At 66.3% G+C, this 225979-nt stretch carries 217 protein-coding genes, 4 tRNA genes and 4 pseudogenes (2 of these 225 cut by a window edge); 127 read left to right on the top strand and 98 right to left on the bottom strand.

What is annotated here, in order from left to right:
* The 3 genes from ACQP1G_RS15385 to ACQP1G_RS15375 form a co-directional block, all read left to right on the top strand.
* On the top strand, positions 1-122 hold the 3' end of the coding sequence (locus ACQP1G_RS15385) for a response regulator transcription factor (protein WP_433208533.1). It extends 553 nt beyond the left edge of the window; the window shows 122 of its 675 coding nt (coding positions 554-675); its start codon lies beyond the left edge, outside the window; its stop codon occupies positions 120-122.
* A 122-nt stretch (positions 123-244) separates the two neighbouring features.
* Positions 245-1099: a COG4705 family protein gene (locus ACQP1G_RS15380; RefSeq protein ID WP_433204122.1), complete on the top strand. Its 855-nt coding sequence runs from the start codon at positions 245-247 to the stop codon at positions 1097-1099.
* A gap of 188 nt (positions 1100-1287) precedes the next feature.
* Positions 1288-1467 carry a hypothetical protein gene (locus tag ACQP1G_RS15375; protein WP_433204119.1) on the top strand — a complete coding sequence of 60 codons (180 nt, stop codon included), beginning with the start codon at positions 1288-1290 and terminating at the stop codon, positions 1465-1467.
* 156 nt (positions 1468-1623) lie between these two features.
* Here ACQP1G_RS15375 and ACQP1G_RS15370 read toward each other — a convergent pair whose 3' ends face one another.
* The 4 genes from ACQP1G_RS15370 to ACQP1G_RS15355 form a co-directional block, all read right to left on the bottom strand.
* The gene (locus tag ACQP1G_RS15370; protein WP_433204116.1) at positions 1624-2313 is read right to left on the bottom strand and encodes an alpha/beta fold hydrolase; all 690 of its coding nucleotides are present in this window, start codon (positions 2311-2313) and stop codon (positions 1624-1626) included.
* Positions 2314-2400: 87 nt separating this feature from the next.
* Positions 2401-5127, bottom strand: coding sequence for a LuxR C-terminal-related transcriptional regulator (locus ACQP1G_RS15365; protein ID WP_433204113.1), 2727 nt, complete (start codon positions 5125-5127; stop codon positions 2401-2403).
* 322 nt (positions 5128-5449) lie between these two features.
* On the bottom strand, positions 5450-6298 hold the full coding sequence (locus tag ACQP1G_RS15360) for an acyl-CoA thioesterase domain-containing protein (protein ID WP_433204110.1): 849 nt from the start codon (positions 6296-6298) through the stop codon (positions 5450-5452).
* Positions 6299-6427: 129 nt separating this feature from the next.
* Entirely contained in the window at positions 6428-7432 is a 1005-nt protein-coding gene (locus tag ACQP1G_RS15355; RefSeq protein WP_433204107.1) for an alpha/beta hydrolase, read from the bottom strand.
* 76 nt (positions 7433-7508) lie between these two features.
* Here ACQP1G_RS15355 and ACQP1G_RS15350 point away from each other — a divergent pair, with 76 nt between their 5' ends.
* The gene (locus ACQP1G_RS15350; protein ID WP_433204104.1) at positions 7509-8279 is read left to right on the top strand and encodes a helix-turn-helix domain-containing protein; all 771 of its coding nucleotides are present in this window, start codon (positions 7509-7511) and stop codon (positions 8277-8279) included.
* Positions 8280-8356: 77 nt separating this feature from the next.
* Here ACQP1G_RS15350 and ACQP1G_RS15345 read toward each other — a convergent pair whose 3' ends face one another.
* A complete protein-coding gene (locus tag ACQP1G_RS15345; RefSeq protein ID WP_433204101.1) occupies positions 8357-8989 on the bottom strand; it encodes a glyoxalase in 633 nt (210 codons plus the stop codon).
* 262 nt (positions 8990-9251) lie between these two features.
* Here ACQP1G_RS15345 and ACQP1G_RS15340 point away from each other — a divergent pair, with 262 nt between their 5' ends.
* A complete protein-coding gene (locus tag ACQP1G_RS15340; protein WP_433204098.1) occupies positions 9252-9914 on the top strand; it encodes a hypothetical protein in 663 nt (220 codons plus the stop codon).
* A 129-nt stretch (positions 9915-10043) separates the two neighbouring features.
* Here ACQP1G_RS15340 and ACQP1G_RS15335 read toward each other — a convergent pair.
* From ACQP1G_RS15335 to ACQP1G_RS15315, 5 genes and pseudogenes are all read right to left on the bottom strand, one after another.
* Positions 10044-10235 (bottom strand): annotated as a pseudogene (locus ACQP1G_RS15335) (GNAT family N-acetyltransferase); the annotation flags it as partial.
* A gap of 124 nt (positions 10236-10359) precedes the next feature.
* Complete coding sequence (locus ACQP1G_RS15330; RefSeq protein WP_433204095.1) at positions 10360-11004, bottom strand: hypothetical protein; 645 nt, start codon at positions 11002-11004, stop codon at positions 10360-10362.
* A 54-nt stretch (positions 11005-11058) separates the two neighbouring features.
* Positions 11059-11190 (bottom strand): hypothetical protein, encoded by a 132-nt coding sequence (locus ACQP1G_RS15325; RefSeq protein ID WP_433204092.1) that lies wholly within the window; start codon positions 11188-11190, stop codon positions 11059-11061.
* Positions 11191-11290: 100 nt separating this feature from the next.
* On the bottom strand, positions 11291-12517 hold the full coding sequence (locus tag ACQP1G_RS15320; RefSeq protein WP_433204089.1) for a cytochrome P450: 1227 nt from the start codon (positions 12515-12517) through the stop codon (positions 11291-11293).
* Between the two features lie 43 nt (positions 12518-12560).
* Entirely contained in the window at positions 12561-12761 is a 201-nt protein-coding gene (locus ACQP1G_RS15315) for a ferredoxin (RefSeq protein WP_433204086.1), read from the bottom strand.
* A gap of 267 nt (positions 12762-13028) precedes the next feature.
* On the opposite strand from ACQP1G_RS15315, the gene ACQP1G_RS15310 reads away from it, so the two are divergent.
* Positions 13029-16205 (top strand): BTAD domain-containing putative transcriptional regulator, encoded by a 3177-nt coding sequence (locus tag ACQP1G_RS15310; RefSeq protein WP_433204083.1) that lies wholly within the window; start codon positions 13029-13031, stop codon positions 16203-16205.
* Here the strand turns inward: ACQP1G_RS15310 and ACQP1G_RS15305 are convergent.
* Positions 16189-16950, bottom strand: coding sequence for an ABC transporter permease (locus tag ACQP1G_RS15305; protein WP_433204080.1), 762 nt, complete (start codon positions 16948-16950; stop codon positions 16189-16191). The genes ACQP1G_RS15310 and ACQP1G_RS15305 overlap by 17 nt on opposite strands.
* Positions 16947-17891, bottom strand: coding sequence for an ATP-binding cassette domain-containing protein (locus ACQP1G_RS15300; protein WP_433204077.1), 945 nt, complete (start codon positions 17889-17891; stop codon positions 16947-16949). The genes ACQP1G_RS15305 and ACQP1G_RS15300 overlap by 4 nt, the downstream gene beginning before the upstream one ends.
* A gap of 344 nt (positions 17892-18235) precedes the next feature.
* Here ACQP1G_RS15300 and ACQP1G_RS15295 point away from each other — a divergent pair, with 344 nt between their 5' ends.
* The 4 genes and pseudogenes from ACQP1G_RS15295 to ACQP1G_RS15280 all read left to right on the top strand — a co-directional run.
* Positions 18236-18910 (top strand): response regulator transcription factor, encoded by a 675-nt coding sequence (locus ACQP1G_RS15295; RefSeq protein WP_433204074.1) that lies wholly within the window; start codon positions 18236-18238, stop codon positions 18908-18910.
* Between the two features lie 50 nt (positions 18911-18960).
* Entirely contained in the window at positions 18961-20166 is a 1206-nt protein-coding gene (locus tag ACQP1G_RS15290; RefSeq protein WP_433204071.1) for a sensor histidine kinase, read from the top strand.
* Between the two features lie 77 nt (positions 20167-20243).
* Positions 20244-22127, top strand: coding sequence for a glycoside hydrolase family 9 protein (locus ACQP1G_RS15285; RefSeq protein ID WP_433204068.1), 1884 nt, complete (start codon positions 20244-20246; stop codon positions 22125-22127).
* 161 nt (positions 22128-22288) lie between these two features.
* Positions 22289-22423 (top strand): annotated as a pseudogene (locus tag ACQP1G_RS15280) (alpha/beta hydrolase); the annotation flags it as partial.
* A 122-nt stretch (positions 22424-22545) separates the two neighbouring features.
* Here ACQP1G_RS15280 and ACQP1G_RS15275 read toward each other — a convergent pair.
* On the bottom strand, positions 22546-23064 hold the full coding sequence (locus ACQP1G_RS15275; protein ID WP_433204065.1) for a hypothetical protein: 519 nt from the start codon (positions 23062-23064) through the stop codon (positions 22546-22548).
* Between the two features lie 617 nt (positions 23065-23681).
* Here ACQP1G_RS15275 and ACQP1G_RS15270 point away from each other — a divergent pair.
* Positions 23682-24917, top strand: coding sequence for a glycosyltransferase (locus tag ACQP1G_RS15270; RefSeq protein WP_433204062.1), 1236 nt, complete (start codon positions 23682-23684; stop codon positions 24915-24917).
* 40 nt (positions 24918-24957) lie between these two features.
* Positions 24958-27159 (top strand): RNA polymerase recycling motor ATPase HelR, encoded by a 2202-nt coding sequence (helR, locus tag ACQP1G_RS15265; protein WP_433204059.1) that lies wholly within the window; start codon positions 24958-24960, stop codon positions 27157-27159.
* 326 nt (positions 27160-27485) lie between these two features.
* Here helR and ACQP1G_RS15260 read toward each other — a convergent pair whose 3' ends face one another.
* Positions 27486-27659 (bottom strand): helix-turn-helix domain-containing protein, encoded by a 174-nt coding sequence (locus tag ACQP1G_RS15260; RefSeq protein WP_433208531.1) that lies wholly within the window; start codon positions 27657-27659, stop codon positions 27486-27488.
* A 143-nt stretch (positions 27660-27802) separates the two neighbouring features.
* On the opposite strand from ACQP1G_RS15260, the gene ACQP1G_RS15255 reads away from it, so the two are divergent.
* From ACQP1G_RS15255 to ACQP1G_RS15215, 9 genes and pseudogenes are all read left to right on the top strand, one after another.
* The gene (locus ACQP1G_RS15255; protein WP_433204056.1) at positions 27803-28192 is read left to right on the top strand and encodes a hypothetical protein; all 390 of its coding nucleotides are present in this window, start codon (positions 27803-27805) and stop codon (positions 28190-28192) included.
* The gene (locus ACQP1G_RS15250; RefSeq protein WP_433204053.1) at positions 28189-29652 is read left to right on the top strand and encodes an FAD-dependent oxidoreductase; all 1464 of its coding nucleotides are present in this window, start codon (positions 28189-28191) and stop codon (positions 29650-29652) included. Before ACQP1G_RS15255 ends, ACQP1G_RS15250 begins: the two co-directional genes overlap by 4 nt.
* Before the next feature lie 35 nt (positions 29653-29687).
* Positions 29688-30101 carry a hypothetical protein gene (locus tag ACQP1G_RS15245; protein WP_433204050.1) on the top strand — a complete coding sequence of 138 codons (414 nt, stop codon included), beginning with the start codon at positions 29688-29690 and terminating at the stop codon, positions 30099-30101.
* A gap of 612 nt (positions 30102-30713) precedes the next feature.
* Complete coding sequence (locus ACQP1G_RS15240) at positions 30714-31160, top strand: SRPBCC family protein (RefSeq protein ID WP_433204047.1); 447 nt, start codon at positions 30714-30716, stop codon at positions 31158-31160.
* Positions 31161-31405: 245 nt separating this feature from the next.
* Positions 31406-31606, top strand: a complete 201-nt coding sequence (locus tag ACQP1G_RS15235; RefSeq protein WP_433204044.1) for a hypothetical protein — start codon at positions 31406-31408, stop codon at positions 31604-31606.
* Between the two features lie 75 nt (positions 31607-31681).
* Positions 31682-32716 carry a medium chain dehydrogenase/reductase family protein gene (locus ACQP1G_RS15230; protein WP_433204041.1) on the top strand — a complete coding sequence of 345 codons (1035 nt, stop codon included), beginning with the start codon at positions 31682-31684 and terminating at the stop codon, positions 32714-32716.
* Between the two features lie 198 nt (positions 32717-32914).
* Complete coding sequence (locus tag ACQP1G_RS15225) at positions 32915-34264, top strand: carotenoid oxygenase family protein (protein ID WP_433204038.1); 1350 nt, start codon at positions 32915-32917, stop codon at positions 34262-34264.
* On the top strand, positions 34261-34542 hold the full coding sequence (locus ACQP1G_RS15220) for a hypothetical protein (protein WP_433209584.1): 282 nt from the start codon (positions 34261-34263) through the stop codon (positions 34540-34542). Before ACQP1G_RS15225 ends, ACQP1G_RS15220 begins: the two co-directional genes overlap by 4 nt.
* A pseudogene (locus ACQP1G_RS15215) lies at positions 34479-34709 on the top strand (DUF6879 family protein); the annotation flags it as partial. The gene ACQP1G_RS15220 and the pseudogene ACQP1G_RS15215, both read left to right, overlap by 64 nt.
* Positions 34710-34801: 92 nt before the next feature.
* Here the strand turns inward: ACQP1G_RS15215 and ACQP1G_RS15210 are convergent.
* A complete protein-coding gene (locus ACQP1G_RS15210) occupies positions 34802-35089 on the bottom strand; it encodes a hypothetical protein (RefSeq protein ID WP_433209581.1) in 288 nt (95 codons plus the stop codon).
* A 607-nt stretch (positions 35090-35696) separates the two neighbouring features.
* Here ACQP1G_RS15210 and ACQP1G_RS15205 point away from each other — a divergent pair.
* The 3 genes from ACQP1G_RS15205 to ACQP1G_RS15195 are packed head-to-tail and all read left to right on the top strand — an operon-like array spanning position 35697 to position 37924.
* Entirely contained in the window at positions 35697-36317 is a 621-nt protein-coding gene (locus tag ACQP1G_RS15205) for a dihydrofolate reductase family protein (protein WP_433204035.1), read from the top strand.
* Positions 36318-36368: 51 nt separating this feature from the next.
* Complete coding sequence (locus ACQP1G_RS15200) at positions 36369-36692, top strand: YciI family protein (RefSeq protein WP_433204032.1); 324 nt, start codon at positions 36369-36371, stop codon at positions 36690-36692.
* Positions 36689-37924 carry an RNA polymerase sigma factor gene (locus ACQP1G_RS15195; RefSeq protein WP_433204029.1) on the top strand — a complete coding sequence of 412 codons (1236 nt, stop codon included), beginning with the start codon at positions 36689-36691 and terminating at the stop codon, positions 37922-37924. The genes ACQP1G_RS15200 and ACQP1G_RS15195 overlap by 4 nt, the downstream gene beginning before the upstream one ends.
* A gap of 329 nt (positions 37925-38253) precedes the next feature.
* Here the strand turns inward: ACQP1G_RS15195 and ACQP1G_RS15190 are convergent, their stop codons facing one another.
* Positions 38254-39060: an aminoglycoside N(3)-acetyltransferase gene (locus ACQP1G_RS15190; RefSeq protein WP_433204026.1), complete on the bottom strand. Its 807-nt coding sequence runs from the start codon at positions 39058-39060 to the stop codon at positions 38254-38256.
* Positions 39061-39084: 24 nt separating this feature from the next.
* Positions 39085-40047, bottom strand: coding sequence for an alpha/beta hydrolase (locus ACQP1G_RS15185; protein ID WP_433204023.1), 963 nt, complete (start codon positions 40045-40047; stop codon positions 39085-39087).
* Between the two features lie 115 nt (positions 40048-40162).
* Here ACQP1G_RS15185 and ACQP1G_RS15180 point away from each other — a divergent pair, with 115 nt between their 5' ends.
* Positions 40163-40816 carry a TetR/AcrR family transcriptional regulator gene (locus ACQP1G_RS15180; protein WP_433204020.1) on the top strand — a complete coding sequence of 218 codons (654 nt, stop codon included), beginning with the start codon at positions 40163-40165 and terminating at the stop codon, positions 40814-40816.
* Between the two features lie 189 nt (positions 40817-41005).
* Here the strand turns inward: ACQP1G_RS15180 and ACQP1G_RS15175 are convergent, their stop codons facing one another.
* Positions 41006-41938, bottom strand: a complete 933-nt coding sequence (locus ACQP1G_RS15175; protein ID WP_433204017.1) for an NADP-dependent oxidoreductase — start codon at positions 41936-41938, stop codon at positions 41006-41008.
* Positions 41939-42021: 83 nt separating this feature from the next.
* On the opposite strand from ACQP1G_RS15175, the gene ACQP1G_RS15170 reads away from it, so the two are divergent.
* On the top strand, positions 42022-42621 hold the full coding sequence (locus ACQP1G_RS15170; RefSeq protein ID WP_433204014.1) for a TetR/AcrR family transcriptional regulator: 600 nt from the start codon (positions 42022-42024) through the stop codon (positions 42619-42621).
* Between the two features lie 430 nt (positions 42622-43051).
* Complete coding sequence (locus ACQP1G_RS15165; protein WP_433204011.1) at positions 43052-44185, top strand: hypothetical protein; 1134 nt, start codon at positions 43052-43054, stop codon at positions 44183-44185.
* A gap of 504 nt (positions 44186-44689) precedes the next feature.
* Here the strand turns inward: ACQP1G_RS15165 and ACQP1G_RS15160 are convergent.
* The gene (locus ACQP1G_RS15160; protein ID WP_433204008.1) at positions 44690-45709 is read right to left on the bottom strand and encodes a TIGR03617 family F420-dependent LLM class oxidoreductase; all 1020 of its coding nucleotides are present in this window, start codon (positions 45707-45709) and stop codon (positions 44690-44692) included.
* A 307-nt stretch (positions 45710-46016) separates the two neighbouring features.
* Positions 46017-47129 (bottom strand): FAD-dependent oxidoreductase, encoded by a 1113-nt coding sequence (locus tag ACQP1G_RS15155; protein WP_433204005.1) that lies wholly within the window; start codon positions 47127-47129, stop codon positions 46017-46019.
* 86 nt (positions 47130-47215) lie between these two features.
* On the opposite strand from ACQP1G_RS15155, the gene ACQP1G_RS15150 reads away from it, so the two are divergent.
* The gene (locus tag ACQP1G_RS15150; RefSeq protein WP_433204002.1) at positions 47216-47938 is read left to right on the top strand and encodes a TetR/AcrR family transcriptional regulator; all 723 of its coding nucleotides are present in this window, start codon (positions 47216-47218) and stop codon (positions 47936-47938) included.
* Between the two features lie 243 nt (positions 47939-48181).
* Positions 48182-48430: pseudogene (locus ACQP1G_RS15145) on the top strand (IS110 family transposase); the annotation flags it as partial.
* 2 nt (positions 48431-48432) lie between these two features.
* Here the strand turns inward: ACQP1G_RS15145 and ACQP1G_RS15140 are convergent.
* Positions 48433-48504, bottom strand: a tRNA-Val gene (locus ACQP1G_RS15140).
* 616 nt (positions 48505-49120) lie between these two features.
* On the opposite strand from ACQP1G_RS15140, the gene ACQP1G_RS15135 reads away from it, so the two are divergent.
* The 3 genes from ACQP1G_RS15135 (at position 49121) to ACQP1G_RS15125 (ending at position 49384) form a co-directional block, all read left to right on the top strand.
* A tRNA-Gly gene (locus tag ACQP1G_RS15135) sits at positions 49121-49193 on the top strand.
* Between the two features lie 44 nt (positions 49194-49237).
* A tRNA-Cys gene (locus tag ACQP1G_RS15130) sits at positions 49238-49308 on the top strand.
* A gap of 1 nt (position 49309) precedes the next feature.
* Positions 49310-49384 (top strand) — tRNA-Val (locus ACQP1G_RS15125).
* 155 nt (positions 49385-49539) lie between these two features.
* Here the strand turns inward: ACQP1G_RS15125 and ACQP1G_RS15120 are convergent.
* The gene (locus ACQP1G_RS15120; RefSeq protein WP_433203999.1) at positions 49540-50550 is read right to left on the bottom strand and encodes an MASE1 domain-containing protein; all 1011 of its coding nucleotides are present in this window, start codon (positions 50548-50550) and stop codon (positions 49540-49542) included.
* Positions 50551-50847: 297 nt separating this feature from the next.
* On the opposite strand from ACQP1G_RS15120, the gene ACQP1G_RS15115 reads away from it, so the two are divergent.
* Entirely contained in the window at positions 50848-52065 is a 1218-nt protein-coding gene (locus ACQP1G_RS15115; protein WP_433203996.1) for a sigma factor-like helix-turn-helix DNA-binding protein, read from the top strand.
* A 5-nt stretch (positions 52066-52070) separates the two neighbouring features.
* Here the strand turns inward: ACQP1G_RS15115 and ACQP1G_RS15110 are convergent, their stop codons facing one another.
* A complete protein-coding gene (locus tag ACQP1G_RS15110; protein ID WP_433203993.1) occupies positions 52071-53045 on the bottom strand; it encodes a hypothetical protein in 975 nt (324 codons plus the stop codon).
* 353 nt (positions 53046-53398) lie between these two features.
* Here ACQP1G_RS15110 and ACQP1G_RS15105 point away from each other — a divergent pair, with 353 nt between their 5' ends.
* The 3 genes from ACQP1G_RS15105 to ACQP1G_RS15095 all read left to right on the top strand — a co-directional run bounded on the left by ACQP1G_RS15105 (position 53399) and on the right by ACQP1G_RS15095 (position 59297).
* On the top strand, positions 53399-53776 hold the full coding sequence (locus ACQP1G_RS15105) for an effector-associated constant component EACC1 (RefSeq protein WP_433203990.1): 378 nt from the start codon (positions 53399-53401) through the stop codon (positions 53774-53776).
* Complete coding sequence (locus ACQP1G_RS15100) at positions 53763-57863, top strand: caspase, EACC1-associated type (protein ID WP_433203987.1); 4101 nt, start codon at positions 53763-53765, stop codon at positions 57861-57863. Before ACQP1G_RS15105 ends, ACQP1G_RS15100 begins: the two co-directional genes overlap by 14 nt.
* Before the next feature lie 216 nt (positions 57864-58079).
* Positions 58080-59297, top strand: coding sequence for a hypothetical protein (locus ACQP1G_RS15095; protein ID WP_433203984.1), 1218 nt, complete (start codon positions 58080-58082; stop codon positions 59295-59297).
* Positions 59298-59474: 177 nt separating this feature from the next.
* Here the strand turns inward: ACQP1G_RS15095 and ACQP1G_RS15090 are convergent, their stop codons facing one another.
* The 4 genes from ACQP1G_RS15090 to ACQP1G_RS15075 form a co-directional block, all read right to left on the bottom strand.
* Positions 59475-60422 carry a LysR family transcriptional regulator gene (locus ACQP1G_RS15090; RefSeq protein WP_433203981.1) on the bottom strand — a complete coding sequence of 316 codons (948 nt, stop codon included), beginning with the start codon at positions 60420-60422 and terminating at the stop codon, positions 59475-59477.
* Between the two features lie 651 nt (positions 60423-61073).
* Entirely contained in the window at positions 61074-62606 is a 1533-nt protein-coding gene (locus tag ACQP1G_RS15085) for a flavin-containing monooxygenase (RefSeq protein ID WP_433203978.1), read from the bottom strand.
* Positions 62607-62666: 60 nt separating this feature from the next.
* Positions 62667-63974: a cytochrome P450 gene (locus ACQP1G_RS15080; protein WP_433203975.1), complete on the bottom strand. Its 1308-nt coding sequence runs from the start codon at positions 63972-63974 to the stop codon at positions 62667-62669.
* Positions 63975-64076: 102 nt separating this feature from the next.
* Complete coding sequence (locus ACQP1G_RS15075; RefSeq protein WP_433203972.1) at positions 64077-65306, bottom strand: cytochrome P450 family protein; 1230 nt, start codon at positions 65304-65306, stop codon at positions 64077-64079.
* 211 nt (positions 65307-65517) lie between these two features.
* Here ACQP1G_RS15075 and ACQP1G_RS15070 point away from each other — a divergent pair, with 211 nt between their 5' ends.
* Both ACQP1G_RS15070 and ACQP1G_RS15065 read left to right on the top strand, forming a co-directional pair.
* On the top strand, positions 65518-66744 hold the full coding sequence (locus ACQP1G_RS15070; protein ID WP_433203969.1) for an MFS transporter: 1227 nt from the start codon (positions 65518-65520) through the stop codon (positions 66742-66744).
* Between the two features lie 64 nt (positions 66745-66808).
* Positions 66809-67348: a GNAT family N-acetyltransferase gene (locus ACQP1G_RS15065; RefSeq protein ID WP_433203966.1), complete on the top strand. Its 540-nt coding sequence runs from the start codon at positions 66809-66811 to the stop codon at positions 67346-67348.
* 7 nt (positions 67349-67355) lie between these two features.
* Here ACQP1G_RS15065 and ACQP1G_RS15060 read toward each other — a convergent pair whose 3' ends face one another.
* A complete protein-coding gene (locus ACQP1G_RS15060) occupies positions 67356-68108 on the bottom strand; it encodes an alpha/beta fold hydrolase (RefSeq protein ID WP_433203963.1) in 753 nt (250 codons plus the stop codon).
* Between the two features lie 116 nt (positions 68109-68224).
* Here ACQP1G_RS15060 and ACQP1G_RS15055 point away from each other — a divergent pair, with 116 nt between their 5' ends.
* The 3 genes from ACQP1G_RS15055 to ACQP1G_RS15045 all read left to right on the top strand — a co-directional run bounded on the left by ACQP1G_RS15055 (position 68225) and on the right by ACQP1G_RS15045 (position 70485).
* Complete coding sequence (locus ACQP1G_RS15055) at positions 68225-69112, top strand: ABC transporter ATP-binding protein (protein WP_433203960.1); 888 nt, start codon at positions 68225-68227, stop codon at positions 69110-69112.
* A gap of 42 nt (positions 69113-69154) precedes the next feature.
* Entirely contained in the window at positions 69155-69919 is a 765-nt protein-coding gene (locus ACQP1G_RS15050) for an ABC transporter permease subunit (protein ID WP_433203957.1), read from the top strand.
* A gap of 74 nt (positions 69920-69993) precedes the next feature.
* Entirely contained in the window at positions 69994-70485 is a 492-nt protein-coding gene (locus tag ACQP1G_RS15045; RefSeq protein WP_433203954.1) for a GbsR/MarR family transcriptional regulator, read from the top strand.
* Positions 70486-70503: 18 nt separating this feature from the next.
* Here the strand turns inward: ACQP1G_RS15045 and ACQP1G_RS15040 are convergent, their stop codons facing one another.
* Together ACQP1G_RS15040 and zapE are read right to left on the bottom strand one after the other, a co-directional pair.
* A complete protein-coding gene (locus ACQP1G_RS15040) occupies positions 70504-71298 on the bottom strand; it encodes a tyrosine-protein phosphatase (RefSeq protein ID WP_433203951.1) in 795 nt (264 codons plus the stop codon).
* A gap of 61 nt (positions 71299-71359) precedes the next feature.
* A complete protein-coding gene (gene zapE, locus ACQP1G_RS15035) occupies positions 71360-72376 on the bottom strand; it encodes a cell division protein ZapE (protein ID WP_433203948.1) in 1017 nt (338 codons plus the stop codon).
* Between the two features lie 35 nt (positions 72377-72411).
* Here zapE and ACQP1G_RS15030 point away from each other — a divergent pair, with 35 nt between their 5' ends.
* The 4 genes from ACQP1G_RS15030 to msrB all read left to right on the top strand — a co-directional run bounded on the left by ACQP1G_RS15030 (position 72412) and on the right by msrB (position 76876).
* A complete protein-coding gene (locus ACQP1G_RS15030) occupies positions 72412-73173 on the top strand; it encodes a pyrimidine reductase family protein (protein ID WP_433203945.1) in 762 nt (253 codons plus the stop codon).
* Positions 73174-73298: 125 nt separating this feature from the next.
* Entirely contained in the window at positions 73299-74855 is a 1557-nt protein-coding gene (locus ACQP1G_RS15025; protein ID WP_433203942.1) for an alpha/beta hydrolase, read from the top strand.
* Positions 74856-74978: 123 nt separating this feature from the next.
* On the top strand, positions 74979-76352 hold the full coding sequence (locus ACQP1G_RS15020) for a glycosyltransferase family 87 protein (RefSeq protein ID WP_433203939.1): 1374 nt from the start codon (positions 74979-74981) through the stop codon (positions 76350-76352).
* Positions 76353-76432: 80 nt separating this feature from the next.
* Positions 76433-76876, top strand: coding sequence for a peptide-methionine (R)-S-oxide reductase MsrB (msrB, locus tag ACQP1G_RS15015; RefSeq protein WP_433203936.1), 444 nt, complete (start codon positions 76433-76435; stop codon positions 76874-76876).
* Positions 76877-77293: 417 nt separating this feature from the next.
* Here msrB and hemQ read toward each other — a convergent pair whose 3' ends face one another.
* The 5 genes from hemQ to ACQP1G_RS14990 all read right to left on the bottom strand — a co-directional run bounded on the left by hemQ (position 77294) and on the right by ACQP1G_RS14990 (position 83273).
* Complete coding sequence (hemQ, locus tag ACQP1G_RS15010) at positions 77294-77989, bottom strand: hydrogen peroxide-dependent heme synthase (RefSeq protein ID WP_433208528.1); 696 nt, start codon at positions 77987-77989, stop codon at positions 77294-77296.
* Between the two features lie 239 nt (positions 77990-78228).
* Positions 78229-79590 carry a protoporphyrinogen oxidase gene (locus ACQP1G_RS15005; protein WP_433203933.1) on the bottom strand — a complete coding sequence of 454 codons (1362 nt, stop codon included), beginning with the start codon at positions 79588-79590 and terminating at the stop codon, positions 78229-78231.
* 99 nt (positions 79591-79689) lie between these two features.
* On the bottom strand, positions 79690-81225 hold the full coding sequence (locus ACQP1G_RS15000) for an acyl-CoA synthetase (protein ID WP_433203930.1): 1536 nt from the start codon (positions 81223-81225) through the stop codon (positions 79690-79692).
* An 85-nt stretch (positions 81226-81310) separates the two neighbouring features.
* The gene (locus tag ACQP1G_RS14995; RefSeq protein WP_433203927.1) at positions 81311-82438 is read right to left on the bottom strand and encodes a DUF5938 domain-containing protein; all 1128 of its coding nucleotides are present in this window, start codon (positions 82436-82438) and stop codon (positions 81311-81313) included.
* Positions 82439-82469: 31 nt separating this feature from the next.
* On the bottom strand, positions 82470-83273 hold the full coding sequence (locus tag ACQP1G_RS14990; RefSeq protein WP_433203924.1) for an SDR family NAD(P)-dependent oxidoreductase: 804 nt from the start codon (positions 83271-83273) through the stop codon (positions 82470-82472).
* A 231-nt stretch (positions 83274-83504) separates the two neighbouring features.
* Between ACQP1G_RS14990 and ACQP1G_RS14985 the strand changes: the two genes are divergently transcribed.
* Positions 83505-84146 (top strand): TetR/AcrR family transcriptional regulator, encoded by a 642-nt coding sequence (locus tag ACQP1G_RS14985; protein WP_433203921.1) that lies wholly within the window; start codon positions 83505-83507, stop codon positions 84144-84146.
* Between the two features lie 41 nt (positions 84147-84187).
* On the opposite strand, the gene ACQP1G_RS14980 is transcribed toward ACQP1G_RS14985, so the two are convergent.
* Positions 84188-84724: a uridine kinase family protein gene (locus tag ACQP1G_RS14980; RefSeq protein WP_433203919.1), complete on the bottom strand. Its 537-nt coding sequence runs from the start codon at positions 84722-84724 to the stop codon at positions 84188-84190.
* 15 nt (positions 84725-84739) lie between these two features.
* The gene (gene hemE / locus ACQP1G_RS14975; protein WP_433203916.1) at positions 84740-85795 is read right to left on the bottom strand and encodes a uroporphyrinogen decarboxylase; all 1056 of its coding nucleotides are present in this window, start codon (positions 85793-85795) and stop codon (positions 84740-84742) included.
* Positions 85796-86021: 226 nt separating this feature from the next.
* Between hemE and ACQP1G_RS14970 the strand changes: the two genes are divergently transcribed.
* The gene (locus tag ACQP1G_RS14970; protein WP_433208525.1) at positions 86022-86573 is read left to right on the top strand and encodes a DUF3000 domain-containing protein; all 552 of its coding nucleotides are present in this window, start codon (positions 86022-86024) and stop codon (positions 86571-86573) included.
* A 22-nt stretch (positions 86574-86595) separates the two neighbouring features.
* On the top strand, positions 86596-87873 hold the full coding sequence (locus ACQP1G_RS14965; protein ID WP_433203913.1) for an HRDC domain-containing protein: 1278 nt from the start codon (positions 86596-86598) through the stop codon (positions 87871-87873).
* A gap of 188 nt (positions 87874-88061) precedes the next feature.
* On the opposite strand, the gene ACQP1G_RS14960 is transcribed toward ACQP1G_RS14965, so the two are convergent.
* The gene (locus ACQP1G_RS14960) at positions 88062-88478 is read right to left on the bottom strand and encodes an SRPBCC family protein (protein WP_433203910.1); all 417 of its coding nucleotides are present in this window, start codon (positions 88476-88478) and stop codon (positions 88062-88064) included.
* A 112-nt stretch (positions 88479-88590) separates the two neighbouring features.
* Here ACQP1G_RS14960 and ACQP1G_RS14955 point away from each other — a divergent pair, with 112 nt between their 5' ends.
* On the top strand, positions 88591-89160 hold the full coding sequence (locus tag ACQP1G_RS14955; RefSeq protein WP_433203907.1) for a CGNR zinc finger domain-containing protein: 570 nt from the start codon (positions 88591-88593) through the stop codon (positions 89158-89160).
* A gap of 236 nt (positions 89161-89396) precedes the next feature.
* Here ACQP1G_RS14955 and dxs read toward each other — a convergent pair whose 3' ends face one another.
* Positions 89397-91295: a 1-deoxy-D-xylulose-5-phosphate synthase gene (gene dxs, locus ACQP1G_RS14950; RefSeq protein WP_433203904.1), complete on the bottom strand. Its 1899-nt coding sequence runs from the start codon at positions 91293-91295 to the stop codon at positions 89397-89399.
* 221 nt (positions 91296-91516) lie between these two features.
* On the opposite strand from dxs, the gene glsA reads away from it, so the two are divergent.
* The 3 genes from glsA (at position 91517) to ACQP1G_RS14935 (ending at position 94956) form a co-directional block, all read left to right on the top strand.
* On the top strand, positions 91517-93364 hold the full coding sequence (gene glsA, locus ACQP1G_RS14945; protein WP_433208522.1) for a glutaminase A: 1848 nt from the start codon (positions 91517-91519) through the stop codon (positions 93362-93364).
* Positions 93365-93395: 31 nt separating this feature from the next.
* On the top strand, positions 93396-94088 hold the full coding sequence (locus ACQP1G_RS14940; protein WP_433203901.1) for an SIMPL domain-containing protein: 693 nt from the start codon (positions 93396-93398) through the stop codon (positions 94086-94088).
* Positions 94089-94152: 64 nt separating this feature from the next.
* Positions 94153-94956 (top strand): enoyl-CoA hydratase, encoded by an 804-nt coding sequence (locus ACQP1G_RS14935; RefSeq protein ID WP_433203898.1) that lies wholly within the window; start codon positions 94153-94155, stop codon positions 94954-94956.
* Positions 94957-95215: 259 nt separating this feature from the next.
* On the opposite strand, the gene ACQP1G_RS14930 is transcribed toward ACQP1G_RS14935, so the two are convergent.
* Together ACQP1G_RS14930 and ACQP1G_RS14925 are read right to left on the bottom strand one after the other, a co-directional pair.
* Positions 95216-96817 carry a class I SAM-dependent RNA methyltransferase gene (locus ACQP1G_RS14930; RefSeq protein WP_433203895.1) on the bottom strand — a complete coding sequence of 534 codons (1602 nt, stop codon included), beginning with the start codon at positions 96815-96817 and terminating at the stop codon, positions 95216-95218.
* Positions 96814-98802: an APC family permease gene (locus ACQP1G_RS14925; protein WP_433203892.1), complete on the bottom strand. Its 1989-nt coding sequence runs from the start codon at positions 98800-98802 to the stop codon at positions 96814-96816. The genes ACQP1G_RS14930 and ACQP1G_RS14925 overlap by 4 nt, the downstream gene beginning before the upstream one ends.
* A 237-nt stretch (positions 98803-99039) precedes the next feature.
* Between ACQP1G_RS14925 and ACQP1G_RS14920 the strand changes: the two genes are divergently transcribed.
* Together ACQP1G_RS14920 and ACQP1G_RS14915 are read left to right on the top strand one after the other, a co-directional pair.
* Positions 99040-99705 carry a potassium channel family protein gene (locus ACQP1G_RS14920; RefSeq protein ID WP_433203889.1) on the top strand — a complete coding sequence of 222 codons (666 nt, stop codon included), beginning with the start codon at positions 99040-99042 and terminating at the stop codon, positions 99703-99705.
* A gap of 2 nt (positions 99706-99707) precedes the next feature.
* Positions 99708-100379, top strand: a complete 672-nt coding sequence (locus tag ACQP1G_RS14915) for a potassium channel family protein (RefSeq protein WP_433203886.1) — start codon at positions 99708-99710, stop codon at positions 100377-100379.
* 38 nt (positions 100380-100417) lie between these two features.
* Here the strand turns inward: ACQP1G_RS14915 and ACQP1G_RS14910 are convergent, their stop codons facing one another.
* From ACQP1G_RS14910 to ACQP1G_RS14900, 3 genes are all read right to left on the bottom strand, one after another.
* Positions 100418-101053, bottom strand: a complete 636-nt coding sequence (locus ACQP1G_RS14910) for a sigma-70 family RNA polymerase sigma factor (protein ID WP_433203883.1) — start codon at positions 101051-101053, stop codon at positions 100418-100420.
* A 149-nt stretch (positions 101054-101202) separates the two neighbouring features.
* Positions 101203-101949 (bottom strand): DUF3159 domain-containing protein, encoded by a 747-nt coding sequence (locus tag ACQP1G_RS14905; RefSeq protein ID WP_433203880.1) that lies wholly within the window; start codon positions 101947-101949, stop codon positions 101203-101205.
* A 3-nt stretch (positions 101950-101952) separates the two neighbouring features.
* Positions 101953-102330 carry an OB-fold nucleic acid binding domain-containing protein gene (locus ACQP1G_RS14900; RefSeq protein ID WP_433203877.1) on the bottom strand — a complete coding sequence of 126 codons (378 nt, stop codon included), beginning with the start codon at positions 102328-102330 and terminating at the stop codon, positions 101953-101955.
* A gap of 130 nt (positions 102331-102460) precedes the next feature.
* Here ACQP1G_RS14900 and ACQP1G_RS14895 point away from each other — a divergent pair, with 130 nt between their 5' ends.
* Entirely contained in the window at positions 102461-103189 is a 729-nt protein-coding gene (locus ACQP1G_RS14895) for an alpha/beta fold hydrolase (RefSeq protein ID WP_433203874.1), read from the top strand.
* Positions 103190-103270: 81 nt separating this feature from the next.
* On the opposite strand, the gene ACQP1G_RS14890 is transcribed toward ACQP1G_RS14895, so the two are convergent.
* The gene (locus tag ACQP1G_RS14890; protein ID WP_433203871.1) at positions 103271-104293 is read right to left on the bottom strand and encodes a DUF3710 domain-containing protein; all 1023 of its coding nucleotides are present in this window, start codon (positions 104291-104293) and stop codon (positions 103271-103273) included.
* A gap of 5 nt (positions 104294-104298) precedes the next feature.
* Positions 104299-104796, bottom strand: a complete 498-nt coding sequence (dut, locus tag ACQP1G_RS14885) for a dUTP diphosphatase (protein ID WP_433203868.1) — start codon at positions 104794-104796, stop codon at positions 104299-104301.
* A 159-nt stretch (positions 104797-104955) separates the two neighbouring features.
* Here dut and ACQP1G_RS14880 point away from each other — a divergent pair, with 159 nt between their 5' ends.
* A complete protein-coding gene (locus ACQP1G_RS14880; protein WP_433203865.1) occupies positions 104956-105435 on the top strand; it encodes a DUF3093 domain-containing protein in 480 nt (159 codons plus the stop codon).
* A 66-nt stretch (positions 105436-105501) separates the two neighbouring features.
* Here the strand turns inward: ACQP1G_RS14880 and ACQP1G_RS14875 are convergent, their stop codons facing one another.
* Positions 105502-105804 carry a DUF4193 domain-containing protein gene (locus tag ACQP1G_RS14875; protein ID WP_433203862.1) on the bottom strand — a complete coding sequence of 101 codons (303 nt, stop codon included), beginning with the start codon at positions 105802-105804 and terminating at the stop codon, positions 105502-105504.
* 418 nt (positions 105805-106222) lie between these two features.
* Here ACQP1G_RS14875 and cei point away from each other — a divergent pair, with 418 nt between their 5' ends.
* Positions 106223-106903 carry an envelope integrity protein Cei gene (cei, locus tag ACQP1G_RS14870; RefSeq protein WP_433203859.1) on the top strand — a complete coding sequence of 227 codons (681 nt, stop codon included), beginning with the start codon at positions 106223-106225 and terminating at the stop codon, positions 106901-106903.
* A 75-nt stretch (positions 106904-106978) separates the two neighbouring features.
* On the opposite strand, the gene ACQP1G_RS14865 is transcribed toward cei, so the two are convergent.
* Positions 106979-107884, bottom strand: coding sequence for an inositol monophosphatase family protein (locus ACQP1G_RS14865; RefSeq protein WP_433203856.1), 906 nt, complete (start codon positions 107882-107884; stop codon positions 106979-106981).
* A gap of 179 nt (positions 107885-108063) precedes the next feature.
* Between ACQP1G_RS14865 and ppgK the strand changes: the two genes are divergently transcribed.
* The 3 genes from ppgK to ACQP1G_RS14850 all read left to right on the top strand — a co-directional run bounded on the left by ppgK (position 108064) and on the right by ACQP1G_RS14850 (position 111686).
* The gene (gene ppgK, locus ACQP1G_RS14860) at positions 108064-108822 is read left to right on the top strand and encodes a polyphosphate--glucose phosphotransferase (protein WP_433203853.1); all 759 of its coding nucleotides are present in this window, start codon (positions 108064-108066) and stop codon (positions 108820-108822) included.
* A 218-nt stretch (positions 108823-109040) separates the two neighbouring features.
* Positions 109041-110405, top strand: a complete 1365-nt coding sequence (locus ACQP1G_RS14855) for an RNA polymerase sigma factor (RefSeq protein WP_433203850.1) — start codon at positions 109041-109043, stop codon at positions 110403-110405.
* Between the two features lie 429 nt (positions 110406-110834).
* The gene (locus ACQP1G_RS14850) at positions 110835-111686 is read left to right on the top strand and encodes an MHYT domain-containing protein (RefSeq protein ID WP_433203847.1); all 852 of its coding nucleotides are present in this window, start codon (positions 110835-110837) and stop codon (positions 111684-111686) included.
* A 25-nt stretch (positions 111687-111711) separates the two neighbouring features.
* On the opposite strand, the gene ACQP1G_RS14845 is transcribed toward ACQP1G_RS14850, so the two are convergent.
* The 3 genes from ACQP1G_RS14845 to ACQP1G_RS14835 form a co-directional block, all read right to left on the bottom strand.
* Positions 111712-112488: an MHYT domain-containing protein gene (locus ACQP1G_RS14845; RefSeq protein ID WP_433203844.1), complete on the bottom strand. Its 777-nt coding sequence runs from the start codon at positions 112486-112488 to the stop codon at positions 111712-111714.
* Between the two features lie 444 nt (positions 112489-112932).
* Positions 112933-113832: an ethanolamine ammonia-lyase subunit EutC gene (gene eutC / locus ACQP1G_RS14840; protein WP_433203841.1), complete on the bottom strand. Its 900-nt coding sequence runs from the start codon at positions 113830-113832 to the stop codon at positions 112933-112935.
* A complete protein-coding gene (locus tag ACQP1G_RS14835; RefSeq protein WP_433203838.1) occupies positions 113829-115262 on the bottom strand; it encodes an ethanolamine ammonia-lyase subunit EutB in 1434 nt (477 codons plus the stop codon). Before ACQP1G_RS14835 ends, eutC begins: the two co-directional genes overlap by 4 nt.
* Before the next feature lie 291 nt (positions 115263-115553).
* Here ACQP1G_RS14835 and ACQP1G_RS14830 point away from each other — a divergent pair, with 291 nt between their 5' ends.
* On the top strand, positions 115554-116498 hold the full coding sequence (locus ACQP1G_RS14830; RefSeq protein ID WP_433203835.1) for a rhomboid-like protein: 945 nt from the start codon (positions 115554-115556) through the stop codon (positions 116496-116498).
* Here ACQP1G_RS14830 and ACQP1G_RS14825 read toward each other — a convergent pair.
* The 3 genes from ACQP1G_RS14825 to ACQP1G_RS14815 are packed head-to-tail and all read right to left on the bottom strand — an operon-like array spanning position 116400 to position 118315.
* Positions 116400-117584 carry a cation:proton antiporter gene (locus ACQP1G_RS14825; protein ID WP_433203832.1) on the bottom strand — a complete coding sequence of 395 codons (1185 nt, stop codon included), beginning with the start codon at positions 117582-117584 and terminating at the stop codon, positions 116400-116402. The genes ACQP1G_RS14830 and ACQP1G_RS14825 overlap by 99 nt on opposite strands.
* A 4-nt stretch (positions 117585-117588) precedes the next feature.
* The gene (locus tag ACQP1G_RS14820; protein WP_433203829.1) at positions 117589-118071 is read right to left on the bottom strand and encodes a cation:proton antiporter regulatory subunit; all 483 of its coding nucleotides are present in this window, start codon (positions 118069-118071) and stop codon (positions 117589-117591) included.
* A 10-nt stretch (positions 118072-118081) separates the two neighbouring features.
* A complete protein-coding gene (locus ACQP1G_RS14815) occupies positions 118082-118315 on the bottom strand; it encodes a hypothetical protein (RefSeq protein WP_433203826.1) in 234 nt (77 codons plus the stop codon).
* A gap of 286 nt (positions 118316-118601) precedes the next feature.
* Here ACQP1G_RS14815 and ACQP1G_RS14810 point away from each other — a divergent pair, with 286 nt between their 5' ends.
* Positions 118602-119810 (top strand): sensor histidine kinase, encoded by a 1209-nt coding sequence (locus tag ACQP1G_RS14810; RefSeq protein ID WP_433203823.1) that lies wholly within the window; start codon positions 118602-118604, stop codon positions 119808-119810.
* A gap of 40 nt (positions 119811-119850) precedes the next feature.
* A complete protein-coding gene (locus ACQP1G_RS14805; RefSeq protein WP_433203820.1) occupies positions 119851-120507 on the top strand; it encodes a response regulator in 657 nt (218 codons plus the stop codon).
* A gap of 1 nt (position 120508) precedes the next feature.
* Here the strand turns inward: ACQP1G_RS14805 and ACQP1G_RS14800 are convergent, their stop codons facing one another.
* Positions 120509-120883: a DUF952 domain-containing protein gene (locus tag ACQP1G_RS14800; RefSeq protein ID WP_433203817.1), complete on the bottom strand. Its 375-nt coding sequence runs from the start codon at positions 120881-120883 to the stop codon at positions 120509-120511.
* A gap of 273 nt (positions 120884-121156) precedes the next feature.
* On the opposite strand from ACQP1G_RS14800, the gene ACQP1G_RS14795 reads away from it, so the two are divergent.
* On the top strand, positions 121157-121351 hold the full coding sequence (locus ACQP1G_RS14795) for a DUF7455 domain-containing protein (protein ID WP_029903635.1): 195 nt from the start codon (positions 121157-121159) through the stop codon (positions 121349-121351).
* Between the two features lie 104 nt (positions 121352-121455).
* On the opposite strand, the gene ACQP1G_RS14790 is transcribed toward ACQP1G_RS14795, so the two are convergent.
* Positions 121456-122202 (bottom strand): TetR/AcrR family transcriptional regulator, encoded by a 747-nt coding sequence (locus tag ACQP1G_RS14790; protein ID WP_433203814.1) that lies wholly within the window; start codon positions 122200-122202, stop codon positions 121456-121458.
* 119 nt (positions 122203-122321) lie between these two features.
* On the opposite strand from ACQP1G_RS14790, the gene ACQP1G_RS14785 reads away from it, so the two are divergent.
* Together ACQP1G_RS14785 and ACQP1G_RS14780 are read left to right on the top strand one after the other, a co-directional pair.
* Complete coding sequence (locus ACQP1G_RS14785) at positions 122322-124085, top strand: DEAD/DEAH box helicase (RefSeq protein ID WP_433203811.1); 1764 nt, start codon at positions 122322-122324, stop codon at positions 124083-124085.
* Positions 124085-124654 (top strand): hypothetical protein, encoded by a 570-nt coding sequence (locus ACQP1G_RS14780; protein ID WP_433203808.1) that lies wholly within the window; start codon positions 124085-124087, stop codon positions 124652-124654. The genes ACQP1G_RS14785 and ACQP1G_RS14780 overlap by 1 nt, the downstream gene beginning before the upstream one ends.
* A 77-nt stretch (positions 124655-124731) precedes the next feature.
* On the opposite strand, the gene ACQP1G_RS14775 is transcribed toward ACQP1G_RS14780, so the two are convergent.
* Positions 124732-125301: a class I SAM-dependent methyltransferase gene (locus ACQP1G_RS14775; RefSeq protein ID WP_433203805.1), complete on the bottom strand. Its 570-nt coding sequence runs from the start codon at positions 125299-125301 to the stop codon at positions 124732-124734.
* A 127-nt stretch (positions 125302-125428) separates the two neighbouring features.
* Between ACQP1G_RS14775 and ACQP1G_RS14770 the strand changes: the two genes are divergently transcribed.
* Complete coding sequence (locus ACQP1G_RS14770; RefSeq protein WP_433203802.1) at positions 125429-126172, top strand: AraC family transcriptional regulator; 744 nt, start codon at positions 125429-125431, stop codon at positions 126170-126172.
* Positions 126173-126210: 38 nt separating this feature from the next.
* On the opposite strand, the gene ACQP1G_RS14765 is transcribed toward ACQP1G_RS14770, so the two are convergent.
* Positions 126211-126951 (bottom strand): SDR family NAD(P)-dependent oxidoreductase, encoded by a 741-nt coding sequence (locus ACQP1G_RS14765; RefSeq protein ID WP_433203798.1) that lies wholly within the window; start codon positions 126949-126951, stop codon positions 126211-126213.
* 107 nt (positions 126952-127058) lie between these two features.
* Here ACQP1G_RS14765 and ACQP1G_RS14760 point away from each other — a divergent pair, with 107 nt between their 5' ends.
* On the top strand, positions 127059-127724 hold the full coding sequence (locus ACQP1G_RS14760) for a TetR/AcrR family transcriptional regulator (RefSeq protein ID WP_433203795.1): 666 nt from the start codon (positions 127059-127061) through the stop codon (positions 127722-127724).
* Between the two features lie 18 nt (positions 127725-127742).
* Here the strand turns inward: ACQP1G_RS14760 and ACQP1G_RS14755 are convergent, their stop codons facing one another.
* Positions 127743-129401, bottom strand: a complete 1659-nt coding sequence (locus ACQP1G_RS14755) for a DEAD/DEAH box helicase (protein ID WP_433208519.1) — start codon at positions 129399-129401, stop codon at positions 127743-127745.
* A gap of 286 nt (positions 129402-129687) precedes the next feature.
* Here ACQP1G_RS14755 and ACQP1G_RS14750 point away from each other — a divergent pair, with 286 nt between their 5' ends.
* Complete coding sequence (locus ACQP1G_RS14750) at positions 129688-130815, top strand: YihY/virulence factor BrkB family protein (protein WP_433203792.1); 1128 nt, start codon at positions 129688-129690, stop codon at positions 130813-130815.
* 85 nt (positions 130816-130900) lie between these two features.
* Here the strand turns inward: ACQP1G_RS14750 and ACQP1G_RS14745 are convergent, their stop codons facing one another.
* On the bottom strand, positions 130901-131137 hold the full coding sequence (locus tag ACQP1G_RS14745) for a DUF3039 domain-containing protein (protein WP_433203789.1): 237 nt from the start codon (positions 131135-131137) through the stop codon (positions 130901-130903).
* A 183-nt stretch (positions 131138-131320) separates the two neighbouring features.
* Here ACQP1G_RS14745 and ACQP1G_RS14740 point away from each other — a divergent pair, with 183 nt between their 5' ends.
* Positions 131321-131674, top strand: a complete 354-nt coding sequence (locus ACQP1G_RS14740) for a DUF3099 domain-containing protein (RefSeq protein ID WP_433208516.1) — start codon at positions 131321-131323, stop codon at positions 131672-131674.
* A gap of 6 nt (positions 131675-131680) precedes the next feature.
* On the opposite strand, the gene ACQP1G_RS14735 is transcribed toward ACQP1G_RS14740, so the two are convergent.
* Positions 131681-132964, bottom strand: a complete 1284-nt coding sequence (locus tag ACQP1G_RS14735) for an MFS transporter (RefSeq protein ID WP_433203786.1) — start codon at positions 132962-132964, stop codon at positions 131681-131683.
* A gap of 279 nt (positions 132965-133243) precedes the next feature.
* Here ACQP1G_RS14735 and ACQP1G_RS14730 point away from each other — a divergent pair, with 279 nt between their 5' ends.
* The 4 genes from ACQP1G_RS14730 (at position 133244) to ACQP1G_RS14715 (ending at position 138021) form a co-directional block, all read left to right on the top strand.
* Positions 133244-133984 carry a VOC family protein gene (locus ACQP1G_RS14730; protein WP_433203783.1) on the top strand — a complete coding sequence of 247 codons (741 nt, stop codon included), beginning with the start codon at positions 133244-133246 and terminating at the stop codon, positions 133982-133984.
* A gap of 89 nt (positions 133985-134073) precedes the next feature.
* The gene (locus ACQP1G_RS14725; protein WP_433203780.1) at positions 134074-135588 is read left to right on the top strand and encodes a DUF7059 domain-containing protein; all 1515 of its coding nucleotides are present in this window, start codon (positions 134074-134076) and stop codon (positions 135586-135588) included.
* A gap of 194 nt (positions 135589-135782) precedes the next feature.
* Positions 135783-136751 (top strand): sigma-70 family RNA polymerase sigma factor, encoded by a 969-nt coding sequence (locus ACQP1G_RS14720; protein ID WP_433203777.1) that lies wholly within the window; start codon positions 135783-135785, stop codon positions 136749-136751.
* A 253-nt stretch (positions 136752-137004) separates the two neighbouring features.
* A complete protein-coding gene (locus ACQP1G_RS14715) occupies positions 137005-138021 on the top strand; it encodes a LacI family DNA-binding transcriptional regulator (protein WP_433203774.1) in 1017 nt (338 codons plus the stop codon).
* A gap of 345 nt (positions 138022-138366) precedes the next feature.
* On the opposite strand, the gene ACQP1G_RS14710 is transcribed toward ACQP1G_RS14715, so the two are convergent.
* Positions 138367-141135 (bottom strand): GNAT family N-acetyltransferase, encoded by a 2769-nt coding sequence (locus ACQP1G_RS14710; protein ID WP_433203772.1) that lies wholly within the window; start codon positions 141133-141135, stop codon positions 138367-138369.
* Positions 141128-142282 carry an acetoin utilization protein AcuC gene (locus ACQP1G_RS14705; RefSeq protein ID WP_433208513.1) on the bottom strand — a complete coding sequence of 385 codons (1155 nt, stop codon included), beginning with the start codon at positions 142280-142282 and terminating at the stop codon, positions 141128-141130. The genes ACQP1G_RS14710 and ACQP1G_RS14705 overlap by 8 nt, the downstream gene beginning before the upstream one ends.
* Positions 142283-142603: 321 nt before the next feature.
* On the opposite strand from ACQP1G_RS14705, the gene ACQP1G_RS14700 reads away from it, so the two are divergent.
* Both ACQP1G_RS14700 and galE read left to right on the top strand, forming a co-directional pair.
* Complete coding sequence (locus ACQP1G_RS14700) at positions 142604-143290, top strand: iron dependent repressor, metal binding and dimerization domain protein (protein ID WP_433203769.1); 687 nt, start codon at positions 142604-142606, stop codon at positions 143288-143290.
* Between the two features lie 3 nt (positions 143291-143293).
* Positions 143294-144274: a UDP-glucose 4-epimerase GalE gene (gene galE, locus ACQP1G_RS14695; RefSeq protein WP_433203766.1), complete on the top strand. Its 981-nt coding sequence runs from the start codon at positions 143294-143296 to the stop codon at positions 144272-144274.
* Positions 144275-144340: 66 nt separating this feature from the next.
* Here galE and ACQP1G_RS14690 read toward each other — a convergent pair whose 3' ends face one another.
* Entirely contained in the window at positions 144341-145489 is a 1149-nt protein-coding gene (locus ACQP1G_RS14690) for a DUF4192 domain-containing protein (protein WP_433203763.1), read from the bottom strand.
* 404 nt (positions 145490-145893) lie between these two features.
* Entirely contained in the window at positions 145894-146616 is a 723-nt protein-coding gene (locus ACQP1G_RS14685) for a DUF5642 family protein (RefSeq protein ID WP_433203760.1), read from the bottom strand.
* A gap of 318 nt (positions 146617-146934) precedes the next feature.
* Here ACQP1G_RS14685 and ACQP1G_RS14680 point away from each other — a divergent pair, with 318 nt between their 5' ends.
* From ACQP1G_RS14680 to speD, 4 genes are all read left to right on the top strand, one after another.
* Positions 146935-147879, top strand: coding sequence for a PAC2 family protein (locus ACQP1G_RS14680; protein WP_433203757.1), 945 nt, complete (start codon positions 146935-146937; stop codon positions 147877-147879).
* 49 nt (positions 147880-147928) lie between these two features.
* Complete coding sequence (locus ACQP1G_RS14675) at positions 147929-150427, top strand: DEAD/DEAH box helicase (RefSeq protein WP_433203754.1); 2499 nt, start codon at positions 147929-147931, stop codon at positions 150425-150427.
* Between the two features lie 126 nt (positions 150428-150553).
* Positions 150554-151654 (top strand): type III PLP-dependent enzyme, encoded by a 1101-nt coding sequence (locus tag ACQP1G_RS14670; protein ID WP_433203751.1) that lies wholly within the window; start codon positions 150554-150556, stop codon positions 151652-151654.
* 8 nt (positions 151655-151662) lie between these two features.
* Entirely contained in the window at positions 151663-152865 is a 1203-nt protein-coding gene (gene speD / locus ACQP1G_RS14665; protein WP_433203748.1) for an adenosylmethionine decarboxylase, read from the top strand.
* Between the two features lie 81 nt (positions 152866-152946).
* Here speD and ACQP1G_RS14660 read toward each other — a convergent pair whose 3' ends face one another.
* From ACQP1G_RS14660 to ACQP1G_RS14640, 5 genes are all read right to left on the bottom strand, one after another.
* Positions 152947-154140, bottom strand: coding sequence for a cytochrome P450 (locus tag ACQP1G_RS14660; protein WP_433203745.1), 1194 nt, complete (start codon positions 154138-154140; stop codon positions 152947-152949).
* 404 nt (positions 154141-154544) lie between these two features.
* Complete coding sequence (locus ACQP1G_RS14655; RefSeq protein WP_433203742.1) at positions 154545-154745, bottom strand: tautomerase family protein; 201 nt, start codon at positions 154743-154745, stop codon at positions 154545-154547.
* Positions 154745-155479, bottom strand: coding sequence for an SDR family NAD(P)-dependent oxidoreductase (locus tag ACQP1G_RS14650; RefSeq protein WP_433203739.1), 735 nt, complete (start codon positions 155477-155479; stop codon positions 154745-154747). Before ACQP1G_RS14650 ends, ACQP1G_RS14655 begins: the two co-directional genes overlap by 1 nt.
* 88 nt (positions 155480-155567) lie before the next feature.
* Complete coding sequence (locus ACQP1G_RS14645; protein ID WP_433203736.1) at positions 155568-156158, bottom strand: TetR family transcriptional regulator C-terminal domain-containing protein; 591 nt, start codon at positions 156156-156158, stop codon at positions 155568-155570.
* 60 nt (positions 156159-156218) lie between these two features.
* A complete protein-coding gene (locus tag ACQP1G_RS14640; protein WP_433203733.1) occupies positions 156219-156713 on the bottom strand; it encodes a gamma-glutamylcyclotransferase family protein in 495 nt (164 codons plus the stop codon).
* Positions 156714-156936: 223 nt separating this feature from the next.
* Here ACQP1G_RS14640 and ACQP1G_RS14635 point away from each other — a divergent pair, with 223 nt between their 5' ends.
* Positions 156937-157860 carry a hypothetical protein gene (locus ACQP1G_RS14635; RefSeq protein ID WP_433203726.1) on the top strand — a complete coding sequence of 308 codons (924 nt, stop codon included), beginning with the start codon at positions 156937-156939 and terminating at the stop codon, positions 157858-157860.
* Between the two features lie 92 nt (positions 157861-157952).
* Here ACQP1G_RS14635 and ACQP1G_RS14630 read toward each other — a convergent pair whose 3' ends face one another.
* The gene (locus ACQP1G_RS14630; RefSeq protein ID WP_433203723.1) at positions 157953-158810 is read right to left on the bottom strand and encodes an SDR family oxidoreductase; all 858 of its coding nucleotides are present in this window, start codon (positions 158808-158810) and stop codon (positions 157953-157955) included.
* Between the two features lie 91 nt (positions 158811-158901).
* On the opposite strand from ACQP1G_RS14630, the gene ACQP1G_RS14625 reads away from it, so the two are divergent.
* Positions 158902-159336 (top strand): MarR family winged helix-turn-helix transcriptional regulator, encoded by a 435-nt coding sequence (locus tag ACQP1G_RS14625; RefSeq protein ID WP_433203720.1) that lies wholly within the window; start codon positions 158902-158904, stop codon positions 159334-159336.
* A 39-nt stretch (positions 159337-159375) separates the two neighbouring features.
* Here the strand turns inward: ACQP1G_RS14625 and ACQP1G_RS14620 are convergent, their stop codons facing one another.
* On the bottom strand, positions 159376-160290 hold the full coding sequence (locus tag ACQP1G_RS14620; RefSeq protein WP_433203717.1) for a hydrogen peroxide-inducible genes activator: 915 nt from the start codon (positions 160288-160290) through the stop codon (positions 159376-159378).
* Positions 160291-160404: 114 nt separating this feature from the next.
* Between ACQP1G_RS14620 and ACQP1G_RS14615 the strand changes: the two genes are divergently transcribed.
* The 4 genes from ACQP1G_RS14615 (at position 160405) to ACQP1G_RS14600 (ending at position 165970) form a co-directional block, all read left to right on the top strand.
* Entirely contained in the window at positions 160405-160992 is a 588-nt protein-coding gene (locus ACQP1G_RS14615; protein ID WP_433203714.1) for a peroxiredoxin, read from the top strand.
* 49 nt (positions 160993-161041) lie between these two features.
* On the top strand, positions 161042-161581 hold the full coding sequence (locus ACQP1G_RS14610; RefSeq protein WP_433203711.1) for a carboxymuconolactone decarboxylase family protein: 540 nt from the start codon (positions 161042-161044) through the stop codon (positions 161579-161581).
* A gap of 227 nt (positions 161582-161808) precedes the next feature.
* Positions 161809-165000 (top strand): DUF4132 domain-containing protein, encoded by a 3192-nt coding sequence (locus tag ACQP1G_RS14605; protein WP_433203708.1) that lies wholly within the window; start codon positions 161809-161811, stop codon positions 164998-165000.
* Positions 165001-165268: 268 nt separating this feature from the next.
* On the top strand, positions 165269-165970 hold the full coding sequence (locus tag ACQP1G_RS14600) for a PhzF family phenazine biosynthesis protein (protein WP_433203705.1): 702 nt from the start codon (positions 165269-165271) through the stop codon (positions 165968-165970).
* A 97-nt stretch (positions 165971-166067) separates the two neighbouring features.
* Here the strand turns inward: ACQP1G_RS14600 and ACQP1G_RS14595 are convergent, their stop codons facing one another.
* On the bottom strand, positions 166068-166937 hold the full coding sequence (locus tag ACQP1G_RS14595; RefSeq protein ID WP_433203702.1) for a DUF5134 domain-containing protein: 870 nt from the start codon (positions 166935-166937) through the stop codon (positions 166068-166070).
* 343 nt (positions 166938-167280) lie between these two features.
* On the opposite strand from ACQP1G_RS14595, the gene ACQP1G_RS14590 reads away from it, so the two are divergent.
* Positions 167281-167463, top strand: coding sequence for a hypothetical protein (locus tag ACQP1G_RS14590; protein ID WP_433203699.1), 183 nt, complete (start codon positions 167281-167283; stop codon positions 167461-167463).
* A 5-nt stretch (positions 167464-167468) separates the two neighbouring features.
* On the opposite strand, the gene ACQP1G_RS14585 is transcribed toward ACQP1G_RS14590, so the two are convergent.
* Both ACQP1G_RS14585 and ACQP1G_RS14580 read right to left on the bottom strand, forming a co-directional pair.
* Positions 167469-169112 (bottom strand): acyl-CoA synthetase, encoded by a 1644-nt coding sequence (locus tag ACQP1G_RS14585; RefSeq protein ID WP_433203696.1) that lies wholly within the window; start codon positions 169110-169112, stop codon positions 167469-167471.
* Positions 169109-169594: an SDR family NAD(P)-dependent oxidoreductase gene (locus ACQP1G_RS14580; protein WP_433203693.1), complete on the bottom strand. Its 486-nt coding sequence runs from the start codon at positions 169592-169594 to the stop codon at positions 169109-169111. Before ACQP1G_RS14580 ends, ACQP1G_RS14585 begins: the two co-directional genes overlap by 4 nt.
* A gap of 86 nt (positions 169595-169680) precedes the next feature.
* On the opposite strand from ACQP1G_RS14580, the gene ACQP1G_RS14575 reads away from it, so the two are divergent.
* Entirely contained in the window at positions 169681-170181 is a 501-nt protein-coding gene (locus tag ACQP1G_RS14575; protein ID WP_433203690.1) for a GNAT family N-acetyltransferase, read from the top strand.
* A 305-nt stretch (positions 170182-170486) separates the two neighbouring features.
* On the opposite strand, the gene ACQP1G_RS14570 is transcribed toward ACQP1G_RS14575, so the two are convergent.
* Genes ACQP1G_RS14570 through ACQP1G_RS14560 form a run of 3 tightly spaced genes read right to left on the bottom strand, consistent with a single transcriptional unit; the run spans position 170487 to position 173060 of the window.
* Complete coding sequence (locus ACQP1G_RS14570; RefSeq protein WP_433203687.1) at positions 170487-171470, bottom strand: hypothetical protein; 984 nt, start codon at positions 171468-171470, stop codon at positions 170487-170489.
* On the bottom strand, positions 171457-172740 hold the full coding sequence (locus ACQP1G_RS14565) for a hypothetical protein (protein ID WP_433203684.1): 1284 nt from the start codon (positions 172738-172740) through the stop codon (positions 171457-171459). The genes ACQP1G_RS14570 and ACQP1G_RS14565 overlap by 14 nt, the downstream gene beginning before the upstream one ends.
* Positions 172737-173060: a hypothetical protein gene (locus ACQP1G_RS14560; RefSeq protein ID WP_433203681.1), complete on the bottom strand. Its 324-nt coding sequence runs from the start codon at positions 173058-173060 to the stop codon at positions 172737-172739. The genes ACQP1G_RS14565 and ACQP1G_RS14560 overlap by 4 nt, the downstream gene beginning before the upstream one ends.
* Before the next feature lie 479 nt (positions 173061-173539).
* Here ACQP1G_RS14560 and ACQP1G_RS14555 point away from each other — a divergent pair, with 479 nt between their 5' ends.
* Entirely contained in the window at positions 173540-173854 is a 315-nt protein-coding gene (locus tag ACQP1G_RS14555) for a L,D-transpeptidase (RefSeq protein WP_433203678.1), read from the top strand.
* A 72-nt stretch (positions 173855-173926) separates the two neighbouring features.
* Here ACQP1G_RS14555 and ACQP1G_RS14550 read toward each other — a convergent pair whose 3' ends face one another.
* Positions 173927-175579 carry an MDR family MFS transporter gene (locus tag ACQP1G_RS14550; RefSeq protein ID WP_433203675.1) on the bottom strand — a complete coding sequence of 551 codons (1653 nt, stop codon included), beginning with the start codon at positions 175577-175579 and terminating at the stop codon, positions 173927-173929.
* Complete coding sequence (locus ACQP1G_RS14545) at positions 175576-176217, bottom strand: TetR/AcrR family transcriptional regulator (RefSeq protein WP_433203672.1); 642 nt, start codon at positions 176215-176217, stop codon at positions 175576-175578. Before ACQP1G_RS14545 ends, ACQP1G_RS14550 begins: the two co-directional genes overlap by 4 nt.
* A 365-nt stretch (positions 176218-176582) precedes the next feature.
* Between ACQP1G_RS14545 and ACQP1G_RS14540 the strand changes: the two genes are divergently transcribed.
* Positions 176583-177452, top strand: a complete 870-nt coding sequence (locus ACQP1G_RS14540) for an AfsR/SARP family transcriptional regulator (protein WP_433203669.1) — start codon at positions 176583-176585, stop codon at positions 177450-177452.
* On the opposite strand, the gene accC is transcribed toward ACQP1G_RS14540, so the two are convergent.
* Positions 177449-178798 (bottom strand): acetyl-CoA carboxylase biotin carboxylase subunit, encoded by a 1350-nt coding sequence (gene accC / locus ACQP1G_RS14535; protein ID WP_433203666.1) that lies wholly within the window; start codon positions 178796-178798, stop codon positions 177449-177451. The genes ACQP1G_RS14540 and accC overlap by 4 nt on opposite strands.
* A 16-nt stretch (positions 178799-178814) precedes the next feature.
* A complete protein-coding gene (accA, locus tag ACQP1G_RS14530; RefSeq protein ID WP_433208510.1) occupies positions 178815-180506 on the bottom strand; it encodes an acetyl-CoA carboxylase carboxyl transferase subunit alpha in 1692 nt (563 codons plus the stop codon).
* A 202-nt stretch (positions 180507-180708) separates the two neighbouring features.
* Here accA and ACQP1G_RS14525 point away from each other — a divergent pair, with 202 nt between their 5' ends.
* The 7 genes from ACQP1G_RS14525 to ACQP1G_RS14495 are packed head-to-tail and all read left to right on the top strand — an operon-like array spanning position 180709 to position 187382.
* On the top strand, positions 180709-181977 hold the full coding sequence (locus ACQP1G_RS14525) for a beta-ketoacyl-[acyl-carrier-protein] synthase family protein (protein ID WP_433203663.1): 1269 nt from the start codon (positions 180709-180711) through the stop codon (positions 181975-181977).
* Positions 181974-183188: a ketosynthase chain-length factor gene (locus ACQP1G_RS14520; RefSeq protein ID WP_433203660.1), complete on the top strand. Its 1215-nt coding sequence runs from the start codon at positions 181974-181976 to the stop codon at positions 183186-183188. The genes ACQP1G_RS14525 and ACQP1G_RS14520 overlap by 4 nt, the downstream gene beginning before the upstream one ends.
* A gap of 25 nt (positions 183189-183213) precedes the next feature.
* On the top strand, positions 183214-183468 hold the full coding sequence (locus ACQP1G_RS14515) for an acyl carrier protein (RefSeq protein ID WP_433203657.1): 255 nt from the start codon (positions 183214-183216) through the stop codon (positions 183466-183468).
* 11 nt (positions 183469-183479) lie between these two features.
* Positions 183480-184403, top strand: a complete 924-nt coding sequence (locus ACQP1G_RS14510) for an aromatase/cyclase (RefSeq protein WP_433203654.1) — start codon at positions 183480-183482, stop codon at positions 184401-184403.
* On the top strand, positions 184400-185335 hold the full coding sequence (locus tag ACQP1G_RS14505; protein WP_433203651.1) for an MBL fold metallo-hydrolase: 936 nt from the start codon (positions 184400-184402) through the stop codon (positions 185333-185335). Before ACQP1G_RS14510 ends, ACQP1G_RS14505 begins: the two co-directional genes overlap by 4 nt.
* The gene (locus ACQP1G_RS14500) at positions 185332-186597 is read left to right on the top strand and encodes an FAD-dependent oxidoreductase (protein ID WP_433203648.1); all 1266 of its coding nucleotides are present in this window, start codon (positions 185332-185334) and stop codon (positions 186595-186597) included. Before ACQP1G_RS14505 ends, ACQP1G_RS14500 begins: the two co-directional genes overlap by 4 nt.
* Positions 186598-186599: 2 nt before the next feature.
* Positions 186600-187382 (top strand): alpha/beta fold hydrolase, encoded by a 783-nt coding sequence (locus tag ACQP1G_RS14495; protein ID WP_433203645.1) that lies wholly within the window; start codon positions 186600-186602, stop codon positions 187380-187382.
* On the opposite strand, the gene ACQP1G_RS14490 is transcribed toward ACQP1G_RS14495, so the two are convergent.
* Positions 187364-187837: a hypothetical protein gene (locus ACQP1G_RS14490; RefSeq protein WP_433203642.1), complete on the bottom strand. Its 474-nt coding sequence runs from the start codon at positions 187835-187837 to the stop codon at positions 187364-187366. The two genes, ACQP1G_RS14495 and ACQP1G_RS14490, sit on opposite strands and share 19 nt — an antisense overlap.
* A 305-nt stretch (positions 187838-188142) precedes the next feature.
* Here ACQP1G_RS14490 and ACQP1G_RS14485 point away from each other — a divergent pair, with 305 nt between their 5' ends.
* Both ACQP1G_RS14485 and ACQP1G_RS14480 read left to right on the top strand, forming a co-directional pair.
* Entirely contained in the window at positions 188143-188586 is a 444-nt protein-coding gene (locus tag ACQP1G_RS14485; protein ID WP_433203639.1) for a hypothetical protein, read from the top strand.
* A 215-nt stretch (positions 188587-188801) separates the two neighbouring features.
* Positions 188802-189695 carry a class I SAM-dependent methyltransferase gene (locus ACQP1G_RS14480; RefSeq protein WP_433203636.1) on the top strand — a complete coding sequence of 298 codons (894 nt, stop codon included), beginning with the start codon at positions 188802-188804 and terminating at the stop codon, positions 189693-189695.
* Between the two features lie 58 nt (positions 189696-189753).
* On the opposite strand, the gene ACQP1G_RS14475 is transcribed toward ACQP1G_RS14480, so the two are convergent.
* Positions 189754-189912 carry a hypothetical protein gene (locus ACQP1G_RS14475; RefSeq protein WP_433203633.1) on the bottom strand — a complete coding sequence of 53 codons (159 nt, stop codon included), beginning with the start codon at positions 189910-189912 and terminating at the stop codon, positions 189754-189756.
* 278 nt (positions 189913-190190) lie between these two features.
* On the opposite strand from ACQP1G_RS14475, the gene ACQP1G_RS14470 reads away from it, so the two are divergent.
* Both ACQP1G_RS14470 and ACQP1G_RS14465 read left to right on the top strand, forming a co-directional pair.
* Entirely contained in the window at positions 190191-190550 is a 360-nt protein-coding gene (locus ACQP1G_RS14470) for a VOC family protein (RefSeq protein ID WP_433203630.1), read from the top strand.
* Between the two features lie 177 nt (positions 190551-190727).
* Positions 190728-191258 (top strand): hypothetical protein, encoded by a 531-nt coding sequence (locus ACQP1G_RS14465; RefSeq protein ID WP_433203627.1) that lies wholly within the window; start codon positions 190728-190730, stop codon positions 191256-191258.
* A gap of 36 nt (positions 191259-191294) precedes the next feature.
* Here ACQP1G_RS14465 and ACQP1G_RS14460 read toward each other — a convergent pair whose 3' ends face one another.
* Together ACQP1G_RS14460 and ACQP1G_RS14455 are read right to left on the bottom strand one after the other, a co-directional pair.
* Positions 191295-191735 carry a VOC family protein gene (locus tag ACQP1G_RS14460; protein ID WP_433203624.1) on the bottom strand — a complete coding sequence of 147 codons (441 nt, stop codon included), beginning with the start codon at positions 191733-191735 and terminating at the stop codon, positions 191295-191297.
* Between the two features lie 247 nt (positions 191736-191982).
* Positions 191983-192939, bottom strand: a complete 957-nt coding sequence (locus ACQP1G_RS14455; protein WP_433203621.1) for an MBL fold metallo-hydrolase — start codon at positions 192937-192939, stop codon at positions 191983-191985.
* A gap of 58 nt (positions 192940-192997) precedes the next feature.
* Here ACQP1G_RS14455 and ACQP1G_RS14450 point away from each other — a divergent pair, with 58 nt between their 5' ends.
* Positions 192998-193621 carry a TetR/AcrR family transcriptional regulator gene (locus ACQP1G_RS14450; protein WP_433203618.1) on the top strand — a complete coding sequence of 208 codons (624 nt, stop codon included), beginning with the start codon at positions 192998-193000 and terminating at the stop codon, positions 193619-193621.
* Positions 193622-193726: 105 nt separating this feature from the next.
* Here the strand turns inward: ACQP1G_RS14450 and ACQP1G_RS14445 are convergent, their stop codons facing one another.
* Complete coding sequence (locus ACQP1G_RS14445; RefSeq protein WP_433203615.1) at positions 193727-194608, bottom strand: helix-turn-helix transcriptional regulator; 882 nt, start codon at positions 194606-194608, stop codon at positions 193727-193729.
* Positions 194609-194738: 130 nt separating this feature from the next.
* Here ACQP1G_RS14445 and ACQP1G_RS14440 point away from each other — a divergent pair, with 130 nt between their 5' ends.
* Together ACQP1G_RS14440 and ACQP1G_RS14435 are read left to right on the top strand one after the other, a co-directional pair.
* The gene (locus ACQP1G_RS14440) at positions 194739-195641 is read left to right on the top strand and encodes an MBL fold metallo-hydrolase (RefSeq protein WP_433203612.1); all 903 of its coding nucleotides are present in this window, start codon (positions 194739-194741) and stop codon (positions 195639-195641) included.
* 41 nt (positions 195642-195682) lie between these two features.
* A complete protein-coding gene (locus ACQP1G_RS14435; RefSeq protein ID WP_433203609.1) occupies positions 195683-197107 on the top strand; it encodes a carboxylesterase/lipase family protein in 1425 nt (474 codons plus the stop codon).
* Between the two features lie 237 nt (positions 197108-197344).
* Here ACQP1G_RS14435 and ACQP1G_RS14430 read toward each other — a convergent pair whose 3' ends face one another.
* A complete protein-coding gene (locus tag ACQP1G_RS14430; protein WP_433203606.1) occupies positions 197345-198391 on the bottom strand; it encodes a protein kinase family protein in 1047 nt (348 codons plus the stop codon).
* A gap of 510 nt (positions 198392-198901) precedes the next feature.
* Here ACQP1G_RS14430 and ACQP1G_RS14425 point away from each other — a divergent pair.
* On the top strand, positions 198902-199282 hold the full coding sequence (locus ACQP1G_RS14425; RefSeq protein WP_433203603.1) for a hypothetical protein: 381 nt from the start codon (positions 198902-198904) through the stop codon (positions 199280-199282).
* A gap of 262 nt (positions 199283-199544) precedes the next feature.
* Here the strand turns inward: ACQP1G_RS14425 and ACQP1G_RS14420 are convergent, their stop codons facing one another.
* Positions 199545-200201 carry a GNAT family N-acetyltransferase gene (locus tag ACQP1G_RS14420; protein WP_433203600.1) on the bottom strand — a complete coding sequence of 219 codons (657 nt, stop codon included), beginning with the start codon at positions 200199-200201 and terminating at the stop codon, positions 199545-199547.
* 181 nt (positions 200202-200382) lie between these two features.
* On the opposite strand from ACQP1G_RS14420, the gene ACQP1G_RS14415 reads away from it, so the two are divergent.
* The 3 genes from ACQP1G_RS14415 (at position 200383) to ACQP1G_RS14405 (ending at position 202317) form a co-directional block, all read left to right on the top strand.
* Positions 200383-200556: a hypothetical protein gene (locus ACQP1G_RS14415; protein ID WP_433203597.1), complete on the top strand. Its 174-nt coding sequence runs from the start codon at positions 200383-200385 to the stop codon at positions 200554-200556.
* Between the two features lie 338 nt (positions 200557-200894).
* The gene (locus tag ACQP1G_RS14410; RefSeq protein ID WP_433203595.1) at positions 200895-201329 is read left to right on the top strand and encodes a Pycsar system effector family protein; all 435 of its coding nucleotides are present in this window, start codon (positions 200895-200897) and stop codon (positions 201327-201329) included.
* 550 nt (positions 201330-201879) lie between these two features.
* Positions 201880-202317 (top strand): GtrA family protein, encoded by a 438-nt coding sequence (locus ACQP1G_RS14405; protein ID WP_433208507.1) that lies wholly within the window; start codon positions 201880-201882, stop codon positions 202315-202317.
* Positions 202318-202431: 114 nt separating this feature from the next.
* Here the strand turns inward: ACQP1G_RS14405 and ACQP1G_RS14400 are convergent, their stop codons facing one another.
* The gene (locus ACQP1G_RS14400) at positions 202432-203322 is read right to left on the bottom strand and encodes an ADP-ribosylglycohydrolase family protein (protein ID WP_433203592.1); all 891 of its coding nucleotides are present in this window, start codon (positions 203320-203322) and stop codon (positions 202432-202434) included.
* A gap of 146 nt (positions 203323-203468) precedes the next feature.
* Between ACQP1G_RS14400 and ACQP1G_RS14395 the strand changes: the two genes are divergently transcribed.
* On the top strand, positions 203469-204452 hold the full coding sequence (locus tag ACQP1G_RS14395) for an NAD(P)H-dependent flavin oxidoreductase (RefSeq protein ID WP_433203589.1): 984 nt from the start codon (positions 203469-203471) through the stop codon (positions 204450-204452).
* Positions 204453-204550: 98 nt separating this feature from the next.
* Here ACQP1G_RS14395 and ACQP1G_RS14390 read toward each other — a convergent pair whose 3' ends face one another.
* Positions 204551-204907, bottom strand: coding sequence for a winged helix-turn-helix transcriptional regulator (locus ACQP1G_RS14390; protein WP_433203587.1), 357 nt, complete (start codon positions 204905-204907; stop codon positions 204551-204553).
* Positions 204908-205022: 115 nt separating this feature from the next.
* Between ACQP1G_RS14390 and ACQP1G_RS14385 the strand changes: the two genes are divergently transcribed.
* Both ACQP1G_RS14385 and ACQP1G_RS14380 read left to right on the top strand, forming a co-directional pair.
* Complete coding sequence (locus ACQP1G_RS14385; RefSeq protein WP_433203584.1) at positions 205023-205517, top strand: luciferase family protein; 495 nt, start codon at positions 205023-205025, stop codon at positions 205515-205517.
* A 29-nt stretch (positions 205518-205546) separates the two neighbouring features.
* A complete protein-coding gene (locus ACQP1G_RS14380; protein ID WP_433203581.1) occupies positions 205547-205936 on the top strand; it encodes a lipocalin-like domain-containing protein in 390 nt (129 codons plus the stop codon).
* 9 nt (positions 205937-205945) lie between these two features.
* Here ACQP1G_RS14380 and ACQP1G_RS14375 read toward each other — a convergent pair whose 3' ends face one another.
* Both ACQP1G_RS14375 and ACQP1G_RS14370 read right to left on the bottom strand, forming a co-directional pair.
* Positions 205946-206461 (bottom strand): acetyl-CoA carboxylase biotin carboxyl carrier protein, encoded by a 516-nt coding sequence (locus ACQP1G_RS14375; RefSeq protein WP_433203578.1) that lies wholly within the window; start codon positions 206459-206461, stop codon positions 205946-205948.
* 12 nt (positions 206462-206473) lie between these two features.
* Complete coding sequence (locus tag ACQP1G_RS14370) at positions 206474-207256, bottom strand: SDR family NAD(P)-dependent oxidoreductase (RefSeq protein WP_433203575.1); 783 nt, start codon at positions 207254-207256, stop codon at positions 206474-206476.
* 152 nt (positions 207257-207408) lie between these two features.
* Between ACQP1G_RS14370 and ACQP1G_RS14365 the strand changes: the two genes are divergently transcribed.
* Positions 207409-207828 (top strand): nuclear transport factor 2 family protein, encoded by a 420-nt coding sequence (locus ACQP1G_RS14365; RefSeq protein WP_433203572.1) that lies wholly within the window; start codon positions 207409-207411, stop codon positions 207826-207828.
* A 36-nt stretch (positions 207829-207864) separates the two neighbouring features.
* Complete coding sequence (locus ACQP1G_RS14360) at positions 207865-208476, top strand: malonic semialdehyde reductase (protein WP_433203569.1); 612 nt, start codon at positions 207865-207867, stop codon at positions 208474-208476.
* 42 nt (positions 208477-208518) lie between these two features.
* On the opposite strand, the gene ACQP1G_RS14355 is transcribed toward ACQP1G_RS14360, so the two are convergent.
* Positions 208519-208815 (bottom strand): hypothetical protein, encoded by a 297-nt coding sequence (locus tag ACQP1G_RS14355; RefSeq protein WP_433203566.1) that lies wholly within the window; start codon positions 208813-208815, stop codon positions 208519-208521.
* A 22-nt stretch (positions 208816-208837) separates the two neighbouring features.
* On the opposite strand from ACQP1G_RS14355, the gene ACQP1G_RS14350 reads away from it, so the two are divergent.
* Both ACQP1G_RS14350 and ACQP1G_RS14345 read left to right on the top strand, forming a co-directional pair.
* Positions 208838-209200 carry an NUDIX domain-containing protein gene (locus ACQP1G_RS14350; protein ID WP_433208504.1) on the top strand — a complete coding sequence of 121 codons (363 nt, stop codon included), beginning with the start codon at positions 208838-208840 and terminating at the stop codon, positions 209198-209200.
* A gap of 364 nt (positions 209201-209564) precedes the next feature.
* A complete protein-coding gene (locus ACQP1G_RS14345) occupies positions 209565-210335 on the top strand; it encodes a 2'-5' RNA ligase family protein (protein WP_433203563.1) in 771 nt (256 codons plus the stop codon).
* Here ACQP1G_RS14345 and ACQP1G_RS14340 read toward each other — a convergent pair.
* The gene (locus ACQP1G_RS14340; protein WP_433203560.1) at positions 210269-211507 is read right to left on the bottom strand and encodes a hypothetical protein; all 1239 of its coding nucleotides are present in this window, start codon (positions 211505-211507) and stop codon (positions 210269-210271) included. The two genes, ACQP1G_RS14345 and ACQP1G_RS14340, sit on opposite strands and share 67 nt — an antisense overlap.
* A gap of 262 nt (positions 211508-211769) precedes the next feature.
* Here ACQP1G_RS14340 and ACQP1G_RS14335 point away from each other — a divergent pair, with 262 nt between their 5' ends.
* The 5 genes from ACQP1G_RS14335 to ACQP1G_RS14315 all read left to right on the top strand — a co-directional run bounded on the left by ACQP1G_RS14335 (position 211770) and on the right by ACQP1G_RS14315 (position 215828).
* Positions 211770-211967: a hypothetical protein gene (locus tag ACQP1G_RS14335; protein WP_433203557.1), complete on the top strand. Its 198-nt coding sequence runs from the start codon at positions 211770-211772 to the stop codon at positions 211965-211967.
* Positions 211967-212278, top strand: a complete 312-nt coding sequence (locus ACQP1G_RS14330; protein ID WP_433203555.1) for a hypothetical protein — start codon at positions 211967-211969, stop codon at positions 212276-212278. The genes ACQP1G_RS14335 and ACQP1G_RS14330 overlap by 1 nt, the downstream gene beginning before the upstream one ends.
* Positions 212279-212824: 546 nt before the next feature.
* The gene (locus ACQP1G_RS14325; RefSeq protein WP_433203552.1) at positions 212825-213244 is read left to right on the top strand and encodes a hypothetical protein; all 420 of its coding nucleotides are present in this window, start codon (positions 212825-212827) and stop codon (positions 213242-213244) included.
* Between the two features lie 441 nt (positions 213245-213685).
* Complete coding sequence (locus tag ACQP1G_RS14320) at positions 213686-214876, top strand: NAD(P)/FAD-dependent oxidoreductase (RefSeq protein ID WP_433203549.1); 1191 nt, start codon at positions 213686-213688, stop codon at positions 214874-214876.
* Positions 214877-214886: 10 nt separating this feature from the next.
* The gene (locus tag ACQP1G_RS14315) at positions 214887-215828 is read left to right on the top strand and encodes a sigma-70 family RNA polymerase sigma factor (RefSeq protein ID WP_433203546.1); all 942 of its coding nucleotides are present in this window, start codon (positions 214887-214889) and stop codon (positions 215826-215828) included.
* A gap of 519 nt (positions 215829-216347) precedes the next feature.
* Here the strand turns inward: ACQP1G_RS14315 and ACQP1G_RS14310 are convergent.
* Together ACQP1G_RS14310 and ACQP1G_RS14305 are read right to left on the bottom strand one after the other, a co-directional pair.
* On the bottom strand, positions 216348-217571 hold the full coding sequence (locus ACQP1G_RS14310) for an aspartate aminotransferase family protein (protein WP_433203543.1): 1224 nt from the start codon (positions 217569-217571) through the stop codon (positions 216348-216350).
* A gap of 11 nt (positions 217572-217582) precedes the next feature.
* On the bottom strand, positions 217583-217792 hold the full coding sequence (locus tag ACQP1G_RS14305) for a hypothetical protein (protein WP_433203540.1): 210 nt from the start codon (positions 217790-217792) through the stop codon (positions 217583-217585).
* A gap of 197 nt (positions 217793-217989) precedes the next feature.
* Here ACQP1G_RS14305 and ACQP1G_RS14300 point away from each other — a divergent pair, with 197 nt between their 5' ends.
* Complete coding sequence (locus ACQP1G_RS14300; RefSeq protein WP_433203537.1) at positions 217990-218835, top strand: patatin-like phospholipase family protein; 846 nt, start codon at positions 217990-217992, stop codon at positions 218833-218835.
* A gap of 21 nt (positions 218836-218856) precedes the next feature.
* Positions 218857-219171 carry a hypothetical protein gene (locus tag ACQP1G_RS14295; protein WP_433203534.1) on the top strand — a complete coding sequence of 105 codons (315 nt, stop codon included), beginning with the start codon at positions 218857-218859 and terminating at the stop codon, positions 219169-219171.
* A 209-nt stretch (positions 219172-219380) separates the two neighbouring features.
* Here ACQP1G_RS14295 and ACQP1G_RS14290 read toward each other — a convergent pair whose 3' ends face one another.
* Positions 219381-220454 carry an AraC family transcriptional regulator gene (locus ACQP1G_RS14290; protein WP_433203531.1) on the bottom strand — a complete coding sequence of 358 codons (1074 nt, stop codon included), beginning with the start codon at positions 220452-220454 and terminating at the stop codon, positions 219381-219383.
* 129 nt (positions 220455-220583) lie between these two features.
* Here ACQP1G_RS14290 and ACQP1G_RS14285 point away from each other — a divergent pair, with 129 nt between their 5' ends.
* The 5 genes from ACQP1G_RS14285 to ACQP1G_RS14265 form a co-directional block, all read left to right on the top strand.
* Entirely contained in the window at positions 220584-221015 is a 432-nt protein-coding gene (locus ACQP1G_RS14285; protein ID WP_433203528.1) for a carboxymuconolactone decarboxylase family protein, read from the top strand.
* Positions 221016-221056: 41 nt separating this feature from the next.
* The gene (locus ACQP1G_RS14280) at positions 221057-222106 is read left to right on the top strand and encodes a 3-keto-5-aminohexanoate cleavage protein (RefSeq protein WP_433203525.1); all 1050 of its coding nucleotides are present in this window, start codon (positions 221057-221059) and stop codon (positions 222104-222106) included.
* Between the two features lie 122 nt (positions 222107-222228).
* Positions 222229-223548 carry an MFS transporter gene (locus tag ACQP1G_RS14275; protein WP_433203522.1) on the top strand — a complete coding sequence of 440 codons (1320 nt, stop codon included), beginning with the start codon at positions 222229-222231 and terminating at the stop codon, positions 223546-223548.
* Between the two features lie 182 nt (positions 223549-223730).
* On the top strand, positions 223731-224423 hold the full coding sequence (locus tag ACQP1G_RS14270) for an RBBP9/YdeN family alpha/beta hydrolase (protein WP_433203519.1): 693 nt from the start codon (positions 223731-223733) through the stop codon (positions 224421-224423).
* 5 nt (positions 224424-224428) lie between these two features.
* Positions 224429-225979, top strand: partial view of a long-chain-fatty-acid--CoA ligase gene (locus ACQP1G_RS14265; RefSeq protein ID WP_433203516.1) — the 5' portion only. 18 nt of this gene lie beyond the right edge of the window; only the first 1551 of its 1569 coding nucleotides appear in the window; it begins with the start codon at positions 224429-224431; its stop codon lies off the right edge, out of view.

The following is a 225979-nucleotide window of genomic DNA, read 5'->3' as shown; positions in this document are numbered from 1 at the left end:
GCTCCGACAACGTCGTCGAGGTCTACATCGGCTATCTCCGCCGCAAGATCGACACCCCGTTCGGACTGGCCAGCATCGAAACCGTCCGCGGCGTCGGATACCGGCTCCTCGATACCACCTGACCAGCCGGTTCGATCGACGGAGCACCTACAGTGTGATCGGCCGCACACTTTCAGCGTGTTCTCAGCGGCGCTTCGGCAGACTCCGCGCCGATGGGTGTCGGCATCAGCGAAAGTGAGTACCGATGGTGAAGCATGCGGCTCGTCTGCTCGTCGACTACAAACTTCCCCAGATCACGGTGATGTTCTGGGTACTCAAGATCGCCGCGACCACCTTGGGCGAGACCGGTGGTGATCTGCTGGCGCAGACACTGAAGCTCGGCTACGCACAGGCATCGCTGCTGTTCCTGGCAATCTTCGTGATCAGTGTGCTGACCCAGTTACGGGTCCACCGATTCCACCCCGCGCTCTATTGGACGGTCATCGCGGCCACCAGCACGGCCGGAACGACCATGTCCGATCTCATCAACCGCGGACCCGGCTCGGACACCTCGACCGACGGTGGCCTCGGCTACGGCGTAGGAGCGTTGCTGCTCATTTCCGGGCTGGCTCTGGTGTTCGGGATCTGGAAACTCAGCGGACAGACCTTCGACGTCGCGAACATCACCACCTTCCGCGGTGAACTGCTCTATTGGGCCGCGATCCTGCTGTCCAACACCCTCGGCACTTCCCTGGGGGACTACCTTTCCGACAGCTCCGGCCTCGGCTACTGGGGCAGCGGCTTCCTGATCGCGGTCGTTATGGCGCTGATCCTGGCCGCCCACTACCTCACCAATATCTCTGGCGTACTGCTGTTCTGGATGGCCTTCGTCCTCACCCGTCCGCTCGGCGCGACCATGGGTGACTGGCTGTCCAAACCCCACACCAGCGGCGGGCTCGCGCTGGGCACCTACGGCACCTCCGCCGCGCTCCTGGCCATTCTGATCATCGGCATCGCCTACAACTACCGAAAGAGTCGGCGAACAGCCGTACCCACCACGATTGGGCCCACGCTCAACGACGACGCCGACACCGCACCTGACGCCTTGGGCGCTCGATAGTCGGCAAACCGCCCCGTGATTGCCATGCATTCGCTACGATTCCGCTCGTTCCGGTGAATCGGAAGGCCATAGGCGGTAGGTGCAGCCACATAGCCGCCGTTCGCGCTACACCGGACAGGGGGCTCCGGGGCTGGAGACCGACTCCCTGTCGCTGTGCCAATACCGTCAGCCTGGCAAAGGGAGCCAGTATGAAGCGAACCGACGCAACAGCCCCCGCATTCGAACTGCTCTCACACATCCACGCCGCGGGCTACACCTCCGTGGACCACTTCATCGCGACGCTACGCGTCGACCCACTGGCCGATACAACCCAGCTACCCCCGCTCGCTCCGGCACTGCCGTCTCGTCCGGGACGGCACCGCAAGTAGCGTTGCCGCGCCGGTCGGTCCTGCCGTCCGACTCCGTAGCGCCATGTGCGCGTATTCGAGCAAGGGCGCGACAGTCGGCATGCGCGGATGTTCGCGAGGGCCGGTGGCCGTTCACCGGTCGGTATGAACGGCCACTCTTCGCCCTCGACCAGCGAGCTAGGCCGCGCCCGCTGCGGTTCGGATGATATTCGCGACAACCTCGGGTCGGGAGACGTAGACAGCGTGGCTTCCCGGGGTCTCGACGACGCTCGCACCGATCCGTTCGGCCATCGAGGCTTGCGCCGCGGGCGGGATCATCTTGTCCTCGGTGACTCGCAGGTACCAGCTGGGCTTCACCCGCCAGGCGGCCTCACTCACGGTCCCGCCGAGCGCATCCAGGCCCCACGGAACCTGGGAGTCGGCCAGGAACGCCGCGTCCTGTGCGGCGAGATCTCCGGCGAAGGAGTCGTGAAACTTCGCCCGGTCGAGGAACAGGTATCCCTGCTGGGGTGCCAGGATCGGGGGCTGCGGCCCGTCTTGAGGGAAGGTGCCGATGAGTGTGCTCACCGACTCGCCCTTGTCGGGCGCGAAAGCGGTGATGTAGACCAAGGCGGTGACCTTGTCGTGGGTGCCCGCTTCGGTGATGACCGCTCCGCCGTAGGAATGTCCGACGAGGACGACCTCGCCGTCGATATCGTCGAGGATCTGTCGTGTGGTCGCGGCGTCGTCGGCGAGCGTTTTGGTCGGGTTCTGCACGACGCGCACGCTGAATCCGTCTCGAGTGAGCTCGTCATAGACCGCCCGCCATCCGGCCCCGTCCACGAAACCTCCGTGAACCAGGACGACGGTTTTGCTCTGTGCACTCATTCCGAGTCTCCTCTGCGCTGAATTGCTGTTCGGCACGACCGAATCTAGGTTGCCGGCAGAGATGGAGAATCCGTCAATTGACGTACATCAGTCGAGGCGTCTGCTCATCGCGTCGCGCAGGGCGCTGCGAGTGGTGATGCCGAGTTTCGGGAACACACGGTGCAGGTGGGTGGACACCGTTCTTGCCGACAGGAACAGGCGCTCGGCGATCTCCTTGTTGGTCAGCCCCGACGCCGCCAGTTCGGCGACCGCCTGCTCCTGTGGCGTCAGCACCGAGCCGCGGATCTCTTCGGGCGCGGGCTTCCCGGCTGCTCGCAGTTCCGATCGGGTCCGTTCCACCCATGGGATCGCTTGCAGGCGTTCGAATGCCTGCGCCGCGGTCGCCATATGTGCGCGGGCTGCAGCGGGTTCGCGCGCACGACGCAGCCGTTCCCCGTAGAGCAGTTCTATTCGGGCACGGTCGAATACCCATCGTTGGCTGTCGGGAGTGGCCAGCGCATCCTCGAACAGTGTGCGCCAGTGGTGTTCATCGGTGATGGCGAGCGCAGCGGTGGTCAGCATCCGGAGCTTGGATGACAGATTGGACACACCGGCTGCGACGGCGGCCTCGGCATGGGCTCGGGCCTCGACGACCCTGCCGCTGCGGGCCGCTGCTTCGGTGAGGTCGAGCACCAGCCACACCGCGTGCGGCGTGTAGTGCGGAAAGCTGCCCGATGCGTTGATCGATGCGGCATGTCGATATGCCTCATCGAAGGCCGAGCGCCCGAGTGCGGCAAGACATCGAATATGGGATGAGTAGGCGGCGAACGTCCCGAGATGCCGCGGCGCGGCCCACAGCAGCAGTTCCTCGGCGGCAAGGTCGGCGGCGGCGGTATGGCCGCGGGCCGCATCGACGAGTGCGCGCAGGAATCGGCCGGGACCCGCGAGCAATGTGTACCCGAACTCCGCGCACAACTGCAGCCCCTCATCGGTGACCTCGATCAGCTCATCCCAGTCGCCTTCGAAGTAATCGACCTGTGCGATCAAGAACAGCGCTTCGATGGCCTTGGCGATCGCACCGCCACGGCGACCGTCGGCGATCACCCGCCACAACGATTCGCGGGCACCACCGATGCGATCGACATAGGAGCCCGCAGTCACCACGCGGACGATCTGTAGTGGATCGGAGGTGAAGCGCAGGCCGTCGAGTGCGTCACCGAGTTGTCGCAGATCGTCCTGGGTGGCGCCGACCGGGTCGACGAAGATGTTGTGCAACAACGACAGCGTATCGGTCGGCTGCGGCTTCGCGCGCTCGATAGCCTCGTTGATGTCGTCCCAGAGTTCCGGCCGACCGCTGAAGAAGCCGACATATAACAACGTGTGCAAGGCCTCGACCATCGTGTCCTGGCCGGAGCCGATGTCCCGATCGTGAACTCGAATAGTCGCGAGGAGCAACCTGCCCGCAGTAGTGGCATCACCTTCATCGTTGAGGAGTTGGGAAGCCGCGGCGACAGCCGCTTCCAATGACGGTGTTTCACGGACCTCGGCCCGGGTCGCTTCCGATAGCAGGCGGGAGGTGTCGGCGAGGTCGCCGGTGATCAGTGCCCCCAAATAGGCCGCGCGCGCTGTCCGGCGGGCGCGATCGGAATCCAAGGGGCTAAGCTCGGCCGCGCGCAGCATCGCAGCTGTCGCGCGCCTGCTGTCGCCATGACGAATCATCTGCTGCGACAACGCTTCCAGCGATGCGGCGATCTCTTCATCGGGACCGACCGCAGCCTGCCCGAGGTGCCAGGCGCGCCGTTGTGGTTCCTTGGCGAACGCCTCGGCGAGTATGCGATGAACCTGACGGCGTTCCTCGCTGGTGGACTGCTCGATGACCGCCGAACGGATCAGCGGGTGACGGAACTCCATCATGCCCGTGCGCGGGTTCACGTGGATGATCCCGGCGCGCTCGGCGGGCGGTAGATCGGCCCGCCCCTCCGATGTGGGCGCGCAGTCCTGCAGAGTCATGCTCTTTTCGGCACCAGCGAGAATTACGAACAACAGCATCCGCCGAGTCCCTTCCGGAAGCCCAGCGAGCCGATCGGCGAATAGTCTCTGCAATCGGTCGGTCAGCGGCAGCACCCCGGGCAGAGTGGTCGGGGAACTGCCGTCCGCGAACGCGGCCGGCAGTTCGAGCAGCGCGAGCGGATTACCCCGGGCGTCATCGCGTAGGCGTCGACGAACGCTCGCGGACAGCGCCGGATAGGTGGCACGCAACAGCTCGTCCGAGTTGCTGTCATCCAGCGGCGACAGGTCGTGGACACGAAATCCGCTGCGTGTGAAGCCATCATCGGCTTCCGCACGCACCGCGACAAGCATCCGGATGTCGATCCCGCTCCAGCGCCGCGCCGCGTAACTCAACGCCATCGTGCTCGACAGATCGAGCCACTGCACATCGTCGACGATCAGAAGCGCAGGGCCCTGATCCGCTGCCGCTCGCAGCAGCGCCAACGTCGCGGCACCTGCGATCAGCTGCGTCGGCATCGCCCCCGGTGCCAACCCCATGATCACGTTCAACGCCTGCTGATGCGCGGAGCCGAGTTCGTCGATTCCGCTCAACAGTGGGTGTAGAAGCTGATTGAGCGCACCGAATTTCAGCTCGGCCTCGTACTCGAGCGCCGCCGCCCGCAAGACGCGAATGCCGTGGAACGCCGCGATATCGGCGGCCATATCCAGCACAGCGGTCTTTCCCACACCGGGCTCACCGCGGATGACCAACACCGGCTCGTCGCCACCCTGCCCGAGAACGAACGGCGTAATCAGGTCACGCTCGACGTCACGACCAACCAACACGACGACCCCTACCCCGTTCAACAACACTGTTCACCGAGTTAACGCCACCGGCGAACAGAAAGACAACCACTTCGCTCCAATCGTCCTGGACACTCGACCAGTTGGGACCGCATCAGGATCGGACCCCGGCCAGGATACGAACCGCCCGCATACGCGGTTGCGCTCTCGCCGGCGGCCATACACCACACCGCTGACCCGACCACGATCGTTGTCGAGCAAGAAGTGGTGGGAACAAAGTCCTCGGTCGCAAGACCAACAACTGGCCGAGCGCTGATATGCGGCACGACGGGGGCGCTGCCGCAACATCGAAGGCGTGGCGAGTTCAGCGGGGCCGCGGCGCCGGAAATGACTGCGCGGCAGCAAAAGCGGCCAGATCTACTTGCCGGAGAGCGTTCGAGATGCCGGTGACGACAGACATGCCCAGCGGTCCGGTCCGGTCGTACATGGTGGCCGCGGCAATGGCGACCCCGTCGGCCGCGACGTGGTCTTGGGCCTGCAGCCCCACCTCGGGCCCCTCGGGCAGGCGCGACAATGTCATGGTCACATCGCAATTGATGTAGCCGACGCCCTCGGTTCCCCAGTTGCACACCATGTTGGTCGCATCAGCGACGTAGGCGGCCAACTGGAATGGCGAGTTGGGCTCACCGTCAACCAAGGACGGGATGTCATGCCACGCACACTTCCGCTCACTGTTCTGACCCGAGGCGAAATCGCCGGTCCAGTCGAAGTCTCCGGACTTGAACAGCGGTGGGTCACCTTCGGCTCCGTCCAACTTCCGCACCGGTGTCGGCAACTGCCGCTCCGCCCGCCACACCTGTCCCGGTGGCTGCTCGGTGACCGCCAGATACATCACGGTCGCACGGGCCCGCACCTGATCGTGCTGCACGATCGAGGCATCGATCACGCGGACACGTCTGCCGTCGCGGACCACCTCACTATGCAGCCGGATCGGCTCGTCGAGGACTGGCCGGAAAAGATCCACGGTGAACCGGGCGGGAATGAATGCCGTTCCAGGACAGTGCGTTTCGGCCTGACGTGCCAGCAGACCACACACCGCGGTACCGCCCACCTGCGTCGGGGCCCACGGGCTGACCGCCAGTCCGGTCGCGCGATAGCGACCATCGACCTTTGAAGAATGCAACCACAGTGCCAGACCCCTCCCTGTCTTCAAGATCCCCTGAATTAGAACACGTTTCAGAATTGATAGGAAAGGACAGCTCAGCGTCCGGGGTGGGTCGGGCTCGAGTCGGAACAGGGCCAAGAACGTGGGTCTCCTTCGCCTCGACTACGTCGATGGTGGTCACCGCTGCCTGGCCTTCGTCGATCTCGTCGCACCACTGCCCGCGCGATCCAGCAGGTGGCTGCGTAGGTGGGCGAGAATCTCGGCGCGTGCGGGCCGGGCCGCGGGGACCAGGCCCGGCATGCTCAGGAAGGAGTGCACCGCTTCCGGATAGCGGGTCAGCGTCACGTCGACTCCCGCCTGTCGCAGGCGGTCGGCGTAGGCCGGAGCCTGATCTTCCAGCGGGTCCAGACCCGCGGCTTGGATGAGCGCAGGGGCGAGTCCGGCGAGGTTCTCGCTCCACAGCGGTGAAATCACCCGGGCGTCGAAGGATTCGGGAACTGCTATGCGCTGCACCGCACGGCAATTGGCCGGTGTCGCGGTCGGGCTGTCCGCGTTCTCGGTGAACGAGGGGTACTCGAAGACACGGTCGGTCCAATCCAGCTGCGGATTGATCAGCACTTGGGCGCGCACCGACAGTCCGAATTCATCCGCCCTGATCGCCGCGAGAGCCGCGAGCGAAGCTCCCGCGCTGGCACCCAGCAGAGCGATCCGGGTCGGATCGGCTTCCCACACCGTGGCCTGCTCGGCGAGGCGCCGTACAGCATCGAAGCCGTCCTCGACGGGTGCGGGCACGGGATGCTCGGGCGCCAGCCGATAGTCGACCGAGGCGACCACCGCCGGAAGGTCGGCCGCCAGGTGACTGAGGAGCCAGTCGTCCTGGTCCGGTGCGCCGCCGATGAATCCGCCGCCATGGAACGCGACGATCAGCGGCAGCGCCGAACCTCCCCGCTCGGGCCGGTACACCCGGACGTTCAGCCGACGCCCCGGGAGATCGAGTGCGTGTGTGGTGATTCGCGCACCACGATCGGGTCTGCCGGTGGCGAGCCGGAACACCGGGGACCGGCGCTTGCGGTTCGATACTTCGCGCAATTCGATGACCTGATCCGGGGTGATCGAATCCCAGTCCGGGTCGGTGGTCAGTGCGGCCAGGATCCGAACTCGCAGTGGAACTTTGCCTCGCATGATGTGACCTCCGGCTGCTCGTGATGCTCCCTGTCGGCCGCGGTGTTTCGTGCGACCCATCGGTACCCTCGCAGGTGTGACCGTTGGTGCGCTTTCGGAAATATGCGGTGCGGCAATATCGCCGATGGTGTGGCTGCGACCGGGTCATGTCGGATACATCGGGCCGGAACTCGGCGTCGACCTGCATGCCGCCTCGGTCGCGGTGCTGAGCGTCGGCCTGCACGGACCGTTCGTCCTGGAGACCGCCGCACACGGGGAGATCCGCACCGGCAGTTCCTTCGCCCCCGCCCGCGCGGTGCACCGTGTCATCGCCCCCGAGCGGTGGATCCTGCTGCTGTTCGTCGACCCCGCAGGCGCACCCGCCACCGGCATCGCGGAAGAGATGACGGCTACCGCTGGGCCCTACGGTCTCGGTCACCGACGGGAAGAGGAGCTCGTCGAGCTGTGCGGTGCAGCTGACGTGGATCCGGAGCGAATCTTCGCTCGGGCCATCGCCGGTCGAGCACCGGTCGCCGATCCGCGGATAGAGTGGGTAGCCGCCGCGATCCGCCGGAACCCGAATCACACGTTCCGGGCCGATGCGATCGCCGCGAACCTTGGCCTGTCCACCACCCATTTCCTCCGCGTATTCGCCCAGCGGAGCGGCACCACATTCCGCGGCTATCAGCGGTGGGCTCGCGTCATCCACGCACTCCGGGACGCCGCGGTCGGCCGCGACCTCACCCGATGCGCTACCGACGCCGGTTTCGCCACCCCGTCCCACTTCAGCGAAACTTTCCACCACATGTTCGGACTGTCCGCCAGCACACTGCTGCGCTCCGGTATCCGCTTCGATCTCGGAACCTAGCCTGCGCCTCGATCTTTCGATAGTCGGCGGACTGCTCGGGGTGACGATCAGCGCGGTGTCCGAACGCCTGGATCGGCTCAGGCCGGGGCGACCTCCCACGCGAACCCGTCCGGGTCGGCCAAGGGACCGATACCGCCGCCGATGACGACCCGGTGCGACCCGGTGCCCTCCGGTGCGACGCCTGCGTCCTTGGCGGCAGCACGGCGTCCGTAGAGCGCCAGCTTGACCGCGGACGGTGGGGTATCGAACTCGACGTACTTACTGCCGAAGCTCTTCGCCACGGTCAGGCCGTGGTCGACGTAGAACTGCTTGGTCGCCTTGACGTTGTCGACTCCGAGGAGCACCACGAAATCGTCGACCTCGCGGGTGGCCGGGCCGGTGTCTTTCTTCGACGATGTCGCGATCTTCCAGATCGCCCCGTCCGGAGCCTGGATGACGCCGCCGTAGCCCCAGAAGCTCTTCTTGGCCGGCTTCAGCGTCGTCGCGCCTGCGTCGAGAGCGGTGCCGATGAGGCTGTCGACGGTGCTCGGCTGAGAAACTACGAGCGAGAGTATGAAGCCACGAAAGCCGGTCGTCGGCGCCTCGGAGGCGCGGAACCGCACCTTGTCGCCGAGGCCGAACGCGGCGGCGTAGAAGTCCGCGGCGGCCGCGGGGTCGGGCACCTCGAGGATGACGGACTCGATATTGGTCTGATCAGCGGTGATGTTCATGGCAATAACGCTATGTGCTACTCGGTGACCGGCGCTTCTCGATTCCTGATCGGTCTGCTGACCTCTTTCGCCACGCACGGCGGCGTCCCCGCTGTCACGCATCGCCGCGTGGTGGAGTGGTACACGCTGGGCAACCCGCCCGACGCCGTGAATGGTCCAACGACGATCCCCGTTCGAGACGGCGGTGAAACGGGTTGATCCGCTGCTTCGGACGGTAGGCCTGTCGCGACAATCTGTCGGGGCACATCGTTAGTCTGCGGGGATGGTCAAACCTGATTCGGCACTGCGCCGCCTGCTGCGTGAAACAGGAAAGTTACTGCAGCCGTATGGGTTTCACGGCTCCGAACCCGCGTGGGTACGGGTCGAGCCGGGCGGTGTCGCGTCCGTCGGGCGCACCCGAGTTTCCCGCACCTGGACCGACGGACAGCAGGTGCTCGGATTCGGCTTGGACCTGAGCGCCACACCGACGGCCTGGTGGGAATTCAGCAACTGGCGCAACGCCCGGTTGGGCATGCCGCCCACACCGCTGGATGAGGCTGCCGGCCCCGGCCTGATCGACGCCTACGCCCTGCCGGACGAACTGACCGCGATGTGGTCCCTGCGGCTCGACCCGGAGCAACCGGGCCAGCACGTGCTGCAGACCGACATCGACGCCATCCGCGCCGAACTGCCCCGGCGCGTACATGCCTACGCGCGCAGAGCATTACGGCTGGTAGAGCCGGATCGGTATCTCGACGAGCTGCTGACCCAACCGAACCCACAGAGCCGGACCTGGGAGGCGATCGTTGTCCTGCTCGCCGATCGGGGGCCGGGACCACAACTCGACGACGCATTCGACAAACTCCGAAAGTGCGTCGCGGAACAAGACGCGGCCTACGCCGACGATGTCATCGCATACGCGCAGAACCGAGCTGCCCTGGTCTGAAAGAAGTCTCGGCCGCACCGCAAACCGAGCGAACAGGCGATCAGCGGCATGACAGCGCATTCAGAGCGTGATCGCCCTGGCGTCTCGCGTGTGCACTCGATGTCGCTGCCCGCGATCGGTAGTGCGTCGTCAGGCGTTGAACGAATGCAGACGTGCGGTCGCGAGGGTCTGTTGCGCGCCGAACGCCTCGAACGTGCTGACGGGCTGGAAGCCTAGGCGGGCAGCGAGTTTCAGTGAACGGTCGTTGGCGGACCGGGTGACGATCAGAACCGGCTGGTCGGGCAGTTCGGCGGCAGCGGCCTGCAGTGCGGCGGTCGCGGCTACGAGCGTAGAAGACGGTGCCGATCGTCGGCGACACCCCGGTGCACGCCCCTGACGTTGGTGTCGGTGGGCGGTCCCGAGGTGCCGCTGCCGGTGTTGTCGGGTTGGCCGAGGCTGGGGTGTGCTAGGCGGCGGTGGCGTGGCGGATGATGATGTTGCCGTACAAGTTACGCGCGTACACCTGCACGGTTTCCTCGATGTCCCGCGCCCGGCCGACCGATTCCATCAGGTTCTGCACGGTGCCGTGCAGGGCGTTGGATTCCAGCCGCGCCGCGCTGCCCGGGCTGATGCCTACCTCGAGCTCGCCCATGGATGTCTCGAGCCGCAGCACGCCGCGCGATGCCTGGTCGATGCGGATGTTGCCTTTGGCGGTTTTCGCGGTCACCGAGCCGCGTGGGCGTTCGACGGTGATGTCGCCGGCGGAGATCTCCAGGTCGCACTGGTCGAGTTCGCCGGTGGCCAGCAATCGGCCCACACCGGCGGTGCCCTTGAGCCGGGAGCCGGTCGGCACCTCGATGGTCACCTCGATCGACGGGTTGCCGCCGAACGGGGTGTAGGTCCGCCAGTCCTTCGGCGTTTTGACGGTCAGGGTGCCGGCGACGAAATCGACCTGGGTCTGCTCGGCGGCGCGCACGTCACCCTTTTTGGACTCATCGGCCGGCCGGACCGCGACGACGGTGTCGGTGCGGTCGGAGGCGATCACCGCGACGCTGCCGGAGAGCGCGTCGACGGTGATGGCGATCGGTTCCGGAGTCTGGAATGTGGGCATGGCTGTACTCCTTGGTGTCTGAAATGGGCTTCGTGTGCGAACCGGGGCGGCGGGTCAGCGGACCCAGCCGGTGGGCTGGTCCACGATGCCGACGTCGGCACCGATAGTGCGATCGATGCCATCGAGGACCGTCTTGTCCCCGTAGGCCGTCCGCAACGCGGAAACTGCAATTGCTGTGCTGTTCATATGAATACTGTCGCCAGCCCGGCTGATACCGACCTGACTCCGACCTGACACACCAACTGACACGGCGCTCAGCCTGGTCACAGCGGACGAGCCGACGGTTTTACCGCGCCGTTTCCGTCCAGGTGACCGGCAGTTCGTGGACGCCGTAGATATTCATGTCGGTCTTGAGTTTCACTTCGCCGGCGGGGATGGCGAGTTCGAGGGTCGGGAAGCGACGCAGCAGTCCCCCGAAACCGGCGCGCATCTCGATGCGGGCCAGTTGCTGGCCGAGGCATTGGTGAATGCCGTGGCCGAAGGACAGGTGACCGCGGGCCTTGCGTTGGATGTCCACGGTGTCGGGGTTGTCGAAGCGCTCGGGATCGTGGTTGGCGGCCAGCAGCGAGATAACGACGGTCGATCCTTTGCCGATTGTTTCGCCGCCGAGTTCGATGTCCTCCGTGGCGTAGCGATAGAAGATATCGGCAACCGACAGGTAGCGCATGAGTTCCTCGACGGCATCGGGCAGCAGATCCGGGTCGGCGCGCAGTTCGGCCAGCTGTTCGGGGTGCTCCAGCAGTGCGAAGGTGCCCAGCGCCAGCATGTTGGCGGTGGTCTCGTGGCCCGCGAGCAGCAGCAGGAAGGCGATGCCGGTCAGCTCCTCGATGGTGAGGTCGTCATGGCGGGCCAGGTCCGACAGTATGTCCTCGCCGGGTTCGGCGCGCTTGCGCGTGATCAGTTCGGCCAGGTAGGTGGTCATTGCGCCGTACGCGGCCATCTTCTCCTCGAGCGCCTGGTCCTTGACCAGGAACTTGGCGGAGTTGACCTGGAAGGTCTCCCGGTCCGCGTAGGGGACACCGAGCAGCTCGCAGATCACCAGCGAGGGCACCGGCAGCGCGAACGCCTCGACCAGGTCGATCGGCGGGGTCTGGCGCGCCATCTCGTCCAGTTGCCGCTCGGTGATGTCGATGATGTGCTCTTCGAGCTGCTTCATGCGTTTGACGGTGAAGGCGCCGATGAGCTTGCGCCGCAGCCGGGTGTGGTCCGGCGGGTCCATGGCGATGAACAAGCCCGGGATCTGCGGGGAAGGTTCGGTAGCGACGGGCATGCCGGGGGTCTCGTACGGCACGTGGACAATGCCGATGTCCCTGCGTGAGCTGAACCGGGTGTCGGCCATGAGCTGGCGGACCGCGGCGTAGCCGGTGACGAGCCAGCCCTCGTGGCCGTCGGGGAAGACCATGGGACTGACAGGGCGAGCCTCGCGCAGCCGGGTGATTTCGCGGGGCGGGTCGAAGGGGCCAGCGTTGCGCTCCATGGGGAGGCCGTGCGGGATGGGAGCCGTTTGACTCATCGGATTTCCTTTCGTGGCGGTTGTTGCGCCGCAGACGTGGTCTCTAGTCGGCGGAGACGATGGTGATCGCGCCGGACGGGCACACCTGGGCGGCCTCGCGGACGGCCGGCTCCAGCTCGGGCGCGGGTGTGACATCCAGTTGCACCACCCGGCCGTCCTCGATGTCCTGGTCGAACACTCCGGGGGCGGTCAGTACGCACATGCCGGCGCCGATGCAGCGCTCCCGGTCCACCCTGAGTTCCATCAGTTACCCCTCCTCGCAGGTGACCGGGTGGGAGCCCGAATCAATGCCATCGAGGATCGTCTTGTCCCCGTACGTCTTCCGCAGCCCAGAAGCGGCAATTGCTGTGCTGTTCACGTGAACACTGTCGCCAGCCCGGCTGATACGGAGCTGACACCGACCTGACACGGTGTTCGGCCCGTTCCCGATCACCCCTCGCCGAAAGGCCCTACGGCACCGGCCGAACAAGCCGACTGGCTGACTGCGAATCGTTCACGGCAGAATGGTCCGGTGCAGATCGGGATGCTTGGACCGCTCGAGATCCGAATAGATGGCGGCGGATTGATCGAGATACCGGGTGCCCGGTTGCGGGCGCTGTTGGTCGCCCTTGCGCTCGAACCCGGTCGCGTGGTCCCGAAAGCGACGCTGGTCGACTGGATTTGGGGTGAGCAGCCGCCCTCCGACGCGGCGAACTCCTTGCAGGCACTGGTTTCCCGGCTGCGCAGAGTGCTGCCGGACGGGTCGCTCGACGGGCAGGCGGGCGGATACCGGCTGACGGTGGAATCCGAGGCTGTCGACGCCGTGCGGTTCGAAAAGCTTCTCGACCAGGCCCGTGGCGGTAGCGACGCGCACCAGGCGGACCTGCTGCGCGAAGCCCTCGACCTGTGGCGCGGTGCGCTGCTGCAGGACGTCGGTGTGCAGGACAGCCCGGCTTTCGACACGGTGATCACCCGGCTCGAGGGGCTGCGCCTCGCCGCCATGGAGGACCGATACGAAGCGGAGATCCGCCTCGGTCGCAGTACGGAGCTGATCACCGAGCTGACCGAGCTCGTGGCCAGGCACCCGGTGCGGGAACGGCTCGTCGCCGCGCTGATGCGGGCGCTCGGCGCCGCGGGTCGTGGCACCGAGGCACTGACCGTGTACCAGAGTGCACGCGAGGCCCTCGCCGACGAACTGGGCGTGGACCCCTCACCGGAGCTGTCCGCACTGCATGTCGCGCTGTTGCGCGGCGAAGTGGGAGCGCGGGCGGAAGACCGCAGGACGAACCTGCGGGGCGAGTTGACCAATTTCGTCGGCAAATACGCCGACATCGCCGTCGTGCGCGAACTCATCGCGAACCACCGGCTCACCACCTTGACCGGACCCGGTGGCTCGGGGAAAACCCGGCTGGCCGTGGAGACCGCGCGGACACTGCTCGACGACCTGCCGGACGGGGCCTGGCTGGTGGAACTGGCGTCTGTCGGCGCGAGCGGTGACGTGGCGCAATCGGCGCTCGCCGCGCTCGGGCTCCGGGATGCGCTGCTCGGCTCTGCACCGAACGCGGAACCCATCGATCGGCTCATCGCGGCGCTCCGCGAGCGCGAAACGCTGTTGATCCTGGACAACTGTGAGCACGTGATCGAGGCCGCGGCGGCATTCGCCCACCGGATGCTCGGGGAGTGCCAGCGGCTGCGGATCCTGGCGACGAGCAGGGAACCGCTCGGCATCACCGGTGAGGCATTGTGGCGGGTCGTGCCGCTGACATTGCCCACCGAGGACGCGGACTCCGGCGAGATCGAGTCCTCCCCGGCCGTGCAGCTGTTGCGGGACCGGGCCGGTGCGGTACGCAAGGATCTCACCGCCGACGCCCACACCCTGTCGACCATGGCGCGCGTCTGCCGGGCGCTCGACGGGATACCACTGGCGATCGAACTGGCCGCGGCCAGACTGCGCACCATGTCCCTCGATCAGCTCGCCGACCGCCTCGACGATCGGTTCCGCCTGCTGACCGGTGGCAGTCGTACCGCCATTCCGCAGCACCGCACGTTACGGGCGGTGGTCGACTGGAGTTGGGAGCTGCTCACCGACGCGGAACGGATGGTCCTGCGCAGACTTTCGATGTTCTCCGGCGGCGCGAGCCTGGAGGCAGCCGAGCAGGTCTGCGCGGACACGGCGGGCGGGCCCGAAGGGCAGGGGGACGGGAAGAATGTGGCCGTCGAGCAGTGGGAGGTGCTCGAACTGTTGACCGCGCTGACCGAGAAATCGCTGCTGCTCACCGCGGAGGACACCGGGCCGCGGTATCGCATGCTCGACACGATCAAGCAGTACGCCCGGGATCGGCTCGCGGAGTCGGGGGAAACGGATCAGGCGCGCCGAGCGCATCTCGCGTACTTCACCGGACTCGCCGAAACCGCGGAACCACAACTGCGTCGGGCCGAGCAGCTGGCGTGGCTCGCCACCCTCGACGCCGAGCACGACAACATCGCTGTCGCGATGCGTGGCGCGCTCGCGGCCGACGATGCGGCCGGGGCCATGCGACTCGCGGCGGCTGCCGGCTGGTACTGGTGGCTGAGCGGGCACAAGGCCGAAGGCTTGGAGCTGATCACCGCGGCCATCGACCTGCCCGGCGAGGTGGACGATGACGCTCGGGCCACCGCGCATGCGCTGGTCGTGCATTTCGTGTCCTCCGGGCCGCAGGACCAGTACCAGGTGCAGGAATGGATCCACAAGGCATTCCGGTTCAGTCGCAACGCCCGGACCCGCCACCCCGCGCTGGGGTTCGTGCCCGCACTGGAACGCCTGTTACAGGGGCCCGACGCGATTCTGTCCGCGTTCGAACCGCTGCTCACCGACGATGACCCCTGGGTGCGGGCCCTGGCCCGACTGCAACTGGGCAAGATGCGGATCATGCTCGGCCAGGACGCGCGGGAAGCGGACGAGTTTCTCGAGACCGCGCTCGCCGAGTTCCGGACGATCGGTGAGCGCTGGGGAATTTCGTTCGCACTCAAAGAGCTGGCGAGTCGAAACGCCACCCGCGGCGAATTCGCTTCCGCCTGCGAGCTTTTCGATCAGTCGATCGCGGTGATCACCGAGGTCGGCGCGATCGAGGATGTGGTCGCGATGCGGTCGCGGCAGGCACAGTTGTACTGGCTGCTGGGTGATGCGGAGGCGAGCGCGGCCGCCCTGGCCGACGCGCAGCGGTGCGCGGATCAGGCCGGCTGGCCGAACGCAGTGGCCGAACTGGCCTTGGCAAAGGCGGAGCTGGCTCGTTGGAGCGGGGACACCGAGCAGGCGTACCGCCAAATCGACATCGCGACAACCATGTTGGGCAGCGACGCGGAGCAGCCGAACATCAGCGCGTTGATCCACGACCTGCGCGGCTATCTCGCGGACGGTCTCGACGAAGCCCGGGCACAACACTCCGCGGCGTTCCGGGCGGCATCCGAGGCGGGGCATGCGCCCATTATCGCCGGGGTGCTCGTCGGGATCGCGGATCTGGCACTGCGTGAGGACCAGAGCGAGCAGGCCGCGCGGCTGCTCGCGGCGAGTGCCGCGGTGCGCGGACTGCCCGATCGCTCGCACCCGGACGCGGCTCGGATCGAACAGATCGCACGAGATCGCCTCGGTGAAGCGGGCTTCACCGAGGCGATGGGCAAGGGTGCGGAGGCGGACTGGACCGAGCTGGTCGCGACTACGCTCGCTTGTTGAACGTGGCACGTGACCACAGGTACCCGACGAGGGCGATCCCGGCGCACCAGGCGAGCGCGGCGGCCGTGTAGCCCCCGGACGGGTGACCGGTGAGAAATCCGCGCAGGGCTTCGATGATCGGGGTGTACGGCTGATACTGCGCGAACTGCCGCACGCCCTGCCCCATCTGCTCGGCCGGCACGATCGCGCTGCTCACGAAGGGCAGCATGATCATCGGCACGGTGGTGAGGCCCGCGGATTCCGGAGTTTTCGCGGCCATTCCCAGAGCAACCGTGAGCCAGGCGGTCGCGAACGCTGTCGCCGCGATGATCGCGAACGCGCCGACCCAGTGCAGGAGGGTCGCGGGCGACCGGAATCCCAGCGCGAAGGCGACTCCGATGACGGCCGAGGTGGATATCGCAATGGTCAGCACGGTTGCCACCACATGTCCGGTCAGTACGGCGCCACGGGAGACGTCCATAACTTTGAACCGGTTGATGATGCCCTTCGTCATATCGGAGTTCACAGCTACCGCGGTGGAGGACAACCCGTAGCTGATGGCCAGCAGGATCATGCCCGGTGTCGCGTAGTTGATGTATTTGTCGCCGACATTGAATGCGTTGCCGAACACATACACGAATATCAACATCATCATGACCGGCATCAAAGCCGCGTTGAATATCGTGACCGGAGTACGAGCGGTGTGTTTGAAGTTGCGCCGCAACATGATCGACGAATCGGCCAGGGGTGCTGAAATGGTGCTCATTGTGCGATGGCCTCCGTGGTTGCGTGTCCGGTCAGGGCAAAGAAAACGTCATCGAGGTCGGGTGTATGGATGGAGACATCCGCGGTCTCGATCGAATATTCATCGAGCCGATTCAGCAACTCCCGCAATGCTTTCGTCCCGCCATTGCCGGGAACCCGCAAGGTCACGGCCTCGTCGTCCCGGGTGGAGCCGGGCAGGATCCGCGCCGCCGCATCCAGATCCGCGACATCGGTGAACCGGAGCTGGATGTGACTGCCGGGGACCCGGCGCTTGAGGTCATCGGGAGTGCCCTCGGCGACGATGCGGCCCTGGTTGAGCACCGCAATGCGGTCGGCCAGCTGATCGGCTTCCTCGAGATACTGGGTGGTGAGGAAGATCGTCACACCATCGGCCGTCAAATCCCGCACGATTTCCCACATCGTGCGACGGCTACGCGGATCCAGCCCCGTTGTCGGCTCGTCCAGGAAAACGATGTCCGGTCTGGTGACCAGCGTCATCGCCAGGTCCAGCTTCCGGCGCATGCCCCCGGAGTAGGTCTCCGTCCTCTTTCGCGCCGACTCCACCAGATCGAACCGTTCCAGCAACTCGGTGACCACCCGCTTGCTCTCGCCGCCCCGCAGACGATGTAGATCCGCCATCAACTGCAGGTTCTCCTCCCCCGTCAGCAGATCATCGACCGCCGCGAACTGACCGGTGACCCCGATCGACGCGCGCACCGCCTTGGTCTCGGTCGCAATATCGTGCCCGGCGACGCGCGCCGTGCCACCATCGGCCTTCAACAGCGTGGTCAGCACGTTCACTGCCGTCGTCTTACCCGCCCCATTCGGACCGAGCAGAGAGAAAATCGTGCCGGCACCGATATCCAAGTCGATGCCATCGAGTACGACCTTGTCGCCGTACGCCTTCCGCAGCCCAGAAGCTGCGATCGCTGAACTATTCATGTGAAGACTGTCGCCGGCCCGGCTGATACCGACCTGACACCGACCTGACACGTCCACTGACACGGCGTTCGACCTGGTCACAGCGGACAGGGGTGACGAACGGACATCGGTCCGATTCGCTCCTGGATCCCGGTCGGTGTCACGGACGACGAGCTCGGTTCGGCGTTACTGACGCTGACGCACGACACTTGTTCGTAATCGCGGCAGCGGTTGGGCGGTCCGCGACCGCATCCTGGTGGCGAAAATGAACACCGCTCGACCGGCGTGTCGGTCGAGCGGTGGGGTCGCCGCATATCAGTGCGCAGCGATCGGCTCGCGACTGCGACCCAGTAGCCTCGCTGGTCGTGCGCGTACTAGTCCTCGAGGACGATCCTGAGCTCGGTCCAGCAATCGTCAGAGGGCTGCGCGAGGCTGGCTGCGCGGTCGACTTCGCCAAGGATCTCGCCGACGCCGACTTCAAACTCGCCGTCAACGCCTACGACTGTTTGGTCGCTGATCGCATGCTGCCCGACGGTGATGCCCTCACCCTCCTCGCCGCTCAGCGTGCGGCGGGCTCCACTCTCCCGGTCCTGCTGCTTACCGCGCTGGACGCGATCGCTGACCGGGTGGCCGGCTTCGAGCACGGTGCCGACGACTACCTCGTCAAGCCTTTCGCGTTCGCCGAGCTCAATGCCCGGGTGCGTACCCTGTGCCGCCGTGGTCAGCCCGCCCGGCTGCCCGAGCTACGCGTCGGCGACCTGAATCTCGACCTTCCACGCCGTCAGGTGCGGCGAGACGGCGTGGAGCTCGCCCTGACCGCGAAGGAGTTCGCGGTGCTGGAGGTCCTGATGCTGCGTGCCGGGGAGGTGGTCACCCGCACCGAACTCATCGAACGCTGCTGGGACGAGCACTCCGAACCGCTCTCCAACGTCGTCGACGTTCTCATTGGGCAGCTGCGCCGCCGGCTGGGCCCACCCGAGCTCATCACGACGGTGCGCGGCGCGGGCTACTGCATCGCCGATCCGGCTCCGGGTCTGTGAAGTCGTCGCGCCCTCCCGCCGCCGCGCGCCTGCACCGCGTCCGGTGGGAGATGACCCTGCTCTTCGCCGCGACTACCGCCGTCTGCCTGCTGGTGCTCGTCGCCATCGCAGTCCGCACCGACAACCATTCCCGCACCAGTGATCTCGACAACTCTGTCAGCCACCGCGCCGACGGCCTCGCCCGCACCCTCTTCTACGACGCGGCCGGCACGCTGCGTGCAGACTCGCTGCCGGAGGACGAACTCGCCCGCAGCGCCGAAGCGCTCGGCATTCTCGAGGCACCCCCGAACTCCGGAACTCGGATCCGCTACGCCTACTCCTCCCAGGCCTGCCTGCCAGCACAGGCGGAACTCAACGAGATCTGGCGGGAAGTCGAACACGACCAGGAGACCATCCTGGTTACTACCGCCGCCGACAACGGGCGCGAGTATCGCTGGGCCGCGGCTCCGGTCTGGGACAACGACGGGATCGGCGCCGTTGTGCTGGTCGGAGCCGACCCTTCCCAGGGCGAGGGCGATCACCAGCGGCTGATCCACTGGCTGGCCCTGGGCTGTGCGGCACTCGTGCTGGTCACCGCGGCAGTGGGCCACCTGTTGACCGGGCGCGCGATGCGCCCCGCTCTGCGGGGACTCGAGCAGCAAGAGCAGTTCCTCGCCGAAGCTGCCCACGAACTGCGCACGCCACTGGCCACTTTGCGCCTGGTGGTGGAGGAAGGCAGCGCCTCTGCGCATCGGGCGCCCGCGGCGTTGGATCAGGCAGTCCGGCTCGTCGATCGGCTCGGCCGACTCGTCACCGGACTGCTTGCCCGAGCCCGCGTGGAAGCCGGCACCCAGGAAGTCGAACTTGCCCCGCTACGTCTGGACCAGCTGGTCGAACGGACCATCGCGGAACTGCCGGACCCCACCGGCGTCACCGTCACTACCGCCGAGGTTGTGATCGTCGACGGGGATTCCGGGCTACTGGCCCAAGCGATCCGAAACCTCGTGGAGAACGCCCTACGACACGGCGGCGGCAGTCCCGTCGAAGTGACTGTCACCGCCAACAGGGTTGCGGTAAGCGACCACGGCCCCGGTGTGCCGCCCGAGGACCGTACCCGGGTGTTCGAGCGGCACGTCACGGGAGGCTCGAGTACCGGCACTGGTCTCGCCATCGTCCGCTGGGTGGCCGAGCTCCACGGCGGCACCGCCCAGCTTTCCCAGGCCCCGGGTGGCGGGGCATTGGTGGAGCTGATGTTGCCAGGACGCACGAGCGGCTGACACACCCGTGCAGGCTCGGCCGCCGTCGCCGGGGCCGCCTCATCTTCATCTCATGCAGCACCGGGCAGGGTGCAGCCATGTCCGCACTGCCACCTCGCTTCGCGTGGAGCCCGCACTTCACCGCGCTCCTTGTCGCCCTCACACTCGGCGCCTGCGCCCTGCCCACGGATACGCCGGCCCAAGCCAGCCCGCCCGCGATCCGGGTCGATCAGGTCGGCTACGTCGTCGGGCAGGCAAAACAGGCCTTCGTTATGGGTTCGGAAACGGAACTGAGCCAAGCCGGCTACCGGTTGGTGGACGGCCAGGGCACCGTCGTTGCCACCGGCCAGGTAGGTGGACGCACCGGCACCTGGAACAGCAAGTACCCGGCCGTTCACACCGTGGACCTGTCGGCTATCGATACACCGGGCAGCTACCGACTCGAGCTCACCGGCACGGCCACCGGGCGCTCCCCACAGTTCCGCATTGCGCCCGCCAAAGACTTGCTCACCCCGCTCGTGGAGAACAACGTTCGTTTCTTCCAAACTCAGCGTGACGGCGCGGATGTCTTGCCCGATGTCCTGCACCGAAAGCCCTCGCATCTGGCCGACCGCCTCGCAACGGTCTACGCCACCCCTCGATACAACGAGGACAGCACCGAGCTGCTCGACGCGAAGCTGACCCCGGTGGGTGGCCCCGTCGATGTCTCGGGCGGTTGGTCCGACGCCGGTGACTTCCTCAAGTTCACCCACACCACCGCCTACAGCACCGCCGATCTGCTGCTGGCCCTGCGTGCCGCACCGCACACCGCGGGCCTGGCCGAGGAGGTCGAGCAAGGTTTGGCCTGGCTGGACAAGATGTGGGAGGGCAAAAGTGGCACTCTCTACGCCCAAGTCGGTATCGGCGCCGGCAACGACCAGGTCCGTACCGACCACGACGTGTGGCGATTGCCCGAGACCGATGACGAACTGGACGTGAAACCGGGCGACCCGGACTACCTGATCAAGAACCGGCCGGTCTTCCGGGCCAACGAGCCCGGCGCGTCGATCAGTCCCAACCTGGCTGGCCGCATGGCAGCAGTCTTCGCGCTCGCCGCGCAGAACAGTGCCAACAGCGATCCCTGGGCCGCCAAGTCCTGGCTGGACAAGGCCGCCGCCATCTACACCCAGGCCGACACCTCGCCCGGCGGCGAACTGATCACTGCGTTCCCCCACGACTTCTACCCAGAGGACTCCTGGCCGGACGACATGGAGTTCGGCGCCACCGAAATGAGCCTGGCCGCCAAGGCATTAGGCGACGCACGAGCCGATGACTGGCAGCAGCAGGGCATCCGCTGGGCCGAGCAGTACATCGACTCCGACACCAAGGGCACTCTCGGCGTCGCGGACGTCAGCGCCCTCGCTCACGCGGACCTGCTCACTATCGTGAAGGCGGACAGCGAGAACGGCGCAGAGCTGCAAGCTGACCTGCGCCGGCAGTTGGACGACGGGGTGAGCCGGGCCGCCGAGGACCCCTTCGGGGCAGGTGCGGTGTACACCGACTTCGACTCGGTACCGCACACTTTCGGTCTGGTCGCCACCGCACAGCTGTATGGGAAGGCCACCGGCGACCACCGCTACGACGGGTTCGGCGCGCAACAGCGCGGTTGGGCACTGGGCGCCAACTCCTGGGGCAGTACCTTCATGATCGGCGCAGGCGAGGTCTACCCGCACTGCCCAGAACACCAAGTGGCCAACCTCGGTGGCACGGGCGAGATCCTGCGAGGCGCTGTGGTCAACGGGCCGAATGCCGCAGAAAAGCTCTACGAACTCAACACTTTCCCGACGATGAAACGCTGTTCCTCGAATCCTGGCACGGCGTGGACCGACTTCGACGGGGGCAAGGCCCGCTTCCTCGACGACGTGGGCGCCTGGCAGACCGTGGAACCCTCGATCGACTTCACCTCCACCGCAATGCTGGCCTTCGCCTTGTCTCTGGGGTGAACCGAACCGCCATCGACGGCACGATACCCAAGGTCGTCGACACCAACCCTCGACAACCGGGATTGATACGGGCTCAGCCATATCCGTCCGATTCTCAGCGGATGCTACTTTCGGAACCCCGGCCAGCGCGTCGACAAGCAGGTCGTGTGACATATGACGTCGACGCCTTCGTCTCGAAGGAGAAAACGTTGCACGCCAACGTGAGCGGACATCACCAAGTGCCCTGGTTCGAGGTCGACAACACGGCCCGGTTCTTCGCCCGGCATCTCAGCCGGGTCGGCACGTCACCGGCCTGATGTGACAGGTATCGGCGCCCGGCCTCGAGCCGATCGCCGATACCGCTGTCACATACCGTCTTTCGTCGGACCCGATACGAATTCCAGCACGCGTCGCCCTGCGCCGAACCGCGCCAGTGCGACTACGCCGGAATGACGTACTGGACTTGGACCGAATCGGGAGAGTGGAAGAATTCCTTTGTGGTGACGGACAATTCGACATGTCCTGGTCCCGATGGGATGGTGGCCGAGTTGTACCACGACCCGACCAGCTTCACCGTGGTGTCGCCGCGCGCCCCGGTATCGATGTTGCGCCAGGAGACATAGGCAGTCGTGGCGCAGACGCCGATACCTGCGAACGCGCTGGTGAGATGGAGTCCCTGAGAGGAATCCTGGTCGACATTCCCGCGGATCGTTCCGTAGCACAAGCCGGATTCCGTTGCCGTGGTGTACAGGACCGGAATGTTGACCGACTCGGCCGCGGCCGCACCCGCGAAAACGAACGCTGGAACACAGGCCACGACGGTAGCGGCTGCTAGCGTGGCCAGCTTGTTGATCGAGTGCATGATCGTCCTCCCTGGTGGGTACGCGCGGATGCGCAGTAGCCAGTCTCGTGCGACCCGCAGAACTCCGAGATCGTGGCCTTGCATCTTATCCGCCACGACCGCATGGCTCGTTACGCTTGCCTGCCAGTCGGGGCTCCCGGCCAGCTTCCTCTAGTGCGAGTGGCGCATCGTCCGCTCCGCTTGGCGGCCGACATTGTCGGATGCGACGGTGCACAATGGCGCACGACAGGATGGGGAAGTATCCCAGCCATGCTGGCACCGAACACCTAATCGACAGTGCGCCAAACGATCTGGCCCGCCTTCCGGTAGCGGTTGCTGAGGTCGGACCGCTGCTTCCGCCGACAATCCGCCCTCGACGTGCGATAGTCGGCGTGAGCGGACGATTCCGGCGTCACCAGTGCGACGCTCCAGATGAGTTGGCGGACAACCGTATGCGGCACGAGCGAATGCTGCTCTGGCATGGAGCGATACCGGAAACGACCTTGCTGACGTCACCGCCAACGTGTGCGGTGTCGTGTATGCGTTTGGCGGGCTCTGCCCAGCGATCGTGCGGCTTCCGAGGAGATTGTCCGTCCAAGGCGGACGAGAAGGGGTAGGAGCATCCGCTCCTTTCCACTCTCAACATATAGCGCACCCGGGGGCTTGCGGCAAGACCCGGGTCATGCCGCAGAATCGCTGGCCGAAGCCGGAAACCGACGAACGGGAGTAGCGATATGCGTGTGTTGTTGTCGACGTATGGGTCGCGCGGGGACGTCGAACCGATGGTGGGACTCGCCGTGCAGTTGCGGGCACTCGGCGCGGAGGTGCGGGTGTGCGCGCCGCCGGACTTCGCGGAGCTGCTGGCCGAGGTCGGCGTGCCGCTGGTGCCGGCAGGCCCGTCGGTGCGGCAGATAACGAGCGGGGCGAAGCGGTGGCAGGCGGCGGACCTGCCCCGGCACGCGGCCGAGTTGATCGCCGCGCAGTACGACGCGGTCGCCCAGGCGGCCGAGGGATGTGATGCGCTGGTGGCGACCGGCTTGTTCCCGGCCGCGGCCGCCGTGCGGTCGGTGGCCGAGAAACTGGGCATCGGCTACTCGTACGTGAGCTTCTTCGCGACGATGCTGCCATCGCCGCACCACCAACCGCACCCATGGCCGGGCCGGCCATTGCCACCGGATGTGACCGACAATCGGGTGCTGTGGGACCTGAACGCCCAGAGCATGAACGAGCTGTTCGGCGCGGTGGTCAACACCCACCGGGCGTCGATCGGCCTGCCGCCGGTGGACAATGTCCGCGATCACGTCTTCACCGACCACCCGTTGCTGGCGACAGACCCCACCCTCGGCCCGTGGCAGGAGACGTCGGACCTCGACGTGGTGCAGACCGGCGCTTGGATCCGCCCGGACGAACGCCCCCTCCCGGCCGAGTTGGTGGCGTTTCTGGACGCTGGCACACCACCGGTGTACGTGGGATTCGGCAGCATGCCCATGCTCGCTTCGAATGGCATCGCACGGGTGGCCATCGAGGCGATCCGTGCACAGGGCCGACGTGTCCTCGTCGGCCACGGCTGGGCCGACCTGGCCCCGATCGACGACCGTGACGACTGCTTCGCCGTCGGCGAGGTCAACCAGCAGGCGCTGTTCGGTCGGGTGGCCGCCGTCGTACATCACGGCGGCGCGGGCACGACGACGACCGCCGCCCGGGCCGGAGCGCCTCAGGTGGTGGTACCCCAACTGGTGGACCAGCCGTACTGGGCCGACCGGGTAGCCGACCTGGGCATCGGTGCGGCGCACGACGGTCCGACTCCGACCACCGAATCCCTGTCGACCGCGCTGAGGACGGCCCTGGCACCGGAGACCCGTGCCCGTGCGACCGCCGTGGCCGCCACAATCCGCACCGACGGGGCGATGGTGGCCGCGAAGCTGCTGCTCGACGCGGTGAGCCGAGAACGGCCGCCCGTGTCCGCGTGAACCACACGGGATAGTCGAGCCACGAAAAGTAAAGGGGCATATGTCAACTCGAGGGTACGAAGACGAATTGGCGTTCGAGCGGAGTTACGTAGCCGGGCTCTACGCGCGGCTCGACGCCGAGCGCGCGCGGGTGAAGGGTAGGTACGGCGCGGCGTTGCGGGGAAACGGCGGGACACCCATGGAGCGGGATTTCGAGGTGCGCGCGCTGGCCAGAGAGGTGAAACGACTGGACGTGGCCGATAACGGGCTGTGCTTCGGTCGGTTGGACACCCTTTCGGGCGAACGGTCCTACATCGGTCGGATCGGCATTTTCGACGAGGAGAACGAGTACGAGCCGCTGTTGCTCGATTGGCGGGCACCGGCGTCGCGCGCGTTCTACGTCGCCACCGCCGCCACCCCGGAGAACATGCGTCGGCGGCGCCAATTCCACACCCGCGGACGTCAGGTGGTCGATTTCACCGACGAGGTACTCGGCCGCCCCGATGGTGCCGAACGCGGGGACGCCGCCCTGCTCGCGGCGGTCGACGCGCCGCGCGGTGACGGGATGCGCGACATCGTGGCGACAATCCAAGCCGAACAGGACCAGATCATCCGACTCGACCATCCCGGGGTGCTGGTGATCGAGGGTGGCCCTGGCACCGGGAAGACGGTGGTGGCGCTGCACCGCGTCGCGTACCTGCTCTACACCCAGCGGGAGCGGATGGAACGCCATGGCGTGCTCGTTGTCGGGCCCAACCCGGCGTTCCTGAACCACATCGCCCGCGTTCTGCCATCGCTGGGCGAATCCAACGTGGTATTCATGACCACCGGCGATCTCGTGCCCGGTCTGCGCGTCACCGCCGAGGACACCCCGCAAGCCGCGCGGCTGAAGGGCTCGCTGCAGATCCTGGACGTGCTCGCGGCCGCGATCGCCGATCGTCAACGCCTGCCCGAGCACCCGCTGACGATCGAACTGGCCGACGTCACGGTGCGGATCGACGCCGAGACCGCACAGTGGGCCAGGGACGAAGCGCGTGCGAGCGGGCTGGCGCACAATCCGGCCCGCGCGGTGTTCAGCGAGATCATCACCTATGTGCTCACCGAGCGCGCGATAGCCCGGATCGGCCAGGGCTGGCTGACCCGAGCGGACCGCGAAGCCTGGGAGCAGCTGCGGGCGGATCTGCTCGTGGAGCTCGCCGACAACGACAAGTTCACCGCCGCTCTCGACGAGCTCTGGCCGATGCTGACGCCGGAAAAACTACTGGTACAGCTGTATTCGTCGCCCGAGCGGTTGCGCGCGGCAGGCGCCGACGAGGCGCTGCTGCGCGCCGAGGACGACGCCTGGACGGTATCGGACGTGCCGCTGCTCGATGAACTCGTCGACCTGTTGGGCCCCGACAAGCCGGACGATCAGACCGCCGAGCGGGAACGGAAAGCCGAGGCAGAGTACGCCGCCGGGGTACTGGACGTGATGGTCAGCCGTGCGGACATGATGGACGACGAGGACCATCTGTTCGCCCAGGATCTGCTCTACGCGGAGGATCTGGCCGATCGCTTCCTCGAGCGCGACGCCCGTGAACTCGTCGAACGCGCTGCGGCGGACCGGGATTGGACCTACCGCCATGTCGTTGTCGACGAGGCCCAGGAGCTGTCCGCAATGGACTGGCGGGTTCTGATGCGGCGCTGCCCGGGCAAATCCTTCACGGTGGTGGGCGATCTCGCGCAACGCCGGTCGGTAGCGGGAGCGACATCGTGGGACATGATGCTGGAGCCGTATGTGCCCGGCCGCTGGGTCTACCGGTCGCTGTCGGTGAATTACCGCACCCCGGCGGAGATCATGACGGTCGCCGCCGCACTGCTCGCCGAGTTCGCACCCGGGGTCCAGCCGCCGGAGTCGGTCCGCACGTGCGGCGTCCAGCCCTGGTCCAGGCGGGTCACCGACGACGAACTGCCCACTGCCATCAAGGAATTCGTACAGGACGAAGCCGGTCGCGAAGGCACCAGCGTCGTGATCGGGCCGCCGGGTGTGCCCGGCACGGTGGTCGCCTCGGAGACGAAGGGCCTGGAGTACGACGCCGTCCTGGTCGTGGCTCCAGAACGGATCATCGCCGACGGCCCACGCGGCGCGGCCGAACTCTACGTAGCCCTCACCCGCGCCACCCAACGCCTCGGCGTCCTGCACCAGGCTTCATTGCCGCAGTCCCTGAGTGGACTCGCCGAAATCGGGACACCCGCCCGAGCCGGGAATCAACGGTCGGCCTAGAACTCGTGATCGGTCGCGGAGGCGAGGGCGAGGCCGGCTCGGGTGAGCGGGGTGACCAGAATGTCGGGTGGTATCGGGTGGGCGGCGGACACGATTGCCAGGTCGATGCGCCCTCACGGACGGGCTCGAGGCGGGTCTGCGCTGGTCCGGGGGCCTCCAGGTGGCACGGTTACTCGCGGGTGGGTCGCGGCGAGTTCGTGCCCGACGGGTGGTAGGTCGAGGTCACCGACCGAGAGCACCACCCCGACGGTGACGGTGCCGGACAACCCGTGCTGCAGCGCCTGGACGTCGCAGACTGCCGAGGATGTGCAGGGCGCGGCGGTAGACTATGCCTCCGGCCTCGGTGGTGGTGATATCGCGGGGATGGCGGACCAGCGGAGAGTGCCGAACTCGTGCTCGAGACGGCCGATGGCCGCGAAAACGGCGGATCGGACGACATCGACGCGGGCGCCGCCGCGAGTGAAGTTGCGTTCTTCGACAACGGCGACGAAATACGACAGCTGCGCTACATCCGCAACCGATCACTATCGGTGATCGCAACCAGCACGAATCAGCGTGGGATTCGATCGTTCCGTTGAGTGATGGTGTGAAAGAGCAAACGGCGCAGCCGAACACCCGCCGCAAGAACGGGAGGAAGTCTCCGATGAGGCGCTATGACAACCTCGCGAGCGAATCGCCGACCACGGTCGCCTTCGACGACGTCATACTCGACGACGCGGCAATCCGGGAGACGGAACTGCTGCGGGCGCGGCGGTCACTGCCGTATCTGCGCGACCGGATCGGCAACGAGGGCATGCGGACCGTGCTCGACGACGATCACCGAGCCGTGAACAAACAGGTACTGAGCTGGTTGGACCGGTCGGATGGCCGGTGGCGGTCCGGGTCGCTGTTGCTGCGCGGGCCCAGGCCACCGGTGGGCAGGTTCCGCGCCTGGTTCAGCGGCAACCCGGCTCGGCGTAACGGCCTGGTGTTCGCTGCCGCTCATCCCGAAATGGCCGGGCACGGCGTGGCCGCAGTCGAGGAGCAGCAATGAACCGCGCCGATGTGATCGTGGTCGGCGGCGGCCCCACCGGCATGACCGCCGCCGGGGATCTCGCGCGGGCGGGCCGGTCGGTCGTCGTACTCGAGCGTTGGCCGCAGATCAACCCGGCCAGCCGTGCCTTCGCCACCATGGCCCGCACCCTGGAAGTCCTCGACGCGCGCGGGCTGGCCGACGACCTGCTCGCCCTCGGGTCCACCACGCCCGAGGTGCGCCTGTTCGCCGGTGCCACTGTCGATTTGACCCGTTTGCAGTCGCGATACCGGTACGGGTTGATCACCCCGCAAACCAACGTCGACCAGGCACTGGCCCGATACGCCGAGCAGCAGGGCGCCGCGATCCACCGCGGCGTCGAAGTCGTCGCGCTCGACCAGGACCCCAATGGCGTCACCGTCACCACCCGCCCCAAAGGCGCGGTACAGAACGGCGGCGAAACCCGCTGGCGGGCACCGTATTCGGTAGCAGCCGACGGCGCACACAGCAGCGTCCGTGAGTTGCTGGACATCGCGTTCCCCGGCAAATCGGTGCTGTCGTCGGTGGTGCTGGCCGATGTGCGCCTCACCGACGGACCGGTCGGCGCCGGGCTGACACTCGGCAGCACCAGTGACTGCTTCGGATTCCTCGTCCCCTACGGCGGCGGGCCGGCCGCCGGCTGGTACCGGTCGATGACCTGGGACCGCAACCACCGGCTCCCCGACACCGCACCCGCCGAGCCCGCCGAAATACGGGATATCCTCAACCGCGCGATGGGCCGCGATGTCGGAGTCGCCGAAATCAGCTGGCATTCCCGGTTCCACTGCGACGAACGCCAGATCCGCCAATACCGTTGCGGGCGAGTGTTTTTCGCCGGAGACGCCGCACACGTGCACTCCCCGATGGGCGGGCAGGGCATGAATACCGGCATCCAGGACGCCGCAAACCTGGCGTGGAAACTCGACGCCGTCCTCGGCGGCGCCGACGACCGAGTGCTCGACACCTATCACACCGAACGTCACCCCATCGGCGAACGAGTGCTGCTGCAGAGCGGTGCGATGATGCGCAGTGTCACCCTGCACCCACGCCCGGCCCGCTGGCTACGCGACCGCCTCGCCCCGACGGTACTGGGATTCGGGCCCATCGCGAACACCATCGCGGGCAGCTTCGCCGGAACTACACTGCGCTACCCTCACCACCGCGGCGAACATCCCGTGGTCGGCACTCGCGCCACCGAAATACCCCTGGCGGGAGACCGTCTCACCGTGCTGCAACGCACACCGGGATTCGTCCTCATCCGCGAGCACGGGACCCCACCCGTCGACATCGGCCTGCGGCAGGCCGAGCGCACCGACCCCGGTCCGGCTCTGCTGGTCCGCCCCGACGGCTACATCGCCTGGGCCGGCCCCTCCACCGACAGCCAGGCCCTGCGGCAGGCGTGGCGAAGGTGGACCGGCGCCCGCACCCCCACTGCCGCATGACCTCTCCAGCACCAGCACAAACTTAGGGAGACATCATGACAGTCACCGCCATCCAGATCGGGCTGCATCCCGACGGCATCGACTACACGTCGCCCGACTTCACCCAATTCCCCGGACTCACCGAGGAAGTCCTGCGCCGCGCCAACGATGACAACCTCGCCGCGCTGCGCGCCGCCGGATACGTGGTCGACAACTGCCTGATCGAATTCGGTACCGCCGGAGCCGATACCGCCCGCCGCGCACTGGCGGCCAAACCCTACGACGCCGTCCTCATCGGCGCCGGAATCCGGCTCGTCGCCTCCAACACCCTGCTGTTCGAGAGCATCGTCAATGCCGCCCACACCCTGCAGCCAGGCTGCCGGTTCGTGTTCAACCAGTCCGCCACCGCCACCCCCTACGACATCCGCCGCTACTTCCCCACGCCCGACGACACCGCACCCGCCCACTGACCGAACCGATGAGTGGCGGGTCCCGGCAGCTCATACCGGGGCCGGCGACACACGCCGAGCAACTCCGGGTGCGGTCGCGACGCTTGCTCGAATGTCTCCGATCTACCGAGATCACTGGGGGGTAATGGAACAGGCGGTGGTGATCCTCACCGAGGGCGGCCAAACGGTGTGCGTCGCGCCTCGTCGGCTGGGCGGTGAAGACGATCATCCTGAGGTCGCCGTCGGGCACCGTGAGCGCGTTCGCGTCCAGCGTGATCTGCCCCATCGCGGGATGATGCGTCACTCCAGTGGTACCAACGAATTTCTTCCTCCCGCCGGAGGCCGGGCGTGCGGCGAGCCTGCGGCGGTCGCGGCAAGCCGAGATCGGCAGGCGAGAGACGATTGCGGTACTCGCGGAGCAGCGGGCCGAGGCTACGAGAATTTGCATCGTCAACGGCGCACACATTCCGGTCGACGCCGGTTTGCACGGCTCGAACGGTCAGCCACCCGTGTTCCGATCCGGTTGTGATCGTAGGAAATACAACAACGCGAAGGCGGAAGGTGTTGGCAGTGTTGGATTTTGATGGGCAGTTATCGTTCGCCAACCTCTTCCGGCCGACCTAGGGTGGAAAGATGGCGTACAGCTATGTCGTAACCGCTCATTCGCCGGCGAAGCCGGCCACCGTCTTCACGGCCCTCACGCACGCCGGTACGTGGCCGTTGTGGTCGCCGATCGATGCCGCCGAGATCGAGGGCGGCGGCGATCCCGATGCCGAACAGCGGGTCGGTGACACGCGAATCTTTCGAACCGGCCGTGCGATCTCCCATGAGCGCATCGTCGAACTGGTTGCCGACCGGCGGTTCGGCTACGAGAATGCGAGCGGACCATTCCGGTCCTATCGCGGCAGCGTTGAACTCGCCGAGGCACCACGGGGCGGTACCGACATCACCTGGTCGGCGACCTTCGACCCGAAACTGCCGCTCTCGGGCCCGTTCTGGCGGTGGTACCTGACCCGCTTCATGCAGCGTATGGCCGACGGCCTCGCCGCATACGCAACCGATGACACGCCTTCATACTGATCGGCACCGCCGCGATCACCCCGGGCGAAGGGCGATCATCGAAGGGGCGATGGTGCCGCGCCTGTGCCGACACCAAGGTGGCTCGCGCACAGGATGATAGCGGCCTGACAGTCGCGGAGCACCACGATCAGCAGGATCATCGGCAAAGCCGCAGACCTGAAGGATGCGGGCCCCGAACCGTGACCGGAGTTCGGCAACTACCCAGGTGTTGACGCCAACAATAGAGTGAGTGTACAGTCACTCACATGAACAAGAGCGGAGTCACCCTCTCCCGATCGGATGTGCGACGCAACGCCGTCGCCGATGCCGCGATCGCCGAGTTTGCCAGGACCGGCTATCACGGCACACCGATCAGCACGGTGGCGGCGACAGCGCGGATCTCACCGGCCTACGGCGCTTGGGCCGCCATCCTCACCGCGGGCACTCGCCACCCGAACGCGCACTGACATAAACCGACCGCCCCTCACAGGGCGTTTTTTCGACCCATCGAGTGATTGACCAGTCACACACCAGGAGGAATCATGTCCACCACCGCCACCGAAATTGTGCTGCCCGGCCGCGTCGAACCGCACGGCCTGCTGATTACCCAGCGCGACCTGCCCGCTCCCGGAGCCAGCCAAGCCCTCGTCCAGGTCCAGGCGAGCGGAGTCTCGTTCGCCGAGCAGCAGATGCGGCGCGGCAAGTACTACGACCAGCCGGCCTTCCCGTTCGTGCCGGGATACGACTTGGTCGGGACCGTCACCGCCGTCGGGGCCGATATCGATCCGGCCTTGGTCGGCGCGCGCGTCGCCGCGCTGACCAAGATCGGTGGCTGGACCAGCCATGCCCTGCTCGATGCCGCGGATCTGGTGCGAGTGCCCGATGCCCTGACTGCGGCCGAGGCGGAAACCTTTGTCGTCAACGGGATTACGGCCTGGCAGATGCTCTACCGCACCGCGAAGGTACGGCCCGGGCAGACCATCCTGGTGCACGGCGCGAACGGCGGCGTCGGCTCCACACTCGTGCAGTTGGCCCGCGCCAATGGAATTCGCGTCATCGGCACCGCATCGGCCCGCAATGCGGCCGCCGTCGAAGCACTCGGTGCGGCCTGGGTCGACTACCGCGACGATGTGCCGCAACAGGTTCGCGCACTCGCACCCGAGGGCGTGGACGCTGTCTTCGATCACATCGGCGGCCCCGGCATCGACGATTCGTTCGAACTGCTCGCACCGCACGGCACGCTCGTCTCCTACGGCACCGCCGCCACCAAGAACGACGAAGGCAATTCACGACTCCCCGTGCTGAAGCTCTTCGCCCAGTTGCTGGTGTGGAATGCGCTGCCCAACAAGCGAAACGCACACTTCTTCAACCTGTGGGCGGGCAAGCGCAATCTCACCCGCTTCCGCAACCGCATCACCGAGGACCTCGGCAGAGTCTTCGACCTCGCCGCCCAAGGCGCACTGCGCGCCCAGATCGCTGCTTGCATCCCGTTGACCGAAGCCGCTCGCGCCATGGAGCTCGCCGAGTCCAGCACCGTCGTCGGCAAGGTCGTCATCGTCGCGGACGGCCGGGCCTGAACCACTCCCCCAGGCATTGCCACCGTCGCGAACACCACGCCCACTGTGCGGCCCTCCTTCGAGGCCGGGCGCACCGGCTCTGGACTATTCCGCACAGGAAATCCGCCATGTCCCCGGCAAGAAACCATCAGCCACACCCCGCCGCCCTGGGTGTTCAGGGCATCCGGCCCCGAACGCCAACAACCTTATGGAGAAACCATGAGCACCGAACGTCCGAAGCCGTATATCAGCCGTCACTACGAACCGGTGGCCGATGAGATCACCGGCCACGGGCTGACTGTCAACGGCACGCTGCCGCCGGAACTCAACGGGCGCTACTTCCGCAATGGGCACAATCCCAAGCCCGGCATCACCCCGAGCCACTGGTTCCGCGGCGCGGGCATGCTCCACGGCCTGCGGCTGGGCAACGGTCGCGCCGAGTGGTATCGCAACCGCTGGGTGAAAACGCCTTTCCTGGAAGACGTTCCGTTCACCGGAGTCGAACTCGACGTCAGTGTCGCCGGCACCAACATCATCTTCCACGCCGGGAAATACCTGGCGCTGCAGGAGGCCAATCTGCCGTGGCAGGTCACCTCCGAACTGGAGACCGTCGGCGTCTACGATTTCGGCGGCAAACTCACCACCTCGATGACCGCGCACCCCAAGGAGGATCCGGTCACCGGTGAACTGCACTTCTTCAGCTACAGCCCGTTCCCACCGCACCTGACCTACTACGTGGCCTCCGCAGCGGGGGAAATCATCCGCGCCGAGCAGATCGAGGGTGCGGGGCCGTCGCTCATGCACGACTTCGCGCTCACCGCCGAGCACGCGGTGTTCCTCGACCTCCCGGTTGTGTTCAATCATGAGGAGCACTCGGGCATCCCGTACCGGTGGGACAGCAACTACCGGGCTCGCATGGGCGTGCTGCCGCGCACCGGGCCCGCGGGGATCACCTGGTTCGACGTGGATCAGGCCGCGCTGCTGCACGTCACCAACGCCTATATCGACCGCCAGGGCCGGGTGGTCGTGGAGGGCCCGCGGTACGACCGGGCCGCATGGGAAAACTCGTGGAAGTGGTGGGTCGGCGCACCCGGTTACGGAGTGACGCCCGATGCCGGTTCCACCTTCCACCGCTGGATTCTGGATCCCGCCACCGGCCGTGCCACCGATGCGCCGCTCGACGATCTGGTCACCGAATTCCCCAGTATCAATGACGATTTCACCGGGGCGGTCAACAAGTACAGCTACTCCATCGCCTTCCCCGGCGCAGGCCATGACGACTACTCCACCATCAAGTTCGATACCGAAACCGGTGAACGACAACTGTTCCACCACGGCGCCGACCGCATGCCCGGTGAGGCGGTATTCGTCCCCGCCGCAGGCGGCACCCGCGAGGACGACGGCTACCTGCTGACCATCGTCAGCGACCTGAAAGCCGATGCGTCCCAGCTGCTCGTCCTCGACGCGAGCGACCTGCGCAAGGATCCCGTCGCCAGCGTCGAACTGCCCCGCCGTGTCCCGGCGGGTATCCACGGCCATTGGATCGCCGATCAGGAAGGCTCGCTGTGATCACCGGAATCGATACCGCCGCACCGGTTGCCGTACGCCGCGACATCGTCGTCGACGCCACGCTACAAGGCGTATGGGGAGTGCACACCGATATCAACGCCCGGACCACCTGGCAGACCGATATCAGCGCCGCCACCATCGACAGGCCGGTCCAACCGGCACCGTATTCGACTGGAGCACTTTCGGATTGGATATCGACTCGACGAGCTACGCGGTGGACGCCCCGCATGGCATCTTGTGGGGCGGCCCCGCCGACGGCGCTACCTCCCACCACCTGATCGACGCCGACGAACTCGGCATCGACGATTGGTGGCTGCTCGACGGCGAGCGTATCGCTTTCACGCTGTTCGAACCCGGCGGACAGCGGGCAGGCGCAGCCGTGACCGAAGACTGGCACGTCGTCGGTCGCTGCCAGGACGTGTGGAACCGCGTTTGGGACACTGCTGTTCCGTATGCAATCTCTCGAATTCCGCGGCGGTCGGTGTGCCGGCGGCAACTCGAGCACCTACTCGAATTGGTCCAAGGGCGGCGGCGATGTCATCTCGGTCCGTCATCATCAGGCGGCGGGTCGTCGTTGACCCGAGCCGGGTCCGCGAGGTATTCCAGGTCGCGCAACCGCAAGACGACCGCCCATCCGACATCGCCGGGTGTGTATCGGAGTCCGGGCGTATGCAGGAAATCGACCACCTGCTCGACTCGCTCCCGCGGCGGCGGCGAGGTCATTTCATCGCAGACTGCCCGATAGACCTCGGCGACCGTGAGGTCGCTGCCGGGTGGGATCGTGTCGACAACAACAGTTATCAGTCGTTCGACGTTCGGGTCCATATCGTGCCTCCTTTCCAACATGAGCAATGCCGGTCGCGGGGCGGCGTATCGACCACGGCGTTACATCGGCGGCAGTCGTGGGTTCGATGTCCGGTCCAACCAGGCGCGACGCACGGGATCCAGCCGACGAGCATCCGGCCGCGCTGCAGCGGATGCCCCGTCGGGCATCGCATGCGGCGCGACCCATCCCCGCACGGTGCGCACCACCGGGCGGACGGCACCACCCTGCCCTCGACGGCGTAGATAGTCCGTACAGCCATGCAGCTAGTTTACCGCTAATCGAACCTACGTTCGATCTGACCTGTCCAGCGCGTCAGAATTCCTGGCAGGGTTGCTCGGTTTACGCCCCGAGCACATCGAGCCAGGAAGGAGCCGCTCTCATGCGCGCCGACGGCCACGAAGTCTCCACCTCAACCGTGGAGCGGGCGTTCGAGGTGGTGGAGTGCTGTCGTTGTGAGCCTGTCGTGTTGTCGGATCGGTGGTGACCGGTGTCCCGGAAAGTTCTTTGAAATAAATTTGGGAGGCGGTGTCGGATCGGGGCGGTGGTGTTCGTGGTAGGGGTGCGGCCGTCCACGAGGGGCGGCGCCAAGGTAAAGGAACCGCGATCATGAAGCTGACGACCATGACTCAGGTCACCATCGATGGAGTGATGCAGGGAAACGGCGGCGCGTCGGATGAGGACCGCAGGAACGGATTCGAGCGCGGCGGATGGGCCCTGGGGAAGGGTGACAACGAGACCATTGCGTTCATCAATCAGACCTACCAGCGCGCCGACGCGTTCCTGTTCGGCCGGCGGACCTACGAGCTGTTCGCCGGCTCGTGGGGGTCCCTGACGGAGCAGGATGTCCCTGGCTGGGAGCCCGTCATGCGGGCGTTGAACACACAACCCAAGTACGTGGCATCGACCACGCTCACCGATCCGGCGTGGTCGGGCACCACTGTCCTGTCCGACGACCTCGCGGCCGCCATCGCGGACCTGAAGGCCGAGCCGGGGGGTGAGCTGCAGGTGCACGGCAGTGGCACCCTGACCCGGTGGCTGCTGGAGAACGATCTGGTCGAGGAGATGACTCTGATCACCATCCCGGTGGTTCTCGGCCAGGGCGCGCGGCTGTTCCCGGACGCCGGCCCGGATCTTGCGCTCGACCCGGTCGAGTCGCGAGTCGACTCGAAGGGCGTGACGATCCAGGTCTACCGGCCGGGCGGGCGCCCGCAGTACGCGGGAAAGTGACGCACCTGACCGGCACCACACTGTCTTGACACCAAAGGAGATGATCTTCAGATGCAGTACCTGGTTTCCGTGATCGACGACAAGAGCAATCCCGGCAGCACGGACCGGCAGCCTGCCATCAGCGCGTTCAACGAACGACTGATCGCCGAGGGCTACTGGGTTTTCGCGGGCGGACTCGCGGACACCGACGCGGCCACGGTCATCGACAACCGGGGCGAGCAGGCGGTGTTCAGCGATGGGCCTTTCGTGGAGTCGAAGGAGTACCTCGCCGGCGTCTGGGTGTGGGAGGCCCCCGATCTGGATGCGGCGCTCGAGCTCGCCACCGAGGCGTCGAAGGTCTGCGATCGGAAGATCGAGGTGCGGCCGTTCCAGTGAGCGACGTCGAGGAGGCGATCACCTGGGCCCACCACTCGGAGTGGGCGCGGGTGGTGGCCGCCCTGACCAGGCGTTTCGGTGACCTCGATATCGCCGAGGAGGCCGCGGCCGAGGCGTTCGCGACCGCCGTCGAGCGGTGGCCGGCCGACGGCGTACCCCCCAACCCCGGCGCCTGGCTGACCACCACCGCCAACCGCAAGGCCATCGACCGGATCCGACGCGAGAACAAGCGCGACGACAAGCACAAGGAGGCTCAGATGATGTACGACGACGACCCACCCGAGCCCCTCGCCGCCATCGACGACGACCGGCTCCGGCTGATCTTCACCTGCTGCCACCCGGCGCTGGCGATGCAAGCCCGCGTGGCGCTGACACTGCGCATGCTCGGCGGTCTGACCGTGCCCGAGATCGCCCGCGCCTTCCTGGTGCGGGAGACCACCTTGGAGCAGCGGATCACCCGCGCGAAGGCCAAGATCAAGGCGGCTCGCATCCCCTATCGGGTGCCCGCCGCGCAGGATCTCCCAGCACGCGTCAGCGGCGTGCTGACCGTCCTGTTCCTGGTCTTCAACGAGGGCTACCTGGCGACCGGCCCCGACACCGATCCGGTGCGTCACGACCTGACCGCCGAGGCGATCCGGCTCACTCGCCTGGTCCGTGCGCTGCTGCCGGAGGACGGTGAGGTTGCCGGGCTACTGGCGCTGATGCTGCTCATCGAGGCCCGCCGCACCGCTCGGGTCTCGGCCAGCGGCGAACTGGTCACCCTCGACGAGCAGGACCGTGGGGCCTGGGACGCGACGCTGATCGCCGAGGGGCACCGGCTGGTGCGCGAGCGCCTCGCCGCTGCCGCCGCCGGCGTGGCTCCGGGCCGCTACCAGATCCTCGCCGCGATCAACGCCGTGCACACTTCCGCCCACGACGTACGCGACACCGACTGGTCGCAGGTCGCCGCCCTCTACGACCAACTGGTCCGCCTAGACCCCTCGCCGATGATCGCCCTCAACCAGGCCATCGCGGTCGCCGAGCTCGACGGACCGGAAGTGGCACTGGCCGCCGTCGACCGCCTCGAGGACAAGCTGACCGGCTATCACGGCTACCACGCCACCCGCGCCGACCTGCTGCGCAGGCTGGGCCGAAGTCAGCAGTCACGCGCGGCCTACGACAAAGCAATCGAGCTGGCGGGCAACACCGCTCAGACCGCCTACCTGACACGCCGCCGCGACCAACTGCGGTAGCGCCCACCGATCCCGATCGACACCCCGCGCGCAGCGGCGGCCAGCCCCAGCGCAACCAGACCGACCCAAAACCCACATGAGTCGTCAGCTTCTGACGGTCGGCACGGAATCGAGGCCGTAACCTGCGGTTTCGTGTCGACGATTCCATAGTTGCCGACGCTCGTCACGGACAGGCGTGGTCGGCGGTCGAACATCGAACCCGGCCACGTCCTGTCGGGACCAGCAGAAAGCGCTCGGTATGCGGCATTCTCATGTGTTCCTTTGGAGACGGGCGGTGACTGCCCGCCGCCGCAAGTATGGGTCGAGACTTGCAGATTGGATGAGTTCGGCTATCGGTTCTGTCGGTCCGCGTCGAGTAAGTCGGTGAGACGTCGAACCGCGAAGGAGACCAGCGGCTGGACCGGGATCAGTCGACATCGGGCGGCGCCGACCACGACCTCCTCGATGCCGGCTCGCTCCTCGAATTCGCGACCGATCACGGGGAAGTACCTCCCATTGTCGTTGCCCACGTCGAGCGTCTCGACCCACACCCGCTCGCCGGCGAGGTCCCGGGGGAAGCGACGCACCTTCAAGCGCGGGTTGGGTGTCAGTGTTTCGGCGTAGTGCAGGAAGGTGTTGCGGTCATGGCCAACCCCCACGAGGAGAATGTGGCCCCCCAGGTCGTATAGACGGCCGAACGGCGAGGTGCGACCGACCGCGAATCCGAGCGTCTGGCGGCGAACGATCTCCGCTGCCCGAGCGCCGATCGCGGCGACGGACGCCTGCGGATGCGAGCTACGCACGCTCCCGGGCAAGCAACGCAGTAGTTCGGGGACGGCGCCCATGCCGGTGGATGGTAGGCCAGGATGGAAAGTGGGCACGGCCGCGCGCCGTTCGATCACCGCGGAGTCGGGGACACCGGCGTGATCGAGGTTGGGATCGGCGACCTGCCAAGTGAAGGTGGGGGTGACGAGTGTTCCGGCCGGGCCGAGCGCGGAGCGCAGACATGCGATCACGGTGGCGGCTCCGCCGTCGACGCGGCCGATGCTGGACAGAGACGAGTGCATGATCACGGACATGCCCTCCCGTACCCCGGCCCTGCGCCATCCCTTCATCAGTTCAGTGTGGGTCAGCCCATTGGGTCGCGGCTGGGTCATTCGCATACTCGAAGCGCTCAGTCGTCAGGGCTTCGCCAGCGCCGCTCGGAGGAAGGCGACGATCTCCGCCTGAGCAGCCTCGGCCTGTGGTTCCACGCCCGGCAGGGTGAGGAAGGCATGTCTCGCTTCCGAGTACTCGGTGAGTTGCACGGAAGTCCCGGCCACACGCAGTCGCTCGGCGTAGCGGCGGCCATGGTCGGCGACCGCGTCCTGGGTGGGAACCACCACGAGTGCCGGGGCTAGCCCGCTCAGATCCGGCGCGTACAACGGCGATAGCACCCGGGCGTCGGTTCCAGACGGTACAGCGAGCCGCTGGAAGAGTCGCAATGCTGGAAGCGACAGGGTCGGGCTGGATGCGTACTCGTCGATCGAGGCGTAGTCGAACATCGTCTCGGTCACATCGAGCGCGGGGTTCACCAGTACCTGCGCTCTGAGTTCCACTCTGGCCTGCCTGGCCCGGATGGCCGTCAAGGCGGTGATCAGCGCGCCGCAACTCTCTCCGAAGACGGCAGTGCGCGCCGGATCGATGTCCCACCGCACCGCATGCCGCACCACGTGGTCGAGCACGTCCCAGCCGTCGGCGGCGGCGTTCGCGAGCGGGCCGCCCGGGGCGAGGAGGCGGTGCTCGACCGAGACGACGACGGCAGGCAGCCGGGCAGCGAGGTGGCTGTTGGTCCAATCGCACTGCCCTGCTGTGCCCACGAATCCGCCTCCGTGCACATGGATCACGAGCGGCAGGCCGGTGTGGGAGGCTTCGCCGACTTCCGTCAGCACCGGCCGGTACACCCGGACCGGTAGGTCGCGGCCGGGCAGCCTCACCTGCTGCCAGCGGACCGCGGCGCCGGGATCCGGTTCACCGAGAATCTCCCGCGCCGCGCTGGACATCCGCCAGCGATTTTCTGCGTCGCGGTAGGCGAGCAGTTCCTCGGTCGTTATCGCCGAGAAGTCCGGCTCCAATGGCCTTGTCGCAGTGCTGATCTCGCTCATGTCTCCTTCTCCCTGCCGGCGGGATGCCGGGCGTCATCGCGTTCAAACTCATTATGCACGCGGTGCGTGCAACAGCAAGTGCATAGACTAGGTTGGGACTAACGAAAGGGGCAAGATGACTGGCCGCAGGCGATGGGAGACCGAGGAGATCCTGGATACGGCGGCGGAGCTGCTGCGCACGAGCGACGCCGAGTCGTTCAGCGTTCGTAAGCTCGCCGCAGCGCTGGGTACCGATTCCTCCAGCCTGTACCGGCATTTCCGCAACAAGACCGAATTGCTGCGGGCGGTGGTGGACCGGATCATGCTGGCCGCCATGGACGACTACCGCCCCGAGGGCGACTGGAAGCAGCGCGTCATCGCCTTGGCCCTGCGCCTGCACGCGGCCTTCGGCGAGCAACCTCAACTCGCCGTGGTGTGGGGACGTTATGCGTCCAGCGGCAGCGGATCTCGTTTGTTCATGGAAGAGCTGCTACAAGCCCTCCGCGCGTCGGGCCTGCCCGACGAAGAGGTCCCGGTGCGATATCACCGCTTCGTGATCCTGCTCGCCGCGCTGATCTCCGCCGATGCCGGGATCGGTACCATCAACCCCGACGAATACGAACAGGGCATGGAGTTCTTCCGCGTCGCGGTACTCGGCGCCGACCCGGAGCGCTTTCCCGCCTTGGCCCACTTCGCCCGCGACATCCGCCCCCTGGGAGCAGACCGGCGCGCTGCGTTCGAGGAGATCCTCGCCGCCCAACTTGCCCACATCGAGGCCCAGATCCCCTGATGCCTCTCCTGAAGTCGAGCTCACCCCCCTCGCGAGTCCGCTCGCGGGGCCGGGCCGAAAACCCGACCCAGACCTGCGACGAAATCCGACTTCAGGTGGATGGTGCGCCGATCGGGCCGAATGACAGCGGGACTCGCACAGGCCGGGGAGATTTTCAGCCCCCGGTCGGCTCAGGCCACGTCATTGTGCTCATACCATGCGAAGGACCAGTTTGCCGCCGGGTCGGCCGGACAGGCTCAGTTCCGCCGCCGCGCGCCAGTCCTCCAGTGGGAAGGTTCGCGCGACCGGCACCGTGAACTTGCCCTCGGCCGCCAACCGTGCGTAGTCGCCCAGCACGGGGCCGAGGTCCTGGGGTGCGTTCTCGCTGAACTGGGTGCGCACGCCCAGTTCGTGGGCCGCGGTGAAGTCGCTGATGGTCAGCACGTCTGCCGGTTTGCCGACCGTGCGGATGACCTCGGGCAGGGAGTTGCTTTGTGGCGCCGTGTCGAGGGCGAGGTCGACTCGCCCACCGGCCAGCTCCAGGACCCGCTCGGCCATGCCCTCACCGTAAGCGGTGACCCGGGCGCCCCGTGCGCGCAATGCGTCGGCATAGGTCTTTCCGGCAGTGGCGATGACCCGGGCTCCGCGCTGGAGCGCCATCTGCACCGCGGCGTATCCGACGGTGGTTCCAGCGCCGTTCACAAGCACGGTGATATCGTCTGCCAGCTCGGGGACGCCGAGGCCGGCCAGGCCATGATGGGCTGTCTCGACCGCCATCGGCAGCGCGGCGGCGCTGATCGGATCGAGGCCCGGCGGACGGGGGAACCAGCTGTCCAGAACGGCGTAGTCGGACGCGCCAGCCATCGCCTCCCGGAACGGCGCGGGGCCGAGAACCGGCTCACCGACCGCGACGCCGGTCACGCCGGAGCCGATCGCATCGACGATGCCGGATACCTCGAGTCCGATACCGCGGGGAAGGGTTCCGGCGAACAGGCCGTTGCACAGTGCCCAGTCGGCAGGGTTCAGCCCGCACGCCTGCACGGCCACCCGGATCTGACCCGGGCCGGGGGTGGGAGTTTCGGCGTCGTCGAGCTGCACGACGTCCAGCGGGGATCCGTACTCGTGGAAGCGAAGGGTGCGCATGGTGTCTCCTCGATAGTGACAGCAGGTGCTGTCATCACTCACCGTAGCTGACGACAGCATCTGCCGTCACTATGCTTGGGGTCATGGCACGATGGGAAGGCAATACGCGCGGTCGCCTGGAACGGGCCGCGCTGGATCTGTTCACCGAACAGGGCTACGACCGCACGACGGTCGCGCAGATCGCCAAGCGCGCGGGCCTTACCGAGCGGTCCTTCTACCGCTGGTTCACCGACAAGCGCGAGGTGTTGTTCAGCGGCGGCGAGGAACTCGAGAAATGCTTCGTCGCCGCCATCGAAGCCGTCCCCGCGGGCGCGGACCCGCTGACCATGCTGATCGCAGCGTTCAGCAAGACGCCGGAGGTGATCCGCCCCCGCGAGTTCCTGCGGGAGCGATCCGCGGTGATCGACGCCAATCCGCCACTGCGGGAACGCGAACTGATCAAACTCGCCGATCTGTCGCAGGCCCTGACCTCTGCGCTGGAGCGCCGCGGCGTCGGGACTGAGGCAGCGCGGCTGGCCACCGACGCCGGTATGGCCATACTCGGCCAGGCCGGTCGGCGGTGGATGTCCGACGAGAACGCCGACCACACCCAACTCCTGGCCGACAGCGCCGCAGACCTGCTCGCTGTTCTCACCGCGAACGTGCCGGACGACGCCACGAACAGGTCGGGTCGACACAGTTGAGCCCCATCCCGGGATGGCGTGGGAGTCGGGCTCGATTCATGCGTTCCTCCCGGTCGGTGACACCTGCGTCCGGGCAGTTGCATCAAATCGCTTCCAGGACAACCGATACGCCCGACTATCCGCACATCGGCTTTACCGAGTGGTCGTGAGCGATCTCGCCAGCCGTGGCGTCAACCTTGTGACCACGAAGATCCCGCCAAGAGGTTGGCGCAAGACATCGCGTGCTGGATGCGAGCGATCCCGGTGTTCGCCGCGGTTCGTAACAACAGAGGATCAGCCGACGACTACGCAGGCGTTTCGGCTCCCCGCCAGTGGTGAGTCCGCCGCAGGTGGACGGGCATACGATGCGGATCGTTCACGCAGTGCGCCACAGGATATGCGTCGTCGAAGTATGCCTGACGGCTGCCTGCGGTCGGTCGAAGGAGCCGCTATGACCAGATACGCACATTTCGTCGGTAGCTTGCCCGAGGCCCTGATGACCAGTGATCGAGAAGTGTTGGAATGGTTCGCCGACCAGAGTGCCGGCTGGCCACTGACCGCAGTGCCGCGCGACCTCGATGCGGACTGGGTCGTCGCCTATCTGCGTGACCTCGAAGCACGCGACGCATTCCGCATCGTCCGCGCGGGCGACTACGCCGACTACGGCGATATGCGCAGCTATGGCGTCCGACCCGGCCACAACCTCGAACCACGCGATGTGGCGATGGGGCGCGTCGAGCGCATCGGTGCGATCGTCTCGGAGTTCGAGTCGCTGCAGCACAGCCGTCCGGAGCTGGCGGATAAGCGAGTTCAGATCAGCCAGCCCAACCCATTGGATCTGGCCCTGTTCGTTTTTGCCGGCGCGGCGGTCTCGCTCGGCCTACCTGTGGGGCCTGCGGTCCGCAACCTCGGTGTGGTCGTCACGGCTCTCCGGCATCTGCCCGTATTCATCGACGCCGTGCTGCAAGAGATGTCCGAGGTGACCGCTCGGTACGGCGATCGCGTTGTGTGGCAGGTGGAATCACCGATCGCAACCCTCGGTATGGTCAAGGCCGAGCAACTGCGGGCGCAGTGGTCACTGGGTCCGCTGCTGGCACGCCAGCTCAGCGGATTTCTCGTCCGTACCCACGAGATCGGCGCGACGACAACCCTGCACCTGTGCTACGGCGACTACGAGCACAAGAACCTGCTCACCCCCCGCGGCTTGACTCCGCCGGTGAACCTGCTCGGCCACCTTTCCCGGCTGCTGCGCAAACGCGGAGTGCCCCTGCCAGTCGTGCATATCCCCTGCGCCTACGGTGCCGATTCGGCATCGTTGGATCCAGCGTTCTACCGCCCGCTGCGGCGACTCGATCCCGGCTGGCAATTGATCGCCGGTGTCGTCTCTCCCGACGATGTCGACGACAGCATCCGCGCGCTGAGACTGTTCGAGCAGGCCTCGGGCCGTGCCGCACACGGGGTAGCCACCGCATGTGGGCTCGGCCGACGAACCGTCGACGACGCTCGGTCAGCGGCCACGGCCACGATCACCACGGCACGCGCTGACGTCGGCGCACCCGCCCGACCGCACGGTCGTGTCAGCTGATCCACACCGCCGTCTCGGTGCATGATCATGTAGGGCCCGTCGCCTGTCTCCTCTGTGAACCTTCTGGACTCGAATCTCGCCTACAACCCTGCCTACCACGGGTGCCCTCCGAAGTATCCGAACGAGACGAACACTCGGATCAGGATCGGTTGCCGGGACCCTACTTCAGCAAACCGCGGTAACCGTGAACGAGACGGACACCCGGTGATGGATTGGTTGAAGTGCGGGTTCACGCCGTCAGCGAATCACTCTCGCACGCACCGTACTGGTCTTGCCGGTGGCCAAGATGGTGGCATTCAACGCGGTGGCCGGAGCGCTCGGAGAGCGCAGACGCGAGTGGCCCGGCCTGACGGGACCGCGCGGTGCTGACCGCCTCGGCCGTGGGATTGGTTCATAGGCTACAGAATTGGCTACAGTCCTCGACCAAAGGAATGGCCCTGCACCAACGATATGCTGGTCATGGCCACTTTTCCTGGTAGGCCTAACGCTAATCAATCCGAGCCGTCATAGTCCGCGGAGGGATTCGATTGCGATCTTGAAGCGAGCGTCCGAACTACCAGGGGTCGACGCGGGTATCACGATGCCGTCGACGACGCCCGCGTAGCGCGCGGATATGAGTTCGGGCAGTGCGTCGTAGTCACCGCAGATGAGGAGGCTGTCGAGGATATCGTCGGTCAGGATGGTGTGGGCTTGCGCCCAGCGCTCAGTCTTCGCCATTGTTCTCAGACTGTCGAACAGATGCGATAATCCGAGCCGGTCGAGCGCGGGGCGATAGGACGGGGTCGAGTACAGGAATGCGAGCAGCCGACGCATCCGTTCCCGTTCGCGTTTCACCGCGGTCTGATCAGCGCCGGTGGCGATCGCGATCGCGGAGATGATCGGTGGTGACGGTCGTGAGCTTTCCATGGCGCCCGTCCGGAGCGCGGGGCGCACGATGTCCCGCAGGTAGTCGGGATCGGAGTTGGTGGAATGGGTGATCACACCGTCCGCTTCGCGCCCCGCGAGGCGGCACATCCGAGAGTTGACTGCACCGAGGAATATCGGCGGTGGTGGGGTCGTTTCGTCCGGACCGGGATTGAAATACGGCTGCATCCGGGTCAATCGGTAATAGTGGCCTTCGTGGTGGATTGATCCACCAGAGGCGAAGGCGGTGAACAACTCCCGGAGGATCCGCAGGTATTCGTCGAGTCGGGCAACGGGTTCGGACCAGGGCATCCCGAACCGGTCTTCGATGTTCTGCCGGATTTGGGTTCCGAGGCCCAGTTCGAAGCGGCCACCGGAGAATCTCGCCAGATCCCAGGCGTTGTAGGCCACCAGTGTGGGGCTGCGGACGAAGGCCAGCGTGATCGCCGTGCGCACGGTAAGCCGGGTGGTGTGTTCAGCCGCCAAGAGCGCGACGGCGAACGAGTCGTGGATCGTTTCGGGAATATGGATTCCGTCGAATCCCAGTTCTTCCATTCGTCGTACGACGGACGGGACGTCGGCCAGCGGTAGACGCGGGTCCAGGGCGGCATAGACCTTCATGGTCGGGACCTTTCTCGGCGTTGGTGGCTCAGTACTGGCGGTAACGGCGCTGGCAATGCTCTTGCCTGACGCGGATCTGTGCCCGTCGCTCTTCGGCCGTACAGGTTGGGTGTCGGCCGGAAGGTGATCGAGAAGATGTGTGGCGCTGACCTTTTCGGTGGTGATCCGCATTGAAGCCGTTCCGGGGCATTGAGGTCTTCCCGTCGTCATTCCGATCGCCGTGGATCACCGGACGGGTGCCTCACCCGACCTGACGAACGATCTCTATCCCGGTAACGAGCAGGAAGCCGGGCTTTCACGGTTTGTGTCAGGCCGGTTCTGCCTGCGGGACGATGGCGGGCAGCGCCTCGAGGCTGAACCGGACGGCCTCGGCGCCGTATTCGAACATCTGGTGCTCGTAGTCGCCGACCGCGGCGAGGAGGTCGCGGCCTCCGGTGAGGCAGCGGCGGAGCAGGTCGGCGTCGCGCAGGGCGGTGTTGGCGCCGTTGCCTCCGGTCGGTGAGGTGGCGTGGATGGCGTCGCCGAGCAGCGTGACCGGACCGGCCGCCCAGCGTTCGCCGGGCTCGACCACCCGGATGGAGAGCAGGGTGCTGTTGTCCGGATCGCCCTGTTCGATCAGCGCCCGCAGGTCCGGGTGCCAGCCCGGCATCCTGGACAGCACGGCCTCCTGTGGGGTCGCGGCGCCGAGCGAGCCGTTCGGCGGCAGGATCATGGCCCAGCGCACGTAGTCGCGGATATCGGGCAGGGTCACCTCGGGTGCCAGCGCCTCGGCCGCCTCCTTCGGCGGGGTACGGAAGCGCATCGCGCCGAGCAGCAGGCTCACCCCGTCTCCGGCGATCTTCGAACCGAACGCCCGAGACAGTCCGGCAAACTGCTCGGTCAGCGGTGTGCGGCCGATGACGAACCGGACCCCGGTGTCGGTCGGGGTGGTCTGCGGGGACAGCACCGATCGGACGGCGGAGCCGACGCCGTCGGCGCCGACGAGCAGGTCTGCCGTTACCGGGTCGCGGTCGGCGAACCGCGCTTCGACCTGGCCGTCCGCCAGCAGGTCGTAGCCGGTCAGCGCGGCCCCGGTGTGCACCGTCAGGCCGGTGAGCAGCAGGTTGCGGAGCACGTGCCGGTCGACCACGATCCCGGTCCGGGCGGGGCCGAGCTCACCGACCTGGTTGAGCTGCGGGTCCAGGATCAGCCGCTCGCCGTAGGCGTCGCCGACAATGGCGTCCAGCAGCGGGTGCCAGCGCTGCGGCAGGCAGCCGCGCAGCGCCTCGAAGCCCACCGGGTTCAGCACCAGCCGGTAGCCCTGGAACCGGGCGGTGATCGCCGGGTCCCGCTCGTACACCTCGGCCTCGATCCCGGCCCCGCGCAGGCCCTGTGCCAGACACAGGCCACCAAGACCGGCTCCGGCGACGGAAACTCGCATCACACACTCCAGACGAACTAAGTTCTACATTGACGAGCTAAGTTCTACTTGACGAACTAAGTTCGTGTCAAGCTATAGTGGCCGGCATGCCCGCCGATCCCCGACAACGCCGAGCGGCTCGTCACGCCCAGTCCACCGAGGACGTCGCGGCGTCCTCACCCCGCAAGGAGCCCATCACGGTCGCCCGGATCACCGATGCCGCGCTGGAGGTCGTCGCCACCGAGGGTTACGACGCGCTGACCATCCGCCGGGTCGCCGCAGTGCTCGGCACCGGGCCCTCGTCGCTGTACGCACACATCGTCAACAAGGACGACATCGACGATCTGCTGGTCGGCAGGCTCAGCGCCGAGATCGCGCTTCCCGAACCGGACCCGGCCACGTGGCGCAGGCAGCTCCTCGACGTGTTCACCCAGATCCGCGACCAGTACCTGAAATATCCCGGGGTCTCGCGCGCCGCACTGGCCATGGTCCCCACCAACCTCGAGGCGCTGCGGGTCAGGGAGGGGATGTTCGCGATTCTGCTCGCGGGCGGAATCGAACCGCGGACCGCCGCCTGGGTGCTGGACGCGCTGTCCCTCTACGTCAGCGCCTACGCCCTAGAGCAGTCGCTGGTCCAGAATCGGCGGAAACACCCGGATCAGGAGTGGGTCGTCAGCCGTGCGGAGCTGGTGCGCCGGTTCACCGCGCTGCCCGCCGACACGTTTCCGCAGACCCGGCGCTATGCCGCCGAGCTGACCTCCGGCACCGGTCCCGACCGGTTCGCGTTCACTCTCGGCCTGATCATGGACAACCTCAGCCCGTCACCCTGATGGGAGCTGCCGGGCCAGCCAGTAGGGCACGCTCAGCGCCTGTAGCCCCAGTAGGTGAGCACTTCGTCAGAGCCTGAACCCTCGAGTTCTGGTGTCAGACCGTGCCCCTGTCGGCGGCCGGGAGCGGACGACTTATGGGATGTCGTGCCCGCCAACATGATTGGCGCGAGCACTGGCCCATTAGGGCGCTGGGTCTCCCGCGGGCTGCTCACAATCGAACAACGGCAGATTCAGGAGCGTTGAGTGCTGTTCGTCGGAGACGACTGGGCGCAGGACCACCATGGTGTGGAGGTGCAGGACGAGCAAGGCCGCACGCCGAAGGCAGCCAGAGGGCCCGAGGGCATCGATGGCATGGCGCGTTTGTATGAGCTGATCGCCCGGTTCTTGCCGGAGGATTCCGATCCCGGGCAAGTGCTGGTGTGCATCGAGACCGATCACGGCCCGTGGGTTCGGGCGTTGGTCGCAGCCGGTAACCAGGTCTACGGGTCGAACCGTGGTCCCAGCTGGTTTCGAACCAGCGACCTTCCGCGTGTGAGGCGGACGCTCTCCCGCTGAGCTATGGGACCGAAGTTGGTGTTCGACCGGGGCCGGAGTGGCCGTTCGAACGAGATGGAACCTTAGCACGCACTACCGGCGTCCCACCAAATCGGCACCCGCAGGTGCCGGATTGCGCGGTTCGCCCCCGACCGTTCGGGCCCAAGCGCGCGAATTCCCAAGGTTCCCAGCGGGTCCGATGCTTCGACCGGGGTGGTCGTGCTGTCGATCCGTTCACTCCGACAGCGCGTCACATGTCCCGCAGCCGAGCGATCCAGATCATCGACCGCTCGACATGCCGAGATTCGCATCCCACTTGGTAATTCCGTACAGGCCAACGCCGAATAGACGACGACGCCTCCGCTGACCAGACATCCCGCGCATCGGGCGCCACATCCACCGTCTGTCATCACGGCAGCCAGAGCTTCACATAAGCGGGCAGGTACTGCACGGCCAGGACCCCACACCACAAGACCTCACGGGCGAATCGGGCGACTTCGCCTGAGGGCGCCCGGTCACCGGACCCGAACAACACGTATGTAATTCCAGTTCGGGCCGTTCTACCAGCGGATTTGTAGGTTGCGGCGAACGTCGGCTAATGTTCTGTCTCGCACCACGGAGGGCAGCAAGCCCGCCGGAGATGCAAATGCGGATGTAGCGCAGCTGGTAGCGCATCACCTTGCCAAGGTGAGGGTCGCGGGTTCGAATCCCGTCATCCGCTCGAGGAGTAGGGCCAGGCAGTATTCAAGCCTTCCCCCTTCGCACGGTGGAGTGGCCGAGTGGTGAGGCAACGGCCTGCAAAGCCGTGCACACGGGTTCGATTCCCGTCTCCACCTCGCGCGATTAGCTCAGCGGGAGAGCGCTTCCCTGACACGGAAGAGGTCACTGGTTCAATCCCAGTATCGCGCACCACCGTCTCTGCAGGTCAACCCCGGTTTTCACCGGGGTTTTCTTGTTTTCGTACCAGATTTGCGCCCAAGGTGGCGGCGTTGTCAACGAATTGTGCGATTGCCGCATGGCTGTGAGCCGCGGCAATTCTCGCCCCGGTTCGGGAGCGATGACGGAGGTCACTCCTGCGGGGGCGGTGGCCGATGGGGGTGTTGGGACTGGAGTCGATGGGCCGTGTCGACGACGCCTGTCAAGGGGCGGCCCTGGCTGATCATGAGCACTGTTCGGGCGAGTTCGGCGCAGGTGTCGTCGACGACTTTGCGGGCGCGGTCGCGTTGGGCGGTGATGGTCGCGTAGAGGAGGGCGGTGAGGGCGACCGAGCCGTTGAATGCCTGCAGGGTGATCATTTTCGTGGTGAGGTCGAGTCCGGCGAAGGCGGGCCAGTTGCGGGCGGCGGCGAAGATGGCGACGATTGATGCGATCAGCGCGCACGGTAGCGCCCCGGCGAGGTGGAACCGCATCGCGGCCCAGATCAGGAACGGGAAGACCAAGAAGAGCAGATTCGCCGACACCGCCGTGGCCGATACCGCGACGAGGAATGTCCCGACCGCAAGGACCGTAGCCTCGAGCACTCGTAACGGCTCGAGGACCTTCGGTCTTCGGGCTCGTGCGGCGACGAGGATGAGCGGTGCGATCAGCAGGACACCCATCGCATCACCGGTCCACCACACCGACCAGGTCCCCCAAAAACCGCGTGCGGGAACCGCACCGGCCACGACCAGTGTCACGCTGCCGACCGTCGCGCTGATCAACATCGCCGCGAGGGCACCGAGGAAGACCAGCTCGAGTGCGTCGCGGACAGTGTTGAAATCGCTGCGGAACCGGACCCGTTTGAGCAAGAGGTAGGCAACCACGGGGGCAGCGGTATTCCCGACGGCGATCATCAGGACGGCAGGCAGATTCGGCCCGATCAGGGCATTGACCGCTAACGCGCCGACGGTAATTCCCAGCCACGCACGCAACCCGAGCAAGAACAGACATGCCAGCGCAACGCCGGTCGGCGGCCACAGCGGCGTGACCTGGTCGCTGACCAAGGCCATGCGCAAACCTACCTCGGCGGCCAGAAAATACGCGACCGCCGCGACGATGATCCACAGCGCCGCGATGGCGTTACTGCGGAAACGGCCCACCTGGTCAGCTTAGAACCGATTTTCCGCGGGCGATCATCGAATATCGGCGGTGGCCGACACGGCGATGTAAACCTCGGCCGACACAGAAGAAGGCCCGGGCTTCTTGGTCAACGGTCAGGACCGCGCCCCATCGTGCCCTTCACACCGCTCATCGCCCGCACGGCCTCGTCCTTGAACTTCTCGGCTGCGTGCTCGATATCTCGACGCCGGTCGGCGTCCGACCGGCGGATGAGCCGGGTTGTCGGTGGGCCGGATTAGGCTTTGGCACACATGTCGAGTCGGGGTCAGGGGTGCAGGGTGACGGCTAGCGAGAGCACTGGGCCGGATCGGGCCGTCGACGAGGCGGATCCCGAACTGCTCGACGATATCGCGGGGGATGTGTCGTTCGAGCTCGAGGAGATCAATGAGCTGCTCGGCGAATTGATCGAGATGCGGGGGGATCGCAAGCGGCGGGATGCGGAGATCGTGGGGTTTCGGCTGGGGGTGAGCGGGGAGCCACCGGAGACGTTGGCGCGGATCGGGGCGCGCTACGACGTGTCGCGGGATCGGGTTCGGCAGCTGCACACCCGGGCAGTGGCGCAGATCCTGCGGGAGGCGCAGTTGAGTAGGCATCGGGCGGCGGAGGTATTCGCGGCACGGTATCCGGTCGGGACGCGGGATCAGCAGTTGGTACGGGCGTTGCTGGTGGAGACGTATGCGACCGACACCGACCTGGCCGCCAATGAACTGTCGTATCTGAAACTGCGGTTGGCGGGGCATGCGGGTGAGGATGCGAAGCGAGTCGCCGGATTCGTCATGCAGCGGATCATGGCCTGGCAGAAGAAGACAAATCGGCGATTGGCGAAGCTGCACAATGCGGAGCCATTGGCGACCGGCGAGGTGAACTCCTGGCTCGCACAGGTCGATTGGCCGGGCTCCGGGCAAGGCCCCGCTCCCCTGCCGATCGAATCGGCGCGCACCGTCGACGGGGATGACGAAGGGCGTGGGCGGTTCTACCTGAGCAAGGTCGGGCGCGATGTCGGATTCGACTCCGCGTTGGAGGCTCGGCTGCTACGGACGTTGAACGCGAGCGATCTGGTCGAAACCTTCCAGGAGCAGCCGAGAGCGGTCGCCTATGCGATAGACGGCGCGGAACGGATCTTCCACCCCAGCATCGCCGCTCGGCTGGCCGATGGCCGGGTCATCCTGATCGATGTCGAGCCGCTGGGACATGTTGGCTTCCATATCAATCGGATCAAGTCCACCGCGGGTCGCGCGCATGCGCATGCCAACGGATGGGGCTGGCTCGGGTGGACCGGCAGCCGGCTCGGCATCCCGGATCTGTTGCGGCGCAAGGTGAATGCGCAGGCCGAGAGCCGACTGTGGGAGCTGGTCGAGCGCGGACCGGTGTATTGGCCCGCGTTGCAACAGTTGCGCGGGGAGGTCGAGCTGGAACTGCTCGACCTCGTCGCACTGGTGCTACGCAACGAATGGCGTTGGGACCGTGCACCGTTCCGTTTGACCGGCGGTCGCTGACCACCTCAGCGCACGAACATCGCCCCCGCTACGAACGTGACGATCAGCATCATCGCGCAATAGGTTATCAGCTGCCAGTGGCCGATCGCCTTCTGCAGGCTGACGATATTGGCGCGCAGCGAGGTGTCGATGCGGTGATGATCGTCGAGCTTGCGCTTGACCTCGGCCAGTGAATCCGCACGTTCCTGCGCGGACTCCTCGGCGCGTTCCAGGCGGGTGGTGAGCTTCATGATCTGCTTCTGCTTGTCCCGCACGGTTTTTCGGGACACGGCCAGGGTGGTGCGTTGGTTGACCAACTCCTGGCGCTGCCGGGCGATAACAGCAGTCTGCGTTCTGGTGTGGTGTTCCCAGTCGGTCACGGTGGCCCATCCTCCTGTCATCACATCGCGGTAGCCCCACGCGATCTCGCCCCGCACCCAGCTGTGCAGAAAATCGCGCAGCTCGTATGGTTCGCGGCGTGGCATGACGACCGCGCTGGTCGAGGCGTCCAACATCCCCAAGTCGGTCCGGTAGTCGCAGGCGGGCGGCGCGAAGTCCACGATGCTCAGCGCGGGCAGGTGCGTAACCCAGTAGCCGGGCGGGCACAGCCACAGCACACCGTCACAGCCGGAGGAGCGCAGCCGAGCCGTATGGTGCTGCGCCGATTCACGATCCAGCGGTCCGGTGCGCACCTCGATGGCGAACTGCCGCTCCCCTGCCCGCCACAGCACATCCACCGGTATGTCACCGACGCGCCGGTCCACCTCGGCCATATCCGCCCCGTAGGCGGCGAGTCTGCCGCAGAGCCAATACTTGAGCCGCTGGATATCCCACTGCGCAGCGGCGCATTCCGGACATGTACAGCCGTATCCCGCCGCCGACCCACCGACCGCCGATCCGTCCGACGTCCGGGTGTCCGTGACGCGACTGTCCGCCAGCCCCAACTCGGCGAGCATCGCCCGACGCCCGCACGCCCGCTCGACGCGCTGCTTCGTTCTCACGCGACCACACCCCTGCCCAAACCACCGCAGATCAGCCGACCTACGCCATAGATCAAGAGTGCGCCAGCTTTCGCGCGCCCGCCAGCCCCCTATACCCCGCGCTCGGGTGCGCCACAACCTGTCAACCGCCCTCGCCCAGCCGATGTGCGCTGTCTCACAAGCGATTTCGTTGCGACACACGAGAGCATTGCCACAGTTATTCCGATCGATTGATATTTGCCGCCATTCCGTTCGACACGACTGGGCAACGATCAGCTCGCCACGATCTTGATCGCGCTGCGCCACCGAGCAGCGCCGTGACAGACTTTCCGCACGCATCCAGATGTCCGGCTGTGTGTGCCAAGGGGAAGGACGTGACCGTGGAATTACTGGTCGCCGTGACCGCATCCGATGACGATGTCGAGGAATTGCATTCGCTGTACTCGGCCATCATCGAGGACGACGACATGCTTTCCGCGGGTAAGGGTGTCGTCCGCGGCGAACCCGGCGCGGACACCCTCGGCGCCGAGGAGATCATCCGGCTGGTGCTCGACTCCCCGGAACTGTGGACCGCGGTGTCAGCGTGCGTCACGGCCTGGTTGCAGATCCGCAAACCGAATCTCAAGCTGAAATTGACCACCCGCAACGGCCGTACCGCCGAGATCGACGCCAGTGGCGGCAAGGCCATCGACGAGGCGCAGGTTCGAGCGGCGCTGGAGATCGTCCGCGGGGCGCTCGATGAGGCTCCCTGACCCCGACGGCTCGTACGCGGTACTCATCGGGGCGGCGAAGTACGGCGCGGATTCCGGTTTCATCTCGTTCCCGTCGATCAAGCGGAGCATGGACGAGTTCGCGGAATTCCTCCGCAGCACAACGGGTTTGCAGAATGTCACGACCGTGCTCGACCCGCCCGACGGCGCGAGCTTCTCTACAGCGCTGACTGCCGCGAACGCGACAGACCTCCTGCTGTTCTACTACGTCGGCCACGGCGTGCCCGTCGACAACGAACTACATCTGACACACACTGGATCGCACGCCGACCACGCGGATTTCACGACGGTGCCGTACACCGCCATCCGCGCGAAGATCAAGGCCTCGCGTGCCCAGGTGAAGATCGTGATCCTCGACTGCTGTCACAGCGGCAAGGCTTTCGGCCGTGGTGTGCTCGCCGACGGCGCGAATGTCCTGGTGGAGGCAGCCGATATCGAGGGCACCTTCGTGCTGACCGCCACCGATGAGAAGAAGCGGTTCGCGGCGGCCAGCGATGACGCGGGGCGTACCGCGTTCACCGGCGCGCTGCTCGACGTGCTGCGAAGCGGCATCCCGAGCGCGGACCGGTACCTCACCATGTCCGCGATCTTCCATGAGCTACGGGCCCGATTGCCCGCGGCAAATCTGCCGAACCCCAAAGCGCTGGAACGCGGTACGGCCGCCGACCTCGCGTTGACACACAACGCGGCGTGGTCGGGCGATATAGCGACACCGGTACTGCCGGGCACCGAATCCACCGCGTACTTCGCGCAGATACGCGATATCGCGCCCTCGGATGAGATGATCGACCGCGCCGACGAAGTACGCGAACTCGCGGCGTTCTGCGACGGGGACGAGCGGTATCTGTGGTGGCGTGGTGAGCCGTGGACCGGCAAGACCACGTTCATGTCCTGGTTCGCGTTGAACCCACCCGAACATGTGCGAGTCGTCGCGTTCTTCATTACCTCCCGCATGGCCGCCCAGTCCGACCATGTGGCCTTCACCGATGCCGTCCTCGAACAGCTTTCGGCGCTACTGCCCGGCGAACGCGCCGCGGTCACCGCCGCCGTCGGCAATCGGGACGCGCTCCGCCGCCATCTGCTCGACCTCGCCGCACAGCGCGCGATCGAGTGCGGTAACCGCGTATTGCTCATGGTCGACGGATTGGACGAGGACCATGGCCAGCCGACAATCGCGTCGCTGCTACCGAAGAATCCGCCGCCCGGACTGCGGGTGGTCGTCGCCAGCCGCCCGAATCCGCCGATCCCCGATGATGTTTCGGACGGTCATCCGCTGCGCACCTGCCGACACCGCACACTCGAAAGCTATTCCCTGGCAGGCGATCACCGCCGAGCCGCCAAGCTGGAGCTGGCTCGTCTGCTGCATGAGTCCGACGACACCCGCAGGGTACTCGGGCTCCTCACAGCGGCGGGTGGTCTGACCGGGCCCGAACTCGTCGACCTGACCCAATTGCCGCCGTACTGGATAGAGGACCTGCTACGCGGCGTAACCGGACGCACGTTTCGGACGCGGACCAGCAGATTCGTGCCGGATCACATCAATCTGCTCGCGCACGAGACGCTACAGCGCGAGGCCGAAAAGGCATTGGGCCGCAAGCTGCTCGACGAATACCGCGACCAGATCCACCAGTGGGCGCGGCGATATCGAGCGCAGGGCTGGCCGGAGACGACGCCGACCTACCTGCTCACTCGCTACTTTGCGATGCTCAAGGACCAAGCCGACCTGACCAGGATGGCAGACATTGCGCTGGATGCCGCTCGGCACGACCGCATGCTGCATCTGACCGGTGGTGATATCGCGGCGCGCACCGAGATCGGGACCACGCAGGATCTCATTCTGGGACAAGCTGATTCCGATCTGCTCACAATGTGCCGGTTATCGATGCAACGGCTCCGCCTGGCCCGGCGCAGCGCGAATATTCCGGACCAGCTACCTCGCGCCTTCGCGTTACTCGGCGCGCACGACCGCGCGGAGAGTCTGGCCCGCAGTATCCCCGATCCGCAGCGCCAGGCCTCGGCCCTCATCGGCGTCATCGCCGTGTCCGCGGGGACGCCACGAATCGAGCGGATCCAGGTGATCGTGGAGTCGCTCATCCACCAAATAGCCGCTGCGCCCGAGCGCGACCGACTGCTCGCTGAGCTTGCCGGGGCGCTGATCGCCGCGGGCGCGGGCGACGCCGCCGAACTCGTCCTCTCGGATATCCGGGAGCCGATCAACCAGGTGCGCGCATTGACCGAACTCGTCCCCGCACGGCTTGCGGTCGGGCGCATCGACGACGCCGGCCGCGCCATGGAAGAGGCAGCGGCCCTTATCCCGCATATCGTTTCGATCGAGGAGCACGACTCGGCGACCGCGCTGATCGCACTTGCCCTTGCGGCAATGGGTGAGACCGGCCGCGCCGCTGACTGTGTGCGTGGCATCCGCAGCGCCGACCGGCGTGCACGGGCATGGGCGGACCTCGCGCCCGCGCTGCACCTCGCGCCCGCGCTGCGAACCAGCGACGTCGCCGCCGCGCGACAGGTCGTGGTCGAAGCCGTGCGCACCCTCGAATCCGTCGATGGTGGACAGCAACGCGCCGCGGTCGCGGCCGCCATCACCACACCGCTCGTCGCCGCCGGATTCATCCAGGACGCACGGCGCCTCGCCGAGATCGTTGAACCGGCGATCTCTGATGACGCCCCTGACTGGCTCGTCTCTGGTTTCGTCGAATATTTCGTCGCCGTCGGCGAATTCGATCGAACGGAAGCGATCGCGGACCAACTGGTCTCCCCTACCAGCCGCGCCGAAACACTGACGCTGCTGATCCCGGCGCTCGTGCGGCAAGATCGCCGTGACGAGGCCCGTCGCTTGGCTGATCAGGTCGAGGCACTCGCGCGTCGAACCGACGCCCCGCGCTACCTGGACACTGCCTTCGCCAATCTGGTCGCGGCGCTGATCACCGCAACCGACCTGACGACCGCGCAACTCGTCGCCGAACGAATCTCCTCGCCCGACCGGCAGGCCGGCGCGCTGGCCCGGGTGGCCGTCGCGATCGCGGCGGCCGGGCATACCGCTGCCGCTCGCCGATTGGCCGATCGGGCCGAGGCACTGCTCGATGCGATCACCGACGCCCACGACCACGCCATGAGCCTGGCCGATCTGGTCAGTTGCTTCGCGCGAATCGGCGCGACTGAGCATGCGCTCGGCTTGGCGGATCGGGTCCGATTACGTGCGAACGAGATAAACATATTGTGGCCCCGCCTACGAGTGCTCTCCCGCCTGGCGGCGGTCCTTCTCGATATCGGGGAGATCGATCGAGCGATTGCCGTGCCGCGCGGTGCCGGCGGTCTGTTCGAACAGGTGCAGATCCTCGGGGACCTCATGCGGTCGGTGCGCGACGGCGATGCCGCACGGCGCTTGGTCGCCGAGGCTGAAGCACTGAGCTGGCACGCCGACTACAGCGAAAAGATGATGATGCGAAGCGGCCTCGTCATCGCGATGGCGCGCGTCGGCGACTTCGACCGCGCCGTTGCCCTGGCAGAACAGATTTCCCTCAGTGCGCACCACCGCGAGCAGGCGTCCAGCAAACTCGTCGCGGTGCTTGCCGAGTCGGGTGATATCGCCCGCGCCGAAAGACTCGCGCGGAACTGCGCGCCGCGGGTCAGAGTCACGGCGCTGACCACCGTCGTGAACGCCTACGCGGCCGCTGGCGATCGGGCCGCGGCGCGTGCCCTACTGACGTTCACCGAGGGCATAGCCCAACGGATTACCTCGCAGCGTCTCCGGAACGGCTCGACCGCGGCACTCGTGGTAGCCGCGATCCGCATCGGCGATACCGAACACGCCGAGGCGCTGGCCCGCGCCGCGGATGGACCCGATGTGCGGGCGGAGGCGCTCACCCACCTGGCTCGCGAGATCGCCACCAGCAGTGACACTCTCGATGGGCCGCTCGCGGCGCGACTTCGCCAACTTCTCGCCGAGATCTGGAGCCTCGGCTCCTGGTACGAGTCCTTGGATATCCTCGCCCGCATCGACCCCGACCTGCTCGTAGCGATCGCCACCGAGGCCATGGCCCTCGATCCCCGGTAGCTCGATCAGGACTTTTGCGCCAATACGACGAAAATACCCATCCGGGACGGGTATTGGTGCCTCGCTCCGCGTGCCTACCGATCGACGGATAGAATCGGCCCGCCACGAGCTGAGTTCGGGCGATACCTGCGGCGTGAGCGACGGGCCGGGAGGCGGTAGCTTGCGTAACCACGGAGGACCCGGGAACGCCGCAATAGATGGGGAAGAAGGTACGGGATGGACCACGAGCAGGGCGGCGAATCGATCGGCGCAATGTTGTCGAGTCTCGCGACAACGCTACGTGAGGTGAGCAACAAGCTCGACGCGGTCGCCGCCCACGTGGACGACGACCGCAACCTGGCCGGCCGCTTGGCCAAGTTGGAGGCGTGGGCGTTCCGTACGGGGGAGGATGTTTCCAAGATCGGGAACCGGTTGGAGCAGGTCGAGACCGGTCCGTCGGATGAGGATCCGGCGCACGGTGAGCCAGAAAGCCGTCCCACACCCGTGAACCGTGAACGGCGTGAACCGATTCCGTCACGTCGCGACCGCCTCGACAACGTCAACGGGCACAGTGCCCGCCTGGAAACAGCTCCCGGTTCCAACGGCCGCCTCGAAGCCCCGACCGGACCGCACGCCCGCCTCGAAGCCCCGACCGCGCGCAACAACCGTGCCGAATCCGCGACCTCCCGCAACGACCGCTCGGACACCACGACCGGACACCACGAAGCCGCACCCGGACGCAACAACGGCCTGGAAACAACCACCCGTACCGAAACCCTGTCCGGGCGAAACGACCGCCTCGCGCCGCCCGACGAAACCACGAGCATCCCGACGCGCCCCACCCACACAGAGTTCACCGCGCCGATCGCTCGCACCGAACACCTCGAACCCTTCGGGCCCGCAACGCCGAACGAGCCCGTCTCGCTACCGTCTCGCACCCCGCAGCCCGTGCCTCCCGCCGTCCCCCCGACCTATCACAGCGAACCTCTCGCCACGCCCATTACCCACAGCGAACCCCTGGTCGCCCCCGCCACCCGCAGCGAATGGCTCGACTCGGCGACGCCCGGCAACACCGAATCGGCCGCGCCCACCTACACCAACCGCCTCGAACCCCCGACCCCGACAACCGGCGACCGGCTCGACTACGGCTCGCTCGGCTCGAGCAACGGCCGCCTCGAACCACTCACCTCCCCACCCCGCAACGGGTACGAATCCCCCACGCCCCGCACCGATTCCGGCATGACCACGGCCCGCGCCGAGGACAACGGCACACTCGCCCCTGGCGCCCACCGCGCCAGCACCGGCGAGGACACCTCCCACGTCGACAAACTGCAGGCCATGCTCGACGAACTCAAGCGCAATCCGAACGGCCCCTTCGGCCGCCCCGAACCGACCACCTCGGTCAGCGAACTGCCCGGCGTAGACCCGAATTTCGCCGTCCGCACCGAGGGCTGAGAGCCGCTCCAACACCCGCGACTCTCCCGCACATTCGCGGCCGCGCCCCCATGCCGCGGCGGCTACGTCCCCACGAGATAGCGGCTGCCCCCCTACGTCGCAGCGGCACCCCCCTTTGGCGCTCCAGGTGCGAGGCTGTCACAAGCGATATGCGCACCGGTGCAGGGCATGCCGCCACTAACGTGACTGCTGTAGCCCGGTGAGGGTGGCCCGGATCAAGTCGCGCAGCCACCGATGTCCATTGTCGGCGGTATTGCGCGGATGCCATGCCATCGCGACCGCGACTTCGGGTAGTGGTAGGGGAATTTCGAAGGCGCGCAGGCCCAATGCGGTGCGGGTCGTCGCGGTGAGGGCCGCGGGGGCGGGGCAGATGAGGTCGCCGGAGCGGACCGCAAGCAGTGCGGCGGTCAGGTTGGGGGCGGTGGCCACCACGCGGCGGGTGCGGCCGTGCAGGGCCAGGCGGTCATCGATCGGGCCGCGGGCGCGGCCGCGGCCCGAGATGCCGAGGTGGGCGGCCGCGGCGAAGCGCGCCACCGTGACGCGGTCGGTGATCAGCGGATGATCCGGTGCGGCAACGCCGATCACACGGTCGCGGAGTACGCGCTGCACGATGGTCTCCGGATCCGTGTGGTCGATCACGCCGACCTCGATATCGACGCGGCCGTCACGGAGTGCGGCGGTGCCCTCCGGACTGTCCGGGAGCAAGTGCAGCGTCACACCGGGCGCCTGCGCACGGACGGCGGCCAGCAGCGGCGTTGTCAACTCGCCGAGCACCATATCGCCCGCCTGCACCGCGAAACTGCGCTTCAATGTGGTCGGGTCGAGCGCGCCGCGCGGGGTGAGCAGCGTCCGGCTCTGCTCCACCAAAACGCTCACCTCGTAACGCAGTTCGAGCGCGCGGGGCGTGGGTACCAGTGCGCGGCCCGCGCGCACCAGCAGCGGATCGCCGAGCACGCGACGCAGCCGGGCCAGTGTCCGGCTCATCGCGGGCGCCGAGGTGTGCAGATGCTCGGCGGCTTGCGTGACGCTGTTGGTCTCCAGCAGCGCATCCAGAGCAACCAGCAGATTCATATCCAGGGCGTCCACTCCTGGATTATCCAGAATGAAATGACCGATACCCAACATTGCATCGGCGATAATCCGGCGCGCCTTCATCCGTTGCCCGAGGCGGCACCATCCAACCCGATCTTCGAACTCCCACACGGCAGGACAGCACGTCCATGTCCACACGCGCGGCGCTCGACCACAGCGATCGGACCCTGAACTCTTCGACATCGAAACGCACACTCGCACTGCGCAAATCGACGGACGGCAACGGACTGTGTTTCGATCCCACGTCCGCGGCTGCTGCACACCGACCACGCCTTCCGCTCGGGTCACGGGTGCGCCAACGAGACCAGGAGCCGACGAGATCACCGTCGTCGCCCACGCGATCGTCGACGTCATCACTACCGCACCCCGAAGCCGCACCGCCGGTGCGTCCGGACCCGCGGCCGGAGCGCCGAACGTTGGCGTGGGACGGCCTCAGGCCGTCCTGGCGCATTGCTGGCAATCGACCTTTGCGGCGGATGCAGAAGGATCCTGGCCGACACAGCAGTTCCGGGCCGCAATCACTCCCGACGGAAAGAGCCGTCCTGGGACGGAACTCTCGGATTCGTAACCAACCCGCACTTGCGAACCGTGACCGATACCGAAATATGCGCAGTCACCGCAACCTGTGAAGTCGACCACCTGGTCGGTGACCGACCGACCCTCAGCGCTCGTTCCGGCCCGACCTCACGGTGTGTGCTGTTTTGCGGATACCTGCGTCGGCGCTTCCGGCGCCGCGGTCACCACCGCACCCTTCGATCGATCCGCGAGCCCCCGGTACGAGGACGGCCGGATCGTGCGGAACCATTGTGCCGCACGGGTTCTGCGGGGCAAACGGAACTTCAGGTCGGCGAGCATCTCGTCGAGGTTGTGGATGGAGAACGGGGTGATCGCGGTACCGTGCGCGTGGTGGCCGCCGGTGCGCTCGGCCATCCAGCGCAACCGCTCGTCGACCTGCGCGGCCATCTCCTCGTACGTCGGCAGGGCGAGACGCCCCCGCAGCAGCGCGGCGGTCCAATGCGCGCCGACCTCGGCGCTCAGCGCGCTGACAACCGAGGAGTTGTAGCCGATGAAACTCAGATTCGGGACGCCGATGGGCAGGATCTGCCGGTGCAGCCGGAAATTGCCTTCGTCATCGGTGAGCTGACGCTGCACATATGGCGTGAGGAACGGCACCCGCTGGTGGAACCCGGTGGCGCAGACGACGATATCGGCCTGCAGGGTCGCACCGTTGGACAGTTGCACGGCCGGGCCCTGCTGGTTCGCGAACATCTCGGTGATGGTGCTGTCGCGGTGCACCGTGATCAGCCCCATACCCACACGCTCGAAGAAGTCCTCGGTGACCAGGCTGACGGTGCTCTGCGCGATCTCCTCGAAGCGCCCCTCCGGCACCAGACCGAGCTCGCGCAGATGCGACTTCTTGGTGGCGAGTTCCTGGATCACATCGAAGTTGCTGTCCCGGAAGGTATGCCCGGAACCGTGCAGGAACCGCTCGATCCGATTCAGCTGCTGATAGCGGAAGTGCGCCTCGCCGAACCGGGTCAGCATCATGCGCTCGTAGTTCAGCCCACGAGCCAGTTTGCGCGGCATCTTCCACATCAGCCTGCGGGCGACCACATCCGTCGAGGCCGCGACATGGCTGATCGCCTCGGCGATATCGCAGGCCGACTTGCCGTAGCCGACGACCACGACGGATTTGCCGCGCGCCCACTCGACATCGAGAAACTCCGACGCGTGGCCGACCTGCCCGCCCGCCAGCCGGAACCGGTCGACGCCGGGGTAATCGGGCACCGCGGGCTCGCTGAACACACCGTTGGCGATGACCAGATGGTCGCAGGAGGTGCGGTGGATGCCGATGTGGTCGCGGATCTCCAGCAGCCAGCCGCTGTCCACCGGATCGGCGGCGACCACTTCGGTGCCCAGGCGCAGGCTCTCACCGAAGCCGTGGTGACGGACATAGCCGTCGAGGTATTCCTGCATCTGCTGCCCGTCGGGCACGCGCGGATAGTCCTCGGGCATCGGGAAGTCGGAGAAGTGATAGGTGTGTTTGCTGTTCTGTGCGCGCAGGCCGGGGTACCGGCGTGTCGCACTCCACACTCCACCGACGTCCGGGGCCCGGTCGAATACCTCGACCGGAAACCCCTCCTTGCGCAACACCTTCGCGCAGGCGAGGCCTGCGATGCCCGCACCTACGATCGCGATGCGGTTCCCGCTCGTCATGGGACGGAGATTACGTCGCTCGCGCGAATGCGGCAAAGCCTCGGTGCGATTTCACGAACCTTAACGGGGAGTGACTAGAATCCTGGCCTTGCCGCGCGGGACGGTGGTGATATTGCGCACCCGTCCGCGTTCGGGTTTCGCGCCCGCTGGCGCGGCCAGGCGATAGCGGGACAGGATCTCGCGCAGCACGGTTGTGCCCTCCATCAGCGAGAATCCGGCGCCGATACAGCGGCGCACCCCGCCGCCGAAGGGCAGCCAGGTATTCGGTTCGACCTCGCCGTCGGGGAAGCGTGACGGGCGGAAGGTCCAGGTGTCGGGATAGTTCTGCGGGCTGCGATGCGCCAGCAGAATCGAGCAGTTGACCACGGTGCCCGCGGGCAGGTCCCAGCCGCCGATGGTCATATCCCTGGTGAGTTTGCGGACCGCACCCGGAATGACCGTGCGCATCCGCATCGCCTCTTTCACGACGGCCTCGAGCGCCTTGTCGTCATGGATGCAGACCGCCTGGTATGCATCGCGCTGTACCTCCGGGTTGACGGACAGTTCGTACAGCGCCCAGGACAGCGCGGCGGCCGTGGTTTCGTGACCGGCGAGCAGCAGGGTGATGAGTTGGTCGCGCAGTTCGGCGTCGGTCAGTGGTGGTTCACTGTCGGTATCGCCGCCCGCCTGCAGCAGCCTCGATAGGACGTCGGTGCGTTCGGCGAGGTCGGATGCGGTGCGTCGGGCCGCGATCTCGGCGTACAGCAGGTCATCGATGGCGGCCATATTGTCGTGGAAGGACCTCCACGGCGGGTATTTCTGCAGCGCGGGCTTCATCAGGCCGATGTATTGCAGCGGGCCGATGGTGACGATGCGGCCGAGGCGCGGTGCGAGCGAAGCGCGCGTGCGTTCGTCGGTGACGCCGAAGACCACACGCATGATCACCTCGAGGGTGAGCGCGTTCATCCGGTCGAGGGTGATCACCGTCGAGCCGGGCCGCCAGCTGGCGACCTCCGTGGCCGCGATTTCCGCGACCAGATCGCGGTAGCCGCGAAGTGCCGCGCCATTGAATGCGGGCATGAGCAACCGGCGGGCCCTGGCGTGTTCGGCCTCGTCGGTCATCAGCACCGAATGTTCGCCCATGATGGGGCCGAGGATTTGGTTGCCTTCGCCCGCGTGCAGGTCGCGCGGGTCGCCAGCGAAGATCTCCTTGATGTGTTCGGGGCGGGTGAATATCACGAGATCGTCCGCGAACGGCGGCACGTGCACCGAGAAGACATCACCGTAGCGACGCCGCAGCGGCGGCAGCACCCGCGCGCGGTGGCGGATGTAGAGCAAGCCCTGCAGCAGCGCCGGAAGCGGCGGGCCGGGTGGATACGCCACAGTCATCGTCTCCTCCGCGTCCGGCGCCGGGCGCGCCGTTACGCCCGGTTCTACGCAATGTGCCACAGTTTCCGGGCGCGACGGAAGCCCCTGGGGCACAAGGCCTGATCAACGCAGGGCGGGCGTACCCGCCAATTCGACCGGAAGATCGTGCAGACCGCGGATGAGCATGCTCTCCCGCCAGCGCAATTCCCCGCCGTCCGCCGCAAGTCGCAGGTCCGGACAACGCTCGACCAGACGCGTGATGGCGATGCGCGCCTCCAACCGGGCCAAGCCAGCGCCGAGGCAGAAATGGATGCCGTGGCCGAAGGCCAGATGGCCGGAGGCGGGCCGCTGCGGATCGAAGTCGGCGGCGGAGCTGAAGTGCCGTTCGTCGTGGTTGGCCGAACTCAATGCGACGAGTACCATCTCGTCGGCGGGAATTTCGGTGTCGCCCAAAGTGAGCGGGGCGGTGGTGTAGCGCAGGGTCGCGATGTTCACCGGGCCGTCGTAGCGCAACATCTCCTCGATCAATGCGGGTACGTCCTCCGGATTGCCGTGCAGCGCACGGTAGCGCGCCGGATCCGACAGCAGGGCGAGCACGGTGTTGCCGATCAGGTTCACCGTGGTCTCGTGACCGGCGACCAGGATGAGGAACACCATCGAGATCAGCTCGTCATCGGTGAGGCGATCACCATCGGCACTGGCGGCGATCAGGTCCGAGATGAGATCCTCGCCCAACCCCTCGGCGCGGCGTTGCTCGATCAACCGCTCGAAGTAATCGGCGATGGCATCGGTCGCGTGCCGGATCTCGTCCTGGGTTGCCGTCGACAGTTCGACGATGATCCGCGACCATTCCCGGAACTCCGCGCGATCGGCCACCGGCACCCCGAGCAATTCGCAGATGACGGTGATGGGGAGCGGAAACGCGTACTCCGACAACAGATCCACGCGACCGACGTCATCCGCGGCCATCCGGTCGAGCAGTTCGTCGGCGATCGCACGTACACGGGGCGCGAGCGCTTCGATCCGGGCCGGCGCGAACGCGGGCACGACCAGTCGGCGCAGCCGCGCGTGTCCGGGCGGATCGGTATTCAACAGGTGGTAGCTGATCCGGGTATTCACCACGCCGACGCCGGTGTCATCGGCGGGCAGACCCCTGGCCCTGCGGCCCGCGTCGGTATGTGGGTCCTTGCGGATGGCCGGATGGCGCAGTACCTCGCGCGCGGCGTCCAGATCTACTACCAGCCAGGCGCGCACGCCGCTGCTCAACTCGATGGCGTGCACGGGGCCTTCGGTACGGAGCTCCGCATAGAAGGCGTACGGCGTACGAAAGAAGTCCTGCGGCAGCTTTTTCATTCGATCGGCCTCTCCCATTCGCGAGTTATCTTGCGCCCCTTCGATAGTGGCACGGGGCACTGGATTCGACCACTCGCGGGCGCTTACGGTAGCGGCGGAATCTGACCAAAGGATGACCGCCGTCGGTCGGTCGCGCGCACCACGTCCGACGAAAGGATGACCGTGGCCGCTTCGCTCGGCACGACGCCGGCCGGGCCGATACTCTCCGCAGATGGGACCGATTTCTCCTGTTCTGCGCGGTGCCCGGATCGCGAATTCGTTCGCATTCGGGTTGCAGGGCTTTTTCTTCGCCGTCGTACTCACCGAACTGCCCCAGCAGAAGGATCGCTTCGGGCTGTCCGACGGCCTGATCGCCGGTTCGGTAGTGCTGGTATCGATCCTCGCCGGGGTGGGCAGCGTAGCGGCCGAACAGGTGGCGACACGGTGGTCCAGCCGGGTCACGGTGCGGATCGGGCTGTTCGGGATCACGGTCACCGGATGTGCGATCGCCATGGCGCCGAATACGCCCGTCCTGCTGATCACGCTCGGGCTCTACGGGATCGCGGTAGGCATCGTCGACGCCAGCACGAATATGCAGGGTGTGTTCGTCCAGCACGGGTACGGGACGTTCATCCTGTCCTCGTTCTACGCGGCGTGGAGCGCGGGATCGATTATCGGCGCACTGTTCGTCTCCGCCTTCGAGGCCTTGGATGTCACGCTGCGCGAATCGCTGTTGACCGCGGCGGGGCTGGTTCTCGTGGTCGGGTTGGTGCTCGGTCCGCGCCTGCTCGGCGCACAGGAGGCCGAGGTCGGTCCTGCGGAGGTGGCTGAGAGCAAATCCGGAGCATCCGGGATGGTTCCGCTGCGCATGTACCTCGCCTTCGGAATCGCGGCCTCGCTCGTCTTCGCGATCGACCTCGCCGTCAGCAACTGGTCGGCGTTGTATCTGAAGGAAGATCTGCTGGCCAGCTCGTCCACCGCGGCGCTGGCGCTGGCCGTGTATCAGTGCGCGTCGCTGGCCGCGCGGTTCTCCGGGGATCGGTGGGTGCGGAGGCTGGGCGGACGCCGGGTGGTGCGTGTCGCGGGCACGATAGGCGTACTCGGCTTGGCCGTCGCGGTCACCGCACCAGGGCCCGCTGTCGCGATCGCGGGCTTTCTGATCGGCGGTTTCGGGACCGGCGTTGTCGCGCCGCTGTGCTTCAGCGAGGCCGGGCAGCTGACCAGCGGGCGCCAGCTCGACGCCCTCATCGCGCGCCTGAACCTGTTCAACTATGCGGGCACACTCGTCGGCGGCGGGCTGGTCGGCGCCATTGCCGCCGGGTTCGGACATCGAATCGGTTTCGTGATCCCCGTCGTGTTCATGGCAATCGTTATCGCACTCGCGCGTGTGTTCCATTCCCGTCCCGAACCGGATGAACTTTCCGCATCCAGCGAAGGGCATGCTGTACTGGACATATGAGCGAGCGAATCATGTGCCAGCGCGCGTTGCGCATGCCGGAGCCGAGCGCCGGCGAGGCGTAGGTATGAGCAACATCCCAGTCACCGTCGACCGGGCCGGATTATGGGACGCCGAGGCCCTCAGTGACGTTGCGGCCGCGACTTTTCCGCTCGCGTGCCCGCCGCACGCCACCCCCGACGATATCGAGATCTTCATATCCGAGGTGCTCTCCGGTGAGCGTTTCGGCGAGTACCTGACCGACCCTGCCCGGATCGTGCTCAAGGCGGTCACGAACGGCGATATCGTCGGCTACGCGATGTTGCACTACGGTGATCCGGCCGATCCCGAGGTCGCCAAGGCGGTCGACATGCGGCCGGTCGTCGAGATCAGCAAAATGTACGTGCTGCCGGGCCACCACGGGGCGGGGGTGTCGAAGGCGCTGATGAAAGCCTCGCTGGAGCGGGGCCGCGAGGACGGAGCGGTTGGCGTGTGGCTCGGCGTCAACCAGGAAAACGTGCGCGCCCAGCGGTTCTACCTCAAGCACGGGTTCGAGCGGGTCGGCACCAAAACCTTCCCCGTCGGCAGCCAACTGCATCACGACTTCGTCATGCGGCTGGTTTTCTGAGCTGACGTCAGTCCACGAACTCGACCAGCGCCGCATGGAAGGCCGGATCCACCACGGCCATCAGATGATCACCGGGGACCACCCGCAACGTTGCGTCGGGTAGCGCGGCCGCGAGCCGGTCCGGGTCGGCCGCGAACGGGTCCTTGTCGCCCGCCAGCACCAAACTGGGCATCGTGATGTCGGCCAAGGATTTGATCGGCTCCTCGTCCAGGCCGGTCGCGACCGCCTCGATGGCGTCGCGGTCGGCACGCACTGCATCGGCGAGAATCCGGAACATCATCGCGATCGGTGGCGCGCCCGCGCCATCACCACGCATGGCGGTGCGCAGATCGTCGATATCGAGGACGCGCCGGTCGACACCGCCGCAGTCCAGCACACCGGAGCCGATGCCGCCGACCGCCAGTTTCGCTACCCGCCGATCCGCACCCGCCACCAGCAGCGAGATGACTGCGCCCATCGAATAGCCCACCTGCACAACGCGATCGAAGCCGAGTTCGTCGTAGAGCGCGCTGACATCGCGCGCCATCCCCGCCCAGGTGTATCGGGCCGCGTCGTGCGGCTTCTCGGAACGGCCGTGCCCGCGCGCGTCCAGCGAGACCACGGTGCGCCCGGCGGCCTGCAGCGCGCCGACCACCCCGGTGCCCATCCAGTTGGCATTGGTATCGGCCACTACCCCGTGCTGCAAAACGACCGGGATGCCGTCGCCCTCCCACATGCGGTAGTTGAGTTCCAGTCCGTCCCAAGTCTTGAACTTCGCCATGTCCGGATCGTAGTGGCGCGATCCCCCGGGTTGACATGTTCTATTAGTTCAGTATCTACTGAACTCGTCAGTTCTTACGGAACACGCAGGAACTGTAACCCTGCCGAAGGAGCACCATGTCCACCGCCGCGATCCGTACCGAGGGCCTGACCAAGCACTACGGCAAGCATGTCGCGCTCACCGATCTGAACCTCGAAGTCGGCCGGGGCGAGGTGTTCGGGTTTCTCGGCCCCAACGGTGCGGGCAAATCCACCACCATCCGCATCCTGCTGGATCTGATCCGGCCCACCGCGGGCCGCGTCGAGGTGCTCGGCGTCGAGCCCCGGGTCGGCGGTGCGCAACTGCGCAAGCGCATCGGCTACCTGCCGGGCGAACTCGAGATAGAAGGCCGCAATACCGCGCGCGAGTTGCTCGGATTCCTGGCCGATCTGCGCGGCACCGTCGCCCCGAACCGGATCACCGACCTCGCCGAACTGCTCGATCTGGACCTGTCCAAGAAGGTCGGGGCGATGTCCAAGGGCAATAAGCAGAAGGTCGGCATCATCGCCGCCTTCATGCACGATCCGGACCTGCTGATCCTCGACGAACCCACCTCCGGCCTGGATCCGCTACTGCAGCAACGCTTCCTGGATCTGGTCACCGAGGCCAAGCACAACGGGCAGACGGTGTTCATGTCCTCGCACATCCTCAGCGAGGTGCAGCAGACCGCCGATCGTGCCGTCATCATGCGCGCAGGCCAACTGCTGGGCACCGAGAATGTCGAGGATCTGCGGCGCCGTTCGCCGCGTTCGGTCGAATTGGTCTTCGGCGAGGGCGTTTTCGCCGACGACTTCGCCGAGCTGCCCGGCGTGCGCGATCTGACCATCGAAGGAAATACCTTGCGCTGCACCACCGAAGGCGAGGTCGACGGCCTGTTCAAGACGGCCGCGAAGTACCCGCTGGTCAGCGTGCTGTCCACCGAACCGGATCTCGAGCAGATCTTCTTCAGCCGCTATGGCCGCTGATCCTCTCCCAACTGAATCGTTTATCGCACAGGAGAATTCGTCATGACTCGCTCGGTCTTCACCCAGACATTGAAGGAGCAGCGGCGCAGCCTGATCGGCTGGTCGATCGGCTTCGCCATCGTCCCGTTGATGTACCTGCCTTCCTACCAGTCGCTGAAGGAGCAGGGCTCGCTCGACATCAAGCAGAACAAGATGTACGACGCCATGGGCGTCAGCGATTTCGCCAGCGCCAGTGGATATTTGAATTCGACGGTGTACTCGCTGATGGGTCTGCTGCTGATGCTCATCTTCGCGGTCACCTTGGCCAGCCGTTCGGTGGCGCAGGAGGAGAACGGGATGCTGGATCTGCTCCTCGCACAACCGATCAACCGCGTGCACCTGCTGCTGCAGCGGTTCGCCGCACTGGCCGTGCAGACGGCGATCGCCACCACCGTGCTCACTCTGAGTGTCATCGTGGGAGCCGATAAGGGCGCGCTCGCCGTACCGGCCGGCAATATTCTGGCCGCGAGTGCGGGGCTCGGCCTGCTGGCACTGGTCGTCGGCACGATCACTCTGCTGGTCGGCGCGGCCACCGGAAGGCGTTCGGTGACACTGGGTTCGGCGTCGCTGGTCGCGGTGGCGGGCTACCTGGCCAATAATCTCGGCGGCGACTTCGTCCGCAAGCTGTCGCCCTTCTACTGGGCCAATGGCAGCTCGCCATTGGTGAACGGCTGGAACGGGATTCACCTGGTGGTGCTGGCCGTGGCGGCCGCCGCCGCGCTGGTGCTGGCGCTGGGTGCCTTCGACCGCCGCGACCTCGTGGTCTGACCGACCCCGCGGGGCGGGCCGACACGGCCCGCCCCGCTTACCCATATCTCCGATATCGAAGGGATACTCGACCGATGAGCAGCGTCGAAGAAGAGCAGACACCGGCACCCACCGCGGACCAGTTGGCCTTCGTCGAGGACATAGCGCTCGTATTCGAACGAATGGGCCTGGTCCGGATGGTCGGGCGGACCGTCGGCTGGCTGTTGATCTGCAATCCGCCGCAGCAGACCTTCGGCCAGATCGCCGACGCTCTACAGGCCTCCAAGGGATCCATCTCCAGCTCGCTGAAAACCCTGGTCGGCATGCGCTGGGTGGACAAGAGTTCCAAGCCCGGCGACCGCAAGGACTACTACTCGATCCGACCGGGCGTACTCGCGGACCTACAGCGCCAACAGGTCACCCAGTACGTCGACCTCACGGCCATGACCGAGCGCGGTCTCGCGCTGTTCGACGATCCCGACGGCGAACAGGCCGCCCGAGTCCGCGATATGCACGAATTCTTCCTCTTCATCCGCAGGGAGATTCCGGCCATGATCGATCGCTGGGACGCCGAGCACCCACACTGACAGGTCGAGCAGCCGAAATCAGGCCAGCATCTTCGCCTGCAATGCGGCGACATCGCTGGCGGACAACTGCAGACCGTCGCGGACATAGTTGTCGAAACTGCCGTAGGTCTGGTTCGCCTGGTCGAAGGCGGCATCCAGCCACGCGGCCGAGACGCCGTTGAACGGGTCGTTCGGACTGGCATTGCGGTACTGGTTGGACAGTAGGTAGTCCTGCGTCACGGTGTCGCGGTCGACGCCGAGGATCGTGAGCAGAACGGCCGAGGTCCAGCCGGTGCGATCCTTGCCCGCGGTGCAGTGGAAGAGTACGGCGCCGTCGGTGTCGATGATGTCGCGCAGTACGGAGGCGAAGGCCTGATTCGCGCCGGGTGCGGTGATGAACGCGCGGTACAGGTCGTCGCCACCGGTGAGCGTGGTGACCAGGGTCTGCGGCGGCGCCTGGCCGATGACGTCGTTCCAGTTCTCGACCGCGCCCGCGGGCACCCGATCCTTGGCGATGGTGCGCTCGTAGACGGTGCGCAAGTCATCGACGACGCTGACCTGGTGGTCGGTGAGCACGGCCAGATCGGCCGGTGTCGCGTTATTGAGCTGGCCGGTGCGGTACACCAACCCGGTGCGCACCCAGCGGCCGTCGGCGGTCCGGTAGCCGCCCGCGTCGCGGCCGTTCTGCACGCCCTGCAGGTTCAGCGAGCGATCGAAGGTGATGGGGTCGGCGACGGCGGTCGGCTCGGCCGAGGCGACGCTCATCGCCGGGCCGAAGGCGACGGCAAGCCCGGCAGCGAGCGCGACCGGAACGCGAATCGAGCGACGGACCATGACAAAGCTCCAATCATCGGTTCGAACAACTCCCCCTGTCATCGACTCGCAGCGATGACTCCTAGGCCGCGACCTCGAAACGCGACAGTGCCAGCAGACGCGAAATCGCGCGCAAGTACTTCTTGCGATATCCGCCGTCGAGCATCTCCTTGGAGAAGATCTCGTCCAGCTTCGCACCGGAAACCGTCACCGGAACGCTCGCGTCGTAGAGCCGGTCGGCCAGCACGACGATCCGCAGCGCGACTGCCTGATCGGTCACCGGATGCACATTCGAGATGAACACCGACGACACCCCGGAGATCAGTGCACCGTACTTTGACGGGTGCAGTGTGCTCAGGTGCTTCAGCAGCGCGTCGAACTCGTCGAGTGTGGAACCCGGTGTGGCAGTGGCCCGTTCGGTGAGCAGCTCGGGCGAGGTGGGTTCGGGCGCGGGCGGCAGATCGCGGTGCCGGTAGTCCGGGCCATCGACGCGGACGGCCTCGAAGATCGAGCCGAGCTTCTTGATCTCGCGCAGGAAGTCCTGGGCGGCGAAGCGGCCCTCGCCCAACTGGCCGGGCAGGGTGTTGGAGGTGGCGGCGATCGAGACGCCGCGCGCGGACAACTCGGTCAGCAGCCGCGAGACCAGCATGGTGTCGCCGGGATCGTCGAGTTCGAATTCGTCGATGCACAGCGCGCTGTTCACCGAAAGTCGCTCGACGGCATTGTTGAAGCCAAGTGCGCCAACGAGATTGGTGAGTTCGCCGAAGGTGCCGAAGGACTTCGGCGCGGGGGCGCTGTGGAAGATGGAGGCGAGCAGGTGGGTCTTGCCGACGCCGAAGCCGCCGTCGAGGTAGAGCCCGGCACCACTGATCTGCTTCTTCTTCCCGAACAGGCTCTTCTTATTGGCCGCCTGATGGATCTTGGCGACCTGCCCGGCGAAATCCTCGGCCTTGCCGACCGCGGCCGCCTGACTCGGCTCCTTCGGGTCCGGAATGTAGGAGGCGAAACTGACCTCGTCGAACATGGGCGGGGGCACCATCTGGGCGACCAATTGGTCCGCCGGAACCTCCGGATGGCGATCGACGAGGCGTTCTTGCATGGACGAAGCCTAATGACGTGGTGTGATCTTCCTTCATGCAGCGTATCCACAATGCGATCCAGCTCACAGGACTGAGCCGCGACGACCTGGCCGACCTGTACGCCTACCCCGCCGACCCCCAGGCTCCTTGGGTGCGCGCCAATTTCGTGGCCAGTATCGACGGATCCGCTACCAGCGGCAATCTCTCCGAAGGACTCGGTACCCCCGCCGACAAAACCGTCTTCACGATGTTGCGCGAACTGGCCGAGGTGATCGTGATCGGCGCGGGAACTGCGCGCGCGGAGAACTACGGTGGCGCACGGACCGATCCGCAGTTGCGGCGCGCCCTGTACGACCGCGGTATCGGCGGCCATCGTGACGGCGCACCGCCACCGATCGCGGTGGTCACCGCGAGCGCAGCGCTCGAACCGGGCGCACGACTGTTCACCGATACGGCCGTGCCGCCGATCATCATCACGACCGGCACTGCACCGCAGGAGCGCAAACAACAACTCGCCGATGCGGGCGCCCAGGTCATCGAGGCGGGAAGCGTCGCGATCACCCCGCAGGGACTGCTCAACGCACTCGACGATCTCGGACTGCGGCGCGTGCTGTGCGAGGGCGGACCGCATTTGTTCGGTGAGCTACTGGAGGCGGATGCGGTCGACGAACTGTGCGTCACCACCGCGCCGGTGCTCGTCGGCGGTACGGCCCGGCGAATATCACTGTCCGCGCACGAGTTCCGCAGGCCCATGGTGCGCAGGCACATCCTCCTGGACGACGACGGCACGATGCTGACCCGTTGGACTCGCCGATGACTTGTGTGCCAGCCGAATTCACCGACCACACGACACCTGCTCGCGGGCGGTTCCATCGGGCCGCGCTGCGCCGCATCTACGCCTGCTTTGTGAAACAAACGCACGAACCTGGCAGGCTGTAGCGCATGCGCTGGACTCGGGCCGTCGTGCTGGCCTCGACACTCTCGATCATGATCGCCGGATGCGGTGCGGGACCTTCCGATCGCCCCGGTGTTGCCGTCGAGCGCGCGCCCCAGGGCGGTGCTGGCCCGCACCCGACCACGGTCGTCGCGCCGCCGCCCGACGCCGGTGTCCCCAAAACCGATCTGACCTGGCGCGATTGCACCAAACCGACGCTCGACCTACTCGGTCTCGGTCCCGCGCCGTCCGGCCTGGTCCTGGACTGCGCCGAATACACCACGCCGATCGACTCGACCGGCGGCGTGCTCGGCAACTTCCGCACCGGCGCTATGCGGGCCCGGCTGCCGCAGACCCCGACCGATGTCGCGCCGCTGGTCATCACCTCGGGCGCGGACCGATCCTCCACCGCCACGCTGGCCGGGCTCGCGGTCGGCGCGGGTAGCGGGCTGCTGACCAGCCGCCCGATCGTCGCGGTGGACCGGCGTGGTCTCGGCACGTCGCAGCCGATCGACTGCATGACCGTCGAGGCGCGCCGCGGCCTGGCCGATAACGGGCAATTCGGACCGGGCGCAAGCGATCCCGTCGAGGCGGTGACCGGATACAGCCAGGACGCCACCATCGCCTGCCGCGATTTCCTGCAGCCCTATGAGGGCACCTTCGACGCACCGCACGCCGCCGACGACATCGAACAGCTGCGCAGGCAGTGGCAGGTCGACCGGATCGACCTGCTCGGTTCCGGCAACGGTGCGAAGGTCGCGCTCAGCTATGCGCGCAAGTTCGGCGACCATCTGGCGCGACTGGTCCTGGATTCGCCGGAGGCCGTCGGCGCCGACGCGGTCACCCGTGCCGAACAGCACGTCCAGGGTGCGGAGGCGGCCGTAACGGCATTCGCCCAACGCTGCACCGGAATCGGCTGCTCACTCGGCCCCGATCCGCGCGCCGCGATCATCGATCTCGTCCGCAAGGCAGGTAGTGGCGGACTCGGCGACATCTCGGCGAACGCGCTGCTGACGGGGCTGGCGGGATTCCTGGCCGGTCCGCGCGACCAATCCGCGCATATCGCCGAACTGGCCGACGCGCTCTCCGCGGCCGGACGCGGCGATCGCGGACCGCTCGGGACGCTGATCCAGCGCGAATCAGCCGCCACCGCGGCCGACGGTCAGTTCGTCAACCGCTGCACCGATAACCAGCTGCCACCGAGCCCGACCAAGGCGAAAGAGCTCGCGGACACCTGGGGCACGAAATATCCGGTCTTCGGCCGCTCGGCCGCGATCGGCATGATGGCGTGTGTCGCCTGGCCGGTCAGTGCCGCGCCACCACTGCCCGAGAAGCTGGACCTGCCCGTTCTGGTTCTCGGCGGGATCGCGGATCCGCTGGTCGGCGACGGCGGCCAGGCCTCGGTCACCGGTGCGCTCGGCGCCGCGGGCGCGCGCAAGGCCGCGATCTCCTGGCAGGGCTGGGGGCATCCGGTTTTCGCCCATTCCGGTTGTGCGCAACGGGCTCTTGTCGATTACCTGAAGGAGGCCAAGCTTCCCGCGGACGGCACCGCATGCCCCGCATGAGCGAGCGCGACGATGACACAGCCCCGTAGGGGTCCGACGGAGTCGAGCGACAGCGCGGCACCGTCAGAATCCCCTAACCTCGGCGCGCCAGGTAGGTCCCGGCAACCGTCGTGCGCGGATCCGGTGTACCGTGCCCCAGTGTTACTTCGACAGCTCGAGCCTCGCACCGCTCGCACCACCGCCGAGGTGATCAAGTTCGCACTCTGGCCGCTCGCGGTCATGACCGTGCTCAACCGGGTCTTCATCAAGGCCGTCAACGGGTTCATCACCGATGACTTCAAACCGGTCTACAACGCCTCGCTGGCATTCCTCAACCACCGACCGGTGTACACCGCGAACTACGACCTGGTGGATCCGCACTACCTGTATCCGCCGAGCGGCACCCTGCTGATCGCGCCGCTGGCGCTGATCGACCCGGAGAAGTCGCGCTGGTGCTTCATCCTGTTGAACGCCGCCGCCATCATCCTGGCCTGGTACCTGCTGCTCAAGCTGTTCAAGTTCACACTGTCGTCGATGGCGGCGCCGATCCTGCTGCTGGCCATGTTCAGCTCCGAAACCGTCATCAACACACTGGTCTTCACCAATGTGAACGGATGCGTGCTGCTGGCCGAGGTGGCCTTCATAATGCTGCTGCTCGGGCGGCGGGATCTGTGGGCCGGTGCGATATTGGGATTGAGCATCGCGGTAAAGCCGACGCTCGCGCCGCTGGTATTGATCGCGGCGGCCCGGGGGCAGTGGAAGGTCTTCTATACCGCCATCGGCGTTCCGCTGGCGCTCACCGCGATCGCCTGGCCGCTATCGGCCGATCCGGACAAATTCTTCACCAGGACCGCGCGCTACCTCTCCGACCCGCGTGACTACTTCAACAGCGCGATCGTCGGCAACGCTGCATACTATGGGCTGCCGCTGTGGCTGAGCTGGGGCATCCGCATTATGATGGGCGTACTGGTACTCATCTCGCTGTGGCTGCTGTACCGCTACTACCGCGACGATGAGCTGTTCTTCGTGACCACCGCCTCCGGCGTGCTGATGACCGCGGAGTTCCTGCTCAATTCGCTCGGGCAGATGTACTACTCGATGATGCTGTTCCCGCTGCTGATGTCGGTGGTGCTGCGCAATTCGGTGATGCGGAACTGGCCCGCGTGGCTGGCGGTATTCGGGTTCATGTCCTACGACAAGTGGCTCTCCGACCGCTGGCAGGGCCTGGGACGCAACGTGGAGTACCTGCGGATCACCTTCGGCTGGGGTTTGCTGCTCATCGTCATCGCCTGTGTGCTCGGCGACCGGTATCTGGCGGCGCGGCGCGAAGGTCGGCTGGCGTTCGGGCTCGATCCAGCGTGGATGCGCTCCGCGCCGGATGCGGTCGAGGAAGCACCGCGTCGGGTCGAAGCGGAGTCCACTGCACACGAAGACGATGTGGATAGCTCGGGCGTGAACGACGGGGATACCGAACGGTCTGAATTGCGGACCGAAAAGCCGGAGAGCGTGCTGAAGTAGGGCTAGTGGGCCGGAATCGGAGTTCCGGCTCCCACCGCAACAGGGCGGCATTGCCGTCGAAAACCTATTAGCGTGGAGCAATGAGTTCTGACGCCGACACCTCCCTGCCCGCACCACGCATCCAGCTGACCCCACAGGAGTGGAAGGCCAAGCTGAATCCGGAGGAGTACGCGGTGCTGCGACAGGCCGCGACCGAACGCCCGTTCATCGGCGAGTACACCGACACCAAGACCGAAGGCGTCTATGTGTGTCGGGCGTGCGGCGCCGAATTGTTCCGCAGCACCGAGAAATTCGACTCGCATTGTGGGTGGCCGTCGTTCTTCGACCCGACGGAATCCGACGCGGTCATCCTGCGCTCGGACGACACTCTCGGCATGCGCCGGGTCGAAGTGCTGTGCGCGAATTGCCACAGCCACCTCGGCCACGTCTTCGAGGGCGAGGGATACAACACGCCCACTGATAAGCGCTACTGCATCAACTCCATCGCCCTGCAACTGCACCCCTCGGGCAGTACAGCGGAGTAAATCAGCTGTTGCGCTCAGCGAAAAATACAGACTGACCGGCTTGTTGCGCATGCCCCGAAATACTGGGGCACGCCCAATCGGTCGGTATTTGCATTCCTGAGTGCCCAACGGCAGATCCACCATCACCCGGATGACGCCGAGCGTGCGCTGCCCCGAACCGCTGTCGAAGAATGCCTCACCCCAGGCATCGGGGGAGCCCGATGGCACTTGCGCCGATGAGGATGCCGAACCGGTGGGCGCATCCGCCGATAGCGACGCCGAACCCGGAGAGCGGATTCGGCGAAGCCGTCATCGACGGCGTCACCGGACAGATCCCTTCGGGCCCGCAGATGTCGACGGGATTGTCGAAGCCGTCCGCGCCACCCTCGAGGACCCGCTGGAGGTGCCCACGAGGGTGCGAATCCCGAGAGCCGGGGATCAGGGCAGGGCGGCGATGAGGTTTTCGATCTCTACGCGGGGGCCGGTGAAGAACGGGACTTCCTCGCGTACGTGCAGGCGGGCCTCGGTGGCGCGCAGATCGCGCATCAGGTCGACGATACGGTGCAGTTCCGGTGCCTCGAAGGCGAGGATCCACTCGTAGTCACCGAGTGCGAAGGAGCTCACGGTGTTGGCGCGCACATCCGGGTAGCCGCGCGCGGCCTTACCGTGTTCGGCGAGCATTTTGCGGCGCTCCTCATCGGGCAGCAGGTACCACTCGTAGGAGCGCACGAACGGGTACACGCAGATGTAGTTGCCCGGATCCTCACCGGCGAGGAACGCCGGGACATGGCTCTTATTGAATTCGGCTGGCCGGTGCAGCGCCACATTGCTCCACACCGGAGCGCTGGCCCGGCCGAGTTCGGTGGTGCGCCGGAAATCCGCGTACGCCGCCTGCAGATCCTCGACCCGCTCGGCATGCGACCAGATCATGAAGTCGGCATCGGCGCGCATCCCCGCGACGTCGTAGATGCCGCGCACCACGACATCACGTTCGGCGAGCCCATCGAAGAACGCTCTCGCCTCCTTGATGGCACCTTCACGGTCGTCCCCCAGCACCCCCGGCTGCACCTGGAACACCGAGAACATCAGGTAGCGAATGGTGGAATTGAGTGCTTGATAGTCGAGTCGCGCCATGATCCCTATCGTGCCACTGCGGTAGGCCGATGCCTGCGCGCGGGCCGTTGCGGCGACCGCCCCGTCGTCTGCTGAACGCTCAGCCACGTGGTCACCCGCTCGTCCCCGGCACCGACCGCAATCCCCGCGCTGCTGAACCGCGGCGGCCCCGCTCCGTGGCACGACTCGCGGTGCGGTGGTTCAGATCAGGGCACCTGCGATCCACTCGACCGCAGCCGCACTATGTGACGCTGCGCGAATCATGGTGTGGAAGTTCGGGTCAGGGTGCTGGCGATCCGGTGGGCGGCGGCGGTGCCGGAGGCGACGCAGGCGGGGACGCCGACGCCGTGGAGGTAGGCGCCCGCTAGTGCGAGGCCGTCGACACCGGCGGTGGCCGATTCGATTTCGGCTACTCGGTCGAGGTGGCCGGGGGCGTATTGAGCGAGGCCGCCGGGCCAGCGTTGCACCAGGGCGGCGGTCGGTGCGATGGTGACGCCGGTAACCGTGGCGAGGTCTTCGGTGGCGGCGGCGATCAGGTCCGCGTCGGACCAGGTTTGGCTGGAGTCGTCACCGAATTTGCCGAATGAGGCTCGTACCGCGGCGGTTTCGCGCTCGGCCAAGTGCGTCCACTTGCGGCTCGACAAGGTGAATGCCTTGGCGCGCAGGGGTTCTCCAGTGGCGACCAGGATGCCGGAGTTCTGTGGCAGCGCGGTGTCGCGCGGGAGGCCGAGGGCCACAACGACGGACGAGGACAGCTCGATGCCCGCGGCGGCCGATGCGGCGGCGGGGGCGAACGGGCGCAGTAGGTTCGCGGTCACCGGGGCGGGGGTGGCGAGCACCACCGCGTCGACCGCGCCGACCGGTTCGAGTACCCAACCGTGGGTTGCGCGCGCTAAACGGATGGCGACCGTCGCGGTGACGAACTCCGCCTCGGACTTCGCGGCCAACGCGTCCAGGAGCGGCCGATAGCCATCACGCAGTCCGCCGAAGACGGGTGCGTTCGAGGGCGGCGGCATCGCGGCGACGACCGCGTGGCTCAGGCTCGGCGCCCCGCTGTCGAGCACGGCAGCCAAGGACGGCAGGGCGGCGCGCACGCCGATGGAACGCGAACTGCCCGCGTAGACACCGCCGAGCAGCGGATCGACGCTGCGTTCGGCGACCTGCACGCCGAAACGGTCGGCGACCAGGCTGTGGACGTCGATATCGGCGTCCGGGTACCAGGCCAGCGGCCGCCGCGATTCGGTGCCGATCCGCTCGAGCGTTTCGGCATCGACCAGTCCGCGCATCGACTCGGCATTCGACGGAATCCCCATCAGCGTGCGTTCCGGCAGCGGATGCGCACGGCCCTGCGACCAGACCAGCGGCCGCAATCCCGCCGGCACCACCAACTGCGATTCGAGCCCGAGTTCCCGCAGCAGTTCCGGCACCTCCGGCCGCCGCCCGACGAACGCCTCCGCCCCGAGATCCAAAGGCTCCCCGGCCAATTCGCCGGTATAGAGAATCCCGCCGAGCCGTGCGGCCCGATCGAGGACCACGATCTCCGCATCCCCACCCAACAGCACCCGTAACCGGTACGCCGCGACGAGCCCGCTGATGCCGCCCCCGACTACCGCGATTCTCATGCCGCGACGGTAGCCCTCCCCAGGATCCGCACCGACCACGCCCCTCGCCTTCGTGACCGAGCGCACGATCGACACCGGCCCGGCAACAGTCGGGTGCGGTCAGCGCTCGCCACGCAACTGTGTCCGGATCTCCGGTTTGAGCACCTTGCCGATCTTCGAGCGCGGCAGGTCGGGCCAGATCTCCACCTGCTTGGGAGTTTTCACCCCGCCGAGACGTGCCCTGGCGTGCTCGCGCAGTTCGTCGGCGGTGGCGTCGCGCCCGACGTGCAGTTGGACGACGGCGGTGACCCGCTCGCCCCATTTATCGTCAGGAAGTCCGATGACCGCGCAGTCCTGGACGGACGGGTGGGTCAGTAGCGCCTGTTCGACCTCGGCGGAGTACACATTGAATCCGCCGGTGATGATCATGTCCTTGGCCCGGTCGACCACATAGAGGTAATTGTCGGCATCCAAGTAGCCGATATCTCCGGTGTGATGCCAGCCGTAGCGCGACGCCTCGGCGGTCGCCTCCGGATTCTTGTGATACCCGGCCATGACCAGCGGACCCCGGACCACGATTTCGCCGCGCGCACCAGCGGGGAGCAAGCGCCCCTCGGCATCCATGATGGCCACACGGGTGAGCGGAGTGGGTCGTCCCGCCGATGACAGTCGTTCGGTGGCAATCGAGCCGTCGGGGCGGAAGTGATCCTTCGGCGCCAACGTGGCGACCATCATGGGTGCCTCCGACTGCCCGAACAGCTGGCCCATGACCGGCCCGATCCGCTCCAGCGCCGCGGCCAGCCGGGCCGTGGACATCGGCGCGGCTCCGTACCAAAGACACTGCAGGGAGCCGAGATTCGCCGCTGGTAGCGCAGGATGATCCAGCAGCATGTAGATGAGCGTCGGCGGCAGGAAGGTGTGGGTAATCCGGTGCCGCTCGATCAGGGCGAGGAATTCACCGAGATCCGGGGCGGGCATCACGACGATCTCACCGCCGAGGGTCAGGATCGGAAAGCACAGCACGCCAGCGGCGTGGGTGAGGGGCGCCAGCGCCAGATAGCGGGGCCGATGTTCGAACGGATAACTCATCAGGGTCAATGCGGTCATCGTCTCGATATTGTGGCCGGTGAGCCGAACGCCCTTCGGCCGTCCGGTCGTTCCGCCGGTGCCGACCAGCATGGCGAGGTCGTCGATCGACTCGACCTCCCACGGATCGGCCGGACAGTCCCGCACCCAGTCGTCGAAACATGGTGCCCCGGACACATTTCCATCCAAACAGACCAGCGTCCGCAGCTTGGGCAGCCGCGGTGCGATGGCGGAAACCAATGGCGCGAAGGCAGCTTGGAATATCAGACAGGTGCAGTCGAAAAGTTCGAGTAGCTCCCGATTCTCCGCGGCCTCATTGCGGGGATTGATCGGGCACCACACCGCACCGGCGCGGGCGATGCCGAAAACGCAGGCGAAGGCCAGGGTGTCGTTCGCCGACAGGATCGCGACCCGCTCGCCGGGCCGGACCCCGGATCGCACCAGCGCATGAGCGATCCGCCAGGACAGCTGCTGTACGTGCGCATAGGTCAGCGTATGCCCGTTCATGGTCAGGCAGGGTGCGGTGGCGCCGAGTGAGGCGCCCTTGTCGAGATAGTCGGTCAGACGCACGGTAATCCTCTACGGAAGCTGTTGCGGGAGTGGCCGATTCGGACAACGGGCGGGCGGCTCCGGCCGCCCGCTGTCCGAGGCGTGATCAACGATGCACGGTCAGTACCGGTTCACTGACCAGCCCGAAACCGCGTAGCACTCCGAGCAGTTCCCGATGGCCGAATGCCTGGCATGCCGAGGCGAACCCGGTTCGTTTCGGCGGTGCCTGCAGCAGCGCGTTCGCGGCAAACGCCTGCAGCAGACCGGTCTGCTTGTAGTTGCAGTTCCCGTAGATCACGCAGTGGGCACGCGCCAGCGGTCCGGATGCGTGCACGGAATCGAGCGAGGTATTGATGCGCGGATTCTCCCGTGGCGGCATCTCGTCCCGGACCAGGGCGGCCTGGTCGGCCAGGACGCGGTACTTCTCCTGCACCGGAAGGTCTTTCACCTGTTCGACGACCGCCTGCACGATCTGCGGCACACCCAGCATCAACGGCCGGTTGAACACACCACCGAGCACCTTCACATTCGCCACGCGAGGATCACGCTTGAACCACACCGGATGCGAGGTGCCGCCCCAGGGCAGTGCGAGCCCGATCTCGTGCTGCCCGGGCACCACCACGTCGTAGAGTCCAGCGTCCGCGGGCCACTCCACATACTGGTTCTGCTCGAGGTAATAGGCCTTGGACAGCGCGGCATTGACCAAAATCGTCTTCGTGGACGCGACCGTCGGGAAGCCCTTCCAGAAGACCTGGATATCGAGCGTGTCCAGGCCCGGGGTTTCCAGGCAGATATTCGCGGCGATCTCCCCCGTCGTGTACATCTGCGCGACGCCGGGTGCGAGCAGCAGACCCCGCGCGGCCATCTCGGCACCGTATTGCTCATCGCAATCGATCAGCCAATCCTGTTCGCCGGTGGTGTCGAGGTAGTGGGTCCCCGCGGCAACACAAGCCCGCACCACCTCATGCCCGTACTGCGAGAACGGGCCGACGGTATTGCAGACAACGGCGGCGCCGCGAAAGAGCTCGGTCAGTGGCCCGACCTCGTGTGCGACTTCGACGACCTCGTGCTCGACGGTGTCGATGCCGGGAATCTTGTCGACCGCCTCTTGCAGCCGGGACTTGTCCCGGCCCGCGGCGACGAACGGAATGTTGAACTCGCGCAGGTATTCACACACCAGTCGGCCGGTGTACCCGGATGCGCCGTAGACGACGACGGGCTTATCGGTACTCATCAGATCTCGAACCTTTCGCTGTCTCGGAAACTCACATGCCCATGCCACCGTCGACCGGCAGGCCCGCGCCGGTAATGAACCGTGCGGCGTCGGAGGCGAGGAACACCACCGCGTCGGCCATATCCGCAACCTCACCCAGCCGCCCCTGCGGGGTCTGCTCGACCACCGCGCCGACGGCGGCCTCCGCGCTGGGGAACAATCCGATCCGAGCGACATCGTCGGCGAGTTGGGCGCCCATCTCGGTTGGGACGAGTCCGGGGTAGACACAGTTCACGCGCACGCCGTAGCCGAGCTTTCCGGACTCCATCGCCGCGACCCGGGTAAGGCGATCCACCGCGGACTTGGTCGCCGAGTAGACCGAAATACCTGGAAAGGCGATCGTCGCGGCGACCGAAGCGATGTTCACGATCGCACCACCCCGGCCCGCCGCACCGCCTGGTCGCATCGCGCGCAACGCGTGCTTGATACCCAGGGCCGTGCCGAGCACATTCACCTCGAGCATCCGGCGCACCTGTTCCGGATCGAGATCGACGACGAGGCTGGTGATTTCGACTCCGGCGTTGTTCACCACGATGTCCAGACCGCCGAGTGCGGCGACGGTATCGGTGACCGCCTGCGCCCAGCGTGTGTCATCGGTGACATCGAGCGGCACGAATTCGGCCGTCGCACCGGTCGCCCGCATCGCTTCCACGGTTTCCTTGCCGAGATCCTCGCGCACGTCGCCGATCGCGACCGCCGCCCCGGCACGGGCCAGTGCCTCGGCCATTCCGGCACCGAGTCCTCGCGCGCCACCAGTTACCAGGGCGGTACGCCCGGTCAGGTTGTACCCATTCATCGGGCATCTCCTCCTCGAGATGGTCCATTCGGCTTTCGGTCTCATCCGACACTCGGACCGGATGCGACGTGGATCACAGTGTGCCCGCGTTCTTGACGACCGTCAAGATTTTCTATGACAGTCGTCAAGATTTTCTTACACAATCGTCAAACCAGCTGACCTCCTGATTCCGGTACCGCGATACACTGAGCCAATTCACAAGATGCGGATGCGGTGACGGAGAGAAGCCAGATGACCGAAATCGTCGAGACCAGGCGGGATCGCATCGCGCGCCGACAGGTCGACAAATTCGGCGAGCGGCGCGCACAACTGGCAGCCGCGGCCCTGCACACCCTCGCTGAACTCGGCTACGCCCGCACCAGCCTGCGGGAGATCGCGCAGAAATCCGAGTTCACCCACGGGGTGCTGCACTACTACTTCAACGACAAGGTCGAGCTGATCACGCAGGCGGTGCGGCAGTACGAGCAGGTGTGCGTCACCCGTTACGACGACATCGTCGCCGCCGCGACAACGGCCGAACAGCTACGAAACGACTTCGGCGCGGCGATGGCGACCACCCTGGACGCCGACGCACCACTGCACCGGCTCTGGTACGACCTGCGCAACCAGAGTCTGTACGAGGAGTCCTTCCGCGATGACGTGCTCGAGATCGACGGTCACCGCTCGGAGATGATCCGCAACGTCGTGGACCGCTTTGCCGACCTATCCGGTCAACCCCTCTTGGTCCCGTCTACCACGGCCTACGCCATATTCGACGGTCTGTTCCAACAGGCACTGCTGCACAAACTCGCCGGACACGGCGATGCCGCCGACAATCTCCGCACCGAGGCCGCAGCTCTGCTGGACGTGGTGATCGGAAAGGGCAGGCCCTAGCCGATCCCGCTCCGGCCCATCGGCACTCACCTGCGGAATCGTCAAGCCTCGCCAGGGACGATCAGGTCCGCATGGTCGCGGGTGCGGTCGGCGGCGAAGTGGGCTTCCTCGGCCGCCATCCATGCCTCCCACAGCGGCAGCGTGTGCCTGCCGTCACGTTCGAGACCACGCGCCAAGCACACTGCACGTGGGGTATCGATCCATATCGCCAGCGATAGCTGATCGCGGACGGCGGCACGTGCCGAGGAAACGCCTTCCAATACGAGCACTCCCCCGGGCACGACATCGTGCCATTCGGCCAAGGCGTGCTCGTCCCAGTCGTAGCGCTGGTATCGACCGCAACGGCCGCGGGCGATCGGCTCGAGCACCTGCCGCACGAGCCGGGGCCACCACGGGAGCTCGTTGTTCGCGGGCGCGAAGTCGTCGGTGTGCACCACCTGCGCGTCACACATGACCGCCAAAGATGCCGCGAGCGTGGACTTTCCGGCCCCGGCCGGTCCGTCCACCGCCACCAGTCGCGTCGATCCGAGCCGCGGCTGGCTGGCACCTATCCGGGCCGCGATCTCCGCGATCGCCACCCCCACGCTAAGCGGTCACAGTTCGTGGACGAGTTGCACCAGCGCAGTGAGCACACCCGGATCGGTTTCGGGCAGCACGCCGTGCCCGAGGTTGAAGATATGACCGGCCGCGCCCATGGTGATCGCCTCGTCGGCCTCGCGCACGATGCGCCGCGTCTCGGCCTCGATCGCGGCGGATCCGGCGAACAGCACCGCGGGATCCAGGTTGCCCTGCAAGGCTTTTCCGGGTCCGACACGGCGCACCGCCTCGGTCAGCGGCACCCGCCAGTCGACGCCGACGACTTCGGCGCCCGCCTCTCCCATCGCACCGAGCAGTTCCCCGGTCCCGACCCCGAAGTGGATCCGCGGCACACCGGCCTCGGCGACCTCCGCGAACACCCGCTCCGAATGCGGCAGCACGAACTCGCGATAGTCGGCGAGCGACAGCGCCCCGGCCCAGGAATCGAACAATTGCACCGCATCGACACCAGCGACCAGTTGCGCCTGTAGGAAAGCGATGGTGATGTCGGTCAATACACCGAGCAGTTCGTGCCAGGTCGTCGGATCGGCGTGCATCATCGCCTTGGTGCGCTCGTGGTTCTTACTCGGACCACCCTCGACCAGATACGACGCGAGCGTGAACGGCGCACCGGCGAATCCGATCAACGGGGTCTCGCCGAGCGCGTCGGTCAGCAGCCGCACACCATCGGTAACCGCGCCCACCTCTTCGGGCCGCAGCCGAGGCAGCGCGCGCACATCCGCGATGGTCCGCACCGGCGAGGCGATCACCGGTCCGACACCGGCCACGATATCGAGGTCGATGCCCGCGGCCTTCAACGGAACGACGATGTCGGAGAACAAGATCGCCGCATCGACACCGTGGCGCCGAACCGGTTGCATTGTGATCTCGCACACCAACTCCGGATCGAAGCACGACTCGAGCATCCCGATGCCCTTGCGCAGTTCGCGGTACTCGGGCAGCGATCGTCCGGCCTGACGCATGAACCACACCGGCCGACGGGTGGGTTCGGCGCCGGTGGCGGCGGCCAGGTACGGGGCATCGGTCAACCGGCGACGGGTGTGAGTGCTCATCACCGCTATCGTATGCGGGCTTGCCGCCCGCCCTCGCCCGGCCGGGTGCCGGGTCACGGCAGAGCAACGTTCGCCCGCTCGGAGCGGCATCCGGCGCGCCTCCGACCGCCCCGGGCGCACAAGGTCTACCGTCGGTTCCGTGACACCGCTCGACTTCCGCGACGGAGCCGCACCGACCGAAGGACCCAACGGCGAGCCAGCTCAGTTTCGCGCCGCGGTCGATGCGATGGGTACCGCAACTGTGCACCCTCGAATCGAGCTGGCACCGATCCGACCCCCACAACGCCTGGCACCGTATTCCTATGCGCTAGGCGCGGAAGTCAAACATCCCGAAACCAATGTGGTGCCGGTCGATTCCGAGGGCGACGCCTTCGGCAGGCTGATCCTGTTGCACGATCCCGACGGTGACGAGGCCTGGCACGGCGTGTTCCGTTTCGTCGCCTACATTCAGGCCGATATCGATGCCGCATTGGCCACCGACCCGCTGCTGCCCGAGGTCGCCTGGAGCTGGCTGGTGGACGCGCTCGAGTCCCGCGGCGAACCGTTCACCGCGCTCGGCGGCACCGTCACCTCCACCAGTTCGGTGCGCTACGGCGATATCGCCGGCCCCCCGCGAGCGCACCAATTGGAGCTGCGCGCCTCCTGGACCGCGATGACCACCGAGATGCGTCCGCACGTGGAAGGCTTCTGCGAAGTACTGGCCTATGCGGCCGGTTTGCCGCCCGCTGGAATCACTCATCTACGGCCGGACTCCTATACCAGCAACGACCACACCTGATCGCCACGTAAAGTTCAGGTTTATGTCGGTAGCAGACGAGTCCGAACCGGGCAACACAGCCGAAGACAGCACAGCCGAACCCCTGCTCGTGCCTGCCGAAGGCGTGCCTCCCGTGCTCGTCACCGCCGGCGAGGTCGCCGATGCCGCCGCCCACCTCGCCGCGGGCACCGGACCGCTGGCCGTGGACGCCGAGCGCGCCTCCGGTTTCCGGTATTCGGCGCGCGCCTATCTGATCCAGTTGCGGCGTGCAGGCTCGGGCACCTTCCTCATCGATCCGATTCCGGTCGCCGACGCACTCGCACCGCTGGCGGAGGCGATCAATGAGCTGGAGTGGGTGCTGCATTCGGCGGATCAGGATCTGCCCGGACTCGCCGAACTGGGCCTGCGCCCCGCGCGACTGTTCGACACCGAATTGGGCGGCAGACTGGCCGGTTTCGAGCGCGTCGGACTGGCGGCGATGGTAGAGCGACTGCTCGGCCGCGCCCTGCGCAAGGGTCACGGCGCGGCCGACTGGTCCACCCGGCCGTTGCCCGCGGATTGGTTGAACTACGCGGCTCTCGATGTGGAGTTGCTGCTCGAGCTACGCGACGAGGTGGCCGCCTCGCTGGATGCCCAGCACAAGACCGACTGGGCGGCACAGGAATTCGAGCACGTCCGGATCACCGAACCCGGCACGCCGAAGGCCGACCGGTGGCGGCGCACCTCCGGCATCCACACCCTGCGCCGCGCCCGCCAACTAGCAATCGTGCGCGAACTGTGGAACACCAGGGACACCCTGGCCCGCACCCGCGACGTGGCACCCGCCCGCATCCTTCCGGATGCCGCGATCATCGCCGCCGCTAACGCCGAACCGCGCACCATCGCACAACTGCGCACGCTGCCGGTCTTCGGCGGCCCCCGCCAACGCCGCTATTCCCGCGACTGGCTCGCCGCCGTCGACGGCGGCCGCACACTGCCCGATACCGAACTGCCACCTCTGACCCAGCCGTTCGAGGGACCGCCACCGGTGAACCGGTGGGAGCGCCGCGACCCCGCCGCCGCGGCACGGCTGACCCGAGCGCGGGCCGCGATGGGCGAACTGTCCACCGAGTACGCGATTCCGGTCGAGAATCTGCTCTCCCCCGATCTCGTGCGCCGGTTGTGCTGGGACGGACTACCGGATTACGACCGGGTCGGCGACCCGGCGGATCTCTCGGCCGCGATCGATGGGTTCCTGAAGTCGGGTGGTGCCCGGCCTTGGCAGCGTGAACTCGCGGTTCCCCGACTTGCGGCCGCTTTGACGCCGACACCCGACGCATAGCCCGCGCGACCTATTTCAGCCAATGGGCACGTCATCGAGGCGAGTTACATGGCGGTTCCCCGGGTGCTCGTAGCCACCATTCCACTGGTGGCGATTGCTGATTCGCCGTCGCCAAAGGGCGGGTAGCGCGGTGCGCCGCCATCCGGCCGCCCTCGACGGTTAGGTGGCACTGCCACGGGGCCGTACCGTCACGGCTCGGCCGTGACGGCACGCTCCACGCTCTGCTTGAAGACCGATAGCCCGTGCTCCATGCTCGCGCCGAACGCGTCAGCGAGCTCATGCGGCAGCGTGTCGTGGATCCACACGAAGCGGCTGCCGTCGGCGTGCGGGAAGACCTGCATGGACGAGTTGTCGTGCGCCGGGGTGACGCTCCCGCCGACGATGGAGAACACCATCCGGCGTTGTGTTTCGTCGAGCGCGATGAACCGTTCGTGCAGCACCGTGCCGTTCTCGAAGGTGACAATGCGCAAGTCCGGACCGTCGAGCGTGGAATCGGTGACGAACCCGGGCGCCATCCGGATCGGGCCTGCGGCGAAGTCGCCGATGATCGCCCACACATCCTCGACCGGCACCTCGAGGATGATCTCCTTCTCCACCGATCCCATAGCTGATCCTCCCGTGCCGGAGCGGAGTTCTCATCCGCCCCGTAGATAACTTCCGTAGGCGAAACGGTAGTTAGATAACCAGCGATCGTCAATGGCCGGTTACTATTGCGTCATGCCCCACACAGTGGAAGCCACACCCCCGGCGCTGGCCCGTCTAGTGGAGTTCGTCAACACCCGCCGTGCGGACGGCGACATCATCGGCACACCCGAACAATTGACGAGCTGGCTGCGCGCCCATGAACTGCTGCCCGAAGGCACCGCCGACACGGCCGCACGACACCGGGCCGAGCGCGTGCGCGAAGGCCTGCGCGCCCTCCTCGCCACGAACAATGCCGAACCCGTCACCAGCCCCCGCCCGGACGGCCTGAACCCCTCGGCCCGCACCGAACTCGCCTCCCTCACCGCGGCGCTGCCACTGACCTTGGACGTGACGAGCACCCCGCCCCGCCTCGTCCCGCATACCGACGAGCCGGTCGACCACGCCCTGGCCACCCTGCTCGCCGACGTCGCCACCGCCGTCGCGGCAGGCATCTGGTCACGCCTCAAGACCTGCCGAGAACCCAGCTGCCGCTGGGCCTTCTACGACCACTCCCGCAACCGCGGCCGCACCTGGTGTTCCATGGATGTCTGCGGCAACCGCGTGAAAGTCCGTGCGTCCCATCGCCGTAACGCCGCACGGTAGTCAGCGACCCAACCGCGCGGATCGCCGCACCGCACCAGACCGGCTCGCGCCCATGGGATAGCGAGCAGACCACCGCTCGTCGGAATCGGCTCGCCGAGGAACCCCACTACTCAACGATCGAGGCGCTGGGCGACACCGATGTCCGAGTGCCGTTGTACACACCGGATTTCGTTGCCGTCCGCCACGACGATTCACTGCTGATGGTGTCGCTCCGGCATCGGAGCGACACCATCGGCTCAGCGCGCGTCGAGCCAGCCGGAGATGCGGCGGGCGATATCGGGAGCGGTCAGACCGAGTTCCTCGTGCACTTGGTCGCGCGAGGCATGATCCAGGAAGTGCTGGGGCACACCGAGATCGCGGGTGGGAACATCCAACCCCGCGGTACGCAGCCGAGCCGAAACCGTGGAGCCGATGCCGCCATGCAGACCGCCGTCTTCCAGAGTCACTACGAAACGGTAGTTTTCGGCGAGTTTGACGATGGTGTCCGACACCGGCAGCACCCAGCGGGGGTCGACAACGGTGACCGAAATACCTTCCGGCTCCAGCAGATCCGCGACCTCCAGCGCGGTCGAGGCGAAGGGCCCGACCGCAACCAGCAGCACATCACCGCGCTGCGCTCGGGCCGAACCACCCTCACGCTCGGGCAGCCGCAGCACATCGACCCCATCGAGCCGCTCGACGGCTGAAATATCCTCGGCCACACTGCCCTTCGGGAACCGAATAGCCGTGGGTCCGTCGCTCACCGCGAGCGCCTCGGCCAGTTCCTCACGCAGCGTCGCCGCATCGCGCGGAGCCGCCACGCGAATACCCGGAATAATGCCGAGCACGGACAGATCCCACATCCCGTTGTGCGAGGCACCATCCGGACCGGTGATTCCCGCACGATCCAGCACCACCGTCACCGGTTGCCTCAACAGCGCGACATCCATCAGCAACTGGTCGAAGGCTCGGTTCAAGAACGTCGAATAGATCGCCACCACCGGATGCATACCGCCGAGAGCGAGTCCGGCCGCCGAGGCCATCGCATGCTGTTCGGCGATGCCGACATCGAACATCCGCTCCGGGAACCGCTCCTTGAAGGCCGCGAGGCCGGTCGGTCCCGGCATGGCCGCGGTGATCGCGACGATGTCATCGCGCTTCTCCGCGTGCGCGATCAGCGCCTGCGAGAACACCGAGGTCCAGCCGAGCGCCTTCGGCCCGCCGAGCGGGCGTCCGGTCAGCGGGTCGATCGGATCGCAGGCGTGCATCTGGTCGGCGACGTGGTTCTCGGCGTGCGAATAGCCGCGCCCCTTCTGCGTCACGACATGCACCACGACTGGCCCGCCGAAGTCCTTCGCCCGACGCAGCGCTGCCTCGAGCGCAACGGTGTCGTGGCCGTCCACGGGTCCGACGTACTTCAGTCCGAGATCGCTGAACAGCTCCTGCGGGCTGACCGCATCCTTTATCCCGGCCTTCACCGCGTGCACCATCGAGTACGCGGATTCGCCGACGCGCGGGATGCTCTTGAGGATTCGCTTGCCCGCGTCCAGCGCGTGCTCATAGGCGGGCTGGGTGCGCAGCGCGGTCAACCGGTCGGCGAGGCCACCGATGGTGGGCGCGTAGGAGCGGCCGTTGTCGTTGACCACCACGACAACCGGACGGTCCGGTGCGGCGGCAATGTTGTTGAGCGCCTCCCAGCACATGCCGCCGGTGAGCGCGCCGTCGCCGACCACGGCGACCACATGCCGGTCCTGACCGGTCAGCGCGAACGCCTTCGCCAAGCCATCGGCATAGGACAGCGACGCCGAGGCGTGCGAGGATTCGACCCAGTCGTGAGCGCTCTCGGATCGGCTCGGGTAGCCGGACAACCCACCCTGCTTGCGCAACGTGTCGAACTGATCCTTGCGACCGGTGAGGATCTTGTGCACGTAGGCCTGGTGCCCCGTGTCGAAGATCAACGGATCGGCCGGCGAGTCGAAGATCCGGTGCAGTGCGATGGTCAGCTCCACCACACCGAGATTGGGGCCGAGGTGCCCGCCGGTAACGGCGACCTTCTGCACCAGGAACTCGCGAATCTCCTCCGCCAGTTCACCCAATTCGGCAACGGTGAGCCGTCGCAGGTCTTCGGGTGTCTCGACCCGGGAAAGCACTCCCACGTGAACTCGCTCCCTCCGGATAGCGCATCTGATCCGATCAGTCTACGGAGCCGCTGTGGTGCACCCGCACGACAACGCCCCGCCACCAGCCGACTTCGCGCGGAAGTGTGAGCCTCCACACGAAATCACCAGCCCATTCCACGACACGCTCGGGCAGACGAGTCCGGCGACCGCACCAACGTTACCCAGCTTAGAGTGGACGTGTGGCCCTGCCCGAGCAGATGGTTCCGCAAGCGGTCGACCCCGGTGTCGTTGCTCGCATCGTCACCGATGTCTACCAACTCTGCCGCGCCGACGATTCCGGAGACCTGGCCGATTACATTCCCGAACTGGCTGCGGTGCAACCGGATTCGTTCGGACTGTGCCTGGCCACCGCCGATGGACGAGTCTACGGAACCGGTGACGTCAGCACCGAGTTCACCATTCAGTCGATCTCCAAACCCTTCACCTACGCGCTCGCGCTGGCCGATCGGGGCATCGAAACCGTCGCCGAGCATATCGATGTCGAACCCTCCGGCGACGCGTTCAACGAGATCAGCCTGGACCCGGTGACCGAGCGCCCGCGCAATCCGATGATCAACGCGGGCGCCATCACCGCGGCCGCACTGATCACCGGCCGCGACCCGGCCGACCGATTCGAGCGCATCCGGCGCTGCTACTCCCGCTTCGCCGGGCGTGAGCTCACCATGAACGAAGCGGTGTACGCATCGGAGGCGCGCACCGGTTTCCGCAATCGCGCCATCGGCTACATGCTGCGCTCGTTCGGCATCATCGAATCCGATCCGGACGAGGCGGTGGACCGGTACTTCCGACAGTGCTCGATCGATGTCACCTGCCGCGACCTCGCGCTGATGGCGGCCGCCCTGGCCAATAACGGGCTCAACCCGCTGACCAGGGAACGCGCCCTGTCCGCCGCGCTGACCGAACGCGTGCTCAGCGTGATGACCACCTGCGGCATGTACAACGCCGCGGGCGACTGGGTGACCACCGTCGGCCTGCCGGCCAAGAGCGGTGTCGGCGGCGGCATCGTGGCGGTACTGCCCGGACAGATCGGCATCGCCGTCTACTCGCCTCGGCTGGATCAGCACGGCAACAGCGTGCGTGGCGTCGCAGCCTGCCGGGCGTTATCGCAGCTGCTCGAACTGCACTTCCTGCACGTCACGCGTTCGGCGCGCACCGCGATCCGCGCCGCCTATACGGTGGCCGAGGTGCCGTCGAGATTGCGGCGCACCACCGATGAGATGGATCTGCTCGCCGCGTACGGGCACCGGGCACGGGTCTATGAACTGCACGGCGACCTGCTGTTCGCCGGTGCGGAGCGGGCGGTGCGCGCGATCGAGGAACAGGCGCGGGAACTGGAGGCACTGGTCGTCGATCTGCGCCGGGTCGGTGAGGTGAGTGCGATCGCGGTACAGATGCTCGACGCGCTGCAGACCCAACTCGCCGCCGCGGGCTGCCGCGTCGCCATCGTCGATCCGGACGGCAAACTGGGCCACCTGGTCTCCAGCCTGGATCCGGCCGACCCGCGTGGGCGGGTGTTCATCGATCGCGACACCGCCACCGAATGGTGCGAGAACATCGTCCTCGAATACCACCGGCCCGAGAGCAAACCGGCGTGCACCTCCTTGCCGATCGAGGATCATCCCGCGCTCGCCGCACTGACCACTGACGACCGGGCCCGGCTGGCCAAGGATTTCGAGGTGCGCACCATCGCTCGCGGCGAGGTGATCACCAAGCGCGGCAGTGCACGCTCAGGGCTGTATCTGATCCTCGAGGGCCGAGTACGCATCACCTTCGAAGGGACGGACGCCCGCACTCATCGCCTGGTATCTCTGACGGCGGGAATGTCGTTCGGCGAGATCCCGATGCTCGTCGGCACCCCGTTCGTGAACGAGGCCAGAGCCGAAAGCGCCGTCCGCGTAGCGGTTTTGCGCCCCGAACGCTTCGACGTGCTCACCCAGCAAGCGCCCGAACTCAAGCTGGCTCTGCTCGAACGGCTGGCCGCGGGTGCATACGCGCAAATGGACGCCGCAGTGCGCGCCATCGCCGTGCGCGGAGGCGACTATTGAAAACAAGATCCGACGAACTCAGGAGAGCGCCGTGAGCAACAAGCAGTCCGACGACACCGGTACCGCCGCGGGCACGGTCACCACCTTCGGGTACGGCACCGCCCGCGCCACCCCGGATCTGATGCGCGTCACCATCTCCATCGAGACCCGCGCCAGCAAGGTCGCCCTCGCCTACGGCCAAGCCGGTGAGCGCGTCGCCGCGCTGACCGATTCACTACGCTCCGACGGCGTTCCCGGCACCGATATCGCCACCAGCGGACTGTCGGTGCGCACCGAAACCGTCTGGCTGGAAGGCGGGGGCTCCAAGATCACCGGTTACGTCGCGACCACCGACCTCACCGTCGTCCTGCGCGATATCGGCGAAACGGCCGATCCCGGACCCGCCACGATCATCGCCAACTGCGTCGACGCCGGTGGTGACGATGTTCGTCTCGGCGGCCTCAATCTCGGCTTCGCCGACCAGGAGAGCCTGCTCACCCGAGCCCGCGATGCCGCATGGGACGACGCCCTCGCCAAGGCTGAGCAATACGCGGGCCGTGCCGAGCGCGCCCTCGGACCGGTCGTCGAGATCACCGAGAACACCACCTCCGCACCACCCGTCGCGCCCCGGCTGATGGCGATGTCGGCCCCGATGAACGCGGGCTACAGCGGCGCACCGGTTCCGGTCGAACTCGGCGAATCCGAAATCTCGGCGACGATCCGCGCGACCTGGCACCTCACCTGATTCCCTCTGACCTAACGCTTGCTTGGGTATAGTGATGGCTTCATCGTGCTGGTTAGGGGTCCGTATGCCGTTCGTGCTCATCGACAAACCGCGGCCGCAGGTCGCGCTGGTCACGCTCAATCGACCAGAACGGATGAACGCGATGGCCTTCGACGTGATGATCCCGCTGCGGCAGGCCCTCGAAGAGGTCAGCACCGATAACGAGGTGCGCGTCGTTGTGCTCACCGGCGCGGGCGAAGGCTTCTGTTCCGGCGCGGACCTGCAGAGCGCGGGTAGAGTTCCCAACACCGAGGGGCTGACCAAGACCAGTGTGGCCCGGCGCTCGATGGATCTGCTCAACGATGTGATGATCACGTTGCGGCGGATGAACCAACCGGTCATCGGCGCGATCAATGGCGCGGCCATCGGCGGCGGATTCTGCCTCAGCGTCGCCACCGATATCCGAATCGCGGGTGCGGACGCCTACTTTCGCGCCGCCGGGATCAATAACGGGCTCACCTCAGCGGAATTGGGCATCAGCTATCTGCTGCCGCGCGCCATCGGCGCCTCGCGCGCCTTCGAAATCATGTTGTCCGGCCGGGATGTCGACGCCGACGAGGCCGAGCGCATCGGCCTGGTCTCGCGCACCGTCCCCACCGCCGAACTCCTCGACACCTGCTATGACCTGGCCGAACGAATTATCGGCTTCAGCCGCGTCGGCACCGAACTCACCAAACGCATGCTGTGGAGCGGTATGGAGGCCAGTGGCTTCGAATCCCATATGCAGCACGAGGGCATGTCCCAGCTCTACGTTCGCCTGACTACGGAGAATTTCGACGAGGCCATCCGGGCCCGCCGCGACCGCCGCCCACCCGTCTACGAAGACTGAGCACACCGCTGGCCGATGCCTTTGACCAGCAGTGTCACCGTATCGGTGCCCGCGTCCTTCGAGATCTCCAGGTACTCAGGGGAATTCGCCCACCCGCAGAGCGGCATCGCGGCTCAGGCGATCGAGGGAACCGGCCACTGGCATGGCGACCGTACTGTTCACCCGCTTCCCGCTGCGCTCGATCAGCCCTCCCCGCACCTGGACCACCACACCGGATCAGCCGCAGCCGCTCCAGGGATGAACCAGGGCGCGACGATGCTCAGCGTTCCAGGAGGGCGAGGCATTCGACGTGATGGGTGGCGGGGAAGGCGTCGAAGGCACGCAGATCCGCGAGATGGTACCCGGCCGCCTGGTAGAGACCGAGGTCGCGAGCGAAAGAGGCTGGGTCGCAACCGACGTGGATGATGCGGGCCGGGCCGCTTGTCGCCACCGCGGTGACGACGTCCTTGCCCGCACCCGCGCGCGGCGGATCCAGGACGACGACGTCCGGAGCGACGCTGCTCGCGTGGTCGGCCAGCCAGTGCTCGACGCGCCGGGCCCGCAGGTCCAGCCACGGCAGATCCCGCAGGGCGGCGTTGCCGTCGGCCACCGCGGACCGCGCCGATTCCACCGCGAGCACCGAGCCGGTCGGACCGACCTGGTCGGCGAGCCGGGCCGCGAACACCCCGACGCCGCTGTAAAGATCCCAGGCCCGCTCCCCGTAGCCCAGCCCGGCCCACTCTGCGACCAGATCCGAATAGCATTGCGCCGCACCGTGATGTGCCTGCCAGAACCCGGTCGCGGACAGCTCCCACCGCCGCCCGGCCACATACTCGACCGTCCGCCCACTGCCCCCGTGCACCCACTCGTCCCGAGCCGCATGCGCCGCCGCCCGCCGGGCCGATGCCCGCCGCCGATCCCCTTCGTGTCCCGTCGAGCCGAGCTGATCGGCCTCGTGATCGCCGATATCACGCGCACGACCGCGACCACTGCTTCGATCGTCATCGCGATGATCTCGGCCTGCCCCGCCGCGATCATCACCCCCGGGCCGATCACGGCCGACGTCGCGATCATCGATGCGCCGCCACTGCGGGTCACCGCCGCGATCGGCACGACCACGACGCCCGTCCCGGCCGCGGCCCGCACCGCTGCGCCCGCCCCGGTGATCCCGATCGGACGCACCCGCACGCCGGTTCGCACCACGTCCACCGCGCCGATCTTCGCCGCGCGCCGCGGGCCGTTCACCACCGCGCTCGGCACGACCGGCCACCGCCGACGGTGCCAGCTCGACGATATGCCGCATCCCGTCGCCGTCCACCGCAATCACCAGATCCGCGCCGGGAGTCCACAATCGGTCACCGATGCCGTCCATCGCACCCGAAACAGGTTGGGGGCAACGCAGATCGGTGATCACCCCGGTGCTGCGATAGCCGTGGACCCCGGCGTGGCCGTTGCCGTCGACGGCCAGCCGGACGCGAGTGCGCCAGCCGCCGGTGCTGTCGGCGGGGTATCCGGCGATCGGCCGCACCGTGATATCGCGCTCGATTCCGGCGATGCGGCGCAACTGTTCGGCGACCACCGCCGCCTTCAGCGCACGCTGGGCCGCCGGGGTGGCGAAGGAGAAATCGCAACAGCCCGCGCCGCCAGGACCGGAGACCGGGCAGGTGGCGGGGATGCGGTCCGGGGATGCCTCCAGGATCTCGATCGCATCGGCCCGACAGAACGAACCACCGCGGTCCTCGGTGACCCGCAGCCGAACCAGTTCATCGGGCAGCCCGTGGCGCACGAAGACAACCCGGCCCTCATGCCGGGCGACACAGAATCCGCCGTGCCCGGGCGGCCCCAGCCGCACCTGGAAAGTTGTTCCGCGCCAGTCGGTCACCCTTGGTCCTCGTACCCACGCCGCACCGCACCCGGCGCGTTCACCACACCCGCCTGCCTGGCCTTCGCGGACGACGTCAGCTGCCACGGCACGCTCGTCACCATCACACCGGGCTCGAAGAGCAGCCGGCCCTTGAGCCGCAAGGCGCTCTGGTTGTGCAGAATCTGCTCCCACCAGTGCCCGACGACGTATTCCGGAATGAATACGGTCACCACATCGCGCGGCGAATCCCGGCGCACCCGCTTGACGTAATCCAGTACCGGCTTGGTGATTTCTCGATAGGGCGATTCGATCACCTTGAGCGGCACGCTGATATCACTGCGCTCCCACTCCCGCACCAGCGCCCTGGTATCGGCCTCGTCGACGTTCACCGTCACCGCCTCCAAGGTGTCGGGACGGGTGGCACGAGCGTAGGCCAGCGCCCGACGCGTCGGCAGATGCAGTTTGGACACCAGCACGATCGAATGCGAGCGACTCGGCAGCACCCCGTCCCACTCGTGCTCATCGAGCTCGCGGGACACCGAATCGTAGTGCCGACGAATGAGTTTCATCACAACGAAGATCGCCACCATGGTGCAGATCGCGATCCAGGCACCGGCGAAGAACTTCGTGATGAGCACGATGACCAGCACCGTCCCGGTCGCGCTCAGCCCGATCGCGTTGATCACCCGCGAGCGCTTCATCCTGGCCCGCTGCGCGGGATCGGTCTCGGTGCGCAGCAACCGGGTCCAGTGCCGCAGCATGCCGGTCTGGCTGAGCACGAACGAGACGAACACGCCGACGATGTAGAGCTGGATGAGCTTGGTCACCTCGGCCCCGAACACCACAACGAACCCGACAGCCGCACCGGACAGGAACAGAATGCCGTTGCTGAACGCCAGCCGGTCGCCACGGGTATGCAACTGCCGGGGCAGGTAACGGTCCTGCGCCAGAATCGAACCCAGCACCGGGAACCCGTTGAATGCGGTATTCGCCGCGAGCACCAGGATCAGCGCGGTCACCGTGGTGATGAAGTAGAACCCGATCGGGAACCCGTGGAAGACGGTCTCGGCCAACTGCGCGATCAGCGTCTTCTGGTGATAGTCCGCGGGCGCGCCGACAAGTTCGGATTCGTTGTGCGCGTACACGATCCCGATCTTCTGGGCCAGGATGATGATGCCCATCAACAGCGCGATCGCGATACTACCGAGCATCAGCAGCGTGGTCGCGGCATTGCGCGACTTGGGTTTCCGGAAGGCGGGCACACCATTGCTGATCGCCTCGACACCGGTCAGCGCGGCACAGCCGGAGGAGAACGATCGCGCGATGAGGAAGGCGAACGCGAGTCCGTAGAGGTGCTCGTCCTCGGCGTTGAGCTGGAAGCCCGCTGATTCGGCCCGCAGGTCGTCACCGAGCACGAAGATGCGCAACAGTCCCCACCCGAGCATCGCGAACATGCCGAAGATGAAGGCATAGGTCGGAATCGCGAAGGCGACACCGGATTCCCGGATGCCGCGCAGATTGATCGATGTCAGCACGACGATGGCGACCACGGCGAACAACACCTTGTGCGTGGCCACGAACGGAATCGCGGACCCGATATTCGACGCCGCCGAGGAGATAGACACCGCCACCGTGAGCACATAGTCCACCAGCAGCGCACTGCCGACCGTGAGTCCGGCGTTGGGCCCGAGGTTGGTGGTGGCCACCTCGTAGTCACCGCCACCGGAGGGATAGGCGTGCACATTCTGCCGGTAGCTGGCGACCACCACCGCCATCACGAACGCGACGGCCAGACCGACCCAGGGCGCGTAGACATACGCCGAGATACCGGCCACCGAAAGCACGAGGAAGATTTCTTCCGGCGCGTACGCCACAGAGGACATCGCGTCGGAGGCGAACACCGGGAGCGCGATCCGCTTCGGCAGCAGGGTATGGCCCAGCGCATCGCTACGGAAAGGCCTGCCCAGCAGCACACGTTTGGCTGCCGTCGTCAACTTGGACACTGGAGCGAGCATAGATCCCCCCAGGGTGGATCGCTGCCCCGGATGGCCGCGTCGTATGTTTGGTCGGCGCGAGGAGGGGGAAGTTGGGGCATGGAAACATCTGGCGGGTACGGTTCGACCGGAGCGACAAGCAAACCGAACGCCCTGCGGCGCGAGCTCGGGGCCCGGTAGCTTGCCGAACCACGTCGGGCCTGCATGTGCCGCCGATTGAACACAGTTTCCAGGAGCGAGGTTGCGGTGTACGTAGTGATCATGGGTTGCGGACGAGTCGGCTCGTCGCTGGCACGCGCCCTGGTCCGGGTCGGCCATGAGGTCACCGTGATCGATCGGGACCAGAGCGCGTTCCTGCGCCTCGGCGAGGACTTCCCCGGCGAGCGGGTGATCGGCGTCGGCTTCGACCGGGATGTGCTGACCCGCGCCGGAATCGAACGTGCCGACGCCTTCGCCGCGGTCTCCTCCGGAGACAACTCCAACATCATCTCGGCGCGGGTGGCCCGCGAAATGTTCGGCGTGCAGCGCGTGGTCGCGCGCATCTACGACGCCAAACGCGCCGCCGTCTACGAGCGCCTCGGCATTCCGACCATTGCCACCGTGCCCTGGACCACCGACCGCTTCCTCACCAACCTGATCGGCGAAGGCGGCACCACCACCTGGCGCGATCCGACTGGCACCGTCGCGGTGGCCCAGCTGACACTGCACGAGGACTGGTACGGCCGTACTGTGCGCGATCTGGAGCGGACCACCGGCACCCGGGTCGCGTTCATCATCCGGTTCGGCCAGGGCCTGCTGCCCGAGAGCAAGACCGTGGTCCAAGCCGACGACATCGTCTATGTGGCCGCGACCTCCGGCTCCGTCGGCGAGGCCGTCGCCTTGGCCGGTAAGCCCCCAGCAAGCGAGGACTGAACATGAAAGTGGCGATCGCCGGAGCCGGTGCCGTCGGCCGCTCGATAGCCAGGGAGCTATTGCGCGGTGGACATCGGGTGATGCTGCTCGAGCGCCAGCTCGACCATATCGACCCCGCCGCCATCCCGGATGCCATCTGGGTGCATGCCGACGCGTGTGAGCTCGCACTGCTCGAGGATGCCGGATTGGAGACCTACGAGGTCGTCATCGCCGCCACCGGTGACGATAAGGCGAATCTGGTGCACAGTCTGTTGGCCAAGACCGAATTCGGTGTGCGGCGGGTGGTGGCCAGGGTCAACGACCCGCGCAACGAATGGCTCTTCGACGCGGCCTGGGGTGTCGATGTCGCGGTGTCGACGCCGCGGCTGCTCGCCTCGCTGGTGGAGGAGGCCGTTTCGGTCGGCGATCTGGTGCGCCTGATGACGCTGCGACAGGGTCAGGCGAATCTGGTCGAGATCACCCTGCCCACCGACACCGCGCTGGCGGGTAAGCCGGTCCGCACACTCACCCTGCCGCGCGACGCCGCCCTGGTGACGATCCTGCGCGGCGGCCGGGTGATCGTGCCGCAGCCCGACGACCCGTTCGAGGGCGAGGACGAGCTGTTGTTCGTGACCTCCGTCGAGGCCGAGGAGGACCTGCGGGTGGCGCTGGCCACGCACGGCATCAAACCCTGACACCCCGACAAGGCTGATCGGTCAGCGCCCGCCCTGCCTCAGGACGCGGCCGCGAGCTCGGCCCGCAACTTGTTCAGCGCGCGATGCTGCATCACGCGAACCACACCCGGACTGGTGCCGATGGCCTCAGCGGTCTGCGCCGCGGTCCAGCCCAGCACGATCCGCATCACCAGCACCTCGCGATGCGCGGGCGCGAGGATCTTCATCAATTCCCTGGTGGCGGCGCTACGTTCGGACGCAATCGCCCACTCCTCCGGGCCGGCCGCGGGCGATGCCATATCGGGGACCTCGTCGACCGGATACATCGGGTGCAGCTGTGAGCGCCGGAACGCGTCGGCCACCTTATTGGCCGCGATGCCGTAGACGAAGGCCAGGAACGACTTGCCCTGATCCCGGTAGCGCGGAACGGCGTTGACGGTGGCCAGCAGGATTTCCTGCACCACATCGTCGGCCGTGACGTGCAGATGAGCGGTATTGCCAAGGCGCGCACCGCAATACCGGCGCACCAGCGGATGTACCAGCCGAACGATCTCGGAGACGGCCGCCCGGTCGCCCGCGGCCGCCGGGCCGATCAACTTATCCAGTTCGGCCGATACCCGACGGCTCTCCGACATGGCCGGGCTGTGGTGGGCTTGTTTCTTCGACAGTGTCGCAATGCTGTGCTCGGTAGCCAACGTCCGAGTCCTTCCTCGCCGATCGTGCTCTTTTTGCTTGCACTGATCGTCTGATGAACTCGATCGCCCAACCAGGCACCCCAGGGTGGGTACTCCCCCACCTCCGGCGGCGATTTGTTAACACCCCGACGAAATGGGGCGGGCTTTTTCTAGGCCGCTCCGGCGGCAGTCCCGCGGCGTACGGGCAGGTGTCCGGCACGTCGCACCGCCCACACGGTGACGGCCAGCGCGACCGCGGTCAGCGGCCAGCCCATCGCGATGCGCGCGAAGGCAAGCCAACCGGTGCGATCGGTGTCGTAGAGCTGCGATTGCACCAGGTAGCGCGCGCCGAATACCACCACCCAGGTGGTGGTCGCGAGGTCGTAGAGGCGGATAACGCGCCGATCGGAGCGCCAATCGGAACCGTGACCGTTGAGCACACCCCAGATGACGCCGACCAGTGGCCAGCGCACGAACATCGACACCAGGAACACTCCCGCGTAAACCAGGCTGGTGTAGATGCCGAACAGGAAGAAACCCTTCGCCTCACCCATCCGGTAGGCGATTAATGCGCAGATGCCGACCCCGAGGAAGCCGGAGATCGCGGGCTGGATCGGACTGCGCCGCACCAGACGCCACACCAGAATCGCGGCGGCGACACCGAGCGCCGACCAGATCGCCACGGTCAGCCCGGCGAAGGTGTTCACGGGCACGAAGACGAGCACCGGCAGGGTCGAGTAGATCAGGCCGCTGAAACCACCCAACTGCTCGAGCAGGGTCTGTTCGGCCTCTTCGATCTCGACGTCGGTTTCGGCGTCGACAGGGAGATCGACGGCCTCGGAGGGGTCGACCGACTTACGCCCTCCGGTCTGGCTCGTGGCGCGGATCTCGGCGGCGTTCTCGTTGCTCGATGGCATACGTCAGCTGTTCTCACGCAATTCGTAGTAGGGGTTGTAGATCACCTTACGACCATCGCGGTCACCGACTCGACCGCGAACGAGGATCTTGCGGCCCGGTTCGATACCCGGGATCCGCCGACGACCGATCCACACCAGACTGATGGCATCGGTGCCATCGAAGAATTCTGCCTGAACACTGGCGCCGACGGACTTCGGACACGCTTCGACACTGCGTAGTCGTCCGAGCATCGTGGCCTCGTCACCGCGACGGCACTCCGAAGCCCGGCACGCACCCGACGCATCGGCCGATTCGGCGAGTTCCTCGGCGTCCAACTGATCGATGTCCTCGGTCAGCCGGCGGCTCAGACGGCGAAAATAACCTGAGGCGGCTGATGACATGTGACGCTCTCCTGCTTGGAGCAAGACGACGTGGGTCGCACGCCGTCGTGGTTGTTCCGGTAACGACCGGCTGTAGGCCGTATACCCGCCACTGTAGATGGGCAACCCTCCCCCCGCTACGCTCGGACCGGTGTTCGACTCCCCACACTTCGCGCCGGACAACCGCGGCCGCGACCCGATCGCCGTGGCGTTGCCGGGAACCGGATCGGATGCCGACTTCGCACGCCGCGCCTTCGGACCGGCCTGTGCGGCACGCGGAATCGAATGCATCGCCGTCGAACCCGATCCGCGCGCCGTGGTTGCCAGCTACCGAGCCGCGCTCGACGCCGCCGCCCTGCGTGGTCCCGTACTGGCCGCTGGCATCTCCCTGGGCGCGGCGGTCGCGCTCGAGTGGGCGGGTGAGCACCCCGGGGCAGCAATAGGCGTGGTGGCGGCGCTACCGGCCTGGACCGGACCGGACACCGCGGCCTGCCCGGCCACGCTCAGCGCCGCGGCTACCGCGGCCCAGCTGCGTGCGGACGGTCTCGACGCGGTCGTCGAGCGGATGCGCGCGAGCAGCCCGGGCTGGCTCGCCGACGCGCTTACCCGATCCTGGCGCTCGCAATGGCCGCGGCTGCCCGACGCCTTGCAGGAGGCCGCCGACTACAAGTGGCCCGGCACCGAACGACTCGGCACCATCGAGGTGCCGGTCGCGATCGTCACGGCGATCGACGATCCGGTGCACCCGCTGGCGGTCGCCGAGGAATGGGCCCAGCTGATCCCACGCTCCGAGCTGATCCGGATCACTCTCGACGAGCTCGGCGCGGACCCAGCGATTCTCGGGCGCTCCGGGATCGCCGTGTTCTACCCCTGCGCCTGACAACTCGGCTCCGTCGGCTCGTCGAGAGACCACGAAGCCCCAGCGCTGAGGCTGGGGCGACGAATTGCGGTCGGGCGTGGGCTAATTCAGCCCGAGCTGCTGCATAGCGGAACCGTCCGCGCCACGCCGGGGTTCATTCGGCATGCTCGGCGGAATGACGGGCTGTGGTCCGGCCTGGGCGACGGCCTGCTGTGCGGCCAGCGCCTGCTGCTGGGCCTCCACCTGCGCCTGATGCGCGGCGGCCAACTGCTCGGCCAGCTCCGGTGGCAGCACAACGGCCAGCGGCTCGCGCACCGGCATCGGGTCGTCGCCGCGTCGGATCACGGTCTCACTCAAGATGGCTCGCGCGGCCCGCACCAGCGGTCCGCCCTCATCGGCGGCGCCCTGCGGACCCGCCGCCACCAGCCGCACCATCCACCGCGGCCCGTCCACCCCGATGAAGCGCAGATCCGCACCTTCGGTGATGGCGAGCAGCTCTCGGCCCCACGGTCCGGTCTCCACCGCGACCCTGGCACCGTCCTTGCGTAGCGATTCGGCGAGATCGGCTGCCACCGAACGCCATTGGCCCGCCGACTTGGGCGCGGCGTAGGCCGCCACAGTAAGCCGGCCATGTTCGGTCGCCAGGTGCACCGCCTGCGGGGTGCCGTCCGGGGTCATCTCGACCTGGAGCTGACCGCCCGGCGGGACCGGCAGGATCACCGATCCGAGATCCAGGCGCTGGTCGGCCATATTCTCCAGCAGCTCGGCCACTTCGCTGTAGTCGTACGGGCCGGACTTGGGCATATCCGACTCGGCGGTGTCGTAGTCGGGGTCGTCCAGTTCGGACTCGTCGTAGTCGGGTTCGTCGTAGTAGTCGGGTTGGTGGTGATAGCCCGCGACGGCGTATTCGGCTGGGACGATCGGGTTCTCGTCGGTGATCGGATCAACGATCGGATTCTCATCGGTGATCGGATCAACGATCGGATTCTCGTCGGTGATCGGCTCATCGTCGTAGCCCGCGTGGCCGTAGCCGGTGTATTCGGCGTCGTAATCGCCTGGGTAGTCGTCGTACTGATCCTCCGCGAACTCTTCACGTCCGCCGGACTTGCGTCTCTTTCCGAACATTCCCGTCATGCCTCCTTGCCGAGGGCGCCCGCTCCGTCGGCCGCAGCGGCCAGACTCGCGTGGCCACCGCTCGACCCGTAACCGCCCGCACCCCGCGTGGTGTCGTCGAGTCGGTCGACCTCCACGAAATCGACCAGCTCGACCCGCTGAACCAGCAGCTGCGCGATCCGGTCACCCCGGCGCAGCTCGATCGGGGTGCGCGGATCATGGTTGATCAGGCACACCTTGATCTCGCCCCGATACCCCGCGTCCACCGTGCCCGGTGTATTCACCACGGACAGACCGGTTTTCGCGGCCAGGCCGGAACGCGGATGGATCAGGCCGACCGTGCCGACCGGCAGCGCGACGGCGACACCGGTGCCGACCAGCACCCGCTCCCCCGGCTCGATGATGACGTCCTCTGTGGTGCACAGGTCCACGCCCGCGTCTCCGTGGTGGGCACGCGTGGGCATGGGAATACCGGGATCGAGCCGCAGCAAGGGGATAGGTTGAAATGCGCTCATGACTGCGCCTCGCTGATGCTCGGCTCCGTCATGACCGCACCTGCGGCTGTGTTCATCATTCGCTCGCTGCGCTCGCTCACGTTGACCGAGCCTACGCGTACGCCTTCGACCTCAGTGAATTAGTGTTGAGTCGTGTCGGACCAGCCCAACCCAGTGACTATGGACGAACAACAGAGTGGTTTCGAGCCCTACCGCGAGCGCCTGTGGGTGCCGCTGTGGTGGTGGCCGGTCGCGTTCGCCATCGCCGGTCTGCTGGCCGCCGAAATCCATATGGGCGCACCGGGTCTACGCGCATGGCTGCCCTACGCGCTGTTGTTTCCGGTGCCGGTGTGGGTGCTGGTGTGGCTGAGCCGCCATCGGGTCGAGGTGGCCCAGGATCGCTCCGGCGTCCGCGAACTACGCGCCGATCGCGCTCACCTGCCGGTGAACTTCGTGGCGAAGGCGGCCACGGTGGCCCCCACCGCCAAGAGTGCGGCGCTGGGCCGCCAGCTCGACCCCGCCGCCTATGTTCAGCATCGGCCATGGGTGGGGCCGATGGTGTTACTCGTACTCGACGACCCGGACGATCCGACGCCGTACTGGCTGGTCAGTACGCGACGGCCCGACCGGGTCCTGGCCGCGCTTGGCATACCTGGCTGATAGCCGGGTGTGCCGAGCGCGGGCTATGTGTTGATCTCGGGCTGGAGATCAGATCTCGTGCCGGGATCAGGCTGCGCAGTCCATGCAGATCAGCTGACCGCCACTCTCGCTGGCCAGCCTGCTCCGGTGATGGACCAGGAAACAGCTGGAACAGGTGAACTCGTCCGCCTGCTTCGGGATCACCCGAACCGTCAGCACTTCCTCGGACAGGTCCGCGCCGGGAAGCTCGAACGACTCCGCGGTATCGGATTCGTCGACATCCACGACGGCGGACTGTGCCTCGTTGCGACGAGCCTTCAGCTCCTCCAGCGAATCCTCCGACACTTCGTCGGTTTCTGTGCGCCTCGGTGCGTCATAGTCGGTTGCCATGTCGTCTTCCCCTCGTCCTTACTCCGTATATCCCGGACCGGGCCACTCATACCGATTCGCTCGGAATCGGAATGACCAGCACCGCCCCGCCGGTGGTGCACGTCACACGTACACCGGTCCCCTATCAGGGCGGATCGCGCGAACCCACCTTTGATAGCGCTCGGTAAACGCAGGACATGCCCTGCTTGTTCCCGCGACCGACCACCGATTTCTGGCTGGATGATTCGATCTGGGCCGCCAGACAATAGCGGACGACACGGCAAAAGTCGCAATCAAAACACAGACGATTCGAAACTGAGGGGTAATCGACACCAACCCTCGAACTCGCCGAGACCTTGGGCACTGAATTCACCCACCCCGGCCGGCTCCGCCGGCCTGCCATCTCCCGGCCGCCGAGACACTTTCGTAGAGTATGCCCGTGGTTTCACTCATCACCGAAGGCAGCACAACGGACAGACAGGGACAACCCTTCCTCCGGCGACGCAACCAGCCATGGTTGATCTTGGTCGGCGTCCTACTCCTGATCTGCACCGTGGTGTGGATCAAGGCCTTGACGACCGAGGACAGCAGCGGAACCGCGATGGCGTGCAACTCGCCGAGCCCGGCCACCGATGCCAAGTCACCCCAACCTGCTCCGCTGGGACAGCGGGTCGGCCAGTCGCGGCTGACCGACGTCGAACCGGCGCCGCTGGCCTCGTCCAAGGTGCGGGTTCTGAACGCGAACAACAAGAGCGGTCAGGCTTCCCACATCGCCTCCGCTCTCGGTGATCTCGGCTTCACGAGCCCGCCGGGGCAGCAATTCGGTAACGATTCGGTCTATGTCAATGGCGACCTCAATTGCACCGGCCAGATCCGCTTCGGTGTGAACGGCCGACCGGCCGCCGCATCGGTCCAGTTGGTCGCTCCGTGCGCCGAGCTGATCGAGGATCAGCGCAACGACGACACCGTCGATCTGGTGCTGGGTTCGGTGTTCGGCGAGTCGCTGCGGCCGAGTCCGGATGCCGAGGAAGTCCTGAAATCCCTGAAGAATCCGGCGCCGGGCGGGTCGCCGTCCATCGATCCCAAACTGCTCTCGGCAGCACGCACGGCGCGCTGCTGAGTCCGGCGAAACCAACCCTCCATCGCCCCGGTGTCGCTTCGGCACACCGGGGCGATCCGCATCTGCGGCAGCGAATCAGGCGTCGGGGATCGCGACAGTCGCGCCGACCCGGTCGAATAGCTCGGTCAATTCGTCCGCGACGCCCGGCGCCGCGGCAATGACCAACTCACCCGCCGAGCCGGGACTCGTGGCCGCGGGCAGCCGCAGCACCGCGCCCGCTTCCGCGGCGATCAACGCGCCCGCCGCCCAGTCCCATGCGTTGAGTCCGTGTTCGTAGTACGCATCGATCCGCCCCTCGGCGACGAAGCACAGATCCAGGGCGGCAGCGCCGAAGCGGCGGATATCGCGGATATTCGGCAGGATCTCGGCGACCAGTGCCGCCTGCTGGGCCCTGCGGTGCGTGCCGTACGCGAATCCGGTGGCCACCAGCGCCATCGCGGCCGACCGCACCGGCGAGCATCGAAGATGGTCGACCGAGCCGTCGGCGGCCACCCTGGTCGCGCCGAGACCCGACGCGGCGCTGTAAGTCGCCGCGCGCGCGACATCCACCACCGCACCCGCGACAGATCGTCCGGCGCGCATCGCGGCCACCGAAATCGCGTAACCGGGAATTCCGTACAGGAAGTTCACGGTGCCATCGATGGGGTCGACCACCCAGTGCACGGTGTCCGCGTCGGAATCGGCCAGACTTCCGCCGCCTTCCTCGCCGAGAATCGGGTCATCGGGGCGCGCCTCAGCGAGCAGTCGCCGGATCAGGTCCTCGGTCTCGGTGTCCACGATCGTCACGGGATCGGTGGGGTGTCCCTTGGTCCGCACCGCCCCGTCTCGCGCACCGTCGGGGCCGAACACCTGCGGGCGACGCGAACGCACATGGGCCGCCGCGGTTTCGGCGAGTCGGACCGCGATCCGGCGCAATTCGGCCGCATCCGCGGAACCCGCGGCGGTGGGCTGGGCGGTAACTGACGCTCTGGTCTCCGGCATGACCCCCATGCCATCACAGATCCTCGCCGAACGGGAATCATGTGTCGCCCATTACTCTTGTCGTGCACGACACAACGCCGTCGTCGGGTACACCCACCGCATGCGCTCGGACCAGCGGGTGGGCCTCTGTGCGACGGCGCATTCATCACATCGGCCAGCACAGGGAGCGAGGGAACGTCATGTCCGCTCGGGGGCACGCATTCGGTATCGATATCGGTGGCAGCGGGGTCAAGGGCGCCGCGGTGGATCTGGCCACCGGTGACTTGGTCCATGAGCGGATCAAGATCGCGACGCCGCACCCCTCGACACCGACCGCGGTCGCCGACGCGGTCGCCAAACTGGTCGCCCAGGCCGATTGGGACGGTCCGGTCGGCATTACGCTGCCCTCGGTCGTACTCGAAGGCGTCGCACAAACGGCGGCCAATATCGATAGCAGGTGGATCGGCACCGATGCGCGAGCCCTGTTCTCCGAAGCGCTCGACGGCCGCACGGTCACCGTGCTCAACGACGCGGATGCAGCCGGACTCGCCGAAGATCGCTACGGCGCGGCAAAGCATTTCGACGGCCTTGTGGTGCTGCTGACCTTCGGCACCGGCATCGGGTCGGCACTGCTGTTCCACGGCACGCTGGTGCCCAATACCGAACTCGGCCATCTCGAGATCGGCGGCATGGAGACCGAACGCCGTGCCGCGGCCTCGGTCAAGGATCGCGACGGCCTGACCTACGTTCAGTGGGCCGCCGAGGTCAGCATCGTACTGAGCGGACTGGAGAACCTGTTCTGGCCGAAGGTCTTCGTCGCTGGTGGCGGCATCAGCCGGGACGCCGATCAGTGGATTCCGTTGCTCACCAACCGAACCCAGGTGATCCCCGCCCACCTGGAGAACACCGCTGGCATCGTCGGCGCGGCGATGGCCATCGACGCGGGCATCGCGCCATGACGAAGATCGGCGGATCCGGGAGGCGCGCGGACAGTGCGGCATTAGCCGTTGTCGGGATCGTGCCGTAGGTACCCTGGTTCGATCGTTACAATGGAACGTACTCCGGCCGCGAGCCGGAAACCCCAGACCCGGCGCTCAGCCGGTGAAACCCGACAGACCGCTCCGCCGGAACACCACTCTGGCGTGACGCCGCACGAGACCGTCACGAAAGGGCGTACGTGGTAGCCACGACCCGTCAGACCGCCGAATCGGCCGATGCCGACTCCGCAGATGTAACCGAAGCACGGCCGGTCCGCAAGGCTGCCGCTAAGAAGGCTCCGGCCAAGAAGGCCGCCGCCAAGAAGGCTCCGGCCAAGAAGGCCGCCGCCGCGAAGGCGACCAAGGGCCCCGCCAAGAAGGCCGGACCGAAGAAGGCCGGACCCGACGGTGAGCCGGGCGGCGAGGAGAACCTCGAGGCCGAGGATCTGGACCTGGAGGATCTCGAGGTATCCGAAGACGACCTCGCCGAGGACGCCGAGGAGCTGGTCGAGGAAGTCGCCGAGGAAGTCGAGGAGGGCGAGGCCGACGAGCCGACCGCGGCGGACAAGGCCTCCGGCGACTTCGTCTGGGACGAGGAGGAGTCCGAGGCGCTACGCCAGGCCCGCAAGGACGCCGAGCTCACCGCCTCGGCCGACTCGGTGCGTGCCTACCTCAAGCAGATCGGCAAGGTTGCGCTGCTCAACGCCGAGGAGGAGGTCGAACTCGCCAAGCGGATCGAGGCCGGGCTCTATGCGGCGGAGAAGGTTCGCGAATTCGCCGAACAGGGTGAGAAGCTGCCGGTCGCGATGCGCCGCGATTACACCTGGATCGTGCGCGACGGCAACCGCGCCAAGAACCACCTGCTGGAAGCCAACCTGCGCCTGGTGGTCTCGCTGGCCAAGCGCTACACCGGCCGCGGTATGGCGTTCCTGGATCTGATCCAGGAGGGCAACCTCGGTCTGATCCGCGCGGTCGAGAAGTTCGACTACACCAAGGGCTACAAGTTCTCCACGTACGCCACCTGGTGGATCCGGCAGGCCATCACCCGCGCCATGGCCGACCAGGCCCGCACCATCCGCATTCCGGTGCATATGGTCGAGGTCATCAACAAGCTCGGCCGCATCCAGCGCGAGCTGCTCCAGGACCTGGGCCGCGAGCCCACCCCGGAGGAGCTGGCCAAGGAAATGGACATCACGCCGGAGAAGGTCCTCGAAATCCAGCAGTACGCGCGTGAGCCGATTTCGCTGGATCAGACCATCGGCGATGAGGGCGACAGCCAGCTCGGCGACTTCATCGAGGACTCCGAGGCCGTTGTCGCGGTGGACGCGGTGAGCTTCACATTGCTGCAGGATCAGCTGCAGTCGGTGCTCGAGACGCTGTCCGAACGCGAGGCGGGCGTGGTCCGGCTGCGTTTCGGCCTCACCGACGGCCAGCCGCGCACCCTCGACGAGATCGGCCAGGTGTACGGGGTCACCCGTGAGCGCATCCGGCAGATCGAGTCGAAGACCATGAGCAAGCTGCGCCACCCGAGCCGCTCGCAGGTGCTTCGGGACTACCTCGACTGAGTTCGTTTTTCGCTCGATTCTCCGAAGCGCCCGCGCTGACAGCGCGGGCGCTTCGTTGTTTGCGCTCACGAAATGACTTGTCCACGTTTGCCGGTGTGTGTACCGGCAACCACGCCCGCATCCACTTCGCCTTCGGCCCCGCTACTGTCGAATCCGACTGTGCCCGTTGGCGATTTCGATGGTATTGATCCGAACTGGTTCTACAACAGGACTTTTCGGCATTCCAGCGCGCAATCCGCCAGCCACGCAACGGCAACCGATACAGCGTCCGGACGGTTATCCAATTCACGTTTCAATCAAACCCAAAAGTGACCGAAACCACCTGCGCCAAAACAGATTTCGACACCAAACCGCCTCCGGCTGTCGTATCGTCTGACCCGCTGTTGTTTCAATCGCCAGATGTTCCACCATCGGCAGTGGGGACGTTGCGTGCTCGACATCTACCATTTCAGTTACGGTCTGCTGACCCCGTTACTGGCCTACACCATGTCGGTGACCGGATGCCTGCTCGGATTGCAATGCGCGGCCCGCGCTCGCACCGGCAAGGACCGGATCGGCTGGCTGCTCGGCGCGGCCGTCGCCATCGGCGGCACCGGGATCTGGGTCATGCATTTCATTGCGATGCTGGGGTTTTCGATCCGCGGCACCGAGATCCGGTACGACATTCCGCTGACCCTGCTCAGTGCGATCACCGCGATGGCGGTGGTCGGGATCGGGCTGTTCATCGTGGTCAAGCCCGAACCGTCACTGGTCGGACTGCTGGCCGGGGGTGCGGTCACCGGAATCGGTGTCGGGTCCATGCATTACATGGGCATGTACGCGATGAAGTCCACCGCGATGATCAGCTATGACATGCGACGGGTTGCGCTGTCGATGGTTATCGCCGTGGTCGCGGCGACAGTGGCGCTCTGGTTCACGTTGCGCGTCAAGGGTTTTCTCGCCACCGTCGGCGCCGCACTGATCATGGGCGTAGCCGTCTGCGGTATGCATTACACCGGAATGTCGGCGATGCACGCACACACCGGGAATACCGACCAGCCCGAGGGCGCGGGAGCGATGGAGCTGATCGCGCCACTGATCGTGGCAAGCAGCGTGGTGACCATGCTGCTGCTCATCAGCGTCAGCCTGACCGAAATCGATCGCAATATCGACTTGCCGCCACTGCGAATCGCACCGCGCGCCAAGCCGGATCCACTACCGCCACTGCCACCGGTCGAGCCGGAGATTATGCCGCCCGCGTCCGCATATTGGCCGACGCGGACCGAGGTGCCGCGCCGCTGATCCGTCGGGTATGCCGCTAGGCGACTCAGTCCCGGGTCGGCCAGTATCGCGCCGGACGCGGTCCGTGGGCCCCGTCGTAGGCCGGATCGTCCACATCGGTGATGCCGATGTGCAGCAGTAGCATCATGGTCACCATGCCGATGCCGACTGTCAGCGGAGTCAGCAGCTGGGCCGCGCCCGCACCGGTGGGTGGATGCATATGCTGGCCGTTCTGCACATGCATCGCGAACATGCCCGTGTAGTGCATGCCGCAGACCGCAACCCCCATGACCAGCGCCGCACCGATGGTGGCGAGGGTGCCACGCACGTGCAACGCGAACCACAACGCCGCGGTTGCGGCGACCACCGCGATCACCATCGACACGCTCACGATCCGCCCGTCGTATTCGATCACCGCATCCGATTTCATCGCGTACATGCCGGAGTAGTGCATGGCGCCGACGCCGACACCGGTGATCGCACCGCCGATGTACAGTGCCGCCGGCCCCAATCCCGGCTGCTGCGCGACCCATAGCCCGATCCACACCACCACCATCGCGATGACCGCGCTGAGCAGGGTGATCGGCACGTCATAGCGGATCGACGCGCCGTGGATCGAAAAGCCCAGCATGGCAATGAAATGCATGACCCAGATACCGGTACCACCGATGGCGACGGCCGCGGCGATGAGCCACCCGGCGTGGCCGTTACCGGCCCGCGCACGCACCATACAGCGCAGCCCCAGCAATGATCCGGTGAATGACATCAGATAGGCGATCACGGGCGTTAGCCACCCATGGCTGAAGTGGTCGATTTGCAGCACGCGACCTCCCTCGCTGGGCGGACTTCAGCCGTCATTGCGACAGTGCGAACCCGCCCGCTTGATTAGAACTAGCAGGTAGGCGATTTACAGTACTACCGTCCGCTAAATTTGTCATAGGATGAATCCAATCAATGAGATCGCCCGGCTGCCCCGGCGACAGCCGCCCGCCCGCCAGCCATACCGCCCGGTCGCCCGCCGCCGAACCCTGCCGACCGTGCTGTCTGGCAATCGATCAGCACAGATATTGCTGGGGCACAATGGATCTCGCGAACTCGACGATCGACACCAGGCGTTCGCACATTTGCAAGAACATCGCCGCGATTTCGGTACGCATCCCGAGTCCCGTTGCGGCCCAGCACCACCCAGCGCGAATACGACGCCCTCGCCGACCGGACTCGACCGCCGCCAGGATCCCGCCCGGCTTGCCGCGGACCGGCGAACGCTCTAGCCCGCGGTAATGGCGATGACGTCGGCGGAGCTCACGGTATCGGCGCGCGAGGTGTCCTTCAGGTCGACACCCGATCTGCCGAGCACACGGGCACCGGAGACCAGGCCCGCCGCCACTTTCGCCGCCTGCCGGTAGTCGAGCCCCTCCGGCGGGTGGATGTTGGAAACGCAGTTCCGATCGGCATCGGTACAGCCCGGTCGAGGTAGGTGGGTGAGATAGATGCCGAGGCTGTCGGCCACCGATAGGCCCGGTCGCTCCCCGATCAGCACCACCACCGTCGCGACGCCCATGGCCTGGGCGATGTGGTCGCCGAGCGCCACCCTGGCCTGGGTTGCGATCACCGGCGGCGCGATCGAGTACCGGGGTGCCAACTCCTCGACGAGGGCCGCGAGCAGTGCGGGACCGTGATCGGTGAGCGCGCGCGGCGAGAGCCCGTCCGCGAGCACGAACCCGATCTCCGCGCCACCTCGCGACACCTTCATCAACGACTCCCCCTGCACCGCACCGGATTCCGGCAATCGCCCCAGATCCGGCCGTCGCAGATATTCCGCCCGATCGCGCGCCCGGCTGCGCACATGAACCGCGGCCCCCAAACCGACCGCCGCGATCCGCGCGGCCAATCCGTTCACCTCCAACGGCGTATGCACCGCATCACGCGCCGCCGCATGCGCGGCCCGAAACTCCAGCACCCGGGCCGTCGGCAGCGCATCACCCGTCCGCCCGAGCCCGATCCTGGCCTGGGTCGTCCGCCGCAACTCCGCCCAGAACCCCTGCACCGCAGGATGTTCCGCAATGACGGAGCCGCTTGCGAGAGCCGCGCCCGCGCCCGGAGCGGCCGCGGCAGCATCCGACTCGGCGCGATCCGGTGCGGCCGAGCGCGAGGGCCCGGCGTTCATCGGGTGCTTGCCAGTGCGCGCAATGGGGAGGACAGCGGTTCGACCGGAAGTACCCGACCGGTGTCGTCGATCATCCCGAGCCCCGACAGCCATTGTTCGAACTCCGGTGCCGGACGTAGGCCCAATACGCGCCGGGCGTACAACGCGTCATGGAAGCTCAGGCTCTGATAGCCGAGCATCACATCGTCGGCGCCGGGTACTGCGATGACGAAGGCGACACCCGCCGCGCCGAGCAGCGTGAGCAGGGTGTCCATATCGTCCTGATCGGCCTCGGCGTGGTTGGTATAGCAGACATCGACACCCATCGGCAGACCGAGCAGTTTGCCGCAGAAATGGTCCTCCAGGCCAGCGCGGATGATCTGTTTGCCGTCGTAGAGGTACTCCGGGCCGATGAAGCCGACGACTGTATTGACCAGCAATGGGTCCAGATCCCGCGCCACCGCATAGGCGCGGGCCTCCAGGGTCTGCTGGTCCACCGGTTTGCCGCCGACGCCGAGATGCGCGCCCGCCGACAGTGCCGAGCCCTGACCGGTTTCCAGGTACATCACGTTATCGCCGACCGTGCCGCGCCCGAGCGACCTACCTGCCTCATTGGCCTCGCGCAGCAGCGAGATATGCACGCCGAAACCGGCATTCGCCCCCTCGGTGCCCGCGACCGACTGGAAGACCAGATCCACCGGAGCTCCGGTCTCGATGAGTCCGAGCGTGGTGGTCACATGCGAGAGCACGCACGACTGCGCCGGAATATCGAAGCGGGTGCGCACCTCGTCGAGCAGGTGCAGCAGATCCGCGGTCGCCTGCGGAGAATCGGTGGCCGGATTGATGCCGATCACCGCGTCACCACAGCCGAGCAGCAGACCATCGAGCACCGCCGCGGCGATACCTCGCGGATCGTCGGTGGGATGATTGGGCTGCAGCCGCGTCGCCAATCGCCCCGGCAGGCCCATGGTCGTGCGGAATCCAGCGGTCACCACGGCGGCGCGGGAGACCACGATCAGATCTTGATTGCGCATGATCTTGCTCACCGCCGCGACCATTTCCGGTGTCAGACCCGAGGCCACCGCACCCAAAACGTCTGCGGGACTATGCAATCCGCAGACCGCGGGATCGCCCGCCGCGACGGCGAGCAGCCAGTCCCGCAGTCCGCCGACGGTGAGATGCGAAATCGGCTGGAACGCAACGCGATCGTGAGAGTCGATGATCAGCCGGGTGACCTCGTCGGTCTCGTACGGTACGACCGGATCGTGCAGGAATGCGGTCAGCGCCACCTCGGCCAGCGCCCACTGCGCCGCGGCCCGCTCGGCATCGGAAACCGCCGCACACCCCGCCAATTCGTCGCCGCTGCGTAGCGGCGTCGCCTTCGCCAGCAGTTCGACCAACCCGTCGAAGACATACCTGGTGCCACCGAGGTCCTGCGTGTAGCGGGTCATTCCAGTTCCTCCTCCGCGCGCGAGCACGGCGAATTCCTCATCCAGCGAGTTCGCGACCAGACGGTGGCGGATAGTCGCCCCCGGTGGGTGCGGTGATCCGCACCTCGTCGATCGTCATATTTGCTGCGCGCTCCTGCCCGCCGACCTTTTGGTCGGCAGACCAATTCTTCGGAGCCAATGTTGCCCGGATGTGAATCGGCGTTACGTCGGAACAACCAGGTCAGGTGAGCCAGGACACAGACTTGGCGGGTCTGCGGACATGACGGCCCCGCGCCCGGCAGACTTGTGCATGTGGTTGCCCCCACTTTGCACCGGATCCACTCGCCATGGACGCGGACCGTCGACCTCCGCGATGAACTCCGCGCGGTCTGGACGTGGGCCCGTCGTCCCGGGCTCGCGCGCAGACTGCTGCCCGAACTACGCCAGCACCTATCCGGCGCACCGGCCAGCACCGCCTACGCGTTCACCTTGTTCGTCACCTGGTGGACGCTGCGCGGAGTAGGTGATTCGGTGGAACGCAGGCTGATCTTTTCGGCCTCGACCAACCTCTACAACATGCAGCACAACCCGATCCAGGTGCTGGTGGCATCGGCGTTCTGGACCCAAGGCCAGTTTCCCTGGATCACCATCGCCGAGATTCTGGTGGTGATGGGCTTCGCCGAACGCTGGCTCGGCACCAGTCGCTGGATTCTGCTGTTCGCCACCGGACATATCGGCGCGACGCTGCTCACCGTCACCGCGATCGATCACGCCATCGACCGCCACATCATTCCGGTGCGCGTGCAGTACGCGGCGGATGTCGGCACCAGTTACGGGTTCACCGCGGTATTGGCCGCCATGGCCTTTCACTTCCGCGGTGTGGTCCGCGTGGTGTGGGCAGCGGTCATCATCATCTTCCTCGCCTCGGCGCTCTTGATCGGTCCGACGTTCACCGATTACGGGCATATGTGCGCGGCCCTGATCGGTTTGGCGGTCGGGTTGGTGGCCTCGACATTCTGGCGCCGTGTCGAACGTCGGCGCGCCGCACGCGACGCGAGTTCCGCAGCGGCGACACGGGTTCCGGCGAACTCGGCTGCGACGACTCGGATCTCAGCGGCGGCTGACGACGCGACTGTCGACGAGGTTGCGCCCCAGCCACTATCCGGTACTGGTGGCCGGGCTGAGGCGGCGCTGCACCGTGCCGATGACCGGTTCGACGACGCGGGCCGCGATCGGGCCGAGCACCGCCATCGATAGCACATAGGCCGAGGCGAGCGCGGCGAGTTCACCGTCGACCGCGCCCATTCCCACCGCCAAACCCGCTATGACGATGGAGAATTCACCGTGCGCGACCAGTGCGGCACCCGCTCGTGCCCGGCCCATCCGGCGGATGCCCTGTCGACTCGCCGCCCACCAGCCGGTCGCGACCTTGGTCACCACGGTGACCACGGCGAGCAGGATCGCCCAGCCGAGCACCGGCGGAATCGCCTGCGGGTCGGTGCTCAGTCCGAAGGCCACGAAGAAGATGGCCGCGAACAGATCCCGGATCGGTTCCAGGAGTTTCGTCGCCTCGCGCGCGGTCGAGCCGGAGATCGCGATGCCGAGCAGGAATGCGCCGACCGCCGCCGAAACGTTCAGCGCCGAGGCCAGTCCGGCCACCAGTAGCGCGGCACCGAGCAGCTTCAACAGGAATACCTCGCGGTCGGCACTGTCCACGATCGCCGAGACGTACCTGCCGTACCGCAATGCCACGACGAGCACGACGGTGACGGTGGCCAAGGCGAGTCCGAGGACGGTGAGCCCGCTCAGGAAACTCGTACCCGCCAGGATCGCGGTGAGGATCGGCAGATACATCGCCATCGCGAGATCCTCGAAGACCAGAATCGACAGGATCACCGGGGTTTCCCGGTTGCCGAGCCGCCCGAGATCATTGAGCACCTTGGCGACGATGCCCGAGGACGAGATATAGGTGACTCCGGCCAGGGTGATGGCTCCGGTCATCCCCCAGCCGAGTATCAGCGCGACCACCGCGCCGGGCGTCGCGTTCGCGACGATATCGACCAGCCCCGCGGCCCACGAGCGGCGCAGTCCGGTCACCAATTCGGCCGCGGTGTATTCCAGTCCGAGCAACAACAACAGCAGCACAACGCCGATTTCGCCTGCGATATGCCCGAATTCGTTCGCGGCGCCCAGTTCGACGAATCCGCCCTGGCCGAATGCCAGCCCGCCGAGCAGGTATAGCGGAATCGGCGACATACCGAAGCGTGCCGCCACTCTCCCGAGCATGCCGAGGGCGAACAGCACCGCCCCGAGCTCGATGAGGGCGAGCGCGGTTTCGTTCACGCTCTCACCCGTGCGTCAGGATCTTCGAGGCCGCGTCCAGACCGTCGGGCGTCCCGACGACCACGAGTATGTCATCGGCGGTAAAGGTGAAATCCGGTCCCGGCGAGGGGTGCAACTGCCCCGCGCGCATCACGGCGACGATGGAAGTCTTGGTGCGCGTGCGCATTCCGGTCTCGCCGAGGGTGCGGCCCTCGTACGGCGAATCCTCGCCGATGGGGAGTTGGCGGGTGGTGATCCCGGGTAGGTCGCGGTGGTCCTCGCGTAACTTCGCGACCAACTGCGGTGCGCCGAGCAGGTTCGCCAGCACCGAGGCCTCGTCCGCTGTCAGCGGCACCTGGGCCGCACAGGCATCCGGATCGTCGGGTTTGGAGACGATGAGATCGATACCGCCGTCGCGATGATCGACAACGCCGATCCGTCGGCCCGATCGCAGCTGGAAGTCTTTGCGTACCCCGATCCCGGGTAGGGCGGTGACATCGACGTTCACACCCTCCACCCTAACCGGCAAAAGCGGCTAACCGCCCATGAGCCCCGCGATCGCGTCGACCCTTTCGAGCGACCTGCAAGCAGTCGCTACGGCGAGCCAACACAATGCCGGCGATCGCCAGCGCCCAGCCCGTCGCACTGTCGGCATGCTTGGACAGGAACCGGTCGACCCGCACCAGCAGCGGTTCGATCCTGGCGTGCCACATCGTCCGCGCGGCGATCAGCGCCAGCGCGGGCGCGACCATGACCCCGCAGTAACCCGCGAGCAGTCCCCGTAGAACACCGCGATCGCCGTGAGATAGATCAACTGTCGCCGTGCGGGCGGGCGATCCGGCGCGAGCAACAGCTACACCGGCACGATCAGCGTGCCGATGCTCGTGCTGTCGACCGGCGCCAGACCGATCAGGGGCAGTAGCAGAATCACGTGGTCAGCCTCCCGTGGAGCGGTGCTGATCACGTCGGTCATCGGATCGACCGCACCTCCTTCCTTCGACTGATCCGGGACGCCGCGGTATGTGCTGTGATGTGTCGATGCGGCGGCAGTGGGAGGCTTTGTCGGCGACCGCGCAGGATGCGCTGGTCGCCGCCTTCGCGTTCGCACTCGGTGCCGGGCTCTATGTAGCCGGCCTGTTCGAGATGGCCAGCGACCTCAGCCGCCACCCGTCGCTGCCGACGCGGTTCGGGGTGCTGGCGTTGATCTGCGTGGCGAGCTTCCTGCGGCGTCGCGCGCCGCTATTGGCGGTCGGTGTCGGGCTGGTCCCGTTCGCGATCGATTTCGTACTCGGCCCGTCGGTGCCGATCTGGCTCATCTATTCGGACCTGATCTATGCGGGTGTGCTGTATGCCACACCCGCGCGTTCGCGGTTCGTGGTCGTGGTGTGCGGGGTGCTCTCGGCCGCGCTGACCGTGCTGGCCCTGGTGCTCGGTGACTGGCGAATCGCGGTGATCACCATCGCGGCCCTGTTCGCATTCGTCGCGACGCCACTATGGTGGGCACTGTCGTTGCGCGGGCACAAGGAGATCGCGGAGGCCGAACGCAAACGCGCACAAGCGATGACATTGGTCGCCGAACTGGATCGGCGCGCCGCCATCGCCGATGAACGCAAGACGATGGCCCGGGATCTGCACGATGTGATCGCGGGGCATCTGTCCGCCATCGCGATCCAGTCCGAGGCGGCACTGGGCGTGCTGGCCAGGCAGGCAGTGCCGGAAGGCGATCCCGCTGTCGCCGGGATCCTTTCCTCGATCCGGTCCAACAGTGTCAGCGCACTACAGGAGATGCGCACCATGATCGGTCTGCTGCGCCGCGACGACGGCGCCGAGGACGATGTGGCGGCACCACGCAAACTGGCCCAGCTGCCTATTCTGGTCGACGCGGCCCGCGCGGCCGGAATCATCGTGCGCGTACGGGATTCGCTGAACGGGACACCGCTGCCGAGTGCGGTCGACCAGGCCGCCTACCGAATCGTCCAGGAAGCACTCACGAATGCCATGAAACATGCCCCGGGACAGGAGGTCGACATCGATGTGCACGCGGAGGCAACGGCTCTGGCCGTCGCGGTACGCAATCCCACCGTGCCGGTACGCAATCGGACCGACGAGCACGATATGGGCCATCGTGGACTGATGAATATGCGCGAGCGGGCCGCAGTCCTGGGCGGCACCTTCACCGCGAGACCGGCTGCGGGCGGCTGGGAAGTACTTGCCCGGCTCCCGATCTCGACGATGGAGGCACCATGAGGGCGCCATCGCGCAGCGATTCGATGAGGGTGGTGGCCGGGTGACGGGTGGGCCGATCCGCGTGCTGATTGCCGACGATCACGGCGCGATCCGAGCCGGCCTGCGCATCATCCTGGAAACCGCCGAGGGCTTCGAGGTGGTCGGTGAGGCCGCCGACGGCGATATCGCGGTGGCACAGGCCAAAGTGCTGCGCCCGGACGTGGTGCTGATGGATGTCCGCATGCCCGGCGTCGACGGCATCACCGCCACCGGCCGCATCACCGCCGACGGCCTGGCCAGGGTGCTCATCCTGACCACCTTCGATCTGGACGAATACGTCTTTCGCACATTGCGCGCGGGTGCGTCGGGCTTCGTGTTGAAATCAGCATCGGGACAGGCACTTGTCGATGCGGTGCGCGCGGTGGCCGCCGGCGACGGCGTACTCGCGCCGGAGGTGACCGCCGCAGTGATCAACGCGTTCGCCTCGACCGATACCGCGCACAGCGAGCCAGCACCGGACGGCCTGGACGATCTCACCGAACGCGAGCGCGAGGTGCTCGACTGTCTCGGCGATGGCCTGTCCAATGCGCAGATCGCCGCACGGCTGTTCATCGGCGAGACAACAGTCAAAACACATGTGTCGCGGGTTCTCACCAAACTCGGTGTGCGATCCCGGGTTCAGGCCGCCATCGTGGCGCGCGAGGCCAGGGATCGGTAGTTCACCTCTCGGGAACGTTCGGGTCCAGTGCGGCGAAGGTCCCGTCCGGGCCGGGCTGATACTCGATCACGGCGGTGACCGCGCCGACCGGCAGTGGACCGTAGAGGTGCGGAAACAGCATCGATTCGGGGTCCGTCGGCACGCCCGGTTCCCACTTCACCGGCGCGCCGACGCGAGCCGGATCGATGCGCAGCAGCACCATGTCACGCCGCCCCGCGAACAGGCGGTTGGCCGGAAGATGCGCCTGCTGCGGCGTGGACAGATGGATGAAACCGATCTCCGCGAACGACTCCGGGCGATACTCGCCGGTTTGCCGCGCGGTCAGCCAATCTGCGAGCGTGCAAATGTGAACGAGCGTGTGAGTGTCATGGATCACGGGTAATCTCCCGGTAGACAACTGGATAGGCCTGTTCGTGATCGTGGTCGAGTGGAGTTCGATAGCTGACCAGTGATGTTCGCCAGTAGCGAAATCCCAGGTTGTGTTATCGAAAACACACAGAATCACTTCCGGGAACAAAGCCCCCGTCCCGAACGTCTGACAGAGTAGTCATACCACTGCTGGGAAGTAGCGGTAGCGAGCCCGCGGAGTGACCACGGGCCCCACACCAGGTGAACGGACTGTAGTGCCGGGAGCCAGGACGGAGGAGTCATGCCAGGAACCCTGACAAGCACCCCACTGACCGCGGTCGATCGTTGCGACCGCTGCGGTGCTGCCGCACGAGTTCGTGCAGTATTGCCCGCAGGTGGCGAGTTGCTCTTCTGCCAGCACCACGCGAATGAACACATGGATCGCTTGCGTGAGCTCGAAGCCGTGATCGACACGGAATCGGCTCCCGCGCTCTGACCAGTCCTCGCGTCCCGACACAACAGCATCGAACAACAGAACATCGCTGATAGACCGGCAGCGGGCGACTGACAAGTCGCCCGCTGTCGGCGTATTCGCAGCGATCACTCCGCGCCGGGATCGACGAGGATCCCGTCCAAGAGTTTGGTGAGACCGAATGCGAAGGCCCCCTCCGGGTCCGACGGCGCTTGATAGCGTTCGCCTACCACCGCACCGACCCGCGAGGCGAGCGGAAACTCCTCGGCCGACATGACCTCGGTCAGCAGCGGACCGTGCTGCTCCCACCACTGCGCGTCGGTCAGCTCCGCCGTACTGCGGATTCCGGCGATCACCATCCGCGCATTGCCGGTCGCGAATTCCGACAGCACTGCGATCACCCGATCCATCGCCAGATCCGACAATCCGATGCCCTCGATCGCCGCAAGCTGCCGGTCGTAGCGGCGCATCCGGCCGGGGCCGAGCACCAGCCGCCACGGGGGGACCTCGAGCAGCCACGGATGCGCGATCAACTCCGCGCGCACCTGGTCGGCGATCGCGGCCATGCGATCGCGGACCGGTAGGTCGGCCGGAATCGGCGCGTCCCCTTGGGCGACCGCGTCGACCATCAAGACGATCAACGCATCCTTGCTCGGCACGTAGGTATACAGGCTCATCGGGCGCAGACCCAGTTCGGCGGCGACCGCGCGAATCGACACTTTGTCATACCCATCGCGATCGGCGAGGGTGATGGCCGCGGCGATCACCGCATCGACACTCGCCGTCTGCTTCGGCCCACGCCCACCCGAACGTGGCGGCACAGCATGCCGCCACAGCAGACTCATCAGCTGTTTCGCCTGGTCGGGATCGGTCACATGGTCCTCTCGGAATTAACCCGGTACAGTGTACGTTGTTACGATACTCCGTACACCATACGACGATCTAGGGGTTCGCTCTGCCAAGCACACAGGCCACATACCTCCCGGACCGCCACATGTTCGCGCTGTGGACCTGGACCGGATCCGCCCCCGGTCGCGCCCCCGAAGGCGATCACGAAACCCTCGCGCTCGCGCTGCCGACAGGACCACGCGGCGCGATCGAAGTCACCGACGTCGACTGCGCACTGGTCGATCCGGACGATCTATTGCATCTGAACCTCGATGACGCAGGTCCGTCCGTACTCGCGTGGCGCACCGCGCTTCAGGATCGGGGCGGTCCGGACGATGCGCGGCCGATCGACTCCCTGCCGTCGACGTGGTTGCCCACTGCCGCTCATGCTGTGCCCGATACGGTCGGGACGTCGATCGTCTCCGCCGAGCGCGCGGTCCGGGTATTGCGTGAAACGCGATGTGTACGGACGGAATTGCGGGCGGGGCTGAAGACGGAGTTGCGGTCGTACCAGGCGCGTGGGGTCGGGTGGTTGCACGAGACCGTGGCGGCCCACGGCGGGGCGGTGCTGGCCGACGAGATGGGGCTCGGGAAAACGGTGCAGACCATTGGGTTTCTGCTCGGGCGGGGTGGCGGTGGTCCGCAACTCGTGGTCTGTCCGACGTCGTTGGTCGGGAACTGGGCGCATGAGATCACCCGGTTCGCGCCGGGGCTGCAGCCGGTGGTGTGGCGTGGGGGTGAAGTCTCGGACGAGGCGGGCACGGTCGTGGTGACCGGGTATCCGATGTTGCGGCTGCACGGCGGTGCACTGGCCGATCAGCGGTGGGCGACAGTCGTTTTCGATGAGGCGCAGGCATTGAAGAATCCGCGCGCGCAGGTGTCCAAGGCCGCGCGGGCACTGACAGCGCAAGCGACGGTCGCACTGACCGGTACGCCGGTGGAGAACCATCTCGAGGAGCTGTGGGCGCTGCTGAATCTGGTGACGCCGCGGCTGTTCGGGCACCGCACCCAGTTCCGGCGGCGGTTCGTCCGGCCGATCCACGAGGGTTCGGCGGCCGCGGCGGCCCGGCTGCGCGACACCCTGGAGCCGGTGCTGTTGGCGCGCAAGAAGGCTCAGGTCGCGGCGTCACTGCCCGCGAAGATCCACAGCGATCTGCTCTGCGACCTCACCGCCGAACAGGAAAGGCTCTACGATCAACTACTCGATAAGGCCATCGATGACGGCTTCGGGCACGGTGCGCAGCGGCAGAGCCGGGTGCTCGCGGCGCTGACCGCCCTCAAACAGGTCTGCAACCATCCGGGCCTGATCACCGGTGAGCTCGGCGAATTGACCGGCCGGTCCGGAAAGCTCGATCTGTGCACCGATATCGTGGCCAACAACCTCGAAACCGGTGACCCGACACTGATATTCACCCAGTACCGCGCCACCGGTGACCTCCTGGTCCGCCACCTCGACGAGCAGTTCGGCGTGCGCGCGCCGTTCTTCCACGGCGGCCTCGACCAGGCCGAGCGCGCCGCGATCGTCAGCGGCTTCCAAGCCGAAGATGGTCCGCCGATACTGATTCTGAGCCTGCGCGCGGCCGGCACCGGACTCACACTGACCCGCGCCGCCGATGTCATCCACTACGACCGGTGGTGGAATCCGGCCGTCGAGGCCCAGGCCTCCGACCGGGTGCACCGCATCGGCCAGACCCGCACCGTCACCATCACCACCCTCACCTCGGGCACCACCGTCGAGGAGCACATCGCCGGCATGCACGACCGCAAATCCGCCCTCGCGGACCTCGGCGATGCGGCGGGCATCGCCACGCTGGCCCGCCTCGACAACGATCAGCTCGTCGAGATCCTGCGACGCAAGAGGGAGAACTGATGGCGGACAACGAATTCGGCTACACCCCCTGGGGGATGGACTGGGTCCGCCTCGCCGAACCCCTGCGACAGACTCGTCCCGACCCGCTCCTGCCCCGCGCCCGCAGTATCGCCCGCAATAATGGCGTCCAGACCACCATCGAAGGGCGCGTCATCCGCGCCGCGATCCACCGCGGCGGCCAAGCCTCGGTAACCCACCTCGAAGTCGCGCCACTGCCCCGCCGGGCCATCACCGCGATCGCCGAAATCATTCCGGACACAACGGTGCTCACCGACGATATGCACCGAGCCCTGGTCACCGCTGGCGCCAGCCCGGCCCCGGTGCTGGCCGGGACGGACTGCTCCTGCTCGGCGCGCACCGCCCGCTGCGTACACGTCCTCGCGGTGTATTACGACCTGGCCCGCCGCGTCGACGAGGATCCACGCCTGGCCCTCGCCCTCCAGGGCTATTTCCAAGCGGCACCGGAAGATCCGGTAGCTCCGGTCGAATCACCCCGCTGGACCCCGCTCAACACCCTCGACCCCGCGGACTACTTCGAGACCCCCGAACGCGCGGCCCCGGTGAGGTAGGCGAGCCACGTCTTGACCTACGCCTGTCGACCTCGGGCTGATGCGCTGAAGAGGATTCGCGTCGGGGCGAGCCTCTGTCATTCGGGACGGCGGGCTCGGAAGCGGAAACTGGTTGTGCCGGTTTCGACCTCGACGTCGGTGAACCCGACACCCGTGAGCCGGTCGGCGGCGTGGTCCGGCGGTACCGGTAGGCAGGTGTCGCCGAGATGCATCAGGCGGAATATCGGGCCGTCGATGCCGTCGGTGCCAGCGAACACTCCGCCAGGGCGCAGGACGCGCAAGGCCTCGGCGAGGAGGGCGTCTTGTTCGTCGACGGTGGGCACGTGGTGCAGCATTGTGAAGCACACAACCGAATCGAATTGCCTCGGCGGCAAGGGCATATCCGCGCCGTCGCCGTCGATGACGGTCATCGCGCCGCCGTGCCGGGTGCGCAGTCGGTCTGCGAGCACCGGGTCGATTTCGACTCCGGTGAGCGTGGTCGTGCGTTGGCGCAGAGCGCGCACATTGGCGCCGTAGCCGGGGCCGATCTCGAGTGCGGATGCGCCGAGGTCGAGGCCGGATAGCGCCCACGGGACTATTTTCGTCGCACTCGTGCGCTCCCAGAGCGCCGATCGGCACAGGAGTTTGTGGAAGTAGTTCATCGCCATGCGACTCACGCTAGGAGCGGGCGGCTATGACCACGACAGGCTACGGTGACAAGTTGTGTCGCGAAACGGCCAATCCCTGGTACCCGGTCAACCGCGGCTGCCCCGTCGGCCGCACGATGGATCCCTGGTGCTCCCGGCCGCGATCGGCGATACCGCCATGGTGTTCGGTGCTGGCGTCGTGCCCGCGGGCTACTGGTTCGACACTCATGAACATCCGCAGCATCAAATCGCCTGGGCGGCACGGGGTGTCATCGCCGTCGAAATCGGCGACGGCTACTGGGTACTGCCGCCGACCCGCGCTCTGTGGATCCCCGGCGGCACCCGGCACCGAACCGGAACCACCGAGGGCGCGACAATGCGCGGCATCTTCGTGGCGCCCGATCGGTGCCCGGTCTCGTTGGCCGCCCCGACCATGCTCCGCGTGTCCCCCCTGCTCCACGAACTGTTCGACCACCTCACCCAGCCCGAAACCGCCGCCGCTCGACGCGAGCGCGCGGAAGCGGTGGTCTTCGATCTGCTCGAGCCGGTCGACGTGATCCCCATCGGCGCCCGCCGACCCGTGGATACCCGAGCCGGACAGGTCGCCGACGCGCTGACTCACGATCCCGCCGACGACCGCACCCTCGGCGAGTTCGCCACCGCCGTCGCCACCAGTCCCCGCACCCTGGCCCGACTGTTCGTCGCCGAGACCGGAATCAGCTTCGGCCAGTGGCGAACTCAGATCCGCCTCGCCGCCTCCCTCGCCCTGCTCGCCGAGGGCTTACCGATCGCCCGAATCGCCGGACGCGTCGGCTACGCCACCCCGAGCGCCTACGTAGCCGCCTTCCGCCGCGCCGTCGGCGTTTCCCCCGGCCGGTACTTCGCTGGGTAGTCGGGAGTCATCAACCCGCCGGTGAAGCAGCGACACGATCAGGCGTTGGCGCCACCGTCGACGGTGAAGATCGAGCCGGTGATGCTGCGGCCGGAGGTACCGGCGAGGAAGGTCACGGTCGCGGCGATGTCATCGGCGGTGCCGAAGCGGCCGAGGGCGGTCAAGCCGATCTGGTGTGCGGCGTGGTCGCCATCGGCCGGGTTCATATCGGTATCGGTGGAGCCGGGCTGTACCAGATTCACCGTGATGTTGCGCGGCCCCAGTTCGCGCGCAAGCGCTTTGGTGAATCCATTCAGCGCGGACTTGCTCAGGTTGTACAGCGAGAGCCCGCCGAACGCGGCGCGCTCGGACAGGTTGCTGCCGATGCTGATGATTCGCCCGCCCTCGGTCATATGCGTGACCGCCGCCTGTGCCCCGACGAAGGCCGCCCGCGCGTGGATATCGAGCGCACGGTCGATCTCCTCGACGGTGAATTCCTCGAACGGCTTGGCCGGGAAGATGCCAGCGTTATTGACCAGCACGTCGAACCTGCCCAACTCGGCCGCGACCCGGTGCACGGCCGCGACGACCGCACCCGCGTCGGCGCTGTCCGCCTGAATCGCCACCGCACGCCGCCCCAACGACGCCAACTCGGCGACAACCGATTTCGCCTGCAGCTCATTGTTCTGGTAGGTCAGCGCCACATCCGCGCCCGCGTTGGCCAGGTGCCTGGCGATCGCCGCGCCGATCCCCCGGCTCCCCCCGGTCACCAGCGCCACCTTGCCCGTGAGATCCGACATCGCAACTCCTCCATATTCTGTGTCGATCAGTACATAAATAGCTAAGCGCACAGGCGCGGGGTGCGTCAAGGGGTATATTTAACGATCGACACAGAAAGGACTGCGCCATGGCCGAACGAGGACGCCCCCGCGCTTTCGACCGCGAGGTCGCGCTGCGCCGCGCCATGGAGGTGTTTTGGGAACACGGCTACGAGGGCTCGTCGATGAGCGATCTGACCGCGGCGATGGGCATCAACTCACCGAGTCTGTACGCGGCCTTCGGCGGTAAGGAAGAGCTGTTCCGTGCGGCCGTCGGCCTCTACGGCCGCACCGACGGCGGCTACACCGCCCGTGCCTTGCGGGAGGAACCCACCGCCCGGGCCAGCATCGAGGCCATGTTGCGCGACAACGCCATTGCCTACACCGACGCGGACAAACCGCACGGCTGCATGGTCGTGCTCGCCGGATCGACCTACACGACGCGTAGCGAAACCATCCGGGACTTCCTGGTCGAAAAGCGCCGTGAGACAACCGAAGACATCCGCGAACGCCTGGATCGCGGTGTCACGGAAGGCGATCTGCCCACCGACACCGACACCGCCGCCCTGGCCAGCTTCTACACCACAGTCCTCTACGGCCTGTCGATCCGCGCCCGCGACGGCGCTTCCCACACCGAACTCACCCGATCCATCGACTGCGCCATGGCGGCGTGGCCCGAATCGGCCACACATATCCCGCCGCGACCGCGCCTATCCGATCACGCGCGTGCGGTCACCGACAGCAGTGTGCCGTGACGATACGACGGCTCCAGATTACTTGCGCCGCAGTGCGGCGATGCGCTCGCCCAATTGATCTGCGGTGGCCAATGCCGTTGGCGGACCGCCACATTCACGCCGCAGCTCACCATGGATGACGCCGTGCGGCTTGCCGGTGCGATGGTGGTGCATGGCGACGAGGCTGTTGAGCTCACGCCGTAGCTCACCGAGTTTGTCGGCGGTCGCGACGCGCTCGGCGGCCGAGGCGACCTGCGGGCCCGGGTCTGGCGCGGCGGCCGCACCGCGTTCTGCCAGCTGCCGGGACTGACGCTCCCGCAGCAGCGCACGCATCTGGTCCGCGTCGAGCAGCCCAGGAATGCCGAGGTAATCGGCCTCCTCGGCACTGCCCGCGAAAGTCGCGGTGCCGAAAGACGATCCGTCGTAGATGACCTGGTCGAGCTCGGCGTCGGCGGCCAGCGCGACGAACGGCCGCTCGTCCTCACCCGGCTCGTCCTGCTGCTTGTTCGCATCGATCAGCAGTTCGTCGTCGAGGCCGTTCTTCTCCCGATGCGGCTTGCCGATGACGTGATCGCGCTGCAGTTCCAACTGCGCGGCCAGATCGAGCAGCACCGGCACCGACGGCAGGAATACACTCGCGGTCTCACCGGGCTTGCGTGCACGCACGAACCGGCCGATGGCCTGGGCGAAGTACAGCGGCGTCGAGGCGCTGGTCGCGTAGACGCCGACCGCGAGGCGCGGCACGTCGACGCCCTCGGACACCATGCGCACCGCGACCATCCACGGCTGGGTGTTATTGCTGAACTCGGCGATCCGGTCCGAGGAGGACGGATCATCCGACAGCACCACCGCTGGCCGCTCGCCCGAGATGTGTTCCAGCAGTTCAGCGTAATCGCGGGCCCGCTCCTGATCGGTGGCGATCACCAGACCACCGGCATCGGGCATACCGGTCGCGCGCAGTTGGCGCAGCCGAGTGTCCGCGGCGACCAGCACCTTGGACATCCAGTCTCCCGCCGGGTCCAGTGCGGTGCGCCATGCGCGGGCGGTGTGTTCGGCGCTCAGCGGCTCACCGAGGCGGGCGGAATACTCCTCGCCCGCGCTGTCGCGCCAATGCGCCTCACCGGAGTACGCCAGGAAGACCACCGGCCGGACCACGCCGTCGGCCAACGCCTCGGCATAGCCATAGGCGTGGTCGGCGCGCGAGCGCGGGAAACCCGCTTCATCGGGTTCGTAGGAGACGAATGGGATCTGGCTGTCATCGCTGCGGAACGGGGTTCCGGTCAGCGCGAGGCGCCGGGTGGCGTCGCCGAATGCCTCGGCGGTCGCATCGCCCCAGGACTTCGCATCGCCCGCATGGTGGATCTCGTCGAGGATCACCAGCGTTCTGCGTCTTTCGGTGCGCACCCGGTGCCGCGCCGGATGCGAGGCGATCTGCGCGTAGGTGACCACGACACCGTGATAGTCGCCGGAGGTTGCGCCGGTCGAGTTGGAGAAGCGCGAATCCAGCTGGATCCCCGAGCGGGCCGCGGATTGGGCCCACTGGTGCTTGAGGTGTTCGGTCGGGGCGACCACGGTGATCTGATCGACGGTGCGGTCGGCCAGCAGTTCGGCCGCGACCCGCAGCGCGAAGGTGGTCTTACCGGCGCCCGGCGTCGCCACCGCGAGGAAATCCCTCGGTTTGGTGGACAGATACTTCATCAGGGCCCGGCGCTGCCAGGCGCGTAGCGAACCACCCGTGGACCCCGCGGCGCTCGATCTTTGCGAATCGCCCGGTGTTTCCGCTTCTCCCGCCACAGCGGCGCCACCCGACACAGTCACGCAGACGACCCTAGCTGTCCCCCATGGCGTGTCGCCAAACCGACGCGGCGTGGGCGACCGGCGTCACAGAGGAACGACGCGCAACGCCGTGTTCATCTGCTGCCCATCGACTCGATGCGATGGCAAACCAGAACAATATGCTCGGATGCGAGATGCTGTAGGCACCATGACCGACGATAGTGCCCGAGCGCGTGACGCCCCGGGGACCGGCGACCAGCCGATCCACAGCGGCGGTGGCGGCGCGCAACCCACCGCCGGGACCTATGCCCGCCGCGCCGGCGCACGGGTGGCGCAGGCCGCGCGACAGGGTGGCAAACTCGTCGTGCGGGTGACGGTGAAGGCATGGAACGATTCGATTTTCACCAAATCCGCGGCCGCGGCGTTCTGGCAGACGATGTCGCTGGCGCCGCTGCTGCTCGGGGTGCTCGGCAGCCTCGGCTACGTCGGGGAATGGTTCGGGCCCGACACCGTGGAGATTGTCGAGCAGAAGATCATCGCGTTCAGCCGGGACCTGTTCAGCGCCAGTGTGGTGAGCGATCTGATCGAACCGACCGTCACCGATGTGCTCGGCCGCGGGCGCGCCGCGTTCGTCTCTGTGGGTTTCGTGCTGTCGCTGTGGGCCGGATCCTCGGCGATGTCGACCTTCGTGGATTCGATCGTCGAGGCGCACGGGCAGAAGGATGCCCGCCATCCGGTGTGGCAGCGCATCTTCGCGCTACTGCTGTATGTGCTGTTCCTGGCGGTGGCGGTGTTCCTGTTGCCGCTGATCGCATTGGGTCCGACATTGATCGGACGGGTGCTGCCGGATTCGTGGCGCGAGCCGGGGCTGCGGCTTATCGACGCGTTCTACTACCCGGGTGTCGGCCTGGTGCTGATCATCGGGCTCACCACCCTCTACAAGCTGGCGCTGCACAAATCGCTGCCGTGGCACCGGTTGTTCGGTGGGGCGCTCGTCGCGGGCGTGTTCTTCATGGCCGCCAGCGAGGGGCTGCGCCGCTATCTGACGTGGGTCGCCAAGACCGGCGTCAGCTACGGGGCGCTCGCCACGCCGATCGCCTTCCTGCTGTTCACCTTCTTCCTGGGCTTCGCGGTGATCCTCGGGGCCGAATTCAATGCCGCGGTCCAGGAATTCTGGCCAGCTCGCAGCACGCGCATCGACCAGGTGAAGGAATGGTTGTCGAACCAGTTGGGCGGCGACGGATCCGATGACTGCGAGACCGACACCGCACGCAGCGCCGACCCCGACGATCTCGGCACAGCAAAGCCCCGAACCCACCGGGAGCTCAGGGGCTGATCACACGGGCAGATGGCATCGACGCCGATGCCGCCCGGGCACGCCTGCGCGCGCCGGGCGGTCCGTCACCACGGACGCAGTCGGCTCAGTCGCCCTTGCGCAAACCGTCGTAGACCTTCTTGCACTCCGGGCAGACCGGCGAGCCGGGCTTCGCGGAGCGGGTCACCGGGAAGACCTCACCGCAGAGGGCGACCACGTGGGTGCCCATGACGGCGCTCTCGGCGATCTTGTTCTTCTTCACGTAGTGGAAGAACTTCGGGGTGTCGTCGCCCGTCGTCTCGTCGGTGGTCGTATCCGGGCGAACCAGAGTGTCGGTACTCACGGATTCCATGATGCCGCATCGGCGCGAACTCGGCTGATCACGGTCGGGTTCCGTGCGCCTTTATCCAGCTGACCAGGCCATGTGCGGTCCGGTCTCGACAGTGGGAGACTCGGGAGTATGCAGCAGTACGGCGACACCCCCGACGCCGACGACATCGGCAGCGGTGATCGCCCGGACGTGACCATGCCGACGCCACCCCGCAAATCCACCGGCTACTTCCCCGGCAACGACGAGAAGCATCCGGTGCTGATCACCGAGGCCGCGCCGTCGCTGGACGACCAGCACCGCGCCAGGGTCCGCCGCTACACCATCATCATGGCCTTCCGCATCCCCTGCCTCATCTTGGCCGCGGTCGCGTACAGCATGTTCAGCAACGCCCTGCTGTCGATCCTGATCATCACCGCCTCCATCCCGCTCCCCTGGATTGCGGTCCTGATCGCCAACGACCGCCCGCCGCGCCGCAAGGACGAACCCAGTCGCTGGGACCGGCCACGCACCGCCATCGAATCCAGTCCGCACCGCGCGATCGATGGCTGATCGTCCTCAGGAGTGACGGCGGATACCAGCCGACATCAAGGCCGCCACGGCGCAGAGGGCTCCAGCGATGTACCACGCGAGGTTGTAGGAACCCTGGACGTCGCGGATGACGCCTGCGCCCGTCGCGGCGATGGCAGAACCGATCTGGTGTGACGCGAAGACCCAGCCGAAGGCGACCGCCCCGTCCGCGCCGAAGAGTTCCCGGCAGAGCATGACCGTCGGCGGGACCGTGGCGATCCAGTCCAGGCCGTAGAAGATGATGAACACCCACATGCTCGGCTGGGTGTCCGGCGCGAGCAGCGACGGCAGGATCAGCAGCGACAGTCCACGCAGGGTGTAGTAGCCGACCAGCAGGTAGCGGGGGTCGGCTCGGTCGGTGAGCCAGCCGGAGAATATGGTGCCCGCCACATCGAAGACACCGACCAGGGCCAGCAGACCCGCGGCGGTGGTGGGCGGCATGCCGTGATCGTGTGCGGCACTGACGAAATGGGTTCCGACCAGACCGTTGGTCGATGCGCCACAGATCGCGAATCCACCTGCGAGCAGCCAGAATCCGGGTTTGCGTGCGATCGTGGCCAGCACCGTCAGTGCCCGGGTCGCACCACCGGACGCGGGGACGCGGAGCCCGACTGTGCTGCCGGGTTCGGCGCCGTACGCGGAAACGCCTGCGTCACTGGGGTAGTCGCGGATGAACAACAAGACCAGCGGCACGACCGCCAGCGCGACGCCCGCGACGATCACCGACGGCACCCGCCAACCGTGCGCATGCGCCACCGCGGACACCAGCGGTAGGAAGATCAGCTGCCCGGTCGCGCCCGCCGCGGTGAGTACGCCGGTTACCAAACCACGCTGGCGCACGAACCAACGGCCGGTGATGGTCGCCACGAACGGCATCGACATCGAGCCGACGCCGATACCGACCAACAGGCCCCAGGTCGCCACCAAATGCCAAGGCTGGGTCATGAATACGGTGAGCCCGCTACCTGCCGCGACGAGCACCAGCGCGCACGCGACCACCCGCCGGATACCGAATCGATCCATCAGTGCCGCCGCGAACGGCGAAATCAGGCCGTATAGCAGCAGATTCAGCGAAACCGCTGCCCCGATGGTGGCATGCGACCAGCCGAACTCCTCGTGCAGCGGATCCAGCAGCACACTCGGCACCGACCGGAACGCGGCCGCACCGAGCAGTGCGATGAATCCCACACCGGCGACGATCCAGGCTGGATGCAGCCGCCGCGTCACGGTATCGACAGGTCCCTGGGTCAGCGGGGTCCGCACTTCGGTCACCCGCTGAGACTGCCGGAATTTCGCGCACTGAACGAGTGGCCGGAATGCCATAAACCGCCAAGATCGTGCCAACAGCGCCGGATCCGAAACCGCCTCGACAGCATCGGGCGCTCCACCTACTGTGTGGCGGGGATGCGAGACGGGAACTCGTCGATAGAAGTGATGTGCGACACATCTGCGCCGAACAGCGTGCGGGACGCCGTCGAAACGCGGAACGTGCGACACCATCGCACGGCGCACTCGGCGCGAGAGCTCCCGCAGGAAAACAGGAGACACAGCATGATTCGGTGGGTCTGGGCCTTCCTCGACCGCCCGGCACAACGTTTCGACGCATGCACGACGTTCTGGTCGACCATCACCGGCACCCAACTCTCGCCCCGGCGCGGTGAGAACGACGAATTCCTCACGCTCCTACCCGATCCCGCACTCTTCGCGGCCGCGGGCGTCAAAATGCAGGCGGTGACCGGACTCGGCGGTGTACACCTCGATCTCGACGTCGACGACGTCGCGGCCGCGGTCCGCATCGCACTCGACCTCGACGCCGAACTGGTCGCCAACCACAAGAGCTACGCCGTATTGCGCTCACCGGGCGGTCAGATCTTCTGCTTCACCCCCAGCGGCCGCGCCAAAGGCACGCCCGCACCGGCCTTTCGCGCACCGGACGGCACCACGACCCGCCTCGACCAGGTCTGTCTCGATATCGGCCCCGCCGACCATGCCACCGAATCCCGCTTCTGGACCACCCTCACCAACTGGGACCTGACCCACGGCCGCCTGCCCGAATTCGCCCGCCTGCGCGCGAAAGAGCCAATGCCCGTACAACTTCTGCTGCAACGCCTCGGCGAGGACCGTCCCACCAGCGCCCACATCGACCTGGCATCCGCCGATATCGACGCCACCGCCGCCTGGCATCAATCCCTCGGCGCGACCCTTGTCGAGCGCCACGGACACTGGATTGTCATGTCGGACCCCTCCGACGCCCTGTACTGCATCACCGGCCGCGACCCGAACGGCGTCTGACCCGCGTGGATATCGGCCGCCGTGGCCGGACCATGTGACGCGACGGCCACGTTTCGGTTGCTGGCGTGTCGCGGTGGCAGAGTACCTATGTGCCTACCAACCGGACGACCACCGGATCGCTGCTCACCGCGTTGTGCCCCGATCTGCGGGCCGCGCTGACCCGCGTCGGCTACGACGCCGACACGCTGCTGGAAGCGCTCGGCGCGGACGCGCACGCGGCGCTCGGCCGATCCGAACCGGTACCGGTGCGCCGAGCCGCACGCGCGGCCGGAGCCCTCGGCACCCTGATCCGCCTGTTGCTGCTCGGTGACGCGCTGCCCGAACGCGAGGTCGCGGTCGCACTGGCACCGCTGGCTATCGATCGCGCGGTAGCGGCGGGCCTGCTCATCCGCGACGGCGACGACGTGCGCGCGGCCCTGGATCTGCGCCCGCTCGACGCGGGCGAAGGCACCCGCTGGATCCTGTCCGATCTCGATGATTCGATGCGCCGACGCACACTGACCGAGGACCATGTGCTGGGCGTCGGCCACGCCTCGCTCTCCTTGCTGCGCGCCACCCCGACCCGACGCGTCGATTCGGTCCTCGATCTCGGCACCGGTTGCGGCGTCCAGGCGGTGCACGCCGCCGCCTATGCCGATCGGGTAACCGCCACCGACGTGAACACCCGCGCCCTGTGGCTGGCCGAGGCGACAGCCGCACTCAACGAAATCGATATCGAACTCCTGGAAGGATCCTGGTTCGACCCGGTAGCCGGTCGCCGCTTCGACCAGGTGGTCGCCAATCCGCCGTTCGTCGTCGGCCCCGCCCGCATCGAACACACCTACCGCGACTCCGGGATCGCCCTCGATGGCGCAAGCGAATTGGTGATATCGCAGGCCCCCGATCTGCTCGCACCCGGCGGCACTGCTGCCATGCTCGCGGCCTGGGTGCATGTGGACGGCGAGGACTGGCGCCAGCGGGTCTCGTCCTGGTTGCCCGCGCACGGCGTCGATGCCTGGGTGGTCCAGCGCGATGTCGCCGATCCTGCCCTCTATGTCGGAACCTGGTTGCGCGATGCGGGTTTGGATCCACGCGACCCGGCCGCACAGGCCCGCGCCGAACAGTGGCTCGATGCCTTCACCGCCGCCGATGTCGACGGCATCGGCTTCGGCTTCGTCTACCTGCACGCCATCGACGGCCCCACCGAAGTGCTCGCCGAGGACCTGACCCACGGCTTCGACGATCCGCTCGGCGCCGAGGCCACCGCATATTTCGCCCGCTCGGCCTGGCTGCGCGCTGCCGCCAGGGAGAATCTGGTCTGGAGTTCGCGTTTCGTGGTCGATCCGGCCACCGCGCTGGAGCGGGTCTACCTGCACGGTGAATACGGCTGGGACCAGCAGGTCGCGCGGTTGCACCGCGGCGACGGTCCGCGCTGGCAGCACGAGGTGGATGAGTCCACCATCGCACTCGTGGCGGGAATGCGGGCCGACGGTTTGCCGTTGGAAGAGCTGATCGAACTGCTGGCACTGGCCCATGGATCGGGCGAGGTGACCGAGGAGTTCGCGGCCGACGCATTATCCGTGGTGGCCGGGTTGGTTCGCCACGGTTTGGTGCGGCCCGTGTAACGAAGCGGCAAACACACGCCGCGCATCCGAGACTTCGCGCACGGGCTGTTCCGACAGGGCGGGGTTCTCAGGAACTTCTCAGACGCGAGTGATGGAAACCGCAGTTCAGAGCGGTTTATCGGAGCAGTAGCGGGGAACTTTCTACCTGTCGGTTCCGTTGATCGGAGTGAGACACCACCGACAGGAGGCAAGTCATGACAAGCCCCGCCACCACTCGTGTGCGCACCAGCGATTCGGACCTCGACGCCCAGAGCCCTGCCGCCGACCTGGTACGTGTGTACCTGAATGGGATCGGCCGTACCGCACTGCTCACGGCAGCCGACGAGGTCGAGCTGGCCAAGCGCATCGAGGCGGGCCTCTACGCGCAGCATCTGCTGGAGACCGGCAAACGGCTGTCGGCCACCCGCAAGCGCGATCTGGCCATTGTCGTCCGCGAGGGTCAGACCGCGCGCTCGCATCTGCTCGAAGCCAACCTCCGGCTCGTGGTCTCGCTCGCCAAGCGCTACACCGGCCGCGGCATGCCGCTGCTGGACCTGATCCAAGAGGGCAATCTCGGCCTGATCAGGGCGATGGAGAAGTTCGACTACGCCAAGGGCTTCAAGTTCTCCACCTATGCCACCTGGTGGATCCGTCAGGCCATCACCCGCGGTATGGCCGATCAGAGCCGCACCATCCGCCTCCCCGTGCATCTGGTCGAGCAGGTCAACAAGCTGGCCAGGATCAAGCGTGAACTGCATCAGCAGCTCGGCCGCGAGGCCACCGACGCGGAACTGGCCAACGAATCGGGCATCCCGGTCGACAAGATCTCCGATCTGCTCGACCACAGCCGCGACCCGGTAAGCCTGGACATGCCCGTCGGCAATGACGAAGAAGCGCCGCTGGGCGACTTCATCGAGGACTCCGAGGCCACCTCGGCCGAGTCCGCCGTGATCGCTGGACTGTTGCACCACGACGTGCGCAGCGTGCTCGCCACCCTGGACGAGCGCGAGCAGCAGGTCATCCGGCTGCGCTTCGGCCTGGACGACGGCCAGCCGCGCACCCTCGATCAGATCGGCAAGCTCTTCGGGCTCTCCCGTGAGCGGGTGCGCCAGATCGAGCGTGAGGTCATGTCGAAGCTGCGCAAGGGTGAGCGGGCCGATCGCCTGCGCGCCTACGCCAGCTGAGCACAATCCCGCGGTAACTCGTGCCGGCGACCCGGCACGTGCCCTAGACGCCGGACGGCATCCGAGGCCGGTCCGGCGTCCGGCTTGGTGACCCGGGATGGTCACCTCGAAACGCCGACCGGTGTCCGCGCGTCCCGCCCCCTCCGGGTTTCGCGCGAGCCGGTCGGCGATCCTCTTGATCGGAAGGTCTTCGCGGTCAGCGTTTCCCATTGTCGGCGATGGCCCGTACCGCACGGTGCATAGTATTTCCGCAATGCAGGGACCGACACTGCGCGATGTGGCCTCGGCGGCCGGTGTGCATACCGCGACGGCTTCACGCGCACTCAATCCGAATGCTCGTGCCCTGGTGCATCCGGACACCGCACGACGGGTGCTGCGTGCGGCGGAATCACTGGGTTACCGACCGAATCCGGTTGTCAGGAGCCTGAAGACGGTAAAGTCCGGCTCGGTCGGGCTGGTCATCCCCAACCTCACCAATCCGCTCTTTCCGCCGATCGTGCGCGGCATCGAGGATGTCCTGGCCCCCGCCGGATACAGCACACTCATCGTCAATACCGACGACCGGCCCGACCGCGAGCAGGCCCAGATCACCTCGTTGCGTTCGCGCCATGCCGAAGGTTTGATCATCGCCACCGCGCTGCTGGAGCATCCTCTGTTGCGGCAGTTGCAGGAGCAGCGCGTGCCCATGGTGCTGGTCAATTGCCGGACCGAGGGTCTCGACGTCGGATCGGTCGCGGCGAATGACGCGGCGGGCATCGGGCTCGCAGTGCGCCATCTCCTCGACCTGGGCCATCGCCGAATCCTTCACCTCGCAGGCCCGCAGACCACCTCCACCGGTGTCGAGCGCCTACGTGCCTTCCGAACTGCCATTCGCGAACACGATCTCGACGACGGCAGTCGAATCATGGTGTGCGACAGCTGGACCGAAGATGCCGGAGCTCGAGCACTGCGCACGGCACTCGATTCCGGCGAGGAGTGCACCGCCGTGGTCGCCGGGAACGATCTCATCGCCCTCGGCTGCTACGACGTTTTCGCCGAACGCGGCATCACCTGCCCCACCGACGTCAGCGTGATCGGCTTCAACGGCATGCCCTTTCTGGACAAACTCGATCCCCCGCTGACCACCATCGCCATCCCCCATCACGACATCGGCCGCGAAGCCGCACGGATGCTCCTCGAATCCATCGCCGAACCCGACCGTACCCCCCGCTCGGTCCTACTGCCCCCCTCGCTGGTGATCCGCGCCTCCGCTGCCCCACCCCACCACTGACCGATCCCGTCGCCCGTTCCCCGAGTCACACCCCGCACACCACCGACATCCGGAACAGCCACTGATCCGGCGCTCACGACCCGGCCGGTCCGGTCATTCGATGCTCTGTCCGAGCCAACGCCGAAGCCCGCTGACCGATCGACCATTCCTGAGTCGCGGCTGCCGCGCCACCGACACCGACCGGCGACTCCGGCCGGTCATTTCGTCCGACGCGCTACCGAGCCGACGTCGAAACGAACGACTCGGGACCGAAATGGGCATGAGCATGGCGGATCGCCGCGGCGTTCGTCGCGCGGACCGACAGCTCGCGCATCGCCGGGACAGGGTCGCGAAGCGCCGGAATACTCAGCCGAGGCGGCGGGGGCCGGTGTCGAAGCGACTGGGTTCGGGGCCGAAGCGGGCTCGGGCGTAGAGGATGGCGGCGGCATTCGGGGAGGCGAGAACCGGGTCGAAGGATAGTTCGCGGATTTCTGGGAGGTCGTCGAAGAGGGCCGAGACGCGTTGGGCGAGTTCGGCCAGGGCGGGTTTGTCGACGCGAGGGCTGGCCGGGGTGCCGGATAAGAGCGGGGCCGCGCGCGGGGCGTCGATGAGGGCGGTGGCCTCGTCAGCGGTGAGCGGGAGGGCGCGGTAGGCGCGATCGCCGAGGAGTTCGATGATCATGCCGGACAGGCCGAATTCGATGACCGAGCCGAAGGACGGGTCGTCCTGCACCCGCAGCACACAGCCGACTCCCGGGTTGGCCATCTTCTGGATGTGCACGGCCGGATCACCGCACAGCTCCACCAGGTGCGCATAGGCCTGGCGCACGGCCTCCGGACGCCACAGGTCCAGTCGAACACCGCTGAGATCCGGTCGCCGCCGCCACATTTCGCCGGTCGCCTTGGCCGCCACCGGATAGCCGAGTTCCTCGGCCGCCGCCACCGCCTCGTCGGCACCGCGGACCTCACGGAATTCGACGACGCGAATGCCATAGCAGTCCAACAGGTCCACCGCTTCCAGGTCGGTCAACCACCGGCCGTCGGACTCCCGCATCCATCCGGCGACCAACCGCTTGGCCCGCTCTGCATCGATGCCCGTCGGACGCGCCACCGTCGAAACCGGTTTCGTGCACCACTGCGCGTACCCGTGTGCCTTGGCCAGCGCACGAGCGGCCCGCTCCGGATCCGGATAGGACGGAATCGACCCGCGCGCCGCCGTACCGCCCAGACCGCGCACCGCGAGAAGATTCGGGATCCCCTGCTCGGCAACGAAAGTGGTGAGAATGGGTTTGTCCGAATGGGGTACGGCCGCCGCGGCCTCGCGGATGGCATCGGCGAATCCAGCCATCGGCAGCGGCACCGGCGGCGCGAAAACCACGATCACCGCATCGATCTCGTCCGAGCGCAGCGCGGCGACGACCGCGTCCAGGTACGCGCCCGGCGTCGCATCCGGACCGAGGTTCACCGGATCGCCGACCGATTCCTCGTCCACCACACGCTCGGTGGGGCGGGGACGTCGAACGTCCTCCGGCGGCACCGCGGCGGGCCGCCGCACCTCCAGCCCCTCACCGCGCGCGGCGTCGACGGCCAGCCAGTTCAATGCCGCGCTATTGCCGATCACGGCAACCCGGGGACCGGCGGGCAGCGGCTGATAACCGAGCAGCGCGGCGCAGTCGAACAGTTCCGAAATCGAGTCGACCTGAACGATTCCCGACTGCGCGAACAAGTCACGCACGATGGAGCGGTCCATATCTCCGGTCGGCTGCGCCCGCGCGGCCAACCGGCCGCTGCTCACTGCGACGATCGGTTTACTCCGCGCGACCCGGCGCGCGATCCGGGAGAACTTGCGCGGATTACCGAAACTCTCCAGATACAGCAGGATCACGTCGGTGGCGGAATCGGTATCCCAGTACTGCAGCAGATCGTTGCCGGACACGTCGGCGCGATTGCCCGCCGAGACGAAAGTCGATAATCCCAGGTTGCGCGCCGCGGCCTCACCGAGGATGGCCGCGCCCAACGGCCCAGACTGACAGAAGAATCCGATACGCCCGCGCCCGGGCAGCACCGAGGCGAGGGTCGCGTTCAACGAGACCGCGGCGTCGGTGTTGGCGATGCCGAGCGCACTCGGCCCGACCACCCGCATCCCGTGTCCGCGCGCCGCGGCGACCAGTTCGTGTTCGGCGACCACACCACCGGCACCGGTCTCGCCGAAGCCCGCGGTCAACACCACCAACCCCTTGACACCCTTGGCCATACAGTCGTCGAGGACCGAGCTGATCGCTTCGGGAGGCACCGCGACCACGGCCAGATCCACCTCGTCGGGAATATCGCGCACGGTCGGATAGGCCCGTACCCCGCGCACCGAGCGCCGGTTCGGATTGACCGGGAACACCGGGCCCTGGAACACCCCGGACAGCAGATTGGCCAGGATCACCCCGCCGACTCGGGCCGGACCCATGGTGGCGCCGATCACCGCGACCGAACGCGGCGCGAGCAGATTGCCCACACTGCGCGCCTCAGAGGCGCGTTCGCGCGAATCCCGCACCGAGAGTAGGGCTTCAGTGGGATCGATGGCGAATTCCAGATGCAGTACCGAACCGTCCCTGCTGCGCTCCACCTGATAGCCCGCGTCACGGAACACCGTGACCATCACGGTGTTCTCGGCGAGCACCTCGGCGACGAAGGTTTCGATCTTGTTCTCGGCGGCCGCCCCGGCCAGATGTTCGAGCAGGATCGAGCCGAGTCCGCGTCCCTGATGTCCGTCGGCCACCACGAACGCGACCTCGGCGGCACGCGGTCCGGGGCGGTCGGTCAGCAGTTCGTAGCGGCCGACCGCGATGATCGCGTCGCCGAGCACCAGTAGCAGCCCGACCCGGTCGTGATGGTCGACATGGGTGGAGCGGTACAGGTCCTTGGGCGAAATGCGCGGATACGGACCGAAGTAGCGCAGATATCGGGTGCGATCCGATAGTGCCGCATGGAACTCCTGCAACCGATCGGCGTCGCCGGGCGTGATCGGGCGCAACCGCACCACGCCACCGTCGGAGGCGAGCACATCGGCGAACCAGTGCTGCGGTGGCGGTGGCGGCACCGCCGGAGTGCTGGGAGAATCCGGGACGGGCGGGTTCTCAGTCACGGGGGTCCTCCGGATCCAGTCCGAGCAACCCGAAGGTGGCTCGGCGCGTAGCCAATACGGCCATGTCGATAGCGCGTTGCGCGCGGTCGGTGCGCGCGTCCCCAGTTTCCTCGGTGCCGCCAGGTCCATCCCACCGACGGAACGAGATGTCACCACCGTCACCCATGGTGCGCGGCGGGTCGACGGTCGGGGCCGCCGCACGGACCAGCTCGATCCAGTCCTGTGGGACCGCGGCATCCGGCGCGATGGTGCGATCCAGCGCGGTCGCCAGCAGATGCGTCCAAGCGCGCGGCACGACGCGCACCAGGCCGTAACCGCCGCCACCGACGGCGAGCCACCGGCCTTCGGCATATTCGTCGGCCAGATCGCGCATGGCGATGAAGGCGGCGCGCTGACCGTCCACGGTCAGTTCCATATCGGCGAGGGGGTCCTCGCGATGGGTGTCGACACCGCATTGGCTGACCACGATCTGCGGGCGGAACGCCGCGAGCGCACCGGGCACGATCGCGTCGAAGCCGCGCAGCCACTGGGCATCGCGGGTGCCGGGCAGCACCGCCAGATTGATCGCGGTGCCCTCGGCGGCACCGTGGCCGTTCTCCTCGGGCCAACCCGTATTGGGCCACAAGGTGGCTGGATGCTGGTGGATCGAAATCGTCAGTACCCGTGGGTCGGCGTAGAAGGCGCGCTGCACGCCGTCGCCGTGATGCACGTCGACATCGATATAGGCGATGCGGTCGTAGCCGTGATCCAGGAGCCAGGAAATGGCCACGGCCGCATCGTTGTAGATGCAGAATCCGGCGGCCGAATCCGGCATCGCGTGGTGCATACCGCCGCCGATGCTCACCGCGCGCCGGGTCCGGCCCTCGGCGATTTCGCGCGCGGCGGCGAGCGTGCCGCCGACGATCACCGAGGCTGCTTGATGCATCCGCGGGAACACCGGATTATCCGGTGAGCCGAGACCGAACGGCGGTGCGAGCGGCGCACCGGCGGGCGGCGTGGCATGTTCCACCGCCGCGATGTAGTCGGCGGTGTGGATGCGCAATAGATCCGACACCTGCGCCTGCTCGGGCACCAATCGCTCGACACCGTCGAGTAATCCGAGACTTTCCGCCAGCGCCATGGTGAACTTCAAGCGCGCCGGTTTCATGGGGTGTTCCGGCGTCCACGCGTACTCGAGGAATCGGTCAGTCCAGACAACGGTCCCCGATCGCGACTCGAGATCATCGTCGTCGAGCGGCGCGCAGAATTCGCCGTGCGGTGCAGTGGGCATGCTCGCAACGCTACGCGGGAAGCTAACCGCCCCGTAGGACGTTCGTATGCAGTAGAAATACAAGCATGTGCGAACACGGCGACCTGCCGTGCGCCGACAGAATTCCCACAGCGCAGTCACGGGTGTAGCGCGAGATGACGCGGCACGCGGGGGTGTCGTCGTGCGTGGGTAGAATTCGTGCCGACGAAGGGTTAACAGGTGAAGGATCTGGTCGACACCACGGAGATGTACCTCCGTACCATCTACGACCTCGAGGAAGAGGGCGTAGTGCCCCTGCGCGCGCGTATCGCCGAGCGCCTCGAGCAGAGTGGTCCGACGGTGAGCCAGACCGTCGCGCGGATGGAACGCGATGGTCTGCTGCTGGTCGCCGGTGACCGCCATCTCGAACTGACCGAGAAGGGCCGCAGCATGGCGGTCGCGGTCATGCGCAAGCATCGCCTCGCCGAGCGGCTGCTCGTCGATATCATCGGGCTCGACTGGCAGAACGTGCACGCCGAGGCGTGCCGCTGGGAGCACGTCATGAGCGAGGACGTCGAGCGGCGGCTGGTCGAGGTGCTCAACCACCCGACCACCTCGCCCTATGGCAACCCGATTCCGGGCCTGGACGAGCTGGGCATCGCCCCACCGAACGCCGCCGAGGAGACCCTGGTGCGACTCTCGGATCTGCCGCACGGCCAGGTACACGCGGTCGTGGTGCGCCGACTCGCCGAGCATATCCAGACCGATCCCGAGGTCATCGGCCAACTGCGGCAGGGCGGCGTGGTGCCCGATGCCCGCGTGACGGTCGAGACCAAACCCGGCTCGGTGGTCATCACCGTGCCCGGCCATGAGGGTTTCGAACTCTCGGACGAAATGGCCCACGCCGTCCAGGTGAAGCTGGTCTGAGGCGTGAAACTTCTGGTCACGGGTGGCGCGGGCTACGTCGGTGGTGTCTGCGCGCAGGTTCTGCTCGAATCGGGGCACGAGGTCGTGGTGGTCGACGATCTGTCGACCGGCAATGCCGATGGCGTACCGGCCGAGGCGCGCTTCGTCGAGGGTGATGTCGCGGTCGCCGCGCCCGCACTGCTCGAGGCCGAATCCTTCGACGGTGTCCTGCATTTCGCCGCGCAGTCGCTGGTCGGCGAGTCGGTGCAGCAGCCGGAGAAGTACTGGCAGGGCAATGTGGTGAAGACCCTCGAACTGCTGGAGGCGATGCGCCGCACCGGAACGCCGAAGCTGGTCTTCTCCTCGACCGCGGCGGTCTACGGCGAACCCGAACAGGTGCCGATCACCGAGGACGCGCCGACCCGGCCGACCAATCCCTACGGTGCTTCGAAACTCGCCATCGACCACGCCATCACCTCCTACTCGATCGCGCACGGTCTGGCCGCGACCAGCCTGCGCTACTTCAATGTCGCGGGCGCGTACGGTGGCCTCGGCGAAAACCGTGTCGTGGAAACCCATCTCATACCCCTCGTTTTGCAGGTCGCCCTCGGCCATCGAAAGGCGATTTCGGTCTTCGGCACCGACTGGCCGACACCAGACGGCACCGCGGTCCGCGACTACATCCACATCCGCGACCTCGCCGAGGCTCATCTGCTGGCCCTGGCCACGGCGGAATCCGGCACGCATCGCATCTTCAACCTCGGCAGCGGGACCGGATTCTCGGTCCGTGAGGTGATCTCGGCCTGCGAACGCGTCACCGGACTCCCGATCACCGCCCAGGACGCGCCACGCCGCCCCGGCGATCCGGCCACCCTCATCGCCTCGAGCGACGGTGCCATCACTGATCTGGGCTGGCGCCCCGAGCACAACGATCTCGACGAAATCGTCTCCGACGCCTGGGAATTCCTCCGGGACCTCGGTCCGCTCGCACACAGCGCAAAGTAGGCCACTGGGCCCGAGCCACATGGTGGTTGCACACCCCCGCAACCACCATGTGGCTCGCCTCGATGGTCATCGCACACCTGGGCCGAGGTCGATGCCGAGGTCAGCCGCGATACCGAGACCGCAGTATGCCAAGCGGCGCAAGGTGTCCGGGCGCATTCCGGTGCGCAGGGAGATCTCGAGCAAGATCGCCATGGAGTGGGCGGGGTCGGCGTCCAGGGCGGCTTGGAGGGCGATGCCCGCGAGGGGGCCGTCGCCGCGGATGTAAGCGCTATAGCCGAGCAGGGTTGCGGCGTCGGCGCGGTCACTGCCCTCGAATGCCCGTGTCAGCGCCACCCACAGGTTCTCCGCGGCGGCGGCGTGGTCGCCGATGGCCAGTCCGAACAGCGCATCGCGGACGACCCGATCGCGTAGTGCGGCAGCCATTTCCGCGTATTCCCGGGCGGTGCGGCAAACCTCGGAGTCGGTGTTGGCGATCTGCCACAGCACTTGTTCCAGTGCCCCCCGGTGATAGCCGTCGGGATCGCCGCGCCGGACGGCCGCCGCATACCGCTCGTACGCGATCGCGCGGGCGGTGTCGAGGTGCGCCGCCACCTGCCGCGCCAACTCATCGTCGGTAGCGACCAGATCGGTCAACTCCGAGCGAGCCCCGCGGATCGCCCGCCCTTCGAGCACATGCGCGACGGTGACCATCGAGGTGGCCGGATCCGGCAGCATCCCACGATGATTCACGTCGAGCAGACTCCACCATGGCTGGTTCGCCTCGATCGCGCGCACCGCCCATGCGTCCTCCAGGTACACCTCGGCCTGCGCCAGCCGCCGCCCGAACGCGGCGATGAGCGTGCCCAACGGCCCGGTAGTCGCCGCGCCGTGTCGGCGTGTGCGATGCGGTTCTCGCACCCGGTCATCGACGATCACCGCGAGTACCTCTGTTGCACCCTCTGCGGCGCAGATCTGCGAGATGCATTCCGCATACGCCGCCGCCAGACCCCGGCGACCGCCGTCGGGGTCCAGATCGAATCGCACCACCGCATCGATGATCGGACTGTGGTCAGGATCGGGCGCACCCCGCAATACGGCCACCACCAACGACCGCTCGGGCACGAACCCGACCATCGCGGGGACCGCCACGATCAATTCGCCAGGATCATCGACATGCAGCGCCCCGGCCGGGCTGCGATCGCCGAAAATCGGCGGCGGTTCCGCACAGGTTCCCATCGCTCGTCCGAAACCCCGTGTGCACTCCGACGATTCATCATCGTCGACATCGGAGAAGGCACGCACCGAGTCGATCCTGGACCGTGCGGCGCCTCGAGCGTGCGCGGATGTGCGCAGGTGAACGGCTGGGCTCGAGCACAGACCGTCATGAGCAGATGGACCATCGCCTGGGTCTCCGAGGGCGGGAACGGGATTCGTGGAAGTCGTCATGCATCGAGAGTGCGCTGCCACGCAGCTGGGCCCGAGGTAGCGACCTGGCCTTATCCGGAAATTGTCTTGCCCTGTGGAAATCGCTTGGTCTGTGTACGAATTGGTCTGTGGACCCGGCCACAGCGATAATCGTGTCGGTACTACCTGCTACCGTCTCGCCGGGAGCTCCTGCCGCCGATCGGCGAAACCCGCACTCATCCCTGCTTCACCTTCCGCACCGCCGTCGTGAACAGCTCGTCCAACGCCGCCGTATCCGGTTTCGCATCGCTGAAAGACATGTAGGTCACCGCGATTCGCACATCGCCGACTTGACCCGTCAGCGTCTGCATGGACTGCGTCAGCCCGGGCGTACTCACCTGCGGCGCTACCGTCCGGCGCAGCGCGAGGGTGTCGTCGGCGTCGATCGGTGGCGGTGCCTGCAGTTCGGTGGTCACCGTCGTTGTCGCGCCCGCCCGGCTGACCCGCATTTGCCGACAACGCCGCAACTGGTCGCGCAATGCCGACAGCGGCTGCCCGGTCCTGGTCAACTCGACGGTGATCGTGGCGCGCGTCTCGTTGTCGGTACCCACCGTGACGGCTGTCTGATTCGGGCCGAATTGCTGGGCTGGCGGGGCACATTCATCGGGCTGCACGGTCGAACCGCGCCCCACGCCGGTCAGATCCCCCGAGGCCTGTGCGGCCGCATCCGGTGGCAGCACCACTGCCTCGTACGGGGCCGGAAACTGCGCTTGGTCGGGCAATAGTGTCGAAAGCTGTGCCGCCACATGCTCGGTCACCGAATTCGGCCCGGAAGCGACCGGATGCCCGGTCACCGTCGACGCACACCCGGCGAGCAATACCGCGCCCGCGGCGAGGGACATCCACCCCGATACCGCGAATCCGCGTGGCCCTCTGCGCGTCGAATTCGGCACAGTCACCGTCCCACTGTGCCAAACTCCCCGTGCCCGCTCGCGATGCCACGCCGATCGGTCGAGCGACCTGCAAGCAATCGCCAGCCGATCTTTTCGAGCGACCGGCAAGCAATCGCAAGCGGTGGCAGCCGGGGCGGGAATGTGTAGGGCACGACCGATGTTGCCCTGTCTTATGGGTCGGTGTCGCCCGTGGCGGCCGGTGGCGGTGTCATGAGGGACAATGGACAGTGGTTGACCGCCGCGAAATGCCTAGCAGGGCTAGGACCTGGAAGTTCTCGGCACCAGGCGGCTCGCATCGGTGAACCGCGCAGGAAGGAGTACGCGATGGACCACGAGTCGCGAATGTACGAGTTGGAGTTCCCAGCTCCACAGCTGTCGTCCGATGATGGCTTGGGTCCGGTCTTGGTACACGGACTGGAAGGCTTCACCGATGCCGGGCATGCGGTGCGGCTGGCCACCACGCACCTGCGCGAGAGTCTCGAGAGCGAGTTGGTCGCCTCGTTCGACGTCGACGAGTTGCTCGACTACCGATCGCGTCGTCCACTGATGACATTCAAGACCGATCACTTCTCGGACTATGCCGAGCCCGAGCTGAATCTCTGGGCGCTGCGCGACACATCGGGCACCCCGTTCCTGCTGCTATCCGGGCTCGAACCGGATCTGCGCTGGGAGAAGTTCACCACCGCGGTGCGTCTGCTCGCCGAACAGCTCGGCGTGCGCCGCAGCATCGGCCTGAGCGCGATCCCGATGGCAATCCCGCACACCCGCCCGCTCGGCATCACCGCGCACTCCTCGGACCGCGATCTCATCGCCGACCACCAGCGCTGGCCGGGCGAGCTACAGGTGCCGGGTAGCGCGTCCTCGCTGCTGGAATACCGGATGGCCCAGCACGGCCACGAGTCCGTCGGTTTCTCGGTGCACGTGCCGCATTATCTCGCGCAGACCGCCTACCCGGAGGCAGCGCAGACCCTTCTCGAGCACGTCGCCGATAACGCGGGCCTCGAAATCCCCCTGGCCGCGCTCGGTGAGGCCGCCGCACGGGTCCGTGAGCAGGTCAACGAGCACATCGCGGGTAACTCCGAGGTCGAGACCGTCGTGCACGCGCTCGAGCGCCAATACGACAGCTTCGTCAGCGCACAGGAACGCCAGTCGAGCTTGCTCGTCGGCGACGGCGAACTCCCGAGCGGCGACGAATTGGGCGCCGAGTTCGAGCGCTTCCTGGCCGAGCAGGGCGGCTACGACGGCGACGAGGGCGAACAGTCCAACTGACCCGATCACCCCGACCGGGCCGTCGATGGCAGCCCGTAGGGTGGTCGGAGTGGATCTGACCGAGCTGCTCGAGATACCGGGAACCGACGCCGACGCGCTCTACGAAGCCTTCGGGGTGTGGGCGGCCGAGCAGGGCACCCCGCTGTATCCGGCGCAGGACGAGGCGCTACTGGAATTGGCGTCGGGGTCCCATGTCATCTTGGCCACCCCTACCGGGTCCGGCAAATCCCTGGTCGCGGTCGGCGCGCACCTGTTCGCGCTGACACGCGGCCTGCGCACCTACTACACCGCACCCATCAAAGCCCTGGTCAGCGAGAAGTTCTTCGCCCTGTGCGAGGTGTTCGGTGCGGACCGGGTCGGCATGGTGACCGGTGATGCCGCGGTCAATCCGGAGGCGCCGATCATCTGCGCCACCGCCGAGATCCTGGCCAATATGGCACTGCGCGAGGGCGCGGCCGCCGATGTCGGCCAGGTCGTCATGGACGAATTCCACTTCTACGCCGATCCGGACCGCGGCTGGGCCTGGCAGGTGCCGCTACTGGAACTCCCGCGCGCCCAATTCCTGCTCATGTCGGCCACGCTCGGCGAGGTCGACTTCTTCGCGGCCGATCTGCGACGCCGCACCGGTAACCCGACCGCGATCGTCGCGGGCACCGAACGCCCGGTCCCGCTGAGCTTTTCCTACGCGCGCACCCCCATCACCGAAACGTTGGAAGATCTCGTCACCACCAACCAGTCACCGGTGTACGTAGTGCATTTCACCCAGGCCGCGGCACTGGAACGCGCGCAGGCGCTGACCAGCGTCAACTTCGCCACCCGCGCCGAAAAAGACGCCATCGCAACGGCACTCGGCGACTTCCGGTTCTCCTCCGGTTTCGGTAGGACGCTGTCGCGACTGATCCGCCACGGCATCGGCGTACACCACGCGGGCATGCTGCCCAAGTACCGCCGCTTGGTGGAGCGCCTGGCCCAGGACGGTCTGCTGAAGGTGGTGTGCGGCACCGATACCCTCGGGGTCGGCATCAATGTGCCGATCCGCACGGTGCTGCTCACCGGCCTGACCAAATACGACGGTGTACGCACCCGCAGGCTGAAGGCGCGCGAATTCCATCAGATCGCGGGCCGCGCGGGCCGGGCGGGCTACGACACCATGGGCACCGTCGTGGTGCAAGCCCCCGACCACGAGGTGGAGAACACCCGACTGCTGGCCAAGGCGGGCGACGACCCGAAAAAGCAGCGCAAGGTGGTGCGTAGGAAACCGCCGGAGGGCTTCGTCTCCTGGAGCGAGGAGACCTTCGACCGTCTCGTCGCCGCCTCGCCCGAACCGATGGTGTCGCGCTTCGCCGTGACCAACTCCATGCTGCTCAATGTGATCGCTCGCCCCGGCAACTGCTTCGAGGCCATGCGCCACCTGCTCGAGGACAACCACGAGCCACGCGCCGCCCAACGCCGCCACATCCTGCGCGCCATCCGCCTGTATCGCGCCCTGCGTGACGCCGGTGTGGTGCAACAACTTCCGGAACCCGACGCACAGGGCCGCCGCGCCCGGCTCACCGTCGACCTGCAACGCGATTTCGCACTCGACCAACCCCTGTCCCCCTTCGCCCTCGCCGCGCTGGAACTGCTCGACAAGGACGCCCCCGGCTACACCCTCGACGTCATCTCGCTCATCGAATCGACGCTCGAGGATCCGCGCCAGCTGCTCATGGCCCAACAGCACAAGGCCCGGGGCCAGGCGATCAACGAGATGAAGGCCGACGGCATCGAGTACGACGAACGCATGGAACTCCTGGAGGAGGTCACCTGGCCCAAACCCCTTGCCGAACTCATCGAGCCCGCCTTCGAGACCTACCGGGCCGGGCACCCCTGGATGTCGGAGTTCGCCCCGTCCCCCAAATCGGTCGTGCGCGACATGATCGAACGTTCGATGACCTTCGCCGAGCTGATCTCGCACTATGAGCTGGCCCGCTCCGAGGGCGTGGTACTGCGCTACCTCGCCGATGCCTACCGCGCGCTGCGCCGCACCGTCCCGGAATCCGCGCGCACCGAGGACCTCGACGATATGACCGAATGGCTCGGCGAGCTTGTCCGCCAAGTGGATTCGAGTCTCCTCGACGAATGGGCGCAGCTCACCAACCCGGGCGCGGAGACCGACGCGGATCAGCTCGCCTTCGGCGCGGAGTCGGTGCGCCCGATCTCGGCCAATGAACGCGCCTTCAAGGTGATGGTCCGCAATGCCATGTTCCGCCGCGTCGAACTGGCCGCGCTGCGCCGCTGGGAAACCCTTACCGAGCTGGGCCAGGGTCCGGACTGGCAAGCGGAGCTGACACCCTATTTCGACGAGTACGGGAGCATCGGCACCGGCCCGGACGCCCGCGGTCCGCAACTGTTCCAGGTGGAACAACGCCCCGGTTTCTGGCACGTCCGCCAGGTGCTCGAGGATCCGGCGGGCGACCACGGCTGGGCGCTGGCGGCGGTGGTCGATCTCGCCGAGTCCGACGCCGCGGGCGAGATCGTATTCGACGAGGTCACGGTAGTCGCGGGGTGATCATGGTCAAGGTGTCGTCAACGAGTTAGTGAACCGGGGCATCGCGCTGATACTCTCTCGCGCGGTGCCTGAACGACGGCCGCCCCCCAAACGACGGAGAGTTCCCTTAGATTGACCGGCTCAAACATGCCCGAATCGCCCTATCTGGTCATCGCCCCGGAGCGAGTGCGCGAGAACTACCGCGCACTCGCGGCAGCGATACCCGAAGCGCGAATTCGCTTCGCGGTCAAGGCGAGCCCGGTCCCGGAACTGATCCGCCTGCTCGACGGTGCGGGCGCGGAGTTCGACGTCGCCAGCGTCGGCGAGATCGAACTGTGCGTGCGTGAGGGCGTCGACCCGGCCCGCATGTGTTACGGGAACCCGATCAAGAAGGCCGCCCATATCGCCGCCGCCTACGCCGCGGGCGTGCGCCGCTATGCGTTCGACACCGAGGACGATCTGCTGCGCATCGTCGAGCACGCGCCCGGCTCGGAGGTCGAATGCCGGTTCCTGTCCTCGGCCCCGCAGTCGACGACGCCCTTCGGCACCAAGTTCGGCTGCTCGCCCAGCGAGGCGCTGCGACTGCTGGTGCGCGCCCGCGATCTCGGACTCGTCGTCGGGGGTCCGTACTTCCATGTCGGCTCCCAGCAGACCGACCCGCGAGCTTGGCGGATCGGCATCGAACAGGCCGGCCGCATCGCTGAAGCGTTGGCGGACAAAGACATTCGGGTGCGCTCGGTAAATATCGGCGGCGGCCTGCCCATTTCGTACGTCGAGGCGGCGCCCGCACTCGACGAGATAGGGGCCGTCATCGCCGCGGCCACCGCCGAATTCCTTCCTGAGACCGCCGGACTCGTCGTCGAGCCCGGCCGCGCGCTCGTTGGTTCGGCGGGCACCATTCACGCCGAGGTCATCGGCGTGCGCATCGCGCCGGACGGACGGCGCTGGGTGTATCTCGACATCGGCCGCTACAACGGCATGGCCGAGACCGAGAACGAGTACATCGCATACCGCTTCGTCACCGAACGTGACGGAGACCCCGTGGACGAGGCGGTGGTGGCCGGACCGACCTGCGACGGCGACGATGTACTGTATCAACGCACGAAGGTCCTGCTACCGACCTCGTTGCGAGCCGGTGATCGCATCCAGATCCTCGATACCGGCGCCTATACCGCGAGCTATTCGTCGGTGTCCTTCAATGGTTTTCCGCCCTTGACCGTTCATGTCTCGGGCGCTGAGCGAGAGTGAGTTTGCCCATGACGGCGGAATTCACCGGCTGGCATGTGCTGGCCGAGTTCGGTGGTGTCGACGCGACCCTCTGCGACGACCTCGAACGACTCGAATCGGCGTTGCGCGAGTCTCTGATCGCCGCGGGCGTCACCATCTGCGATGTCGTACACAAGAAGTTCGATCCGCAGGGGGTGACTGTCCTCGCGCTGTTGTCGGAGTCTCACGCCTCGATTCACACTTATCCGGAGTCCGGCGACATCTTTGTCGACGTCTTCACCTGCGGAAGTATCGGCGCCGGTGCGTCGAAGGCCGTCGAGCTACTGCGAGATAAGTTGTCGCCCAAAGATGTTCGCATGCAGGTGATCCAGCGTGGGCACGGCTCCACCCGGATCGAGGAGCCGGTCGGCAACGGCCTGACGCGCATCTGGGATCTGCACGAGGTGATCGTCGACACCTATACTCCGTTCCAGCACATGGTGATCGCGCGCACCGAACAGGGCATCAGCCTGTTCTCCGATGACGATCGCCAGTCCACGGAGTTCTCCCAGCTGACCTACCACGAGGCGATGATGGTTCCCGCTTTCGCGCTGGCCGCGAAGCTGGACAAGGTCCTCATCATCGGTTCGGGTGAGGGTGTGGCCAGTCAGATGTCGGTCGCCGCGGGCGCGACGCTGGTCGATCACGTCGATATCGATCAGCGCGAGGTCGAGCTGTGCGCCGAGCACCTGCCCTACGGCTACACCAGCGACGAGCTGGCCGCCGCGGTGCGCGGCGACGGCCCGATCAAGGTGCACTACGCCGACGGCTGGGACTTCCTGGCCAATGCGGCCGAGGCGGGTACCCGCTACGACGTCATCGTGATCGATCTGCCCGATGAGCGGGTCGAGGACGCGCAGCACAATCGCCTCTACGAGTCGGAGTTCCTCTCGCGATGTCAGGCCCTGCTCGCGCCCGGCGGCGTGCTGAGCGCGCAGGCCGGATGCGCGACGATGTGGCGCAACGAGACGTTGAAGCGGTCCTGGAAGCGCTTCCAGGAGCAGTTCGGCACCGTGGTGCAGTACGGCAGCGATGAGCACGAGTGGACCTTCCTGTTCGGGTTGAACGAGCGGATCGATGATCCGGTGCCGGGGATGACCGATCGGCTGGGCACGCTGCCCTACCGCGCCGAGACGGTCGACGCGCGAGCGCTGGTGCGTGGCGCGATCGAACCGCACGCGCTGCGCGTGTAGCAGTACTCCACGTCGAATCGCACCGGGTCCCGAGGGATTCCGGTGCGATTCGAGTTGTGGGTCGGGTCGTGCGTCATCGTCTTATGGCGTGAAGCGGATCTCGCTGTGTCGGGGCGGGGCTGTGGTCGCGTAGCGGATTTGCTGGTTGCCCGGCCGTGTGCGCTGCCATCGGCCGAAGCGTTGGACGAGTACCGCGATGGACAATGCGCCGGTCAGTAGTGCCATTGGTTCGCCGATGCATTTTCGCTTGCCGATGCCGAACGGTTGGCGGGCGGGTCCGAGTGCGATGAACAGTTGGTCGCCCGGATGCAGCGGGCGACCGGCCAACTCGGTATCGACTGCGACATTTCGGAAGATGAGCGGGAACGATGGCCGCTGTGCCACAACGTCGTCGAAAAACGATGTGAGCAGCGGCAACCGGGCGAGATCGGCTGCGGCCGGTGCGCGACTCCCCAGCGTTTGGGCGACTTCGGTCCGCAATTCGGCCAGCTCGACGGGATGGTCGGCCAGCCGAACACATGCCCACGCCTGAGCACAAGCCGTGCTGTCGAAACCCGCCATCAAATGGCTTATCACCTGATCGCGTATTCGCTGAGCCGGAAGTTCCGGACGCACCTGCAGTAGGTGTCCGAGCAGGTCACCGCCGAAGTCTCCCAGGGCGCGCCGCCGCTCGATGATGGCGTGGACTTCGGCGTCCATGGCCGCGATGGCGCGCCGGTACCTGCCGCCGCCGATCCGGAACCACTGCTTGCGCTGGCTGTCGAAGATCGGCTGGGCCAGTCGCAGCACTGTCGCGCAGTCGACGGCTTGCCCGAAAAGATGTTGTGCCAGAAGTTCCACGTTGAGCAGTTTGAATTCGCTGAACACCTCGACAGCTCGGTCCGGGCGCCAGCTATCGATCCGGTCGTTCAATCGACGGACACTCTCGTGCGCGAGCGGCGCCAGATCGGCCGCCGCGAACGCGGGATTGGTGTGTTCACGTAAGCTCCGCCACACGTGCGGATCGTTGACCGCGAACAAACCCTCGTCGCCGGTCGCGTTGCGGATGATCCGGTAGATCGGACCACCTTTGTCGAATTCGCGTGCGCCGGTGCGCAGCACACGGTCGATGAGGTCGCTGTCGGTGATCAGGAAAGACCGGCCCGGCAACGGAACCCTGACCCGCACGATCCCGCCGTTGCGGCGCGCCCGCGCGATGAGTGCGGACGGAATGTCACGGTCGAGGATCGCCCGTCTCCAACCGATCTCGGCTCGAACCTCACTGGGCATAGCCATGCTGCTCCTAGACCGGATACATCGAATCTCAGATCAACAGCGCCGGGTGTCGGTCCGGTTCGGAAGTCCATCGGCGCCCCACGGCAGTCGATGGCATTGCGGTGGTACCGACCGGATGCGAAATGATGTCGTCTCGTGGTGGATTACACGATGGTATTCGACCGGGTACGGGGATCACTGTTGGGTGGTGCGGTTGGTGACGCGCTGGGTGGCCCATCGTATTCCTGCGGCTGAATCAGATTCGCGAACGGTATGGCGTCGAAGGTCACTGGGCGGCCGGTCTCCGTTCGACGAAGGACTCCGACAAGCTGCTTCGAGTGTCGGAATCAGCGCCCATTCCTGCCGCGATCCTGCGGATCCCGCCGAACTCGGGCAGGAATGGTCGCACTGGCCAACATCCGGACCTATGACTGCTTGCGCCAGTCCTCGACATTCATCCCGCCGATGCCCCAATCCGTCAGCGCGACTTCATCGATCACGACGAATGTCGTCGCCGGATCCTTACCGAGCACGTCGCGCAGCAGATCAGTGACTCCTTTGATCAGCTGGGTCTTCTGTTCGCGGGTGACACCCTCGTCGGTGACTTTGATATTGACGTAGGGCATTACGCGGCCCTTCCCGAGATGAACCCGCCATCGACGGGGAAGATGTGGCCGGTGGTGAAGGCGGCGTCCGCGAGATACAGTACTGCCGCGGTGGTTTCGCTCACCTCGCCGATTCGGTTGAGCAAAGCCAGTCTGCCCGAAGAGTTTTCGTCGCCGTCGCCGAACAGTGGGGTGCGAATGATGCCCGGGGCAACGGCATTCACTCGAATCCCGTCCGCAGCGAGCTCCGCCGCCAGGCTCGTTGTCAGCGCGTGTACACCGCCCTTACTGACCAACGCCGCAGACGCGGGCAGCCCGGCCAGGGCGTGGTTGATCAGGACCGTTCCGATATTCACGATGCTGCCACCAGTTTTCTGCGCCTGAAGCTGCCGCACCACCGCCTGCGTGGTGAAGTAGGTCCCCCTCAGGTTCCCGTTCAGGTAACTGTCCAGATCCGCCTCGGTGACTTCGACGAAGGGCTTGGCTCCGAAGATCCCTGCATTGTTCACCAGCACATCCACTCGGCCGAACCGGTCGACTGCGAGGCGCACCAGCTCGGGACCTGTCGCGGGCGCACCGATATCACCGGCGAATACGGCCAACTGTTCCGGTGCATCCAGCGAATCCGCCACCGCCGCAAGCTTGTCCGCATCCCGCCCGTTGAGCACGACATTGTCGCCGCGCTCGACGAAGGCCCGAGCGATATCGCGCCCGATCCCACTGGAGGATCCGGTCACGATGACCGTCTTGACCATATTTCTCTCTCTTTCTCATGATCCCAGTCGATACGACCGGTCGTCTTAGAATGGACGTGCAACTGTCAAAGCCGAACATCCCTACAGTTCAGGGCCGGAAATAGTCATCCAGTAGTCGGCGCAGACACTTGTGCAGCGGTTCGAGCGAGCGCTGCATCTTCATTCTGATCACCGCCCCCTCCCACGACTCCAACAGCAGATCCGCCAGCTCGGTGGCGTCGATATCATGGCGAATCGTCCCGAGCCCCTGCGCCCGGCGCAGCGCTGCCGCCACCCCGTCCCGCCAGGAATTCCAGGCATCGGCCAACGATTCCCGCAACACCTCGCTGCCCTCGAGTTCCCCGCCGAGGTTCGCGATCAGGCATCCGCCAGTGAACTCCGCCTGCACGAAATCGTCCATGAGCCGCCCGAAGAACGCGCGCAACCCGTCGATCGGATCCGGCGCACTCGTCAGCGCCTCGGCCAAATTCCGCTGCACGCACAGCGAATGGTGGTCGATGATGGCCTGCCCGAAACTCTCCTTGCTATCGAAGTAGTTGTAGAACGAACCCTTTGGCACCCCGACCGCATCCAGGATCTGCTTGATACCGGTGCCGTGATAGCCATTCGTCAAGAATCCGGCAGCCCCCTGCTCCACCAGAAGCTGTCGAGTGTCATCACTGCGTCGCGGTCGCGCCATGCGATTAATATATGACCGGTCGTCTTGGAATAGCAAATCCAACCCATCACCAGCCCCGACTCAGAGCTGCCGTCGCCACTCGGCACACCGAACCACGAACCAGCCCAGATGCTCGGCGGCAAAACGCTCAGGGTACCAATCATCCTGCGCGACACCAGAAGTCCACACATACGTCCAAGCCGATGCCACCGTATCCAGCCGAACCCGGCGCAACTCGTAGTCGTCATCCTCGAACGCGTCCAGCACCGCCCACTCGTCCGCGTCGAGTCCGGACAGCACCACACCACGCGCGACCCCATCCGCGGCGGGCACCAGCCCCGGATACACCCGCCCCGGTAGTGCCGCCGCCCGCCACCCGGTCAATGCCGCCGCCACCAATTCCGGACACCGCCCGATCAACTCGACCAATACCTCCGGAAACTGCAACGTCCCGTAGACGAACAGCCGATCACCCCTCGCAATCGAGCCACCGGCCCGCGGTTGCGGCGCGGCCGACCGCGTGCCGAGCACAACCGCGCCGGACTCGTCCATCGCGAACCCCTTCGAACCGTCCACCAGCGGAGATTACGCCCGGTGCACAGTGCGTGCGCGACAGAATCCACCCGACACCGACGCCTGCTACCGGAAAATCGGTGTCCGGGCGCGTAACCTGCGGCAGGAGCCGATACCGCCCTCCGGGCCGCCATCGCCCGCATGCTCCACCATGCGAGGGCCGAGCATCGCGAACATACCGAGGAGTCAGGAGCATTCGCCCGCTAGGCGCTACAGGAAGGCACCCATGATCCGGCGCACGCTCGCAACGGGGATCGCCGTCGCCATCGTTTCGGCCCTGCTGGCCGGGTGCGCGAACGCACCCGACCACCGCCCGCAGGCGGATCGGCTGCGATCCGAGATCGGCGCCATGCCGGGCGTCGAAAGCATTTCGGTCGACTATTCCAACGACTTCACCCGGGGTACCTACCTGGACCTGGACCTATCGATGCGCACGGCCTCCGAAGCGCAGATCGCGGATGTGGTCGCCCGGATCAACACCATCAAGCAGCACGACTTCGACTCCTACCGGCAGTCGGCCGACTTCGTCGTCGGCAATCGACTGGAGTTGAAGGCGGGCGCCGAACTGGACCCGAACCGCATCACCGCCCGTACCCGTGGGTTGCGCCGACTCGGCGCGAGCCTGCCCGGCGCCGCGATCACCTGGAACACCTACGGTATCGAGATCGAAAAGTCACCGCCCACAACGGATTCCCTCGCAGTCGTGCGCACAGCCCTCGACAATGATCCGGCGCGAGTCACCATCCGGCCTGCCGACCAGGAGCCGGTGTGGACCGTCGACTTGCCGTTCGGCCCGCAACAGGAACACGACATCAACACCCTGCTGGGCACCCTCGCCCTCCCGGTGGCCTATGTCCGCGTCGACAGCGGACATATCGCGAATCTCTCTGTCGGAGTGCACAGCCCGGACACCGCCTACCAGGACCTGACCGCGGTCATCGCCAGGACCGGACCGACACCTGAGCATCCGATGGATCTGCGCTGGAACTGGGGCAGCTTCTCCCCCGACAAACAATTCACCGGCAGCGTCAAGATCGCCGGATGCTCCGACGGCGCCAGCGCCGCAGATGCCCATCCGGAGCACTACCTGACCCCCGACGCCATCGTCCTGCAGCGCCGACTACGCACCGAATTCGAAACCTGCCAATAGCGCTGTCTTCGGTGCGAGCATCCCGTGAAAATCATCATCCGTACCGAATACAGCGAAACGGTCGTCCAATCGAGCACGGCATCCCGCAGGGGTTATGCGGCCGGACGGAATGCATCGGCGTTGCGGGCGCACCACTCGGCGAACGTGCGTGGGCTCCTGCCGAGCAGCCGACGGACGGTATCGGTGCGGAACCCCACCGTATCGGCGCGCATCAATTCGAACCCTTCGATAATCGCCGCGGCCAGTGCGGGTGGCGCACCGCCGGGGTAGCGGGACTGCAACGCTTCCTGCGGTGTTGCCGCCTCGCGCACCTCGATGGCGCGGCCGATCGTTCGGGCGATGGTCGCGACTTGCTCTGCGACAGTGCATGTTTCGGCGCCGGTGAGGGTATAGGTCACGCCTTGGTGACCGTCGTTGGTGAGGACTTCGGCCGCCACGGCGGCGATATCGGCGGGATCTATCGGGGCGTAGCGGCCGGGGCCGGTGGGATCGAGGACCGCACCGCCGGAGCGAATTGTCCGCGCCCAGGCCAGCGCGTTCGTCATGAAGCCACCGGGGCGCAGCACGGTCACCGGAATGCCGGATTCGGCGACAATCCGCTCACGCTCACGATGCCAAAGCCCCATGGCCGGTACGGGATCGCCCATCGCGTTGAAAGACGACAGCTGCACGATATGCCGTATCCCCGCTGCTCGCGCCTCGGCCACCGCGCTCACCGTGTGCGCCGATCCGATGCCCGGCACCAGCAGGAACAGTGCGTCGGCGCCGTCGAAGGCCGCGGCGAGGGTGGCTGGATCGTCCAAGTCACCGACGATCAGCTCACCATGCCCGGACTCCGCGGCACGAGCCGGATCACGAACCAGGACGCGAAAATCCGCACCCCTGGCATCGAGTTCGCCGACGAGTTCACGGCCGATATTTCCGGTGCCACCGGTAACAACTATCATCATATCTCCATATCATTAGCCGTCTAACGAATAAAACGTTAGACGGCTAACGATCAAGCGTCAACGCCTGGCGACCACGACAAGGAGGCCGACCGTGCCCGAATTCCTCGACCTGCACGGCCGCAGTTCGAAGACGCTGCGCGCCCTCGCCGATCGCGAGATGCGCACGCTCGGACTACATCTGGGCCAGAATCACGTCTTGGCCCTGCTATGGGAGCGCGACGGCCGCACCCCGGGCGAAGTTGCCGCGGCCCTGAACGTCAGCACCCCGACCGTCGTCAAGATGGCCACCCGCATGAGCGCGGCCGATCTGCTCGAGCGCCGCCGCGACGAGCACGACAATCGCCTCGTCCGCCTCTGGCTCACCGATAAGGGCCGCGCCCTGCAGCAGCCGATCGAAGCGCAGCGACAAGCCTTGGAGGACAAGGTGACCGCCGATCTCACCCCCACCGAACGCCGCTACCTGATGAGCGCCCTGCACAAAATCCACCGCACGGCAACCGAACTCCTCGGCGACTCGGCACCCTGATCCCGCACACGCGGGGGTGCACCTGGCAGCGGGTGTTGCTCAGTTCGCTCCGGGCCGCTGGGACCGGATGATCTCCGCGAGCCGTGCGTAATCATCGGCCCGGGCGGTCGACGCACGAAACGCCAGACCGAGCTGGCGCCCGGGCGCGGGTGCGGCGAAGTGCGCGGTTTCCAGTGTGCCGCGCGAGGTTTCGGCCTCGACCGCCATCTCCGGAATCAGGGTCACGCCGAGACCGCCTGCGACGCACTGGACTACGGTCGCCAGCGAGGCGGCACGGGTATCACCGACCGCGCCCGGGTGCGCGTCGGCGGAGCGGCAGAACTCCAGGGTCTGATCGCGCAGGCAGTGCCCCTCGTCGAGGAGCAGCAGCGGCAGCGCAGCGAGGGTGGCCGGGGCAATATCGGTGCGACCGGCCAGCTCGTGGCCGCGCGGGGTAACCAGCACGAATTCCTCGGTGTACAACGGGATCTCGACCAAGCCGGGCGCTTCGGTCGGCAGCGCGAGCAACGCCACATCCAGGACCCCGGTGCGCAGACCCTCCAGGAGCCGGGCGGTTTGGTCCTCGATCACCTGGGGAATCAACGCGGGCAACACCTTGCGCAACTCGGGCAGCAGGCCCGGCAGCACATACGGGGCAACCGTCGGGATGATGCCCATCCGCAGGGTGCCGCCCAGACTGTCACCGGTCGCCGAAGCGACGAATCGATCGGCCGCCTCGAGGGTGGCCATCGCCTGCGGCAGTAGCCGCATACCCGCGGCGGTGACGAGCACCCGACGGGTACTGCGCTCGATCAGCTGCAGCCCGAGCCCGTGTTCCAACGCGGCCAGTGCCTGCGATAACGTGGGCTGGCTCACACTGAGCCTGGCTGCCGCGGTGCCGAAATGGCGGTACTCCGCAATCGCTACGAACGCACGCAGCTGCGACAGGGTCGGCTGATAAGTCTGATCAGTCACGCCTATCAGTGTAGTGCGACTGATCACGTTTACCTTTCACCGGCCTTTGGGCAAGATCACCAGTGAGCTTTTCGATCCACTCGCTCTAGCAACCCGACTGACGAGGAGACAAGCATGGCTTTGCTGACCATCGGCGACCAATTCCCGGCATACAACCTCACCGCGGTGATCGGCGGTGACCTGTCGAAGGTCGACGCTCAGCAGCCTGACGATTACTTCACCCAGATCACCTCCGACGACCACGCCGGTAAGTGGCGCATCGTCTTCTTCTGGCCCAAGGACTTCACCTTCGTGTGCCCGACCGAGATCGCCGCCTTCGGCAAGCTCAACGAGGAGTTCGAGGACCGCGACGCCCAGGTGCTCGGCGCCTCGGTCGACAACGAGTTCGTACACTTCCAGTGGCGCGCCCAGCACGAGGATCTCGCGACCCTCCCCTTCCCGATGCTGAGCGACCTCAAGCGTGAATTGGCCTCCGCCACCGGCGTTCTCAACGCCGACGGCGTCGCCGACCGCGCCACCTTCATCATCGACCCGAACAACGAGATCCAGTTCGTCTCGGTGACCGCGGGTTCGGTCGGGCGCAATGTCGACGAGGTGCTGCGCGTGCTCGACGCACTGCAGTCCGACGAGCTGTGTGCCTGCAACTGGAAGAAGGGCGACCCGACCATCAACGCGGGCGAACTGCTCGCCGCGAGCGTCTGAGCATAGCCGATACACCTGAAAACCCCTGAATGAGAAGAGGATTCGCCGAATGAGCATTGAGACCCTGAAGAACTCCCTTCCCGAGTACGCAAAGGACCTCAAGCTCAATCTGTCGTCCATCGCACGCACCACCGTGCTGAACGACCAGCAACTGTGGGGCACCCTGCTGGCTTCGGCGGCCGCGACCCGGTCGGCAACGACGCTGCGTGAGATCGCCGAGGAGGCCGCGGACAACCTGTCGGCGGAGGCCTACAACGCCGCACTCGGCGCCGCCTCGATCATGGGCATGAACAATGTCTTCTATCGGGGCAAGGCATTTCTCGAGGGCCGCTACGACGATCTGCGTGCCGGTCTGCGGATGAACATCATCGGCAACCCGGGCATCGACAAGGCCGATTTCGAGCTGTGGTCGTTCGCGGTCTCCTCGATCAACGGCTGCGCCCACTGCCTGGAGGCACACGAGAAAACGTTGCGTGAGGCGGGCGTCTCGCGCGAGGTGATCTTCGAATCGCTGCGCGCCGCCGCGATCGTCGCCGGTGTCGGCCAGGCCGTGCAGTCCACGGAGGCGCTGGCCGCCGCCGCAGTCTGACATCTCGTCACGCCGAGCGACGGCCCCGCCCCAAAAGGGTGGGGCCGTTGCCGTTTCCGCGTCGACCGGTACATGTCGGAGCGGCTCGCTAGCCTGTCCGCGATACGCACCTCGTGAACAAGGGAGCCGGGCCGATGGCTGTCCGTACGCCGCCGACAGATGCGGACACCTGGGTGGTACCCACCGCCTGGTGGCCGAAAACCGATCCATTTCGGGGACGCTGCCCAATGACCAGGGTCGCCGTGAATGTGGCTGCGGCAGAGTCGATCTCCGAAACGTTGGCGCACTCCGCGGAGCGCATCCGCGCCATCCTGAGCCACTCCGGCTCACACCGAGTGCTCGCCCAGCGGGGCGCACAGTACCTGTCCCGGCCGGGCACCGATCCGCTCGGCGCGGCCGTCTGCGCCGCGATCGGCATGGACGCGAAGCTGTTGGATGCCGCCGACCTCGGCCGGTACTACGACAATCACACGGATCTGGCCGATTATCTCGTCGCCACCCACGGCCTCGGATTCGCCGTCTCGACCGTGGCCGCGCTCACCGGCGTCTACGCGGAGTCTCAGTCGTCGAACATGTGGAGCGGACAGTCGGGTCCTGCCGACTACCAGGTGACGGCCCAGCGGCGCGATCCGCCCGCGACCCTGGTCCGGCGGTTGCGCACGCTGCTGGCCGCGTCCAGTGAGATGGACTATGCCGATGCCCTCGACCAGGCGCGGCAGTTGCGGCGCGGGACGCTATCGATCCGGCTGCTGACCTCCTACCTGTTCCCCACCGAACAGCACTGGGTAACAACCGATCTCGCCGATCCGCAACTCACCGATAGTTTCGGCTCGACCTTCCTGCTCGCCTCGGTAACCGATCCGGCGCACGCGCACCGCATCATCGATCTGCTCGGCTGGCAATGGCACCAGCTGCGCGACAACAAATCGCTGATCTACAGTCTCGCCGCGCATCTGGGCCCCGACGCGGCTCCCGTGCTCATCCGGCTCTATGAGCGAGGTCGAGGCAACAGCTCCGCGCCCGGCCTGGACGCCGTAGCTCGCCTGCTCGCCCGTCTCCCCAGTGACACCGCGCTGGACTTCCTGGCAGAGCACGCGTGGCGCAATTCCACCGCCGCGGCGCTGCTCGCGTCCACCACACGGTTTCCGGCTCGTGCCATGCGGGTGCTGGCTGCACGGACCACACGCCACCAGAGCGTCGACGATTTCCGCCAGCACGTCCGACGCCACCCGGAACTCGCCGCCGCCATGCGGGCGGAGTTGCCCGAATCCGCGCGACAACTGGTCGCCGAAAGCCTGCCCGGCGTGACGATCAATACCACCCCCGCCGAGGTGATACCCGCGATCCTGCGTGACCCGCCGTGGGATCGACCGCGCCGCAAGCCGACTCCCGCCATCACCCTCGAAGCGCCTACAGCCGTGCGGGTTTCGTGGCGCGATGGTGAGCGGGAGCACTGGCTCGACCGGCGCACCATGCTCACCGAAGCCGAGGTGCACCGACGTCTGAAAGATGGCGCATCCGATCCCGGCCGCGTCGGCGACTGGCTGCTGCAGGCGCTGGCCCAGGTCGATCTCGCGGTCGCCGAGCCGCACCTGCGCACCGAGTACACCGGCTGGTTGCTCTGGTCCATCGACGGATTGATGGCGGTTGCGGCCGCACATGATGCGGCCGCCAACGACCTCGTTCTCGGCGCCGTCGTGCAGGACCCGCGTGAACTCGCCGCCGCGATCGCGCCCTTCGAAAGCCGGACTGCCGCAGCACTCGTCGTCGACTGGCTGGGGCTGCGCTCGCGCCGACGGATCGCGCTGGATTGGCTGCGTCGCCATCCCGCCTATGCCGCCACCGCAGTCATACCGGGTGCGATCGGCAAGGCGCGCAAGGCAAGACGCACGCATGGAGCCGCCTTACGCACTCTCGCCGCGCTCGGGCATACCGACGCGATCATGGCCGCCGCGGATGCATATGGTGTCACCGCCGCCACGCGTGAGCTGCTCGACATGGATCCCGCCGAGATCGTGCCCGCGCGGACTCCCGTTCTCCCGCATTGGTTGTCGATTCTGGAACTGCCGCCGATCATGTTGACGAGTGGCCATGCCCTGCCCCTACGCGAAGTCTCCACCCTCGTCACATACATGATGCTGTCGGAGCCGGGCGAACCGCATGGTGCGCTGGCCCGAATTCGCGAGCATTGCGACACTTCGACTCTCGCCGCCGCAGCCGGTGCGATCTTCGAGCAGTGGAACAATGCGGGCGCGCGATGGAAGGACACCTGGGTCTGGGAAGGATTGGCCGCCTTCGGAAATGACGATACCGTCGCCGACTTACTGCCGAAGATCACCTGGGACATCGGCAAGGACAACGCGCTGGACGTACTCGCCGCCATCGGCTCGGATTTCGCCTTGTCGGCATTGATCGAGCTGTGCGAGCAGGGGCGAAACGCCGCGGTCCGGTCGGCGGCACAGCTTCGAATCACCGACCTCGCCGAGGAATTGGGGCTGACCGAGGATCAACTCGCGGACCGGATGACTCCCGATCTCGGTCTGCGTCCCGATGGTACGGCGCTGTTCGACTTCGGGCCGCGCCAGTTCGTCCTGGGCTTCGACGAACAACTGGGCCCCGTCGTCACCGGGGTCGACGGCACCCACCACCAGACCCTGCCCACAGCGGGCCGCCATGACGATGCGGCGATGGCCGCCGAGGCGACCGCGAGATATCGTGCGATCCGCAAGTCCGTCAAGAAGTTCGCCGCCGAGCAGATCAAGCGCCTCGAACGCGCCATGGTCGCCGAACGCCGCTTCACTCGGGACGAACTGTGCACCCTGTTCATCGCACATCCGATGCGTATCAACCTCACTCGCCGCCTGGTCTGGGCGACATACCGCGACGGCCAGCTGGTCGACTCGTTCCGCATCGCCGAGGACAACAGTTTCGTCGATGCCGCCGATAACGGCGTCGACCTCGCCGAGGAAGTCGTCATCGGAATCGCCCACCCGCTGCACCTCGGCACCGAGCCGACTGCCGCCTGGGCGGGCGTGTTCGCCGATTGCGAACTGCGGCAACCATTTCCACAGCTCGGCCGGGAAATTCATCACCCGGAACCCGTCCTGCTCACCAGTTCGTCGGTGCCCATTCCCGATCCGGCCGCCGTCCCCCTACGACGCATTCACGGCCTCGCCGACCGCGGCTGGAATCCACCGGAGCGCGGCGACGGCGGCCGCATCGACACGTTCGAGAAGCGGCTCCCGAACGACCGGCTCTTGCGCATCGGGATCGATCCCGGAATGGAGCCACTCGAACCGGTCGCGCCCGTGCACGAACTCACGTACGCCGCGCTCGCCGGCAGCACCTTCGTCGATCTGAGCCCGGTCACCCGCTCGGAGATCCTGCGCGATATCGCCTGGCTGTGCGCCCCGCACTGAACGCGAACGGCCCGCCCGAGTGGGCGGGCCCGTTGCTCCGATCGACCAGGCCAGCCGGTCGGCGATCTTCTCGAGCTCCAGCTGGCAGTACAGCACGCCGAGTCCGAAGGTTTCAGCAGGAAGCCGCAGGTACGAGCCGTTGGGAACCCCCCCAAGCCGAAATTGGGGCATAACAGGCAAACCGGCACACCGAAGGCCGATTTGTCCCAGACACAGATTCGCCGTCCGATCATGAGACCACTGTTGAACAGCCGGTAGGCTCGCGATCATGGGTACACAAGGTGAACCGGAAGCCGCAGGCACGCGGATCGAGGTCGTGCGAGTATTCACCGACTCTGCCGGGCGTGGCGGTAACGAACTCGGCATCGCCCGCGCGGGCGATGTCACCGACGTGGACCACCAGGCGCTCGCGGCGAAGGCAGGCTTCAGCGAGACCGTCGTCGTCGCGGATCCGGTCGACGAGGTCGCCGAGATGCGCATCTACACGCCGACGATGGAACTGCCCTTCGCCGGGCACCCCTCGGTGGGTGCCGCGTGGTGGTTCGCCGAGCAGGGCGTTCCGGTGCGGGTGCTGCAGGTGCCCGCGGGCCCGGTCGCCGTCGAACTCATCGATGGCCTCACCTGGATCAGGGCGCGCGGCGAATGGGCCCCGGAGTTCACCTTCCACCAACTCGGGGATCTCGACGAACTGGCGAACCTGCGGCCCGACGACTTCGCCGAGGGCAAGCACTACCTGTGGACCTGGACCGACGAGCACCGTGCCACATTGCGCTCGCGGATGTTCGCCCCTTCCATGGGTCTCGCCGAGGACGAGGCAACCGGGGCCGCCGCGGTCGCCCTCACCGCACTGCTGCGGCGCAGCCTGATCATCACCCAGGGCAAGGGGTCGCAGATCTTCACCGAGTGGGACTCCGACGGTTGGGTGCGCTTGGGCGGTCGGGTAGCCGCCGATTCGGTCATCGAGCTGTAGCTCAGCTCGACGGCCGCGACCAGCCGACGGTCGAATCCACCCCAACGGCACGCCGTCGCGGACACGTCACCGCCCGCAGGGCGGCTGTCTGCCGCGGTTACCCGGAGACGGCGGCGATCAGCATGTAGGCCGTGCCGAGATCCATCACGATATGGGGCACCATCGCTGACGACAGCGCGCGGCTGGCCAAGGAACCAGTCCGGACCGAACCGGCTGGCCCCGAAGGGGACCGCGTGACATCAGGCTCGCCCTGAGCAACGGGTATCGAACCGGACTCGATCGAACCGGACCGGGCCGTATCCAGCAGCATCGAACTGGCCTCAGCTGAACTCAGTTGAACCGAGCCGGTAGACGCGCCGATCGGATGTCCCAGCCAGCGCTGCCGACGTCCGGTGCTCGCCGCGACGATCAACGCGATCGCATCCACCGCGAACAGCGCGGCAAGTGCCAGCGCGGGAACTGGCGTCGGCCCACCGGTATGCCCATCCGCACCGTGCCCGGATATCGCGTACAGCATCGCGAACGCGACGATGATGTGGTAGCCCAGCGCAACCATCCGATCGCCGGGCACCAGCCGAGCCGCACTGCGCCACTCCACAATTCGATCCACCAGCAATGCCGCGAATACGACGATCATCGCGAGGAGCACCCCACGCAACGCAACCGGGTTCGCCCCCGCGGGAAAGATCAGCATCGCGAGCATGACCAGACACATGATCAGATGCGCGGCATCGGATTCGTGACACGCCACCGCACCTTCGCCCATCGAATTCGCTTGCGGACGGCCCGAATTGGCCGCATTTCCGACGACGACGAGCGGGACCGCCCCGTCGTCACCACACTCCCCTGCCATCCGCCGCATCCCACCGGCCGGTGCCGCCAACCGCCCGAGCACCACCACCGACGCGAACAGAAACGCCACAACCACCGACCACCGCAAGGCGGCATATTCCTGAGCGAATTCCACCACTACCACCTCCCGACGCCACTACCCACCATCCATGCTCGCACTCGACGCGCACTCGAGCCGCCCTTTCCGCACCAACACACCTCGGCACACCGTTTATCGCGACACGCACTCCCGACATGAGTAGGTCCTCCTCATCGTCGACGACCTGCGCGACACACGTTGGACGCGGATCCCGACAAGGGTGCGATCACCGCCACCTCGCACACTTCGCCGAGTCGGCATCCAGCGGAGCAGATCCGCCGAATCAGTCTGCTTCGGACGTCTTGGTCACGAAATGACCTGTCCACCAGGACATTCAGCGCTGAGCGACTACTGGGCAATGCTCGGGCGGAGGCGGTCGGTGGCGGTGCGGGCGAAGCCCGACTACGCGCCCGATCCGGAGGCGGTCGCGGATGCCATCGTCGATTGTGTCGAGCATCGGCGCGCCGGACTGGTGGTGCCACCGAACGGGTGGTTCCGCACGGCGATGCCGGATCCGGTGCAGTTACGGCATACGATGCGGCGGATGCTGGGGATAATGTGAAACACTCAGCCCGGAAGCCCCCGTAGCACGCGCTCGAGCACCTTGCCGGTGGGGTTGCGCGGGAGTTCATCGATGAACAACACATCACGGGGCACCTTGAAGCGGGCCAGGTGCGTCTCGACGTACTCGCGCACCTCGTCCTCGGTAAGCGAATACCCTTCTCGCACAACGACTACCGTACGCAGGCGCTGACCGTACTTGTCATCGGACACGCCGAACGCGCTGACCTCCGCCACCGCAGGATGCGCCGCGAGCAGTTCCTCGACCTCGCCGGGGAAGACGTTCTCGCCACCGGAGATGATCATATCGTCATCGCGCCCGTCGATGAAAAGCCTTCCGGCACTGTCGAAGTGACCGACATCGCCGGTGGACATCAACCGCCCGATGCGGGGCTTGTCACCGCCGCCGGTGTAGCCCTCGAACTGATAGTTGTTGCCAACGAAGATCCGCCCGGTGACGCCGGGACCCACCTCCCGGTCGTTGTCGTCGAAGATCTTCACGATAGTGCTCGGCACCGGAGAGCCGACACAGCCCGGCTCCGCCGCCAGGTCCGCGGGCGTGGCGATGGTCGCGTAGGCCACCTCGGTGGATCCGTACACGTTGTAGACCACCGGCCCGAACGCTTCGGTCACCCGCACGCACAAGTCCGCACCGAGCTGGGATCCGGCGACGAAGATGATCCGCAGTCGCGAGAAATCGCGTCCGGCAAAGGCGTTCGGTCCGGCGTCCACCATCCGCTGCAACATGACCGGCACCGCGATCATGGCGGTGGCGCCGTGCCGATCCAGACTATCCAGCACCGCCTGTGGGTCGAAGCGACGCCGGATGACCAGCGTCGAGCCGAACCCGACCGCTAGGACGGCATGCGCGAAGCCGAGCGTATGGAACAGCGGCGCCGGGCATTCGGTGATTTCGCGCGCTCGGAACGGCACCTTGCCGAGGATGGCACCCAGTGGCGACAGCGAGGTCGGATCACTGCTGCGCGGCGCGCCCTTCGGGGTACCGGTCGTCCCGCTGGTCAGCAGGACGATGCAGGCAGCGGTGCGCGGTTTGCGCGGTGGCGTGCGCGCAGCGCCCGCGATCAGATTGTCCAGGGTGTCGACGCCCGGCTTATCGACCCAGGCGCGGTAGCGGCCGCGCCGCGGCGTGAAATCGCCGAGCATACTGGCGTATTCGTCGTCGAAGACCAGCAGATCGGCGCCCTCGCGGGTCACCACCTCGCGTAGTTGCGGACCCGCGAAGTCGGTGTTGAGCAAGATGATTCGGGCGCCGCACTTGGCGGCGGCGAAAACCGAGTAGTGGAAGCCGCGGTGGTTGCGCACCAGGATCGCCACACCTTCACCGTCGCGCAGACCTCGCGCGCGCCAGGCGTTCGCAAGTGCGGTGCTGCGCTCGTCGAGTTCGCGGAAGCTGACGCGGCCGAGTTCGTCGACAATCGCGGTGCGATCGCGATAGCGCAGGGCGGCAACAGTCGTCAGCCCGCCGAGCAGTCCCGAGCGCAGCACCGCCGCGCCCATTCTGGCAATCCGATCCGGACGTTCGGGCGTCGCGAGTCCGGCACGTACGGTCAGGGCGGCGTAATAGGTCTCATCGGCGGCTCGTCGTGCCGCGGTCGCGGCCAGCGTCCCGACCCTGTTGGCAAACTTCATGATTCGATCCTCACGTTGTCCGCGTCCGCCCGCACGTCGGCCGGCGCTGATACACCACGCCGTTCGGAATTCGCCACCGATCGGCGGATCGAACGGCTCGCGTTATCGACCAGGATCTCCGGTGCGCCGAATGCGGCGAGCACCCGGTCGGCGACGGCATCGATGCCCTCATCGGTGGGCAGGTCTCCGGCGATCGCGTGCGCCACCCCGCCGCGCTCACCGATCTCGCGCAGCAGCACCGCCAGTTCGTCGGCACGCCGTGCCATCACCAGGGTCGTCGCACCGGCCGCCGCGACCGCCTGGGCCAGCGCCCGGCCGATCTCGCTGGACGGCCGGTAATGAGCACTGTGCGCCCCACGACCCGATCGGCCAGCGACGGCGCCAAGGGCGCGGGCAGGCGGCGCGGTTCGATCAGCACATTGTTCGTGTACTGCGCGAACTTCTCGAACATCGACATCGTTGTCCACCTGAGGTGAGGGCAAGTGCCCTCACAGTAAAGCGTGCCGGAGGCGTTCGTCGAGTACCGACCCAGACAGTAGTGTCTACATGCACGGTCCATGATGGACGAATGTCCAGCGATATCGACGAGCACCTACCGAGCCGAACCGGCGCCCTGCGGATCGTGGTCGACGATCTCTCCGGTCCTGAGGTGGCGGCCCTGCTCACCCAGCATCTGGCCGAGATGTACGACAACTCGCCCGCCGGCAGCGTGCACGCACTCGACCTGGAGGCCCTGCGCGGCCCGAACATCACCTTCTGGAGCGCCTGGGAGGAGCGCGAACTGGCTGGTTGCGGCGCACTCAAACAACTCGACGCCACACATGGCGAGATCAAGTCGATGCGCACCGCCTCCGATCGCACCGGCCGCGGCACCGCCTCCACCCTGCTGAACCATCTCATCGCCGAGGCCCGTGCGCGCAGCTACCACCGGCTGAGCCTGGAGACCGGGGCCTCCGACTACTTCGCCCCTGCGCAGCGGCTCTACGCCCGGCACGGTTTCGAGGTCTGCGCACCCTTCGCCGACTACGTCGAGGACCCGCACAGTGTGTTCATGACCTGCATCCTCTGACCCACGCCGAGCAAGTCGGATGCTGCCGCATCAGCACCGGAGCCCGCGCATCGGCTCTACGCTCGTCCCAGCTCCAGATCTCGCCCCCTAACCATGCCGAGGATCGGCACAGCGTCTTCATACCTCGCCCCATGACCTACAACCACCCAGTCGGCGGTCGCGTCGGCATCCCGCTGCCGGACGCAGCGGTGGTCTCGACAACACATCGAGGACTGCGTCCACGGAATCCGTTGTCGGACTGCGCATCGTCGACCGTTCGCGCCCGACCGTTCGATCAGCGCTGCCCGGATCGTCGCCCGTGCGAGTCAGGCGGCGTTGATCGCGGTGATCAGCGTCCGATTGCCCGCCGTGCGGGTCGTGACGATCTGGGTGAAGGTCTGTGGTTGCTCACCCGGACGCTGCTGAGTGAGCCGGACCTCCCAGTGCGCCTCCCCCGCATCGCTGCCTGCACGGGTGATCTGCGCGCAGTAGAGCGTGCCCAGGGGCACCTGGTTGATGCCGCGCTGGATCTGGTCGGCGGCGGGCACATTCGCGTCATCGGCAACGACGCCACGCGCCGCGAACCCGGAACGCTGCACGTAATAGGCACGTTCGAAGGCGAGGATCGCCGAAGGGCCATCGCTGGTTCCGCCCGGATCGGTGCCGGAGATGACATCGCCGGTGCGCCGCTGTTCACACCCCGGAGTTGCGACCGCCGACGGTTGATCGCCGGGTGCAGTGGTCGCCGGGACGTGCCCGGTGGTCCCCCGCGCGACGGCCGGTGTGGTCGCCGCGGCGGGTCGCTTCTGCTCACCTGAATCGCCGAAGACGAACATCACCACCGAAACCACCGCAAGCACCACACCGAGCACGATCAGCACCGCGACCACCCGATTGCCACCACCCGGTTGGGGATCGCGACGCCGCTGCGGATGCCGCAGTGCTGGACCGGGATTGCCGCCCGACCGATCGATGATCGTCGGCACGACGGAACCGGTCTCCGCCGGTAGCGCGGATTCGGCCTCGACCGGGTGGGTCATGGTCCGACTCTGATCCGCCTGCGGTGGGGTCTCGGCGGGGCGGCGCGGTTCGAGCCATTCCTGCCAATCCCCGGACGGCCGGGGGCGGCGCGGCCGATCGGGCGGATCGAGCGGATCGACCCGGGGAGCCCGCCGTTGGCCCGAACCGCGGCGCGGGTTCGAGCGCCGTCGCCGCTTCGAGTCCGGGGCGGCGGGCCGGACCATGGGCAGTCCGGTATCGAACGGATTGCCCTGCTTCTGGCTCGGAGAGCCGGAATCAGAGCTCGTCATCGTCGAATTCGCCGATCACCGCAGGCGGGACGGTCGCCATGGCGGTCGGCACGGTGACGCCGAGTTGGCCGTCGCCCGGGCGGCGGTCCTCATCCGATCGCGGTGACGGCGGCATCGCCAGACCACCGGTGCTGCCCGGCTGGTTCGCAGGTTCCGGCGCGGACGGTCGCGACGGCGGCGTATCCGTAGCGGCCGGTGCCTGCGGCCCCGGTGCTGGCGTCGGCGCGGGAGCCGGTCTCGTCGCGGTGGATCCGTTGGGCGGGATCAGCGAGCTGGTACCGGCATTCGGCGCTGGCTTGGCCTGACCCGATCCGCCGCCGAAATCGATCACGTTCGACGGTTTGCTCGCGGACTCGCCGGTGGTCGAGTTGGTGGTGCTGCCGGGATGGATGAGTTCGGGAATCGCCTTGTCGATCGCCTTATCCGCGGACGTGGCCACGGTATCCATGGCATGCGTGCCGACCTCGGCGATCTTATCGATGAGGTGGGTGCCGATATTGACCCCGGCCTCGATGGCGGCGGTGCCCACCGAGACGCCCGCGTTGATCAGGTACTGCTGCAGCTGGAGTTGGGCCGCCTGCACCGGGTCCAGGGGCGTTGTCGTCGTGACCCCTGCGGTTGTGGTGCCGTTCGTCGTACCGGGCACGACTGTTTGCTGGGTGGTGCCGATGCCCTGGGGCGTGGTGACCGTCAGCGGTCCCATCGCGTCCAACCGGGTGGTGTGGCCATCCATTTCCGACTGCGCGGTGCTGACCGCGGTAACGGCGTCCCGCAGCGCCTGAGTGGCCCGCGCGATCACGGCATCGCTATCCGAGGACGCGCTCGCGGTGCTCATGATCTGCCGGGCGTCGCGGCGGAAGTCCGCGATGATCTGGTCCACCTTCTGCGCGGCACGGGCGCTGGTGGCATGGGCGTCACCGAGTACCGACAGGTATTCGGGGCCACGGTCGGAGATGTCGCCGATCTGGGTTTGGGTGGTTCGCAACGCCGGAACGGCATCGTCGGCGGCGCGTGAGGTCCAGGTCGACTCGAGTGCGTGCAGACCGTCGCGGTGTGGCCCCTCGGCATCGGCGACCTGGGTGGATGCCATGGACAGCGCGTTGACGACGGACCGGTCCGGCGTCGCGACGCCACTGCCGAGCGAGGCGCGCAACTGCAGCAGCGGCTCCACCAGCGCGGCCACGATCGGCGGATCCACATTCGGGTCGACGGTGGTGACGGGAGTTGCGGCCGCGGTGTCGGCGGGCCGCCGTCGGAGCAGTCGTCTCATGACAGCACTTCTCCTTGCCGGGCAAGGGCGCCCGCGGAATCGACATCGATGCCCTGCATATCCGCGCTGTAGTCGCGCAGCACCTGCCCATAGGCGGCCACCAATTGCCCTGCGGTCGAGAGCGCTTGGACGTGCTCGTTCACCTTCTCGGTGAACCGGGCGACGAATGCGGCACCGACCGGTCCCAGATCGGCGACCAGCCGCTCCGGATTCACCGCGCCACCCGCGACAGCCGACGCCGAGGCCAGCTGTTGCGACACCGTATTCGCGATCGTGGTGTAGGCGGCCATCGCCGCCGGGTCGAGCTTCAGCGCGTCCACTGTTCCCCCTTAATACGGAAACCAATCTCTCGCGTCATATTTCGACACTCCGAGCGTACTTGGGACCCGGACGATGTGCGCCCGATCCTGTGTTCCGACGGAGTCTATGCAGCATCGGCCGGCGCCTGGGCGACACCGGCGCCGTGCGATAGACGCCGAGGTCGGGATGCGGAAACGATCACTTTCACCTCGCGGCGGTCCTATGCTTAGCGTGACGAAGTTGGTCCCATCATCACCCTGGCGACCCACGCACAGGGTGCCACAAGGGGAGAGGGGTCAGAAGCGTGAAGAATCGCAAGCGTTTTCGAAACTGGTCGATCAGATCCGCAGCGCTGGTCGGCGCCGTCTCGGCCGGGTTCCTGATGGCCGGCACGGCGCAGGCCGAACCATTGTGGCCCGGTGGACCCGATATCGGCACACCGGCGATCATTCCACGAGCTCCCGTTCATGCACCGTGTGGCGAGACCGCACGGATGTGTATGCGTCTGTCGACGAACGAAGCCTGGCTGATGGACAACGGCAAGGTGACCTTCGGTCCGACCCCGATCTCGCATGGGCGGCCCGGATACGAGACACCCCCCGGCGTCTTCAAGGTCGCCTTCAAGAGGGAAGACTTCTGGAGCACTATGCACAACGCTCCGATGAAGTGGGCCGTCTTCTTCAATGGCGATATCGCCACCCACATCGGCCCCATCGAGGAACAGTCGCACGGCTGCATCCGGATGACCCCCGACGGCGCCGAGGCGACCTACCGTTACCTCAACCCCGGTGACGTAGTCGAAGTCGTACGCTGACACCGCCTTTGTCGATGAGCAAGGGCCCGAGCGGAATCCACCGCCCGGGCCTTTCTCCTGTGATCCGCGGCCTTACCGTTCGCCGACGAGCTGCGGGTCGAGAGTGGCGTCGTCTTCCATGACCGCTTCGCCGCGGGCGACCATGCCCGCTTCGTCGGAGAGTTTCATCTGAGGGATGAACAGGGCCAGGAGGAAGGCGGCTATCGCGCCGGGGATCAGGTACCAGAAGCCGGGTACCAGGGCGTCCACGTAGGCGCCGACGATCGCATCGTGCAGAGCGTCGGGTAGATGTTTGACGACCGAGGGGACCAGGGCGCCCGGATTCAGTTTCGCGGCAGCGGCTTCGGGGCCGTGGGAGACGAAGACGTCGCTGAGACCTTCGGTCAATCGGTTGGTGAAGATCGAGCCGAAGATGGCTACGCCGAGTGCGCCGCCCATTTCGCGGAAGTAGTTATTTGCGCTGGTCGCGGTGCCGATCTGATCGGGGGCCACCGCATTCTGCACGACAAGAACGATGATCTGCATGATCAGGCCGAGGCCAGCGCCCATGACGAAGAGCATCGCGGATACCACCCACATCGGTGTATCGGCGTCAAGGCGGGTCAACCACAGCATGTCCACGATGATCAGCGCCGCGCCGAGGGGCGGATACGCCTTGTAGCGGCCGGTTTTGGTGACCATGGTCATCGAGGTCATCAGCGCGATCATCAGGCCGACCATCATCGGGATCAGCAGCAGACCCGATACCGAAGCCGAAGCGCCCGTTGCCATCTGGAGATAGGTCGGGAGGAAGGCGAGAGCGGCGAACATCACAAGGCCGACCAGGAAACCGATCGCGGAGGTCAGCACGAAGGTACGGCTGCGGAACAACCACAGCGGCAGCATCGGCTCCTCGGCGCGCGCCTCCACGAGTACGAAGGCCGCTACCACCGCGATGAACGCGGCGATCATCGTGACCATAACCGTTGAGCCCCAAGCGTATTGCTTCCCGCCCCAGTCGGTGATCAGGATCAGCAACGTGGTCGCCGCCGACATCAATACGACACCGAGGTAGTCGGGGCGGGTCTTGGGCCGGTGACTCGGGATGCTCAGGTAGCGGAAGGCGATGAACAGCGCGGCGATACCGATGGGCACATTGATCCAGAAGCACCAGCGCCAGCCGAGGTGATCGGCGAAGAAGCCGCCGAGCAGCGGACCGGCGACCGAGGTGATACCGAAGACCGCACCCATCGGAGCCATGTATTTGCCGCGGTCCTTGGCGGGCACCACATCGGCGATAATGGCCTGCGCCAGGATCATCAGACCACCGCCGCCGACACCTTGCAGGCCGCGGAAGGTGATGAACTCCCAGAAGCTCGTCGACGCCGCGGCGCCGATGGAGGCGACCGTGAAGATCGTGATGGCGAACAGGAACGGCCAGCGACGGCCGAACAGGTCACCGAATTTGCCGTAGATCGGCATCATGATGGTCGTCGCGAGCAGATACGACGTTGCGGTCCACGCCATATTGGAGATGCCGCCGAGGTCGCCGACGATGGTCGGCATAGCGGTGCCGACGATCGTCTGGTCCAGGCTGGCCAGGAACATCCCCGCGATCAACGCACCGAAGATGAGCCAGATTCGCTTCTGGGTCAGCACAATTGGCGCGGTCGGTGATTCAGCCGGCGCACCCGTCTCCTGGCCACCACCGCCCACGGAATCGCTTCGCGATGCCGCACTATTCATCGGTCACCTCTCTTTTTCCTACCGTCGGGCTGTTCGAACAGCCGGGCGGCCATGGCACAGTGTTCGTGTACTGCCGCCGCCAGCGATCCGGTCGGATCGGCGGCCGAGGACATGGCTGCCCTCGTGGTGATAGTCGTCATGAATCCCGCTGCCAGACCGGCGAATTCGGGTGATACGGCGGTGCCCAGTCGCGCCGAGAGAAGGTCGGTGATGACGCTCTGCAATCGAGCACCCGATGCGACGAACGCCGCGAGTACTCTCGGATCGGACTTGATGATCTGCGTGACCAGCGAGATGCCTTCGCGCACAGTACTTTCGGATTCGAATCCGTGCGCGAACAACCAGGTGAGATCGTCCATCAGCGCACCGCTCGGTCCGCCGGCGAGGAACCGCTCACGCAACTCCGGTGTACCGATCTCACTGATCGGCCCCACTACCGCATCGATTTTCGTCTCGTAGTAGTTGAAGAAGGTGCGGGGGGAAACCCCGACCGCTCTTGCGATGTCCTCGACGGTCGTCGCATCCAGCCCGCGCTCGACCGCGAGCCGTCGTGCGGCCAGGCAGAGGTCGAGCTCGGTCTGGCGCTTCTTCTGCTCTCGCAACCCGATCGGCCGCTCGTCGCGCTTCGCCTTGGACATGTCCGCCAAAGTAGCACAAACTGCAATTTTTCAGAAAGTGCAAGTTCAGCGGCACTCGCCGCGGAGGAGATCGGCCGGGGCACCCCGGCCCCAGGGCGACCGGGGATGATCGCGCACACTGTGCCATACGGAAACAACCGAAGGGACGACCCTGTCATGGACGTCGTCCATGACTTCACGCGATGCACGAATCTCCTTGCGACCGAGGAGAATTAGCGTACTTCCCGAAGCGAATTAACTCCGATATAACTCAAGATTCATCGACCCGTGACTCGATTTTCGATAGGGTTGACCTTGCCTACATCGAGGTGGGATTTCGAGAACCTCACGTCGGTCGAGGGGAATTACGCCCGTAGGAGCTCCAAGTGAAGTATCCAGTGTGCGCTCGCGTGTTAGGTCCATTGACGCTCGCTCTCAATAATCACAACGCCACGCCAACTGCGCAAAAGCAACGCCAACTGCTCGCATTACTTCTCGTCAGACACGATACCGTCGTTCCGGTCACCACCTTGGTCGAAGAGCTCTGGAACGACGATCCGCCGCGCAGCGCCGTCACCGTCGTGCAGACCTATGTGCTCGGAATTCGAAAGAAGATGGCCGAACAACTCGGCATCGGACAGGCCGAAGTGGCCGAGCGTTTTCTGCGCACCCGCAGCAAAGGCTATTCGTTCGACGTCAAGGACTGCCTCTTCGATTTACGCGACTACCAGACGATGTCCGAAGCCGCCCGCTGTGCCGCCAAAACCGGCGACGACTACCGCGCGGTCGACCTGTTCACCGCGGCGGAGGCGCTGTGGACCGGTCCGGCGCTGGTCGATGTCGAGGGCGGTATCCCGCTCGCCGCGGAGATCTCGCATCTGGATCAGCTGCGGCTGACCGATGTCGAGCTACGCGTCGAGGCCGAGCTGCGGCTCGGCAGATATCGCGAGACGTGCCCCGACCTGGCCCGACTCACCATGCAGCACCCGCTGCACGAGCGCCTGCAGGCGTATTACATGTTCGCCCTGTGCCGTTCGGGTCAGCGCGCCCGCGCCCTGGCCTCCTACCAGGAGTTCAGCAGGTCGATGCAGCGCGAACTCGGCCTCGACCCATGCCAGAAGCTGCAGAAATTACATCAGGACATCCTCACCGCCTCCGACGTATCGGTGAGTGCCATGCTCAACAGCCGCCACGCGGGATACCTCATCGGTTGGTACTCCCCCGAATTCCGCGCGGCGCGAGCAAAACCCGCCTAACCATCCCGCAACAACTCGTCCACCAGCGCGGTCGAATGCGTCGCCGACCGCATGGCCGGATGATCGAGTACCTCCCGCAGAAAATCTCGAGTCGTCTCCACCCGCGCCCCTGAAATCTGGAATTCGGCCAGCGCTCGCCGCATGCGCGCAAGCGCCCGATCTCGGTCCGGTGCCCATACGATCAGTTTCGCGAGCAGCGAATCATAATGCGGCGGGATCGAATAACCGGCGTGCACATGCGTATCGACGCGCACGAACGGACCACCCGGCGGCGTGAATTCCGCCACAATTCCCGGAGCCGGTGCGAATTCGGCGGTCGGGTCCTCGGCATTGATCCGGCATTCGATTGCCGCACCGCGCAAGGAAATATCGTCCTGAGTGATGCCGAGTGGTTGCCCGGCCGCGATGCCGATCTGCTCGGCGATCAAATCGATACCGGTGACCATTTCGGTCACCGGATGTTCTACCTGAATTCGGCAGTTCACCTCCATAAAATAGTAATTCCCCCGCCGATCCACCAGAAATTCCACGGTTCCGGCACCGACGTAGCCCGCTTCCAGCACCCCGTCCACCGCGGATTTGCCCATCCGCACCGCGAGCCCGTCCGGCAGCCGGGGCGCGGGCGATTCCTCGATGAGCTTCTGATGTCTGCGCTGCACCGAGCAGTCACGTTCTCCGAGGTGCACGCCGTTGCCGTAGCCGTCGCACAGCACCTGGATCTCGACATGCCGAGCGCCCTCGAGGTACTTCTCCAGATAGACTCGACTGTCGCCGAACAACATTCGCGCGGTCGCACATGTCTGCTGATAGGCGTGCTGGAACGCCGCGCTGTCGCGAACTACCTGCATACCGCGCCCACCGCCGCCAGCGGCCGCCTTGATGATCACCGGATATCCGATCGAGTCGGCGAGTGCGTGCGCCGCATCGGCTTCGAGCGGATCGAGACTGCCCGGTAGCAGCGGCAGCCCCGCCTTGGCCATCAGCGTGCGCGCCGACTGCTTGTCGCCGAGCTGTGCCATCACATCGGCGGGTGGACCGATCAACGTGACACCCGCCGCACGGCAGGCATCCGCGAAATCCGGTGACTCCGAGAGGAATCCGTATCCGGGATGGATGGCATCGGCTCCGGTCAGCTCCGCGGCGGCCAGCACGGCCGCGGCATTGAGGTAGCTCCGTTTGGCCGCCGCGGGCCCGATCTGCACCGATTCATCGGCGAACCGCACCACCGCCGACTCGGCGTCGGCGACCGAATGCACCGCGACGGTGCGCACACCCAACTCTCGGCAGGTGCGCGCGACCCGCAGCGCGATCTCGCCGCGATTGGCGATCAGAATCTTGTCGAACATATTGTCCCGCACTCTCTTACGCCACCGACCGGACCGGAACCTGCTGCCGTGCACCGAATCGGCGGAATCGCGCGCGCCGCTCGGTCGCGAGATCCGCACCGCTGCGCCCGGTCAACTCCCGCAGGCTCGCGGTCAGGGCCCGGTGCAGCTGGTTCGCCGCCGCCAGCGGTGCGGTGCCGACATCGTCGCCCGGTTCGGGCAGCACCGCGTCGACGACGCCGAGCCGCAGCAGATCGCTGGCCGTAAGTGACAGCGCGGCAGCGGCTTTCGGTGCGGCGGCCGGATCGTTCCATACGATGGCCGCACAGCCTTCCGGGCTGATCACCGAGTACGTGCCGTTCGCGAACATCAGCACCCGGTTGGCAACGCCGAGTGCCAGCGCACCGCCACTACCACCCTCGCCGATGACCACGCTGATCACGGGCACCCGGAGCGCCGACATCAGCCGGATATTCTCCGCGATCACCACGGCCTGCCCCTGCTCCTCGGCGGTCGCACCGGGATAGGCCCCCGGAGTGTCGATCAGGGTGATCACCGGCAGCCCGAGCTTCTCGGCAAAACGCATGAGCCGCGCGGACTTCCGGTAGCCCGCCGGTGTCGGCATACCGAAGTTGCGCGCCATCATCTCCTTCGGCTCATGGCCCTTCTGGTGCCCGATCACCACCACCGGCTGCTCACCCAACCACGCGGTACCACCGACAATGGCGGGGCAGTCCCCCGAAATCCGATCCCCGCGCAACTCGTGGAAGCCGTCGAAAGCGAGGGCGAAGTACTCGAGCGCGGTCGGCCTGCTCGGCGTGCGCGCACGCCGGACCTGCAGCCAAGGATCGCTATCGGGGACCCGAGCCGGGTCGGTGATGGTCCCCGCGTCGAGTTCGGTGACCGCATCGCCGGTCGGGTCGACCGGACCGGCGACCCGCACTAAGGAACCGAGCGCCTGCCGCAGACCCGCGCGCGGCACGATCATATCGATCAACCCACGTTCCAACAGGAATTCGGCGGTCTGGAACTTCGGCGGCAACTCCTGACGGATGGTCTGTTCGATCACTCGGCGCCCCGCGAAACCCAGCCGCGCACCCGGCTCGGCGATCAGCACATCCGACAGCGTCGCGAACGAGGCCGCCACACCGCCATAGGTCGGGTCGGTGATCAAGGTGATGGTGAGGATTCCGGCGCGGTCCAACTGTTCCAACGCCGCGCTGGTTTTCGCCATCTGCATCAGCGACAGCGGCCCCTCCTGCATCCGCGCGCCACCCGATGCGGTGACGATGAGTAGTGGAATCCGCTCGGCCAGCGCGGTTTCCGCCGCCGCGGTGATCATCTCCCCGACTGCGGTGCCCAAACTGCCACCGAGAAACCGGAAATCCATCGCCGCGATGATCACCGGATTGCCCTCGATCGCCGCGACCGCGCACAACACCGCATCGTGCATACCGGTGCGTGCCCGCGCGGCGGCGAGCCGGTCCGGATAGGGCTTGGTGTCGGTGAAGCCCAGCGGGTCCTCATCGGTGGGAATGACCGCCAGCGGTTCATAGCGGCCCTCGTCGGCGAGCTGGGTGATGCGTTGCTCGGCGGTGATCGGGGTATGTCTGCCGCATTCACCGCAGACACCGAGGTCGCGAGCGAACCGCTTGCCGTACAGCGGAATCAGACAGGCCGGGCAGAGCACCCAGTCCGCGGCGCCGTCCAGGCCGTGTGCCGACTTCATCACGCGTATCTCCTGTGCTCGGGGAACGGGTGACCGATCCGTACCGCGCTGTCGGGTCGATCACTGCGCACAGCCTGCGCCCGCCCGCTAGAGAACAACTCGACTCCGGCGCTCGAGTCAGGTTCGAGGACCGCCTTCGATGCTTGAGCACACGATCGAAGGGAGATAACGCCATGAACCCCAACGCATCCGGTGGTGCGGAATGAGCCGCCGCGTTGTCGTCACCGGACTCGGTGTCCGCGCGCCCGGCGGTTCGGGTAAGGACGAGTTCTGGAAACTGTTGTCCGAAGGCCGCACCGCCACGCGTCGGATTTCGTTCTTCGACCCGACGCCGTACCGATCCCAGGTGGCGGGCGAAGCCGACTTCGACCCGAGTCAGGAAGGGCTCTCGCCCAGGGAAATTCGCCGCATGGACCGTGCGGTGCAATTCGCCGTGGTGTGCGGACGGGAAGCGGTGGCCGACAGCGGTATCGATATCGGGTCGCTGGACCCGCACCGGCTCGGCGTCAGCCTCGGCAGCGCGGTAGCCGCCGCCACCAGCCTCGAGCAGGAGTATCTGGTGCTCTCGGACTCCGGCAAGAACTGGCTGGTGGACCAGACCTACCTGTCCCCGCACATGTTCGACTACATGGTGCCCAGTGTGATGCCCGCCGAGGTGGCCTGGAGTGTCGGCGCCGAGGGCCCGGTCGCCATGGTTTCCAACGGCTGCACATCCGGACTGGATTCGGTCGGCCATGCGGTGCAATTGATTCGCGAGGGCTCGGCCGATGTCATGTTGGCCGGGGCCGCCGATACCCCGATCACGCCGATCGTGGTGGCCTGTTTCGACGCTATCAAGGCGACCACCTCCCGCAATGACGACGCCGAACACGCCTCACGGCCGTTCGACAACTCGCGCAACGGCTTCGTACTCGCCGAGGGCGCCGCGATGTTCGTCCTCGAGGAGTACGAGAGCGCGCGCAAGCGCGGCGCGCACATCTACGCCGAGATCACCGGCTATGCCACCCGGTGCAACGCCTACCACATGACCGGTCTCAAAGCCGACGGGCGTGAGATGGCCGAGGCGATCCGCGTCGCGCTCGACGAGTCACGCATCGATCCCACCGGCGTGGACTACATCAACGCGCACGGCTCGGGCACCCGTCAGAACGATCGGCACGAAACCGCCGCGGTCAAGCGCAGTCTCGGCGAGCACGCCTACGCGACACCGATGAGTTCGATCAAGTCGATGGTCGGACACTCACTCGGTGCCATCGGTTCGGTCGAGATCGCCGCCTCCCTGCTGGCCCTCGAGTACCAGGTGGTGCCGCCGACGGCGAACCTGCACGAGGCCGATCCGGAGTGTGATCTGGACTACGTACCGCTCACCGCGCGGGACCACCGGATGGACACCGTACTCACCGTTGGCAGCGGATTCGGCGGATTCCAGAGCGCGATGGTGTTGCGCAAACCACAGGAGGTGGCGGCATGATCCTGGTGACCGGAATGGGTGTGCTCGCACCGAACGGCCTTGGCGTCGAACGTTTCTGGGATGCCGTCTTGGACGGTCGAGGCGGTATCGCACCGCTCACCCGGTTCGACGCGAGCCGCAGCAGCGCGCGATTGGCCGGGCAGATCGCCGATTTCGACGCGGCCGAACATCTGCCGAGCCGATTGCTGCCGCAGACCGATATCTCCACCCGAATGGCGCTGGTCGCCGCACAGTGGGCACTGGACGACGCCAAGGTCGATACGGCGGCGCTGACCGACTACGACATGGGCGTGGTCACCGGAAATGCCTCTGGCGGTTTCGAATTCACCCATCGTGAATTCAACAAACTGTGGTCGCGCGGATCCGAGCATGTGAGCGTCTATGAATCGTTCGCCTGGTTCTACGCGGTGAACACCGGGCAGATCTCGATCCGGCACGGTATGCGCGGACCGAGCAGCGCGCTGGTCGCCGAGCAGGCCGGTGGATTGGATGCGGTCGGGCACGCCAGGCGCACGGTGCGTCGCGGTACTCCCCTGGTGGTCACCGGCGGGGTCGATTCGGCGTTGGATCCCTGGGGCTGGGCCTCACATCTGGCCAGCGGTGCGGTCAGCACTTCGGACGTACCGGATCGTGCCTACCTGCCCTTCGATGTCGAAGCCGCGGGTTATGTGCCCGGCGAGGGCGGAGCGATGCTGGTGATCGAGGATGCGGCGGCAGCCCGAACCCGTGGCGTGCCGAAGGTGCACGGCGAAATCGCCGGATATGCCTCGACATTCGATCCGCCGCCGGACGCCGGGCGGCCTTCGGGCCTGCGCCGGGCGGCCGAACTCGCCCTCGCCGATGCCGGTATGGGGCCGAGCGATATCGATATCGTATTCGCCGACGCGGCGGGAGTACCCGACCGCGATCGGGACGAGGCGGCGGCCATCGAAGCCATCTTCGGGGCCAACGGCGTCCCGGTGACGGCATCGAAACCGCTGACCGGACGCCTGTTCTCGGGAGCGGGCCCGCTCGACATCGTGACCGCACTGCTGTCCATCCGCGATTCGGTGATCCCGCCGACGGCCCACACCACCACCCTCGCCGAGGACTACCGGATCGACCTGGTGCTCGGCGCACCCCGGCCCGCCACCGTGGGCTGCGCTCTCGTCCTGGCCCGCGGCCGTTGGGGTTTCAACTCCGCCGTCGTCGTACGGGCTGTCACCGACTGATCCGAAAACATCTAGGGAGCCGATCATGACAATGACCATTACCGAATTACGCCGGATCCTCGTGGAATGCGCGGGTGGCGACGATATTGCCGAACTCGATGGCGATATCGCCACCCTCGACTTCGAACAGCTCGGCTACGACTCCCTGGCGCTCATCGAGACGGCCTCCCGGATCCAACGCGATTTCGGCGTAATGATCCCGGAGGAACAGCTCATCGATGTCAAGACGCCGCAAGAGCTGATCGATATCGTCAACAGTCAATTGCCGGGCGCGGCATGAATACTCAGGTGATGAGCCACAGCAAGGTGGTGCAGGCGCCGCCCGAGGTCGTCTACGCCCTGGTGGCCGACGTGACAAAGTGGCCGGTGATCTTCGCGCCGAGCGTGCTGGTGCGACATCTGCACCGCGGACCCGATGAGGAACGGTTCCGGTTGTGGGCCACCGTCAATGGCGAGGTGAAGAACTGGACCTCCCGACGGGTGCTCGATGCGGCGCAACGGCGCATCGTCTTCGAGCAGGAACGCAGCCAGGCGCCGATCGCATCCATGGGCGGCGGCTGGTCGTTCCGCGAAATCGACTCCGGCACAACGAAGGTTACCCTCGACCATCGCTTCACCGTGGTGGACGGGACCGATCCGGATGTGGTCGCGGGCGCGGTGGATCGCAACAGCGAAACCGAACTGGCCGCACTGGCCCGCATCGCGGAACTCGGCCATCCGGTCGATGATGTCCTGCATACCTTCGAAGACACTGTCGCGCTGGATATTTCGGCGGCCGCGGCGTACGACTTCGTCTACCACAGCGAGCGCTGGCCCGAACATGTCCCGCATGTCGGCCGGATCGAGCTCACCGAGGACTCCGAGGGTGTGCAGCTGATGGAGATGGATACCGTTACCGCGGGCGGTATCCCGCACACCACCAAATCGGTGCGCGTCTGTTCGTCCAATGAGCGCATCGACTACAAACAGCTGCTGCCACCGACCATGCTCTTCGGGCACAGCGGCGCATGGGAATTCGCGGACCGACCCGACGGCGCGCTGGTGACCGCACGGCACACCGTGGCGATCAATCCGGTCGCAGCCCGTGAAATCCTCGGGGCCGCTACCGATCTCGCCGACGCACGCGCCTATCTCACCGACGCGCTCTCGACCAACAGCCGCAATACCATGCTGTGCGCCGCGCGGTATGCCGAGACGATGAAGTCACCGACATGACGGCCACCGAACTACCACAGGTGGCCGGTGACCCGGTAGTGCGCGAAATCGCCGACCGGGTCTACGCGTACACGCACCGCCGCGGCGGCTGGTGTGTCAGCAATGCGGGTGTGCTGGCCGGTCCGGACGGGGCGGTGGTGATCGATACGCTGGCGACCGAGGGGCGCACCCGCGCACTGGTCGAATTCGTCGACGGACTCGACGTCGGCCCCGCCAGAACGATTGTCAACACTCATCACCACGGCGACCACAATTTCGGCAATCACCTCTTCGGCCCCACCGCGGTCGTCATCGGCCACGATCGGATCCGGCCCGAGATGATCGAAACCGGACTCGCCCTGACCACATTGTGGCCGCAGGTGCAGTGGGGCGACGTGCGCGTCACGCTCCCGAGTATCACGTTCAGCAGCAGGATCACGCTGCATATCGGGGAACGCCGCGTCGAGCTCATCCACCTCGGACCGGCCGCGCACACCACCAATGATGTGGTGGCGTGGCTGCCCGAGGAGAAGGTGCTCTTCGCCGGTGATCTGGTGATGTCGGGTGCCGCGCCGTTCTGCCTCATGGGATCGGTCAGCGGATCGATCACCGCGATCAGCAGACTCGCCGCATTGGGCGCGCAGACCGTGGTGTCCGGACATGGTCCGGTCACCGGACCCGAAATCTTCGACCGGACACTGCGATATCTGCGGTGGGTGCAGGATTTGGCCGCCGAGGGCCGCTCGCTCGGCCTCACCCCGTTGGCGATCGCACTCGAGGCCGATCACGGCGAATTCGACGACCTGGTCGATGAGGAACGGATTGTCGGCAATCTGTACCGCGCCGATGCGGAATGGGCGGGAGGTCCGCTCGGCGAATCACTCGATGTGCTGTCGATCTTCGACGAGATGATCGTGTACAACCACGGGCAGGTGCCGACATGTCTGGCATGACAACCGAATCTGGCGTGACAACCGAATCGGTGCGGGTCTGCGTGGTCGGCGGCGGACCCGCCGGGCTGATGGCCGGTCTGCTGCTGGCCCGCTCGGGCGTGGAAGTGCTGGTGCTGGAGAAGCATCCGGATTTCTTGCGTGACTTCCGCGGCGACACCGTACATCCGTCCACGCTGCGTGCCATGGATGAGCTGGGGCTCGCGACGGAATTCCTCGCGCTACCGCACGTCGAACTGCCGCAGCTGCCGATGGCGACCGCGAGCGGTCCGGTGATCTTCGCCGACTTCCGCACTCTCCCCGGCGGTTTCCCGTTCGTGGCGTTCATGCCGCAGTGGGATGTGCTGAACTTCCTCGCCGATGCAGGTAGGCGGTATCCGGGCTTCCGGCTCATCCAGCAGGCCGAGGTCACCGAGCTGATCCACGAGGGCGATATGGTGGTCGGCGCGCGGGTGCACACACCGGGCGGCTCCCTCGAGGTGCGGGCCGATCTGGTGATCGCCGCGGACGGGCGCAATTCGATCGCGCGCGGCCTCCTCGACGTCGCGGCCAGTGCCGCCCCCATGGACGTGCTGTGGTTCCGCGTCAGCAAGCCCGAGGGTGAACGGCTACCCACCGTGCGCAGCGGCACGGGTTTCTTCATCGTCTGTATCGACCGCGGCGACTACCTCCAGGTCGCGTACATGATTCCGAAGGGCGGGTTCGCGACCGTCAAGGCGGCCGGGCTCACCGAATTCCGCGCGGAACTGGCCACGATCTATCCCAGCCTCACCACCCATCTGGCGGCGGAAATTCGCACCTGGGACGATGTGAAACCCCTTGACGTCAGGGTGGATCGGCTGCGCCGCTGGTTTCGGCCCGGTCTGCTCGCGATCGGCGATGCGGCCCATGCCATGTCGCCCGCGGGCGGGGTCGGCATCAATCTCGCCGTACAGGACGCGATCGCCGCCGCCCGTCTGCTCGCCCCCACACTGAGCACGGGTGCCAGCCCGAGCCTCGCGCAGTTGCGCGCGGTCCAGAGCAGACGCGAATTCCCCATGCGCGTAGTCCAATTCGCGCAGCTGCGGCTGCTATCGGATCTATATCCGAACGCCGGTCGGCCGGGCACCGACAAACCGCTGCTCGTGCGCCTGCTGCGCCGCTTCCCCCGCCTACCGCGGCTGGTGGCCCGGGTGATCGGGCTCGGCATCCGGCCCGAGCAGGTCCCACCGGCGGCTGCGATCGCCGGAACCGTCACTGCCCTACCGAAATTCAGGGAGAACTGATCGTGTCGACATATCTGCTCGTCCACGGGGCGTTCCACGGCGGCTGGGTCTGGCAGCGGGTGACACCACCGCTCGAGGATGCCGGACACCGCGTGCTGGCACCGTCCCTGGTCGGCCTCGGCGACCGCGCCGATCAGCTGACCCCCGAGGTCGGCCTCGACACCCACGTCGAGGATCTGGTCGGCATGCTCACCTTCGAAGACCTCACCGACGTCATCCTGGTCGGACACAGCTACGCGGGCATGGTGGTGACCGCCGTCGCCGACGCGGTACCCGACCGCATCGCCGAACTCGTCTATATCGACACCTTCGTCCCACGCGGCGGTGAGGCGGTCGCCGACATCATGCCCGGCATGGTCGACGCCTTCACCGCCGCCGCCGAGGCGCACGGCGACGGCTGGCGGGTACCACCGCAGACCGAGCCGATGGGCGACGGCGGGCTCTACGGCGTCACCGAGGAGCCGGATCTCAGCTGGGTGGCCTCGATGCAGACGGCGCAATCGCTCGAGACCTTTCGGCAGCGGATCCTACTGACGAATCCCGAAGCGCTGGCGGCGATTCCGGTGACCCACGTGCATTGCAGCGAGGGCGGCGAGGATTTCAAGGCCATGCGCGCCGCGATGCCGCGCACCCTGCCGCCCGCCGATCTGCCACCCGAGCGCCTACACGTGTTGCCCACCGGGCACGACTGCATGATCACCATGCCGCGGGAATTGGCCGGGCATCTGCTGGCCTTGGCACCGCAACCGGCGCCAACCGGTCTCGCTCAGTGCAGGACGCCGTAGGTCGCCGCAATGGTGAAACCGTGGGGTCCGGTCTCGCAGGTCACGGTGCCCTGGTAGCCGACACCGCAAGTGGTGCCGCCCATGGTCACCTTGTGTCCTTCCGGCAGCACCTGCGCACCGCCCGGGTAGGTGAAGGTGGCCTCGGCCGCCAGGTAGTGGGCCGCTTCCATGGTGGATGAGCGCACCTGGTTGGTTCCCGGCGGGGCGTCGATCGGCACGGCGTCGCATCCGGCCGGTCCGTTCGGGTAGAACCCGCAGTTGCGGCCGTCCGGAGTCCGGAAGAAGACAGTGCCCGTGTAGTTCGGGTCGTCGACCAGGTATCCGGTGTCCTCGACCGGTGTCAGTTGATCGAGTCCGTTCGGATCCGCCGCGACCGGTCCCGCGGTGGCCACAAGGGCGGCAACGGCGAGCGGTGCGATCGTCGACAGAGCGATCAGTTGGGAGCGGTCGAACACAGGCGAGCCTCCTTGGTCGTCCTTCTTTCGGAACCCCGACATTATCTCCGGACGACGTCTGCGGTGTCGAATCCCGTGTCCGTCGGCGCCACCGGTATCGGGCAGAACTGGTACCCGCCAAGGATTCTCGGCACGATGATTCCCGGCGGCTACGAGAACGCTCGAACGTCCCACGCGGCCGATCTGGTTCGATACGCTAACTGACGGAATGACTTCCGCTATACCCAATGTCGTGGGGTCCGTACCATATTGCTGGAGCGGGCAGTGCGGGCGCGAATATCGTTACGCGGGAAGGACATCGACTGATGACAGTGCGGCGAGCGGTGGCGGGGGTCATGGTGTCGGCAGGGATCGGCGCGTTGGTGTGCGGAATACCGGCAATACCGGCACAGGCGGATCCGCTACCGCAATGGGCGCCGTTGGGCACCACGCTCTACACCTTCGGCGATGCGAATTTCTGTGCCGGGGCGATCGGCGTGGCGGTGGAGGCCGCACCGCATCTGCCCGGCCATGTGCTGGCGCACGTGACCCCACTGGGCTATCAGCGCGGGCCGTGCGGCAATCACGTGATGCTGGGATGGGTGGGCTCAGCGGGTGCGCGGGCGCAAGAGGTGTATGTGCACACCGATGCGGCGCCGGGCGATACCGTGACCGTGGACCTGTGGGTGGGGATGGGTCCGGCCAAGATCATGGCCGACACCTGGCCGATCCAGGGCCCGTTCGCGGAGTGGTATCTGCTGGTGCCCTAGCCGCGCACCGTGGTGGGGGCTGCCGATTGGGGAACGGGAGCGGGCCGCAGTTCAGGCAGTCCACTCGGTCGTATGATCGAGTTCGTAGCAAGCTCTACCCATCGACAGCCGCATTTTTGCCAGGCCGACAAGAGGGCCCTCTCTTCCGCGCGCGAGCGCGACCCCGGATTCCGACTTGTCAGCCATGGCATTCAGGACACTTCGAGGACAGCATTATGCGTACCGAAGGCGATACCTGGGACATTGTGAGCAGCGTCGGCATGACCGCGCTCGGCGTCGCGGCCGCGCGCGCGATCGAGACGAAACAGCCCGATGCCCTTGTCCATGACGAGTACGCCGCGCTATTCGTGGTGGCATCCGGCGATCCGGATATGAACCGACTGATCACCGATCCGACGTTGTGGGCGCAGACCCCGTTCACCTCTGGGTTCATCGGATATCGAAGTAAGTTCTTCGACGATTTCTTCCTGTCCGCGGCGGCGGCCGGGGTGACCCAGGCGGTGATTCTGGCTGCCGGGCTCGATGTAAGGGCCTACCGGCTGGATTGGCCGGCGGGTGAGGTTGTGTTCGAGATCGACCAGCCCAAAGTGCTGGAGTTCAAACGTCAGGTGCTCACCGAATCCGGCACCGCGCCGAGGTCGGACCGGCGCGAGGTACCCGTTGATCTGCGCGACGACTGGCCCGCGGCCCTTGTCGAGGCAGGCTTCGATCCGACCTCGCCCACCGCATGGTCGGCGGAAGGGTTGCTGCCATATCTGCCGGGCGCCGCACAGGACGCCTTGTTCGCGCGGATCGGTCAGCTTTCGGCACCCGGTAGCACAGTGGCGGCGGAGACCATCGGCAACGACGTCGATATCGCCCGCATCGCCGACCAGGAGTCGGAATACTTGAAAGGCACCCCGTTCGACAAGGTCGACCTCGCCTCGCTGTTCTACACCGACGAACGCACCGATCCGGCTGACTTGCTCACCGCCCACGACTGGACCACCTCGAGCCTGCACCTGCAGGAACTGGCCACACGCTACGACCGTCCCCTGCCACCGGTCCCGGAGCCGATGGCGCAAATGTTCGACAGCGCGCTATACCTGACAGCTATCAAGCCGTCCTGATCCGACGCTGTTCAGCAAGCGGAGCCGCAGTCGACAAGGACCATGTGATCGAACCGCGTCACTGCTCGTCGCGCCACTCGCGCATCCGCTGGATCTTCGCACGCAGCTCGCGACTTCGGTCGGCGAGTTCCGCCATGGCTTCCGCCGAGCATCTCCCCAACTCGCAGCACCACCTGGTCGAGCTCGCCGCACCGACATACTCAGCCGATCGGGACATGGCCGAACCATACCGGCAACAAACGATCACACCATCGTGCCGGGACGTTGGCGCTCCAGCCCACGACGCCACAGGTGTGATATGGCGGAACACAGGCTGAGGTCGTGCTGGCACCGAAGGCCTGGAGTCTGTCTGCTCGGGACATCGTTGACCTGCCTCTGCTCATCTGGCTTCAGCGACGGGCTCGGTGTGACCCCGCAGTCTGTTTACTGTCGTCCGATGAGTTTCGGTCGCGGAAGTCGTCCAACTTTCCGAAACTACCGACAGGAGAGGCCGGAATGGACTTGTACAGCATCATGTGCGTGCGTGATCGGACCAAGGCGCTGCAGTGGTACGGGGTGTTCTTCGGGCGCCCGGCGGACGAGGTTATCGGCGTGGAGTACCTGTGGCAGGTCGGTGAGAATGCGTGGATCGTCATCGACGACCGAGATGTGCGGGCCGAGCGGGTGGGCGGGGCGATGATAACATTCGGTGTGACCGACCTCGACGACGTCTTGGCCCGCCTCGCCGCGTACGGCGTCAGCCATGAGCCGGTGGAGACCTACAGCAACGGCGTGCGCCACGTCGAAGTACTGGACCCGGACGGGAACAGTCTGTCGCTGGCCGAGGCGGCCGGTCGTGTCACCCGCGACAGTTAGCCGAGCACGAACAAACACCCTGCAATCGGCAGTATCGGATGTTCTGCGCTGCAGCACATCTCGTCCGTAGACCGCGCCCGGACGCATGAACGTACGTGCCTCGTGCGTCGATGCGGTGAGACGGCGACGACCCTCACATACCGTGAGGGTGTGGTGCGCCGCCGGGAGCCTGTCGACATGTCCGATGCAACCGCACGGGGACTACGTCATTTCGACACTCACTTCCGCAATATTCTCACCGACGGGCGCCGCCTGTTCCTGACCGACTTCGGCTTGGCCGCGTCCTCGCGGTTCGAACTGTCCACAGCAGAGGCGCAGTTCCTTCGCCGACACGCATCACACAACGGCTGCTACGTGATCAGTAGGTTGACCAATTGGGTGGTGGAAACCCGCTGTGACCCGGGCCGTCGCGTGTCGAGTAATCCGCAGCGGCGCAATGACTTCCTACGCCGCTGCGCTGAGGGGTGCGGCGTTCTGGAACTGCCGCCCCGCGCGGCGGCGATCGTACGACGCTACGCCCCTGCAGCCGTCGTCTTCAACGACTTCTATTTCGAACTCCACACGGCAGATCGAAGACCTACCCGCACAGCGAAATTGATCGAACATACTCCGCTATCGGCTTTGATCCGACTGCCCCACACGCCCCGTGGCCAGGCCGTGACTCCGGACTCCCGCGCGGTAGTGAGAGCGTTCGGGAACGACCACTGATGCTGACGAGGCGATGGGCGGCCCCGGCCGGAGCCCTCAGCTCAGCTGCTCGGCCAATGCGACGATGATGCCTTCGGGGCCGCGGACGTAGCAGAGCCGATAGCTGTTCTCGTACTGGCCCAGCTCGCCGATGAGTTCGGCGCCGTGGGTGCGCAGGCGGGTGAGAACGTCCTCGATGTCTTTGACGGCGAACATGATTCGACGTATGCCCAGTGTGTTCGCCGGTGCGCTTTCCGGCTCAGCGGTGACCGCTGTCGGCGTGCGGAACTTCATCAGCTCGAGCCGGCCGTGGCCGTCCGGGGTGCGCATCATTGCGACGTCGACTCGGATGTCGTCGAGCCCGACGACACGGTCCGCCCAATCTCCCTCGACTGGCGCCTCGCTCTCCAACTCCATACCGAGTTCGATAAAGAACGCGGTAGCAGCCTCGAGGTCGTCGACCACGATGCCCACGTTCTCCATGCGTTGGATCGTCACTGGTGTCCTCCTGGTGTGGTGGGCTGCGCCTGTCGTAGCCCTTCACTTGATGGACGGAGTCGGTGCGGGCTTCTCGACATGGAATCACCAATCGATCTGCTGCGCCTGCACACTCGCGAGGGCACGGCCGCCGCCCGCGCCGACGGGCAAGCAACCCGAGCTCTCCCAGGAGCCGAACTCGATCACCGAGTTCGGCCCGATTCAACGGACGGACGCCTGGCGATCCCGCGGTTGCTCGCACAACCGGTCAGGACGTGGCACTGTTCCGGTGGTTTCGTGCCAGCGTAGCGACGAACGCAGGCAAAGCGCTCAGCAACTCCAGTTCGGTGGGCGCACTGCCGTGTTCGCGGTAGATGGCACCGATATCGAGCAGTACTCGTTCGGGGCCGAGCAGCTGCGGGCAACCGGCGAAATCGAAGTGCTCGGCGGCTTCGAACACCGTCCGCCCAGCCTCGCGGCACAGGTGTGCGTAGTCGTGCATCCGAAGCAGATATTCACGGAATGTGCGGATTGCAGGCGGACCGACGACCGGGCCGTGGCCGGGCACAATAGTGACCGCATCCATAGTGAGCATCAGTTCGCAGGCTGCGATCCAACCAGAGATCGGCCCGGAATGGATGACCGGATGCACGCCGATGAACAGCAGATCGCCCGCGAAGAGGGTGCGCGTGTCAGGCACGTGCACGAGCACATCACCGTGCGTGTGTGCCGGACCGGCTTCGAGTAAATGCACCACGCGCCGCCCGACCCGCAATTCCAGCTCGCCGCTGAATGTCCGGGTAGGAAGTGTCGGGATGACTCCGGTGAAGTCGAACGTGGCCATTATCGGTGTCATCCACTCGCGTAGGCCCGGCGCGAGGTCGGGGTTGAGAAGCATTGGCAGGAAACGATTTTCGCGCATGTGGCGCGCCGCCACGCGCGAGGCGACGATCTCCGCGTCGGTGACCAGCTGATTTCCCCACCAGTGGTCGGGGTCGTCGTGGGTGTTCACCACTGTCCGAATGCTCACCTCCGGTAACGCCTCCGCCACCGAGTGCAGCAGATGCGCGGTCTGTGTCAACGTGAAGAGAGTGTCGACGAGCAATCCCTCGCGTCCATCGACGACGAGTCCGGCGTTACCCAACCCCCAGGAACCGTCGGGCGCGAGATAGGCGAATGTAGCCGCGCCGATCGGATGTAGTCCGCGGGTGAACGGGATGGTCATGACATATCCCCCAAACTTGGTCTGTAGCCTAATTTTAGTTCACTGTACACTTCAGGGTGTGGCGACGAGAGAGGCCGGGCGGCGCGAACGACGTAAGCAACAGACTCGAAATCACTTGCTGGACACGGCATTAGCACTGTTCGCCACGCAGGGATTCGAAGCGACCACGATCGACCGGATCGCCGAGCACGCCGACGTCGCCCGGCAGACAGTACTGAACTACTTTCCGCGCAAGGAGGCTTTCGTCCGGGCCTGGGTGCAGCAACGCCAGGATCGACTGGCGGTCCTGCTGCACGAGCAGGCCTTTCGTGAGGCGGCAGCTAGCGACCAGCTAGCCAGGTATGTGCGCATCATGGCCGACTACGACGAACGGGAGAGCCGGATCGCGCGCGCGATCTCCGACGGATGGTTACGGCATGACAGCGGGTTTTTCGCCGAAGCGGTCGCGCCGCCTGTCCTGGCTGACGCGATCCGCCTCGGGATACAGCGTGGCGAATTCACCCCGAAGCTCGACGCGGAGATCGCTGCCGAGGTGATCTACGACTGCTATCTGCAGACGTTGAACCGCTGGCTACAGTCGGACACGGCATTCCCGCTCGGCAGCGCGCTACGCGCCAAACTCGACATCGTGTTGCACGGGCTGCTGCCCCGGTCCGACGACGCGAGTCGGCCCGGGCTGTAGGTCGGCGGAGAGCCCGCTCGCATCAGATACGACCTGCTGGGGCCGCAACACTCGGTAATCGGATGTTCATCATCAGCGGAGGATGGCCGCTGATCGGCGAGCTCGTCAGCGTTGCACCGGCGTCCGCGACCGGCGGGCCTCGGCCGGAATGGATCGTGCGAGGAGCGCGAGGGAGTCCGCTGCGCTGGATCCCTGGGGCGTCGTGACGACTACGACCGACTGTTCGGGTGAGCGTGCGGGGATGAGGATTTGCTGTGTGACGGTGAGCGGGCCGACCAGTGGGTGATGTAGTTCGTAGGCGTCGGCTTCGCACGGTTTGACTCGGTGGTCGCTCCACAGCTTCACGAATTCCGGGCTCTTCATGGACAATTCGCCGATCAGGGCGGCCAGGAGCGTGTCATCGGGGTGCCTGCCCGCGACGAGCCGGAGGTTGCCGACCACAGCGCGGGCCTTGCGCGGCCAGTCCGCGTACAGATCGCGGGTGTGCGAGTCCAGGAACAACATTCGAGCCTGATTGGGTCGGTCCGCGGGGCGATCCGGCGCGGCGCGGTCGATATGCCCGGCAAGTAGCGCATGCCCCAACGCATTCCAGGCCAGGATGTCGGTTCGTCGGCCGAGAACCACTGCGGGCGCTGTTTCGAAAGCGCACATCAGATCTCGCGTCAGTGGATGCAGTCGCTCCTGTCGCGGCTGTTCGGCTCGCGGACGTCGCGTCGCGAGTCGGCGCAGGTGCTCATGCTCGTGCTCGTCGAGCTGCAGCGCGCCGGCGAGTGCGTCGAGAATGGCGGCGGAGGCATTGCCGGACTGGCCCTGTTCCAGCCGGGTGTAATAGGACACGCTCACCCCGGCCAGCTGCGCCAGCTCTTCCCGACGCAGACCGGTCACCCGCCGTCGTCCGGGGAACTCGGGTAGACCGACGTCCTCCGGGCGCAGGCGCGCACGCCGCGCCCGCAGGAATTCCCCCAACTGCATCGGGCCACCACTCATGAGCCCAGTCTGCACCGTGGGCCACCCGCGAGCCTGCCCCTGCTAGGGATACGCATAAGCAGGGCTGGTACCCGTCGCGTCAGGGCAGCACGCTGAGGCAGATAGCAGCGAGAAACCCCAGGAGCGCAACATGCACGAGATCGTGCTGGGTGATGTCATGATCACCCGGATCATGGAGTACTACGGTTCGGTCGAAATGGCACCGGAGACCTTCTTCCCCGACAGTCCCCAGGATGCCTGGCAACGCCATAAGTCGTGGCTCGCACCGGATTTCGTCGATTCGGATACCAACGAGTGCGTTTCGGCCGTGCAGACCTGGTTGCTGCGCAGCGAAGGCGCGACGATCCTGGTCGACACCGGCGTCGGCAATCACAAGGAGCGACCGTATGCGCCCGTCTGGGGTCACCTGAACACCGACTTTCTCGGCAATCTCGCCCGGGCGGGAGTGCGGCCGGAAGACGTCGACCTGGTGATCAACACCCATCTGCACGTGGACCACGTCGGCTGGAACACCTACCTCCACGATCGCCACTGGGTCCCGACGTTTCCCAACGCCACCTATCTCATGCCCCGACGCGACTTCGACTTCTGGAATCCCGCCAACGGGCACCGGTCCACCCTGGGCCGCGGTAACCAGAACGTCTTCGAAGACAGCATCGCCCCGGTACACCAAGCGGGCCGCACCGTGCTGTGGGACGACAGCTACCGCATCGACTCGGACCTCACGCTGGATCTGGCGCCAGGGCACACCCCCGGATCATCGGTACTCACCCTGCAATCCGGCACCGACCGTGCCGTATTCGTCGGCGATCTGCTGCACACCGCCTTGCAGTTCGTCGAACCCGACACCAACAGCTGCTTCTGCGAAGACCCGGCGCAGGCCCGGACCACCCGCCGCCGACTACTGGGCTGGGCAGCCGACACGAACGCACTCGTACTGCCCGCGCATCTCGGCGGGCACGGCGGCGCCGAAATCAGCCGCGACGCAGGCACATTCGCCATCAAGGAATGGGCACCCTTCACGCGCCTCTGACACGTACGACAGATCCGATCCGAGACACCAGGAAACCTCATATGTCCGACCCGATTGTCACCACCACCGAAGGCGCCGTCCGCGGTCGCACCGACACCGCACACGTCTTCCTCGACATCCCCTACGCCGCACCGCCGATCGGATCCGCGCGATTCGCCGCGCCTGGACCGCACCAGCCATGGCCCGGGGTTCGCGACGCCACCCGGCCCGGGCCCACCGCGCCCCAGCCACGCCGCGACGGCTTCGGAAAACTCGACATGTCACCGTATTTCGGGCCCGGCTGGATCCCCGGCGCGGATTACCTGACGGTGACCGTCTGGGCACCCCAGCAGGCCCGCAACAGCCCGGTCATGGTGTTCGTGCACGGTGGCGGATTCGTCAGCGGATCGAGCCGGGCACCGCTCTATGACGGAACAGCTTTCGCACGTGACGGCGTCGTCCTGGTGACCGTCAATTATCGCCTGGGGATCCCCGGATTCCTCGACCTGCCCGGCGCACCGGCCAACCGCGGAATGCTCGACATCATCGCGGCCCTGCGGTGGGTGCAGCGCAACATCGCCCAGTTCGGCGGCGACCCCGACAACGTCACCTTGTTCGGTCAGTCCGCCGGAGCCACGATCGTCGGTGGATTACTGGCCGATCCCGAGGCGGCGAATCTGTTCCATCGCGCCATTGTCCAGAGCGGCAACGGCCTCGGGGCGTTCTCTCTCGAACAGGCCGCACGGGTGACGCACGCGGCCGCCGACGCCCTCGGAATCGGACCAACAGCAATGGATTTCGCCGATATCCCGGACGAACGTCTCGTCGCACTGATGCCGAAGCTGACCGGCCTGGACCTGCGCACCGAAACCAGCTCCGACCCACTCGCCGGGTTCAGCCCGTTCAGCCTGGTCCTCGACCGGCAACCGGCCGAAGCCGTGGCCGCCGGAGCCGGGGCCGGGGCCGGGGCCGAGGTACCGCTGATCGTCGGGACGAACACCCGCGAGGCCAACCTCTACCTTGTGCCGCAACGCAATTCGACGACAGAGGCCGAGTTATACGCCACCGCCGCCCGAATCGACACCGATCCCGAGAAACTCATCGCGCGGTACCGCGCCCGGTACCCACAGGCGACTCCGGAGGACCTGCAATCGACACTGTTGGGCGATGCCCTGTTCGGGACCGGCAGCCGACACCTCGCCGATGCCCACGTCACCCGCCGGGCGGCCCCCACCTACACCTACGAATTCGACTGGCAATCTGCCGCTTCGAACGGCCGACTCGGCGCGGCGCACACCGTAGAACTCCCATTCGTATTCGACCTCCTGAACCTACCGGCGCTACACGGCCCCCGCGGCCTGCTCGGCCCGGCCGAAGCCCCTCCCGTGCTCGCCGCGCGCATGCACGGTGCGTGGGTACAGTTCGCCCACACCGGCGACCCCGGCTGGGCACCACCGCAAACCCACCGCTTCACAGAGCGGGGATGATCCGGAGCGCACGTCTTGCCGATCAGCTACCGCGGACCCTCGGCCCGCACATCCGCTCGTCGGCGATATCGCGCGTTCGGCAGCCGCGCCGGGCCATGTCGGCCAACCGATCTGGAGCAAGCCCGGACGGCTGGCCGAACGCCCGCGCAGCGGCAATACAGCGCGTTTCGCGGACCGGACGTCTACGTTGGGCTATGGCCACTCAGCTCGGCACTAACTCGGGCGCCTCACGCGGCTTCAGCCGGGCTGGAATCCGGCCGTAGCGCAGGCTTTCGCCAGTTCTGCCGCGGGAAACGGCACCGTGCGGTCCTCGTAGCGCAGTTTTCCGTAGAAACCGTTGAGCACGGCGGCGATCGGCGCGTACCGCTCGACGATCACCCGCGTCTTCGGCGGCAGCCGATCCGCCACGTGCCCTTCCGCGACGCGCCGGATGTAGGCGAGGCGCCCGTCCTGCTCGGCCAGCGCGTGCACCAGCCAGTTGACCAGGTGCGTGACGACGTAGCAGCCGTCGTGCGTGCGGTTGAGGTCGCAGAAGGCCCGCTCGTCCGCGGAGAGCGTGAAGTGGTCGGAGGTCGCCAGCCCGAAGTCGGCGATGTGGATCCGCGTGCCGTCGGTGACGAAGTTCCGGAAGTGCGTGTCGAAGTGCAGCAACCCGTCCCGGTTCATCGCACGGACGGACTCGACGACCTGCGTTTCGACGTCCTCGACGACATCGTCGATGGTGCCGTCGGCAATGCGCTCGTAGAGCCAATCGTGCAGGTTCACCGGGAAGTACTCGCAGAACAGCACGACACTTTCGCGGGCGTCCTCCAACTGCCCGAGCCGTTCCCGCACCTGCGCCGACCCGCCCCAGAACGCAACATCCGCTTCGCGATCGTCCGAGGCCAAGCGGCCCGGCAGCGACAGCACGCGCCAGTGGTGCAACAGCGGAAAGTGCGGGTTGCGGCCTTCGAGCACCCAGTTCGTGGTCATCACATGCGCGGCCAGCTCCCGCCAGACGACCCCTCCACCCAGCACTCCGAGCCCGTAGTGGCAGTAGGGCGGTACATCGAACACGTTCGCGGTCGACCGCCGGTGCTCCTCCCGCAGCTCCAGTTCGGTCGCCGGCGTCCGTTTGGCGAACACCGGGATCCCGTCGACGTCCAGCCGCACAGCCGCCCCGCCGATCCCATCACTCACCAACGGCGCCGAGCTCAGCCTCGCCTCGAGCTCCCGGTCGCTGAGCAACCCCAGAGCCGTCGACACGGCAGCGTGCCGCTTGATCCGTTCCCCGGAAAGATCCATTCCCGCCACGCTACCCACTCAGGCAGAGGCCTCCGGCTCGCTCACGCACACCATGACGTCGTGGATGTCTCCGAAATACGGTCACGACAGCGCGATCTTGCGGCCCAGACCGACGCCCCTGGCCAGTGTTTTCAAAGTCGGTGGGGGCGGGCATATGCCCGCCCCCACCGACTTTGAAAACACTGGCTGGAACACTGTGTAATCGGCAGTAGCGGATGTTCTGCACCGCACCAGGTTTCGGCCGCCGGCGCCTCGCGCTGGCCGGTTCGGTCAGCGCGGTATGCGGCATGAGCGGACGTTCGGCAGGCCGGTCGAGTGCATCGACACCCGATCCCATTTAGGTCCGAATACCGGGAAGCACGGTGGACCGGAGTTGTCTGATCTACCTGTAGGTCATCGCAGACGGGTGGGGCGGAGGCGTCGTGCTGCAAAGCTGCTAGCGCGTGAAATCTGTCGCCGAATCCAGTGATACACCCTGTCAAACCCTTGGGGTGCGCGATGATTACTGCCATGACTTCCGGTGAGGATTTCTACATCGCATATACCGACAACCACCGCGTCCGCTCCATGCAGCTCGTGGGGCTGCGGTTGTCGCAGGTCGACGACCAGATGCAGGGAGCCACCGTGCAAGAGTTGGCCGCCGGGGTGGATCCCGACGTCGTGCAGCCGGGTGCGCTCACCGTCGCGGTGGCCCCACAGCAGGTACAGCCCGTAGAGGCAGGTGTCTCGGCCTCCCCGGATACGACGTTCGTCATCGTCGACGCCGAGGGCAATCCCGCTCAGCGGGTCACACTGATCAATGCCTCGTCCGCTGTTACAGATGAACCCAGCGCGACCGCCACCGAGGTTGTTATCACCTTCGACGACATCAAGATTGAAAACATCGAGTAGGCCCACCCCGACCTGGGCGATACAGATTAGTGCCGAGGTCCTGCTGCTCACGGTCTCGCCGCGCAACGAGCATGGCCATTGCGCTATACCAGCGCACCGGATTTGACGATGCCGAGTTGGCAGGGGCCCCGAGGTCGATGATCGGCAGCAAAACCATGATGGCGAGGACGTTGCGATCGAAATGAAGGCGAGGCAGCAGCGCCTGCGGTGAGAGCCGCTTGTGCATGCGTTCGGGCGCGACCGGTGAGCGCGCCCGGTGTCGTCACGGCTTTGTTTGGACTCCGAACAGCGGCAAGCACTCCGACAGCCCGGTCACTTCCACCGGCACGCTCCGACGGGAGTCCCATCTGGCGCGCGTGAGCCGTAGCCGTCGGAGTATCGCTGGCTTTCCTCGCACTGCATGCACCTCGACACCATCATGCTCGTACCCAAGTTTGCGTGAGACCCCGTATGACCCGGGGTTGTCCTCGAACGCGCCGGATATCGCCGAGTCGGCTCTGAGCCGGGCGAAGGCCAACTCGAGAACCGCGGACCGCATCTCCGTCCCGATGCCTTGGCTGTGATGTGTCCGGCCGAGCCAAGATCCGGTGTTCACCTCGGAGCAGACTGCGAAGTGCTTCGCACCGATCGACTGTGTGCCGACCACCTCCCCCTTCTGGAGCACAACGAGGTTGAGTACCCACGCGTCGATCTGCCAGTCGGCCCAGCATCGCCAGTGCCATTGCAGTACCCGCTGCGCCCGTTCGTCCGGTCCCGCATCTGTCCACTCGGCGGTAAACGGCTGCACCGCCGGATCGTGCACACCCTCAGCAGCCAGCCCGGCAAGTGCATCCAGGTCTTCCATGCCGGGCATCCTCAGTTCCAGTCGCGGTGTCCGCAGCTGTAGTCCCGCCAGAGGCCAGTACTTCATCAGGCTCATGCCAGCATCATGACTATCGGGCGGCTTTCGCGGCCAACGATTTTGTCGTGTAGTTCGTACCGGGCCCTCAGCGAACACACGCCATTCGGCATTCTAGGAAGTTCGCGAGATCGACTGGCGGCGAATGGCTGCGGCTCACTCGAACGACCCAAGTGCACTCCAGTCGGTCATGGACTCGAGAATGTCCGATATTGCCGCGACGTCGGTCGGGTCGCCGCCCGCGCATCCGCCGCAGATACCGCCGATCCAACTTGGTGACCTGCCGCCCGAGCTCGGTTCGTGCATGTGGTGGCAGGAGTGCCAGTACCTGATCGAGCACCTGCCGTACAACGGCAAGATCGTGCGTCCAAGATGATCGGGCGGTTGCGCCCGATACGCCATCGTTGCGCCAGAGGTATTGGGTCCGACCAGCTCCACATCGCCAGGCCACGGTGCCCGTCACGCTGACGCCAGGAGGAGCCGCTCCCTGGATGACCTCCTCAGCATGATCTCCCCATGCTCCCACTCCGGAACACCGCATGGCAGCGGCGCCGTGAAATCGTGGTACCGCGGTAGCGGCCGACCGGATAGAATTCAATGTGGTCAGCGGAAAGCCGTTGGGCCGCTGCGATTATCGATTCCGGTGGGGGAATCAGTGTCATGGACTTGGTAACCGAACCGACGCAGGAAACGTTGTGGCGGACCTTGCACACGGTGAGTGAGTGGGTAAAGTTCGCGGACGCCAAGGCCGGCGCGACTTTGGCGCTCTCCGGTGCGATGCTTGCCTTACTGTCTGGGCGATTGCGTGAAACACCCGAGCCACCGGTCTCCACCCTGATCATGCTGTACATATCGGTGGGTCTCGCGGGAGTCAGTGCGCTGCTAGCGGTTTGGACAGTCCTGCCGCGAACCAGACGCCTCGGCGCAAACTCTTTGATCCACTACGGCACGATCGCGAAGTTCGCGTCCGGCGAGCACTACCGCGCTGCCGTCCTTTCCACGCTGGCCGACCCGAACGCGTTCGACGCCGCACTGGCACAGCACGTGTGGACCATCGCGCGAGCGGCATCGCGTAAGTATGTGCTGGTTACCTGGGCAATCCGATTCCTGGCGGCCGCCTTGGTTGTCGGCGTCGCCACCGTGGTGTAGCGGGCAACGCGGACAGAGCGGTGCGTGAGATCACTGACTACCCCCTAGAAGGAGTGGCGTCATCGCCGATAACGGTGCCCGCGCGGACGGTGGCGTACTGGCTGGCTACTTTTCGCATTCCATGCCGGCGGGAAGCGACACTTTCACCCAATGCACTCGATTTGGCAGTTCAGGGCGTTCGGCCGGCCGCGCAGTGTGGCCGGTTCTCCCAGCGCGGTACGCGGCATAGCGTTGAACGCGCTCGAAAAAGGTTGGTTCCCCCTGCGCTGAGGTGACTTCGTCGGCGTGGGGCGTCCTGTCGGGGCTCACCACTGCCGATGGTCCCGTGAAGTACACGGACCGGCGCCTGTTCGTCACCCTTGTCCGCTGTGACCAGGCCGAACTCCGTGCCAGTGGCGTGTCAGATCCGTGTAAGGCTGGTGTCAGTCGGGCTGGCGACAGTATTCATGTGAACAGCACAGCAATTGCAGTTTCCGGGCTGCGGAAGGCATACGGGGACAACACGTTCCTCGATGGCACCGATCTGACTATCGGTGCTGGCCCGTACCCGATGCTGCGCACGGAATGGCTCGACCGACTCGCCCGCGTGATGCAGTATCTGCGCGGTGATCATGCCTTCGCCCAGCTGATCCGCTTCGCCCTGGTCGGCGGCTCCAGCAACATTGCCTATGTCTTGCTGTTCATCGCCATGAACGGGATCGGCCCGCTGGTCGCCAATATCGCCGGCTCGATTGTCAGCACGGTGATCGCGAACGAGCTGCACCGGCAGCTCACCTTCCGCGCGGCCGGACGGGTCGGCTGGTTCACCGCACAGTGGGAAGGCGGCGGGCTGGCGCTGATCGGCCTGCTGATCAGCACGGCGGCGCTGGCCGGTCTCGAGTTCTGGGCACCCGGCCTCGGCGACATCGCACAGGCGGGCGCCGTGATCGCCATCATGGCGGCGGTCGGCGGTATGCGCTTCCTGGCACTGCGCGGCTTCGTCTTCTGAAAGGTCCTCAAATCAGTCCCCGCGTCAAATCTCCTGGGGTGCGTCCTGATCACATGTGCCTGTGACCCAAAAGCACATCGGCCAACCCCCGCGTTGCCGAACTCAGCGACCGCATTACCGTGCGTTCGCTGATGATCGGCGTCGGTCTGCGGTCCATGCGGGCAGTGGCTCGCGTGCCGACAACCACTGCTCCGGTATCCCGCGTATCGTGCCTCGGTTTCCGATCCCGGTGTGTGCTGCCACGATTCCACCGACGATCGCTGCCGTGGTGTCCACATCGCCACCGGCCTCGACGCACGCGGTGACGGCGGCCGGGTAGTCATCGAGGAAGGTGGCGGCTGCCCACAGTGTGAACGGCACCGTGTCGTGGGCGCCGACCTGTGCGCCGTTGCCGAGCTCGTAGGCTGCTTCGGCTACCGATCGGCCCAGTAGCTTGCGGGCTCGGCGGACACCGTCCGCGGTCCGACCATCAATCAGATACGGCTCGACCACGTGCAGTAATTCACTGGGTACACAGCTTTTTCCGCGTGTGGCCGCAGCATGGCTCGCTGCGGCGGCGACCACCATCGCACCCACAATCGCTTCCGGGTGCCGATGGGTGACCTCGGCGGACAGCGCGGCCTGCGCTGCTGCTCGACGCAGGTCTGCAGCGAAGTATGCCCCGAGCGGGGCGACTCGCATCGCAGCTCCGTTTCCCCACGATCCGCGACCGTCGAAGGCAGCGCCTGCCGCTTCGTCCCAGGGACGCCCGTCGCGAATCTCGTGCAGCACAACGACTGTGCCGCCGCCGTAACCACGATAGGGTTCACAGCGATCGGCGAATGCGGCCGCGAGCGCGTCCCGGTCGACGCTGCCACGGCTGCGGACTTCTGAGTAGACCGAACAGGCCATCTCGGTGTCATCGGTCCACGGCCAGGGAGCCGCTGGCGGTCGCCCGGCGAGCAGATCAGCTACGGAGCGGCCCGGTACGAAGAACTGAGCACCCAGCGCATCACCAACGGACAAGCCCTCGAGGCTGTCATACGCGGAATCGGAAACCAAAAGCATTCGGGGCTAATAATGCCAACCGCAACCAGCTGCCGCAAGATATCCGGCATGGTCGGGCTCTCGTCATCGATGGGGTCACGCTGAGTGCGCATAGAGTCGGTGCTGTGGACGTTCTGGACAGACTCCGGCTGGATGTTCCCGTAGCCCAGGCAGGTATGAGCAGAATCGCTGGAGGCCGGTTGGCCGCGGCGGTCGCGAGCGCGGGCGGGCTCGGAACCCTCGGAATGCTGTCACCGCCGGAGCTGCGGTCCGCGATCAGGCGTATCCGCGACGAAGCCCCGGGGCGGGTGGTGGCGGTCAATGTGCTGATGCCGTTCGCGCATCGCCGGCACGTGCGTACCTGCATCGGATCCGGTGTCGATGTCGTCGTACTCGGTTTCGGCGGGAATGCGGCGTTGGTGCGTGAACTGCACGATGCCGGCGTTTTCGTCCTGGCCATGGTCGGCACGCGTGGCCAAGCCGACGCAGCGGTGGCCTGGGGTGTCGACGCCCTGATCGCCCAGGGGCGTGAAGCGGGCGGGCATCTCGTGGGAACGGTTGCCGCGCAGGATTTCCTGGCCGCGGCGATCGCCGCGGCCCGGGGCCGCCCGGTATTCCTCGCCGGAGGAATAGCCACCGCGGCCGATACCTCCGTGGCCCTGGCCGCTGGCGCCAGCGGCGTGGTGGCGGGAACCAGATTCCTGCTCACCGACGAGTCCGCTGCTCACCCCGAATACAAGCGGCGACTATTGGCTGCCGAAACTACCTTGGAAACCACCGTATTCGGGTTCGGCTGGCCCGCTCGGCATCGCGTCGTCCCCAATGCGGTGACCGAACGCTGGTGCCGGGCCGACGGCAGCACACGGCGGCTGCCAGCGATGATCAACTCGATCAGCAAGCCGGTTGCCCGCCTCTCGCCGGACAACAGCGAAGCCGCGATCCTTCGGCTACAGCGCCCCACGCTCCCCTTGCTGAGTCCGGTTGCGCCGCTGGAAGGTATGCCGGACACCTGGATCGACCGCGCCGCCCTGTATGCGGGCGACTCCGTGCTGCGCATCCCGGGAATCACTTCCGCGAAACAAGCGATATCCGAACTCGCTGGCCCCTGACCTCGCCGAGCACACGATCGAATGACCGGGTCGGCGAAGCGGCGGATCGATGACGAATTCGCGTGCCGCCCAGCCGAATCGGCAGCGGGGCAAGCGGCTCAGGTTTCGGCCGTGTCGTAGGCGGCCCGAGCCGCGAGCACCTCGCTGAGATGTTCGCTCGACCAGTCCACGATGCTCGCGAAAACCGGTCCCAGGGTCACCGCGAGCGGGGTGGCCTCGTATTCGACTCGTGGCGGCACCTCCGCATGATAGGTGCGGGCTACCAGGCCATCACGTTGCAACTGACGCAAGCGCTGCGTCAGGACCTTGGGGGTGAGGCCCGGAATGCGCTGTTGGAGTTCGGTGAAGCGCAGGCGGCCGTCGTGGGTCAGCACCCAGAGCACCTGGGTGGACCAGCGGCCGAAGACCAGGTCGATCACCGGGGTGATCGGGCACGGATCGACGGTGGCGGTCATGGATTCTCCCGGAGAGTCACTTTCCTCTTGGTAACTACTATACTTTGGAAAGTACTGTGAAACCAGGGGTCGCGAGCGAGCACCACCGCACGCGAAAACCGAAGGGAGCACAGTCATGACGACGATTTCTGTGGACGGGCGCATCGACCTGCCGCGCCGCTCCGGCGAACGGCCACGCACCCGGGCACACAATCCGCACCAGCAGCTCAGTCAGCTGGCGCCACCGGACCTGCAGGAAACCCTGTGGTCGCGGATGACCACGCTGAACGGGGTACTGCTCGGCCGCAGCGGCGTTTCGCTGCCCGACACCCGCGCGCTGCATCTGCGGCCGACGATCGCCAAGGGGCCGGGCGAGGCGTACCTGGTAGGTACGGAATTCGCGCATCTGCACGGGCACGGCGATGGCAGCCTGCACATGTGCCTGCCGAAAGACATTGCGGCCGAATCGATCTCGCAGGGCTGGGCGGAGCTGCACCCGATGACACGCCAGCGATTCCTGCCGCAGACGCTGGTAATGGTCTACGGGCCACGGGATCTCGACGAACTCGAGGTCGCCTGGCGGCTGGTGCGGATCAGCCACCGGTTCGCGCGCGGGGCGGCTACAGCGTGATTAGAGCAGCGGCCGCCATCGTGGGGGTCATGAACGCGACCGATCTCGTCGGAACCTGGGAACTGATGTCCTACTTCGACATCGACGAACACGATGCGACCAGCACTGGGCCCCTGGGAGATGCGCCGCGCGGCCTGCTGATCTACGGCGCACACGGCTATATGTCGGTGAGCATGATGCGCACCGACGGAGCCACCGGCACACCACCTTTCATGGGCTACGCGGGGACCTGGCGCCGCCGCGGCACGGAAATGGTGCACGCGATCACCGTGTGCTCCAATCCGGCCTGGGCCGATACCGAACAGGTACGTCAGATGTCACTGAACGGCGACGTTCTGACGCTGATCGGGGCCGCACAGGTCGGCGGGCGGCAGCAGCGCCGAGTGCTGACCTGGCGCCGCTCCTACCCACCGTCCTGAAATCCGGTGTCATTCCGGAGAATACGAGAATAAGGGCTCATCGAATTGGACCGGGTCGTTGTTTTCCTTGAGTATTTCGGTGATCACGCCGCTGGCCTGCGCAGTCACCGGGATCATCAACTTCATCGCCTCCACAATGGCGATCTGCTGCCCCGCCGTGACCCGGTCCCCCGCCTCCACGAACGGGTCCGCACCCGGTTCCTGACTGCGATATAACACCCCGACACTCGGTGCACGGAAGACCGCACAGAGTGCCGGATTGTCCGGTGCAGCAAGGGTTTCCACCGCTCCACCGGCCATTTCGACCGTCCCCGCCGGGGCCGTGACGACCGGTGCGGTAGAGACCTGCCACTCGGCCTCGATCGTCACCTCACCCACCTGGACCCGCAACGCGCTCGGCTGATGCGGGAAGCCCGCGAGCAATTGCAGCGCACCGGTCTGGATGGCATCCAGGATCCGCAGATACTCGTCGTGCCCGGTGGCGCCGTCGAGGGCGCCCGATGTGTTCTCCTCCACTGCGGTCATTGTCCCGGCCTCTCAGTAATTGCCCAGTCCGCCACAGACATTCAGTGCCTGTGCGGTGACCGCGCCCGCGCCGGGGCCGATCAGGTAGTCGACCATCGCCGCCACCTCGAACGGCTGCACATAGCGCCCGATAGGCACCCGCGCGCTCACCCTGGCGTGCACCTCATCGGTGTCGACTCCCCACAGGCCGGAGTAGACCTCCCGAACACGTTCGGCCATCGGGGTTTCCACGAAACCCGGGCATACCGCGTTCACGGTGATCCCGGTCTTGGCCAGTTCCAGTCCGAGCGCCTTGGTGAACCCGACCACGCCATGTTTGGAGGCCGAATACGGCGCACCGTGCACGACACCCTGTTTGCCGCCGGTGGAGGCGATATTCACGATGCGGCCGCTGCCGCGCTCGAGCATGCCGCCCGCGGTCAGCACCGCCTTGGTCATCAGGAAGACGCTGTTGAGGTTGGTATTGATCACGTCGAACCACAGGTCGTCGGTGACCTGCGCGGTGACGCCGCCGCCGCTGCGGCCCGCATTGTTGACCAGGATGTCGATCGGGCCGTAACGCCGCACGCCCGCGTCGACGTACTCGCGGATCTGGGTGGCATCGACGACATCGCAGACCGTGCCGTCCACCTCGTGGCCGTCGTCTTGCAGGCCCTTCACCGTATCGGTCACCTTTTGCTGGTCACGAGCGCAGATGAACACCGCGACGCCCTGGGCTGCAAGGCTTTTGGTGATCTCCAGGCCCATACCGCTGGTCGCTCCGGTGACCAGCGCGACGCGCTTGCTTTCCGCCATGACTCCTCCATCGGTCTTTCCGGGCTTTTCGACCTCAAGACTCGTCGCGGGACCTATAGCCCGGGTCAACCCGCGGACGGCTCTAGCCAGCCTCGAGCGGTATCGGCGACCGTTGCGTGCAGCCGCGCCCCGCCGCAACCAAGGGAGCCACCATGACCACCGTCGCCAGCCGCACCGAGTTGTACGCCGAGGTCCAGCAGTTCTACGCCGATCAGATGCAGCGGCTGGACAACCGCGACATCCCGGGCTACGCCGAAACCTTCACCGAGAACGCGGAATTCGAGCACACACCGGGTCGGCCACCGGCCAGGACCAGGGCGGGCATCATCTCGGACCTGGTCGAATTCCATCAGCGCTTCGAGGCCGACCCGATGCAGCGCAGGCACTGGTTCAACATGATCAACCTGCAACCGCAGGACGACGGAACCATCGTCGCCACGGCCTACTGCCTGGTGGTCAAGATCCGGCCGAACAGCAAGCCCGAAATCGCGCCGAGCTGCGTCGTGCACGACGTACTCGTCCGCGTCGACGGCAATCTGCTGACGCTGTCCAGGCGCGTCGCCCACGACTGATCCCGCTGTCCCCGACCATATTTCGAGGAGAACCACGTGAACACCGTGCAGCCGGCAACCCTGCTCACCCTTGCCGCCGAAGCCCAAGACCTGCTGTTCCGGGAGGCGCGCACCGCGAATACCTTCACCGACGCAGCGGTCACCGACGACCAGATCCGTGATATCTACGAACTGGTCAAATACGGCCCGACATCGATGAATCAGCAGCCGCTGCGGATCGTCCTGGTCCGCAGCCCCGAAGCGCGCACCCGGCTGGTCACCCACATGATCGATGGCAACAAGCCGAAAACCGCCGCAGCACCCCTGACCGCAATCCTGGCCGCCGACTTGAACTTCCACGAAAACCTGCCGAAGGTCTTCCCCCACGCCACCGAAGCCAAGGACTATTTCACCGACCCCGGATACCGCGGCGAATCGGCCCGCTTCAACGCCCTGATCCAGGTCGGATACTTCATCCTCGGCGTTCGCGCCGCAGGTTTGGCCGCGGGCCCGATGAACGGTTTCGACGCGGCCGGGCTGGACCAGGACTTCTTCCCCGACGGCACCCACAACTCCCTGGTCGTGGTGAACATCGGCATGCCCGGTGTGGACGCCTGGTTCCCCCGCTCCCCTCGCTTGGCCTATGACGAGGTCGTCACCACGGCGTAGGGCCATCGCCGACGAGTGGCATCATGCGCCGCTCGTCGGCGACTACGTAATCACTTGCAACTTTGCACCACAGGGGCCGCTATTCAGCGCCGAGCCCTGTTCATCGATGGGCCGTGAACACCTGCGACGCCGCTGTTCGACCTGAATATCGACCGGATGGCCGTCAGGCGATAGCGTCGACTGGTGAGCCGCACCCAATGGACGATCCACGGCGAGCGCGTCGTGGACGAGAACCGGCATATCAAACTTTCGACCGTCGATATCGAGCTCCCCCGACGGCGTGAAATTCACGCAGTACGTGGCCAGGATGCCGCGCTGCGCGATGACGTTGGTAATCAACGACGACCGCCAGGTGCTGCTGATGTACCGGCATCGGTTCATCATCAACCGATGGGTATGGGAGCTGCCGGGTGGATACGTGGATCATGCGGAAGATGTTGCCGCCGCGGCGGCCCGGGAAGTCGAAGAGGAAACCGGCTGGCGCCCAAGGACCATGGAGCATCTTGTCACTTACCAGCCATCCATCGGCACCCTGGACCAACCACAAGACATCTACCTGGCTCGCGGCGCTGACCTGACCGACACCGCGCCGGACATCAACGAGGCCGAAGATATCCGGTGGATCCCACTGGTTGATGCCGTCGACATGATCGACCGCGGCGAGATCGTTGGTGCGGCAACGGTAGTGGCACTCTATCGGGCGCTCAGCCTGTCGGCCGCGTGATCGTCACAACCTGCTACGGAAGCGGTTCACGGCAGGGCTTGACGGTCTCCCTAGCTGCCACTTTAGTCGCTCCACCAGTAGAGCAAGGCATTGTGCTCATACATCGTGGCGGCGTGACACGTGAGGAGGGCGGCTTCTCCACCCGGTTGACCGCGAGCCTCGGCGTGACTGCGCTGACGTCATCCGCATCGTGACCGAGTGGCTGACGACAGGTCAGCGCTGCGGCATTAGCGCGTCACTAAGGTGTCGCACACTAAGGCAGCAGGTCTGCCTTCCAGGTACTTCATCGTGGACTCACCCTCGACCGCGACCCGTACACTCGCGAGCAGAAAACCGCGACAGCTGACACGGAGATCCACGGCCCATGACCGCCCCGTCGAAACGCCCGTTCCCTCTGTTGCGTCCGACGTCGACATCTGAACCCAGCATCATCCAAAGCAACGACTGGTCAGCTTTCCGCGGGCTGAACGCACTCCATGACCACTGGACGTTGAAAGGTTGGGCTCCCGGCCGGTCCGGCTACTACTGGTATCTGACGTTCAGCGATCCAGCGTTGGCCGACCTCGCCTCGGAATGCCAGGGTCAGCTCGGGACCGACAGCCTCGACCCAGTGTCGCTCGACCGACTGCACCTCACTCTACTGAGCATCGGCGACGCCGATCAGGTGTCCGACAGCACGCTCACACGGTTGATCGATCTCGTTCATCGACGGCTGGCCGGGGTCAAGGCATTCGATCTGAGCGTCGGTCCGCTCGCTGGATCTCGCAGTGCGATCAGGTTTTCCGTTGCGCCATGGGATCCCTTGCTCGACCTTCACCGGTCGCTCAGAGAATGCACCGCCGCTGTTCGGCCGAACAGCCAACTGACTGAAACATCAGAATTCCGACCACATCTCGGAATCGCCTACATCAACAAGCAGCAAGCGGCGAATGGTCTGGTCGGTGCGGTCGAACAGCTGCGGGATCTCGCACCGGTGCCGGTTCGAGTCGACAACGTGCACCTTGTTGAGCTGCGACGCGCTGGCAGACAGTATGTCTGGCGCGATCACGCAGTCATATCGCTCGCGATTCAGCCGTCCTCCGGCGCAGCGAAATGTCGTGCCGACAAAGACCATTCGCGAAGGCTGTCCAGGTAGTCCTTGGACGTTGCGGTCGGTATCGACCCGATCACTTCGCGGAGTTCGTGCGCGCGCTGCCACACCGACCGAATCGGCCGATCACGCGAAAGAGCCAGCGCTTCGATCCCCAGCTGCGCAGCATGCTCGACCTCTGCGGACCCCTGCTGTACAAGCGCGGTCGCGACATCAAGACGGACCAGGGAGCGACTCCAGACCGAGTCGGACCCGTTCACACGATCTTCGACGTATCGACCGAACTGCAACGCCTGTCTGTGCTCGCCAGCAGACAGAAACGCGGTCGCCGCGTTGGCCATAACCCGCGCCTCACCGTAGGGAGCGAATGTTAGAGCGGGTGTCAGCCCGGTGCCGGGATGGTGCTCCGACGCGATCTCTATCGCGCGGTCGATTGCCTGCGCGACTCCAGTTGCATTGCCCAACTTGCCAAGTGCGCGGGCGAGGCCGTTCGAGTACAGGCGGATTGATTGAGGGCCCGGACCCGACGTACGGATCCCTTCGAGCGCGTAGGCAACCGACTCCGTGAAATGCCCTTGGTAGTAGGCGAGGAAGCTCTCCGTTCCCAGCACCCACGCTTGCAGGTCGCGGTCTTGCAGCCGCACAGCGATCGCGAATGCCTCCCGGCAATACATCTTGGCCCGGCCGAACATGCCTCGGTTGACTGCCATGTAGCCCAAGACGCCAGAAAGCTGTCCGGCAGTCCGATACAGGTGCTGTATCTGGGCCGGATGGCGCCGCTGCTGCAGCAGCTCTTCAACTCTTCGACGCGCGGCGACCACCTCTGGCGCGAGAACATGCGGACCTTCCAGCTCGTAACGGTCGACCAGGTCCGCGGTGGTGAGCGCTAAAACCGTTGCAACGCCGTCGTCGGCGTCGAGATCGCTGAGCTGCTGCATCCGCGCGGCGATCTCTAGACCTGTCTCGAAGCCCTCACCGCCTACTGATCGAGGCGAGGTCCCAGCGGCCAATGATGTGCTCGGATTCGTGACGCTCGCCTCGAACCGCTCACGCTGCTCGTCATCGAGGCGACGCAAGAGCGTATCCATCGCTGCGGCGTACTGCCCGGCAAGAGTGATCGTCGCACCGCGACGTTCCCACTTGCGCACAACCGCTTCGGTGTATCCGATGATCTCGGCGAACTCCTTTTGTGTCACACGCAGCGCCGCCACGCGCATGACTTGTACCTCGACCCCTGTCCAACTCGTAACGATCATCGCGATCCGCCCACCCGCAATCGTTGGTCTGTAGTCGCAGCGTAGAGGTTCCGTAGCGGTCGTGTGGCTTCAATCCAGTCGGGAACCGGAGAGATGGTTGGTGTGCATCCCGACGCCCAGGAATTACTCGTAGCCCCAGCGTATGCAGGTCGGCTGATCCCACCGTCGGCCTAGCGGCGCGCTCCTCGGCGCGGGTGCCTCGACCGCAGCAACGGGGAGGATCATGACTAATTCGAAACTGCCGCAACGCGATCCGTTCATCGGACCGCCAGCCAACTGCGTCGGCGCCGGGGCCGATGTGGTCGAGCGGTTCGCGGAGGCCGTCCGCGAGTGGGCAGATCAGCCTGCGCCCACAGAGTCGTCCCGATACCGGGGTGTTACGTCTCCCTGCATCGGGCATCCGACCCCGCAGGACGTGTGATGCGCCGAGATAGGTTGCGGACCACGCAAACCCAGGACGGCCGCAAGATCGCAGTATGGCAATTGGCGGGAGGTTCCGCGCGCATCCTGCGCGTGCAGTTCACCGCCGCATCGTTCACCGCGTATCGCCTGCCCGCGCGCACACCGCTCACGGGAGTGCAACCCGGAACGGTCATATTCGACCCGCATCCCGATCTGGCCGATGCACGGGAGTTGCTTCCCGGGCACGATGACCTGTGGGACGTGCTTCGAGAGGACTACTGGGCGGCGCTGCTCAACCCGAAGGACCTGCCGAACCCATTGGGGGCCTGAACCAGATGACAGAAGTAGTTCCGGCGTATCCGATCGAGATCGCTCCATCTGTCCGCGCTTTGCTCGCGGCCTTCCACGAAGACACTCACCGCAAGCTCGCCTTGGCGCCGGTCGACAGTTCTCCGATCTTCCATGCGGCAGACGGCAGGGTCTGTCGAGTGGAAGACGATGGTTGGATCTGCGACTCCGATACCGACCTGGACATAGACGACGCGATCAGGGGCAGGCCGACCAGTGTTCGCGACGAAGAAACGCCATGCCCCTGAGCGCCGAAGGGTTGCGGAAAACGAGAACATCGGCGCACCACCCAACAGGCGCCGACTGCGCTGGGGCGGGCCATCGACGCTGGGCAGAACTCGGTCTGCGCATGCCAGCCCACACGCAGCCGGACCGTCACCAATTACAATTTTATTTTCCTTGCCCGGCGGTATACGGGATTCGAGATACACATTCGTCTCACCTTGTCGCTCAAGTGCACCACGAGCTATGATGGTATTTGTGAAAATATTAGAAAATGAAAATATTAGGAAATGAAAGGAGAGAATCATGACGAAGATTTCGGAAAAGGTGCAAGAACTTAAAGACCATGCAGAGCACGCGGAGAAGGAGATAGCGGCGGCCCAGAAAGAAACTGGGAAGAAAGTGGATGCCGCTATCAACTCCGCCAAAGCGGAGGCAAAAGTCAGGCAGGATAAATTCAAGGCGAATGTCGTAGCGAGGAAGGCTGCGGCGGCTTCCGACTGGGAAACACTCCAGATGGAGCACAACAAGCGGGTCGAGAAAATCAAGAACACTATTGCGGCCAAGAAAGACACTCACGACCTGAAGGTCGCAAATCGCCGAGCCGATGACGCAGAGGGCTACGCCTCGGCTTCGATCGACTATGCCTTGATGGCAATTGACGACGCCGAGATCGCCACCCTGGAAGCCATTGACGCTCGGTCTTATGCAGAATCGTTGAACTAGCGCCTCGTCGAACAACGTTCGGTAGGCAATCCGGTCGTCAGATTTTCGAGCCGACGGCGAAGTTGCGGTCCGGTCCGGCGTGCTGGTTGCGCCAGCGGATGTAGTCGCCGATCGCGGCTTCCTGCTGTTCGTGGCTGCGGTGACCCCCGCATCGCAGGCCGCGTTAGCTGTCGACGCCGGTTCCGGGCTACTGGCAGCGCACCCGCGGCAATAACCTCAGCCCAGCGCAGCGAGCGACCTTCCCGGTATGTGTCGAACGCTGTGCGCGGTTTGTGAGCGCAACTCGTCGATGAGGTCGAGAACCTGCTCGGGCCAGCGTGGTTCGGAATGGAGTTCGCCCGCTGAGCGAGCCGCGGGGGTGATCCATGTCACTGGTTGATGCTGTCAGGAATTCGGGGGCTGTCTCGTTCAGGGAGCACGCGAACCAGACAGGAGCGAACCATGCAGCACCGCATCGTCGTCCTCGGGGCCGGATACGCCGGAGCCTTCTCCGCCGGATACCTCGCCCGCCAACTCCACTCCGACGACTTCGAGATCACCGTCGTCAACGCCGAACCCGATTTCGTCGAGCGGCTACGCCTGCATCAGCTCGCCGCCGGGCAGGATCTCCGCCACCGGCCGCTGGCGGAGGTATTCGCGGGCACCGGCATCCGGCTACGACTGGCGCGGGTAACCAACGTCGACGCCGAGCACCGGACTGTCACAGTCGCCGACGGCGAGGGCATCGACCGGCTCGAATACGACACCCTCCTCTACGCGCTCGGCAGCACCGCCGCCGACCACGGCGTTGCGGGCGTCGACGAGCACGCCTTCCACGTGGCCGCGCGGCCGTCCGCGCTGCGCCTGCGCGCACGCCTGGATGAGCTGGGCGAAGACGGGAAGGTGCTGGTAGTCGGCGGCAATCTGACCGCGATCGAGGCCGCCACCGAGATCGCCGAATCCCGTCCAGGACTTCGGGTCAGCCTCGCCACCAGCGGCGAACTGGGCGGCTGGCTCGGCACGAAGGCTCGCCGTCACCTGTTGCGTGCCTTCGACCGGCTCGGTATCACGGTCCACGAGCACACCACCATCGAGCGCGTCGAGGAGGCGGCGGCGCTCGCCGCCGACGGCACCGCTTTCGCCGCCGACGCGACCGTGTGGGCCGCCGGCTTCGCCGTCCACCCGATTGCCGCCGCCAGCGGCCTCGAGGTGGTACCCAACGGCCAGATCACGGTCGACCGTCAGATGCGGTCGATCTCGCACCCGGATGTCTACGTTGCCGGTGACAGCGCCTTCGTCATCGGCGAGAACGGTCGGCCGTTGCCGATGTCCTGCGCTTCCGCGGGATCCACCAGCATGCAGGCGACGGCCGCGATCATCGGGGACCGGACCGGCCGCAAGATCTCGACGACCTCGCTGTCGTATGTCGGCAACCACATCAGCCTCGGCCGGAACGACGGGATCTTCCAGCTGGTCGACGGCGACGCGCGATCGAAGTCGTGGGCCCTACGTGGCCGGACGGCCGCGCGCGTCAAGTCGGCAATCCTCCGCACGGCCGCCTGGACCCTGAGCCACCCGACCCTCGGAAGGCCGAGTCATAAATACCGCTCGGCCACCACACGAGAGCACTCGCCCTACGTGGTCGCCGCATAGAGTCGCGCTCATGGACACTGCCACCTTGGCGCGTTTCGAGGCCAGCCGGAATCGGCTGGCCTCACTCGCCTACCGTCTGCTCGGCTCGGCCGCCGACGCCGAGGACACGGTGCAGGACGCGTTCCTGCGGTGGCAGGCCGCCGACCGGGAGTACGTCGAGGTGCCCGAGGCATGGCTGACCAAGATCGTCACCAACCTGGCGCTCGACCGGCTCCGTTCGGCGAAGGTGCGGCGCGAACGCGCGGTCGGCGCCTGGATGCCCGAACCGCTCCTCGACGGCGACCCGATGCTGGGCCCGGCCGACACAGTCGAGCAGCGCGAATCGGTGACCCTGGCGGTGCTGACCCTCATGGAGCGTCTGTCGCCGATCGAACGGGCCGTTTACGTGCTGCACGAGGCCTTTGCGTACAGCCACGCCGAGATAGCCGAGATTCTTGGCATCACCGAGTCCGGGAGTCAGCAACACACCCACCGAGCCCGGCGTCGAATCGCCGCCGCTGGCAACGGCACTGACATCGACCATGCCTCCGCGCGTCGAATCGTCGAGGCGTTCGTCGATGCCGCCTCCTCGGGCCGGACCGAACGGCTGGTGGCGCTGCTGACCGACGACGCGACCGGCATCTCCGACGGCGCCGGGCTGGGGCTGGCCGAGAAGCTGATCCGGTATTCGACCCCGGAGCGGATCGCCAGCGCGGTGCGGGCCGGCTTCAAACCGACTCCGGCCAAGCGGAGACTCGCCGGTGGCTCGCCCTCGATCCATGCCGTCGTGGTCAACGGCTGCCCGGCCATGCTCGCCACGCTCGACGACCGGGTGCTGGGCGTCGTGATCCTGGAGGTCCGTGACGACAGGATCGCAGGCGTGCGCGGCATCGCCGCAGCGGACCGACTCGGTCGCCTCACCGAGGAATGGCAGCGGCGCGAGCATGATGTCCCGCTGATCGAATCGTGGTAGCCGGCCGCGCTTGCCACGTCCTCCCGGACCGGAACCGTCATCAGTGTCCCGGGATCGAAATCGACGCCCGTACATTGCTCGAACAAGCCGAAAAGCAAGGGCCGGTAGACATCACCTCCCACGCCCGCGCGAGCGCTATCCACATTCTGGACACGCTCGAGGCTGCAGCAGCACGGGCAAAGACCTGCTCCGCTCACACACGGGGTCGGGAGTGCTTCCGAACCCCCTTCTCCCCCAGGGCGATCCGCAAACCCGCGACCTCGACCATCCCTGTGCGCCGAGCACCAAAACAATCGACTACCAGGCGTTTTCACAGCGGTCGAACTGAAATGGGAGTTGTCCCCCCTTGACCGAAAACGATTGTGAACACCAACCGACGATCCCGGTCAACATCCCAGTCAACAAATCCTGTTGACGAAAGACCGCAGACCAGATAGAACACTCCCTGACCTGCGGCTTTCATGTTTTACATCTGTGGGCGAAGCGGGACTTGAAGCACCCCAACCCGCAGCGCGCGGCTCAGCCCAGGGCGCGGGTGAAGCCCTCGACGAGCTCGTCGACCTGGTCGTCGGTCATCACGAATGACGGTGAGATCTGCATTGCGCCCTGGCCCGCCGCACGTCCTGAGATGCCGTACTCCCGTAGGGTTTTCACGAAAGGTAGCGCTTCGGAAGGGTCGGCGAGCTGGATCGCGGCGACCGCGCCGAGACCGCTGCGGACCTCGGCGACTCGTGGGTGATCTGCGAGCGGGGCGAGCTTTTCGTGCAGGGTGGATTCCAGGCGCTTCGCCTCGTCGAGCAGACCCTCGCGTTCGACGATCGCGAGGTTGGCCAGGGCTGCGGCGGCGGCTCCGGCGTGGCCGCCGTAGGTGTAGCCGTGCCGCCACCAGACGCCGCCGCTGAAGAAGGGGGCGGCGATGTGGGGGGCGATGAAGACCGCGCCCATGGGGATGTAGCCGGAGGTGAGACCCTTCGCGGTGGTCATGAGGTCGGGTTCGAGGTCGAAACGGGTTGCGGCGAACCAGGATCCGCCGATGCGACCGAAGCCGGTGACGACCTCGTCGATGACGAAGAGGATGTCGTGGTCGCGGCAGATGCGGCGCACTTCGGCGAGGTAGCCCTCCGGCGGAAGGTACACCCCGCCCGCGCCGATGATGGGTTCGCAGAAGAACGCGGCGATGCGCTCCGCACCGATCTCCTCGATGAGCGCGAGCAGCGCCTTCGCATCGTCCCATTCGACGGTGCGCGCATCGGCCATCAGCTCGCCATAGCCCTCCCGGTTGACCGGGATACCCGCCAAAGCCGTTCCCGCGACATGCATTCCGTGATACGCGCGCTGGCGTCCGACCACAATCGTCTTATCCGGGCGACCCAACTCGTGCCAATAGCGGCGGGCGAGTTTCGCGGCGGTGTCCACCGAATCCGAGCCGCCGGAGGTGAAGAAGATCTTGCTGCCGGGCACCGGTGCGATGCTCGCGAGCTGCTCCGCCAATTCTTGGGTGGCGGGTCCGGCGAAATCACCGAAGTTCGAGTAGTGCGCGACCGTGCGCAATTGTTCGGCGACCGCGTCGGCGATCTCGGCGCGACCGTGCCCGACATTGGTGAACCACAGTCCGGCCGTCGCGTCCAGATACCTGGTACCCGCCTGGTCGTAGATATAGGCACCCGAACCGCGCGCGACGACGAACGCACCGTCGCGTTCGACGGCGCCCATATCGGCGAACCCATGCCATAGCGCACCCATATCAACCACCTTTACCTCGACAACCACGTCACTTCGTCGTCCAGCTCGTCCGCATCGCGCCAGCGGCTGCTCGATTCGCCGAGCGCGACCACCGCGAGGCGAATAGACGAACCCGATGACCAGCACCAGCCGATCGTCATCGGCACATAACCCTGGTGGCGCGGATCGCCGAACAGGTACGGATACCAGTCGACGATCGGCCCACGGACGGGTAGATGCACCGCAGCCGAGCGGGTAGACCGGCCAGCCCGCGATCAGCCGCCCGGAAACGCCCAGCGCGACCGGTGTGAGCGCCCGGTCCACGATCATCACGATAGGCATGATCGGATGCGCGACGTCAGCCACCCACCTCTGTCCGTCCCAGAGGTAGCTGCGCGCGGAGCCAGCCGCCACTCGACCGAACAGTAATGTCGGTGCCGTGGAACAGTTTCCGAACCGTGCCCTGGTATTGGGCGCCGGTGGCGTCGTCGGAACCGCCTGGATGGCCGGTCTGGCCGCCGGCTTGCGCGAGCACGGCATCGACCTCGCCGCCGCCGACCTGATCGTCGGCACCTCCGCGGGCGCGATCGTCGGCGCGGTGCTGGCTTCCGAACGAGATCCGGGCGAACTCGCCGAACCCCGCCAGCCTCCGCCGTCCACCCCGCAACCACCCGCGCCCGACCCGCGAACACTCGGCCGGGTGTTCGCGGTCCTCGGCGATAGCGAAACGACACCGGAGCTGAAGCGTCGACGGGTCGGGGAGATCGCGCTCGAGATGAGCGCCGAAGACGATGCGGAACATGCCGAGCGCATGCGAACCCTGATCGGCACGGCACAGTGGCCCGACCGGTTGCGGGTTGTCGCCGTCGACGCCCGCTGGGGCCAGCGCCGAGTCTTCGATCGACGCGACGCGGCCCCGCTGGCGGACGTTGTCGTCGCCAGTCGGGCGATGCCAGGCGTCTACCCGCCCATGACCATCGGCGACAGTCGCTACATGGACGGCGGCATGCACTCCGCCACGAATGCGGATCTGGCCGCCGGAGCCGAACTTCTCGTCACCATTCATCCACTGGCACACCTGTTTCCGGACACCGATCTCGCCGCAGAACTGCAATCCGCGCGGCCTGCGGAGTCACTGCTGATCACCCCCGACGAACGATCGGTCGATGCCTTCGGAGCCGACCTGCACGACCGCGCACACTGGATACCGTCCTTCCGAGCCGGATTCGCCCAAGCCGATACGGAAGCCGCACGCCTCCAACGGATCTGGCCTACCCCGAAGTAGCCTGGGGCCGACTATCGGGGGATGAACGTGACGACCGGCGAACCTGTTCGAGCCCGGTATCCGCTGCTGTCATCCACCGGATTCTTGTGGTTCTGGTCCGCCGACAGCTTGTCGATGGTCGGCACCTACATCACCGCGCTCGCGGTCCAGACGCTGCGGGCATCGCCCATCGAGCTCGGAGTGCTGGGGGCCGCGCGCTGGCTGCCGTATCTGCACTCCTGCGGCCTACCGGCGCCGATTCCGCACGCAGACTGCCTGACCGCCCAACTGGCGAGCCCGCCGATAGCCGCCGCACTGATCGCAGCGAAGGCGAAGGCACCGCCTGATCAGAGTTGATCAGCGAGCCTTTGACCGGTCGGGGGCTGGTCGCCGCGCCGCCGGTCGGTGAGTACTTCCAACGCCTGGAGTGTTGTTCGACTCATAGGGTTAGATCGTGCTCCGGCCGGTCGGTGAGGCTTCCTGTAGCGCGGATGGGGTGTCGTGCCGATGGAGTACTGATCCTTGAACAGCCCGGACCGTTCCCTTGTGGCGGTGGAATCCGAGAATCAGGCGAGGTCAGCACCTGGGAGCGGCCGTAGTGGTTGATGCGCTCCTGCGAGGAGGTGCCGGCCGGTGGGTGAGGTGGACTCGACCGGCGTCCAAGTTTTCGGGCTGCAGCCGAAGCGGTCGCTGAACCAGCGGGAGAACGAACTGAGGGCCGAAAAGCCCAATTCCTCGGCGATCTCGGTCAGCGTCCGGTCGTGGCGAGCGACGTAGCGGCGGGCCAGGTCGATGCGTACCGAATCGACCAGCGAGGTGAACGTTTCGCCGGAGCGAGTCAGGTGGCGGTGCAGGGTGCGCCGGTCCATGTCGAGGCTTCGGGCGACGTACGTGCTCGAGCATCGTCCGGTGGGCAGTAGCGATTCGATCATGCTACGGACGCGATCGGTGGTGGTGGGGGTGCTTTGCCGTGGTAGCAGCGATTCGAGGTACTGGCGGGTGTAGGGCCGAAGCAGCGGATCGGACATCGCGTTGGCAGCGTCGAGGTCGCGTGCGTAGAGAACGATCCCGTTGAAGGTGTGCCCGAATTGCACCTCCGGGCCGAGGACGCGGTGATGGATCTCTAGGTCCGCCGGAGCATCGTGGGTGAAACACACCGTCAGTGGCTGCCAGTCGTCGTGGAGGAATTCGCGCAGCAGACCGTAGATCACCGTCACGGCGATTTCCGCGCTTTGACGGCCGAGGTGGATACCCGAGGCGGCGGCGACCTCTACGGTAGCCAGGCCGTTCTTCTCGATCAGCCGGGCCTGTAGGGCCTCGTTGTGCAGGTTGACATGCCGGACCACCACACTCAGCGCGCTGCGCACGTCCGGTTCCTCGCGGGCAACCAACGCCACCGGTCCGAGATTGGACATCGCGCGGGCGGCTGCCAGGCGAAGGCCGAAGTGCTCGCAGCCCGTCCCGGCCGCGGACAGGTCGAACAGCCGGTTGACCGCTTCCGCCGGCAGCCATCCGCCCATTGCCGCGACGGCGGCCGGATCGATCCCGGCCGTGCGCATCAGCGATGACGGGTCCTGCCCCAACTCGAGCACGAGTTCGACGTAGCCGTTGAGCACGGCGCTGCGCACGAAATATTGCATATCCGCCTGTCCCAGAATGTCAAGATATGTGTCCCAACAGGTAAAGAATAGCAACTGGTTCTCCGATACCGTGATCCGCATCACGACCAATCCCGCGTTTGTTCACGCGACGTTTACGGAGTTGATGCCATGACCGTCCAGCACATCAGCCCTACCCCTACCGGTCCGCACACCGGCACCCCGACGGTGGACCGCATGCGCCAGCAGGGCGCATGGAACCCCCTGTGGGATCAGATGCACGAGTGGGATCCGGAGTGGACCGAGCAGTTCATGACGATGGCAACCACTCCGCTCCGGCGGGGTGTGTTCACCCCGCAGTTCTTCGAACTGCTCTGCATTGCCATCGACGCCGCCTGCACGCACATGTACGCGCCCGGGGTGCGCCGTCACATTCGCGCAGCCCTCGAGCTCGGCGTGACCCGTGAGGAAATCCTCACCGTGCTCGAGATGGTCAGTGTGCTGGGCATTCACTCCTGCAACCTCGGCGCGCCGCTGCTGGCCGAGGAGTTGGCCGCGTTCGAACGCCGTGCGTCCGAACGCCAGGGCCGCGGCGCCGAGTAGATCACGTCCTAGAAACCGATCCATCGAACAGAAAGAAGATCATGCATTACCTCGACGATTCCCTGCTTCCTGAAACCCAGGAAAAGCTCGTCATTCAGGTCGCCCCCTACGGACCGGAGTTCCTTCCGGGCGATTCCGACGATATCCCGGTGACCATGGACGAGCAGATCCAGAAGGCCGTCGACTGCTACAACGCGGGCGCCCAGGTGCTGCACATACACGTACGGGAAGAAGACGGGCGTGGCTCCAAGCGCCTAGAGATGTTCAACGAGATGCTCGCTCGGCTCCGTGCGGCAGTGCCGGAGATGATCCTGCAGGTCGGCGGATCGATCTCCTTCGCCCCGCCCAAAGACGGGGACGCCGCGCAGTGGCTGTCCTACGACACACGCCACATGCTGGCCGAACTCGACCCCAAGCCCGACCAGGTGACCATCGCCATCAACACCAGTCAGATGAACGTGGTGGAGTTGATGACCGAGGACGACATCGCCGGAACGTCGTTCCAGAACCCGGAGATCTACAAGGCCTACCGGGACATGACTGTTGAGGCAGGCCCTGATTTCTACATCGAGCATCTGCGTCGCCTTACCGAGGCCGGCATCCAGCCGGCCTTCATGCTCGGGCACGTGCCGTCCCTGGAGACCGTCGAGCGGCTGATCCGCCGTGGCCTGTACACCGGCCCTCTGGTACTGAACTACGTTGCGATCGGCGGCGGCGCCGCCGGTGTGCATCCGGCCGATCTGATCGAGTTCATCCGCCGCACCCCTGACGGGGCCGTCCTGACCATCGAATCGATCATGCGCAATGTCACCCCGATGTGCACGATCGCCATGGCGCTGGGACAGCACGTGCGTGTGGGCATCGAGGACAACCTGTGGGGCCGCAAGGGCGAGCGCCGGACCTCGGTCGAGCAGGTCGAGCAGATGGTCCGCATCGCCGACGAACTCGGCCGCCAGGTGGCCACCTGTAAGGAATCGCGCGAAATCTACCGGCTCGACGAGACCTACACCGACACCGACGACGCTTTGGCCAAGATCGGCTTCGCCCCTAACCGCCGGCCGGGTCAGCTCGGCTTCCTCCACCACGCCTGACCGTCACCTGGTGTGACCTCTTCCCGATCAGGGGGCGCGGACCGCACAGTTCCGCGCCCCCGCCCCTCCGCGTTTACCCCTGCCAGGTATCGCCCCAGCTCCATTTGCCCATAGGAGTCACCATGGGTCTGCACACCACCGCGATCGACCCCGCGACGACCATCCAGAACACCGCGAACGGAAGAACTCGCGTCTATCCGTGGGGCGTCCTAGCCCTGGTCTTCGGGCTGCTGTTGTCGGACTACATGTCTCGTCAGGTTCTCAGCGCCGTCTTCCCGCTCCTGAAAACCGAATGGGCCCTGTCGGACTCCGAGCTCGCCTCGCTCAACAGCGTCGTCGCCTTCATGGTCGGCCTGCTGGCGCTTCCCATATCGCTGCTGGCCGACCGATGGGGACGAATCAAGAGCCTTGTCGCGATGGCGACGATCTGGAGTGCGGCAACACTGCTGTGCGCCGTTGCCACCAACTACGGCCAAATGCTCGGTGCCCGCTTACTCGTCGGCGTCGGCGAGGCCGCCTACAGCAGCGTGGGTCTGGCCGTGGTCCTCACCGTCTTCGCACCGCGCCTGCGATCCACCATCAGTGGCATCTTCCTCGCCGGAGCCTCCTTCGGCTCCGTGGTGGGCGTCGCACTCGGCGGCGTCATCGCCGTCCACACGAGCTGGCGCTGGGCATTTGCGGCGATGGCGATCCTCGGCCTGCTCCTGGTCGCGCTGTTTCGGGCCCTCGTCACCGAAGGCAGACTCGCTCGCTACCGAGTCCCCAACACCGTCGAGGAACCGACCGCACCGGATGGATACCGAGCCCCACTGTCGACCCTGATCACCAACCCCGCACTGGTGTGCGTCTACGTCGGCAGCGGACTCCCGATGTTCGTCACCGCTGTCCTCATGCTCTGGCTGCCGAGCTACTTCAACCGGTACCACGGCATGGCCCCCGATCAGGCGGGAACGACCGCGGCGCTGTTCATCGTCCTCATGGGCATCGGGATGATCGTTTGCGGCATCGTGACCGACCGCGTCAGCAACCGCCACCCGGTCCGCAAATGGGTCGTCGCAGCCGCCTACTGCACCGCCTCGGCCGTCCTGTTACTCGCGGGATTCACCGTCGCAGCCGGAATGCTGCAGTTCGCCCTACTGGGGGCCGGAGCCTTCGTCTGCGCCGGCTCATCCGGACCGATGACCGCACTCGTCGCCGACCTCACCCACCCCAGCGTGCGCGCCTCGGCGTTCGGCGCCGCAATATTGGCCAACAACCTACTCGGCATCGCACTGGGCCCGATGGTCGTAGGCATCCTTGCCGACCGATTCGGCCTGGCCACCGCCCTGCGACTGACCCCCCTCGTCTATCTCGGTGCCCTCGCCGCACTGCTGCTCGGCCGCCGCCTGTACCCCGCCGGACTGGCCAAGGTCAGCGCAATCGCCGGGACCGCACCGCACTGATCCGATCCCTCGAAGCCGCCACCATCTGCAAGACCGTGATTCTCGGCCCGGGTCTCGCCCCCACCACCGCCGATCACTTGCAGCACCTGCTCGGCGATCGCCTCAGCCCCTCGAGCTCGGGCGAATCATTACGCCGAGCTCACCCACACCGCACTGCCCACCGCACTGAATTGGAGTCGATCGTGAACAGCATCGCCTCACCGACCGTGGTGATTGTCCCGGGTCTAGGTGATCATGACGCCGAGCACTGGCAGACCCAGCTCTCCCGGAAACTCGACAACGTGTGTACGGTGCCGCCGCTGGCACGCGACAAGCTCAGCCGCTGGGCCCAGGTGGACGAGCTCGACACCACCCTGCACGAAATCTCCGGGCCCGTCGTGCTGGTCGCCCACAGCGCCGGCGTCCTCGTCGCCGCCCACTGGGCCCAACACCCCACCCGCCCCATCCTGGGAGCGTTGCTGGCCACCCCGCCGGACTTCGAATTGCCACTGCCGCAGGGCTACCCCTCGACCGAGGAGTTGAACCGCAACGGCTGGAACCCGATCCCGAGACGACGCCTGCCGTTTCGCAGCGTCGTTGCCGCAAGCACCAACGACCCCTTGGCCTGCTACCGACGCGTCGCAGGTATGGCCGAGATGTGGGGCAGTCGCTTGGTCGATCTCGGTCGGGTGGGGCACCTGAATCCGGCTTCTGGATTCGGGTATTGGCCATTGGCCGAAGAGCTGCTCCAGGACGTGATCGACGCAGGCCCGCGGACGTCGCCGCGCGGGGACACGCCCGGGCACGTCGAACCTCGACATCGTTTCGACCATCCATTGCCGGATGCGATCGAAACCCCCGCTCTTGGAAGCTGTTCCGATCGAACAAGGAAATGAGACCCGTGCTCAACTTGTCTGTACTTCTCGAAGACTCCGCCCGCCGCTACCCCGACCGTGATGCTCTGGTATTCGGTGACGAACGGCTGACCTACGCACAGGTGGACCGCTACGCCAACCAGGTGGCAAACCTCCTGGTCTCCCGTGGCGTCGCACCCGGCGACAAGGTCGCGCTGTCGTGCCCGAACCTGCCACAGTTCCCCATCGTCTACTACGGGATCCTCAAGGCAGGCGCGGTGGTCGTACCGCTCAATGTTCTGCTCAGGGAACGTGAAATCGACTACCACCTCGCCGATTCCGACGCGCAGGTGTACGTGTGCTTCGAGGGAACCCCCGAGCTGCCCATGGGAGTGTATGGCCGCGCCGGCTTCGATCAGACTCCCGGATGCCGGGAAATGCTCCTCATCACCACCGACTCGAGCACCGATCCGGCGATTCCCGATGTCGAGACCTTGGCCGGGGCCCTCGAAGGTCAACCGGCCGAGTTCGACACCGCGACACGCGAACTCGGTGATACCGCGGTCATCCTCTACACCAGTGGAACAACCGGCAAGCCGAAGGGCGCCGAACTCACCCACGCCAACATGACGATCAATGCACTGGCCGCCAACCGGCTCTTCAGTAGCGACCCGACCCGCCACGACACCCACCTGCTGACTTTGCCGCTGTTTCATTCATTCGGACAGACGATCAACCTCAATGCCGGATTTTCGGTCGGCGCAACGCTGGTACTGCTTCCCAGATTCGATGCGCGAGCCGCACTGGCGCTGATGGAACGCGAACGCATCACCGTCTTCGCCGGAGTGCCGACCATGTACTGGAGTCTGCTCGGAGCGCTCGACGACGGCATCGACGTCGACCGGATCGCACAGAACATGCGGCTGGCCATCTCCGGTGGCGCAGCCCTGCCCGTAGAAACCCTCACCCAATTCAACCAACACTTCGGGATCCAGATCTGCGAAGGATACGGACTGTCGGAGACCTCGCCCTTGGCCATCGCCGGAGACCCTGAACGGCCCCCGAGGCCAGGGTCGATCGGCGTACCGGTCTGGGGCGTCGAGGCCAGACTCATCGACGAGGCGTGGAACACCGTAACCGGGCCCCATCACGTCGGTGAGATCGCCCTACGCGGTCACAACATCATGAAGGGCTACCACGGCAGGCCGGACGCCACCGCTCAGGTCATGCACGACAGCTGGTTTCGTACCGGCGACCTCGCCCACATGGACCAGGACGGCTTCTACTACATCGTCGATCGCGCCAAGGACATGATCGTGCGCGGAGGGTTCAACGTCTACCCGCGCGAAGTCGAAGAGGTGTTGATGACCCACGAGGCTGTCTCCCTCGCCGCGGTAGTCGGAGTGCCGCACGAAAGCCATGGCGAGGAGGTGAAAGCCTTCGTCATTCTCGAACCCCACGCCAGCGTCACCACCGACACCCTGATCGCGTGGGCCAAGGAAGAGATGGCCGGCTACAAGTACCCCCGCGAGATCGAGTTCGTCGAATCGCTGCCGATGACCGCCACCGGAAAAATCCTCAAACGCGAACTCATCCAG

The sequence above is a fragment of the Nocardia sp. CA-107356 genome (assembly GCF_050946365.1).
Lineage (GTDB): Bacteria > Actinomycetota > Actinomycetes > Mycobacteriales > Mycobacteriaceae > Nocardia.
The sequence above is the reverse complement of the archived record's forward strand: the minus strand, read 5'-3'. Positions and strand labels throughout refer to the sequence as shown.

Coding starts and splice junctions, on each gene's coding strand:
- ACQP1G_RS14955 (WP_433203907.1), top strand. CDS start 88,591: ATGCCCCACACAGTGGAAGCCACACCCCCGGCGCTGGCCCGTCTAGTG.
- ACQP1G_RS14340 (WP_433203560.1), bottom strand. CDS start 211,507: ATGCGCGTGGCGGCGCTGCGTGTGACACAAAAGGAGTTCGCCGAGATC.
- ACQP1G_RS14415 (WP_433203597.1), top strand. CDS start 200,383: ATGTCCGATATTGCCGCGACGTCGGTCGGGTCGCCGCCCGCGCATCCG.
- ACQP1G_RS14350 (WP_433208504.1), top strand. CDS start 208,838: ATGTACCGGCATCGGTTCATCATCAACCGATGGGTATGGGAGCTGCCG.
- ACQP1G_RS15355 (WP_433204107.1), bottom strand. CDS start 7,432: ATGCGAGGCAAAGTTCCACTGCGAGTTCGGATCCTGGCCGCACTGACC.
- ACQP1G_RS15050 (WP_433203957.1), top strand. CDS start 69,155: ATGACTCGCTCGGTCTTCACCCAGACATTGAAGGAGCAGCGGCGCAGC.
- ACQP1G_RS14285 (WP_433203528.1), top strand. CDS start 220,584: ATGACCGTCCAGCACATCAGCCCTACCCCTACCGGTCCGCACACCGGC.
- ACQP1G_RS15150 (WP_433204002.1), top strand. CDS start 47,216: ATGCCCGCCGATCCCCGACAACGCCGAGCGGCTCGTCACGCCCAGTCC.
- ACQP1G_RS15375 (WP_433204119.1), top strand. CDS start 1,288: ATGAAGCGAACCGACGCAACAGCCCCCGCATTCGAACTGCTCTCACAC.
- ACQP1G_RS14905 (WP_433203880.1), bottom strand. CDS start 101,949: ATGCCATCGAGCAACGAGAACGCCGCCGAGATCCGCGCCACGAGCCAG.
- ACQP1G_RS15190 (WP_433204026.1), bottom strand. CDS start 39,060: ATGACCCAGCCGCGACCCAATGGGCTGACCCACACTGAACTGATGAAG.
- ACQP1G_RS14890 (WP_433203871.1), bottom strand. CDS start 104,293: ATGTTCGGAAAGAGACGCAAGTCCGGCGGACGTGAAGAGTTCGCGGAG.
- ACQP1G_RS15270 (WP_433204062.1), top strand. CDS start 23,682: ATGCGTGTGTTGTTGTCGACGTATGGGTCGCGCGGGGACGTCGAACCG.
- ACQP1G_RS15250 (WP_433204053.1), top strand. CDS start 28,189: ATGAACCGCGCCGATGTGATCGTGGTCGGCGGCGGCCCCACCGGCATG.
- ACQP1G_RS15040 (WP_433203951.1), bottom strand. CDS start 71,298: ATGGTCCGTCGCTCGATTCGCGTTCCGGTCGCGCTCGCTGCCGGGCTT.
- ACQP1G_RS14280 (WP_433203525.1), top strand. CDS start 221,057: ATGCATTACCTCGACGATTCCCTGCTTCCTGAAACCCAGGAAAAGCTC.
- ACQP1G_RS15085 (WP_433203978.1), bottom strand. CDS start 62,606: ATGACGAGCGGGAACCGCATCGCGATCGTAGGTGCGGGCATCGCAGGC.
- ACQP1G_RS14550 (WP_433203675.1), bottom strand. CDS start 175,579: ATGAATAGTGCGGCATCGCGAAGCGATTCCGTGGGCGGTGGTGGCCAG.
- ACQP1G_RS14690 (WP_433203763.1), bottom strand. CDS start 145,489: ATGGGAACCTGTGCGGAACCGCCGCCGATTTTCGGCGATCGCAGCCCG.
- ACQP1G_RS15325 (WP_433204092.1), bottom strand. CDS start 11,190: ATGAACAGCACAGCAATTGCAGTTTCCGCGTTGCGGACGGCCTACGGG.
- ACQP1G_RS15305 (WP_433204080.1), bottom strand. CDS start 16,950: ATGAGCACCATTTCAGCACCCCTGGCCGATTCGTCGATCATGTTGCGG.
- ACQP1G_RS15100 (WP_433203987.1), top strand. CDS start 53,763: ATGAGGCTCCCTGACCCCGACGGCTCGTACGCGGTACTCATCGGGGCG.
- ppgK (WP_433203853.1), top strand. CDS start 108,064: ATGTCCGCTCGGGGGCACGCATTCGGTATCGATATCGGTGGCAGCGGG.
- ACQP1G_RS15290 (WP_433204071.1), top strand. CDS start 18,961: ATGACCCTGCTCTTCGCCGCGACTACCGCCGTCTGCCTGCTGGTGCTC.
- ACQP1G_RS14995 (WP_433203927.1), bottom strand. CDS start 82,438: ATGAGTACCGATAAGCCCGTCGTCGTCTACGGCGCATCCGGGTACACC.
- ACQP1G_RS14455 (WP_433203621.1), bottom strand. CDS start 192,939: ATGACCATCCCGTTCACCCGCGGACTACATCCGATCGGCGCGGCTACA.
- ACQP1G_RS14635 (WP_433203726.1), top strand. CDS start 156,937: ATGATCCGGCGCACGCTCGCAACGGGGATCGCCGTCGCCATCGTTTCG.
- ACQP1G_RS15205 (WP_433204035.1), top strand. CDS start 35,697: ATGAAGCTGACGACCATGACTCAGGTCACCATCGATGGAGTGATGCAG.
- eutC (WP_433203841.1), bottom strand. CDS start 113,832: ATGAACGCCGGGCCCTCGCGCTCGGCCGCACCGGATCGCGCCGAGTCG.
- ACQP1G_RS14390 (WP_433203587.1), bottom strand. CDS start 204,907: ATGACCGCCACCGTCGATCCGTGCCCGATCACCCCGGTGATCGACCTG.
- ACQP1G_RS14960 (WP_433203910.1), bottom strand. CDS start 88,478: ATGGGATCGGTGGAGAAGGAGATCATCCTCGAGGTGCCGGTCGAGGAT.
- ACQP1G_RS15380 (WP_433204122.1), top strand. CDS start 245: ATGGTGAAGCATGCGGCTCGTCTGCTCGTCGACTACAAACTTCCCCAG.
- ACQP1G_RS14445 (WP_433203615.1), bottom strand. CDS start 194,608: ATGAGTGGTGGCCCGATGCAGTTGGGGGAATTCCTGCGGGCGCGGCGT.
- ACQP1G_RS14965 (WP_433203913.1), top strand. CDS start 86,596: ATGTCGGTAGCAGACGAGTCCGAACCGGGCAACACAGCCGAAGACAGC.
- ACQP1G_RS14865 (WP_433203856.1), bottom strand. CDS start 107,884: ATGCCGGAGACCAGAGCGTCAGTTACCGCCCAGCCCACCGCCGCGGGT.
- helR (WP_433204059.1), top strand. CDS start 24,958: ATGTCAACTCGAGGGTACGAAGACGAATTGGCGTTCGAGCGGAGTTAC.
- ACQP1G_RS15330 (WP_433204095.1), bottom strand. CDS start 11,004: ATGCCCACATTCCAGACTCCGGAACCGATCGCCATCACCGTCGACGCG.
- ACQP1G_RS15165 (WP_433204011.1), top strand. CDS start 43,052: ATGACCAGATACGCACATTTCGTCGGTAGCTTGCCCGAGGCCCTGATG.
- ACQP1G_RS14755 (WP_433208519.1), bottom strand. CDS start 129,401: ATGAAGTATCTGTCCACCAAACCGAGGGATTTCCTCGCGGTGGCGACG.
- ACQP1G_RS15370 (WP_433204116.1), bottom strand. CDS start 2,313: ATGAGTGCACAGAGCAAAACCGTCGTCCTGGTTCACGGAGGTTTCGTG.
- ACQP1G_RS14765 (WP_433203798.1), bottom strand. CDS start 126,951: ATGTCGGATCTCACGGGCAAGGTGGCGCTGGTGACCGGGGGGAGCCGG.
- ACQP1G_RS14545 (WP_433203672.1), bottom strand. CDS start 176,217: ATGTCCAAGGCGAAGCGCGACGAGCGGCCGATCGGGTTGCGAGAGCAG.
- ACQP1G_RS14760 (WP_433203795.1), top strand. CDS start 127,059: ATGGCCGAACGAGGACGCCCCCGCGCTTTCGACCGCGAGGTCGCGCTG.
- ACQP1G_RS14525 (WP_433203663.1), top strand. CDS start 180,709: ATGAGCCGCCGCGTTGTCGTCACCGGACTCGGTGTCCGCGCGCCCGGC.
- ACQP1G_RS15045 (WP_433203954.1), top strand. CDS start 69,994: ATGAGCAGCGTCGAAGAAGAGCAGACACCGGCACCCACCGCGGACCAG.
- ACQP1G_RS14880 (WP_433203865.1), top strand. CDS start 104,956: ATGGACGAACAACAGAGTGGTTTCGAGCCCTACCGCGAGCGCCTGTGG.
- ACQP1G_RS15095 (WP_433203984.1), top strand. CDS start 58,080: ATGGACCACGAGCAGGGCGGCGAATCGATCGGCGCAATGTTGTCGAGT.
- ACQP1G_RS14680 (WP_433203757.1), top strand. CDS start 146,935: ATGGACCACGAGTCGCGAATGTACGAGTTGGAGTTCCCAGCTCCACAG.
- ACQP1G_RS14370 (WP_433203575.1), bottom strand. CDS start 207,256: ATGGCGGAAAGCAAGCGCGTCGCGCTGGTCACCGGAGCGACCAGCGGT.
- ACQP1G_RS14650 (WP_433203739.1), bottom strand. CDS start 155,479: ATGGTCAAGACGGTCATCGTGACCGGATCCTCCAGTGGGATCGGGCGC.
- ACQP1G_RS14375 (WP_433203578.1), bottom strand. CDS start 206,461: ATGACCGCAGTGGAGGAGAACACATCGGGCGCCCTCGACGGCGCCACC.
- ACQP1G_RS15180 (WP_433204020.1), top strand. CDS start 40,163: ATGACTGGCCGCAGGCGATGGGAGACCGAGGAGATCCTGGATACGGCG.
- ACQP1G_RS15285 (WP_433204068.1), top strand. CDS start 20,244: ATGTCCGCACTGCCACCTCGCTTCGCGTGGAGCCCGCACTTCACCGCG.
- ACQP1G_RS14615 (WP_433203714.1), top strand. CDS start 160,405: ATGGCTTTGCTGACCATCGGCGACCAATTCCCGGCATACAACCTCACC.
- ACQP1G_RS14730 (WP_433203783.1), top strand. CDS start 133,244: ATGATTCGGTGGGTCTGGGCCTTCCTCGACCGCCCGGCACAACGTTTC.
- ACQP1G_RS14810 (WP_433203823.1), top strand. CDS start 118,602: ATGCGGCGGCAGTGGGAGGCTTTGTCGGCGACCGCGCAGGATGCGCTG.
- ACQP1G_RS14425 (WP_433203603.1), top strand. CDS start 198,902: ATGACTTCCGGTGAGGATTTCTACATCGCATATACCGACAACCACCGC.
- ACQP1G_RS14605 (WP_433203708.1), top strand. CDS start 161,809: ATGACCAGGGTCGCCGTGAATGTGGCTGCGGCAGAGTCGATCTCCGAA.
- ACQP1G_RS15005 (WP_433203933.1), bottom strand. CDS start 79,590: ATGAGAATCGCGGTAGTCGGGGGCGGCATCAGCGGGCTCGTCGCGGCG.
- ACQP1G_RS14420 (WP_433203600.1), bottom strand. CDS start 200,201: ATGAGCCTGATGAAGTACTGGCCTCTGGCGGGACTACAGCTGCGGACA.
- ACQP1G_RS14385 (WP_433203584.1), top strand. CDS start 205,023: ATGACGACGATTTCTGTGGACGGGCGCATCGACCTGCCGCGCCGCTCC.
- ACQP1G_RS14325 (WP_433203552.1), top strand. CDS start 212,825: ATGACGAAGATTTCGGAAAAGGTGCAAGAACTTAAAGACCATGCAGAG.
- ACQP1G_RS14815 (WP_433203826.1), bottom strand. CDS start 118,315: ATGGTCGCGCCCGCGCTGGCGCTGATCGCCGCGCGGACGATGTGGCAC.
- ACQP1G_RS14935 (WP_433203898.1), top strand. CDS start 94,153: ATGCCGTTCGTGCTCATCGACAAACCGCGGCCGCAGGTCGCGCTGGTC.
- ACQP1G_RS14440 (WP_433203612.1), top strand. CDS start 194,739: ATGCACGAGATCGTGCTGGGTGATGTCATGATCACCCGGATCATGGAG.
- accC (WP_433203666.1), bottom strand. CDS start 178,798: ATGTTCGACAAGATTCTGATCGCCAATCGCGGCGAGATCGCGCTGCGG.
- ACQP1G_RS14485 (WP_433203639.1), top strand. CDS start 188,143: ATGACAGTGCGGCGAGCGGTGGCGGGGGTCATGGTGTCGGCAGGGATC.
- ACQP1G_RS14310 (WP_433203543.1), bottom strand. CDS start 217,571: ATGGGTGCGCTATGGCATGGGTTCGCCGATATGGGCGCCGTCGAACGC.
- ACQP1G_RS14660 (WP_433203745.1), bottom strand. CDS start 154,140: ATGGCTATGCCCAGTGAGGTTCGAGCCGAGATCGGTTGGAGACGGGCG.
- ACQP1G_RS15080 (WP_433203975.1), bottom strand. CDS start 63,974: ATGACTGTGGCGTATCCACCCGGCCCGCCGCTTCCGGCGCTGCTGCAG.
- ACQP1G_RS14785 (WP_433203811.1), top strand. CDS start 122,322: ATGTTCGCGCTGTGGACCTGGACCGGATCCGCCCCCGGTCGCGCCCCC.
- ACQP1G_RS15075 (WP_433203972.1), bottom strand. CDS start 65,306: ATGAAAAAGCTGCCGCAGGACTTCTTTCGTACGCCGTACGCCTTCTAT.
- hemQ (WP_433208528.1), bottom strand. CDS start 77,989: ATGGCGCGACTCGACTATCAAGCACTCAATTCCACCATTCGCTACCTG.
- ACQP1G_RS14985 (WP_433203921.1), top strand. CDS start 83,505: ATGACCGAAATCGTCGAGACCAGGCGGGATCGCATCGCGCGCCGACAG.
- ACQP1G_RS14645 (WP_433203736.1), bottom strand. CDS start 156,158: ATGGCGCGACCGCGACGCAGTGATGACACTCGACAGCTTCTGGTGGAG.
- ACQP1G_RS14795 (WP_029903635.1), top strand. CDS start 121,157: ATGCCAGGAACCCTGACAAGCACCCCACTGACCGCGGTCGATCGTTGC.
- ACQP1G_RS14585 (WP_433203696.1), bottom strand. CDS start 169,112: ATGAAGTTTGCCAACAGGGTCGGGACGCTGGCCGCGACCGCGGCACGA.
- ACQP1G_RS15065 (WP_433203966.1), top strand. CDS start 66,809: ATGAGCAACATCCCAGTCACCGTCGACCGGGCCGGATTATGGGACGCC.
- dut (WP_433203868.1), bottom strand. CDS start 104,796: ATGAGCGCATTTCAACCTATCCCCTTGCTGCGGCTCGATCCCGGTATT.
- ACQP1G_RS14655 (WP_433203742.1), bottom strand. CDS start 154,745: ATGCCCTACGTCAATATCAAAGTCACCGACGAGGGTGTCACCCGCGAA.
- ACQP1G_RS15210 (WP_433209581.1), bottom strand. CDS start 35,089: ATGGACCCGAACGTCGAACGACTGATAACTGTTGTTGTCGACACGATC.
- ACQP1G_RS15070 (WP_433203969.1), top strand. CDS start 65,518: ATGGGACCGATTTCTCCTGTTCTGCGCGGTGCCCGGATCGCGAATTCG.
- speD (WP_433203748.1), top strand. CDS start 151,663: ATGACGGCGGAATTCACCGGCTGGCATGTGCTGGCCGAGTTCGGTGGT.
- ACQP1G_RS14570 (WP_433203687.1), bottom strand. CDS start 171,470: ATGACGAGCTCTGATTCCGGCTCTCCGAGCCAGAAGCAGGGCAATCCG.
- ACQP1G_RS14315 (WP_433203546.1), top strand. CDS start 214,887: ATGGACACTGCCACCTTGGCGCGTTTCGAGGCCAGCCGGAATCGGCTG.
- ACQP1G_RS15090 (WP_433203981.1), bottom strand. CDS start 60,422: ATGTTGGGTATCGGTCATTTCATTCTGGATAATCCAGGAGTGGACGCC.
- ACQP1G_RS15245 (WP_433204050.1), top strand. CDS start 29,688: ATGACAGTCACCGCCATCCAGATCGGGCTGCATCCCGACGGCATCGAC.
- ACQP1G_RS14610 (WP_433203711.1), top strand. CDS start 161,042: ATGAGCATTGAGACCCTGAAGAACTCCCTTCCCGAGTACGCAAAGGAC.
- ACQP1G_RS14900 (WP_433203877.1), bottom strand. CDS start 102,330: ATGTCATCAGCCGCCTCAGGTTATTTTCGCCGTCTGAGCCGCCGGCTG.
- ACQP1G_RS14475 (WP_433203633.1), bottom strand. CDS start 189,912: ATGTCCCGATCGGCTGAGTATGTCGGTGCGGCGAGCTCGACCAGGTGG.
- ACQP1G_RS14405 (WP_433208507.1), top strand. CDS start 201,880: ATGCTGCGCACGGAATGGCTCGACCGACTCGCCCGCGTGATGCAGTAT.
- ACQP1G_RS14470 (WP_433203630.1), top strand. CDS start 190,191: ATGGACTTGTACAGCATCATGTGCGTGCGTGATCGGACCAAGGCGCTG.
- hemE (WP_433203916.1), bottom strand. CDS start 85,795: ATGAGCACTCACACCCGTCGCCGGTTGACCGATGCCCCGTACCTGGCC.
- ACQP1G_RS14320 (WP_433203549.1), top strand. CDS start 213,686: ATGCAGCACCGCATCGTCGTCCTCGGGGCCGGATACGCCGGAGCCTTC.
- ACQP1G_RS14990 (WP_433203924.1), bottom strand. CDS start 83,273: ATGAATGGGTACAACCTGACCGGGCGTACCGCCCTGGTAACTGGTGGC.
- ACQP1G_RS14750 (WP_433203792.1), top strand. CDS start 129,688: ATGACCGACGATAGTGCCCGAGCGCGTGACGCCCCGGGGACCGGCGAC.
- ACQP1G_RS14520 (WP_433203660.1), top strand. CDS start 181,974: ATGATCCTGGTGACCGGAATGGGTGTGCTCGCACCGAACGGCCTTGGC.
- ACQP1G_RS14600 (WP_433203705.1), top strand. CDS start 165,269: ATGGGTACACAAGGTGAACCGGAAGCCGCAGGCACGCGGATCGAGGTC.
- ACQP1G_RS15240 (WP_433204047.1), top strand. CDS start 30,714: ATGGCGTACAGCTATGTCGTAACCGCTCATTCGCCGGCGAAGCCGGCC.
- ACQP1G_RS14480 (WP_433203636.1), top strand. CDS start 188,802: ATGCGTACCGAAGGCGATACCTGGGACATTGTGAGCAGCGTCGGCATG.
- glsA (WP_433208522.1), top strand. CDS start 91,517: ATGGTTCCGCAAGCGGTCGACCCCGGTGTCGTTGCTCGCATCGTCACC.
- ACQP1G_RS14335 (WP_433203557.1), top strand. CDS start 211,770: ATGACTAATTCGAAACTGCCGCAACGCGATCCGTTCATCGGACCGCCA.
- ACQP1G_RS15320 (WP_433204089.1), bottom strand. CDS start 12,517: ATGAGTCAAACGGCTCCCATCCCGCACGGCCTCCCCATGGAGCGCAAC.
- ACQP1G_RS14365 (WP_433203572.1), top strand. CDS start 207,409: ATGACCACCGTCGCCAGCCGCACCGAGTTGTACGCCGAGGTCCAGCAG.
- zapE (WP_433203948.1), bottom strand. CDS start 72,376: ATGCAAGAACGCCTCGTCGATCGCCATCCGGAGGTTCCGGCGGACCAA.
- ACQP1G_RS14630 (WP_433203723.1), bottom strand. CDS start 158,810: ATGATGATAGTTGTTACCGGTGGCACCGGAAATATCGGCCGTGAACTC.
- ACQP1G_RS14380 (WP_433203581.1), top strand. CDS start 205,547: ATGAACGCGACCGATCTCGTCGGAACCTGGGAACTGATGTCCTACTTC.
- ACQP1G_RS14970 (WP_433208525.1), top strand. CDS start 86,022: ATGGGTACCGCAACTGTGCACCCTCGAATCGAGCTGGCACCGATCCGA.
- ACQP1G_RS14875 (WP_433203862.1), bottom strand. CDS start 105,804: ATGGCAACCGACTATGACGCACCGAGGCGCACAGAAACCGACGAAGTG.
- ACQP1G_RS15170 (WP_433204014.1), top strand. CDS start 42,022: ATGGCACGATGGGAAGGCAATACGCGCGGTCGCCTGGAACGGGCCGCG.
- ACQP1G_RS15200 (WP_433204032.1), top strand. CDS start 36,369: ATGCAGTACCTGGTTTCCGTGATCGACGACAAGAGCAATCCCGGCAGC.
- ACQP1G_RS14775 (WP_433203805.1), bottom strand. CDS start 125,301: ATGGCGATGAACTACTTCCACAAACTCCTGTGCCGATCGGCGCTCTGG.
- ACQP1G_RS14465 (WP_433203627.1), top strand. CDS start 190,728: ATGTCCGATGCAACCGCACGGGGACTACGTCATTTCGACACTCACTTC.
- ACQP1G_RS14835 (WP_433203838.1), bottom strand. CDS start 115,262: ATGACCCGCTACACGCAGGACCTCGGTGGCACCAGGTATGTCTTCGAC.
- ACQP1G_RS14720 (WP_433203777.1), top strand. CDS start 135,783: ATGACAAGCCCCGCCACCACTCGTGTGCGCACCAGCGATTCGGACCTC.
- ACQP1G_RS15255 (WP_433204056.1), top strand. CDS start 27,803: ATGAGGCGCTATGACAACCTCGCGAGCGAATCGCCGACCACGGTCGCC.
- ACQP1G_RS14345 (WP_433203563.1), top strand. CDS start 209,565: ATGACCGCCCCGTCGAAACGCCCGTTCCCTCTGTTGCGTCCGACGTCG.
- ACQP1G_RS14670 (WP_433203751.1), top strand. CDS start 150,554: ATGCCCGAATCGCCCTATCTGGTCATCGCCCCGGAGCGAGTGCGCGAG.
- ACQP1G_RS15155 (WP_433204005.1), bottom strand. CDS start 47,129: ATGCGAGTTTCCGTCGCCGGAGCCGGTCTTGGTGGCCTGTGTCTGGCA.
- ACQP1G_RS14715 (WP_433203774.1), top strand. CDS start 137,005: ATGCAGGGACCGACACTGCGCGATGTGGCCTCGGCGGCCGGTGTGCAT.
- ACQP1G_RS15225 (WP_433204038.1), top strand. CDS start 32,915: ATGAGCACCGAACGTCCGAAGCCGTATATCAGCCGTCACTACGAACCG.
- ACQP1G_RS15315 (WP_433204086.1), bottom strand. CDS start 12,761: ATGGAACTCAGGGTGGACCGGGAGCGCTGCATCGGCGCCGGCATGTGC.
- ACQP1G_RS15160 (WP_433204008.1), bottom strand. CDS start 45,709: ATGAAGGTCTATGCCGCCCTGGACCCGCGTCTACCGCTGGCCGACGTC.
- ACQP1G_RS15230 (WP_433204041.1), top strand. CDS start 31,682: ATGTCCACCACCGCCACCGAAATTGTGCTGCCCGGCCGCGTCGAACCG.
- ACQP1G_RS15175 (WP_433204017.1), bottom strand. CDS start 41,938: ATGCGCACCCTTCGCTTCCACGAGTACGGATCCCCGCTGGACGTCGTG.
- ACQP1G_RS14555 (WP_433203678.1), top strand. CDS start 173,540: ATGCGTCTGTCGACGAACGAAGCCTGGCTGATGGACAACGGCAAGGTG.
- ACQP1G_RS14500 (WP_433203648.1), top strand. CDS start 185,332: ATGACAACCGAATCTGGCGTGACAACCGAATCGGTGCGGGTCTGCGTG.
- ACQP1G_RS14435 (WP_433203609.1), top strand. CDS start 195,683: ATGTCCGACCCGATTGTCACCACCACCGAAGGCGCCGTCCGCGGTCGC.
- ACQP1G_RS14510 (WP_433203654.1), top strand. CDS start 183,480: ATGAGCCACAGCAAGGTGGTGCAGGCGCCGCCCGAGGTCGTCTACGCC.
- ACQP1G_RS14575 (WP_433203690.1), top strand. CDS start 169,681: ATGTCCAGCGATATCGACGAGCACCTACCGAGCCGAACCGGCGCCCTG.
- ACQP1G_RS14430 (WP_433203606.1), bottom strand. CDS start 198,391: ATGGATCTTTCCGGGGAACGGATCAAGCGGCACGCTGCCGTGTCGACG.
- accA (WP_433208510.1), bottom strand. CDS start 180,506: ATGAAGTCGGCACACGGCCTGGACGGCGCCGCGGACTGGGTGCTCTGC.
- msrB (WP_433203936.1), top strand. CDS start 76,433: ATGAGTTCTGACGCCGACACCTCCCTGCCCGCACCACGCATCCAGCTG.
- ACQP1G_RS15025 (WP_433203942.1), top strand. CDS start 73,299: ATGCGCTGGACTCGGGCCGTCGTGCTGGCCTCGACACTCTCGATCATG.
- ACQP1G_RS14515 (WP_433203657.1), top strand. CDS start 183,214: ATGACAATGACCATTACCGAATTACGCCGGATCCTCGTGGAATGCGCG.
- ACQP1G_RS15300 (WP_433204077.1), bottom strand. CDS start 17,891: ATGAATAGTTCAGCGATCGCAGCTTCTGGGCTGCGGAAGGCGTACGGC.
- ACQP1G_RS14565 (WP_433203684.1), bottom strand. CDS start 172,740: ATGAGACGACTGCTCCGACGGCGGCCCGCCGACACCGCGGCCGCAACT.
- ACQP1G_RS14705 (WP_433208513.1), bottom strand. CDS start 142,282: ATGAAACCGGCGCGCTTGAAGTTCACCATGGCGCTGGCGGAAAGTCTC.
- ACQP1G_RS14295 (WP_433203534.1), top strand. CDS start 218,857: ATGAACGTGACGACCGGCGAACCTGTTCGAGCCCGGTATCCGCTGCTG.
- ACQP1G_RS15055 (WP_433203960.1), top strand. CDS start 68,225: ATGTCCACCGCCGCGATCCGTACCGAGGGCCTGACCAAGCACTACGGC.
- ACQP1G_RS14505 (WP_433203651.1), top strand. CDS start 184,400: ATGACGGCCACCGAACTACCACAGGTGGCCGGTGACCCGGTAGTGCGC.
- ACQP1G_RS14275 (WP_433203522.1), top strand. CDS start 222,229: ATGGGTCTGCACACCACCGCGATCGACCCCGCGACGACCATCCAGAAC.
- ACQP1G_RS14915 (WP_433203886.1), top strand. CDS start 99,708: ATGAAAGTGGCGATCGCCGGAGCCGGTGCCGTCGGCCGCTCGATAGCC.
- ACQP1G_RS14290 (WP_433203531.1), bottom strand. CDS start 220,454: ATGCAATATTTCGTGCGCAGCGCCGTGCTCAACGGCTACGTCGAACTC.
- ACQP1G_RS15185 (WP_433204023.1), bottom strand. CDS start 40,047: ATGAGCGAGATCAGCACTGCGACAAGGCCATTGGAGCCGGACTTCTCG.
- ACQP1G_RS15235 (WP_433204044.1), top strand. CDS start 31,406: ATGAACAAGAGCGGAGTCACCCTCTCCCGATCGGATGTGCGACGCAAC.
- ACQP1G_RS15060 (WP_433203963.1), bottom strand. CDS start 68,108: ATGGCGAAGTTCAAGACTTGGGACGGACTGGAACTCAACTACCGCATG.
- ACQP1G_RS15030 (WP_433203945.1), top strand. CDS start 72,412: ATGCAGCGTATCCACAATGCGATCCAGCTCACAGGACTGAGCCGCGAC.
- ACQP1G_RS14780 (WP_433203808.1), top strand. CDS start 124,085: ATGGCGGACAACGAATTCGGCTACACCCCCTGGGGGATGGACTGGGTC.
- ACQP1G_RS14330 (WP_433203555.1), top strand. CDS start 211,967: ATGCGCCGAGATAGGTTGCGGACCACGCAAACCCAGGACGGCCGCAAG.
- ACQP1G_RS15340 (WP_433204098.1), top strand. CDS start 9,252: ATGGTCAAACCTGATTCGGCACTGCGCCGCCTGCTGCGTGAAACAGGA.
- ACQP1G_RS15345 (WP_433204101.1), bottom strand. CDS start 8,989: ATGAACATCACCGCTGATCAGACCAATATCGAGTCCGTCATCCTCGAG.
- ACQP1G_RS14740 (WP_433208516.1), top strand. CDS start 131,321: ATGCCGACGCCACCCCGCAAATCCACCGGCTACTTCCCCGGCAACGAC.